The organism is Enterococcus sp. DIV1089c, assembly GCF_050530965.1.
Classification (GTDB): domain Bacteria; phylum Bacillota; class Bacilli; order Lactobacillales; family Enterococcaceae; genus Enterococcus_B; species Enterococcus_B hirae.
The window spans coordinates 2112501-2330000 of the sequence record NZ_CP172888.1 but is presented as its reverse complement, the minus strand read 5'-3'; the positions used below and the strand labels follow the sequence as shown (position 1 = coordinate 2330000).

At 37.0% G+C, this 217500-nt stretch carries 198 protein-coding genes, 1 rRNA gene, 2 other RNA genes, 5 pseudogenes, 2 riboswitches and 2 other annotated features (2 of these 210 running past the window's edge); of the genes and pseudogenes, 155 read left to right on the top strand and 51 right to left on the bottom strand.

The features are described 5' to 3' along the window. The 4 genes and pseudogenes from IGL30_RS11005 to IGL30_RS10990 all read left to right on the top strand — a co-directional run. On the top strand, positions 1-1058 hold the 3' portion of the coding sequence (locus tag IGL30_RS11005; protein ID WP_088745263.1) for a metallophosphoesterase family protein. It extends 163 nt beyond the left edge of the window; only the last 1058 of its 1221 coding nucleotides appear in the window; its start codon lies off the left edge, out of view; it ends in the stop codon at positions 1056-1058. Beyond that, a pseudogene (locus IGL30_RS11000) lies at positions 1055-3774 on the top strand (AAA family ATPase). The gene IGL30_RS11005 and the pseudogene IGL30_RS11000 overlap by 4 nt, the downstream one beginning before the upstream one ends. After that, positions 3758-4702, top strand: a complete 945-nt coding sequence (locus IGL30_RS10995; protein WP_010720909.1) for a 3'-5' exoribonuclease YhaM family protein — start codon at positions 3758-3760, stop codon at positions 4700-4702. Before IGL30_RS11000 ends, IGL30_RS10995 begins: the two are co-directional and overlap by 17 nt. Positions 4703-4853: 151 nt before the next feature. Further along, positions 4854-5069: a hypothetical protein gene (locus tag IGL30_RS10990; protein WP_010720908.1), complete on the top strand. Its 216-nt coding sequence runs from the start codon at positions 4854-4856 to the stop codon at positions 5067-5069. Between the two features lie 175 nt (positions 5070-5244). On the opposite strand, the gene IGL30_RS10985 is transcribed toward IGL30_RS10990, so the two are convergent. The 3 genes from IGL30_RS10985 to IGL30_RS10975 form a co-directional block, all read right to left on the bottom strand. Then, positions 5245-6255, bottom strand: a complete 1011-nt coding sequence (locus tag IGL30_RS10985; RefSeq protein ID WP_123875160.1) for a peptidylprolyl isomerase — start codon at positions 6253-6255, stop codon at positions 5245-5247. A gap of 176 nt (positions 6256-6431) precedes the next feature. Further along, entirely contained in the window at positions 6432-6770 is a 339-nt protein-coding gene (locus IGL30_RS10980; RefSeq protein WP_010720906.1) for a YtxH domain-containing protein, read from the bottom strand. Beyond that, on the bottom strand, positions 6763-7197 hold the full coding sequence (locus IGL30_RS10975; RefSeq protein ID WP_010720905.1) for an HIT family protein: 435 nt from the start codon (positions 7195-7197) through the stop codon (positions 6763-6765). Before IGL30_RS10975 ends, IGL30_RS10980 begins: the two co-directional genes overlap by 8 nt. Positions 7198-7332: 135 nt before the next feature. Here IGL30_RS10975 and IGL30_RS10970 point away from each other — a divergent pair, with 135 nt between their 5' ends. The 4 genes from IGL30_RS10970 (at position 7333) to trmB (ending at position 11028) form a co-directional block, all read left to right on the top strand. Then, entirely contained in the window at positions 7333-8070 is a 738-nt protein-coding gene (locus IGL30_RS10970; RefSeq protein ID WP_123875162.1) for an ABC transporter ATP-binding protein, read from the top strand. After that, entirely contained in the window at positions 8063-9274 is a 1212-nt protein-coding gene (locus IGL30_RS10965) for an ABC transporter permease (RefSeq protein ID WP_088775319.1), read from the top strand. The genes IGL30_RS10970 and IGL30_RS10965 overlap by 8 nt, the downstream gene beginning before the upstream one ends. Positions 9275-9453: 179 nt before the next feature. Further along, entirely contained in the window at positions 9454-10236 is a 783-nt protein-coding gene (locus IGL30_RS10960) for a phosphotransferase family protein (protein ID WP_010720902.1), read from the top strand. 138 nt (positions 10237-10374) lie between these two features. Beyond that, complete coding sequence (trmB, locus tag IGL30_RS10955) at positions 10375-11028, top strand: tRNA (guanosine(46)-N7)-methyltransferase TrmB (RefSeq protein WP_088775320.1); 654 nt, start codon at positions 10375-10377, stop codon at positions 11026-11028. A 115-nt stretch (positions 11029-11143) separates the two neighbouring features. On the opposite strand, the gene ade is transcribed toward trmB, so the two are convergent. Continuing rightward, on the bottom strand, positions 11144-12874 hold the full coding sequence (gene ade / locus IGL30_RS10950; RefSeq protein WP_088775335.1) for an adenine deaminase: 1731 nt from the start codon (positions 12872-12874) through the stop codon (positions 11144-11146). A 130-nt stretch (positions 12875-13004) separates the two neighbouring features. Between ade and comGA the strand changes: the two genes are divergently transcribed. From comGA to IGL30_RS10890, 12 genes are all read left to right on the top strand, one after another. Next, entirely contained in the window at positions 13005-13934 is a 930-nt protein-coding gene (gene comGA, locus IGL30_RS10945; protein ID WP_088775321.1) for a competence type IV pilus ATPase ComGA, read from the top strand. Beyond that, entirely contained in the window at positions 13891-14940 is a 1050-nt protein-coding gene (gene comGB, locus IGL30_RS10940; protein ID WP_123875163.1) for a competence type IV pilus assembly protein ComGB, read from the top strand. Before comGA ends, comGB begins: the two co-directional genes overlap by 44 nt. Beyond that, positions 14937-15233 carry a competence type IV pilus major pilin ComGC gene (comGC, locus tag IGL30_RS10935; RefSeq protein ID WP_010720897.1) on the top strand — a complete coding sequence of 99 codons (297 nt, stop codon included), beginning with the start codon at positions 14937-14939 and terminating at the stop codon, positions 15231-15233. The genes comGB and comGC overlap by 4 nt, the downstream gene beginning before the upstream one ends. Further along, the gene (gene comGD, locus IGL30_RS10930; RefSeq protein ID WP_371264044.1) at positions 15214-15672 is read left to right on the top strand and encodes a competence type IV pilus minor pilin ComGD; all 459 of its coding nucleotides are present in this window, start codon (positions 15214-15216) and stop codon (positions 15670-15672) included. Before comGC ends, comGD begins: the two co-directional genes overlap by 20 nt. After that, complete coding sequence (locus tag IGL30_RS10925; RefSeq protein WP_185068174.1) at positions 15644-15973, top strand: hypothetical protein; 330 nt, start codon at positions 15644-15646, stop codon at positions 15971-15973. The genes comGD and IGL30_RS10925 overlap by 29 nt, the downstream gene beginning before the upstream one ends. After that, positions 15948-16382 (top strand): competence type IV pilus minor pilin ComGF, encoded by a 435-nt coding sequence (gene comGF / locus IGL30_RS10920; RefSeq protein ID WP_123875165.1) that lies wholly within the window; start codon positions 15948-15950, stop codon positions 16380-16382. The genes IGL30_RS10925 and comGF overlap by 26 nt, the downstream gene beginning before the upstream one ends. Further along, positions 16351-16722, top strand: a complete 372-nt coding sequence (gene comGG, locus IGL30_RS10915; RefSeq protein WP_088745258.1) for a competence type IV pilus minor pilin ComGG — start codon at positions 16351-16353, stop codon at positions 16720-16722. The genes comGF and comGG overlap by 32 nt, the downstream gene beginning before the upstream one ends. Positions 16723-16887: 165 nt before the next feature. Beyond that, the gene (locus IGL30_RS10910) at positions 16888-17895 is read left to right on the top strand and encodes a class I SAM-dependent methyltransferase (RefSeq protein WP_010720892.1); all 1008 of its coding nucleotides are present in this window, start codon (positions 16888-16890) and stop codon (positions 17893-17895) included. Between the two features lie 24 nt (positions 17896-17919). After that, positions 17920-19104, top strand: coding sequence for an acetate/propionate family kinase (locus IGL30_RS10905; RefSeq protein ID WP_010737077.1), 1185 nt, complete (start codon positions 17920-17922; stop codon positions 19102-19104). A 223-nt stretch (positions 19105-19327) separates the two neighbouring features. Beyond that, a complete protein-coding gene (locus IGL30_RS10900; protein WP_123875166.1) occupies positions 19328-20542 on the top strand; it encodes an immunoglobulin-like domain-containing protein in 1215 nt (404 codons plus the stop codon). Between the two features lie 258 nt (positions 20543-20800). Beyond that, positions 20801-21076: a hypothetical protein gene (locus tag IGL30_RS10895; protein WP_317751750.1), complete on the top strand. Its 276-nt coding sequence runs from the start codon at positions 20801-20803 to the stop codon at positions 21074-21076. Next, complete coding sequence (locus tag IGL30_RS10890; RefSeq protein ID WP_240210974.1) at positions 21073-22224, top strand: immunoglobulin-like domain-containing protein; 1152 nt, start codon at positions 21073-21075, stop codon at positions 22222-22224. Before IGL30_RS10895 ends, IGL30_RS10890 begins: the two co-directional genes overlap by 4 nt. A 184-nt stretch (positions 22225-22408) precedes the next feature. On the opposite strand, the gene IGL30_RS10885 is transcribed toward IGL30_RS10890, so the two are convergent. The 4 genes from IGL30_RS10885 to IGL30_RS10870 form a co-directional block, all read right to left on the bottom strand. After that, positions 22409-22876 (bottom strand): universal stress protein, encoded by a 468-nt coding sequence (locus IGL30_RS10885; protein WP_010720888.1) that lies wholly within the window; start codon positions 22874-22876, stop codon positions 22409-22411. 70 nt (positions 22877-22946) lie between these two features. Next, the gene (locus IGL30_RS10880; RefSeq protein ID WP_010720887.1) at positions 22947-23234 is read right to left on the bottom strand and encodes a hypothetical protein; all 288 of its coding nucleotides are present in this window, start codon (positions 23232-23234) and stop codon (positions 22947-22949) included. Between the two features lie 114 nt (positions 23235-23348). Then, positions 23349-23543: non-coding RNA, 6S RNA (ssrS, locus tag IGL30_RS10875), on the bottom strand. A 61-nt stretch (positions 23544-23604) separates the two neighbouring features. Next, complete coding sequence (locus IGL30_RS10870) at positions 23605-24900, bottom strand: replication-associated recombination protein A (RefSeq protein ID WP_010720886.1); 1296 nt, start codon at positions 24898-24900, stop codon at positions 23605-23607. A gap of 264 nt (positions 24901-25164) precedes the next feature. Between IGL30_RS10870 and IGL30_RS10865 the strand changes: the two genes are divergently transcribed. The 13 genes from IGL30_RS10865 to IGL30_RS10805 all read left to right on the top strand — a co-directional run bounded on the left by IGL30_RS10865 (position 25165) and on the right by IGL30_RS10805 (position 41917). Then, positions 25165-25674 carry a DinB family protein gene (locus tag IGL30_RS10865; protein ID WP_010737081.1) on the top strand — a complete coding sequence of 170 codons (510 nt, stop codon included), beginning with the start codon at positions 25165-25167 and terminating at the stop codon, positions 25672-25674. A 224-nt stretch (positions 25675-25898) separates the two neighbouring features. Beyond that, a complete protein-coding gene (locus IGL30_RS10860; RefSeq protein ID WP_010737082.1) occupies positions 25899-26540 on the top strand; it encodes a DNA-3-methyladenine glycosylase in 642 nt (213 codons plus the stop codon). Then, positions 26537-27025: a DUF3013 family protein gene (locus tag IGL30_RS10855; RefSeq protein WP_053766270.1), complete on the top strand. Its 489-nt coding sequence runs from the start codon at positions 26537-26539 to the stop codon at positions 27023-27025. The genes IGL30_RS10860 and IGL30_RS10855 overlap by 4 nt, the downstream gene beginning before the upstream one ends. A gap of 12 nt (positions 27026-27037) precedes the next feature. Next, positions 27038-27985 carry a 50S ribosomal protein L11 methyltransferase gene (prmA, locus tag IGL30_RS10850; RefSeq protein WP_430618268.1) on the top strand — a complete coding sequence of 316 codons (948 nt, stop codon included), beginning with the start codon at positions 27038-27040 and terminating at the stop codon, positions 27983-27985. After that, positions 27986-28738, top strand: coding sequence for a 16S rRNA (uracil(1498)-N(3))-methyltransferase (locus IGL30_RS10845; RefSeq protein ID WP_088775327.1), 753 nt, complete (start codon positions 27986-27988; stop codon positions 28736-28738). 206 nt (positions 28739-28944) lie between these two features. After that, positions 28945-31158 (top strand): RelA/SpoT family protein, encoded by a 2214-nt coding sequence (locus tag IGL30_RS10840; protein ID WP_010720880.1) that lies wholly within the window; start codon positions 28945-28947, stop codon positions 31156-31158. 11 nt (positions 31159-31169) lie between these two features. After that, positions 31170-31616 carry a D-aminoacyl-tRNA deacylase gene (gene dtd, locus IGL30_RS10835; protein WP_123874987.1) on the top strand — a complete coding sequence of 149 codons (447 nt, stop codon included), beginning with the start codon at positions 31170-31172 and terminating at the stop codon, positions 31614-31616. A 304-nt stretch (positions 31617-31920) separates the two neighbouring features. Continuing rightward, positions 31921-33180: a cytochrome P450 gene (locus IGL30_RS10830; protein ID WP_123874988.1), complete on the top strand. Its 1260-nt coding sequence runs from the start codon at positions 31921-31923 to the stop codon at positions 33178-33180. Between the two features lie 548 nt (positions 33181-33728). Continuing rightward, positions 33729-34676, top strand: coding sequence for an aldo/keto reductase (locus tag IGL30_RS10825; RefSeq protein WP_088775329.1), 948 nt, complete (start codon positions 33729-33731; stop codon positions 34674-34676). Between the two features lie 189 nt (positions 34677-34865). Continuing rightward, positions 34866-35075 (top strand) — a binding site (T-box leader). Between the two features lie 55 nt (positions 35076-35130). Then, a complete protein-coding gene (gene hisS, locus IGL30_RS10820; protein ID WP_010720876.1) occupies positions 35131-36423 on the top strand; it encodes a histidine--tRNA ligase in 1293 nt (430 codons plus the stop codon). A 14-nt stretch (positions 36424-36437) separates the two neighbouring features. After that, the gene (gene aspS, locus IGL30_RS10815; RefSeq protein WP_034699943.1) at positions 36438-38204 is read left to right on the top strand and encodes an aspartate--tRNA ligase; all 1767 of its coding nucleotides are present in this window, start codon (positions 36438-36440) and stop codon (positions 38202-38204) included. Positions 38205-38652: 448 nt separating this feature from the next. Beyond that, positions 38653-39528 carry a YitT family protein gene (locus IGL30_RS10810; protein WP_010720874.1) on the top strand — a complete coding sequence of 292 codons (876 nt, stop codon included), beginning with the start codon at positions 38653-38655 and terminating at the stop codon, positions 39526-39528. Positions 39529-39970: 442 nt separating this feature from the next. Next, positions 39971-41917: an acyltransferase family protein gene (locus tag IGL30_RS10805; protein WP_123874989.1), complete on the top strand. Its 1947-nt coding sequence runs from the start codon at positions 39971-39973 to the stop codon at positions 41915-41917. Between the two features lie 112 nt (positions 41918-42029). Here the strand turns inward: IGL30_RS10805 and IGL30_RS10800 are convergent. The 6 genes and pseudogenes from IGL30_RS10800 to IGL30_RS10775 all read right to left on the bottom strand — a co-directional run. After that, positions 42030-42296: pseudogene (locus IGL30_RS10800) on the bottom strand (transposase); the annotation flags it as partial. Between the two features lie 18 nt (positions 42297-42314). Next, on the bottom strand, positions 42315-42593 hold the full coding sequence (locus IGL30_RS10795; RefSeq protein ID WP_081128426.1) for a hypothetical protein: 279 nt from the start codon (positions 42591-42593) through the stop codon (positions 42315-42317). A gap of 46 nt (positions 42594-42639) precedes the next feature. Next, positions 42640-43029, bottom strand: coding sequence for a hypothetical protein (locus IGL30_RS10790; protein WP_088775332.1), 390 nt, complete (start codon positions 43027-43029; stop codon positions 42640-42642). Positions 43030-43290: 261 nt separating this feature from the next. Then, positions 43291-43398 (bottom strand): annotated as a pseudogene (locus IGL30_RS10785) (transposase); the annotation flags it as partial. A 227-nt stretch (positions 43399-43625) separates the two neighbouring features. Then, positions 43626-43907 (bottom strand): GIY-YIG nuclease family protein, encoded by a 282-nt coding sequence (locus IGL30_RS10780; protein WP_123875011.1) that lies wholly within the window; start codon positions 43905-43907, stop codon positions 43626-43628. Continuing rightward, complete coding sequence (locus tag IGL30_RS10775; RefSeq protein WP_088745249.1) at positions 43897-44631, bottom strand: tRNA1(Val) (adenine(37)-N6)-methyltransferase; 735 nt, start codon at positions 44629-44631, stop codon at positions 43897-43899. The genes IGL30_RS10780 and IGL30_RS10775 overlap by 11 nt, the downstream gene beginning before the upstream one ends. Before the next feature lie 128 nt (positions 44632-44759). Between IGL30_RS10775 and IGL30_RS10770 the strand changes: the two genes are divergently transcribed. The 4 genes from IGL30_RS10770 to IGL30_RS10755 all read left to right on the top strand — a co-directional run bounded on the left by IGL30_RS10770 (position 44760) and on the right by IGL30_RS10755 (position 53058). Beyond that, entirely contained in the window at positions 44760-45386 is a 627-nt protein-coding gene (locus IGL30_RS10770) for a lysophospholipid acyltransferase family protein (protein ID WP_010720870.1), read from the top strand. Between the two features lie 200 nt (positions 45387-45586). Continuing rightward, positions 45587-46714, top strand: coding sequence for an exonuclease SbcCD subunit D (locus IGL30_RS10765; protein ID WP_010737095.1), 1128 nt, complete (start codon positions 45587-45589; stop codon positions 46712-46714). After that, positions 46714-49848, top strand: a complete 3135-nt coding sequence (locus IGL30_RS10760; RefSeq protein WP_123874991.1) for an AAA family ATPase — start codon at positions 46714-46716, stop codon at positions 49846-49848. The genes IGL30_RS10765 and IGL30_RS10760 overlap by 1 nt, the downstream gene beginning before the upstream one ends. Before the next feature lie 15 nt (positions 49849-49863). Next, on the top strand, positions 49864-53058 hold the full coding sequence (locus IGL30_RS10755; protein ID WP_123874992.1) for a DEAD/DEAH box helicase: 3195 nt from the start codon (positions 49864-49866) through the stop codon (positions 53056-53058). A gap of 119 nt (positions 53059-53177) precedes the next feature. Here IGL30_RS10755 and IGL30_RS10750 read toward each other — a convergent pair whose 3' ends face one another. After that, on the bottom strand, positions 53178-53885 hold the full coding sequence (locus IGL30_RS10750; protein ID WP_088775370.1) for an HAD family hydrolase: 708 nt from the start codon (positions 53883-53885) through the stop codon (positions 53178-53180). Positions 53886-54663: 778 nt separating this feature from the next. Here IGL30_RS10750 and spxA point away from each other — a divergent pair. From spxA to IGL30_RS10725, 5 genes are all read left to right on the top strand, one after another. Then, entirely contained in the window at positions 54664-55062 is a 399-nt protein-coding gene (gene spxA / locus IGL30_RS10745) for a transcriptional regulator SpxA (RefSeq protein WP_002296384.1), read from the top strand. 388 nt (positions 55063-55450) lie between these two features. Then, positions 55451-56098, top strand: a complete 648-nt coding sequence (locus IGL30_RS10740; protein ID WP_010720865.1) for an adaptor protein MecA — start codon at positions 55451-55453, stop codon at positions 56096-56098. A gap of 99 nt (positions 56099-56197) precedes the next feature. Beyond that, the gene (locus IGL30_RS10735) at positions 56198-57193 is read left to right on the top strand and encodes a competence protein CoiA (RefSeq protein ID WP_430618260.1); all 996 of its coding nucleotides are present in this window, start codon (positions 56198-56200) and stop codon (positions 57191-57193) included. A 123-nt stretch (positions 57194-57316) separates the two neighbouring features. Continuing rightward, positions 57317-59131 carry an oligoendopeptidase F gene (gene pepF, locus IGL30_RS10730; protein WP_123874994.1) on the top strand — a complete coding sequence of 605 codons (1815 nt, stop codon included), beginning with the start codon at positions 57317-57319 and terminating at the stop codon, positions 59129-59131. A 542-nt stretch (positions 59132-59673) separates the two neighbouring features. Next, the gene (locus tag IGL30_RS10725; RefSeq protein WP_010720861.1) at positions 59674-60141 is read left to right on the top strand and encodes a DUF4809 family protein; all 468 of its coding nucleotides are present in this window, start codon (positions 59674-59676) and stop codon (positions 60139-60141) included. A 216-nt stretch (positions 60142-60357) separates the two neighbouring features. Here IGL30_RS10725 and IGL30_RS10720 read toward each other — a convergent pair whose 3' ends face one another. Genes IGL30_RS10720 through IGL30_RS10710 form a run of 3 tightly spaced genes read right to left on the bottom strand, consistent with a single transcriptional unit; the run spans position 60358 to position 64055 of the window. After that, a complete protein-coding gene (locus IGL30_RS10720; RefSeq protein WP_010720860.1) occupies positions 60358-61545 on the bottom strand; it encodes a galactokinase in 1188 nt (395 codons plus the stop codon). A 2-nt stretch (positions 61546-61547) separates the two neighbouring features. Then, positions 61548-62582 (bottom strand): aldose epimerase family protein, encoded by a 1035-nt coding sequence (locus tag IGL30_RS10715; protein ID WP_088775367.1) that lies wholly within the window; start codon positions 62580-62582, stop codon positions 61548-61550. 15 nt (positions 62583-62597) lie between these two features. Beyond that, on the bottom strand, positions 62598-64055 hold the full coding sequence (locus tag IGL30_RS10710) for a glycoside-pentoside-hexuronide (GPH):cation symporter (RefSeq protein WP_430618255.1): 1458 nt from the start codon (positions 64053-64055) through the stop codon (positions 62598-62600). Positions 64056-64249: 194 nt separating this feature from the next. Between IGL30_RS10710 and IGL30_RS10705 the strand changes: the two genes are divergently transcribed. The 7 genes from IGL30_RS10705 to IGL30_RS10675 all read left to right on the top strand — a co-directional run bounded on the left by IGL30_RS10705 (position 64250) and on the right by IGL30_RS10675 (position 68743). Next, positions 64250-65155, top strand: a complete 906-nt coding sequence (locus IGL30_RS10705; protein WP_034699918.1) for an AraC family transcriptional regulator — start codon at positions 64250-64252, stop codon at positions 65153-65155. 77 nt (positions 65156-65232) lie between these two features. Beyond that, positions 65233-65904, top strand: a complete 672-nt coding sequence (locus IGL30_RS10700; RefSeq protein WP_088745244.1) for an NAD(P)H-dependent oxidoreductase — start codon at positions 65233-65235, stop codon at positions 65902-65904. A 1-nt stretch (position 65905) separates the two neighbouring features. After that, entirely contained in the window at positions 65906-66076 is a 171-nt protein-coding gene (locus tag IGL30_RS10695; RefSeq protein WP_010720855.1) for a hypothetical protein, read from the top strand. A gap of 113 nt (positions 66077-66189) precedes the next feature. Next, positions 66190-67080, top strand: coding sequence for a LysM peptidoglycan-binding domain-containing protein (locus IGL30_RS10690; RefSeq protein ID WP_088745243.1), 891 nt, complete (start codon positions 66190-66192; stop codon positions 67078-67080). 454 nt (positions 67081-67534) lie between these two features. After that, positions 67535-68068, top strand: coding sequence for a hypothetical protein (locus tag IGL30_RS10685; RefSeq protein ID WP_225792576.1), 534 nt, complete (start codon positions 67535-67537; stop codon positions 68066-68068). A 38-nt stretch (positions 68069-68106) separates the two neighbouring features. Further along, a complete protein-coding gene (locus IGL30_RS10680; protein ID WP_010737109.1) occupies positions 68107-68301 on the top strand; it encodes a hypothetical protein in 195 nt (64 codons plus the stop codon). Positions 68302-68326: 25 nt separating this feature from the next. Next, the gene (locus tag IGL30_RS10675; protein ID WP_010737110.1) at positions 68327-68743 is read left to right on the top strand and encodes a hypothetical protein; all 417 of its coding nucleotides are present in this window, start codon (positions 68327-68329) and stop codon (positions 68741-68743) included. 111 nt (positions 68744-68854) lie between these two features. Here the strand turns inward: IGL30_RS10675 and IGL30_RS10670 are convergent, their stop codons facing one another. Beyond that, positions 68855-70228: an amino acid permease gene (locus IGL30_RS10670; RefSeq protein ID WP_010720853.1), complete on the bottom strand. Its 1374-nt coding sequence runs from the start codon at positions 70226-70228 to the stop codon at positions 68855-68857. 245 nt (positions 70229-70473) lie between these two features. Between IGL30_RS10670 and IGL30_RS10665 the strand changes: the two genes are divergently transcribed. From IGL30_RS10665 to IGL30_RS10640, 6 genes are all read left to right on the top strand, one after another. Next, a complete protein-coding gene (locus IGL30_RS10665; RefSeq protein WP_010737112.1) occupies positions 70474-71220 on the top strand; it encodes a metal ABC transporter ATP-binding protein in 747 nt (248 codons plus the stop codon). After that, positions 71217-72068 (top strand): metal ABC transporter permease, encoded by an 852-nt coding sequence (locus IGL30_RS10660; protein WP_010720851.1) that lies wholly within the window; start codon positions 71217-71219, stop codon positions 72066-72068. The genes IGL30_RS10665 and IGL30_RS10660 overlap by 4 nt, the downstream gene beginning before the upstream one ends. A 47-nt stretch (positions 72069-72115) precedes the next feature. Then, complete coding sequence (locus IGL30_RS10655; protein WP_123874995.1) at positions 72116-73066, top strand: metal ABC transporter substrate-binding protein; 951 nt, start codon at positions 72116-72118, stop codon at positions 73064-73066. Positions 73067-73369: 303 nt separating this feature from the next. Further along, positions 73370-74116 (top strand): hypothetical protein, encoded by a 747-nt coding sequence (locus IGL30_RS10650; protein ID WP_010720849.1) that lies wholly within the window; start codon positions 73370-73372, stop codon positions 74114-74116. 24 nt (positions 74117-74140) lie between these two features. Next, positions 74141-75313 carry a tRNA epoxyqueuosine(34) reductase QueG gene (gene queG / locus IGL30_RS10645; protein WP_088745240.1) on the top strand — a complete coding sequence of 391 codons (1173 nt, stop codon included), beginning with the start codon at positions 74141-74143 and terminating at the stop codon, positions 75311-75313. Between the two features lie 704 nt (positions 75314-76017). After that, positions 76018-76617, top strand: coding sequence for a LysM peptidoglycan-binding domain-containing protein (locus IGL30_RS10640; RefSeq protein ID WP_010737115.1), 600 nt, complete (start codon positions 76018-76020; stop codon positions 76615-76617). A gap of 136 nt (positions 76618-76753) precedes the next feature. Here IGL30_RS10640 and IGL30_RS10635 read toward each other — a convergent pair whose 3' ends face one another. After that, a complete protein-coding gene (locus tag IGL30_RS10635) occupies positions 76754-77860 on the bottom strand; it encodes an NAD(P)/FAD-dependent oxidoreductase (protein WP_088775362.1) in 1107 nt (368 codons plus the stop codon). 78 nt (positions 77861-77938) lie between these two features. Then, complete coding sequence (locus IGL30_RS10630) at positions 77939-79312, bottom strand: MFS transporter (protein WP_088745239.1); 1374 nt, start codon at positions 79310-79312, stop codon at positions 77939-77941. A 213-nt stretch (positions 79313-79525) separates the two neighbouring features. Here IGL30_RS10630 and IGL30_RS10625 point away from each other — a divergent pair, with 213 nt between their 5' ends. The 5 genes from IGL30_RS10625 to IGL30_RS10605 all read left to right on the top strand — a co-directional run bounded on the left by IGL30_RS10625 (position 79526) and on the right by IGL30_RS10605 (position 83010). Further along, positions 79526-80164, top strand: a complete 639-nt coding sequence (locus tag IGL30_RS10625) for a GyrI-like domain-containing protein (protein WP_096708744.1) — start codon at positions 79526-79528, stop codon at positions 80162-80164. A gap of 72 nt (positions 80165-80236) precedes the next feature. Next, complete coding sequence (locus IGL30_RS10620) at positions 80237-80692, top strand: arginine repressor (protein WP_010737119.1); 456 nt, start codon at positions 80237-80239, stop codon at positions 80690-80692. Positions 80693-80710: 18 nt separating this feature from the next. Next, a complete protein-coding gene (locus IGL30_RS10615) occupies positions 80711-82246 on the top strand; it encodes a phosphomannomutase/phosphoglucomutase (RefSeq protein WP_088745237.1) in 1536 nt (511 codons plus the stop codon). 2 nt (positions 82247-82248) lie between these two features. Beyond that, complete coding sequence (locus IGL30_RS10610) at positions 82249-82455, top strand: hypothetical protein (RefSeq protein ID WP_034699898.1); 207 nt, start codon at positions 82249-82251, stop codon at positions 82453-82455. A 153-nt stretch (positions 82456-82608) separates the two neighbouring features. After that, complete coding sequence (locus IGL30_RS10605; RefSeq protein WP_010720840.1) at positions 82609-83010, top strand: organic hydroperoxide resistance protein; 402 nt, start codon at positions 82609-82611, stop codon at positions 83008-83010. Between the two features lie 162 nt (positions 83011-83172). Here IGL30_RS10605 and IGL30_RS10600 read toward each other — a convergent pair whose 3' ends face one another. Continuing rightward, positions 83173-84411: a hypothetical protein gene (locus IGL30_RS10600; protein ID WP_430618247.1), complete on the bottom strand. Its 1239-nt coding sequence runs from the start codon at positions 84409-84411 to the stop codon at positions 83173-83175. 972 nt (positions 84412-85383) lie between these two features. Next, positions 85384-86214, bottom strand: a complete 831-nt coding sequence (locus IGL30_RS10595) for a manganese catalase family protein (RefSeq protein WP_010720838.1) — start codon at positions 86212-86214, stop codon at positions 85384-85386. A gap of 226 nt (positions 86215-86440) precedes the next feature. Between IGL30_RS10595 and IGL30_RS10590 the strand changes: the two genes are divergently transcribed. The 8 genes from IGL30_RS10590 to IGL30_RS10555 all read left to right on the top strand — a co-directional run bounded on the left by IGL30_RS10590 (position 86441) and on the right by IGL30_RS10555 (position 94449). Beyond that, positions 86441-87766 carry an ABC transporter substrate-binding protein gene (locus IGL30_RS10590; protein ID WP_123874999.1) on the top strand — a complete coding sequence of 442 codons (1326 nt, stop codon included), beginning with the start codon at positions 86441-86443 and terminating at the stop codon, positions 87764-87766. A 40-nt stretch (positions 87767-87806) separates the two neighbouring features. Continuing rightward, complete coding sequence (locus tag IGL30_RS10585) at positions 87807-88718, top strand: carbohydrate ABC transporter permease (protein ID WP_088745233.1); 912 nt, start codon at positions 87807-87809, stop codon at positions 88716-88718. Continuing rightward, positions 88715-89569 (top strand): carbohydrate ABC transporter permease, encoded by an 855-nt coding sequence (locus IGL30_RS10580; protein WP_053766292.1) that lies wholly within the window; start codon positions 88715-88717, stop codon positions 89567-89569. The genes IGL30_RS10585 and IGL30_RS10580 overlap by 4 nt, the downstream gene beginning before the upstream one ends. Then, positions 89570-90184 carry a DUF624 domain-containing protein gene (locus IGL30_RS10575; RefSeq protein WP_123875000.1) on the top strand — a complete coding sequence of 205 codons (615 nt, stop codon included), beginning with the start codon at positions 89570-89572 and terminating at the stop codon, positions 90182-90184. A gap of 176 nt (positions 90185-90360) precedes the next feature. Beyond that, the gene (sapR, locus tag IGL30_RS10570; RefSeq protein ID WP_010720833.1) at positions 90361-91035 is read left to right on the top strand and encodes a two-component system response regulator SapR; all 675 of its coding nucleotides are present in this window, start codon (positions 90361-90363) and stop codon (positions 91033-91035) included. A 17-nt stretch (positions 91036-91052) separates the two neighbouring features. Continuing rightward, positions 91053-92078, top strand: a complete 1026-nt coding sequence (gene sapS / locus IGL30_RS10565; RefSeq protein ID WP_123875001.1) for a two-component system sensor histidine kinase SapS — start codon at positions 91053-91055, stop codon at positions 92076-92078. An 88-nt stretch (positions 92079-92166) separates the two neighbouring features. Further along, a complete protein-coding gene (locus IGL30_RS10560; RefSeq protein WP_010720831.1) occupies positions 92167-93033 on the top strand; it encodes a GRP family sugar transporter in 867 nt (288 codons plus the stop codon). Between the two features lie 36 nt (positions 93034-93069). Beyond that, positions 93070-94449, top strand: a complete 1380-nt coding sequence (locus IGL30_RS10555; protein ID WP_010720830.1) for an APC family permease — start codon at positions 93070-93072, stop codon at positions 94447-94449. A 220-nt stretch (positions 94450-94669) separates the two neighbouring features. Here the strand turns inward: IGL30_RS10555 and IGL30_RS10550 are convergent, their stop codons facing one another. Further along, a complete protein-coding gene (locus tag IGL30_RS10550) occupies positions 94670-95857 on the bottom strand; it encodes a toxic anion resistance protein (protein ID WP_010720829.1) in 1188 nt (395 codons plus the stop codon). Between the two features lie 169 nt (positions 95858-96026). Further along, positions 96027-96692 (bottom strand): 5-bromo-4-chloroindolyl phosphate hydrolysis family protein, encoded by a 666-nt coding sequence (locus IGL30_RS10545; RefSeq protein WP_010737126.1) that lies wholly within the window; start codon positions 96690-96692, stop codon positions 96027-96029. A 225-nt stretch (positions 96693-96917) separates the two neighbouring features. On the opposite strand from IGL30_RS10545, the gene IGL30_RS10540 reads away from it, so the two are divergent. From IGL30_RS10540 to IGL30_RS10525, 4 genes are read left to right on the top strand one after another with little or no spacing between them, the layout of a single operon-like run. Then, positions 96918-97481: an NUDIX hydrolase gene (locus tag IGL30_RS10540; RefSeq protein WP_088745230.1), complete on the top strand. Its 564-nt coding sequence runs from the start codon at positions 96918-96920 to the stop codon at positions 97479-97481. 12 nt (positions 97482-97493) lie between these two features. Then, the gene (gene macP, locus IGL30_RS10535; RefSeq protein ID WP_010720826.1) at positions 97494-97778 is read left to right on the top strand and encodes a cell wall synthase accessory phosphoprotein MacP; all 285 of its coding nucleotides are present in this window, start codon (positions 97494-97496) and stop codon (positions 97776-97778) included. Positions 97779-97794: 16 nt separating this feature from the next. Further along, the gene (locus IGL30_RS10530; protein ID WP_010737128.1) at positions 97795-98487 is read left to right on the top strand and encodes a 5'-methylthioadenosine/adenosylhomocysteine nucleosidase; all 693 of its coding nucleotides are present in this window, start codon (positions 97795-97797) and stop codon (positions 98485-98487) included. Positions 98488-98498: 11 nt separating this feature from the next. Beyond that, positions 98499-99047, top strand: coding sequence for a cysteine hydrolase family protein (locus IGL30_RS10525; RefSeq protein WP_063627522.1), 549 nt, complete (start codon positions 98499-98501; stop codon positions 99045-99047). A 260-nt stretch (positions 99048-99307) separates the two neighbouring features. On the opposite strand, the gene IGL30_RS10520 is transcribed toward IGL30_RS10525, so the two are convergent. The 4 genes from IGL30_RS10520 to IGL30_RS10505 form a co-directional block, all read right to left on the bottom strand. Beyond that, positions 99308-99892, bottom strand: coding sequence for a biotin transporter BioY (locus tag IGL30_RS10520; RefSeq protein WP_123875002.1), 585 nt, complete (start codon positions 99890-99892; stop codon positions 99308-99310). Next, the gene (bioD, locus tag IGL30_RS10515) at positions 99879-100556 is read right to left on the bottom strand and encodes a dethiobiotin synthase (RefSeq protein ID WP_088745229.1); all 678 of its coding nucleotides are present in this window, start codon (positions 100554-100556) and stop codon (positions 99879-99881) included. The genes IGL30_RS10520 and bioD overlap by 14 nt, the downstream gene beginning before the upstream one ends. Next, positions 100546-101511, bottom strand: a complete 966-nt coding sequence (gene bioB / locus IGL30_RS10510) for a biotin synthase BioB (RefSeq protein WP_034699881.1) — start codon at positions 101509-101511, stop codon at positions 100546-100548. Before bioB ends, bioD begins: the two co-directional genes overlap by 11 nt. 841 nt (positions 101512-102352) lie before the next feature. Next, positions 102353-104260: a M13 family metallopeptidase gene (locus IGL30_RS10505; protein ID WP_088745616.1), complete on the bottom strand. Its 1908-nt coding sequence runs from the start codon at positions 104258-104260 to the stop codon at positions 102353-102355. A 179-nt stretch (positions 104261-104439) separates the two neighbouring features. Between IGL30_RS10505 and IGL30_RS10500 the strand changes: the two genes are divergently transcribed. The 4 genes from IGL30_RS10500 to IGL30_RS10485 all read left to right on the top strand — a co-directional run bounded on the left by IGL30_RS10500 (position 104440) and on the right by IGL30_RS10485 (position 108068). Continuing rightward, a complete protein-coding gene (locus IGL30_RS10500; RefSeq protein ID WP_185068160.1) occupies positions 104440-105288 on the top strand; it encodes a dihydrolipoamide dehydrogenase in 849 nt (282 codons plus the stop codon). 81 nt (positions 105289-105369) lie between these two features. Then, on the top strand, positions 105370-106344 hold the full coding sequence (locus tag IGL30_RS10495) for a ribose-phosphate diphosphokinase (RefSeq protein WP_010720818.1): 975 nt from the start codon (positions 105370-105372) through the stop codon (positions 106342-106344). Between the two features lie 176 nt (positions 106345-106520). Continuing rightward, positions 106521-107651 carry a cysteine desulfurase family protein gene (locus tag IGL30_RS10490; RefSeq protein ID WP_088745618.1) on the top strand — a complete coding sequence of 377 codons (1131 nt, stop codon included), beginning with the start codon at positions 106521-106523 and terminating at the stop codon, positions 107649-107651. Between the two features lie 75 nt (positions 107652-107726). Further along, the gene (locus IGL30_RS10485; protein ID WP_010720816.1) at positions 107727-108068 is read left to right on the top strand and encodes a DUF1831 domain-containing protein; all 342 of its coding nucleotides are present in this window, start codon (positions 107727-107729) and stop codon (positions 108066-108068) included. Between the two features lie 124 nt (positions 108069-108192). Here the strand turns inward: IGL30_RS10485 and IGL30_RS10480 are convergent, their stop codons facing one another. Continuing rightward, positions 108193-108969, bottom strand: coding sequence for a hypothetical protein (locus IGL30_RS10480; RefSeq protein WP_088745619.1), 777 nt, complete (start codon positions 108967-108969; stop codon positions 108193-108195). Positions 108970-109175: 206 nt separating this feature from the next. On the opposite strand from IGL30_RS10480, the gene IGL30_RS10475 reads away from it, so the two are divergent. Beyond that, entirely contained in the window at positions 109176-109787 is a 612-nt protein-coding gene (locus IGL30_RS10475) for a metallophosphoesterase (RefSeq protein ID WP_088745620.1), read from the top strand. A gap of 119 nt (positions 109788-109906) precedes the next feature. Here the strand turns inward: IGL30_RS10475 and IGL30_RS10470 are convergent, their stop codons facing one another. Together IGL30_RS10470 and IGL30_RS10465 are read right to left on the bottom strand one after the other, a co-directional pair. After that, positions 109907-111745: a YiiX/YebB-like N1pC/P60 family cysteine hydrolase gene (locus IGL30_RS10470; RefSeq protein ID WP_249509801.1), complete on the bottom strand. Its 1839-nt coding sequence runs from the start codon at positions 111743-111745 to the stop codon at positions 109907-109909. After that, on the bottom strand, positions 111726-111857 hold the full coding sequence (locus IGL30_RS10465) for a hypothetical protein (protein WP_260222026.1): 132 nt from the start codon (positions 111855-111857) through the stop codon (positions 111726-111728). Before IGL30_RS10465 ends, IGL30_RS10470 begins: the two co-directional genes overlap by 20 nt. Before the next feature lie 732 nt (positions 111858-112589). Between IGL30_RS10465 and IGL30_RS10460 the strand changes: the two genes are divergently transcribed. The 6 genes from IGL30_RS10460 (at position 112590) to IGL30_RS10435 (ending at position 117584) form a co-directional block, all read left to right on the top strand. Continuing rightward, complete coding sequence (locus IGL30_RS10460; protein ID WP_430618238.1) at positions 112590-113159, top strand: hypothetical protein; 570 nt, start codon at positions 112590-112592, stop codon at positions 113157-113159. A gap of 98 nt (positions 113160-113257) precedes the next feature. Then, the gene (locus IGL30_RS10455; RefSeq protein WP_010720808.1) at positions 113258-113542 is read left to right on the top strand and encodes a hypothetical protein; all 285 of its coding nucleotides are present in this window, start codon (positions 113258-113260) and stop codon (positions 113540-113542) included. A 77-nt stretch (positions 113543-113619) separates the two neighbouring features. Further along, positions 113620-113859 (top strand): hypothetical protein, encoded by a 240-nt coding sequence (locus IGL30_RS10450; RefSeq protein WP_088745621.1) that lies wholly within the window; start codon positions 113620-113622, stop codon positions 113857-113859. A gap of 148 nt (positions 113860-114007) precedes the next feature. Further along, the gene (locus IGL30_RS10445; protein ID WP_185068164.1) at positions 114008-114580 is read left to right on the top strand and encodes a hypothetical protein; all 573 of its coding nucleotides are present in this window, start codon (positions 114008-114010) and stop codon (positions 114578-114580) included. A 316-nt stretch (positions 114581-114896) separates the two neighbouring features. After that, on the top strand, positions 114897-116018 hold the full coding sequence (gene mnmA, locus IGL30_RS10440) for a tRNA 2-thiouridine(34) synthase MnmA (protein WP_088745623.1): 1122 nt from the start codon (positions 114897-114899) through the stop codon (positions 116016-116018). Between the two features lie 438 nt (positions 116019-116456). Further along, a complete protein-coding gene (locus IGL30_RS10435) occupies positions 116457-117584 on the top strand; it encodes an aminotransferase (RefSeq protein ID WP_088745634.1) in 1128 nt (375 codons plus the stop codon). An 880-nt stretch (positions 117585-118464) separates the two neighbouring features. On the opposite strand, the pseudogene IGL30_RS10430 reads toward IGL30_RS10435, so the two are convergent. Next, positions 118465-119766 (bottom strand): annotated as a pseudogene (locus tag IGL30_RS10430) (multidrug efflux MFS transporter). Positions 119767-119915: 149 nt separating this feature from the next. Here IGL30_RS10430 and IGL30_RS10425 point away from each other — a divergent pair. The 3 genes from IGL30_RS10425 to IGL30_RS10415 all read left to right on the top strand — a co-directional run bounded on the left by IGL30_RS10425 (position 119916) and on the right by IGL30_RS10415 (position 122988). After that, positions 119916-120482: a TetR/AcrR family transcriptional regulator gene (locus IGL30_RS10425; protein WP_034700638.1), complete on the top strand. Its 567-nt coding sequence runs from the start codon at positions 119916-119918 to the stop codon at positions 120480-120482. A 123-nt stretch (positions 120483-120605) separates the two neighbouring features. Continuing rightward, positions 120606-120983, top strand: a complete 378-nt coding sequence (locus IGL30_RS10420; protein WP_010720800.1) for a DUF1033 family protein — start codon at positions 120606-120608, stop codon at positions 120981-120983. Next, positions 120916-122988: a DNA topoisomerase III gene (locus IGL30_RS10415; protein ID WP_071859342.1), complete on the top strand. Its 2073-nt coding sequence runs from the start codon at positions 120916-120918 to the stop codon at positions 122986-122988. Before IGL30_RS10420 ends, IGL30_RS10415 begins: the two co-directional genes overlap by 68 nt. A gap of 230 nt (positions 122989-123218) precedes the next feature. On the opposite strand, the gene IGL30_RS10410 is transcribed toward IGL30_RS10415, so the two are convergent. Further along, a complete protein-coding gene (locus tag IGL30_RS10410) occupies positions 123219-123704 on the bottom strand; it encodes a prolyl-tRNA synthetase associated domain-containing protein (RefSeq protein WP_088745625.1) in 486 nt (161 codons plus the stop codon). A 92-nt stretch (positions 123705-123796) separates the two neighbouring features. Beyond that, positions 123797-124027, top strand: a binding site (T-box leader). A 200-nt stretch (positions 124028-124227) separates the two neighbouring features. Between IGL30_RS10410 and IGL30_RS10405 the strand changes: the two genes are divergently transcribed. The 8 genes from IGL30_RS10405 (at position 124228) to IGL30_RS10370 (ending at position 135640) form a co-directional block, all read left to right on the top strand. Beyond that, complete coding sequence (locus tag IGL30_RS10405; protein ID WP_010720797.1) at positions 124228-124869, top strand: amino acid ABC transporter permease; 642 nt, start codon at positions 124228-124230, stop codon at positions 124867-124869. A gap of 11 nt (positions 124870-124880) precedes the next feature. Beyond that, on the top strand, positions 124881-125516 hold the full coding sequence (locus IGL30_RS10400; protein ID WP_010720796.1) for an amino acid ABC transporter ATP-binding protein: 636 nt from the start codon (positions 124881-124883) through the stop codon (positions 125514-125516). 16 nt (positions 125517-125532) lie between these two features. Continuing rightward, on the top strand, positions 125533-126351 hold the full coding sequence (locus IGL30_RS10395) for an amino acid ABC transporter substrate-binding protein (RefSeq protein ID WP_088745626.1): 819 nt from the start codon (positions 125533-125535) through the stop codon (positions 126349-126351). Between the two features lie 272 nt (positions 126352-126623). Continuing rightward, entirely contained in the window at positions 126624-128060 is a 1437-nt protein-coding gene (locus IGL30_RS10390; protein WP_010720794.1) for a glycoside hydrolase family 1 protein, read from the top strand. A 345-nt stretch (positions 128061-128405) separates the two neighbouring features. Continuing rightward, positions 128406-130847: a DNA translocase FtsK gene (locus tag IGL30_RS10385; RefSeq protein ID WP_088745627.1), complete on the top strand. Its 2442-nt coding sequence runs from the start codon at positions 128406-128408 to the stop codon at positions 130845-130847. A 245-nt stretch (positions 130848-131092) separates the two neighbouring features. Further along, positions 131093-132166 carry a 23S rRNA (adenine(2503)-C(2))-methyltransferase RlmN gene (gene rlmN / locus IGL30_RS10380; protein WP_088745628.1) on the top strand — a complete coding sequence of 358 codons (1074 nt, stop codon included), beginning with the start codon at positions 131093-131095 and terminating at the stop codon, positions 132164-132166. A 907-nt stretch (positions 132167-133073) separates the two neighbouring features. Beyond that, positions 133074-133622, top strand: coding sequence for an aminoglycoside N-acetyltransferase AAC(6')-Ii (gene aac(6') / locus IGL30_RS10375; protein ID WP_088745630.1), 549 nt, complete (start codon positions 133074-133076; stop codon positions 133620-133622). A 353-nt stretch (positions 133623-133975) separates the two neighbouring features. Next, positions 133976-135640: a peptide ABC transporter substrate-binding protein gene (locus IGL30_RS10370; protein ID WP_010737154.1), complete on the top strand. Its 1665-nt coding sequence runs from the start codon at positions 133976-133978 to the stop codon at positions 135638-135640. A gap of 79 nt (positions 135641-135719) precedes the next feature. Here the strand turns inward: IGL30_RS10370 and IGL30_RS10365 are convergent, their stop codons facing one another. Next, positions 135720-136064, bottom strand: coding sequence for a DUF3899 domain-containing protein (locus IGL30_RS10365; protein WP_010720788.1), 345 nt, complete (start codon positions 136062-136064; stop codon positions 135720-135722). A gap of 83 nt (positions 136065-136147) precedes the next feature. Between IGL30_RS10365 and opp3b the strand changes: the two genes are divergently transcribed. The 5 genes from opp3b to IGL30_RS10340 are packed head-to-tail and all read left to right on the top strand — an operon-like array spanning position 136148 to position 141167. Beyond that, a complete protein-coding gene (gene opp3b / locus IGL30_RS10360) occupies positions 136148-137089 on the top strand; it encodes an oligopeptide ABC transporter permease (RefSeq protein WP_010720787.1) in 942 nt (313 codons plus the stop codon). Next, positions 137090-138133 carry an ABC transporter permease gene (locus tag IGL30_RS10355; RefSeq protein WP_010737155.1) on the top strand — a complete coding sequence of 348 codons (1044 nt, stop codon included), beginning with the start codon at positions 137090-137092 and terminating at the stop codon, positions 138131-138133. A gap of 5 nt (positions 138134-138138) precedes the next feature. Continuing rightward, positions 138139-139215 (top strand): ABC transporter ATP-binding protein, encoded by a 1077-nt coding sequence (locus IGL30_RS10350; protein WP_010720785.1) that lies wholly within the window; start codon positions 138139-138141, stop codon positions 139213-139215. Next, entirely contained in the window at positions 139190-140146 is a 957-nt protein-coding gene (locus IGL30_RS10345) for an ABC transporter ATP-binding protein (protein ID WP_088745632.1), read from the top strand. The genes IGL30_RS10350 and IGL30_RS10345 overlap by 26 nt, the downstream gene beginning before the upstream one ends. Positions 140147-140159: 13 nt before the next feature. Beyond that, the gene (locus IGL30_RS10340; RefSeq protein WP_123875006.1) at positions 140160-141167 is read left to right on the top strand and encodes an RNA-guided endonuclease TnpB family protein; all 1008 of its coding nucleotides are present in this window, start codon (positions 140160-140162) and stop codon (positions 141165-141167) included. 310 nt (positions 141168-141477) lie between these two features. On the opposite strand, the gene IGL30_RS10335 is transcribed toward IGL30_RS10340, so the two are convergent. Next, on the bottom strand, positions 141478-142299 hold the full coding sequence (locus IGL30_RS10335; protein WP_010737158.1) for an NUDIX domain-containing protein: 822 nt from the start codon (positions 142297-142299) through the stop codon (positions 141478-141480). 102 nt (positions 142300-142401) lie between these two features. Beyond that, positions 142402-142680 carry a hypothetical protein gene (locus tag IGL30_RS10330; protein ID WP_010720781.1) on the bottom strand — a complete coding sequence of 93 codons (279 nt, stop codon included), beginning with the start codon at positions 142678-142680 and terminating at the stop codon, positions 142402-142404. 431 nt (positions 142681-143111) lie between these two features. Between IGL30_RS10330 and metG the strand changes: the two genes are divergently transcribed. The 5 genes from metG to IGL30_RS10305 all read left to right on the top strand — a co-directional run bounded on the left by metG (position 143112) and on the right by IGL30_RS10305 (position 149179). Then, positions 143112-145121, top strand: coding sequence for a methionine--tRNA ligase (gene metG / locus IGL30_RS10325; RefSeq protein ID WP_010720780.1), 2010 nt, complete (start codon positions 143112-143114; stop codon positions 145119-145121). A gap of 572 nt (positions 145122-145693) precedes the next feature. Beyond that, a complete protein-coding gene (locus IGL30_RS10320) occupies positions 145694-146287 on the top strand; it encodes a type IV toxin-antitoxin system AbiEi family antitoxin domain-containing protein (RefSeq protein ID WP_430618233.1) in 594 nt (197 codons plus the stop codon). 12 nt (positions 146288-146299) lie between these two features. Beyond that, complete coding sequence (locus tag IGL30_RS10315; protein WP_088745633.1) at positions 146300-147151, top strand: nucleotidyl transferase AbiEii/AbiGii toxin family protein; 852 nt, start codon at positions 146300-146302, stop codon at positions 147149-147151. Positions 147152-147413: 262 nt separating this feature from the next. Further along, the gene (locus IGL30_RS10310; RefSeq protein ID WP_123875007.1) at positions 147414-147836 is read left to right on the top strand and encodes a P-loop NTPase fold protein; all 423 of its coding nucleotides are present in this window, start codon (positions 147414-147416) and stop codon (positions 147834-147836) included. Then, the gene (locus tag IGL30_RS10305; RefSeq protein ID WP_123906398.1) at positions 147833-149179 is read left to right on the top strand and encodes a hypothetical protein; all 1347 of its coding nucleotides are present in this window, start codon (positions 147833-147835) and stop codon (positions 149177-149179) included. The genes IGL30_RS10310 and IGL30_RS10305 overlap by 4 nt, the downstream gene beginning before the upstream one ends. 57 nt (positions 149180-149236) lie before the next feature. Here the strand turns inward: IGL30_RS10305 and IGL30_RS10300 are convergent. Together IGL30_RS10300 and IGL30_RS10295 are read right to left on the bottom strand one after the other, a co-directional pair. Next, a pseudogene (locus tag IGL30_RS10300) lies at positions 149237-149605 on the bottom strand (recombinase family protein); the annotation flags it as partial. Positions 149606-149738: 133 nt separating this feature from the next. Next, positions 149739-150365 (bottom strand): helix-turn-helix domain-containing protein, encoded by a 627-nt coding sequence (locus IGL30_RS10295; protein WP_010720777.1) that lies wholly within the window; start codon positions 150363-150365, stop codon positions 149739-149741. Positions 150366-150709: 344 nt separating this feature from the next. Further along, positions 150710-150843, top strand: a riboswitch (FMN riboswitch). A gap of 109 nt (positions 150844-150952) precedes the next feature. Between IGL30_RS10295 and ribD the strand changes: the two genes are divergently transcribed. Genes ribD through ribH form a run of 4 tightly spaced genes read left to right on the top strand, consistent with a single transcriptional unit; the run spans position 150953 to position 154283 of the window. Further along, positions 150953-152026: a bifunctional diaminohydroxyphosphoribosylaminopyrimidine deaminase/5-amino-6-(5-phosphoribosylamino)uracil reductase RibD gene (gene ribD / locus IGL30_RS10290; RefSeq protein WP_088745483.1), complete on the top strand. Its 1074-nt coding sequence runs from the start codon at positions 150953-150955 to the stop codon at positions 152024-152026. Further along, complete coding sequence (gene ribE / locus IGL30_RS10285; protein WP_088745482.1) at positions 152011-152631, top strand: riboflavin synthase; 621 nt, start codon at positions 152011-152013, stop codon at positions 152629-152631. Before ribD ends, ribE begins: the two co-directional genes overlap by 16 nt. After that, on the top strand, positions 152628-153803 hold the full coding sequence (gene ribA, locus IGL30_RS10280; RefSeq protein WP_123875009.1) for a GTP cyclohydrolase II: 1176 nt from the start codon (positions 152628-152630) through the stop codon (positions 153801-153803). Before ribE ends, ribA begins: the two co-directional genes overlap by 4 nt. Positions 153804-153821: 18 nt before the next feature. Continuing rightward, positions 153822-154283 (top strand): 6,7-dimethyl-8-ribityllumazine synthase, encoded by a 462-nt coding sequence (gene ribH / locus IGL30_RS10275; protein ID WP_010720773.1) that lies wholly within the window; start codon positions 153822-153824, stop codon positions 154281-154283. A gap of 179 nt (positions 154284-154462) precedes the next feature. Here ribH and IGL30_RS10270 read toward each other — a convergent pair whose 3' ends face one another. Continuing rightward, positions 154463-155050, bottom strand: coding sequence for a hypothetical protein (locus tag IGL30_RS10270; RefSeq protein WP_088745481.1), 588 nt, complete (start codon positions 155048-155050; stop codon positions 154463-154465). Between the two features lie 172 nt (positions 155051-155222). Here IGL30_RS10270 and IGL30_RS10265 point away from each other — a divergent pair, with 172 nt between their 5' ends. The 6 genes from IGL30_RS10265 (at position 155223) to IGL30_RS10240 (ending at position 161310) form a co-directional block, all read left to right on the top strand. After that, positions 155223-156542, top strand: a complete 1320-nt coding sequence (locus IGL30_RS10265) for an APC family permease (RefSeq protein ID WP_010720771.1) — start codon at positions 155223-155225, stop codon at positions 156540-156542. 422 nt (positions 156543-156964) lie between these two features. Then, positions 156965-157741 carry a TatD family hydrolase gene (locus tag IGL30_RS10260; RefSeq protein WP_088745486.1) on the top strand — a complete coding sequence of 259 codons (777 nt, stop codon included), beginning with the start codon at positions 156965-156967 and terminating at the stop codon, positions 157739-157741. Next, positions 157734-158300: a ribonuclease M5 gene (gene rnmV, locus IGL30_RS10255; protein ID WP_010720769.1), complete on the top strand. Its 567-nt coding sequence runs from the start codon at positions 157734-157736 to the stop codon at positions 158298-158300. The genes IGL30_RS10260 and rnmV overlap by 8 nt, the downstream gene beginning before the upstream one ends. Next, on the top strand, positions 158293-159183 hold the full coding sequence (gene rsmA, locus IGL30_RS10250; protein ID WP_088745479.1) for a 16S rRNA (adenine(1518)-N(6)/adenine(1519)-N(6))-dimethyltransferase RsmA: 891 nt from the start codon (positions 158293-158295) through the stop codon (positions 159181-159183). The genes rnmV and rsmA overlap by 8 nt, the downstream gene beginning before the upstream one ends. Before the next feature lie 329 nt (positions 159184-159512). Next, a complete protein-coding gene (locus tag IGL30_RS10245; protein ID WP_088745478.1) occupies positions 159513-159977 on the top strand; it encodes a hypothetical protein in 465 nt (154 codons plus the stop codon). Between the two features lie 706 nt (positions 159978-160683). After that, the gene (locus IGL30_RS10240; RefSeq protein ID WP_088745476.1) at positions 160684-161310 is read left to right on the top strand and encodes a hypothetical protein; all 627 of its coding nucleotides are present in this window, start codon (positions 160684-160686) and stop codon (positions 161308-161310) included. Positions 161311-161481: 171 nt separating this feature from the next. On the opposite strand, the gene IGL30_RS10235 is transcribed toward IGL30_RS10240, so the two are convergent. Then, positions 161482-162591, bottom strand: coding sequence for an ABC transporter ATP-binding protein (locus IGL30_RS10235; RefSeq protein ID WP_010720765.1), 1110 nt, complete (start codon positions 162589-162591; stop codon positions 161482-161484). 173 nt (positions 162592-162764) lie between these two features. On the opposite strand from IGL30_RS10235, the gene mgsA reads away from it, so the two are divergent. Further along, on the top strand, positions 162765-163190 hold the full coding sequence (mgsA, locus tag IGL30_RS10230; RefSeq protein WP_088745475.1) for a methylglyoxal synthase: 426 nt from the start codon (positions 162765-162767) through the stop codon (positions 163188-163190). 155 nt (positions 163191-163345) lie between these two features. Then, positions 163346-163444: riboswitch (THF riboswitch) on the top strand. Between the two features lie 37 nt (positions 163445-163481). Next, positions 163482-164018, top strand: a complete 537-nt coding sequence (locus IGL30_RS10225) for a folate family ECF transporter S component (protein ID WP_010720763.1) — start codon at positions 163482-163484, stop codon at positions 164016-164018. 71 nt (positions 164019-164089) lie between these two features. Here the strand turns inward: IGL30_RS10225 and IGL30_RS10220 are convergent, their stop codons facing one another. Together IGL30_RS10220 and IGL30_RS10215 are read right to left on the bottom strand one after the other, a co-directional pair. Beyond that, positions 164090-165853 carry an ABC transporter ATP-binding protein gene (locus tag IGL30_RS10220; protein ID WP_088745474.1) on the bottom strand — a complete coding sequence of 588 codons (1764 nt, stop codon included), beginning with the start codon at positions 165851-165853 and terminating at the stop codon, positions 164090-164092. Position 165854: 1 nt separating this feature from the next. After that, complete coding sequence (locus tag IGL30_RS10215; RefSeq protein ID WP_010720761.1) at positions 165855-167570, bottom strand: ABC transporter ATP-binding protein; 1716 nt, start codon at positions 167568-167570, stop codon at positions 165855-165857. Between the two features lie 374 nt (positions 167571-167944). Between IGL30_RS10215 and IGL30_RS10210 the strand changes: the two genes are divergently transcribed. From IGL30_RS10210 to IGL30_RS10180, 7 genes are all read left to right on the top strand, one after another. After that, entirely contained in the window at positions 167945-170713 is a 2769-nt protein-coding gene (locus IGL30_RS10210) for a sigma 54-interacting transcriptional regulator (protein WP_088745473.1), read from the top strand. Between the two features lie 76 nt (positions 170714-170789). Beyond that, positions 170790-171209: a PTS sugar transporter subunit IIA gene (locus IGL30_RS10205; protein ID WP_010720759.1), complete on the top strand. Its 420-nt coding sequence runs from the start codon at positions 170790-170792 to the stop codon at positions 171207-171209. Between the two features lie 12 nt (positions 171210-171221). Next, positions 171222-171692, top strand: a complete 471-nt coding sequence (locus IGL30_RS10200; RefSeq protein ID WP_088745472.1) for a PTS sugar transporter subunit IIB — start codon at positions 171222-171224, stop codon at positions 171690-171692. A 17-nt stretch (positions 171693-171709) separates the two neighbouring features. After that, positions 171710-172489: a PTS mannose/fructose/sorbose/N-acetylgalactosamine transporter subunit IIC gene (locus tag IGL30_RS10195; RefSeq protein ID WP_010720757.1), complete on the top strand. Its 780-nt coding sequence runs from the start codon at positions 171710-171712 to the stop codon at positions 172487-172489. Next, the gene (locus tag IGL30_RS10190; protein WP_010720756.1) at positions 172476-173297 is read left to right on the top strand and encodes a PTS system mannose/fructose/sorbose family transporter subunit IID; all 822 of its coding nucleotides are present in this window, start codon (positions 172476-172478) and stop codon (positions 173295-173297) included. Before IGL30_RS10195 ends, IGL30_RS10190 begins: the two co-directional genes overlap by 14 nt. 16 nt (positions 173298-173313) lie before the next feature. Beyond that, positions 173314-174363: an SIS domain-containing protein gene (locus tag IGL30_RS10185; protein WP_088745471.1), complete on the top strand. Its 1050-nt coding sequence runs from the start codon at positions 173314-173316 to the stop codon at positions 174361-174363. Between the two features lie 12 nt (positions 174364-174375). Further along, positions 174376-175377 (top strand): SIS domain-containing protein, encoded by a 1002-nt coding sequence (locus tag IGL30_RS10180; RefSeq protein ID WP_010737180.1) that lies wholly within the window; start codon positions 174376-174378, stop codon positions 175375-175377. Between the two features lie 170 nt (positions 175378-175547). On the opposite strand, the gene IGL30_RS10175 is transcribed toward IGL30_RS10180, so the two are convergent. From IGL30_RS10175 to IGL30_RS10165, 3 genes are all read right to left on the bottom strand, one after another. Further along, positions 175548-176192 carry a lytic polysaccharide monooxygenase auxiliary activity family 9 protein gene (locus IGL30_RS10175; RefSeq protein ID WP_088745470.1) on the bottom strand — a complete coding sequence of 215 codons (645 nt, stop codon included), beginning with the start codon at positions 176190-176192 and terminating at the stop codon, positions 175548-175550. A gap of 343 nt (positions 176193-176535) precedes the next feature. Further along, positions 176536-177183, bottom strand: coding sequence for a lytic polysaccharide monooxygenase auxiliary activity family 9 protein (locus IGL30_RS10170; RefSeq protein WP_010737182.1), 648 nt, complete (start codon positions 177181-177183; stop codon positions 176536-176538). Between the two features lie 132 nt (positions 177184-177315). Further along, a complete protein-coding gene (locus tag IGL30_RS10165) occupies positions 177316-178188 on the bottom strand; it encodes a helix-turn-helix domain-containing protein (RefSeq protein WP_053766334.1) in 873 nt (290 codons plus the stop codon). Positions 178189-178405: 217 nt separating this feature from the next. Here IGL30_RS10165 and IGL30_RS10160 point away from each other — a divergent pair, with 217 nt between their 5' ends. From IGL30_RS10160 to IGL30_RS10085, 16 genes are all read left to right on the top strand, one after another. Continuing rightward, entirely contained in the window at positions 178406-180139 is a 1734-nt protein-coding gene (locus IGL30_RS10160; protein WP_088745469.1) for a fibronectin type III domain-containing protein, read from the top strand. Positions 180140-180700: 561 nt separating this feature from the next. Further along, entirely contained in the window at positions 180701-181720 is a 1020-nt protein-coding gene (locus tag IGL30_RS10155) for an NAD(P)H-dependent glycerol-3-phosphate dehydrogenase (protein ID WP_088745468.1), read from the top strand. 31 nt (positions 181721-181751) lie between these two features. After that, positions 181752-182621, top strand: a complete 870-nt coding sequence (gene galU / locus IGL30_RS10150; protein ID WP_034700586.1) for a UTP--glucose-1-phosphate uridylyltransferase GalU — start codon at positions 181752-181754, stop codon at positions 182619-182621. 169 nt (positions 182622-182790) lie between these two features. After that, a complete protein-coding gene (locus IGL30_RS10145) occupies positions 182791-183147 on the top strand; it encodes a hypothetical protein (RefSeq protein ID WP_010720747.1) in 357 nt (118 codons plus the stop codon). Between the two features lie 780 nt (positions 183148-183927). Further along, positions 183928-184527, top strand: coding sequence for an SIS domain-containing protein (locus tag IGL30_RS10140; protein WP_010737187.1), 600 nt, complete (start codon positions 183928-183930; stop codon positions 184525-184527). Between the two features lie 576 nt (positions 184528-185103). After that, positions 185104-186273, top strand: coding sequence for an IS256 family transposase (locus tag IGL30_RS10135; protein ID WP_430618221.1), 1170 nt, complete (start codon positions 185104-185106; stop codon positions 186271-186273). Positions 186274-186530: 257 nt separating this feature from the next. Next, complete coding sequence (gene yfcC / locus IGL30_RS10130) at positions 186531-188270, top strand: putative basic amino acid antiporter YfcC (RefSeq protein WP_010720745.1); 1740 nt, start codon at positions 186531-186533, stop codon at positions 188268-188270. Positions 188271-188505: 235 nt separating this feature from the next. Further along, entirely contained in the window at positions 188506-189690 is a 1185-nt protein-coding gene (gene iadA, locus IGL30_RS10125) for a beta-aspartyl-peptidase (RefSeq protein WP_088745467.1), read from the top strand. A gap of 88 nt (positions 189691-189778) precedes the next feature. Then, positions 189779-190003, top strand: a complete 225-nt coding sequence (locus IGL30_RS10120) for a CsbD family protein (RefSeq protein ID WP_010720743.1) — start codon at positions 189779-189781, stop codon at positions 190001-190003. Positions 190004-190761: 758 nt separating this feature from the next. Continuing rightward, positions 190762-192441: a ribonuclease J gene (locus tag IGL30_RS10115; protein ID WP_010720742.1), complete on the top strand. Its 1680-nt coding sequence runs from the start codon at positions 190762-190764 to the stop codon at positions 192439-192441. 154 nt (positions 192442-192595) lie between these two features. Further along, positions 192596-193069: a YbaK/EbsC family protein gene (locus tag IGL30_RS10110; RefSeq protein WP_010720741.1), complete on the top strand. Its 474-nt coding sequence runs from the start codon at positions 192596-192598 to the stop codon at positions 193067-193069. A 153-nt stretch (positions 193070-193222) separates the two neighbouring features. After that, a complete protein-coding gene (locus tag IGL30_RS10105) occupies positions 193223-193903 on the top strand; it encodes a metal-dependent hydrolase (RefSeq protein ID WP_088745466.1) in 681 nt (226 codons plus the stop codon). A gap of 9 nt (positions 193904-193912) precedes the next feature. Beyond that, positions 193913-195244, top strand: coding sequence for a DRTGG domain-containing protein (locus IGL30_RS10100; protein ID WP_010737191.1), 1332 nt, complete (start codon positions 193913-193915; stop codon positions 195242-195244). Between the two features lie 14 nt (positions 195245-195258). Further along, complete coding sequence (locus tag IGL30_RS10095) at positions 195259-196209, top strand: DHH family phosphoesterase (protein ID WP_088745465.1); 951 nt, start codon at positions 195259-195261, stop codon at positions 196207-196209. A gap of 140 nt (positions 196210-196349) precedes the next feature. Further along, complete coding sequence (locus IGL30_RS10090) at positions 196350-196682, top strand: zinc ribbon domain-containing protein YjdM (protein ID WP_010720737.1); 333 nt, start codon at positions 196350-196352, stop codon at positions 196680-196682. A 77-nt stretch (positions 196683-196759) separates the two neighbouring features. Further along, a complete protein-coding gene (locus IGL30_RS10085) occupies positions 196760-197467 on the top strand; it encodes a zinc metallopeptidase (RefSeq protein ID WP_010720736.1) in 708 nt (235 codons plus the stop codon). A gap of 201 nt (positions 197468-197668) precedes the next feature. On the opposite strand, the gene IGL30_RS10080 is transcribed toward IGL30_RS10085, so the two are convergent. Then, entirely contained in the window at positions 197669-199132 is a 1464-nt protein-coding gene (locus IGL30_RS10080; protein ID WP_010737192.1) for a helix-turn-helix domain-containing protein, read from the bottom strand. Positions 199133-199577: 445 nt separating this feature from the next. Between IGL30_RS10080 and IGL30_RS10075 the strand changes: the two genes are divergently transcribed. Beyond that, positions 199578-200120, top strand: a complete 543-nt coding sequence (locus IGL30_RS10075) for a hypothetical protein (RefSeq protein WP_010720734.1) — start codon at positions 199578-199580, stop codon at positions 200118-200120. Positions 200121-200279: 159 nt separating this feature from the next. Next, positions 200280-200615, top strand: coding sequence for a hypothetical protein (locus tag IGL30_RS10070; protein ID WP_010737193.1), 336 nt, complete (start codon positions 200280-200282; stop codon positions 200613-200615). Between the two features lie 106 nt (positions 200616-200721). On the opposite strand, the gene IGL30_RS10065 is transcribed toward IGL30_RS10070, so the two are convergent. Next, positions 200722-201582 (bottom strand): helix-turn-helix domain-containing protein, encoded by an 861-nt coding sequence (locus IGL30_RS10065; RefSeq protein ID WP_010720732.1) that lies wholly within the window; start codon positions 201580-201582, stop codon positions 200722-200724. 108 nt (positions 201583-201690) lie between these two features. Between IGL30_RS10065 and tadA the strand changes: the two genes are divergently transcribed. The 10 genes from tadA (at position 201691) to IGL30_RS10015 (ending at position 210350) form a co-directional block, all read left to right on the top strand. Then, positions 201691-202182: a tRNA adenosine(34) deaminase TadA gene (gene tadA, locus IGL30_RS10060; protein ID WP_010720731.1), complete on the top strand. Its 492-nt coding sequence runs from the start codon at positions 201691-201693 to the stop codon at positions 202180-202182. A gap of 40 nt (positions 202183-202222) precedes the next feature. Beyond that, an RNA gene (gene ffs, locus IGL30_RS10055) (signal recognition particle sRNA small type) lies at positions 202223-202307 on the top strand. A gap of 205 nt (positions 202308-202512) precedes the next feature. Then, on the top strand, positions 202513-202959 hold the full coding sequence (locus IGL30_RS10050) for a type II toxin-antitoxin system HicB family antitoxin (protein WP_010720730.1): 447 nt from the start codon (positions 202513-202515) through the stop codon (positions 202957-202959). Positions 202960-203823: 864 nt separating this feature from the next. Then, positions 203824-204195, top strand: a complete 372-nt coding sequence (locus IGL30_RS10045) for a phage holin family protein (protein ID WP_053766345.1) — start codon at positions 203824-203826, stop codon at positions 204193-204195. A 293-nt stretch (positions 204196-204488) separates the two neighbouring features. Continuing rightward, complete coding sequence (locus IGL30_RS10040; RefSeq protein WP_430618218.1) at positions 204489-205427, top strand: phage tail tip lysozyme; 939 nt, start codon at positions 204489-204491, stop codon at positions 205425-205427. Between the two features lie 53 nt (positions 205428-205480). Beyond that, on the top strand, positions 205481-206419 hold the full coding sequence (locus tag IGL30_RS10035; protein ID WP_430618579.1) for a hypothetical protein: 939 nt from the start codon (positions 205481-205483) through the stop codon (positions 206417-206419). A 439-nt stretch (positions 206420-206858) separates the two neighbouring features. Continuing rightward, positions 206859-208244: a bifunctional metallophosphatase/5'-nucleotidase gene (locus IGL30_RS10030; RefSeq protein WP_094940108.1), complete on the top strand. Its 1386-nt coding sequence runs from the start codon at positions 206859-206861 to the stop codon at positions 208242-208244. 36 nt (positions 208245-208280) lie between these two features. After that, positions 208281-208940, top strand: a complete 660-nt coding sequence (locus IGL30_RS10025) for a YutD family protein (protein ID WP_123875158.1) — start codon at positions 208281-208283, stop codon at positions 208938-208940. A gap of 2 nt (positions 208941-208942) precedes the next feature. Further along, positions 208943-209707 carry a TIGR01457 family HAD-type hydrolase gene (locus IGL30_RS10020; RefSeq protein ID WP_010720725.1) on the top strand — a complete coding sequence of 255 codons (765 nt, stop codon included), beginning with the start codon at positions 208943-208945 and terminating at the stop codon, positions 209705-209707. A 1-nt stretch (position 209708) separates the two neighbouring features. Continuing rightward, positions 209709-210350 carry a TIGR01906 family membrane protein gene (locus tag IGL30_RS10015; protein ID WP_375371685.1) on the top strand — a complete coding sequence of 214 codons (642 nt, stop codon included), beginning with the start codon at positions 209709-209711 and terminating at the stop codon, positions 210348-210350. A gap of 280 nt (positions 210351-210630) precedes the next feature. Here IGL30_RS10015 and IGL30_RS10010 read toward each other — a convergent pair whose 3' ends face one another. Continuing rightward, a complete protein-coding gene (locus tag IGL30_RS10010; RefSeq protein ID WP_010720723.1) occupies positions 210631-211140 on the bottom strand; it encodes a phosphatidylglycerophosphatase A family protein in 510 nt (169 codons plus the stop codon). A gap of 120 nt (positions 211141-211260) precedes the next feature. Further along, positions 211261-212259 carry an NAD(P)/FAD-dependent oxidoreductase gene (locus tag IGL30_RS10005; protein ID WP_034700569.1) on the bottom strand — a complete coding sequence of 333 codons (999 nt, stop codon included), beginning with the start codon at positions 212257-212259 and terminating at the stop codon, positions 211261-211263. A 327-nt stretch (positions 212260-212586) separates the two neighbouring features. On the opposite strand from IGL30_RS10005, the gene IGL30_RS10000 reads away from it, so the two are divergent. Beyond that, complete coding sequence (locus tag IGL30_RS10000) at positions 212587-213171, top strand: peptidylprolyl isomerase (protein WP_010720721.1); 585 nt, start codon at positions 212587-212589, stop codon at positions 213169-213171. Positions 213172-213312: 141 nt separating this feature from the next. On the opposite strand, the gene IGL30_RS09995 is transcribed toward IGL30_RS10000, so the two are convergent. Next, a complete protein-coding gene (locus IGL30_RS09995; protein ID WP_034700567.1) occupies positions 213313-214479 on the bottom strand; it encodes a MalY/PatB family protein in 1167 nt (388 codons plus the stop codon). A gap of 91 nt (positions 214480-214570) precedes the next feature. On the opposite strand from IGL30_RS09995, the gene IGL30_RS09990 reads away from it, so the two are divergent. From IGL30_RS09990 to IGL30_RS09980, 3 genes are all read left to right on the top strand, one after another. After that, complete coding sequence (locus IGL30_RS09990; protein ID WP_010720719.1) at positions 214571-214951, top strand: CvfD/Ygs/GSP13 family RNA-binding post-transcriptional regulator; 381 nt, start codon at positions 214571-214573, stop codon at positions 214949-214951. Positions 214952-215024: 73 nt separating this feature from the next. Continuing rightward, complete coding sequence (locus IGL30_RS09985) at positions 215025-215387, top strand: hypothetical protein (RefSeq protein WP_010720718.1); 363 nt, start codon at positions 215025-215027, stop codon at positions 215385-215387. Between the two features lie 690 nt (positions 215388-216077). Beyond that, positions 216078-217500, top strand: a 16S ribosomal RNA gene (locus IGL30_RS09980); it runs 137 nt beyond the window's last position.

The following is a 217500-nucleotide window of genomic DNA, read 5'->3' as shown; positions in this document are numbered from 1 at the left end:
TTGCGGGAGACACCTTCCATCAAAATCGTCCTTCATTAAAAATTCAAAAACATTTTTTTGATCAAATCGAACGATTGAATGAAAAAGAGATTGCTGTCTATTTGACATTTGGAAATCATGATTATTATCAATCAGAGCGCTACTGGTTTACTTTTCCCGAAAATGTCCATTTATTTACTTCGGAAGAGGTAGAAACAAAGACATTTTTATCTAAAAAAGGGGAAAAGGTCGCCATCAGCGGGTTTAGTTATTTACACCAGTGGATACAGGGAGATAAAGTTGCTGAATTTCCTTTACGACACTCAGTGGATTATCATATCGGTCTGTATCATGGCGAAATAGGGAGCAATCAGCGGGGAAACTATGCACCTTTTCAGCCGTCTAAAATGCAGGAAAAAGGCTATGATTATTGGGCATTAGGACATATCCATGTGCCAATGTCTTTAAACGAAAAAGAAACAATGAATTATCCAGGGGCACCTCAAGGCCATACCCAAAAAGAGCAGACAGCTAGAAATGTTTTATTGGTTGAATTGACCTCCAGTGAATGCCAGACGATTCCGCTAGAGGTCGCAGAAGTATACTGGGAGAGTAAGACCGTGTCTTTAAAAACTGCTCGGACTACGCAAGACGTGTTACAAGTGATCCAAGAGCAGTTAACTATGGGAAATCCAAAACTGACGTTGTTAGATTTAAAGGTAACAGAGTATCATCACTTGAACCAAGAAGTGATTGATCGAATCTATTCTGGCGAATTACTTGAGTATTTAATGGAAAAAATAGCCAACCTATCTACAAATTTACTTATTTGGCGTATATCTATTAAGGAAGATGAAAGAATGAATCGAGTATCGTTGAAGGTCTCACAGACATTAGTTGACCAACTCTTTGAAACTTATCGGGTAAGTGAAGATTTCCATCAGATTTTAGGTGAGATGTACAGTCATCCTGATGCGGTTCGCTTGATGAATGATTTACCTGAATATCAGGAAGGTACCTTGACTAAAGCCAAGGCAATACTGGAGCAAGATTTTGTGTTTGAGGAGGAAAGTATATGAGAATCCTTCGAATCGAAATAGCTGCATTTGGTAAGTGGAGACAAAAAACATTTGATTTTATTTCTGGAAATCAATTGATCTACGGTGAAAATGAAGCAGGCAAGTCAACGATTTACCAATTTATTCAGGCTGTATTATTTGGCTTCCCTTCAAAAGGAAAGAAGAAAAAAGACTATACGCCGAAAGATGGGGCTGCCTATGGTGGGAAAATTTGGTTAGAACATCCAGTTCATGGAGAAATACTAGTTGAACGTTACAAACAGCAAAATCGTGGGAAATCCAAAGTCCTTTTTAATGAGCAACAGGGAAGTGATGAATTATTAGAGAAATTACTTTCTCCACTAACAAAGGATTTATTTCAGCAGGTTTTTACTTTTCAACAAGAACAGTTAACTGAACTAGATCATCTACGAGAAAAAGAATTACATGATGCACTGATCTCATTAGGGATTACGGGTAGTTCGTATGTTTTTCAAAAAAGACAAGAATATTATCACCAAGCCCAACAGCTTTTTAAGAAAAAAGGGCAGAAACTGCTTATCAATCAGAAATTGAATGAGTGGAAGAACCTTCAAGAAAGAGTCCATCAAAAACAAGAGCAGGAATCTTTTTTCGGTGAACTCATTCGACAAGAACAAGCCTACAATCAAGATCAAAGAGAGCTACAAAAAAAACTCCAAGAGATAAACGAAAAAATTTCTCAGATCAAGCAGCAAGAGCTGAATTATTCTTTATACGAAGAGTGGCAAACACTTAAAGCCAATACCTTACCACAAGTTCCTGAAGAACAGTTGCTTTTAGACTTAGAGGAATTCACTAAACGCTATCAGCAGATGACGGAACGCCTAGATGAGCTCGAAGCTACTTTAGAAAAACATAGCGGAATGGATCAACAGTCGGCACGATATTATTTCTATTTGGAACAAGAGCAAGTACTAAAAGAATTGCAACAACAGCAAACACAAATCGAACATTGGCTGAATGAATGGCAAAGACTCCAAGTGGAAGAACGAGAAATTGATTCAGAATTAAAAATTTTAGAACAAAGCTGGCAATGGCAACGGACACAAGAGCCACAAGAATTTTTGCATACTGAAGAGTGGCAACAACTATTTTCTGAAAATCGTTTGTTGAAAGAACAAGTCAATCAATTATCAATCAGATCAGAAATCGTCTTAGAGCAGCAGCGGACGATTGAAGCGGAGATCAACCAATTAGAAGCCACACATCCAGAATTATTACAGTCGGCACCTTCAGAAGTTCGTTCAAAGAACAAAACACCGTTTGCTATTATCGGCGGATTCTTTTTTGTGGTGGGGATCTTCCTACCAATGCCTTGGAAACTAGGAGTCTTTTTATTAGCCTTAGGTACATTGGGGTATTCATTTTATGAAAGGAAATCACTGAATGGTCAGAAAAGTGATTTATCAGAAATCAAAGGTAAGTGGCAAGAAAAACTGGGACAATTAGACAATACGTTAGCCCAAATCGAAGAGATTAATCAAAGTAAAAACAAGCTAGTAATTGAACAACAAAAAATCCAACAAAAAGCTTTCGATTTTACAAAGGTCCATCACTTAGGAACGATGAATACCTTAGAAGCGATGAAGGAATATGGGCATGAAGTATCCGATTATCAAGACTTGTATAGCCGCTTGATCAAGAAACAAGAACGAGCAAATGAGATTCAACAAAAGTTGGTACAGCTTGATCGTCAGTTTGAATTGATTAAGGAATGGTTACCGTTACAAGATAAAGGAATCGCTGAAAAAATGGTGCTTTTAACGAACTTCATCCAAGAAATGGAACAATTGAAATTCGCTAGAAGTTATCAACAAAATACACTATTGAAACAAGAAATCAACCAATTGAAAAAGAAACAAAAAAGTTTGATCGAACACTATAGCGGACAGATGGAACAGGTCGGACTTGCTTATCCATCCGAAGTAGCTGCTTATTTGCAAAAAGCGCAACAAACAAAAACACAACTTCAACGACTAAAAGAGTTGGATGAGATTCTCGCGCCACTTTTTCCAAAAAAACGGACACGGGAGCAATTAAGTACTGAACTGTATCATAATCAAGAGAAACAACGGCAGTATCAGTTTGAAGAAAAACAATTGATCGAACAACGTCAGCGGTTAAAGATCCAAATCGAGGAATTACAAAAAGATGGTACGTTGGATGAGATGTACCAAGAAGAAAGTTTATTGAGAGCACAACTGCAACAACTGATGGAACATTGGGGCGGTCTAATGGTCGCTGGGACTTTTTTAGGGGATCTGTCTACAGAAATGAGTGAACGTCAATTACCACAATTGTTAAAAGCTGCTGGTCACTATTTAGGAGTCTTAACACAAAATCATTACCAAGAGATATTATTGAGAAATGATACTTTGACGCTAACAGACGGTGTAACTGATTTTCCCATTTATGAATTATCTACAGGAACGAAAGATCAACTGATTATGGCCATGCGCTTTGCCTATCTATCGTTAGAATCAAAACGTTCGATTTGTCCAATTATCATTGATGACGGTTGGTTGCATTATGACCATCAAAGAAAATATCAATTAGCCAAATTGTTAGCTGATTTCGGTCAAAATTATCAAGTTATTTGTTTTTCTTCTGACCAAGAAATGGTAAGCTATTATCAGGAGCTTCAACAATCTGTGAATATATTAAAGGATGTATAAAGAATGAAAAAAATTCGTGAATTAGTTGTCGATGAACAATTTGAATTGTTTGTTTTAATTAAAAATGCTGATGTCAGAGTTGCGAAAAACGGAAAAAAATTTATTGCATTTACTTTTCAAGATACGTCTGGAACGATTGATGGCAAATATTGGGATGCTTCTGAAGAAGAAATCAACAAGTTTACTGCTGGGACAGTTGTTTTCTTAAGTGGGAAGCGGGAAATCTATCAAGGAAACCCACAAGTAAAGATTTTGCATATGCGATTGACTAAACTTGAAGAGCCAAGTGATCCTAGTTTTTATATGGAAAGGGCTCCTTTGAAAAAAGAAGAAATGGAAGAAGAAATCAATCAATTATTATTTGATATAACAAATGCTCATTGGAATCGGATTGTCCGTCATTTACTAAATAAATATCAAAAGCAATTTTTTGAATTTCCCGCAGCAAAACGGAATCATCATGCTTTTGCAAGTGGATTAGCTTACCACACATTGACTATGTTGCATTTAGGTAAAACGATTGCTGATGAATATCCAGAATTGAATCGATCGTTGTTATACGCAGGAATCATTTTACACGATCTCGGAAAAGTGATTGAATTATCTGGACCGATGAGTACGGAATATACTTTAGCGGGTAATCTAGTGGGGCATTTGGTACTAGTAGATGAAGAGATCACGAGAGCATGTATCGCATTGAAAATAAATGAAGCAGATGAGGATGTTTTGGTATTAAGACATATGGTCTTAGCACATCACGGCTTATTAGAATACGGATCGCCGGTTCGACCACGTATCATGGAAGCAGAAATCTTACATCAGATCGATAATCTCGATGCTTCAATGCAAATGATGTTGACGTCGATTCGTCAAACAGAACCTGGAAAATACACTGAACGGATTTTTGGAATGGAAAATCGTAGTTTCTATGTTCCCAAAGAACTATAGATAACTAAAGGAACGTAGCCTAACACGAACTACTTGTGAGCCTACGTGTCTTTATTATTGGAAAATTTATTTTGTTATTGATAAAAATCTACAATAGTGTAAGATTGTAGTCAGATGAGAAACCGTTTTACTAATAGGGGGAAAATAGTTAATGAATCATTATATCCAATCTCTTGGCGTTCAAAGAGATCCGCTATTTTTCTGGGTATTGGGAATTTTCTTCTCAGTATGTTTGTTGTATATGGCTTATAAATTGAGAAACAAATCCAAGATTGCTTTGATTACTTTAACGACTACGGGCGTCTTTATTTGTATTTTTGCTATGTTTGCAACGATCGTTACACTGATGACCAGAATCAGTTACTAAAAAACAGCTCTTTGTCAAAGTGAATAGGTAGCGAAAAAACATCAAAGTCAATCATTTACTTTGGTGTTTTAATCTATGCTTATCTTTTATAAAAAATAAGGTGGAAATTACGATCCTTCTTAGAAATTATAGCGTCAACAAAAAAACAGACCAGGATAGGTCTGTTTTTTTCATCTTATTTGCTTGATGATTCAGTTGTTGATGATTCAGAAGTTTTTGTTGATTCAGTTGTTTTAGATTCAGAAGATTTTGTTGATTTTGTTTTAGACTCAGATGTATTGGTATTAGCTGTTTCCATAGTAAATGGCGTTAATACATTTTTAAAGGCATCATCTGTGACTTTTACATTTTCTTCTTTTAATACTTTAGCGATAATTTCTTTTTGTAGGTCTTGATCACTTTCTTTTGTATCTCGGGCGATTGATTCTAATTGTTTCTTGTATTTATTCATGTCATCGCCTTTATTTTGGTTTTTGACCATTTTTACAACATAATAATCTGTTGAGTATGAAGTTGTATTTGTCGCTGAGATAACGTCAGATACTTGACCGTCTTTTAATTTGAAGGCTGCTTCTTTCACTTCAGTTGGAACATCTGTCGTTTGAGAATCAAATTTGATTTTTCCGCCATCTTTTTTAGTTGCTTCATCGGTTGATTTTTCTTTTGCCAGTTTCGCAAAATCAGTTCCATCATCTGCTGATTTTTTCACTTCTTTTGCTTCATCTTCACTGCTTACTTTAATGATTTGTGCTTCAACTTCTGGATGGAAAGTTTTCCAAGCTTCTTTTAAATCTTTTTCTGTCACTTTGACGTTAGCACTTATACCAGCTTTTAATACTAAACTGCTTCTAAGTGCTTGTTTATATGAGTCTTCTGTATAACCAGCTGCTTCTAATTGTGATTTAAAGGTGTCACCGTAAGTTTCTGCATTCTTTTTGTATTCAGCATTGACATCTTTATCCGTTACTTTATCGCCATATTTATTTTCAAAGGCTTTGTAAATAATCATATTTTGAACTAATTGTTGGTTGTTTTGCGTATGTTTTGCTTCATTATAAAAATCTTCAACCGTGATAGTTCCGCCTTTCATTGTGGCGATGTCTTTATTTGTACTACCTGAACAAGCAGCTAATGCTAATACAGCTAGCGCACTAGTTGCAGCTAAAATTATTTTTTTCTTTTTCATTAAAATTGCTCTCCTGTGATTTATTATTATTCTTACAATAATAACTATACCATATCTATTTATTAATAAAAACGTTCTCGTGATAGTTTCAAATAAAATTCAAATTTTGATCACATTCCTAACTAAAAATTAAAAAAACAATAAAATTAAAATCAAAAGTGTTATAAAATTCCGCATTATTGCATGTCTTGTGGCAAATCATTTGTTAATTTTTCAACTTGTTCTTGGATTTGTGCAATTCTTGGTTCTGCTTGAAATTTAAAATTTTCAATATCTTTTTTCATTGATTCTTGAAAAGCGGGGATCAAAGTATTAGCTGTTTCTTTTGTGTCAACTAATGCTTGTTTGAAATTATTAAGACTGTTATTTAAATCATTTGTTAATTCCGTTGCTTCGTCTAGTTCAGCGATCAATTTTTTTCTGGTTTCGTTCCCGCTTCTAGGAGCAAATAACAACCCGGATATAGCTCCAACGGTCGTTCCAAAAACGATTCCTTTTAAAAAGTTTTTAATCAATGTTCTTCACCTGCTTTACAATGGTATGTTGAATTTGTTGCAATTCTTCCGCACTATATTCTGACTGATGGTTACCAAAGTGGATCGAAAAATCATCTTCTTTACTATAGCGAGGGACCAAATGGACATGTGAATGAAATACAGATTGATAAGCCAATTCACGGTTATTATTCAAGATATTCAGTCCTTGCATCTCAGGAAAAGCTTCTTCAATTGAACGAGCGATTTTAGGGATACGTGAAAAGACATCAGCTGCTAGTACTTCGTCATATTCAAAAATATCAGAAACGTGTTGTTTTGGAATAACTAGTGTGTGTCCTTTTGTCGCTTGGGATATATCTAAAAATGCATAGACTTTTTCGTCTTCGTAGATTTTATAACTAGGGATTTCTTGCTTAATAATTTTACAAAAGATACAGTTTTCCATAGGAAACATCCTTTCCATCAAAAATATTATTTATGTTAACTTTACCATATGTTCAAAGATTTGTATGAAAAAAAATAAATTGACTTCGTTTTCTTCATGGTATAATAAAAACAATCGAACGACGGAGGAAAAATTATGAGTCTAATTGTGGAACATGTAACAGGTGGCTATGGACATCTACCTGTTTTAAAAGATATTAGTTTTAGTGTACAGCCTGGCGAAATGGTAGGATTGATCGGTTTAAATGGCGCTGGAAAAAGTACAACGATCAAACATATCATTGGCCTCTTAGAACAAAAAAAAGGATCTATCACGATTAATGATCTGAGTTTGAAAAAAAATACTGAAGAATACCGAAAACAAATCGGTTTTATACCTGAAACGCCTTCTTTGTATGAAGAACTAACTTTAAGAGAACATATCGAAGTGACTGCGATGGCCTATGATATTCCAATCGATATAGCGATGCAACGAGCTGAGAAATTGTTACATACGTTTCGTTTAGAGAATCGTTTGGAATGGTTGCCAGCCAATTTTTCAAAAGGGATGAAACAAAAGGTGATGATCTTGTGTTCTTTCTTGATCGAGCCTTCTTTGTACATTATTGATGAGCCTTTTTTAGGATTAGATCCATTAGCAATCAATGCTCTTTTAGAACTAATGGTAGAAATGAAAAATGAAGGTTCAGGGATCTTGATGTCTACGCATATTTTAGCTACGGCAGAAAAATATTGTGATCGTTTTGTAGTTCTGCACAATGGAGAAATACGTGCAGATGGAACCTTAAAAGACTTACAGGAGGAATTCCGACTACCTGATTCTTCACTGGATGAAATTTATATCTCCTTGACAAAGGAGCAGGATCATGAATAATTTCTTTCAATTGCGATTAGCAAAACACCAGAAAAAAATGATGAAGTATTTGCGTTATGTACTAAATGATCATTTTGTATTGGTTTGTTTATTTCTATTTGGCGGAGTCGGCTTTTACTATTCAAACTGGTTAAAAACGTTAACGACTCCTTTTCAAATGGGTGGGATTATCCTTACGATCTTTTGGTTTATTTGTTTGTTTTTTGGTAAATTTGCCACTTTCACGCAAGCGGCCGATCTGGTTTTTCTACTACCGAAAGAAAAGGAGATGCATCAGTATCTCCAACGAGCTTTTCTTTATTCCAGTCTATTTCCTTTTCTGTTCTTAGGACTAGCTTGTGGCTTTTCAATGCCCCTCGTGGTTGTGACAACCGGGCAGCCTTTTTCTTTTTATTTCGTTTATTTACTGATTCTCTGGGGATTGAAGAGTAGTCAACTACAAATCAAACGAGTGGAGCTTTTCCGAATTGAAGAGAAAAAATTGATGGTATGGAAAGCTTCTTGGTATCTTTCGACATTGCTGATCTTGTTGCTTACGGTCTATGGATGGCTCTGGCTTGGATTGTTAGCTATGTTGATTCAATTAAATATTTACTTTTGGTTTTTATGGAAAAATATGACGTATCGGTTGGATTGGGAAAAAATGATACAAAAAGAAGAGCAACGTTTACATCAAATCTATCAATTCATCAATCTTTTTACTGATGTGCCGGAAATCACTTCTAAAGTCAAAAGAAGAAGGTATTTAGACCCGTTGCTTCAACATACGAAGAAAACGAAAGATAATACTTATTATTATCTTTATGTCAGAAGATTTATTAGAGGTTCTGATTTCAGTGGTCTTTTCTTACGCTTAGTGTTGATTGGAAGTATCTTGATTGCAGGTATTGAAGATGTTTATTTTATAACTGCTATTGGTGCGCTTTTTATCTATTTGATCGGATTCCAAGTGATTCCTTTATACAATCAATTTCGTTACATGACACTTATCCAACTTTATCCAATCACGGAAAAGCAAAAAGAAGTTGCGCTGCAAAAGTTATTGTTAAATCTTTTGCTGATTGCCGCTAGTCTTTTTGGATTGATTGGTGCGATCGTATTAAATGGGCTAGACAAACTTATACCGATTATCAGTTATTTGATCGTCATCGGTTTGTTTATTAAAATCTATACACCGACTCGGATCAAGAAAATGAACGAATAAAAGAGGTGAAAAAACGAGAGAATAAGGCAGATTTGCTTTTTCTCTCGTTTTTTTGATAAAAGATGGTTTTTTAGAGAGGAATACAGGAAAAAAGAACGTATATGTGCTTGACGTTCGGGGCTTAGGCGACTAGAATAATAAGTACTGCAAATCATAGAGTTTAGAGGACGGGAGAATGCATGATGGAGTTTCAGTTAGACCAAGAATGGCGTTTACGCCCAATCAAAGGTGATACGGGAAAAACATACATAGGCATGCGCGATGAAGATAAGGTCTTTATTAAACGCAATACGACTCCAATGCTTGCTGCACTATCCCGAGAAGGAATTACACCAAAACTGGTATGGACGAAACGGACAGGAAATGGCGATACCTTAACAGCACAGGAATGGCTAGAAGGACGTTTATTAACTCCGACCGAGATCGGCCAGCGAAATGATGTTATTGATGTCTTGTATCATTTGCATCATTCTGCTTCACTTAAAACGATGTTGACTCGGATCGGTGGTAGAGTGATGACACCAGAAAAAATGTTGCAACAATATGAACTGGAGTTACCTGAGACACTCAGAAAGAATCGATTTTTACAAATCGTTCACCAGTTTTTGCGTCAACAAATTCCACAGATGGATAAAGAGAACTTTGCAGTTGTACACGGAGATGTCAATCATCGGAACTGGTTAGTGTGCAAAAATTATTTGTATCTAGTTGATTGGGATTCAATTATGTTTGCTGATCCAGCGGTGGATATTGCCACGATTTTAGGGAATTATGTTCCATTATCTAATTGGAATCAATGGCTCGTTACTTATGGGATTCGCCCAACGGATGAGATATTAGAAAAATTACATTGGTATGCTGCGATGAATCTTTTACAAGAGATTACCCGATATTGTCAGCGTGAAGATCATCGACGAATGAATGAAGAGATCTTACAGTTGAAAAGAATTTTTAGTGGTTGAGCAAAGAGTCAAAAAGAATGAGTACGGTGTACGAATAAAGCATTTATTGTCGATTATTTATTCAGAGTTAAGATCAGAAGAGTAGAACATCACTTGTCTGATCTTTATTTTTTTAGGAAAGAAAGGAATGGAGTTTTCATGCGTGTACGTAATCGCCCAGGTGCTGCTGAAATGCTAGCAGCGCATCCAGATCTAGTAATAAGTGAACCAACCAAGTGGAGAGGTAAGTGGAAAGAACTATTTGGCAATGAGCAGCCGATCCATATTGAAATTGGTATGGGAAAAGGTCAGTTTATCACAGGAATGGCTAAGGCTCATCCTGAAATCAATTATATCGGGGTAGAAATGCAAGTCAGCGTTGTATCAATTGCTTTAGATAAATTAATTGAACAACCATTACCAAATTTAAAACTATTGCATGTTGATGGTTCAGCGTTGACGGAATATTTTGCAGATAGTGAGATTGATCAAATCTATTTGAACTTTTCTGATCCGTGGCCTAAAAAAAGACATGAAAAACGCCGGTTAACGTATCATACATTTTTAGCGGTGGATGAACAAATTCTACGCCCTAAAGGAGAAATCCATTTTAAAACAGATAACCAAGGACTATTTGAATATTCATTAGCTAGTTTTTCTCAATACGGCATGATCATCAAACAAGTATGGTTAGATTTACATCAAAGTAAATATGAAGGAAATATCATGACTGAATACGAAGAAAAATTTTCTTCAAGAGGTCAAAGAATCTATCGTGTTGAAGCTCAATTTCCAGATAAAACGAAGAAATAATGACTTCATTTAATCAAAAGCAACCGAAACATTTTTGTTTCGGTTGCTTTTTTGGTTGTAGATGCAGCTGTTCGAGCAAGGAAAAATTGTAGGACAAAATATTTTCGTATTTATTTTATATAGAAGGTTCAATCAAGTTAAATTTAGAAAATGAAAATAAGCCTTTATCTGTGATCTTTAATTCGGGGATGACAGATAATGTTAAAAATGAAAGTGTTAAAAATGGATCGAATGATTGACTGGCACCTAACGAATGTGCTTCTTTAGTTAAGGAAACTAACTGCTCATTCACAGCTAAAAAAGGTTCTTGAGACATTAAGCCACCGATTGGTAAGGGTAAACAAGCCAACTCTTGACCATCTGCAACAGCGATCATTCCGCCACCTTTTTTGATTAATTGGTTTGCTGCTATTAACATATCTTCGTCATTCGTTCCCACCACGACGATGTTATGGGAATCATGCGCAACAGTTGTTGCAAGAGCTCCTTTCTTTAGTTGAAATCCCTTAACGATCCCAACGCCAACATTTCCTGTTCGATGGTGACGTTCGATCACAGCAATTTTTAGTTGGTCGTTGGCAATTGAAGGAACAAAGACACCGTTTTTTGTGTCTACTTCTACGAGACAATCATTGGTCAATAAACTATTAGGAATGACTTCGATCATGTGGGCTTTTTCAGTACAAAGTGGTAAAGCAAAAGAATCGACCGTTAATGGTTTCACATCCATTTTTGGTAATTTTTGAGCATAAGTATTTTTTTGTCTCGGAAATTGTTCCAGATTCAATTGTGCATTCTCTACCACGATTTTTCCATTAGAAAAGACAGTATTGATTGGAAGAGTCGTTAAATCATTGGTTAAAAAGAAATCAGCTTGATAGCCAGGTGCGATGGCGCCTAGCTGACTTAAGCCAAAACATTCGGCAGCGTTTAGTGTGGCCATTTGAATAGCTTGTAATGGTTCCATTCCTAAATGGATTGCTTGGCGTATGATGTGATCGATAGAGCCTTCTGCAACCAGATCATCGATCAGTTTATCATCCGTGACAAATAAACAACGTCGTGAATTTTCTGGTGTTACAACGGGAAGGAGTGCTTCGAGGTCTTTTGCAACTGTCCCTTCTCGAATCATTAAATACATCCCTAAAGCTAGACGTTCTTTTGCTTCTTGTGCGTTAGTCGCTTCATGGTCGGTTTTTATACCAGCCGTCAAATAGACGTTTAGCTCATCTCCTTGAATACCAGCTGCATGACCATCGATTTTCATATTTTTCTCATGCATCAATTGTAATTTATCAATGATGGTTTTTTCGTTATTTGCAACAGCTTGGTAGTTCATCACTTCAGCAAGTCCCAACACTTCAGGACGATCAAGAAAAGGAATGAATGATTGGGCGTCTAGCACTGCGCCGCTTGTTTCAAAAGGTGTTACAGGAACGCAGGATGGCAGCATGATAAAAATATTCATTGGTACGGATTGGGCATCTTCAATCATAAAATCAAGCCCAATACTCCCTGCTACGTTTCCTATTTCATGAGGATCAGTAATTACCGAGGTGACGCCATGTAATAAAGAAATTTTTGCAAACTCGCTTGGAGATAAAAGTGAACTTTCGATATGCACATGCCCATCAATAAGTCCTGGTACGAGGTATTGATTTTTTGCATCATAGATTTCTTTGCCTTCGTATTGACCGATCCCCACGATTTTACCGTCACAAATCGCAACATCACCGGTTAGGATTTCTTTTGTAAAAACGTTGACGATTTGTGCATGTTTGATTACCAGATCAGCTGGTTCTTTTTTCCCAGCGACTAAAATATGCTTTGTTCGTAATGATTCCACCATGTTCCCTCCAAAATAAATTTTTAATAGTATAACATAAATTCGGATTTTGCCCATCTTTTAGCATTTAATGATACAAAAATAAAATAGTATTAGAAAAAAGACGTATGTTTTTTATGGAGGGGATAAGATGGATATAAAGGAGATTTCAGATGATCTCATTAATGAAAGTTATAAAAAACGTGTTCAAGATATCTATATAATGCCTAATCAAACTGATTTCAATATTTATTACCGCTATAGTAAAAAACGAACATTCCAAAAAAGTATTGCATCAGATATTGGACAACAATTAATCTCACGCTTTAAATATTTAGGAGAGATGGATATCGGTGAGAGAAGAAAAGCGCAATTAGGTGCAATGACTTACGTCTTAAAAGAAAAAGAGGTCAGACTGAGACTGTCTTCTGTAGGTGATTACTTACAAAGAGAAAGTTTGGTGATTCGATTACTTTATGATTTGTCTGAAAAACAGTTCCGCTGTTTTTGTCCTGATGATTTAAAGGTGATCAATGAGCGGAGTAAAAAGCGTGGGCTCTATTTGTTCAGCGGACCAGTTGGATCAGGAAAAACTTCTTTGATGTACTATTTGGCACAAGACAAAGAGGTACAAGTAATTACAATAGAGGACCCAGTAGAAATTGAAGAAACAGCCTTTTTACAATTACAAGTAAACGACAAAATCGAACAAACGTATGAGGAATTGCTGAAGCTTGCATTACGTCATCGTCCAGATTTATTGATCATTGGAGAAATCAGAGATAGCAAGACAGCGAATGTAGCAATTCGAGCAGCGTTGACAGGTCACCGTGTATTTGCGACGGTTCATGCCCGCCATTTAGATGGAACCGAAGCGAGAATTCTTGAATTAGTTGGCAGAAGCGATGAGTTTTTTGAATGTTTATCTGGCGTAATCTACCAAGAAATCCTTTTAGACCAAACACAAGCAGCAGCGGCTTTATGGGGTTACAACTTTACCTACAATGATTTTGAGAGGAAAGGGTGGGACCAAAGCTATGAAGAAGCAAAAAATAGTCGCTGGCGATCGTTTGCCTTCTAAGAAAATGTCACTGAACCATCAAGCAAAGTATATTCGACTGATGGGGGAGTTACTTGACCATGGATTTAGTATTCAAGAAGCAACGGAAATATTGTTGAAGATCACACCTGTCCCCCATATTTATTTACAGCAAGGACACCGTTTATTGCAAGAAGGACATTCTTTTTATGAGGTTCTACAAGCATTGGGTTTTACTCAAGACAAGCTTGTGCAAATCGAGTTAGCCAGTGCGCATGGGAACTTGATCCAAACATTGAATGGGATGGCAGAACAATTTCGTCTCGTAGCAGAATTTCGAAAAGAATTAAAAAAGATGATCAGTTACCCGTGTTTACTGTGTTTGTTTTTATTAGGGATCTTAGTTGCATTACGCCAATTTATTTTGCCACAGTTATTAACTTCGGAAATGGTCATGGATACGCATTGGAGAATCCGATTCTTGCAGTCCTTTCATTGGTATGTTCTTCTTGTTTTACTGTCTGTTGGTTTATTATGTCTGTTTATCAAGATCAGGCTCTTAAAAATGGATATGATTCAACGAGGGGAATGGTTCAGCAACAAACCATTGATTGGTTCGCTTTTTTCCCTCTACCAGTCTTCTTATATCGCTTTAGAATTTGGAAAATTATTCTACGAGGGATTAGAATTGCGCCAAATTATTTTTTGTTTGAAAGAAACAAAACAAGGGAGTTTGATCCAACTATTAGCATTTCGTCTGACAAAAGGGTTAGAATCAGGAATTTCTTTAGCACAGCAGTTTGAGACTTATTCATTTTTAACGGCTGAATTTAGTCAAATCGTTTTACAAGGGGAAGCAAAAGGAAACTTAGGTAAAGAACTTTTGTTTTACAGTAAATTAGCAAGACAGCATTTTTTCCAAAAGGTGAACCGTGGACTTTCATGGATACAGCCAGTCCTTTTTCTAGGAATTGCCAGCTTGATTCTATTGATTTATGCAGCAACTTTACTGCCGGTTTATGGCAACATTGAGGAGGTTTTATTATGAAATATCTAGTCAATTTTAGACGAAAACAATTAAGAAATGTTGAAAGTTTTACGTTGATCGAAATGCTGATCGTCTTATTAGTGATCAGTGCATTAGTTCTCTTGTTCATCCCTAATATTTCCCGCTATCGAGATCATGTCAATCGAGAAGGCAAACAAGCAGTGATGCAATTGGTCGATGCTCAAAAAGAATTGTACTCTTTGCAAAATAATGGGAAAGTCCCAACGATCGCAGAACTCTTAAAGGAGGGATATATAAAGCAAGAACATGCAGATGCCTATAACCGCAAATAAACCAATTTGCTTTACTGGTTATACTTTGATTGAAACCTTATTTGTTTTGACGATCACTTTAGGATTATTTCTATTCCCTTCACTTTCGGTCTCAGCTTGGCAAAAGCAGATGACAATAGAGCAATTTTTTGCACAATTTGAAAGTAGGATATATGCCACGCAGAAAATAGCCATTGTCAGCCAACAAGCTACAAGAATCTTTTACGATCAATCAAAGAATCAAATTGTTTTTGACGTACCCAATCCAAATCTCGGTTGGTCAACTTTAGAGGTGCCAGATGAAATTACTGTCCAACAGATGGAAAAGCTCATATTCGCTGCGGGAACCGGCAACGAAAGTTCATTGCAAGCCTATCGGTTCTATTGGACAAATAAAAGACAAACTATCGTTTATCAATTTCAGCTAGGGAGTGGTCGATATATTAAAAAAATCGAATAGACATGCTTTTGTTCTATTAGAAACAGTAATGGCTTTATCCATTACCTTATCGTGTATCTTTCTTGTCAGCCATGGGAATTTGTATTTATTAACTGCAGAAAAGCAAAATAATCAGGAAATCTTATTACTTCGCAGGCTATATGAAGATGTAAAAACCTACCGAATGTATGAACAAATACCGAATCGAACGTTAAATGGACCACATAGTCAGATAACCATAACCGCTAAAAAGAAAAAGATCGAAAAAGTGAAGCTCACACAAGGAGACAAAGTGATTGAGATTACCAAAATACCAGAATAAAGCTGCCTTTACACTGATTGAATGTTTGATTTCGCTTGCCATTTTAAGTGCTGTTTTACTTTCAATCAGTCTTTTAATCACGCAAACAACGAAAGTGGAACAATATTTACAACGAAAGGATCAAAAAGAGTGGCTGATTTTTTTAGCTCAGTTTGAAGAAGAAATAAAAAAAGGAAAAAATGTCGTCATTAAAGATAACCGTATTTATTATGAGATGGAAAAGAAAACCTATTTATTTGAGCAATATCATACGTTGATACGTAAACGAGAAGTATCAGGGGGACACCAACCTGTGTTAACACAAGTCAAACATTGGGAAGTGAGAGATTCTAATGCAGCTATCACATTTTTAATCGAATTTATAAACGGAGAGAAGTATGAGGGGATTTGGACCAAGCCACTATCATAAAAAGCATAACAAGGGGTTCAGTAGTAATATCTTATTCTCAACCTTACTATTGTTTTTAGTTTGTAGTTCCTTATTGTCGATCATTGTACAAACTTATCGCTCGACAGTAGATTTGAATCAACGCACCAAAAATTATTATGTAGCAAAAATAATCAAACAAATGGTTTTATCTGAAAGTAACGAGTTGAAAGAACAGGGAATGTATCAATATAATTTAGGAAAGGCTCATTACAAAAGAAAAGCGAATCAGCTAACGATCGAAATTCAGATCGAATCTCAGCATTTTCAGTTCATAGAAATGCTTAACAGTGATACAGAAAGTAACACAGAAAGTGAGTGAATTCATGAAAACGCACTCTTTTCTGTGTTATCGCTGTTTACATAACGTTTATGTTTTTTATTTCACAAACAAAAAAGTGTGAAAACGATTGAAATTTTGCTCATAGTTCGTTAAAATTAAACAGGTAAAATAATTGTTATAATATATCTAGAAATGAGGTGCACCATGTTACCAGAAAAAATGGAACAGGGGTTTGAACAAAACCTAAAAGCGATTCAGCTTTTACAAAATGCATTGGGAACTTCCTTTTTAGAAGCCTATGTCGAAAATGCTGAAAACTTAATCGACAACTATCAAGTACGAGTGGTAGATGGAGTACCGTCTGAAGAAATCAAGCAACAGATTTCTGCTTTGTATAAAGAACTCAGTCAACTTTCCTTTGAACCAGAAGAGTGGCGCCGTCTGTCACAACTACTGTTACTAAAGGGGAGTCAGACAGAACATCTTCAAGCGAACCATCAACTTACTCCAGATAGTATTGGTTTTTTATTTGTCTTTTTAATTGAACAGCTATTCACAAATAAAGAAGAACCAATCAAGATTTTGGACATTGCAGCAGGAATGGGCAACTTGTTATTAACAGTTCTTTTAAACCTATCAAGTGCGGGATACCAAGCGGAAGGGATGGGTGTAGATATTGACGATACGTTATTAGCGGTTGCTGCTTCAACAAGTGATCTGACTCAGGCGAATGTTCAATATTTTCACCAAGATGGCTTACAAGAATTACTGATTGATCCAGTGGATGTAGCTATCAGCGATTTACCGATTGGTTATTATCCGAATGATCAAAAAGCAAAAGAGTTTTTAACAAGCACCACACAAGGGCATAGTTATGCCCATCATCTGCTATTAGAACAGGCAATGAAGTATGTCAAACCAGATGGATTCGGTCTGTTTTTGATGCCAAGTAACTTCTTAGAAACAGAACAAAGTGAAGAAGTCAAAAGATGGTTTAAAGAAGAAGGATATCTTCAAGGAATGATCCAATTACCAGATGAATTATTCCGTAACAAGCAATCACAAAAAAGTATTTTGATCTTGCAGAAAAAAGGAACAAAGGCAAAACAAGCACAAGAAGTATTACTTGTAAAACTTGATTCACTAAAGAAACCAGAGAAGGTGACTGAATTTTTTAAAGAATTTGAAACATGGAAATCGTCTTCTCTTTAATCACGCACTAAGAAGGAGAATTATATGTCTAAAACAATTGCTATCAACGCTGGAAGTTCAAGTTTAAAATGGCAGCTATATCAAATGCCAGAAGAAACCGTAATTGCTAAAGGAATTGTCGAAAGAATCGGTTTAGAAGATTCAATTTTTACGATCAAATATGGTGAAGATCAAAAATTTGAGAAAATCATGGACATCGATGATCATGAAGTAGCAGTAAAAATGTTGTTAGATCAACTGATTGCATTACAAATCTTAAGTTCTTACGATGAAATCACTGGTGTAGGACATCGTGTGGTTCATGGTGGAGAAACTTATGCTGATTCTGTAATCGTGGATGAAGCTGTGATGGATCGCATTGAAGAATTGGCAGAGTTTGCACCATTGCATAACCCTGCTAACTTAATGGGTATCAAAGCATTTAAAAAAATCTTACCTGATATCCAAAGTGTGGCTGTGTTTGACACGTCATTCCACGCAACAATGCCAAAAAGCAGTTATTTGTATAGCTTACCTGTTTCTTACTATGAAGATTTCAAAGTAAGAAAATATGGCTTCCATGGTACAAGTCATCGCTATGTAGCAGAACGTGCGGCTAAGATGTTAGAGAAACCAATCGAAGAGTTGAAATTGATCACTTGTCACTTAGGGAATGGTGTTTCAATTACGGCAGTAGATGGTGGAAAATCAGTTGATACTTCGATGGGATTCACACCACTGGCAGGTGTAACAATGGGAACACGCTCAGGGGACATCGATCCAGCTGTTTTACCTTATCTAATGGAAAAATTAGAGATTGATATTGATGAAATGGTCAACATTTTAAACAAAAAATCAGGTTTGTTAGGTCTAACAGGTTTATCAAGTGACATGCGTGACCTTGAGAAAAACTATGAACAAGAGCATATCCATTTGGCATATGACATCTTTGTAGACCGTATCCGTAAATATATTGGTGGATATGTGACAACGATGAACGGCGTTGACGCAATTGTTTTCACTGCTGGAATTGGTGAAAATGATGGGCACGTCCGTAGTGAAATCATTAAAGGGATGACATGGTTTGGTTGTGAAATTGATCCTGAAATGAATAAAAAACGTGGGGAAGAATTAGATATCTCCACAAAAGATTCAAAAGTCAAAGTACTTGTCATTCCAACTGATGAAGAATTGATGATCGCTCGTGACGTGGAACGTTTACGTAAATAAATATTCTAATGAAATAGTTGTTAGCCTTTTTTAGGTATGAAATAGTGTAACGAACGTATCATAATTTTAAGAATAAATTTTTTCCGAAGTGAACATTGTTCACTTCGTTTTTTTGTTTTGTCTATAAAAAGTGATTGATTGAAAAAAAGAAATGTTCTTTTTTAAATCAATAAAAAATATAGAAATAAAATAAAGTATTATGAAAAAAAGGGAGGAGATTGAATTGAGAAAAACAAATCGATTAACGATAACGATTATGAGTGTACTAATATTAGCTAATTCATCTATAACTGCCAGTCCATTTGTATACGCAGAACAAAATGAAGTCTCAGGAAAGAAAACAATGAAAAGTGAAATCAGCCAGGCAAATATTTCAGGTGAACATTCAGATGTGAAACAAACGAACATTCCTAATGATCAAAACGTTAAGAAAGCGACTGAGGCAGTGAAACTTCTGTTTGATGAAATAGGAGCAAAAACAAGTAATACCCAAGCAAAAATTAATGAAGTAAAGCTACAAGTAATGGAATTAACAGAAAGTGTACAAAAAACAAAATTATTTGAAAAAATTGTTCAAGCGCAAGAAATGTATGATTCAAAACAGACTAAAATGACAAATTCTAAAGAAAAAAATGGACAAAAAGAATTTGACGAAAAAACTCCTTCCTGTACAATCGACCCCTATATTTATGGAAACGTATACATGACTGGCGCTTATGAAGGGGAAATCAATCAATTTAAATTGATTGTTGGCGATAAAGAATATACCCCAGGTTTTACTTTGTTACCAAATAATCAGTTCAAACTTTATATTGGAAAGAAAATTCCGCCTTCAATTTTTTCAGTCACAGTAAAAATCTTTGATAAAAAAGGAAAAGAGACAAGTTCTCAAAACGTTTCAGTTCAAGCACCGAAACTCACCATTAACAATTACACATTAGGAGAAAACTATGTCAAAGGTGAATTTATTGGTGATGTTGCTAAATTTAAATTGAGGGTGGGGACCACAGGAAGCACGAAAGAATACACTCCAGGTTTTAGACGATTAGCGAATAAACAATTTGAAGTCTATGCGAAAGATAAAATATTACGTGGAAGTAAAAGAGTCGTTTTGGTTGCTCTGAATTCAGAAGGAGATTTGTTAAAATCTGGTTTAGTTAGAGTCCAATCTCCCTACTTAGATATAAATGACTATAAATTAGGAAATGAATATATTACAGGTACCTATGTTGGGGCAGTAAAGAAATTTAAGTTAGTAGTGGATGGAAAAGAGTATTTTCCAGGATTTAAATTGTTAAAGGATAATCAATTTGAAGTCTACGCGAAAAACAAGGTATCGGCGCTAACTAAATCTATTACTTTGATTAGTTTAGATGAACAAGGAAAAGAAATCGTTAGTAAGCAAGTGGTTTTCATTGATTCAACGAATAAAGACTGACTATTTTTATAGCTGAAGCATTAACGACTCGTATAAAAAGTTACTTGAATAGAAATAGAAGAACAGCCAGTGTCACAAACAAAAATTTTTTTACCGAAGTGAGTAACTTTAACATTGTTTTTTATTTTATAAAATAGTCTATTTAAAAAAACGACATTTTTTTTTAAATAATTAAAAAAAATAGCGAGCCCGAATAGGTTATTATTTCCTTAAATCAAATAAACAAAAAAGGGTGGTTTTTAATTGAAAAAGGGGAACTTGAAAAAGAATTTAGTGTCGTTTTCAACTACGAGTGCATTAGTATTATCTAGTTTATCTGGAGTAGTGACACCAATGGTCCATGCAGATCAAAATGGGGCGGGAGAAGGCATCACTATTACTACTTCGGAAAAAAATGAGAAAAAAGAAGAAGCAAATCAATCAAATCAATCAAGTCAGGCGAGTGAAACAAGTCAAACACACGCTTCAGAAGAAAAAGAAAATAAAAAAGTAGAAGAAACAACAATCCTTCGACAACAAAAACAGTTACAGTGAAAAGTTTTGATTCAAATGGAAAAGAAACAGGTACAAGAGAAGTTGCTGTACAATCACCTAAATTAACGGTGGAAGAATATACAGTAGGTAAAGATTACATCAAAGGTCAAATTGCAGGTGAGGCTAAACAATTCAAATTAATTGTTGATGGCAAAGAATATACACCAGGATTTAAACTTTTAGAGAATAATAATTTTGAAGTGTATGCAAAAAATAAAGTAACAGTAGATTCCAAAAAAGTGATTTTAAAAGTTTTAAATGCTGAAGGTATAGAAATCGGCATGCAAGAAATCACCCTTAACGCTCCAAGCTTAGTTGTAGATTATTATAAAGTAAACACTGATTATATTACAGGAAGCGTGACCGGCAATGTCAAGAAATTCAAATTGATAGTAGATGGAAAAGAGTACTTCCCAGGATTTAAGTTGTTAAAGAATAATCGATTTGAAGTATATGCAAAAAATAAAGTATCAGCAACGTCTAAAACAATTACTTTAGTGAGCTTAGATGAACAAGGGAAAGAAATTTTGAGCAAACAAGTTTCTATCTTGAATTCAGCAATCGAAGATGCTTTAACGATAGTAAATAATTTGTTTGATGGAAATGGAGCAAAAGTAGGCAATACTAAAGCTCAAATTGATGCGGCGAAACAACAAGTCGAAAGCTTACCAGATAGTGATCAAAAAACAGCGTTATTGGAAAAAGTCAATCAAGCACAAAAAGCATACGATACATTGATGCAAAAATGGCAAGTTGCGAATGAGACGATGGATAAACACTTTATTGATGGAGATATCGGTAATCCTAAAGGTAGTTTTACAACAGAAGAAATGATCGATCTTGCAGAAAAACTAGGTGAACTTCCTTATATAAACATTCCATTTTTAGAAGGCTATACGACCAATGCATTGCATGAAAAATACGATCAGTTAATTGCTGTATCAAACGCAACGCCAGTGGTGGATCGTCTGTTTTTTAATGGTAAACCAAGTACAAACAATACTCAAAATGATATTAATACTGCATTGAATCTTGTCCACCGTCTTGTGGATGGACCTTATAAAGACAGACTGTTAGCGAAAGTACAAGAAGCACAAAAAGCTTATAATGATGCGCACATTATTGTACTTCCTAAAGGAAATAAATAGGCGAATTGATGACAAAGAAATATTTTTATCATGAAATCGATTAGGTTAGAAAAAATGATTGATTGGATAAATAATCTAAAAAAGAGCTTGGAACAAAAGAACGTGCCAAGCTCTTTAGCATATGTAAAAATAAATAAAAGCGGTTGTGACATACTTTTGTCACAACCGCTTGTTTAGTAATTAATCATTCTTTTTCAGGTAATTTATTCTCTAAATCAGTACGTACCACTAGAACATCACAAGTGGCGTTACGAATCACATATTCTGAAACAGAACCAATAAATAGACGTTCAACAGCATTCAATCCTGTTGCACCTAACATGATTAAATCTACATGGTTATCCTCAGGAATTTCTTTAGCGATGATTTGTTTCGGCGAGCCGTATTCAATCACGGTAGTAACATTGTTCAATCCCGCTTTTTTAGCATTTGCTTCGTAATCAGCTAGCGTTTGCTTCGCCATTTCAGTTGCTTGCTCTGCCAACATGCCATCAAATGATGAAACGGTTTGGAAAGAACGAGTATCAATCACGTGTGCTAATAAAAGTTCTCCATTATTTCTGATAGCAACGTTTACGGCTTTTTTAAAAGCTAATTCAGCTTCATCAGAGCCATCTACGGCAACCATAATTTTTTTGTACTGTTGTAACATAAGCATTCACTCCTTCAGATAAATCAATCATTTATAATTCTATTGTAAAACAAGTTGAACAAAAAGAGAATTATTTACTGTTTGGTTTGACCATTTTCCGAGCGAAAGTAAAACTGAAGACAGAAGCAACAATAATGACCAAGAGCAGGTAAGCCAAAGCAATAAATCGTTGATTGAAGAAGGCGACAAAAATACCTAACACCCCTAGGAAAGCGTAAATGGCACCATAGAATTGTAAATAGCCACGATTTTTCTCTGTTTCTTCTATTAATACGAAAAAGATGGGTTGTTTTTTTAATAAATAATAGCTAACAAATAATAATAATAATGCGGCAATGCCCATTAAAAGTTGAATCATAGAAATTCCTCCAAAAGTCTAAAGATTGGTCAAATAATGTTTTTCAAGGGATCTACTCGAAAAAAAAGGAGCTGTACCAAGTAATTGGCATAGCCCCTTAATCTTCAAAAAATGGTAATCTCCGTTAATGCCGTTGTTCGTCCTGTAGTATTGATCCCGCGAATTCAAGCAGGTGGGTCCCACGGTCGTAGCCTCGAACTACCAAATGATAAGGCATGTTACCAGCAGTGACACAAGACGGGTCCCAAGATATCAATAAAAATGTTCGGTCAACACACAAAGAGGACAATTCGAACATCACAGATTTCCCACCTCTATAGTAGCATATGGAAATAAAAAGAGCAATGAGAGCGCTCATGGAAAATCAAGTCTATGTCGTTGGCTTATTGCCTCCTGATTTTTTCCATTCTTTGATTCGCTGATATTGTTGCCCAAGGGCTTGTTCATATTTCCCTGTAGTCTTCGGATGATAATAAGACGCTTGTTTTAATTTGTCGGGTAAATATTGTTGGTTCACCCAGGCTTGATCAAAATTGTGAGGGTATTGATAACCAATCCCACGATTCAATGCCTTGGCTCCTTGGTAATGACTGTCTCGTAAATGATCGGGCACTTCGCCAGCGTTGCCTGAGCGGATATCAGCAATCGCTTCATCTAAAGCGGCATAAGCAGAATTTGATTTAGGAGAGAGACAAAGATCAACTACGGCATCTGCTAAAGGAATCCTTGCTTCGGGAAGTCCTAGACGTTCAGCAGCTAAGACAGCATTGACAGTTCTAGCTGCGGCAGCAGGGTTTCCTAGACCAATATCTTCATAACCAATCACCATCAAGCGCCGACAGATACTTGCCAGGTCACCAGCTTCAACCAAACGGGCTAAATAATGAAGTGCTGCATCAACATCGCTTCCTCGGATCGATTTTTGAAATGCTGAAATCACGTCATAGTGAGCATCTCCATCTTTATCATGAGTAAGTGCTTTTCGTTGGATACATTCTTCAACGATCGTTAGCGTTAAGTGAATGATCCCCTGTTCATTTGGCTCGGTCGAACGAGCCGCTAATTCCAAGCCGTTGAGTGTGCTTCGAAGATCGCCGTTCGTTGCCCGTGATAGATGAAGCAAAGCGTTTTCGTCTAATTCAATAGCTAGATTACCAAGTCCACGCTCTTTATCACTTAGAGCTGATCGAACCGCTTGCTGGATATCTAATTCGTTTAAGGGTTTTACTTCAAAAATCTGTGTTCGACTGCGAATAGCAGGATTAATCGTGATATAGGGGTTTTCAGTTGTTGCGCCAATCATGATGATCCGTCCATTTTCCAGATGAGGGAGCAAAAAATCTTGTTTCGTTTTGTCAAGACGATGGATTTCATCAAGTAAGAGAATGACAGTGCCACTCATCTTGGCTTCTTCGGCAACTACTTGTAAGTCTTTCTTGGAATCAGTTGCTGCATTGAGCATGCGAAAGGCAAATTTGGTTGAGCCAGCAATCGCACTAGCAATACTGGTTTTACCAGTTCCTGGTGGACCATATAAAATCATGGAAGACAGCATTTTGGCATCAACCATTCGCCGAATAATTTTTCCTTCACCAACTAAATGTTCTTGTCCTACGACTTCATCGATCGTTCGTGGACGCATCCGATAAGCTAAAGGTTGCTGCATAAAACGGCCTCCTTTTTTTATTTTTCGTTCGTTAATTATACCATACATTAGGACAATCCACTTTATGGTAACGCTAATTTAGAACGCCGTAAACCGTAAAGTGAAAGGAAACGAGTTTACTCATATTTAGGCTAAGTTTAACAGAGAGGCTCCTTATTGAAAGGACTGGTGGACTTTTAAAATAAAGCACCAGTTTCCTCGTTTATTCTGATTTGAGGTAAAATAAAGGGAGTGAAGACATAGATGGCTTGGAGGAGGAGAAAAATGAAAGCGACACGATTATTGAGTGAAACATTGTTACGAGCACAAGAACGGTTTGAAGAAACGTTAGACCAGCTAGATGTAGCAGAAGCAAATACGATGCCGGCACCTTTGATCAAATCAGTAACTTGGCTGATCTGGCATACTGCTCGAGAATTAGACCTTCAAATATCCGATTTGAAAAATAGTGAACCACTGTGGTTTAGTCAAGACTGGTCTGGAAAATTTGCATTAGATCTGCCTGATGATACGCAAGATTGGCAACACACACCTGCGGAAGCAAAAAAAGTCGTCGTAACAGACAAAAAACTACTTACAGATTATTTAGCTAATAGTGTTTCATTGACGATTGAGTACTTGGAACAAGTCGATGAAGGAACACTTGATGAAGTCATTGATTCCAACTGGACACCTCCTGTCACACGTGAAGATCGTCTCGTGTCGATCATTGATGATGCAGTGATGCATTCTGGTCAGGGGATCTATACTCGCCGACTGGTGATCGGTAAATAATGAATGCTAAACCTTGTTCTGGTTTGAACGGTCTATGTAAAATCCTATAAAAGGCTGTGACAGAAGTGTCTAGTTCTGAAAAATAAGCCGGAGAATCCGAAGATAGTTCTTCCTATTTTTGGGATTTTTCGGCTATTCTTATCTGCCTGTCGTTTGCTGTAGGTTTTTCTTGGTTTCCATAGCTTATGCTTTCAATATTGTGTATGATAAGGGTGGTGAATAAAATGACAAATAAAGAGCAATTAGATGAACTTTTATTGAATAAAACAACACCCGAAGTTGCCAGAGATCTTTTAGGGATGTATTTAGAATATGTTACGCCAACTGGTACCGTTGGTGGTTACATCGTTGATGCAGAGGCATATCTTGGTCCAGAAGATGAAGCGGCTCATAGTTTTGGGATGCGCAGAACCCCACGAGTAGCAGCGATGTATGAAAAGCCAGGAACGATTTATCTTTATACGATGCACACCCACCGTATTTTAAATATTATTACGCAACCTGAAGGGATTCCACAAGGGGTAATGATTCGTGCGATCGAGCCTGCAACTGGTGTGGCTCAAATGAGCATTAACAGAGGCGGGAAGACTGGTCCTGATATTAGTAACGGTCCCGGAAAATTGGTAGCAGCATTAGGATTACCACAAGAACTTTATGGACAATCGATTTTAGACAGTCCGTTGCATTTTGTTTTTGAAAAAACAAAGATACCTAAGAAAATCATGGCTTTGCCAAGGATCGGTATTCCTAACAAAGGAGAATGGACAGACAAACCATTACGTTTTGTAGTGGCTGGAAATCCATATCTATCATTACAAAGAAAGAACCTGGTGGAGGAAGACTGGGGTTGGAGGAAGAGAAAATGAAAAAAACAAACTTACTTGACTACTTAGACAAAACAATCGAAAAAACGATCACTGATTATGATGTGGCATTAGACTGGGATACGAAAAACCATACGATTGAAATCATTGTCCGACTATTTGCAGAAAATAAAGCGCATTTGGAAATCGATGATGCCCAAGGTGTAGTTTCCGAAGAAGAAATCATTGAATTTGAAGATGGTATTTTATTGTTCAATCCACAAAAATCCCATTTTGATGAAAAAGATTATCTAGCGGTTATTCCTTATGAAGGGAAGAAAGGGATAGCCAAATCGGTCATTGATGCATTGATTGAGTATTTGAACGAAGTATTAGCGCAAGGGCAAAGTGATCTCTTAGATTTTCTTGATGCAGATGATGAAACGGCAGTGTTTGAGTTGAATTGGGACAATCAACAGTTAGCAAAACTAGTCGAAGAAAAACAGCAAAATGAGACGGACGTCTATTTGCCTTATCCAAGTTATTAAGGAGTGAATGTCATGAAATGGAATGAAGTAAAAGTTGAAACCGCCAGTGAAGCAGTGGAAGCTGTGGCTAATATACTAATGGAAGCAGGAGCAAGCGGTGTTGCGATTGAAGATGCTTTAGACGTTGAAAATTTCAAGTCTGATCAATATGGGGAAATCTTGAATAAAGAAGATTTTACTTCATTAACAGAAGGCGCACTGGTGATGGCTTATTTCCCTGAAACGATTTTTTTACCAGAAATTTTGCCTTTTATCAAAGACCGTGTAGCTCAACTCCCAGAATTTGGCTTGGCGATCGGTAAAAATATCATCACCGTTAGTGAAGTGGAAGAAAGCAACTGGGCAACTGCTTGGAAAAAGTATTATCACCCAGTACGGATCACCAGAATGTTAACGATCGTGCCTAGTTGGGAAGCGTATCAAACAAGTGATCCATTAGAAAAGATCATTACATTAGATCCTGGAATGGCATTTGGAACAGGGACACATCCAACTACCTCTTTAACATTGCAAGCATTAGAAACGGTATTGCGTGGCGGAGAAACACTTTTAGATGTAGGAACTGGTTCAGGCGTCTTAAGTATCGCAGCGAAATATTTAGGTGCTAAAGAGGTTTATGCTTATGACCTTGATGAAGTGGCTGTTCGTGCAGCGAAAGAAAATATGGATATGAATGAAGTAGCCAAAGATGTTCACGTAGCTGCTAATGATTTATTGAACGGCATCACAATCGAAAGTGATGTTATCGTGGCGAACATCTTAGCAGATATTATTTTGTTGATGATCCCTGATGCTTGGCGCTTATTAAACCAAACGGGGCGCCTGATCGTATCTGGTATCATTGAAGAAAAAAAACAAATGGTCATTGACGCCATGAAAGAACAGGGTTTTGTCGTTGATCAAATTTTCCAACAAAAAGATTGGTATGCAATTATCTTGAAAAAGCCTGAGGTGGAATAAATGCAACGTTACTTTTTAGAAGAGGCGTATCAACCAAATACACGCTTCGAACTTTCGGGAGAGGCATTTCATCATATCGTACGGGTCATGCGCATGGCGCCAAAAGATCAAGTCTATTTAGCATTCAACGATCAAGTATCGATTCGTGCGGAGATCACAGAAATCAGTGAAGATACCGTTTATTTGAGCGAGCTTGAAAAAGAAAAAAGCCAAAAGGAATTACCCAATAACATCACGATTGCCAGTGGTTATCCAAAAGGGGATAAACTAGACTGGATCGTTCAAAAAGGAACAGAATTAGGTGCGCATGGATTTATTGGCTTTCCAGCTAAAACATCTATTGTAAAATGGGATGCGAAAAAAAGAAACAAACGTCAAGAACGTTTGAACAAAATTGCTCAAGAAGCAGCTGAACAATCTCATAGACAGATTGCGCCCCAAGTGGAATTATTGGAAAGTCAGCAAGCTCTTTTTGATCGACTATCTGCTTATGATGTGTTGTTGATTGCTTATGAAGAGTCAGCAAAACAAGGAGAACTAGCCAATTTAGCTAAGGTATTCCAAGAACTCACTGATGGTAGTCGGATTTTAGCCGTTTTTGGTCCTGAAGGAGGTCTTGCTCCTGAAGAAGTTGAAGCCTTTGTTGAAAAAGGTGGAATCTTATGTGGATTAGGACCGCGGATTTTACGTACGGAGACGGCACCTCTTTATCTTTTAAGTGCGGCAAGTTATCAGTGGGAGCTCACTCACTGATAATAACTGAATAAAATCAGGAAAAATTGAAAAAATTCCGAACAATCTGTATAATAAAAACAATTATTTTATTGTAAACAACGGATGACATCAAATGAATGGTGTGCATGAGTTTGTTTCTAGTTATGTTATACAAAAGAAGAATGGTTTTTAATATTATTCGGAGCAACAGCTGTTGTTCGTAACCTTTGAAAGGGGGATGTTCCATGCCAAAAGAAGAATTATTGACAGGTCCTGGAGTGATTAAATTGGTTAGCCAATACATGGGACCTGATCATGTAGCATTTGTTCAAAAAGCTTGCGATTATGCAACGGCTGCTCACGATGGCCAGTTTCGTAAATCAGGCGAACCATACATTATCCATCCTATCCAAGTTGCTGGGATCTTAGCTGATTTAAGAATGGACCCCCATACTGTTGCAACTGGTTTTTTGCATGATGTTGTAGAAGACACCGACGTTACTTTGGATGATTTGAAAGAAGAATTTGGTCCAGACGTTGCAATGTTAGTTGACGGTGTAACGAAACTAGGGAAAATCAAATACAAATCACATGAAGAACAATTAGCAGAAAATCATCGAAAGATGTTATTAGCTATGGCGCAAGATTTACGTGTAATTATGGTGAAATTAGCTGATCGACTACATAACATGCGTACGCTAAAACATCTTCGTGAAGATAAACAACGTCGAATCGCCCAAGAAACTTTAGAAATTTATGCACCATTAGCTCATCGCTTGGGGATCAGTCGAATCAAATGGGAATTAGAAGATACCGCACTTCGCTATCTCAATCCTAAACAATATTATCGAATCGTGCATTTGATGCAAACGAAACGAGAAGAACGAGAAAAATATGTCAACGCCACAGTCGAAGATATTCGTCTAGCAACAGAAGAACTAGATATTTATGCAGAAATCTATGGACGTCCTAAACACATTTATTCTATTTATCGGAAAATGAAAGACCAAAAGAAACAATTCAATGAAATCTATGATTTACTTGCAATACGGGTAATCGTTGACTCTATCAAGGATTGTTATGCTGTTTTAGGAGCAATCCATACCAAATGGAAACCAATGCCAGGGCGGTTTAAAGATTATATTGCTATGCCTAAAGCAAATATGTATCAATCCTTGCATACAACAGTCATTGGACCAGCTGGAAATCCGGTAGAGATCCAGATACGAACTCAAGAAATGCACGAAATCGCCGAGTTCGGGGTGGCTGCACATTGGGCATACAAAGAAGGTAAAAATGATAAGGTCGAACCAGATGGTATCACGAAACAATTAAGCTGGTTCCACGAAATCATTGAACTACAAGATGAAAGTTATGATGCTTCAGAATTTATGGAAGGTGTCAAAGGAGATATCTTTAGTGATAAGGTCTATGTTTTCACTCCTAAAGGGGACGTGACAGAACTGCCAAAAGGTTCTGGACCTTTAGATTTTGCTTATAGTATCCATACAGACATTGGAAATAAAACAACGGGTGCCAAAATCAACGGCAAAATGGTTCAATTAGATTATAAGTTGAAAAATGGGGACATCATTGAGATTTTGACTTCACCTAATTCGTTTGGTCCAAGTCGAGATTGGTTGAAATTAGTTGCTACGAGTAAAGCTCGCAATAAAATCAAACGTTTCTTCAAAGCGCAAGACAGAGAAGAAAATATCATCAAAGGACATGAAGCAATCACAAAATGTATTATCGATCTAGGCTTTGCACCAAAAGAAATTTTAGCAAAAAGTAAGCTGCAAGATGCTTTAGAAAAGCTGAATTATCAAACGGAAGATGATATGTATGCAGCTGTGGGTTATGGTGAAGTCAGTGCATTGACGATGGCGAACCGTTTGACTGAAAAAGAAAGAAAAGAACAAAAGATCGAGCAACAAAAACAAGAAGCTGAAGAAATCATGAACCAACCGAAAAAAGAACCGGAAAAAATGAAGGTTCGCCATGAAGGTGGTGTCGTGATTCAAGGTGTCGATAACTTGTTGATTCGGATCAGTCGTTGCTGTAACCCGATCCCTGGAGATGATATCGTGGGTTATATCACTAAAGGAAGAGGAATCTCAATTCACCGAAGAGACTGTCCGAATGTCCAAGTAGACAAGCCGAATGTGGCCGAACGCCTGATCGAAGTTGAATGGGAAGATACCTCGAATACCAGAAAAGAATATGATGCTGATCTAGAAATTTATGGTTATAATCGTTCCGGCATGTTAAATGATGTCTTACAAACGGTAAATACCATGACTAAAAACTTAAACAGCGTGGAAGCGAGAACCAACAAAGACAAAATGGCAACGATCCATTTAACAGTAGGGATCCAAAATCTTGCTCACCTAAAGAGCATCGTGGATAAAATCAAAGCTGTACCAGATGTGTATAGCGTGCGACGAACCAATGGTTAGGAGGAAAACACGTGAGAGCTGTTGTCCAGCGAGTAAGTAAAGCTTCAGTGACGATCGATCAACAAGAAGTTGGGAAGATCGATCAAGGGCTGGTTATTTTACTAGGTATTCATGAAAAAGATACGCAAGATGATGTTGATTATTTAGTAAAAAAAATTGCACAAATGCGTATTTTTGAAGATGAACAAGGAAAAATGAACCGTAGTGTAGAAGATGTCGAAGGACAAATTTTGAGTGTGTCCCAATTTACGCTGTTTGCAGATACTAAAAAAGGAAATCGTCCAAGTTTCATCTCAGCAGCTCGTCCCGAAACAGCTATTCCACTATACGAGGCTTTTAATGAAGGGATTAGAAATAGAGGGATTACCGTAGCAACCGGCCAATTTGGAGCTGACATGGCAGTAGCTTTGATCAATGACGGTCCGGTTACTATTATCATTGATTCTCAAAATAAATAAGAGATACTAGTGTATTCATAATTGATTGAAATAAGATGGGCATGTCTCGTCAATTCCAACCGATCCTCAGAGATTCGCACAAGCGATGAATCTTTGAGTGATCGGTTTTTTGTGTGCCTACTCGAAAAGTGTCATACAGATGGGGGAACCTATTTTTTAAGGAAAAAAGAGTGATTTTAGAGGAGAAATAGTTCTAAAATCGAGTCCATTTGGTCTTTTTTATTTTAGAACACTTTTTTTGTCAGCTATCTAAAAAAAAGATAAGCTAATAATAGATGAAGTGTTCTATTGGAGGAGATAAAAGATGAAAGAGGTACCAGTAGTCGATATAAAGATAACCGAGATTAAAAAAAGATATGAGCAAGGTTATCACTTGTTAAAGGAATTACGTAAAGAGGCAAATGCGCCAGTAGTGAAAGCAAAAATCTTCAATAAAGAAGCGATTGTGATCTACGGAAAAGAAGCCGCTCAAATTTTTTATGATCCAAGGAATTTCAAACGAAAAGGAGCAATGCCTAAATTAGTATTAAAAACGTTGTTTGGGAAAGATGGTGTTCAAACACTAGACGGTGCCCAACACCATCATCGCAAATCGATTTTTATGGATTTGATGACACCGGAAAGAATGGATACGTACCATCAAATTTTAGAAAAAAATTTGTCTCAAGCGTTAAACGAACAACATGGACAATTTGAATTATTTGATTTAAGTAAACAAGTACTATTTACTTCGATTTGTGAATGGTCAGGAATCAACTTAGCAGAATTGACCGATGAAGAAATCAATCAGTTCGCTGATTACCAAATTTCTATGATCAGTGGGACATTTACGTCGCCAATCGATCATATCAAAGGGGTTGAAAATCGTAAAAAATCTGAACAATGGGCTCAAAGGTTGATTGAGGATGCACGAGCAAACCCTGTTCCAGGTAAAGAAGATGTCGCTTTATATGCTTTTGCCCAAGCAACTGATCTTGATGGTAATTTGTTGCCAATCGAAGTGGCTGCGGTGGAATTGCTCAATATTATTCGACCAACTGTAGCATTGACAGTCTGGGCAGCTTTGATGGGACATGCTTTATTCAGTCGACCAGACTTAAAACAGCAGTTAAAAAATGACTTTACAGAACTTCAAGATCCGTTTATTCAGGAAATGCGTCGTTACTATCCATTTTTCCCAATGTTGCCAGCCATTGCTTTAAAAGATGTGTCAGTTGACGGCTATCTTATTCCTAAAGATAGTTGGGTTATTTTGGATCTATACGGGACGAATCATGATGAGCGTACAAACGATGCGCCAGATTCATTCATGATCAAACGTTATTTAGGGAAAGCAAAAGATCTTTCTTACGAAGAGGAATATGAGATGATTGCTCAAGGTGGAGGAGACTTTCGACAAATGCATCGCTGTGCAGGAGAATGGATCACTTTACACAGTTTACGGGTCTTTTCTGACCAATTAGTCAACCATTATGAATTTTCAGTACCTGAACAAGATTGGACGATCCCTAGTAATCAATTTCCAACTTATCCTAATAGTCGTGTACTCTTATATAAAGAATAGTGCGTAGAAAATAAAAAGTCTGAAATATAAATCTCATTCTGTAGCGCCCCCCAAAAAAAGTTAGACTAAAAAACTAACTTTTGGGGGGCGCTTTATTTTTTATTCTAAAACAAGTAAACGGTGTTCAAGAAGCAACTCCTCAGCAATAAGCGATGATTTTCTAAAATATGAGAAGCTATTTTAAAAAATCCTCTCTTATTCGCTCGGAGCTGATCGCTTCTTTCACAACCTCTTGTTTTAAACGGTGTTCAAGCAACAGCTCCTTGAAATAAGCCTGAATTTTTCAAAACATGAGAAGCTGTTTTAAAAAATCGTTTCTTATTGTCATCGGAGCTTCCCGTTGCTTTCACAACCTCTGATTCACGGTGTTCAAAGAGCTGACCTTCGGCGATAAGTCAAAAAATCTCAAAACATGGGGAGCTGTTTCGAGATTTTCCTCCTTAACGCTCAGGTCAAAACGCTCTTTTCACAACCTCTTGTTTCAAAAGTTCTTTTAGTTTAGCTTTTTTCTTTTTGTTTTAGACTAAAGAAAAAAGGAGGAATTGCGAATGGCAGAAATAAGAATTGGACATTCACAAGTTTATGCTGAACAACTTGGCTTAGGAGCGAATGCGATCGGTGGTCATAATCTTTTTGCTAACTTAAAAGATGAAACTGGGAAAGAAGTTGTACGAACCGCTTTGCAAAACGGCATCAATTTAATTGATACTGCTTATGCTTATGGAAATGGACGTTCAGAAGAACTGATCGGTGAAGTATTGCAAGAAAATGAATTTGATCGTTCACGGGTGATCATTGCCACTAAAGCTGCCCATGTTCCTGGACAAAAAGGGGTATTCAATAATTCACCAGAATTTTTGACCCGTTCTGTAGAAGAAGCACTCCGACGTTTACAAACTGATTATATTGATATTTTTTATATCCATTTTCCAGATAAAGAAACGCCAAAAAATGAAGCAGTCGCTGCGTTGCACAAACTAAAAGAAGCAGGGAAGATCCGTGCAATCGGAGTCTCTAATTTTTCAATGACTCAACTGAAAGAAGCAAATCAAGATGGCTATGTTGATGTTGTTGAAGATAAATTTAGTTTGATCCATCGTGAAGCTGAAAAAGAACGTTGGCCTTATCTTGAACAACATAACATTAGTTTTGTCCCTTATTTTCCACTTGCTTCCGGCTTGTTAACGGGAAAATATCATTTAAATAGTCTTCAAAGTATGGCTCCAGATGACCCTCGTAAGAAGAATCCGGATTTTCAAGGAGAGAGGTTTGAAAAAATCATTCAGGCTGTCGAACAACTTGCACCGATTGCGAAAAACAATCAAGCTAGTATTGCTCAACTCGTTTTAGCTTGGTATATGAAAAATCCACGGATTTCTATCGTGATACCTGGAGCGAAAAAACCGGAACAAGTTAGAGATAATGCTCGTGCATTAGATATTCATTTATCGTCCACTGATTACCATACCATTGATCAACTCTTTAAAGATTTTTAGAAAAATACAGAGAAGGTCGTGACAGAAGAAGTTAGCTCTGAAAAAATGAGCGTGTGCTGGAATGAAGGATGCTAGTAATTAAGGAGATGTTTCATTCAGTTAGTCGGTTAGCACCTTATTAATTCTCAGTTGATTTACAGATTTTTCTTGACTTTACGCCTTGTTTTTAGTAGGTTATAGGTAATATTGAAAATATCAATGAAAGAGCGAGTAAGTTTCTGAAGCTTTACAAGAGAGGATCATCAAGGCTGAAAATGATCTAAAGTTTTAGGTTCTAAAAGACACTCTGGAGATGGACGAGTGAAAAGCCGTCCCGTGTACGAGCGTTAATCGTTAGAGGAAAGAGCAATCTTTCAAAAATAGGTGGTACCGTGTATGAATTAGTCATTCACCCTTGTTCGTAATGAATAAGGGTGGATTTTTTTTTACATAGAAAAGTAAAGGGGAGAAAAAAATGAGTTTCCAAAGACCAAAAGGAACAAATGATATTTTACCTGGTGAGTCAGAAAAATGGCAGTTCGTGGAAGAAACAGCGCGTTTATTGTTTAGAGATTATCAATACAATGAAATCCGCACGCCTATTTTTGAACACTATGAAGTCATTTCTCGAAGTGTAGGGGATACAACGGATATCGTGTCAAAAGAAATGTATGATTTCTATGACAAAGGGGAACGACACATCACTTTACGTCCAGAAGGAACAGCACCAATCGTTCGTTCTTTTGTGGAACATAAATTATTTGGACCAGAATATGCAAAACCTTATAAAACATTTTATATGGGACCAATGTTTCGTTATGAACGCCCTCAAAAAGGTCGTTTACGTCAATTCCATCAAATAGGAGTAGAAGCTTTTGGTTCTGACAATCCAGCAACTGACGTGGAAAGTATGGTTATGGCCCTTGATTTCTTTAAACAATTAGGAATCACTCAAATTCGATTAGTGATCAACTCGCTAGGAGATAAAGAAACGCGTCAAGCATATCGTCAAGCATTGATCGACTATCTTTCACCATTTGAAAAAGAGTTGAGTGAAGATTCACAACGTCGTTTGCATGAGAATCCGTTGCGGGTGTTAGATAGTAAAGACAAACGAGATCAAAAGTTTGTTGCTGATGCACCATCGATTTTAGATTTCTTAAGCGAAACAGCACAAAAACATTTTGATATGGTCGTTGCTATGTTGGATGCACTTAATATACCTTACGAAATCGATAGCACGATGGTTCGAGGGTTGGATTACTATACACATACAATCTTTGAGATTATGAGTGATGCACCAAAGATGGGCGCACAAGCGACGATTTGTGCAGGTGGACGTTACGATAATCTGGTTGAAGAACTAGGCGGACCTCAAACACCCGGTTTTGGTTTTGCGATGGGGATCGAACGCTTGCTGTTAACAATGGAAGCAGAAGAAGTCGTGATTCCGGCATTTAATGAATTAGATGCTTATGTCGTGGCTTTAGGCGAAGAAACGAATATCGAAGCATTGAAACTGGTGCAAACGATCCGCAATTTTGGGTTTTCAGCTGATCGTGATTTTATGGATCGTAAAGCAAAAGCACAATTCAAAACGGCTGATAAAGCGAATGCTAAGTTAGTGTTAGTTATTGGCGGAGATGAGCTGGAAAACCAAACGGTCACAGTCAAATCAATGGCTAATAGAAAAGAAAAAAGCTTTAGTTTAACAGAAGTTTATGAACATTTTGATGAAGTCTATGATGAAATGACTTTATTCGAGTAGGAGGAAAAAGAAAAATGGCACAAAGAACAACTTATTGCGGTTTGATTTCAGCAAAAGAACTAGATCAAACTGTTACATTAAAAGGGTGGGTACAAAAGCGAAGAGACCTAGGGGGAGTAATCTTTATTGATTTACGTGACCGAGAAGGAATCGTCCAAATCGTTTTCAATCCTGAAGTCAATAAAGAAGCATGGGAAATCGCGGATAAATGTCGGAGTGAATACGTGATTGAAATCACTGGTGTGGTTCGTAAACGTGAGGAGCTAGCCATCAACCCTAAAATGGTCACTGGTGAATATGAAGTATTCGCAAACGAAATTGTTATCTTGAACAAAGCAAAAACACCACCGTTTTTGATTGAAGACGATCAAACAGTCGGAGACGAGATCCGTATGAAATATCGTTATTTAGATTTGCGTCGTCCAAAAATGACGAAAAATATCAAAATGAGAAATGAAACAACGAAAGCAATCCGTCATTATTTAGATGATAATGATTTCATGGATATCGAAACACCTTATTTAGGAAAATCAACGCCAGAAGGGGCTCGTGACTATCTTGTTCCTTCGCGTGTTTACCCAGGGCACTTTTATGCTTTACCTCAATCACCGCAGTTGTTTAAACAATTATTGATGAACGCAGGGTTTGATCGTTACTACCAAATCGTTCGTTGTTTCCGTGACGAAGATCTTCGTGGTGATCGTCAGCCAGAATTTACTCAAGTAGATATTGAAACGACATTCTTGACGGCAGAAGAAATCCAAGATTATACCGAAGGCTTGATTGCGAAAGTGATGAAAGATGTTCGTGGAATCGACGTTACTTTACCGTTTCCTCGCATGACGTATGACGAAGCAATGAATCGCTACGGTAGTGATAAACCAGATACACGTTTTGAGATGGAGTTGATCGACTTAAGTGAAATCGTCAAAGATGTTGATTTCAAAGTCTTCCAAATGGCTCTTGAAAAAGGTGGCGTCGTCAAAGTTTTAAATGCTAAAAATGCTTCAAGCAACTACTCTCGTAAAGATTTAGATAATCTTGGGCAATACGCTAGCCAATTTGGTGCGAAGGGATTAGCTTGGCTAAAAGTAGAAGAGGACGGCTTGAAAGGTCCAATCGCTAAATTTATGGGAGATGCAACAGAAGCAATCGTTCAAGCGACAAACGCTGAAGTTGGAGACATTTTATTATTTGGTGCGGATACAAAAGAAATCGTAGCTGCAACACTAGGGGCAATCCGTACACGCTTAGGAAAAGAATTAGGCTTAATTGATGAATCAAAATTCAATTTCTTGTGGATCACAGAATGGCCACAATTTGAATATTCTGCAGAAGAAGGACGCTACGTATCCGCTCATCATCCATTTACGATGCCAAAAGAAGAAGATCTTGAACGTTTGAGTACAGATCCAGCTAGTGTCTATGCAGAAGCATATGATATCGTATTGAATGGCTATGAGCTAGGCGGTGGCTCAATCCGGATCCATACTCGTGAAATCCAAGAAAAAGTCTTAGAAACTTTAGGCTTTACGAAGGAACAAATGGAGGAACAATTTGGTTTCCTATTAACTGCATTGGATTATGGGTTCCCACCACATGGCGGTATTGCTCTTGGCTTGGACCGTTTTGTGATGTTACTTGCTGGTGAAGAAAACATTCGTGAAGTTATTGCTTTCCCTAAAAATGGTAGAGCAGCAGATGTCATGAGTGATGCACCAAGTACGGTATCAGATGCCCAATTATTTGACTTGAATATTGATGTAACCAGCATGGACTAAGTTTATTCGTATTGAACAAAAGACTAGTAACTCAATTCCATTGATCGTTTTATAAATAATAAGTACGGGAGTCTGGACTAGGTGTAAAAAGACTCTCGTACTTGTTTATGTTGTCTTGATTTAATTCCAAAACGATTTATAATTAAGCCATAGCGTATAATGTCAGTTGAGTTTTAACCCATATTTTCAATGGATGCTACGTTTAGTGATGCGATAGGCGAAGAATGAATCCTTCTTTTTGGTTAGTGTAATGATGGATCATTATAGAGTAGTCACTGAACGTAATCGTTCGTTCTTTCATTATATACTACGTATCTTTACTCACTATCCAAATTAAAATTAAGAAAGGAAATTCCGGGGGAAGAGAGAAATTGACTTCCAGCCAATGATTGTCTCTTCATACGAATTCATATGAAAATTACGAGATCGTAACCGGAAATACAAAGCAATGAAAAAAACTTTCGAAAATTGGGCGCATCATGATTATACGACCAAGCTTTCGGTATCTATCGTTTATGCATTGATTGCATCAGTAGCACTAAACTTTTTTTATCAACCAGGACATATTTATTCAAGCGGAATCACTGGCTTGGCACAAATACTGACTACTTTATCTAAATCGTTGATTGGATTCGAAGTACCCGTCTCAACGACTTTATACTTATTGAATATTCCTTTATTTGTTCTTGCTTGGGTGAAGATCGGTAAGAAGTTTACGATTTTTACATTTATCACCGTGACATTGACGTCACTTTGTATCCATATCCTTCCTCTAACGGTTCTTTCAACTGATCCAATCATCTGCGCGATTTTTGGGGGAGCTGTGATGGGGTTAGGAATCGGGTTAGCCTTAAGAAATGGCTTATCCTCAGGTGGTTTGGATATCGTCAGTATCACTATTCGTAAAAAGACAGGAAAATCGATTGGTTCAATTTCGATTTACTTCAATGCATTGATTGTTTTCGTAGCTGGTATCCTTTTTGGCTGGCAATACATGTTTTATAGCGCACTTTCGATCTTTGTCAGTGGGAAAGTAACCGACGTGATGTATACGAAACAAAAGAAAATGCAAGTGATGATCGTAACGAAGCATCCCGAACGAGTAGTCAATGAAATCCAAAACTGTATGCGTCGTGGAATCACGATCATCAATGAGGCAGAAGGAGCTTACAAGCACGATAAACAAACGGTGTTGATGACGATCGTTACACGCTATGAGTTGCCTTTGTTAAGAGAAGCGATGAAAGCTTCTGATCCACAAGCGTTTGTCAGTATCGCCGAAAATGTCCAAATTCTTGGTCGGTTTTATGAAGAGGGCGTTTAGTGCAAGTGCAACTTATTGACAGAAAAAGTGACATATCCAAATAAATGAATCGATCAGTGTGGCTGGAAACAACTTTATTCTACAAATCGTTTGATAAAGTTGGGCATTGTGTAGCTTGATTTGTATCTGGAGGGTGAGAATCTTCAAACAGTTTATCCTGTTTTGAGATTTTCACCCTTCATTTTGCTAAATTTGTCGTAACGATCTTAGTAAAGTGATTCTTTCAGTTAGATGTAATCTTACTGAGACTTCAAGGTTATTTTTAGTTATACGTTGTTCATAGTTGAATTTTTATTAAAGTTGCGGAAAAAGTTATTCTTTTTTTCAAAGTTTTATGGGAAGATAGAAATGATAGCGAAAATCATATGAATTTTTCTTGCTATTTTTGTACAATGCACGTATATTACAAATGAAAAAAGTTTATGAAAAGTTGGAATATTGAATGGAAAAACAAAAAAGGTTAAAAAATAGTCGCTACATTACTGGTTTTGACGGTATTCGTTCTTTGGCAGTAGTAGGAGTGATTTTGTACCATTTGCTCCCTACAAGTTTGAAGGGTGGTTATTTGGGCGTCCCGATATTTTTTGTTGTATCAGGCTATTTGATCACTGATTTATTACGGCAAGAATGGGAACAAAATGGCAAAATCAATATTTGGCAGTTTTATGTCCGACGAATGAAAAGGTTATATCCAGGATTAGTGTTTTTACTGATCACTGCATCTGCTTATATTACGTTATTTCAACGAGGGTTATTGAATAACTTACGAGGAACAGTCGTTAGTAGTTTATTGTATGTCAACAACTGGTGGCAAATAAAAAATGGTTTGTCTTATTTTGATCGATTTGCCAATGAATCACCGTTTACCCATATTTGGTCATTGGCGGTGGAAGGTCAAAACTACTTAGTTTGGCCCATTCTTTTTGTTTTGTTAATGGTTTTTGTACGTAAAAAGAAGTGGATCGTTTATACAGTCTTAGGAGGATCACTTATTTCTGCGATCCTCATGATGATCCTGTTTACGCCAGGCGGCGATCCAACTCGAGTATATTATGGAACAGATACGCGATTGTTTTCAATTTGGTTAGGAAGTGCTTTGGCTTTTGTCTGGCCAAGTACCCGATTGAAAAAAAATATTCCAAAGCAAGCAAAACGGGTGTTGAATCTAGCCGGATTGATTTCACTGATCGCATTGATCCTCTTCTTTTTCTTGTTAGATGATCATTATAGTTTTGTCTATTATGGGGGCATGCTGTTAGTTAGTCTCTTCTGTGTCGTTTTAGTTGCGGTAACAGCGCATCCAGGCGCAAGTGTGAACAAATGGTTAACCAATCCCGTGTTTTCTTGGATCGGTAAACGAAGTTACGGCATCTATCTGTATCAATTTCCAGTCATGATTTTTTATGAAGCAAAAGTTGCGAATATTGCGGATCATGTTTTGCTTCATACATTGATCGAGATTTCATTGATCCTGATCATTAGCGAACTTTCTTATCGCTACATTGAACGTCCTTTGGCACGATTCGATTATGGACAAACGATTCAAGTAGTCAAAGGCTGGTTCACTAAGCCGATTATCAGCAAGCAAAAACCTTGGGTCATTCCGGGAACATTGATGGTGTTGATCGCTCTTGTTGGTTTTGTTACAGCACCTAAGAATTCAGTGACTGCGGATCAAAAAAAATTACAAGCACAAATTGCTGAAAGTAAAAGATTGGCGGAGGAAAGCCAGAAAAATGAAGATAATAATTCCAACACCGTTGATCAAGCAGTTCTTGATAAATATGGGCTAACAGCTAAACAAGGAAAGAAAGCGCAGAAATTAGAATTGACAGCATTTGGGGACTCAGTCATGTTAGATGCAGCGACTGATTTGAAGGAGTTATATCCTAAAGTTGTTGTTGATGGAGACGTTGGTCGACAATTATATGCGAGTGAGCCATATATTGAAGAACTGAAAAAACAAAACCTATTGAAAGACACGGTTTTGATTGGCTTAGGAACAAATGGAGCCTTTTCTGAATCGCAATTTGATAGCATCATGAGTGCCTTAGGAGATCGTAAAGTTTACTGGGTAAATGTCCGCGTTCCTACAAAACGTTGGCAAAACGATGTGAATGCCTTGTTAGCACAAATGGCTAAAAAATACGATAATCTTACATTGATCGACTGGTATGATTATAGTAATAGCCACAATGATTGGTTTTATGATGACCAAGTACATCCAAATCCAGAAGGAATGAAACACTATATCCATTTAGTAAGTGAAACTTTATTAGGGAAAGATAAAACGAAGAAAACTGTTTCGAGTGAATCAACCCAAAATGATACGAATACTAATAGTGGTAGTGTAGCTAGTTCTGCTAATGGAAACGATAGTACGGAATAGTTGAATAAGAGATAAGACATCTTGATTTTCCGGCTCTTTGTCAATAAGGACTGATGAGTGGTATAAAATTAAATCCGGGTCAGAATAAACCTCATTCTGACCCGGATTTTTGTTATTTCACGTTAATTAATTGATTGCTCAAAAAGATCCTAATATTCATGTTCTCAAATGATTTAAGTCCGTAAGCTACATGTTTGACTGTCTTTATGTGGGGATTCTTTGCTTCTATTTTTCCATTAGAGTAAGGGTAAATCAGTGCATTGGTAATTCCTTCTTCATAAGAAAGAAGGTTTTGAAGTTTCGCTCGAAAGCGATCATCCAGCGCTTCTGGAAGTTTTTTTAATAAGGAGAAGAATAAGATAGAATCTTTGAGATGAAACATCTTCTTCTTCCTAGGTCAATTAATAGTTGAAAAAATAATAAATAAAATCAAAAGTATAATTTCAATCAGTGGTTCAATCCAAATTTTTTCTGAATTTATAAATACATTCTTTTTATTTTTAACTAGTCCACCACCATATTCTTTTGGAAGTATTAGTTCCAAGAGAAAACCAAATAATAATGGTATTAAAAATACATACTTAGATCCTTTTATTAGTAAGTAAACAGAAGAAAAACTAAGTAAGAACTGTATTACTTTGACTATTCTAATAGAACGAATCGTTTTTAATTTCAATATACTGTCACCTTTCGTTTATACAAGAATCATAACTTTATCTTTCCTATAAAGTTAATACGCCAGTGTATTGATAATATGCACCAATATGCGTGCCGTTTTTATACTTACCCGTCCACTTCACATAGCCTTGGTATTTTTTTCCGTCTTTATATTTAACTTGCCAAATTTTTGTCAAGCTTGGAATCCAAAGACTTGATCCATGTGGTTTGTTTTGCATATAAACATACTCAGAAAAATTAAGCGTGCTGGCGCTACTATGTATCATTAATCCTGACATGTCATACTGTATATTATTAGTGGGTTCGGCTATAACTTCTTCAGTACCAGCCATAGTGTTTTCACTGGCAAAAGCAACTTCACCTATAATAATCATTGAACACGTCATTACCATGTATGTAGTTAAAATTAAGCCTTTTAGTATCACTTTTTTCATTATTCTTCACCTCCTTAAATTAATTTGACACCATACTTCCTATTTCAATTTATCACGTTACCTTTAAATGCTGCCGATATTTTCACAAAGTATCGTTTTAAACTCATAACTGCTAATAATTTTTGGTTGTAACTTTATGTAAAAATCATCAAATCCATAAAACGCCTCAATATTATTTTAATTCTTTGTCAATAGGAACCGATGAGTGGTATAAATTCAAATACGGGTCAGAATGAACCTCATTCTGACCCGTATTTTTTGTTATTTCACGTCAATTAATTGATTGCTCAAAAAGATTCTAATATTCATGTTCTCAAATGATTTAAATCCGTAAGCTACACGTTTGATTGTCTTTATATGGGGATTCTTCTGGAAGCTTTCGTAAGCAACCTCGATACATCATCAGTCCCATAAATTATAGAGCCGATTTTCCTCTATCAATGAGAGCTTAACTCATTTGAAAGGATCTCAAGATGTCTTTTCAATTGTTTGAAGTAGGTAACAATCAACAGCCAAAAAACTAATTTTTGTGTTTTTGTTTAGTTCTAGTACATTCCCTTAAAAGGTCGATTCAGCCCCAGTAATATTGACCCAAATTATTGTTCTGGCAACATGTGAGAGGGCTGTGTCTTTAAATACCGTTCTTTTTGAGAGCGCGTGAGTTTTTTAAAGGCTGCTTCGGCTTTTGTTGCGTCACTCCTAGTTGCAAACACCTCAGCATGGATCATTTTGACGGGTCGCCTTTTTTGTAATCGGGTATATTTAGCTCCTGTCCCATGATTGTGTTCTGCTAATCTTCTTGAAAGATCCGTCGTATAGCCACCGTAAAACGTGCCATCTTTACAAGCTAAGACATAAAAATAATGCTCACTGGCCATAAAGAATTTCTCGGATTTCATTTGTATAGCTACCATCAGGCATGTATGTGATCAACGGTGAAGCAACTTTAAAGCCATCTAATTTGCCTTCTTTGATTCCTTCGATCAACAAAATATTTGCCTCTTTCCCCATTTTTGGATAAACGAATTGAATTTTTTTAGGGGCGATACGGTGTTTTTCTAGTAACTGAATAATTTCTAAAAAGCGGTCTGGGCGATGGACCATTGCAAAGCGTCCATTGGTTTTTAATAATTTACTAGAAATTTGGATCACATCTTCAAGAGTAGTATGGATTTCATGTCGAGCAATCGCTAAATGCTCATTCGGATTTTTTTTATTGGTTGGTAATCCCTTAAAATAAGGGGGATTACAGACGACTAAATCACATGAATTATGACGAACAACGGATAAACTTTCTTTTAAATCAAGTGTATGGATGGTCATTTGGTGTGTTAGCTTGTTTAATTGGATACTACGTCTTGCCATATCCGCTAAACGTGGTTGAATTTCGATTCCATCAATCAACGCATTCGTTCGTTTGCTCAAAAAAAGACCGACTGCACCATTCCCTGCACAGAGGTCAACGACTTGTCCTTTTTTCGGTACACGTGCAAAATGAGCAAGCAAAACAGCATCTAGTGAAAAAGAAAAAACGTGAGGACTTTGAATGATTTTAATATCATTTGCATATAATTGATCGATCCGTTCATCTTCGTGAAGCATGGGTTCCCTCCAAAATGAAAAAACTAATTGATTGTATTATACTATTTTTATAAAAAAGAACCAAGGTACCTTGTAAAGTTTCCTAAATTTAGGCATACTATGACCATACACCTAGAAAGGAAGAGACTATGTTCTATCGATTTATGAGAGGGCTAGTCCGAGTGATCTTAGCAGTGATCAACGGCAATGCCCGATATGAAAATAAAGAAGTTTTACCACAAGATGAGAATTATATTTTGGTAGCGCCACATCGAACTTGGTGGGATCCTTTATATCTTGCTGTAGCAGCTTCGCCTAAAGAATTTAGCTTTATGGCAAAAGAAGAATTATTCAAAAATCCAGTATTACGCTTTATTTTGACACATGCCCATGCGTTTCCAGTAAAAAGAGAAAATCCAGGACCTAGTGTCATCAAAACGCCAGTTAAAATTTTAAAATCTACTCATTTAGGTTTGATTATGTTCCCAAGTGGAACAAGACATGCAACGGAATTAAAAGGCGGAATGGCATTGATTTCTAAAATGTCAAAAGCAAAAATCGTTCCTGCTGTCTACCAAGGACCATTGACTTTGGGTGACTTATTCAAGCGAAAACGTGTGGTTGTGCGTTTTGGTGAACCAATCGATTTGTCTGATATCAAAAAAACAGACAAAGAAGGAATGGCAGAAATCGAACGTAGAACACAAGCCGCTTTCGATCAACTAGACAAAGAAGTCAATCCTGACTTTAAATATGAAATCAAAAATAAAAAGTAAATGATTCTTTTTCAATAAAAATCAAAGCGCAAGGTAATAATAAAAGTTGTGATTCTTTCTAAGCATGGGACTATCTATGTTTATACGGAATCAGCAACTTTTTTTCATTGCCTATTTGTTTTAGTCCGTAATGATCCTAGGTATCATGTAATGAGGGGAAGTGTTATAATAATTAGAAGGACATTTTTTGAGGTGATGAGATGCGTTTTTTACATACAGCTGATTGGCATATTGGAAAAAAACTACAAGGATACGATCGAATCAAGGAACAAGAGCATGTTTTAACCCAGATCTTAGCAATTGCAAAAGAAGAAAATGTTGATGCAATCGTGATTGCGGGAGATCTTTATGATCGAAGTGTTCCGTCAGTGGATGCCATTGAAGTGTTCAATCAATTGATGGTCGAATGGAATCTAAGGGAAGGATTTCCGATTTTTGCGATATCCGGAAATCATGATAGCGGTATTCGACTTTCGACAGGAACACCTTGGTTCAGTCAGTCCGATTATTATTTACAAACTAGATTGGCAGAAGCCTTTCAACCAATCATATTCAAGGATACGCAATTTTTCCTTTTGCCTTATTTTGAACCAATCTCAGCGAGGATATATTTTGAAGATGAGCAAATACGCACCATTCAACAAGCAATGGAAAAAGTCATTGAGAAAATGAAAACGCAGTTTGACTCAACGAAAAAACAAGTGTTAGTGAGTCACTTTTTTGTGACCGGGAGTATGAAATCAGATTCAGAAACCAAAATTGAAGTAGGCGGATTAGATGCTGTTCCAGGAGATTTACTTGAACCATTTGATTATGTCGCATTAGGACACCTCCACAATCAAGCAGCATTGAATCAAAAAAATGCCCGTTACAGTGGGTCGCCTTTAAAATTTTCATTGTCAGAAATCAATCAAAAAAAAGGTGTTTGGATCGTAGATTTAGAAGAGGACGTCTCTTTGAATTTTCGAGAACTGACCCCGTTATATGATATTGAAGAAATAACAGCAAGTTTTAAAGAGCTGTTGAATCCAGATTTTTATCAGACGATCAATCGTGAAAATTATCTCCAAATTTATTTGGAAGATCGAACGATTATCCCTAACATGATGAATCAATTAAGAAAAATCTATCCACGGATACTTGGTGTGGAACGTTCAAACGGTCGAGTAGAACTGAAACAGGGAAAACAAAAAAAGATGATGACAAAGGATCCACATAAGATCGCACAAGGCTTTTTCAAAGAAATGACCAAGGAACAGTTGACGAACAAGCAGGAAATCTGGTTAAAAGAAACGCTACAAGAACTCACGGACAGGAATGATCAGTAATGAAACCCAAGAAATTACGACTAAAAAATTTTGGTCCTTTTATTGACGAGACAATTGATTTTGCGAAATTGACCGAAGCACCACTATTTTTGATTACTGGAAAAACAGGTGCAGGAAAAACGACTCTTTTTGATGGAATGACTTATGCATTGTTTGGTGAAACTTCTGGCAGAATCAGGACTGGTAAAGAAATGCGGTCTCTTTTTGCTACGCCTGAAGAAGAAACGTGTGTCTTTTTTTCATTTGAGCATCAGCGGCTGAGTTATGAGATTGAACGTAAGCCAGAACAACTCTTGGCCAAACGTAAAGGTGAAGGCAATCGAAAGCAAGCAGCAAAAGTTTCTTTGACGATCTTTGATGAAGCGGGCAAAGAAATGCGCCAATACACGAAACGTAGTGAAGTGGATCAATTAATCAAAGAATTAATGAATCTGGATGCGAAACAGTTTTCTCAGATCGTTTTACTACCTCAAGGAGAATTTCGTAATTTTTTAATTTCATCAAGTAGTGAGAAAGAAATTGTCTTACGTAATTTGTTTGGTACGCAATTTTTCCAACAACTTAATGAACAATTGAAAGAAAAAGCCAAAGAACATCAAAAAAAATTAGATCATCTTGAGCAAGAATTGAGTTTGCTGCAAAAACGGTTTATCCCTTTGGACACAGGAACGGTTCCTGAAACCTTAAGTTTTGATGCGTTATTTACTTATTGGCAGGCAGAGCAAACAACATTACAAGAAAGACTTCTCCAAGAAAAAAATAAACTGGTTCATTTACAAGAACAACAAAAGCAATTAGAAGATACCTATTATCATTCGCAAACATTGCAAACACGTCAGGAAGAAAAGCAAAAATTAGAGCAAAAATATGCAGAATTGATCCAGCAAGAAAGTGAAATCAATGAAATAAAACAATGGATCACTCATTATGAATTTGCTGAACGACTTGTCGATACGTTGACACGAAGCCAAGAATACCAGAAAGAACAAGCAGAACTGATTGATAAAGAACAGACTTGTTCTGAAACATTCGTGCAACAAGAACAAGCGTATGCACAGTGGCATAAAGATGAACCTGAAAGAAAAAATGCCCAACAAGAAATGGAACATGCAGCGAATCGATTACAAGTCATGAAGTCATTAATCCCAATTGCGGAAGAATGGCAAAAAAAGCAAAATGAAAGTGAAAAATTACAAAAGGCTAAGAAAAAAGCAGAAGAAAAAGAACAAAAAATTCTTCAAGAACAAGTCCAGTTAAAAGAAGAAGAACAAAGACTAGCAGAACTGCTGCTTGACCAAGATCGTTTGCACAGTGATCAATTGTGTTACGAACAACTTCGGCATGAGCAAGAAAAGTACCAAACTATCCTTACAGAAAATCACCAGAATACAGAACAGTTAAAGGTGAATCAAACCAAGTTGTCCGAACTGATCACAAAACTCCAAGCTCAACAAGTAATGTTAAGCAAACAAAATAATCAAGTTGATCTTTTAAAGAGTCAATGGGCAAGCCAACAAATTGCGAAGTTGCAATTGCTATTATTACCGGGGCAACCTTGTCCAGTTTGTGGGTCAACGGAGCATCCTAAACAACAAAATGAGCATGTATTGCCTAATCAAGAAGAATTTGTCCAACTGGAAGCAAATTTAGCCGAGGCAGAAACAAATCTTGAACAAATCAATCAAGAAATAGGGCGTAGTGAAGCAGAAAAAGCACAAATAGAACAAAAAATAGCTGACTTGGAAAACTTCGGAACAGAAAAACAAGTAGAGATCCAAAAAAGCAAAGAACGATTACAACATTTGATCCAGCAATCGTTTAAATTTGCCATAGCAGATGATCCTCTTGTATCCTTAGAAAAAATCCAGCATGATTTGGATTCGCGTGCAGAGGTCATCACACAGGCAAAAATCGCTACTCAAACACTAACTGAACGTTTAAGTCTTATCGAAGATCAGCGAAAGAAGATCACCGAACAAATCAGCCAAAACAAAGAAGAGCTCCAACAAGTACAAGGGGAGCTTGTTACCTTGACGAAACAGTTAGAAGGACAAAATACTCAGACTTTGATTGAGGATGTCAACCAATTAGAAGAAAATGTTGCGATGAAAGCCCAATGGTTAGCAGAAGAAAAAACAAAAGAACTTCGTTTTTCTCAAGAAATCAGTTTGTTAAAAGCGCAAATGGCTAATATTCATGAACAACAGGTAAAAATTGAAAATAAAATTCAGCGTATCCAAGAGCAAATTTCAGCAAAAATAAAAGAGCAAGCTTACTTTAAAGAAGCAGATGAGGTATTGGCATTTGCTAAACAAACAGTTGAATACCAAGAGAAGAGTCAACTGGTCAATGAATATGAGAAAGAACGATTAATCGTTGAAGACCGCTTAAGCCAGTTGAACCATGTTGCTTTAGCTGAAACACTTCCTGATTTAGAACAATTGGAGCAACAACTAGATGAGCTAAAAGCTGCGGTTCAAACACAACAGGAACATTGTTATCACTTGCAAGAGCAAGAACAGCAGAATCAGCAAATCATCGAAGAATTTTCTTCGATTTATCAAGCGAGTCAAGAACAATTAGATGAATTGATCCAACTACAACAATTATCGCAAACGATGAATGGGGAAAACCCTAGAAAAACCAGCTTGGAAAGATACGTACTACAAGTGTATTTACAAGAAGTACTACAAGTGGCAAATGTGCGATTGCAACGTCTGACGAAAAATCGTTACCAATTTGAGCTTGCAGATAAAGTGGGAAGTTACCGTGGGAAAACAGGGTTGGAGATCAATATCTATGATGATGAAGCAGGTCTGACACGTGGGGCTCATACGCTATCTGGTGGCGAAAGTTTTATTGCAGCTTTATCCTTAGCGTTGGCTTTAGCTGAAGTGATCCAGACACAAGCCGGTGGTGTGTTGATCGAAGCGTTATTCATTGATGAAGGATTTGGTTCGTTAGATGAAGAAGCACTTGAAATGGCGATTGAAGCATTAGAAACAATTGAAAGTGAAGGTCGTATGATCGGGATCATCAGCCATGTGAGAGAATTAAAAGAACGAGTAGTACAACAAATCAGAATCGAAACAGAAGGTAGCGGACAAAGTAAAGTACGCTATCATCTTGGATAAAAGGGGGATTAACTGATGAAATGGAGTATTCCAGAAAAAGTCATTGCAAGAGGACGTCAATATCTGCAAGAAGGACGGGTATTATCGGTTGTCCCTGACCAAGAAGAAAAAGTTTGGCATGCGGAAGTCTTAGGCAGTGAATTGTATATGGTCGATTTAGATGGGACAGCCAAAGAAGTCGATTTCTGCCAATGCCCTTATTGGGAAGAACATCATTATTGTAAGCATACAGTGGCAGTCGAACTGTACTTGCGCTCTAAGAATCTTTCACGAATAATCAAGGCAGATCAACCTACGTTAGAACCAGTCAAAAAAAGTAGCGAAGGTGAAATTTTAACGAAAGGTTTTTCAAGACTAACTGTCAAAAAAAATTCACCACGGACGCAACCATTGATTGTGGAATATCAAGTAGAAACGATTGAGACCAATCATTATCATCCGGAATTAGCTATTTTAGCCGTTTATTTGCGGATTGGCTACTTAGATCAGCCAAAGAAAACGTATATCGTTAAAAACATTTTTGATTTTTTACATTCCTATATGGAAAATGAACGCTACACTGTGAATAAACAATACCAGTTCCATCTAGATCAACGAGCTTTTCAAGGAGAAGATCAAGTAATCTTAAAAACGTTAGCTGAGTGTGCCCAAACGCAACTTCTTTTAGGTGCAAACGGCCTACAAGTCAAAGGGAAATTAGATAAACGTTATTTGTTATTACCGATCGAACAAGCAAAAACATTGTTAGAACAGATGAACCAAACGACAAAACTCCAAATGAAGATCGGAGAAGTGAATTATCAAGGGGTTCGATTTTCTGATAATGAGCCTTCCTTAGAATTTGAAGTAACAAAAAAAGAAGAGGCCTATCAATTAAGCGCACTGAATGACTTTGAGTTGTTCTTTACTCATTATCAATGGGGAATGATCCAAGGAACTTTTTATTCATTAACAAAACGTCAACAAGCAGTCTATTTAACTTGGAAACAGCTTATGAGAAGATTTGAGAAACCAGAAGTATTGTTTCTTAAGCAAGAACTATCCTCATTATTCAAAGAAATCATTCCATTGCTATCTGAAATTGGTCAAGTGAGCATAGCGGATGAAGTGAAAGCAGAAGTTGCTGACGTGCCAGTGGAATTTATTTTCTTCTTTAGAAAATCGAAAGGCAAGATCCAGGCTCGTGTTGATTTTGTCTATGATGAAGTCGTTTTTTCAACAGATAAAAAACATGAAGTTATTGCTGAAAATGCTTCTGAAGTGTTAAGAGACAAAGCCCAAGAACAACGTGTATTAGACTTGTTCAAAATGTATCGCTACCAACGAAATGATACAGGCTATGAACGTTTATTGCCAACAGGAGAAGAGTTGTATACTTTTTTCCGTACGGAGTTAGCCGTTTTTCGTCAGTTTGGTGAGGTCCGCCTTGGGAAAAAACTTCGGGAATTGTATTTAGATGCACATCGACATCAACCGAAGATCGAAGTGGAAGAAACCAGTTCATGGTTAGATATTCGTTTTGATGTGACTGGGATTGAGGAACAAGAAATCAATCAGGTCTTACAAAGTTTGTTGCGAAATGATGCTTTCTATACGTTAGAAAATGGGCAAGTATTGTCCTTTGATTCCGAAGAGTTTCAGCAAACAAGTCAAATCTTGCAACAATTCCGTGAATCGATCCGTTCAGAATCTGGAACGATCCATGTGCCTAAAAACCAAGGATTGATCATTCAAGATAAGTTAGCAGGAAGTTCAGCAACTTTTGGTGACTCCTATCAAAAAATGATCCAAGATCTAATACAACCTGAACAATATCAAGTATCCTTGCCAGCAGGTCTACAAGCTGAATTGCGTGATTACCAAAAACAAGGATTTCGATGGTTGAAAATGCTGGGAAATTACCAGTTTGGCGGAATTTTAGCAGATGAAATGGGTCTAGGAAAAACCCTTCAGACAATTGCCTATTTGCTTTCAGAAAAAGAAGAAAAAGGCGAACTCTCTGCTTTGATCGTCGCTCCTGCTAGTTTGATCTATAACTGGCAAGCAGAAGTGAAAAAATTTGCTCCTTCTTTGAGCATCCAAGTAATCAACGGGAATAAAAAGGAACGAGAAGAACTATTAGCTCGTAAGGCAGATATCAGAGTCACTTCTTATGCTAGTTTAAGACAAGATTTAGCAGATTATCAAAAACATGCGATTAATTATTTGATCCTTGATGAGGCTCAGATGGTTAAAAATAGTAGTACCAAAACAGCTCAAGCGCTACGAGAATTAAGTGTACCGCAACGTTTTGCCTTAAGTGGGACGCCAATTGAGAATAATCTGGAAGAACTATGGTCGCTCTTTGCGACGATTATGCCGGGATTTTTCCCGAATAAGACCCGCTTTAGAGAGCTGGCACCTGACGAAATTGCCCGAATGATTCGTCCGTTTGTGTTACGAAGGGATAAGCAAACCGTGTTAAGCGATCTACCAGAAAAAACCGAGATGAATCTTTATTCTGCATTGACAGAAGATCAAAAAACCGTGTACTTGGCTTATTTACGTCAGATGCGAGAAGAGATTTCTACTATGGACTCAGAAGCTTTTAAAAAGAATCGCATCGGTATTCTAGCTGGTTTGACACGATTACGCCAAATTTGCTGTGATCCAAGATTATTCTTGGAGGATTATGAAGGTGGCTCAGGAAAGCTAGAACAAGTCAAAGATCTACTGGTCGCAGCCAAAGAAAACAATCGGCGGGTTCTGTTGTTTTCTCAATTTACAGGTATGTTGACCATCTTACAAGAAGAACTAGCAGAATTAGGAATTTCTACTTTTTACTTAAGAGGAAGCACCAAACCGCAAGATCGTTTAACGATGGTAGATGCATTCAATGAAGGAGAACGAGATGTCTTTTTGATTTCATTGAAAGCTGGCGGAACCGGACTCAACTTAACGGGAGCAGACACGGTAATTCTGTATGATTTATGGTGGAACCCAGCCATTGAAGAACAAGCGGCAGGACGTGCGCACCGTATCGGACAAAAAAATGTGGTCGAAGTTTGGCGCATGATTGCAGAAGGAACGATTGAAGAGCGGATGGATTCGTTACAACAAGAAAAAAGAGAGTTATTCCAAAAAGTCATCCAAGGAAATGAAGACCAATTAACCAAATTAACGGAAGATGATATCCGGATGATTCTGAGTGTCGGAGACCTGGAAGACTAAAAATTTTGAAACAAAAAATAATTAAATCTTAAGACTCAATAATAAAAAACTCTCGAAACAAGATTATGTTTCGAGAGTTTTTTAGTTATTTGTTTTGCTAGGAGCTGTGCATGGATGCTTTAGCTGAAAATTACTTTCATCGTTTCTAATAATTGATCAAATGAGGTGATTTCGATATCACAGTTCAATGGACCATCAACTTTTCGTTCACGATGGTTAAACCAAAGCGCTTGCCAACCAGCTCTTTTAGCACCTAATACGTCATTGTCGTAGTTATCGCCTACATATAGAGTTTCTTCTGCAGTTAGATTGAAACGTTCTTCAGCAAGTTGAAAAATCTCTTTTTCTGGTTTCTGAAATCCTGTTGCTTGCGAAACGATCATATGCTGTGAAGGAATCCAGTTTGCTAATTGAAGTTGATTCAATTTTTTGGTTTGATGATCGGTGGGACCATTGGTAATGATTCCGAGAGGGATATTCATTTCAGTCAAGAAGTCCAATGTTTTCTTTACTTCCTCATGAAGACAGATATTATCTAATTCTTCTTCATAAACTTGTTGGAAATAAAGACCTTCTTCTTCAGTAATATGTGGATAATCTAAGTCTTTTAGTGATTGGCTGATTCGATGTGCACGCATATACTCCAAGGTCCATTTTCCTGCCATCACTTTAGGGAAATTTTCATCACTGTGATGACGGAACCGGATATATAATGGTCCCATATCTATATCTGAAACAAGCGGCACTACTTTTTTTACCGCATTTCTAAATGGCTGTTGTTGATCGTACATCGTATCATCAACGTCAAAAACAACTGACTTAATCAAATTCTACACGCCTTTCGGTTTTCATCATTTTTTTCATAAATCCTCGACTATTGTATCAGAAAAATACCGGTTAAAACGTTGTTAAATAAAGGTTTTTATTACTATATTTCGCTTTTCTTGACAGAATAAGCTTTTTAAGTTTCAGTTTTTTTCACTAAAATAGTAAAATTGAATATCATTTGATTATCTGATGAATAAATTAATCCTCAATGAAACGAAATTCTGACTAATTTTAATAGAATAATCCTATTTTACTTGATAAAGAATGTTTTTTTTAATACAGAAAAACGAAAATGATTAAAATATAAAATAACACTTGATGATGACGATAAGGCGTTTTGTAGTGATTTTCATTTTATAACCATTGTAATATAAAAGGGTGCTTAATTAGCGGACAAAATAAGGGTTAGTTTCAATTAAAAGGACTGTTGTAATAGCAAACAAAATAAAGCAGACAGAAATAAAAAACATAATTTTTTCAAAGAAACCATTTTTTTGTGGGGTGAGTAATAAAATAATAGTACAACTTTAAAGCCTGTTTCAATGGTAGGTTATATTTGAATTAAATTTGAAAACTCTCATTTTTTAATTGCTAACTAAACGTAAAGTGTTGGTTTTACGGAATATAAATCTTAGATAACTTTCATTTTTTTGATAAAATATTATGAAAAAAGCTAGCTATTTAAAAGTTGATTATGTATAATAGAAACAGATGGAAGATTATAATGATCTTCTGTTACAAAAAAGTGACATTAGTCATGAAAAGGAGTGGTGCACGTTGTTAACACTATATACTTCCCCAAGTTGTACTTCCTGTAGAAAGGCCCGTGCGTGGTTACAAGAACATCAAATTCCATTTGTTGAACGAAATATCTTTTCTGAACCATTAAATAGTTCAGAATTAAAGGCAATCTTACAAATGACTGAAGATGGCACAGAAGAAATTATTTCAACACGTTCAAAAGTTTTCCAAAAACTAAACATGGATCTTGATGATTTACCATTGCAAGAACTGTTAGAACTCGTTCAAAATAACCCTGGATTGTTGCGTCGTCCGATTATGATCGATGACAAACGCCTACAAGTTGGTTTCAATGAAGATGAAATCCGTCGTTTCTTACCACGTGATGTACGTCAATTGGAATTGCGTCAAGCACAATTAATGGCTGGATTATAGAAAATAAACGTTAACTTAGAAAAACTATTTTTGTAGTTTTTCTAAGTTTTTTTTTACCGGAATAGAAAGTACATATAACTAGATGTAACATGTAAATGAATTTTATTCTTTAGCTGATAGCAAGATTTGAGAAGACCAAAATACTTGGTATCAAAAATTCGATTTATTGTTAAGGATTACTTTTTGAATGCCGTTTATTCGTTCTCGCATTAGGAGTGGCTTTTTGTCCTAAGCTCTTTTTTACGTTTAGCTAAGTGAAAAAAATGATGTCAAGGTTAAATTAAAAACTTATTTTGATTTTAAATGGTAATTTTTTTTCTTTACATTTAAGCTTATTTCGCTACAATGAAGTTATATTGATAGTTGTGGCAAAGTGAGGTGTAGCCAGATGGAAATGGAACATATTAATGAAAATACGATCCGAGTAATGATCGGTCATGAAGATTTAGAAGAGCGAGGCGTCTCATTTTTAGACTTGCTTGGTAACCATAGAGAGATCGAAAATTTTTTCTACAGTATTTTAGAAGAAGTTGATATTGAAGATGAGTTCCGCAGTAGCGAAGCTGTTACATTTCAAGTGCTTCCTAAAGGAGACGGTTTAGAACTTTTTATTAGTAAAAACTTACCGAATGAAGAAATGCTCCAAGAAGACGAAGACTCTTTAGATTCTGATGATGTAACTGAATTTATCCAGCAACAAATCTTAAATAATGAAGAAGAAACGACTGAACGCATTTCCGATGAAACAGAACACCAAGCGATTTTTGCTTTTGAAGACTTTGAACAAATGATTCAACTAGCCAATGATGTCGAGTTGGAATCAGCCTGGACAGATTTGTATTTACTAGATGGTATCTACTATTTAGCCGTACATTTTTGGATGGAAGATTTAAACCAAACAGATGTCGCTAATGAAGTAGCTCGAATTTTAGAGTTTGCAGAAAGAAGCGATCGGACCATTGAAACATTGAACGAATATGCGCAATTACTTATGGAACGAAATGCTTTGGAACGTACAAAATTTTATTTTGCGTAAGCAGCAAATAATCAAAGAAACAATTTGAAGAATCTGGTCAATGAAAATGATCAGATTCTTTTTTGACGTATTTTCTTTTAGGAGGGGGGCAGCTAATTTATGATGGTTGCGATTGATAAACATGGAAAAAGATATCTGGCTACAAAATGTACGAAACGGCAAAGTCTTTTCTGCCCAGCTTGTAAGGAACCAGTGATATTAAAAACTGGGCAGCAAAAAACAGCACATTTTGCTCACAAAAATTTACAGGATTGTTTTGGTTTTAGTGAGAAAGAAACAACGGAGCATCTCCAACTCAAAAAATATTTTTTTGAGTGGTGTAGACAATTTGTTACTCATCCGTCTGTCTTAGAAGCCTATTTACCAGCCCTTCGACAAAGACCAGATATCCTTTGCGGGGATCTAGCCATAGAAATTCAGTGTTCAGTTCTCGCTTATGAACGGATGAAAGAACGAACAAAAGGATATCTAAGCAAAAACTATCGTGTTTGGTGGATCTTAGGCTCTGCTTTTTTCAAAAATGATCGTTTAAAAACGAGAGAAAAGTACTTTTGTATGTACAATGACACCATGGGTACTCATTTATGGAAAATCGATTGGCTGGAAAAAAGATTATATTTGTTTTATCATTTGGCAGAATTATTTTCTGGAACAGTAACCTATGAAACAATTAGCTGGCCTTTCTTTAGTGAATCTCCTGTAAGTCTATTAGAAAAACAGATGGAGAATCAAAATCGGCAAAAAGTTCTTACTAATGTTGGCTGTCAAAAATGGTTACAAAAAAAATTATACTATCGTCAGTCTAAATACGTTCATTTACAAAAACAATTCTATCTTAGAAAAAAACATTTACTTTATTTATCTCCGTGGATGTACGCAGAAAGTCGATTTTTTTTTATTTTCAAGAAAAAGTTTTCTTTTATCGTCTGTTATTTGAAGAAATCATCAGTGAACAAGCAGGCAGAAGCCAACAATGGAAGTATCTCAATTGGCTCCAAAAAATTGAACCAAATAAAACAACTTGGCTTTATCCAATGGTTGATAAGAAAAAGATTTTCCAATTGCTTTACCAGGAGTGTGAGGAGATATTCTTGATGTCAAACAGAAATAAATTATGATACACTAATTAAGAGTAGCTGATTTTAGTAGGCTTATTCATTTTTCTATTTTCAATATGAATTAGAAAAAAAGAGTGAAAACAATAAAGGAGTGTATTAAATGAGTGAAACGACCCAATTACCAAAACGAGAAGAATTGCCTGAAGAACTGACTTGGGATCTCACCAAAATCTTTTCTAGCGATCAAGAATTTGATGAAAAATACCAAGAATTAACAGAAGAATTAAAAAATTCCGATCAATATAAAGGAACATTAGCAAAGGGTGCGACAGAATTTCTGAATGTGCTTGAATTTGTTTTAGATGTTTACCGAAAAGTGGAACTCATTTATGTCTATGCTCATTTAAAAAATGACCAAGATACAGCAAATACGACTTATCAAGCTTTATATGCGAGAGCAGGAAGTTTATTTTCTAAAGTAAGTGAAGCAGTCTCTTGGTATGAACCAGAAGTCCTTCAACTTTCGGATGAGCAGATTTGGCAGTATTTTGAGCAAGAGCCGAAGTTAGAACTGTATCGTAATTACGTAAAACAAATGGTGGATAATCGTGCGCATATATTATCTGCAGAACAAGAATCATTACTAGCTGGAGCAGGAGAAATTTTTGGCGCTTCCAGTGATACATTTGCTGTTTTAAACAATGCCGATCTAGAGTTTCCTACGATCGTGGGAGAAGATGGGAAAAAAATCCAGCTTTCTCATGGTGTCTATGGTCAATTGATGGAAAGCACAGATCGTACAGTTAGAGAAGCTGCATTCAAAGGGCTTTATCGTGTCTATGATCAATTTAAAAATACGTTTGCTTCAACATTGAGTACCCATATCAAAGGGCACAATTACAAAGCAAAAATTCGCCATTATCATTCTGCTAGAGAAGCTTCTTTGAGCAACAATCATATCCCAGAAAGTGTTTATGATACATTGATTGAAGTAGTCAATAAAAATCTTCCGCTATTGCATCGTTATATGGAATTACGCAAACGTCTTTTAAATGTAGAAAAACTGCATATGTATGATCTATATACACCAGTATTAGGAGAAGCTCCTATCAAGTTCACTTACGAAGAAGCGAAACAGAAAGCTTTGGAAGCTTTGGCACCAATGGGGGAAGAATATCTGTCAGTGGTAGAAAAAGCTTTTGCTGACCGTTGGATCGATGTGGTCGAAAATAAAGGGAAACGAAGTGGCGCTTATTCTTCAGGAAGCTATGATACCAATCCTTATATTTTAATGAACTGGCATGATACGTTGGATCAATTATTTACGCTCGTACATGAAATGGGACATAGTGTGCATAGTTACTTTACTCGTTCAAATCAACCGTTTGTTTACGGTGATTATTCCATTTTCTTAGCAGAGATTGCTTCAACAACTAATGAAAATATTTTGACAGAATACTTGCTTGAAACTGAACAAGATCCACGTGTTCGTGCATATGTCTTGAATCATTATCTTGATGGATTCAAAGGAACGATTTTCAGACAAACACAATTTGCAGAATTTGAGCATTTCATGCATGAAGAAGATGCCAAAGGTGTACCTTTGACCAGTGAATATCTAAGCGACAGTTATGGGGAATTGAATGCCAAATATTATGGATCAGCGGTAGAAAAAGATCCGGAAATCAAATATGAATGGTCTCGTATCCCACATTTCTACTATAATTATTATGTTTATCAATATGCAACAGGATTTTCAGCTGCCTCTGCTTTGGCGCAGAAAATTTTGGGTCAAGAGCCAGATGCTCTAGAAAAATACCTTACTTATTTGAAATCAGGAAATAGTGATTACCCAGTTGAAGTCATGAAAAAAGCAGGCGTCGACATGACAAAAGCTGATTATATCGAATCAGCTATGACTAAGTTTGAACAACGATTAAATGAATTAGAGGAACTAGTTGAAAAATTGTCATAAGTGTTCGAGACAAGAATGCTTTGATTATCAACAGATAGCTTCTGTTTCTTTTATCTGATCTAAATAGCTGAAACCCACAAAAGTCCTATGTGGATTTCTGTGGGTTTTAGTTATTTACCTCATAATTAAAATAAATAAGAGCATTTTATTTTTTTATAGTTGCTTGTTTATATTGACGTAAATTTTATTTTTTCTTATGCTATAGAAAATAATTTGTCTGATAGATGTTGGGGATGCCTATCAATACTTCTAAAAATACATAGATGGTATTCAAGTGTCAACTCTATGAAATAAGCCAAAATTTTTCTTATTGTCAGAGAAGTTGCATAATATTTTTGTACCATACACATTCAAAAAAGAAATGGAAGGATGAATATGTCTTTTTGGGGATTTGAACAAGAGTCAGATGAAGTAGTGTTAACTTATGTCAATTGTCATGTACGTTGTCTGCGAGAAGCTGCTCGCTTGGAAATGAAGAAAAGAAGAGCAAAGAACGCGAAGAATAAAAAACAGAGCTATAATAGGAAGAAGGTGACCCATAAATGATGGAAGTACAAATCACTAGAAAAAGTGAGTTAACAGAAGGTGGTTGTAATGCCTGTGGTATCGTAGATGCTGCGATCTATTCGCTGCAATTAGGAACGAAAACAGCAATCATCGCTGATTTGACTGTGGGTTCGTTAGTTGACAGTCTAGCACTACTAGAAGGATATGAAGGTGAGGACATCTATGAAATGTTAGGAGAAGTTCGCCAGTTGAGTAGAGCGGGCAAGACGATCAATGTTTCTGAAGAATTAGGGAATGTGACTTTTTGTACAGCTGATCAGCAACTGACCGTCAAAAATAGGATGGAGCGTCCAGCCTTATTTGAGCAAGTGAATCAGATCCTTCAACAGTTTTTTGAATTAGGACCATACAAATTTAAAGAAATAGCCACTGTACCAAAACATGATCCTGAATGGCAAAAACGAATCGAAGATCAAACGGATCATGCGTATTTATTTCAATAATAGCAGATGTTTTATTGAAATGGATATGGGGAGGAAATTAGCTACAAAAAGACTGACCGCCAAAAGTTGTTTAAATGAACTTTTGACGGTCGGTCTTTGTTTTGACACTTCAGATAGCATTTCATGATTATTTGTTTTTTTGAAAAGTGACGATCTAACTTTTGCTTTATTCTTTTGAACCGTAACGTTGAATTACCTTACATTTCTTTCATTGGATTAAGCTGAAACACTTTCTTCCATAATCTTTGTAGTACCATTGCCGATGTGTGCCACATAAAATTCTGGGGCGTAGCCAACGACGTCTAAGTATTCATCATAGACCTTGTTTTTAAAGTTAGGGATATTTTCTTCTTTGACTAATGCGATCGCACAGCCACCGAAGCCAGCTCCTGTCATACGGGCGCCTAGAACACCTTCTTGTTTTTGAGCTGCATCGACTAATGTATCAAGCTCGATACCAGTTACTTCATAATCATGTCTCAACGAATCGTGTGAAGCATTTAATAATTGACCAAAAGCAGCCAAGTTTCCTTGTACCAGTTCAGCTTTAGCTTCTAGTGTTCGTTGGTTTTCAGTAACTGCATGACGTGCACGACGAATCAATGTGTCATCACCAATCAAATCAATGTTTGCTTCAAATGTTTCTTCGTCTAAATCACCTAATGCTTGGATAGCTAATTTTTGTTGGAGACGTTTTAGTGCTTCTTCACATTCACTACGTCGTTCATTATATTTAGAATCAGCTAATTCACGACGTTTATTTGTATTCATGATTACTACTGCATAGCCATCTAATTTTACTGGAACCATTTCATATTTTAACGTATTTGTATCAAGTAGAATAGCTTTGTCTAATTCGCCAAAGCCAATCGCAAATTGGTCCATGATCCCCGAGTTGACACCGATAAATTCATTTTCTACTTTTTTACCAATTTGAACTAATTCAAGTCGATCAATGGATAAATGGAATAAGTCTTCTAAGGCAACACCGACTAACAATTCTAAGGAAGCGCTACTTGAAAGTCCTGCACCATTAGGGATCGTCCCTTCAACTAAGAGTTCAAAACCATGTTCAATTGGGTAGCCTGCTTCGTTTAGTTTAACGATCATACCTTTGACATAGTTTGCCCATCCTGCTTGTTTGTCGTAATCAAGTTGGTCTAAAGTAAAGCTGATGACACCGTCGTCTTCAAAGTTTGTTGAGTAGACCAATACTTTATTATCCTCACGAGGTGCGGCAACTCCTTGTGTGCCATAAGTGATGGAGGCAGGGAAAACATGCCCGCCGTTATAATCTGTATGTTCACCAATCAAGTTGATTCTGCCTGGAGAAAAATATTGTGTGGTTTTTTTAGGTCCAAAGATTTCTGCAAATTTTGTATTTAAACTGCGTTTGATTTCCATAGTTAGATACCCTCTCTTGTGTCGATTTTAAATTCTGTAGTTGTTTCAAATGGTGTGTGTGCTGTTAAATGAATATTTCCAAAAGCTGGATACTGTTCAGCTCCGGGAGCGATTTGAGTCTCAAACGTGATACCACCGTGGTTGGCTAGTTTCTTTCCATGCATTTCTGGGGTATCTTGCCCAAAGTTAGCAGTGAAGATCACAACACTAGGTGAATCGGTCATGATGCTTACTTTGATTTGTTCATCGGGACTTAATAAATAAGCCGATACATGATTCATATCTGGGTTATTTAAAAAGAAAGGATGATCGATCCCGTCAACGAGTTGTTTTTGTTCAAATTGACTAGTAAAGACGGTGGCTAATTTTTGAGGTGTTTGAAAATCAAAAGGTGTTTGAGCAACACTCGCTTTTTCGCCAGTTGGTATACTATCAGGTCGTAATGGAGCGAAAGACTCACTGTCTAGCCAAAGTGTATGTTGATCAATTGATTCTTCTACATTGCCACTTAAATTGAAATACACGTGGTTGGTCGGATTGAAAAGCGTATCCTGATCACTGATTGCTTGCGTTCTAACACGCCAAATGTTGTCTTCTGTCAAAGTATAACAAACTTCTACGGATAGATTTCCAGGAAAACCATGTTCTCCGTCGGGACTGGTAGTAGTAAATGTGACTGAGCTTTCTTCGTCTGTTTCACTTAGTTGATACGTCCATTTTTTCTGTTCAAATCCTGGTGTACCTCCGTGAAGTGAATGCCCTGTCTGAGGATCGACACTCAATTGATAGGTTTGATCATTCAAAGAAAATTGTCCTTTTTCAATCCTACCTGCTGTTCGTCCGATCGTTGCACCGATATAGGCATCTTTTGTCAAATATTCTTGTGCGGAGTCAAACCCTAAAATTAATTCCCGATCATTAGCAGTTAGTTGAACGATCCGTGCACCTAAGTCAGTGACGGCTAATTTAAGTCCGTGAGTATTGGATAATGTGATCAAATGGTACCCCTGACCAAAGTCTTTTTCTGTAATCGTCATAATATAATTCCTTTCTTAATGTTGTGGAATGATAAAGTCATCTTCTAATTCAGATGCGAGTTCTTTATGTGAAGCCAATTTATTTTCTAGTTCTTTGACGATTTGCGCATGTTTTTTCTCTGTTAAAGTGATCTTCCAAGCAAAAATGATGGCAGAAAAGAACATCAATGCTGCAGGAACATAAAATGCATACGCTTTAAAAGTCATGATCCCATGATTGGTAATATCAGCAGCAGAAGCATTTCCAGTCATACCAGCTGCGATTGCGACAAACCCAACGATCCCATTAGATAAAGCACCTGCAATTTTATCGAGCAGTGGGCGAATCGATAAAGTCACAGCTTCGTTACGAATCCCATTTTTCCATTGTCCATATTCCACAGAATCAGTGATCGTCATCAAGGCAGATAAAAAGATCAACTGTTGTGGGAAGTAAAATAAAACAAGTCCAACGATCACGATCGGTAAGCTAGTGCCTGCGATAGAGAAGAAGAAGTAAGAACTGATCATCATCGCAATACCGCCGATATAGACATAGCGTCTAGAAATCAATCGTGTCAAAGCAGGGAATAAAGGCACAGCGACTAGTCCAAGTAAAGCTGCCACTAAACCGACTATCCAGAATTGAGTTGGTTGACCTAAGACATATTTGAAAAAGTAGAATAAAACGGCAGTTGTTGCTACATTGGCAATAGCATAAGCAATGTAAGAAAGTGCTAACCACATTAATTGGTCATTTTGGGCAATTGCTTTAAAGACATCTTTGATACTTGCTTTTTCATTTTGTTGACGAATCGCCGTGTCGACTTCTTTTGTTCCTAAAGCTGTAATAATTGCAGTTCCTCCAGAGATCACAGCGGTAATCACACCGAACCAGAACCAACCTGAAGCGCCTTCAACATGATGAGCAGTAACTAAATAAGTGAAAAATGTGACGATTGGTACGACGACCAAAGTGGTCCCGTTTGCTCCTAAGGAAGAACCGAATCGAGCAAAAGTCGCGAATTTTTCTCTTTCTTTGGTTTCAGTACTTAAAGCTGGAATCATTGACCAAAAAGCAATATCTTTAAATGAATAAAAACTATCTAATAATACAAAAACAATGGTAAAAAGGATGATAAACAAAGTTGTATTGTGAGTAGCAAGGCCAAAGAAATTAGTAAAAAGAAAAATCAAAAGGAATGAACTAACTAAACCACCAATGACCAGCCATGGTTTAAATTTCCCATATTTTGTTCGAGTATTATCAATAATCCCGCCAATCAATGGATCGAAAACGATTTCAATTAAACGAATACCAACGACTAAACTGGTCACCGTAGCGATCATTCGGGCAGTAGTTGCTTTATCTGTACCTGCAAACATCTCGCTTGTTACAAAAACCATAAAATAAGTGCTGAGAGTAACATAAAAAGTATCATGACCGAATGCGCCTAAAGCATAAGAAACCCGTTGTATCATTTTGTTCTTCATAGTATCTAATCCCTTCTTTGTTAAATATACAATAAAAAGTTAACCGGTTACAATAAATAAATAAAGTTCTTTTTCTACTATTGACTTTATCAAGAAAACGCTTCCTGATGAATATATTTTTGTGACTAATATTTAACTTTTTGTTGCACGTTGTAGAACAAGAAGAGTAAAGTAAAAACAAAGGAGTGAGAGCGATGGAGCAAGCAATATTTTTAAAAAAAGAACGTCAAGAATTAGCTAAAGGGTGTTATTTTGACTTTTGTGGATTTTCAAAAACTTTGCCATATCATTCTTTCGGTCCAGCAATCAGACAAGATTATGTGTTACATGTCGTGATGGAAGGTAAAGGAACTTACCATGTGAAAGAACAGCAATATCAATTGCAAAAAGGGGATCTGTTTTTAATCCGGCCAGGTGATTCTACTTTTTATTTAGCAGATGGTGAGGAGCCTTGGGTCTACTGTTGGTTGTCTTTTGGAGGGCCATTAGCGAAAGAAATCATTGAACGTTCCTTATTCAAAGAAGATCAGTATACAATGGTTTCTGCAGGTATTTCGGCATATATAGATATTATTTTGGACTGTCTTCATTATTCACAAGACGGTTTAGCAGATGAATTAGAATTGACGGCTTTGACTTATCGCTTTTTATCCGTATTACTAAAAGATGGCGGGAAAATCGGTTTGGGAAATCAAAAAGTCTCTTCGCCACTAGCAATCGAAACAGTGAAGTATATTGAAGAACACTATCCAGAAAATTTAACAGTAGAGGAAATTGCTCGACAACTGTCAGTCAACCGGAGTCATCTATCAAGAGTCTTTAAAAATCAATTAGGAACGAGTATTAAAGAATATTTGATTGGCGTACGAATCAACCGAGCAGCATTTTTATTATCGTTGACTGATGATTCAGTAGAGAGTATCGCTTATCAAGTTGGTTTTAATAGTTTAGTTGTATTTAGCCGAATGTTCAAAAAGACAACTGGAGAAACAGCAACAAATTATCGGAAACGGATGAAAAATGAAGCGTCCAAAAACCTTTCATTAGGTGCTTTGAAGAAAGAATTAGAAGAACAAGAGATTGTTTCCTGGTCTACCTAACCATAAGGCAGGAGACTAATGACATTTTGTGTTCTGTGCTAAACTAGGAAATAGCAAGAATGAAGAGGAGTCAAGAAATGAGAACTTTGATTATCGTTAGTCATCCTACGATTGAGACATCATTGAACCAACAGTTTTTCAAAGAAGCAACTGAAAATTTAACGGTTACTTGGCATCATTTGGAAAAACATTACCCAGATTGGACGATTGATCGTGATACAGAACTTGAATTATTAAAAACACATGATCGGATCATCTTCCAATTCCCTTTGTATTGGTATAGTGCGCCAGCTCATTTAAAACTATGGGAGGACACTGTATTGGAACACGCTGACGAATTTCTTAAAGGCAAAGAATTAGGGATTGTCGTAACAACTGGCGTTTCTGAAAAAGAATATCAAGCAGGCGGGAAAGAAGAATATACCATTTCTGAATTTTTAAGACCGTATCAGCGGATTGCCCACAAGTTTGAAATGACTTTTTTACCTCCATTTGTGATGGCGCAATTCATGTATCAAACAGAAGAAAAACGTTGGGAGCGTTTAGTGGCGTATCAACAATACCTGACATTAGTAGGCAAACCGACCTTGATCCAGCGAATAACCTGGTTTATTGAGCGACTAAGCAGCAATCATTCTTTACAACAACTAGATCAGACTAAGCAAGCATTCTTAATCGACTATTTAGAGAATGAAAAAGAAGAGATTGAAGACCTCACATTTATCTTACAAGAATTAAAGGAGCAATAAAATGGCGGAAGAATGGTTTGTACGACAATTGGAAGAATTAAGTACATCGGTAGATTATGAAACAAAAGCTGTGTTGCATGAAACAAAAAAACTTTTACTGGAAATTTCAGAACGAAAAGTCCAATTACAAGGAGAAATCGATGGAGAATCCTGGAATCATCAAAAATGGTGAGTTTTGTTTATAAATAACACAGTTTAAAATGTTCAGAATGATGATTATTTGCTACAATGGGATTAAAGTAGGATTGAGAACGCTATTTTATATACTAATGGGTGGTGAAAGAAATGAACGAAGAAAACGAGCAAAGAGTCAATGTCCGAATGGCTCGTAGACAACAACAGAAAAAAGAAACGCAACGCCGATTGATCAAAATTGGTTCGGCTGTTGCCGTTTGCTTGGTCCTTATAGGTGCTGTTACAGCTCTTTATTTCCATGGGAAGAATAGTTCGAGTGCAGAAAGTTCGGTCGCAAAAACAAGCGAAACAACCACAAAAAAAGCCTCTTCCACAACGAAACCAAAAAATAAAGAAACTGCAAGTTCGACCCAAGAATCGAAAACAGGCACACTGACGGATCAGTTACAAATGATTATGACAGATTATACAAAGAAATTGGAAGAACAAACACCTCGTTTGATCGAAGAATACCAAGCTGAGATTCAGAACAATCAAAACGGTGTGATGGGGTTGTCTGCGATTGCTAATCAAAAGGCTCGAGCGCTACAAGCTATTTCTGATGAAGGGATCAGCAAACTACAAGCAACGTATCAAGCAGCGCCAACCAAAGAAGGTGTAGATCTTGCAAATTGGATCAACCAACTTTCAGCAGATTATACGGAACAAGTAGCTAAAATTTCTGATATCTATCTCCGAACAAGTGCTTCGGTACAAGCAGAAACGTCAAGCAGTCAAACAACTAGTGAAACGGAAACTAGTGTTTCTCAGACGACTGACTCAACGACACAATCTTCCAGTCAAGCTACCCAAGGAACCGAAGGACAGACAGCAAGTGCTACTTCAAATGAACAAGTTGCTACTACTGTCGTTCAACAAGGAGAAGGGCCAAACCAGATTGCAGAACGTACAGGGATACCAGTTGATAAGCTTTTATCATTGAATGGGATGACGATGGACAGCTATTTCTTCAGTCCTGGAGAAGTATTGAAATTGAATTAAGCCACTGACAAGATGCCTTGATCAGCAAAAATAAGCTAGCGACCAATCAATTGATTGGACACTAGCTTATTTTTTTGAATTGAAATGGTTTATTTACGTATATCGTAGTTTGGAGTAAGCCATTGACACAGAAATCATTGGGAGCATTATTCGATGAGAAATTTTCTTAATTTTAGAAAGTCGTAAACATTGAAAAAAGTCCGTCTAGCGCCTCTTAGCTTTCAAAAAAACGACTAAGTGGTTAGCTATTACAATGAACTTCTATCAATGCGTATATCAATCATTTGTCTTGCTTATTTTAAGTATGTTGAAAATCACTTATCTAATTGCTTCGCTTAAATTTCCTCGAAGTTGAACGTATAGGAAATTTAATGAAAAAAACGGAAAAATCGCTTGATTAGAAAGCGTTTTCTTTATAAAATGATTTTGTAAAAATAACAAGGAGATGATAGTCGTGTTTAAAAAAAGTAATTTTATTTGTTGCATAGCTAGTTTGTTGTTGGGATTAACTCCACTAGTTACTTTTGGAACTAATGTTTATGCAAGTGGAATAGTAGATAATAGGTCGGATCCAATCGAGTTTTATAAAGAAAATTCGGATTATTTCGATGTTCAAGTAGAAGAGGACAGCACAATCGTAACGATAACAGACAATAATTTAAAAGCGTTTCTTGAAATGAAAGGATTGGATTCTTCTTTTCTTTCTAAAAAGCAGCTCACACCAAGAAGTAATGGTGTCACTAAGATTGTGTGGCATGGACAAGCTAGAAAGGGGAATGTTGATATATATATTAGTAAAACTTGGTTGAATAATATAAGTAAAGCCGGTATTGGAGCAATTATAGGAGCTCTAGGCAGTTTACTCCCAGGCGCTGGTTGGGGTTCCGCCATAGGTGGGATATCAGGTGTTATAACTGGTGGTAATTTTAAACATGGTAGAGTTTTTGTAGTAAGAGGATTTGTATATCAATACTATTATTTACAATGATATCTGAGTAGATATTATTTTTTAGGAAGTGTTTATGTATGAAGAAAAATCAGCATGAAGTTTTAAATATATTATCAGCTTTTATAGGCTATATAATTGTCGGCACAATAAAGGCATTGATTGATGGAACACTGAATTTTTTATCATTTTTTAATGATATATTTCTTTCAGGTCTACTTTTTATTGTATTTTATTCAATTAGTTATCTTCTAATCATGAGATTAAAAAAATGATTATTAAAAATGGGAGGCAATTAGGATGAAGAGTTTTGGATTAGGAATTCCACTTATTTTTATATTTTGTTTAGTTGGATTAGCTGTTCCAGTTGCAGCAGAACAAAATACAACGACGGATCATCTATTTATATACCTAGATGAAACGGAAAGTGAAATTGCAACAGATGTATATGTAGTTGAGAACAATGATAATATTGTAGAAATTACTAAATCTAATCATTTAGTGAGAGTTAGTCCAATCTTTTCAGCCCAAGTTTGGATGAAAGTAGGATCGACTTGGGGTGGGAAACCTGCACAAAGTAAATATTGGTATGTTGAATATGTAAGTGGTCGAAAGTATCAAGGGTATGTTTATTGGACAGGAGACAAAAGAGTAGCAAATTGGGGACCACCACCACAAATGGAATTTAAATTCCAAGGAACTTTAGATTTAGTATAGAAAAATTTCTATTTGTTTCAAACAATAAAAAACGCTATTTGTGCATTTAACTAAAAAAGAGTAAAAAAGCAGGGACCCATTTGATGGGAAGCCCTGCTTTTTTGATGAAGATTAGCGACTTTTCAGTCTTCGTTCACGTAGAAAATAATGAATCGTCATGTAGCACAAAAACACGAGACCAATAATCAATGGAATTCTTGTTTCTTGATTGATAAACATAAAAATCAAGACAATGGCTAAAAATAATAAAGTAAGATAATTGGTATAAGGTGATAATGGCATTTTAAATGGATGATCTCTCATTTCTTTTGGGTGTTGTTTTTTAAATTGGATCTCACTAAGTAAGATAACTACCCAAGGAACCATCCCCGGTAAAATACTGGAACTATAGACAAAAACGAAAATATTTTCTGCATGATTCACAAACAAAGGTAACAGGTAATTTAAAACTAGGCCAATCAATATCCCGCTAGAAATCGCTACGACTGGATAAAAAGGTACGCCATGACGGGTTAGTTTTAAAAATTTCCTCGACATTTTTCCATTGATTGCTAAGGTGTAGATCATTCGACTGGCACTGAAAATACCTGAATTACACCCAGATAAGGCAGCCGTCAAGACGACGAAATTGATCAATCCGGCAGCAAATGTGATCCCGATTTTAGAAAATGTTTGAACAAATGGGGAACCTATTGTGCCTAATTGATTCCATGGATAGATACTTACGATAATAAAAATAGCACCAATGTAAAAAATCAAGATTCGTCCAATAGTTGATTGAACAGCTTCAACGATCGTTTTTTTCGGATTTGCAGCTTCTCCAGCGGCCATTCCGATCAGCTCGATTCCTTGATAAGATGCAACAACAATGGATAGCGCAAAAAAGAAACCTTTTACTCCGCCGGTAAAGAAACCGCCATTTTTCCAAAGATTAGAGATCCCGACTGCTTGGCCTTGATTTCCTAAGCCAAATAAGATGACACCTAGCCCTACCAGAATCATCAAAACGATCGTGCCGACTTTAATCATTGAAAACCAAAATTCTAGTTCACCAAAAGCTTTAACAGAAGCTAAGTTGGCAAGCATCAAAAAGAGGATGACAACAATCCCAGGAATGATTGTTGGCAGATGAGGCCACCAATAATTCATATATTCACCGACTGCAATGACTTCACTGATCCCGACAACAATAAACTGAAAGATGTTACTCCAAGCAGTTAAATAACCAGCGACAGGATGAAGATAATTACTAGCATAATTCGCAAAAGAACCCGTTGAAGGATCGACATAAAGCATTTCGCCAAGTGCTCGCATGATCAAATAAAGAAAGAGACCTGCGACAGCATAGGCAACCATTACTGAGGGACCTGTCCAACGAATGGTTGAGGAAGCACCCATAAACAATCCTACGCCGATCGTTCCTCCTAGTGCAATCATCTGAATGTGACGGGCACTAAGGCTTCGAGTTAATTTTTCTTCTTCCATACTAAAACTCCTTTCATTTTTGAGTAAAACAAGCAAATACGAATAAATGATAGACATTAATAACAAATAAATGATCAATAAAGACAATTTGCTTTTAAAACTCTTGATGTGATTTTACAGAAAGTTCTCACAAATTGCGAGCCTTTCTTGTAAAAAAAATCATGCGGGATACTTGAAAATGCTTTCGTCTTTAGTTAAACTATAGTTAAATAAAAAGTTAGGTAAACCTAAAAGGAGTGGAGAATATGTCAGAAGCGATCATTAATATCCAGCAATTAACCGTTGCTTATCAAGGAAAGTTAGCGTTAAACGAAGTTGATGTAATGATCCAACCCAAAAAAATCACTGGGATCATCGGTCCAAATGGTGCGGGAAAATCAACTTTTATGAAAGCTATACTGGCTTTGATTCCCAAAGTATCTGGAGAAATTTCTTTTGGCGGTTCATTGCTAAAAGAAGCACGTAAAAAAATCGCTTATGTTGAACAACGAAATGAATTGGATCTCTCTTTTCCAATTGATGTGTTAGGTGTGGTCTTATTGGGGACTTATCCATCATTAAGGTTGGGACAACGACCGGGAAAAAAAGAAAAAGAACGAGCACAGCAAGCATTAGAAAAAGTCGGTATGGCTTCGTATGGGAAGCGACAAATAAGCGAATTGTCGGGTGGACAGTTACAACGTGTTTTTATTGCCCGCGCATTGGCGCAACAAGCAGAATGGATTTTTCTTGATGAGCCATTTGTAGGGATTGATGCCGTAAGTGAGAAAAAAATTTTTTCAATATTGAAAGAATTAAAAGCAGCAGGTAAAACGATCATCATTGTTCATCACGACTTGCACAAAGTAACAGAATATTTTGATGAAGTGATTTTATTGAATCAGCAATTGATCGCTGCCGGACCTGTTGCAACGACATTTACTTCAGAAAATCTGAAGATTGCTTATGGTGAAGTGATCGGGCAATTAGTGAAAGGAGCAAAAGAAAAATGATCCAATCGTTTATTGAAGGAATGATGAACTACCAGTTTTTACAATATGCATTGTTCACATCAATGCTCGTTGGTTTGGCTTCCGGGGTGATCGGATCTTTTATCATCTTACGAGGGATGTCGTTGATGGGAGATGCTATTTCACATGCGGTCTTACCAGGAGTAGCAATTTCTTACATGTTTGGCTTTAGTTATATTTTAGGTGCCACGGTCTTCGGCATGTTGACGGCAGGACTCATTGGTTTTGTTACCCAACGAAGTCGATTAAAAAATGATACAGCAATCGGTATCGTCTTTAGTTCATTCTTTGCATTAGGAGTCATTTTGATTTCTTTTGCCCAAAGTGCTACGGATCTTTACCATATATTATTTGGAAATGTGTTAGCGGTGAGAGAAAGCGACCTGCAGATGACGGCGATCGTTAGCGGTATTGTGTTATTGTTTGTGTTCATTTTCTATAAAGAACTCAAAATTACTTCTTTTGATCCGATGATGGCTAAAGCTTATGGGCTAAATATTACCTTGATCCACTATTTGCTCATGTTTTTCCTGACGTTAGTCGCAGTGGTTAGTTTACAGACAGTAGGGACGATCTTAGTGATTGCGATGTTGATCACACCAGCTGCTACAGCTTATCTATTAACGAATAGTTTAGTGAAAATGATTGCTATCTCATCAACAGTTGGTGTATTAAGTGCAATTTTAGGGGTATTTTTTAGTTATAGCTATAACTGGCCTTCCGGTGCAACCATCGTTTTAGCTTGCGCGCTATTCTTTCTGTTGGCATTTTGCTTTTCACCTTCTAAGGGAATCTTTTTTGCTCATAAACGGGTCATAAAAAGCGAGTAAAAAGAATGATCATGTAAAACAAATCATTTGAAAAAAGGAGTAATGAGATGAAAACCAATAACTATCGGATTTTTTGGGTAATGTTCGCAAGTTTCTTTTTGTTAGTGGGCTGTGGCAGTCAAGAAAAGCAGGAAGCTAATAAAGAAACGACTAAAGAAACATTGAATGTTGTAGCAACCAACTCTATCTTAGCGGATATGGCAAAAGAAGTAGGAAAGGAACATGTAGCTGTTCATAGTATCGTGCCTGTAGGAACAGATCCTCATGAATATGAAGTGTTACCAGAAGACATCAAAAAAGCGAGTGATGCCGATGTGATTTTATATAATGGGCTAAATCTAGAAACTGGTAATGGCTGGTTTACAAATTTAATGGAAACCACACATAAAAAAGAAGAGAAAGATTATTTTGCAGTGAGTAAAAAAGTAACACCCATTTATTTATCAGGTGGGACTTCCAAGAGTAAAGCTGACCCTCATGCCTGGTTAGATTTATCGAATGGGATGAAGTATGTAGAAGAAATTACCCGTATCTTTTCAGAAAAAGATGCTGAAAATAAAGCAGTCTATGAAGAAAACGCAAAAAAATATATTGAAAAGTTGAGCGAATTGGATGAAAAAGCTAAAACAAACTTTCAAACAATTCCTGAAAATAAAAGATTATTAGTAACGAGTGAAGGAGCTTTCAAATATTTTTCCAAAGCTTATGGAATCCCAGCAAGTTATATTTGGGAAATCAATACAGAAAGTCAGGGAACTCCTGAACAAATGAAACGAATCATCAATCAAGTAAGAGACTCTGCAGTACCCGCTTTGTTTGTCGAAACAAGTGTTGATCCTAGAAGCATGGAACGTGTAGCGAAAGAAACAGGAGTAGCTATCTATGATCGATTATATACAGACTCTATCGATAAGGAAGGCAAACCAGGAGATTCTTATTATAAGATGATGGACTGGAATATCCGAACGATCCATGATGGGTTGACTCAAGAAAAATAAATGGTACAAAATAACTTTCATTCAAAAAAACTAGAAAAGAATGCGTGCTAATAGCCAGCCGAAGAGATCAAAATCAGTTCGTTAGATTTTGATTTCTTCGGCTTATTTATGCTAAAAATCAAGATTAAAAAAACAAGAAGCAGGAGGATTCATTTACCCTGATTTATGTGGAAAGGAAATCAAGCGAAGGCTCACTTATTTTGCAAGTAAAAAAATAAAAAAAACGTCTGCTTTTTGTTAGTTTCGGATACCTTTTTTTGTTGTTTTCCGTTATAGTTAAAGATAAGAAAGGAAGGTAAAGCTATGAATTTTACGCGTAAAGATAAACAACTAATCAAAGAAGAAATCCTTAAAGTGATCGAACAACAGGATAGCTCTGATAAAGATCAAGACCTTCAATTTCTTGAAACAGAAATGGCTAAATTATTCATAGCAAGTCCAAGTGAATCGGATGTAGAAGAACGTTATCCGGGGAAATGGCTTTTTGATGAATTTCAGCCATTAGATGAACAGACTGGAATTGGTTATTTTGTCTCGATTTCTTCTGTTGGATTTATTCCAGGAGTATTAGTGAAACAAAATAATGAAATCAATATCAAGGCATGGCCAGCATTATTTTCCACAATGGGGACAGAAGGGGTCATTGAAAAAATTCAATCGGCTTATTATAAAAGTTCGTTTATTGCAAATAGTAAACTAATGAATACATTCTATAATCGTTTGGTTTTGATTGCCCGCCCAGGAGATATTCCACAAACATTTACCTACTCGCAGCAAAAGAATCTCTACGAAGAAACATTATATTCCAGAGATTTATCCACTTTTTCCGCAGTAGAACAGGTTCGATTGCATGAATTGTTGCATACTAAGCCAGTATCGCTCAACTTTTTTCAAGCGCTAGATAACCAAAGAAAATGGTTGTCTCTCAACTATTGGGAAATCTTTGCTACTAGAAAAAGATGGATGGAAGAACGAAAGATCGCAGATCAACAGATCCAATTTGTCCAGCTAAAAAGAGATCGGCTTTATTACGGAATTTATAGTCGCTAGCAATTATTTGAATAGGTGGAAAAGATGACAAAAACCTTAAAAGAAGAAATCATTGAAGAAAGCAAACGTTTAGGTATTGATAAAATCGGATTTACGACGGCAGAACCCTTTGATTATTTAAAAGAGACTTTAGAAGAACAAAAAGCCGCTGGACATACTTCGGGATTTGAACATCCAGTGATTGAAGAACGTTTATATTTAGAAAAAACTTTTGATCGCCCACAATCGATTATCGCTATTGCTTTAGCTTATCCAACCAAGATCCATGAAGAGGTCCCAAAAGATGAAAAAAGAGGACAATTTGCACGGGCATCTTGGGGAATCGATTACCATGATATTTTACGTGACCGTCTCAATCAATTGATTACTTTTATCCAAAGCAGAGCAAGTGTCTGGCAACAAGAAGAAGCTTGGCGGTTTGCCCCACAAGTGGATACTGGAGAATTAGTAGATGTGGCTGTTGCACAAAGAGCAGGACTAGGATTTATTGGTCGAAATGGGTTGTTGATCACAGAAGAATACGGTTCATTCGTGTATCTTGGAGAAATTGTCACCAATATCGTATTTGAACCTGATGAACCAGGTGTTTTTGGCTGTGGTGATTGTACTCGTTGTGTGACAGCTTGTCCGACAAAAGCTTTGTTAAGCGATGGCAGGATGAATGCACAAAGATGTTTATCTTATCAGACCCAAACCAAAGGGCTAATGCCAAATGAGTATCGGAAAAAAATGCGAAATGTCATTTACGGGTGCGATATCTGTCAGTTAGTCTGTCCTTATAATCAAGGGAAAGATTTCCATTTCCATGAAGAAATGGAACCAAAAGTAGAAGAAGTCTATCCGAAATTAAAACCAATGCTTTCTTTATCAAATAAAGAGTTTAAACAACAGTTTGGGCATTTAGCTGGTTCATGGCGAGGGAAAAAACCATTGCAAAGAAATGCTTTGATTGCTTTAGCAAACCTTGGGGATACTTCGGCTTTACCTGAGATCGAAAGCTGCTTAAGTGATGTTCGACCGGTTATTCGAGCAACCGCTGCTTGGTCGATTGGGCGTTTAGGTAGAAAAGAACCAGAAAAATGGTTGGAAACTTTAGAGCAAATGAAACAACGCGAAGAAGACCAAGAAGTGATCACAGAAATTATAGAAGCGCAAGAAATGTTAGCCAAGAAAACGAAGCGAAAAAAGAGGACATGAAAGAAGCGGTCAGCTCCGAGCGAATAAGAGAAAATTTTATGTACAAGATTCCTTTCACTTCTATAATAAGAAAAAAATAGAGTATTATGCTAAAACAAGCGTAGTACGACAAAGAGACTAGGACAGTTAATTTGTTCTAGTCTTTTTATTGATTAAAGTAAAATAATGGATCATAACTAAATAATAAAAAGAATCTGTATTAGAAAATTTCAATACTTAGAGTAGTATAATCCACTGAATGTTCGACTCGTTTGTAATTGAAGCAGTTCAAAAAATAGAATACTATCGGTTTTTTTAGCAAAAAATCTAGAAATACCAGAAATTTCAAAAATATTAAAAAACTTATCCTAAAATTTTTTAGTAAAGGTTGTAATAATTACTCAATTTTTTGTCGTTTTGACACATAATTACTAAAAAAAAGGATAAATTAAACAAAAAAATCAAAAAAGTTAAAAAAAAATACTAGAAATATTACAAAATATAAGATTTTCTAAACTTTATAAGAAAATGTTAAAAAACGGTTTCTTTCTTATGAGATAAGGGTTCTAGGACTTTAGTCGTACTTTTTTGTCCAGAGTTATGTTACAAATGTTAAAAATTGGGATATTTTGTCATTAAATGTCATATTTCTTTTACCTATGAAATATTTCTAGATGATAAAGTTAATGACGTTGATAAATACATGGAAAAAAAAGGAGATAAACATGAATTCAATTAAGAAGATCGTTTTAGGAACAACTTTTGCTGCTGGTGCAACTGCAATGTTTGTAGGAACAACTGCTCATGCTGACGAAGTCTATACAATTAAATCAGGTGATTCACTATCAAAAATCTCACAAAAATTTGTTGGAGATAACTCATTGATCGATGCAATCGCTGAAAAAAATGGTATCAAAGACATCAACCGCATCTACGTTGGCGAAGAATTAACGATCCCGACTTCAAGTGATGCTTCAGCAAAAACAGTCGAAGCACCAAAAACAACTGAAACAGTAACGGAAGAACATACATATGTTGCTCCAGTTAAAACAGTTGAAGTAACACCTGCTGCTCCAGCTGCTCAAACAGCAACAGCTCCAAGCAATTCAAGTTCTGCAAAAGAATGGATTGCGAATAAAGAATCAGGCGGTTCTTACACAGCAACTAACGGCCGTTACATCGGACGTTACCAATTAGATGCATCATACTTAAATGGTGACTACTCTGCTGCAAACCAAGAACGCGTAGCTGATCAATATGTATCATCACGTTATGGCTCATGGGATGCTGCTCAAGCATTCTGGTTAGCAAACGGCTGGTACTAAGTCGATTATTGAATACTAATAAAAAGACAAAACCAAGAAATCGTGTCATTCGATTTCTTGGTTTTTTTGCTGTTTAGGGATGAGACAGTAATGACGAAAAATAAAGATGAATGAAATAGTTATCTCTTTGTTCATCTTAGGTTTTCTTGATGTAGTTATGGAGATCTTTTTGATAGTCCGTTCCATGCCACGTACCAGTATTTATAAATTCAGCTAAGAGATAACCGATATAAGGACCAGTCGTCAAACCAGAAGAACCGAGTCCACTTGCGACGATCAGATTTGGTTCATCGAATAAAGGACCAAAAAACGGAGCAAAATCAGACGTATATGCCCTCGTTCCTACTTGTAACTGATAAGGCTGTGAAAGTAATTTTTCTGGTTGTACAAAAAAAGCTTTTGTCTGTTCAGTCAACTGTAAAAATGCTTCATTAGTAGGAGTCAGATCCCATCCTTGTTCATTTTCATGTGTAGCGCCCAATAAGATTTTTCCGTCATTGAAGGGAATGAGGTCTGCTTCTCCATCTAGCATGGCAACAGGCCATTTTTGGCTTTGGAGCTGATGAGTAGTAAAAGCGATCAACTGCCCTTTTTGAGGACGAAGATCGACCTGATAGCCTAATGGTTCCAATAAAGGCTTCAAGGAAGGTCCAGGAGTCAAAATGACCCGGTCAAACGGTTCTTCACCAAATTCTCCGAGGATCAGCCAATCATCATTCCTTTTTTGTAGGCGAATCTTATCGTTTATTACTGTTACACCAGCCCTTTTCAAGCGTGCCGTTAAATAATGAAGGTAAGCTTTTCCGTCTAAACGGCCACCACCAGTGATGAATAAAGAGGGGGTCGGTTTTAATAAAGGAAGTAAATCAGCTGTTTGATCCGCTTTTAATAAATGGATTTCTCCGATCTCAGGTGCCTCTTTTTTTCGTTCTTCTGCAAGATCAAGTAATTCTGCTAATTGTTCTTTTTGTCGAAGCAAGAGTGTACCGGAACGAGCATAAATGGTCGGATCAAGTGCGAAATCTTGCACTAATTTTGGGAAAAATGCCGCACCGTCTTTGGCTAAACGATACCATGTTTTATTTCTTCTTTTGGATAACCATGGAGAAATGATTCCCGCACTTGCTTTGGTTGCCTGACCGATTCCATGGTCAAATAAGGTTATGCTGTATTTTGTGGTATCTACATAATTGGCTAATGTCATACCGATGATTCCACCACCGATAATGGCGATTTTTTCCATGTTTGGTTCCTCCTTTACTTACAAATTGTATTTTTGCACAAAAAAACGGCAGTTGCAAACGACTGCCGTTTCAATCAATCATGAATGTTTTGTAGTTAAACTATAACGAATAAATAAGATAAATCTGATAACTAATAGAAGAAGTAATACACCTAAAGCAACTTGTGAACCGAATGTCGTGGCGACTTTATAGCTCAAATCAGCATGCGCTTGAATAAGGTTGATAATGATTGCCACTAATGAAGTAGCAACGGCACCAGAAAATTGTTGTAAGGTATTAAAAACAGCATTGCCATCACTTTGATAGTTATCCGTTAAAGCATTCATCCCAGTGGTCATCATATTGCTATAAGACAAACCAATCCCTATCATATAGATCACGTGGCAAGTAATCAACAATAGCAATGAAACATGTCCTAGAAGAAAGACTAGTGCGGACCAACCAACAAGAGCAAGGAGTAATCCGGCAAAAATCGGTTTTTTGGGACCGTGTTGATCAAGCAGTTTTCCAGAAAACGGCGATAATACAGCGCCAATCGTAGCTCCTGGCAACATGGCGATTCCAGCGATGAAAGGACTATTTCCTTGAACAATCTGAACAAAATTTGGTAAGACAAAAGAAACGCCTAGCAATAAGAACTGGTAGATTAAAAAGCTAAATAAGAACAAGCGAAATGTTTTATTGGAAAAAATGGTTAGTTGGATCAATGGATAATCGGCTTTTTTTGTTCGTTGATAAAAAAGGATCCCACCAATAATCGCTATTAGTAACGCAAACCAACTAAGCGGTTGTCCTAGCATACTCAAAAACGTTAAGCTGCCGCTAAATAATAAACACAAACTAAATACACTCAACACATCCAAACGCCCACTTTTTTGAACGGGCATTGAAGGAATAGCAACTAAGCCGATGCCAAGAGAAAGAATCAAAATAGGAATCAAGAAAAGAAAGATATGATTCCAAGTGAAATTTGAAGTTAAGATTCCCCCATATGTTGGCCCGATAGCCGGAGCAATTGCTGTGGTCAGTGTTCCCACCCCCATCATCGCTCCGCGGCGGTTCATAGGCGCAAAGGTCAAAATAATATGGAACATTAGTGGTAAAGCAATCCCGGTAGCTGCCCCTTGTAAAAGCCGACCAAGTAATAAAATGAAGAAAGTCGGAGAAAAGAAGTCAACAATGATTCCTGCTAAAAAAAGCAGGTTTGAAAGTAAAAAGAGACTTCTAAGGCTGAAATTTCGTGTTAAATAAGTTGATAATGGCACGATGATCGAGATCATCAGCAGGTAAATCGTTGTCACCCATTGAACTTGTGCAGTCGTTAATTGAAACTGGTTGATCAACGTTGGAAATGTGACGTTCATTGCTGTTTCGATCAACACTCCCGCAAAAGACATCATGCCGGTTGCGATGACTGCAGGTACTAAGAGTAATTGTTTTTGTTTTGTCATATCCTCACCTCAAAAAATTTCGTAAAAAAAGAGAGTGATTTCTATTATAAAAATAGAAACCGCCTCTCTCTCGACACGTAATATACGTGTTATCTGTACGATTTATTTCCATCGCTTATTCTAGCATAGAGGTAAAAAAAGTGTCAACCAGGTTAGCCAAGTCTTTTGAAAAGAGTTATGATAGTAGAGAATAAATCATCGCAGGAGGAAAAAATGGCTACGATTGATTGGAAAAAAACGGAACCAGGTTATAGTAGTAAAAAAAAGCCACAGATCTTAACGTTATCCCCACAGAATTTTTTTAGCATAAAAGGAGTAGGGGATCCAAATGAAGACGATTTTCAGCGACGAGTGGCAGCTTTATATGCTGTTAGTTATGCGATCCGAATGGCTCCAAAGAAAAATTGGCAGATTCCTAACTATCTTCCCTACACTGTTTATCCATTAGAAGGACATTGGGGATTACAAGAAGCTTATTTGCAAGAAAAAGTAATGAAGAAGAGTCATTTTGCTTATCAGATCATGATCAAACAACCTGAATTTGTGACGAAAGAAGTTGCACATGAGGCTCTACTACGTGTAGCGGACAAAATTCCCAATGATTTGTTCGACCAAGTAGTATTTAGTAGCATGGATGAAGGATTAGTCGCTCAGATGCTTCACGTGGGACCGTATGAGGATGAGCCACAAACCTTTGAAAAATTAGCAACGTTTATCGAAGAGCAGGGGTATCAACGGATAGCTAAAGAACATAAAGAAATTTATTTAGGGGATCCGCGCAGAGCCAACCCAGAAAAACTGAGAACGATTTTGCGTGTCAAGATTGCGCCAAAAAATCAACTAAAAAAATAAAAGTAAAAAATACCAAAAAAGGCAGAAAAACGATTATTTTTTTGCTATAATCAAAGACAAGAGGTGTCCGCTATGAAAAAAATCCAACGACAAGCATTGATTCGTCAGATCATCACAGAAAAACCAATCAGCACACAAGAAGAACTATTGCTTTGTCTTCAAGACGCAGGGGTGACAGCCACTCAAGCAACTATTTCGCGTGATATCCGTGAGCTGAAGTTAGTGAAGTCTACGGATGAAAATAAGCAAGTTCGTTACAATCTATTCAGTCAGCCTGCTGAAACGTTACATGAAGAACGACTACAAGCAGCTGTTAAAAGAGAAGTTTTGAAAATACAAGTTGTTCAATTTATGATCGTGGTGCTAACAGAAAAAGATGGGGCGGATGTCGTAACCAATTGGTTAGATGAAGTCGCTTATCCAGAAGTTGTTGCAACGATTGCTGGAGTGGATACATTCATTGTGATTTGCCGTTCGGAAGAAGAAGCACAAGATTTTGCAGAAAAATTAGAAAGAATGAGGGAATAAAAGAAGGGAGAATGATTTATGTCTTTGTTGAAAGCGCTACAAAACGGATCTGATATTCGAGGGATTGCCATGACGACGGAAACACATTCAGCTAATTTGACACCAGCTGAAATCCAAAAAATAAGTTGTGGCTTGGTTAATTGGTTAAAAAGGGATCATCCACGCAAATATCAAGAAGGTAAATTAACGGTAGGAGTGGGGCGGGATAGTCGAATCAGTGGTCCAACGTTAGAAAAAGCGCTGATTGACGGATTAATCGAACAAGGCATAAATGTTCTTGATTTTGAGTTAGCTACGACACCGGCGATGTTTATGGCTACTCAGTTTTCTCAATTCCAGTGTGATGCAAGTGTGATGCTAACAGCTAGTCATTTGCCGTTTTACTTTAACGGCATGAAGTTTTTTACAGCTAATGGCGGCGCAGAAAAAGAAGATATCGCATTTATTTTATCAGAAACAACACCAAATAAAACCGATCATAAGGGGACAGTCCAAAAAGCTGATCTGTTAACACCTTATGCAGACGACTTAGTTCAAAAAATCAAAAATGGTATTAGAAAGAAAGGAATGTCTGACACAAAACCGTTAGCTGGCTGGCGGATCATCGTAGATGCAGGAAATGGCTCCGGTGGTTTTTTTGCTGAAAAAGTACTACAACGATTAGGGGCAGATACGACAGGTTCGCAATTTTTAGACCCCGATGGTCATTTTCCGAACCATATCCCGAATCCAGATAATGCTGAAGCCATGGCAAGTATCAAGCAAGCTGTTTTGGAAAATCAAGCCGATTTAGGAGTGATCTTTGATACGGATGTTGACCGTTCGGCAGTAGTCAGTGCAAGTGGTCAAGTGATCAATCGTAACAATTTGATCGCCTTATTAAGTACGATCGTGTTAAAAGAATACCCTGGAGCGACGATCGTAACTAATTCACCAACGTCTAATCACCTAGAAACGTTTATTGAAGAAAAAGGTGGCAAACAAGATCGTTACATTTCAGGTTATCGTAATGTCATCAATCGTGCAATTGCATGCAATAAAGAAGGGATCGATGTTCCGTTAGCGATTGAAACAAGTGGGCATGCAGCATTCAAGGAAAATTATTTTTTAGATGATGGTGCCTATGTCATTGCAAAAATTTTGATGCTTTTGCCAGAACTGAAACAAACAGAACAAACGTTGGAAGAGATTATCCACGACTTAAAACAGCCACAAGAAGTACAAGAAATTAGGTTAAGGCTTAGTGGAGAGGATCCGAAAAAACAAGGGGCAACAATTATTCAAGGGCTAGCGAACGAATTGAACGAAGAGGGACTGGTATTTCATCCGGAAAATGAAGAAGGAATTCGTTACGATCTAAAAGAACCATATGGGAATGGCTGGTTTTTATTACGAGCAAGTTTGCATGAACCATTACTGGTGCTCCAGATCGAAAATGATGAAGTTGGAAAAAATCAACACGTTTTACAGCTACTTGCGGAACATTTAAAGAAATACTCAAATGTTGAACCACTGATAGTGGATACTAAGGAAGCGAAGGGAAATGAAAAGTAAAAATGGTTGCGAACATAGTAATTTTTTTGACTATATTAGTTTATGGTGTTAATTTTTTAGTTTTTCTTTATCTTAGAATCAATCATATCAAAAATTGTGTAGAGAAATTAGCTATTTATTTGGGAACAAACATGACTTTATTATTTACGAGTGGTATTTTTCTCTTTTTTGGAAAAATCATTGAAGATGGCATCCTTGTTTTTGAATAAGTAACTTTCATGAGAAAATAAACTAAAATGCTCATGTTAATCAAGCAGTCCTCAATCGTTGCAGTATGAATCTAGGAGCAGAATTTTTGAACAAATTGCTAGATATGCTTACACTGGTAATAGACGAAGTGTCATATCGAAAGGAGCAGTACAATGAAAAAATTATACGAAACAGCGATGATCAATCATGGTGGACGAGAAGGCGAAGTAGCAGCACCAAATGGTTCGATGCAAATGAAGATCACTCCTCCAGGCATCCATGCTGAAGGAACAAATCCGGAACAACTATTTGCTGCGGGCTATGCCTCATGTTTCAATGGTGCACTGCAACATATGATCAAAGAAGCTAATTTGTCCGTAGACTCCACAGTTAAAGCACGGGTTTCACTTTACACACTTGATGAGGGTGGTTATAAAATCGGTGTGGTCTTAGAAGTACATGTTGACGATGTGAGCGAGGAACAAGCCAAGCAATTAGCGGAAGATGCCCATGATTACTGCCCTTATTCAAAAGCGACAAGAGGAAATATTGATGTTGAGGTAGTGACAGTTTAAACGATTTTTCTATCTAAGGAAGAAGTAAGTACCTTTAGATAACTACTTTTTGTAAAAAACAGGACCGGTAGAATTTTCTATCGGTCCTAAAAATGATGGTGACGAGTCCTAAGCTATTCTTGATTTTAGACGATAAAAGTTAATACACGGAGAGTGAAAAAATCAACGTGACATCGTTTGTTGTTTATCTTTAGTAGCTCGTGTACGTTTGCCTCCACAGGCTGATAAATTAGAGATTAATGTTTTCAGCTCTTTCTTTTCTGAAGATAAAGAAGGTTTTAGAAGATCGTCAGTATTTATTGTCTTTAACTCTTTTGAATCAGAAGTGAATACGTTAAAAAGAATAATAATTTCTTTATCAATTATTATGTCAGAGTTTCTAATCACGTCAGGTGTGTTAGGTAGGTCAAGAGTTTTTTTAAAAAAATGTTGTGCTACAAAACGGTCTGCTTTCTGTTTATGTATTAAAGCAAGATGACTGTCTAAACCGCGGTCTTCTATCTGTTGATAACTAACATAAAGCTGTTTGTTAGTTATAGCATTCTGACACAAATTTTCACGACAAGCTTTATCTTTTCTTTCTTCAAATAAATTCCATAACGCTTGATTATAGTTATTTACTTCTTTAGTATTTTTTTCGTCGATAAATGTTTGGAAAAAATGGCGGTGAAAGTCTTTGGAAGTTCCTATTTTTGGTTTAAATTCATGTGTAAAAATATGATCTCTATGCTTACAGTTATATAATGCAACACGGAAAGTGGCGAGCAATTCATTTATGGGGCAATTAGAAATGCTCCGATAACCTGTCCATCTAACGGGTAAATGTTCTCCCCTAAATTCACTTAAAATATCAATACTCCTAGCAATACTAACTCTACTGTCTTTATGATAATCTTGTTTACTCATAAAAAGCATTTGACTTAAAATGGATAATTTTTTTTCGGGTATTTTCGTATAAAAATTAGCATATTTATTGATTTCATTGAAAGAGTTAAAGATTCCTAGCTTATCTGTTTTGGTTACGACATACTGGCCATCCTTTTTATGAATAAGTAAACCATGCATATGATCAAAACCGAGAAATTGTCCTGCTTTATAAGCAGGAATAATCACAAAACTATCATTTGCATCATTTTTCAAATTTTCTAACAGATTTTGGACGTCCGCTACATTTTTTGCACTGTAAAAATCAATGGTACGATCGAGCGATTGAAGCACTGATTCTTTTGACTTGTTATCTACTAATTGACACTGATGATCATTTTCAATCATTTTTTTGAATTGAGAGAATAAAAATTGATAATTTTCCGCTCCTTTTTCTCCAACTACTTCAAAACCTGTTGCATTGGCAAGTCTAAGACCCATTGCTAACATATGTTGCTTCTTTCCCTGTTCTATCATTTCATACTATCGTCCTTTCTTTTTGAGGATACATTAAAACAATAAGAAAAAAGTAAATACTTTTGTACAAAGTTAGTACTTTCTTATTCTATCACTGATGCTATAAGATTTTTGTCTTTTTTTTTCTCTTTTTGAAAAAAATGGTAAGCTTTTGGTCATTTAAAAAATGACAAGTATCTGATGAGGCAGTTCGATTTATAGATGGAAATAAAAAGTGAGAGAAGATGTAAAGCGTTCAAAAATGATCGACCAGCAAGCATTTCTACTGTCTTTAGTAAGGCAGCAAAGGCTTGCAGGTCGATCATTCTTATTTTTATTCTGTTGAGTGAAAAGAGCCTGGGACAAAATTTGTCTCAGGCTCTTTTAGTATCTCTAAAAACGAATAAACGGCGTTCAAGAAGCAACTCCTCAACAATAAGCGATGATTTTCTAAAATATGAGGAGCTATTTTAAAAAATCCTCTCTTATTCGCTCGGAGCTGAACGCTTCTTTCGCAGCCTCTTGCTAAACGGTGTTCAAACATCAGCTCCTTGAAATAAGCCTGAATTTTTCAAAACATGAGGAGCTGTTTCAAAAAATTCTTTCTTATTGTCATCAGAGCTACCCGATGTTTTCACGACCTCTGATTCACGGTGTTCAAAGAGCTGACCTTCGGCGATAAGTCAAAAAATCTCAAAACATGGGAAGCTGTTTCGAGATTTCCATCCTTAATACTCCTGCGATTACTCGTCGCAGTTTTTACTTGGTGAGCGCTCAGGTCAAAACACTCTTTTCACGACCTCTTGTTCACGGTGAGACAAAAGCAGCATCTTCGGAAAATTTGCCGAAATTTACCAAAAATTTGAGAAGCACCAAGTAGGTAACAATCAACATCAAAAACTAGTTTTTGTGTTTCTTGTCAATTTTCGGAAATTCCTTCTTATTTCTTGATGCTAAACACTTTTGTCTCAACCTCAACTACTTTTGCATGCTTTATTTTTTACTTGGCGGTGTTCCATACATTTTTGGTGTAACCCGTTGTAATTTTGGTTTATCACCTTCAATTTTTGGTTCTGCTAACCATTGGTATTCGCCTTCACCATCTAAGGCTTCACCACTTGCCCAAGAACCTTTGCTGCTTTCATCACCTTCTGAGAAATTATAAAAGTCATAGGCGATATCTTTTCGTTCGTTTTCACGATTGAACGTACTTGGTACAAGAATGGATCCTTCATTTTCTTCTAATTCTTTCACGGCACTTGCCCATAAGTTTTGATGATAACTATCTCTTGCAAGCAAGACTGCTAATAAGTCTTTGACGCCACGGTCATCGATCATTTCATAGATACGAGCGACTTGTAACCGTCCCTGAGATTCAGCATTTAGATTGGCACGGAAATCAGCTAACAAGTTTCCACTTGCAACGATATAACCGCCACTCCAAGGATTGCCAACACTATCAGCAGGGCGTGGTCCTAAGCCAGCGACAATTGCATGCTGAGGATTCATACCAGAGATGATTGCACCGATCGTAGGATCTTTTTTCATTGCTTCTTCTTGGTCTTCAACTGGCGCATCTTCTAATAATCGTGCGACCATCGTTGCTAACATTTCGACATGTCCAAGTTCTTCTGTTGCGATATCCATTAACATGTCTTTATATTTTTCTTCTCCTCGGCAGCTCCAACCTTGAAACAAGTATTGCATTGCCACACTCATTTCTCCGTATTGTCCACCGATAAGCTCTTGTAAATATTTTGCGATTAACGGATTCGGACGATCTGGTTTTGCTTCAAACTGTAGTTCCTTTTGGTGTCTGAACATCAAAAATTCCTCCTAATCTTTTATTAATACATTTACATTCTGCGCTTTAAAATGAGAAAACACAAAGGAAATGATTAGAAAAAGTACGGTGACAGATTTAATCTGATATATGAGTAGACACGCCTAATAAATTGTTATTTTCTGATTAAAATGATATCGTTATATTAAAATGTTATCGGTTGCAAATGGCGAAAGATAACCTTTTTATTAAAAATGAAGGGATAAAATGAAAAAGTTGTTAGTTACTGGGGTGCTGGCAAGTACAGCATTATTTTTGTTGGGAGGTTGTGGTTCAAGTAGTGCAAAGTCAAACGCAGCTAGTTCATCTGAAAAAACAAGTGACGGGAAGAAAACTATTGATTTCTGGTCATTTTGGGGATCAGGAGCACGTAAAGAAGTGATCGAAGAGATCATTGACGATTACAATCAATCACAAGATAAGATCCAAGTAAATTATAAATACCAACCGTGGGGGGATATTTGGACCAAATCATTGTCAGCGATTACAGCGGGGAATGCACCAGACGTGATTGTTCAAGATATCAATTCAGTTGCTCAAAGAGCTGAAGCGCAACAGGCCACAAACTTATCTAAATATGTAGATGAAGAGACCTCAAAAGATTTTTATCCACAATTGTGGGATACAGTGGAGTACAAAGGTGATCCCTATGCGATTCCGTTCAACACAGATACTCAAGTTATTTTTTATAATAAAAAATTATTTAAAGAAGCAGGAATCGCTGAAAAAGATTTACCAACTACATGGGATGAATTAGAAAAAACCGCCCATCAATTGGATAAAAAAGAAAAAAAAGAATTCACACGAATTGGATTTTATCCTTTATGGAATTTAGGGGCAGATGTCTGGGCATTAAATGCAGATAATGGGACAAGCTGGTTTGATCAAGACGACAAAATCAAAATCGATACGAAGAATAAAGTTGAAGCATTAGAGTGGATCCAAGATTGGCAAGACTATTATGGGAAAGATACGATCAATAAATTAGAGGCAGAATTTGGCTCAGGTGTTTCTGATCCATTCATCTCAGGTTTAGTCGCAATGCGTGCCCAAAATATCAATTATTATTCGAGCTTGATGGAAAATGCTCCAGAAGATTTTGATTTTGGTGTCATTCCGCTTCCAGAAAAAGAAAAAGGTTCTGGTCATTGGTCATGGGGCGGCGGCTTTGTACTCGAAGTACCTTATGGGGCAAAAGATCCAGAAGCTTCTTATGACTTTATCAAATATCTTTCTTCACCAGAAGTTCAAGAAAAATTTGGCGAAAAGAGTTTTGATATCATGGCAAGTAAAACAGCCAATGAGAACTTAGTGAAGAATGAACAGCTAAGTGACAAGGGACGAATGATCTATCAAATGGCTGATGAGAATTTCAAGAATACGGTCATTACACCTGTCCCATTAGCAGCACCAGATTATACGACACTAGTGAACGAACAAATCGATCAAATTCTCTTAGGAACAAAAACACCAAAAGAAGGTTTAGCTGATGCTCAAAAAGCGGTGGAGAATCTAGTAAAACAAAACAACTAATCAACTGTTGACTAATTGAAAGCAAAAAGGAGGCAAGAAAATGAAGCGTTTATCAATCCGAAAGAAAAAAGAGGCAAGATGGGCCTATTTATTTATCTCGCCTTTTATTATTGGCTTTGTCGTCTTTATGTTAGGGCCCATGCTTTTTTCTGTTATCGGAAGTTTCACTGATTATAATTTGACTTCTAAAATGAATTTCATTGGATTAGCTAATTTTAGACGGATGTTTCTACACGATGATCTTTTTTGGAAATCATTATACAATACAGTGTATTTCGTCCTATTCAATGTTCCTTTAACCACAATATTTAGCGTATTTCTAGCAACGATTTTAAATCAAAAGATCAGAGGTATCAGTATTTTCCGAACGATGTTTTATTTACCCGCAGTCCTATCTGGTGTTGCTGTTTATATTTTATGGATGCAGCTGCTTTCACCTTCTGCCGGGTTGATCAATACGTTTCTAGGTTGGTACAATATTTCTGGACCAGCCTGGTTGTTTGATCCTAACTGGACAAAGCCAGCTTTGATTTTAATGAAAATCTGGAGTTCTGGCGGAGCAATATTGCTTTATTTAGCGACTTTGCAAAACGTTCCACGCTCTTTATACGAATCAGCAGCGATTGATGGTGCTGGCGTATGGGGGAAATTTAAAAATATCACGTTGCCATTGATCACACCGATTATCTTTTACGATGTGATTACTTCAACGATTGGTTCTTTTCAAATTTTTCAAGAGGCTTATGTGATGACTAAAAATGGAACAGGTGGACCAGCTAACTCTTTACTATTTTATAATCTTCACATGTGGAATAAAGCTTTTGTCGCATTCGACATGGGGTACGCAATGGCGATGTCAATGATCCTATTTTTGATCGTGTTAGTATTGACTTTTATTAATTTGAAACTGGCACCTAGATGGGTCTATTACTCTGGAGGTGATGGCAAATGATGGAATATTTCAAAAGAACAAGTGTTAATCGTCAAACCAAAAAAATCGTTAGTTATCTCCTCATGACTGCTATCGGGATCGTATTGATTACACCATTATTGTGGATGGTATTTACTTCTTTAAAACCAATGGAAGAGATCGTACGTTATCCTCCAACCTTTTTTCCAGAAAAAATTGTTTGGCAAAACTATCTGGATACCATTACTGCTTTCCCCTTCTGGCGTTATGCAAGGAATACTTTATTGATCACAGTCTTAGTGGTATTTGGCAATGTTCTCTCGAATTCCTTCATTGCTTATGGGTTTGCGAAATTAGATTTTCCAGGAAAAAAGCTAATGTTTGCTTTAGTCCTTTCTACGATGATGATTCCAGGTTTTGTGACCATGATCCCCCAATATGTTCTATTCTCAAAAATAGGCTGGGTAGGAACTTATTTACCATTGATCGTTCCATCATTTTTCGGCAATGCATTTAATATATTTTTGATGCGTCAATTTTATTTATCCATCAATGATGAATTAATTGAAGCGGCAGAAATCGATGGAGCAAATCATTTCTATATTTGGAGCCGTCTGATGCTGCCGCTGACTAAACCAGCGTTAATCACGATTGCGATCAATTCATTCAATGCGGCTTGGAACGATTTTTTAGGGCCGTTATTATACATCCAAGATCAAGAGAAGTATACTTTACAGATTGGGTTGCAAGTTTTCCAAAATCAGGCGACGACTCAATGGAATTATTTGATGGCAGGAGCCACACTTGTTTTGATCCCAACGATTTTGATGTTCTTCTTTGCGCAACGTTACTTTATTGAAGGAATGGATTTGACAGGAGGGTCAAAAGGCTAAATGAATAAAATTCATAGTGAAAAAATCAATCAGCATTTTTTGACAGTCATTGAATGGATTCCGTCATTGCTTATTTTGCAATCCTTATGGCTATTAACTAGCTTACCGCTGTTGACGATTGGCAGTGCTAGTCGTACGGTTATGTCTACCATTTATCACTACCACAAAAACGAAGAGAAAAAGATCCATACGTTGTTTTGGCAAGAACTTCGTCATAATTTTTTGACCTATCGTAAGCAAGACCTCATAGTCAGTTTCTATTTATTGCTTTTACTAATTGATAGTCGTATTTTTCTTTACTGGGGCAGAGCATGGGGATTGATATTGATGTATGCTTCGTTAAGTATCCTTTTTTTAAGTATCGTGATGGGTAGCTACCGTATGTTGCTCCAACTAGAGAGAGCAAACGAAGTCCCTCTTTTTACTGCTTTTATTTTATTTTTTTATCAATGGAAAAACGCTCTCTTACATTTAGGGGGAACCTTGCTACTACTGCTTTTTTTATTCTTCCTGGGACCTATTTATGTGGTTTTAGTCGGAGGAAGTTCATTGCTTTATTTACAAACTTTTTTGTTTTTTGGACGGAAAGAAATAAAGAGCCCTTCAAAAGTTTAAGAATAGTCAAAATATTTGCGATGAAAGAATCAACTACCTGACTAAATATTGAGGAATAAACCCATCGTTTCAGATGTAAGGCGTATGGAGAGAGAAATAGTTGAAAATATGGTTACTTGTCACGTTCGGCCTTCTTTGTTATGGTTATAGCAAGAAAGAAGTAGGAGGACAACAAGATGGCAAAAATTATGGTTGTAGAAGATGAAGAAATCATCCGCCAACTCATCATGGAAGAACTGGAAAAGTGGCAGTTTGAAACGTTCGGTACCTCTGATTTTAATCAAGTATTTGCAGACTTTGAAAAAGAAGAACCTCAACTTGTTTTATTAGATATCAATCTTCCGGTCTTTGATGGCTACTACTGGTGTCAAAAAATTCGAGAAGTCTCCAAAGTGCCGATTATTTTCATCTCCAGTCGAAATACCAATATGGATATGATCATGGCGATGAATATGGGCGCAGATGATTTTGTCACCAAGCCTTTTCAAATTGATGTGCTGATTGCCAAAATCAATGCTTTATTGCGACGTTCATACAATTATGGGGAACTGTCGAGTGAAGTCATGAGTCATAATGGGATCACGTTGAATGTTGATAATGGGAGTATGGAAATCAACGGTGAAATCATCGATTTGAGTAAGAACGAATACCGATTATTATTTATCTTGATGAAGCAACATGGGAAAATCCTTAGCAGAGAAAAGTTATTGAGAGCATTATGGGATGATGAGCGGTTTGTTGATGACAATACATTGACAGTCAATATCAATCGTTTACGTCGGAAAATCGAACAAGCAGGGATCAAAGGATATATCGAAACAAAAGTCGGGCAGGGCTATATTGTTCCCTGAAAGGATGAAAATAAATAATGAATTTCTTTAAATACTTAAAGGATCAATGGTCGTTGCTCTTAGGCTGGCTCTTTTTTGTCTTGCTAACGATTTTTGTCATGTGGTTAGCACCTAATATTTTAGTCGACTGGACGATGGTTGGCTATCTGGCGCTTATTCAAGCCGTATTTTTGTTTTTTTATTTACTTGTCCGTTATTTAAGTAAACGTCATTGGTGGGAAAAACTTGCCGATCTCAAACAAATATCTCCGCTACAAAGTTATTTGAGTGGCGGTCATACAGAAGAAGAAAAATTAGTCGAAGATTATATCAATCAATTGATCCGTGAGCACCAAGAAGTCATGCAAGAGGCGATTAGTAACCAACAGGATCAAAAAGATTACATTGATTCGTGGGTCCATGAAATCAAGGTGCCTTTAGCAGCCTCTGAACTCTTGGTGCGTTCGATTGAATTTGATATTGATGATCAAAAATATACCCTACTAGAAAACGAACTAGCCAAAATCGATGAATATGTAGAACAAGTTCTTTATTATGCACGGTTGGATAGTTTTTCGAGAGATTATTTAATCCAAGAGTATGAATTAAAAAGCATCATTCAGCCAGTGATCCGCAGTCAGGCGAATTACTTTATTCAAAAAAATCTTCGGTATGAGATTATTGGAGAAGATCAAAGAGTTTTAACAGATGCCAAGTGGGTAGCTTTTATATTCAAACAAATTTTGAGCAATGCGATTAAATATACACCTGACCATCGAGAAATCATTATTTCGATCGAAAAGAACCAACAAGGGATCTCTTTAGCCATCAATGACTCGGGCATCGGTATTCCTAAAGAAGACTTGTCGCGGATTTTTGACAAAGGATTCACAGGTTCTAATGGACGATTGAGTAAAACACATTCTACTGGTTTAGGGCTTTATTTGGCTAAATCCTTAGCTGAAAAACTTGGGATCCAACTACTTGCTGAATCAATTGTAGGAGAGGGAACAACGATGACCCTGTTTTTCCCAATCTTAAATTTCTATAATGAGAAACGTTAGAAAATAGTTAGAATCGAAAAAAACTTCTTGTGTTGTGAACGTTTTCGCTGATAAGTTTCATATCATGTGAAATAAAAGGAGATTAGTTATGGAAATTTTAATAGCATTAATCCCTATGGTAGCATGGGGAAGTATTGGTTTAGTAAGCGGGAAAATTGGTGGAGATGCCAATCAACAGACATTAGGGATGACGATTGGTGCATTTATCTTTTCATTAGTTGTCTTTTTCATCGTTAGCCCAACAATCACACCATGGATTTTCTTGATTGGATTCCTCTCTGGGTTAGCTTGGAGTGTTGGTCAAAACGGACAGTTCCATGGAATGAAATTTATGGGCGTTTCTGTTGGTTTGCCTTTATCGACTGGTTTTCAATTAATTTTGAATACGATTGCGGGAGCCGTTTTCTTTCATGAATGGACACAAACGAAAGATTATGTATACGGTATCCTAGCTTTAGCACTTCTTGTTAGCGGTGCCTATTTAACAGCTCGCCAAGATGATGAAGGAAAAGTTGATACTGACAATAAAATGCTTGATTTTGGTAAAGGGTTTAGAGCATTGATCTATTCAACGATTGGTTATGGTGTTTATACGATCATTGTGAACTGGGCTAACTTGGATGCGATGTCAATCATCTTACCTCAAAGTATCGGAATGATCTTAGGTGCAAGTTTCTTTGCCTTTCGTAAAGTGAAAGTGGATCAATTTGTTTGGAAGAACATGATTTGTGGTTTGCTATGGGGAATTGGGAACGTGTGCATGCTCTTAACTGTTAAATCACTTGGTTTAGCTGTTGGATTTTCATTATCACAGATGGGGATTATCATCTCAACTTTAGGTGGTATTTTCATTTTGGGAGAAAAGAAAACGAAAAAAGAACTTGTTTACGTTATTGTCGGTTGCCTTTTAGTCATTTTAGGTGGTATCATTTTAGGGTATATGAAAACGGCTTAATGGCCGTTTTCCAACCTAAAATAGGGAGGTACTGCCATGGATTTGTTTCGTAAGAAAGAAATCAATCTCAACCACACAAGTGGGATGAAGAAAGATCTGAAAACGTCCGATTTAATTATGCTTGGAATTGGCGCAATTATCGGCACAGGTATATTTGTAGTGACAGGGGTTGCGGCCAATCAAAATGCGGGTCCAGCACTGTCACTTTCATTCGTTTTAGCTGCAATCGTTGTCATTTTATCGGGGTTAAGCTTTGCTGAGTTTGCCTCACGTGTGCCAGTCATTGGTGGCCCGTATGCGTATCTTTATGTTGTTTTTGGTGAATTTGCCGCCTGGTTAACAGGTTGGTTGTTGATTGGCGAATTTCTATTAGCAGTTTCGTCGGTTGCTTCCGGCTGGTCTGGTTATGTTCAAGGGTTCTTGGAAGGATTTGGAGTCCATTTACCACAAGCCTTGACCAGTGGTTATAATCCTGACAATGGCACCTATGTCGATTTGATCGCAGTGTTCGTTGTCATATTTGTGACATACATCGTTTCTTTAGAAGCCAAAAAAGCATTAAGATTGAATAATATCATGGTTTTTGTGAAATTCGGTATTATTGCATTATTTATCGTTGTAGGGATTTTCTTTGTAAAACCTGAAAACTGGCAACCATTTACACCATTTGGTTTTTCAGGCGTTTTAGATGGAGCAGCTCTAGTCTTCTTCGCTTTCTTGGGATTTGATTCAGTTGCAATGGCAGCCGAAGAAGTGAAAGAGCCACAAAAAGACGTTCCTCGAGGGATCATTGGTTCGATCTTGATTGCCACAGCTTTATACATCGTAGTTACCTTGATTTTAACGGGGATTGTTCCGTTTACTGAATTAGGGGTCAGTGACCCAGTTGCCTTTGCGATGCGTTACGTTGGTCATGGAACAATCGGAGCTGTGATTGCAGTCGGTGCCATTTTGACGCTCTTGACCGTAACGATTTCTATGATGTATTCGCTAGCTCGGTTATTGTTTGCTGTAAGTAAAGACGGTCTTTTACCTAAATTTATGACAGAGATCGATGAAAAGCATCGGACGCCTAGAAAGGCGACTTTTGTAGCTGGGGTAGCGGCTTTATTTTTCGCTGGTTTCTTCCCATTGAATATTCTCGCTGAACTAACGAACATCATGGCATTGACCTATTTGATGTTAGTCAGCTTAGGATTACTTAAACTAAGAAAAATGTTTGGTAAACCAAAAGCCGGTGAATTTAAAGTGCCATTTGTACCGATATTACCGATCATATCTATCGGTACATGCTTGGTATTGATGCTTCGTTTACAACCAGTCACATGGATCGTCTTCGGTATCGTGATGGCGATTGGATTAGTGATTTACTTTGGTTATGGGTACCAACATAGTAAAATGAATCAACAAAATTGATGATTCGTTCTTTTCAAACGACCTAGGTTTAGAACCTATAGCGTAATTTGATAAGACGAGTGTAAGACATCTTGAGTCCTTCGATGAATTGGTTAGCCAAATTCATTTTGAAGGATTTCGGGGTGTCTTTTCTATCTTTTTAAAGCATAAAAAAGATGTTGGCGAATTTCACCAACATCAAAAATCTAGAGCTTTTTTGATTGATCCATATAGATCATTCTTATTGTGTTAAATCAAGTAATTTTTGTTTCAAGTCGTCTTCCATATGACCAAGTTCGACTTCTGCATGACGACGTTTTTCTTTTCCTTCTTTTTGGATGCGTAATGTTTCTTGGATCGTTTCGATCAAATCATTTTGAGTTGTTTGTAAGGTTTCAATATCAACGATCCCACGTTCATTTTCTTTTGCTGTTTCAATAGCAGAGATTTTCAACATTTCTGAATTTTTCTTCAAAAGGTCATTAGTTGTCTCAGAAACTTGACGTTGGGCAGTTACCGCATCTTTTTGGCGAAGTAACGTCAAGGCGATCACTACTTGGTTTTTCCATAGAGGGATCGCTGTTGCGATTGATGCTTGGATTTTTTCTGCTAACGCTTGGTTAGTATTTTGGATTAAACGGATCTGTGGTGCTTGCTGGATAGTGATCTGTCTTGCCAAACGTAAATCATGGGTTCGTTTGTCTAAACGATCTAGAAATTGAGTATAATCATTTGCAATTTGAACATCCATTTGATCGCCTGTTTCTTCGGCTTTTTTCATTGCTTTAGGAATGATCGTTGTTTGAAGTTCTTCCATCTTCAATTCGCCAGCTGCGATATAAATATTCAGTGCATCAAAATAATCTTTGTTTTTTTGATAGAGTTGTTCGAGCATCAAATTATCTTTTAAAAGCCCGTCTTTTTCTTTTTCTAGTTTAACAGAGATTTTATCGATTTGGGCACCGATCTTTTGATATTTTGCAGTCACTTCATAGATCGATTGTTTTACTTTGCCAAACATCCGTTGGAAAATATTGCCTTCGCCAGCTCGCAATTCATCAGGATTTGCTTCTTGCAGACGATACATCAATTCAGTCAATGAATCTCCGACAGGACCAATATCTTGTGCCTGTACATGATTTAACATGGATTGTGAAAATTCACTTAACTTCGTTTGAGCAGCAGAACCGTAGCTGATCACCGACTGTGCATCTGAAACATCGATTTTAGCTGCTAGCTCTTTGGCTTGCTCTTGTCGTTCAGCAGGTAGTTTATCAATCAAGCGTGCAGCGGTTTGTTGTTCTTGCAAAGCATTGATTTCTGACTGTTGTGTTTGGGTTAATTTATCTGTTGGGGTAGAGAACGGATTATTTAACAAATCATCTAACGTGTCATTTACAGGTGTTACCTCTTTAGGTTTATTATCCATTTAAAACTCCTCCTCGTGGTTCAATGTGATGCGATAGGTTCAATGTTATCATTTTTGTAAAAAAACAGTTGTTCAACTTATTCATCTATTATAAAGGATAAACAAAAGAAAGGATAAGCAAAAGGAGTGTCTAAGAAACAAAACACTCCTTTATGATTCTATTAACCGATCATTGAGATTGATTGTTATCATCAGATAGATTCTCTCGTTTTAAGCTTTGTTTCGCAACTGATATTTCTACATCTAGATCATCTAAATCTTCAGAGACAAATTGTTGATAGTCTTGAGCAATCAGATGTGCTAGTTGATCAATGATTTGTGAACTTTCTTCGAGCTTTTCATAAGTCTGTTTGTTTTTGATTTCATGGTCGTTGATCTCAATATATTTATTGGTCAAATCAACTAAGTTTGGTAAGTGAGTATAAAGAAATTGACTTGCTTCGTGTAATCGATTTGGCTCTTTCACCAATGCTTTGAAGAGTGCTTTGGCCGCCTTCACTGTATCGTGACGAAGATCGACAGCTTTTAGTTTGGCTGTTTGTTGCATGTTTTGTTGCAATTGTTCAATTTCGACTTTCGTTTGATTCATTGTCTGTCTAAAGAAAGTAATCTCACTAGGTGTCATCCCGCTTTTTGTATAATGTGATTCAAGTTCATCAGATAAATCGGGCATTTCATTTTTTGCTGATTTTTTCTTGCCAGAGCCAAAGATTCCCCAAATCACTAAAGCTGCGCCGATAATCAAAATGACTGTTACTAAAGAAAAGTGACCTTGACGAATCAAAAGAAACACCAACAATAGACCTAAGATCCATCGCCAATTTAATTTTCGCATAATAAGCCCTCCATATATATTCCATCCATTTTAAGTAATGAAGCGTTGTTCTCATTTCCACCCTTATTTTAGCACACTCAACCTAAGAAAGAGTATGGGACTAAAGGAGGATTTTGTAGATTTAGAGAATTTCTAAGGTTTAGTTATGGTAAACTAAAAGAAAACTCTAGAAAAATTGAAAAGTAAACGAAAAGCGGGTATTATTACAAAGAAAGTGGGAGAAAGATGCTTGAATATGAGCAATTTGAAGAAAAAACGATCGAACGAAAAGAAATCTATCACGGAGCGATCATCGATGTTGCAGTAGATGACGTCCGCCTGCCAGATGGGAAACTTGCCAAACGTGAATTAGTGTTTCATCCGGGTGGTGTAGGGATCATCGCATTTGATGATCAGAATCGTTTATTATTAGTGAAACAGTTTCGGAAACCATTAGAAAAAGTGATTTTGGAGATCCCTGCTGGGAAAATCGATCCAGAAGAAAGCCAAACACCGGAACATACCGCTGCAAGAGAACTGGAAGAAGAGACTGGGTATCGGGCAGGAAAGCTCAAACATGTTTCATCTATGTATCTTTCACCAGGATTTGCAAATGAGATCATGCATATTTATCATGCGATTGATTTACAGAAAGTAGAGAATCCGTTGGCTCAAGATGAAGATGAGGTGCTTGAATTATATGCACTGACTTTCGCAGAAGCTAAACAAGCAATAGATGATCAACTGATCTGTGATGCGAAAACCATGTATGCGATCCAATATTGGGAGCTATTGATTAAAGGAAAGTAGAGGGATCGGCTGATGGCCAAAGGACCGCTGATTACGAGAAGTGAATTACGTAAACGACAGCAGGCGCAAGCCCAAGAGTCATTAAAACGGCAAAGAAAAGAAGAGGCTGCTTATCAGCAAGAAGAAAAGAAAATTGCTAGTTTTTATCGAAAGGAACAAAAACGGAACAAACCTATCACAAAAACAAGAATCGGTGAACGTGAAAAAACGACGAAGTGGAATTCATTTTTGATGAAATCCTTGATTATTGTTATTCTATTATTGTGTGTCGTATTTTTTGCGGTCGCATTTATTTAGAAAGAAGGAAAAAGCTATGAAAATCGGTATTATCGGTGCAATGGAAGAAGAAATCAAAATTTTAAGAGAAAAGCTAAGTGAACCCTTGTCATGGGAACGAGCAGGAGCATTGTTCATTTCAGGCTCTTTAGGAAGACATGAAGTAATTGTGGTTCGTTCAGGGATCGGTAAAGTTTTGGCATCAGTCACGACTAGTTTGTTGATCCAACAATATGGTGTAAATATGGTCATCAATACAGGTTCAGCGGGTGGTATCGGACAAGGGCTACAAGTAGGCGATATCGTAATCTCAGATAAAGTAGCTTATTTCGATGCAGATGCAACCGGATTTGGCTATAAGCCAGGACAAATACCAGGGATGCCGCTTTATTATGAAGCAAGTACGTATCTTCGCACAGAGATGGCAAGAGCAGCCAAAGCGATAGATCTGAATGTGAAAGAAGGCTTGATCGTTACTGGAGATACGTTTGTTGATTCTTCCGAAAAGGTAGAAGAGATTTTAACAAACTTTCCAGATGCGTTGGCTTGTGAAATGGAAGGAGCGGCTGTTGGACAAACGGCTCGTCAGTTCAATATTCCTTTCTTGATCGTTCGTGCGATGAGTGATACTGCTGATCATGCAGCGACACAAACCTTTGATGAGTTTATTGAAGATGCAGGGAAACGTTCTGCTGAGATGGTAATCGAATTTGTCAAACATCTTGTATAAGGAGCCCATTAATGAAAGCATTGATCTCGATTGATTACACGTATGATTTTGTGGCAGATGACGGGAAATTAACGACAGGTAAAGCTGGGCAAGTGATTGAACAAGCAGTGACGACTCACACGAAAAAGTTTATCGAAGAGGGAGACTTTGTGGTGTTTGCGATTGATGCGCATGACCCATCGGATAACTTCCATCCTGAAAATAAACTATTTCCTCCGCATAACGTGATTGGCACCAATGGTCGTGCCCTTTATGGTTCGCTACAAGCTGTTTACGAAAGAGCTCAAGAACAAGCCAATGTCTATTGGATCGATAAGCGGCATTACTCTGCTTTTAGTGGAACAGATCTAGATATTCGGCTCCGTGAGCGGGGGGTCACTGAACTCTATTTGACTGGCGTATGTACGGACATTTGTGTGTTGCACACAGCTGTTGATGCATATAATTTAGGCTATCAACTGTTTATTTTTGAAGATGCTGTAGCTAGCTTTGATCCAGTCGGTCATGACTGGGCACTACGTCATTTTGAAACAGTCCTCGGGGCAACGTTGATCAAGTAAATATATAATAAGCTTGTTAATGATTTGTGGGCCTAACTGGTTCATGAAGTAACCAGATCGTTCTGTTGTACATTCTGTCGTACGATAGAGTAAGTCAATACGGAAAAATAAACCGAAGGGGGACTGGGACAAAGTTGTCTCAACCTCTTCTTCGGTTTATTTTCTTTCATAATTTTGTAAGATTTTTTAAGTCAATCAATCAGTATCCATTTTAAGCCGATGGTTCGATTCTTTTCCAATCGCTGAAATAGCGGCTTTTATTAGGAGATAAAGAGTTGGTTTGCTAGTTTGTGCTTATGAATGAGTGGCAATAACTTATAGGTAAGCAAACTAGCTACGAACACAAGTAAGATATCGCAACTTAAATCAATCAATGTGGAAACTGCTAGCACACTGTAAAGAACATTCGTTTCTTTAAGGTAAAAGAATAAAATCAAGCATTTATACAACAGACCGATTAAATAGAGATAAAATAATCCTGAATAGTTAATGATCAGGATTTTTTTTAATGGGAGCCATTTTTTACCCCAGAACAATTTTGACAGGGCGGCTTGAATCAGTGGGAAAGTTGCAAAAGATAGTAGAAAGCCAAAACTAGGTTTAAAAATATAAAAAATACCTCCGCCACTAGCGAAAATCGGTAATCCAATGAGCCCTAGGATCAAATAACTGAATGTGACAATGAGCCCGTATTTTGTTCCTAATAAAGGATAAATCAGATAAATCGTTATAATTTGTAAAGATAAATAATCGAATAGTGGTAACGGAATCACTAGTTTTGCTGTGATGATCAATAATGCCATCATCATCGCCATCATGGTGATATCTCGCCTATTTGTATACATTTAAATGCCACTCCTTACTAAGTTCTCTTTTTTTTGTTCTCGATTTTAACCAATGAGTTAAATCCTCTAAATAGGGTAATTTGCCAATTTGTGTGATTCCTGTCTTATCTGTGATCCATTGGCTTAAATCTTCTAGGTCATTCTTTTTATTTGCTTTACTTGAATTAAAAATCAGACCTGCTATTGGAATGCTTTCGCTTTGTAATAAACTAGTCGTTAGCAACGTATGATTGATTGCACCTAAATAATTATCCGAAACGAGAATAACCGGTAATTGCAAAAGTTTGATCATGTCTAACATGGTTTGCGAGTCATTAATGGGAGAAAGCAGACCCCCTGCTAATTCAAAAATCGTGGGTCGATTTTTTTTCAAGACAACATTTGCTTTTTCCTTCAAGACAAGTAGATCGATCCATTGATGCTCTTTTCTGCTAGCGATATGTGGAGAAGCTTCTAATGACATTGAATAGAAATGAACAATATTTTGTTTCTCAATATGGCATGCTTGATAAAAATCTGTATCAGGAAACGGTCCTGTTTGGATCGGTTTCACGAATAACGGTTCCTGATTTGTCAGATCACGTAAATATTCATAGAGTAAGACACTGATCACTGATTTTCCACAATCGGTATGAATCCCGCAAATAATATAATTATTCTTCATCACAGACACCAGCCACAACTAAACCTAAACGATCAAGCATTTTTTGATCTTCAGAAATAGGTGCTCCTTTCTCTGTCAAATAGTTGCCTAAAAAAATAGAATCCACGATCAATAAAGCAAATGGTTGGAGTTCTCCTAAATGAAACTCTCTTCCTGCACTTACCCTAAGTTCTGTAGTAGGGAATAGTAACCTCAGCATGGTTAAGATTTTTAAACATTTCATAGGGGTTAATTCATTGTGTTCCTCAAACATTGTTCCAGCAATTGGAAGTAAAAAATTGACTGGAACGGAATAAGGCTCTTGATCTTTTAAGTCAAAAGCCAGATCGACTAATTGTTCATCTGTTTCTCCCATGCCACAAATAAAACCAGAGCAAATATTCATTTTGTGCTGACGAAGTTTGTTTAATGTTTCTAACCGATCATCATAGGAATGGGTTGTTGTGATGTTTGGGTAATTATCTCGACTAGTATTAAGATTATGATTCAACCGATCTACTCCACACGATTTTAAATAATCAATTTGTTCCTCAGTAACTAAGCCAATGGATAAACAAATCTCAATCGACATTATGCTTTTGATCGTTTGAATTGCCTCACCTAAAAGGTGGATTTCTTTTTTTGATGGGCGTGTTCCGCTTAACGCAATGCAAAACACACTGGAATGATTCTTTTTAGCAATCAACGCTTTACGAATGATTTCTTTTTTGGGTAATAATCCATATGTTTCAATCGTTGCAGAACTTTTTTTTGATTGCGCACAATAACCACAATCTTCTCTACACAAGCCGCTCTTAGCATTCAGCAATGTATTCAGACGGATGATATTTTGTGACTTGTTTGTTTTGAGCTGAAGGGCTTGTGCATAATACCCCCATAAATTAGTTTTGTCTTTTAGTATCTCCAGACATGTTGTTTTTGTTAGCGGAACACAAGGTTCGAATAGATTTTCCATAAAAACACCTCTTTACTTTCGTTAACTAATTTTATTACAAAGGTTAACGAAAATAAAGAGGTAAATGAAATGATGCAGTTTTATGACTATTTATGGTCGGAAAGGGTAGATAACAGTAGAGAACAGTGAAGGAAGATGGAAGGATTTATTTTTCTTTATTAAGTGGAGTTGGTTTGTGGGTAGTCAAAATGAGCTTGGTAGAAAAGTAAATGATAATATTAAGAGAGGTTGAGACAAAAGTGTTCAGCATCAAGAAATAAGAAGGAATTTCCGAAAATTGACAAGAAACACAAAAACTAGTTTTTGATGTTGATTGTTACCTACTTGGTGCTTCTCAAATTTTTGGTAAATTTCGGCAAATTTTCCGAAGATGCTACTTTTGTCTCACCGTGAACAAGAGGTCGTGAAAAGAGTGTTTTGACCTGAGCGCTCACCAAGTAAAAACTGCGACGAGTAATCGCAGGAGCATTAAGGATGGAAATCTCGAAACAGCTTCCCATGTTTTGAGATTTTTTGACTTATCGCCGAAGGTCAGCTCTTTGAACACCGTGAATCAGAGGTCGTGAAAACATCGGGTAGCTCTGATGACAATAAGAAAGAATTTTTTGAAACAGCTCCTCATGTTTTGAAAAATTCAGGCTTATTGTTGAGGAGTTGCTTCTTGAACGCCGTTTATCCGTTTTTAGAGATACTAGAAAAGACTGAGACAACTTTTGTCTCAGTCCCTCGTAAAGAGAAAAATAGTGTTCAAACAACCGCTCTTTGAAATAAGTCAATTTTTTTATATGAGAGGTTGTTTCAAAAAATTTTCTTATTGCCATTGGAGCGTTTTTTAACTGTATTACCAGATATGAACTCGTTTTTCAGGTGGAAGATACATCGCGTCTTTTTCAGTGATCGCAAATGTTTCATAAAATTCCATCAAGTTTTGGGGTTGGATATTGGCACGTAATTTAGCAGGGGCATGAACGTCGATTTGTAACAACAATTGTTGGTATTCTTTTTTTGCTTTTGTCCGCCAAATCGTCGCCCAGCTGACGAAAAAGTCTGCTAGTGAGTGATCTGCTTCGGTTTTTGCTGCTTCTAAAGCACAACTTAGACCGCCCGCATCTGCGATATTTTCTGAAACAGTAAGCTTACCATTAACAGTACCATCAGCAAATGATAAGCCATCAAATTCTTCGATCATTGCTTGGGCTTTTTCTTGGAAGTGCGCTAGATCTTCTTCCGTCCACCAGTTATTTAAATTACCATATTCATCGAATAAGGCACCATTATTATCGAAGGCATGAGAGATTTCATGGGCGATGACAGCGCCGATCCCACCGTAGTTTGCTGAACTTGATTGTTCTAAACTATAAAATGGTGCTTGTAAAATAGCAGCTGGAAAAACAATGACATTTCTGAAAGGGTGGTAATAGGCGTTGACTGTATCAGCACTCATTTCCCATTCCGTCCGATCAACAGGTTGATTCCAGCGACCAAAACGTTCTTTCAATTCGATTTTGCTGAAGGCTAAAGCGTTGGAAAGCAAGGTTCCGCCTTCTTCTTGTGTCACTGTGTGGTACTTCGTATATAACGCAGGGATTTGGTCTGGATAGCCGACCTGAACTCCTAGTTTATCTAATTTGATGATCGCTTTTTTTCGTGTAGTATCGCTTAACCAGTTGTTTTTTTCTAAACGATCTTTATAGACAGAGATCATTTTTTCGATCATATGCTCAACATCTTTTTTGGCCGCTTCACCAAAGTATTTTTTGCCATAATAATCGCCAACGACTTGGTCAAATTGACCTGAAGCTAAGTAATAGGCAGCTTTTTTCTGCGGCATGGCTTCATCTGTGCCTGAGAGTGTCCGTGAGAAGATTCCGCTGATTTGTCTAAAGTCTTCTGATAGATAGCTACTCAACGAACGAATCGTTCGGACGATCATCCAGCTTTTGATCAATTGAAAATGTTCTGTGGTTAGTAGTTCGCCTAACTGTTCAAAATAAACAGGATCCGTCACGATTACTTTATCCGGTGTGGTACCAATCAATCCCACTGTCAACTTTTCCAGATCCAGTTTATCGGTATAGTGGATGAAGGTGTCAAATGACCGGGGATTGTACATTTTGCTATAATCCGCTTTTTCTTCCGCACTTTTAACATGAGGTGCAACCAATCGATCAAATTGGATGGCTTGTTCAACGATTGCCTCTGCTTGGCTTTTTTCTTTTCCGGTTAATTCAACGAGTTGGACCATCATATCAAAGAAAACGCCTAATAGTTGCGCACCATTTGGATGTTCTGCAGTATAGTAAGTTTTGTCAGGTAAAAATAATGAAGGGGGATAAGCAAATAATGCGTTTGTTTGTGCATTTTTCATATCCGCATCGACATCTAAGCTAAACGGTAAAGGTAAACTATCCAATGTCCAAGTAGGAAATTGGTGGTTCAAGTCTTCAAAAGATCCGATTTTTTCAATTCGTTCAATTAAAGGAAGCAATGGTTTAGCAGCTAACTGGTTTCTTCGATCATAATCATTAGCTAATTGATAAAAATGAAGAAAGTGACGCATCATATCTGATTGGACTTTATCAGGTTCAGCCAGCATATGATCAATATCTGTCATCAAAAGATCATCGATACCGTCAACTAAGTCCTGGAAACCGCCAGTGGCTGGTTTATCAGCGGGGATCTTGGCTGTTTTTAGCCATTCTTCATTCACAGCTTCAAAAAAGTCTTGCTTTATAAGTTCTTTGTTCATTCGGTTATCGCTCCTTTTTATCTAATGTTCCTATTATCATATAAAAACAGCGAATAAACAAATAGAAAGAGGAAAGAAGCACTTGTTGGGGTCTTGCCGTAGGCACAGCAGAACTAGTCTATCTGATTTGTTTTTCTCCTTATTTCACTTATAATAAAAAAGACGGAGGTGATTCGTTCTTGAAAACTGTATTTGAACAATCAATCGAATGGAATCTAGATGGTATCAAGAAACGGTTAAGCGCTGTGGAACAGTTGGCGATGAAGGATGAAGAAAAGGGTTACGCTTTAATTTTTGAAGATGGTAGTTATGTCATTCTAGATCAAAACAAACAACCAATAGAATACGGTCCTGCGAGCCACTCCTACCCAGATGCAAGAAAAGCTTATCAACTCGTACCGATGACTGAAGCAGAAGTCACCAATATTTCTCGTTGGCTTGCGAATAATCGTGAAAAAGCTTTGATTGCGCCAAAGGAAAACGGACAAGAACTTTTGGATTGTTGGGTGGGATTGCCTGAACAACGGTTTTTAAACTATAAAAATTGGCGGACACCGTCTGGCTATCTTTGTGGGACCTATGCTGCAACTGTCCTTATTGCTTATTACCAAGATTTTCAAAACGAATTGTTTTTCTCTCCAACGTTACGTGAAAAAGGAACGAAAGACCATGCGCAACTAAGTGAAGCATTACGCCAAGCGATCCAGCCGCTAGGACTTCCGACGGTTCCCGGTCAAGTCAGTCATGGTATCACGAAGTTTTTAAAACATACAGGAAATCGAGTGTCTGCTAGAAGTACGATGCTTGGTTCTTGGCAGCGAGCGACTAAACGGATTCGCCAAGGAAAACCTGTGATCTTAGGGGTGTTGAAAGTATTAGGGAGCACCTATGGCAATCATTGGGTCACTGCATATGCATATTATCAATCCTCTTCTGGAGAACGCTTTTACAAAGTTCATGACAACTGGGGCAACACGGATCAATTGATTCCTGCTAGTTGGTGTAATGGAACTGTTTCGCTGCCTTAAAAATTATTTACAGAAATTACCAGAAAAACTGGAAAAAATATGTTAAACTATCGAAGAAGAGAGAACAATAGGGAGGACAACATGAGTAAAAAGTATCAGGATGACACATTGAAAATCTTTAGCTTGAATGGAAATCGACCACTGGCAGAAAAAATTGCCAAGGTGTTTGGAACGGAGCTAGGAAAAAGTGTCGTAAAACAATTTAGTGATGGAGAGATCTCGATCAATATCGAAGAAAGTATTCGTGGGGATCATGTTTATATCGTGCAATCAACCAATCAGCCAGTTAATGATTATTATATGGAATTATTGATCATGATCGATGCGATGAAACGTGCCAGTGCAAAAACAATCAATGTTGTGTTACCTTATTACGGTTATGCCAGACAAGACCGTACAGCAAAACCACATGAACCGATCACAGCTAAATTGATTGCTAATTTGATCCAAGAAGCTGGCGCAACTCGTGTGCTGACATTGGATTTGCATACAGTTCAAGTCCAAGGATTCTTTGATATCCCTGTAGATAACTTATTCACAATGCCATTGTTTGCTCACTATTACCGAGAACTTGGTTTAACAGGTGACGATATTGTTGTCGTTTCACCAAAAAATAGTGGTGTCCAACGTGCAAGAAGTCTTTCTGAATATTTGAATAGTACATTGGCGATCGTGGATCACGCCGATGATGCAGATGAAAATAGTGGATATGTGATTGGCGATGTCCAGGGAAAAACATGTATCATGGTCGATGACATCTTGAATACTGGTGCAACGCTTGCTCGAGCTGCTAATGTTTTGAAAGAAAACGGAGCAAAAGAGGTTTATGCTTGTGCTTCACACGGCTTGTTGTCTGTTCCTGCAAAACAAATTTTAGATGATGCACCGATTAAAGATATCTGCATCACTGATTCTGTATTTACTCAAGAAGAACGTCATCCTAACAATTTAACGATTGTTACTTGTTCAGAGTTGATGGGAGAAGCGGTTAAACGAATTCATGAAAATACACCAATGAGTCCATTGTTCCGTCTAGAAGAAAAAGTATTTGATTAATCATTTTTTGTTAAGTGATGAAATAAAATTCGTTCGACAATCGTGGTAGCACGAATTGTGGAACGAATTTTTTTCTAAAAGTTGGGAAACTATCCTGGTTTAGCGATTGTTTCTTTGGTAACTTGCTTATTTTATGCTAGAATGTGCCTAGTTCTATTTGGAAGGGATGAAAGAAGTTGGAAAAAATCTATTTGGATCATGCAGCGACGACGCCCATGCATCCCTACGTCATTCAAGAAATGACCACAATGATGCAAGAAACCTTTGGGAATCCTTCGAGTATCCATGGCTTCGGCCGAATTGCCCATGAAAAGTTAGAAACAGCAAGACAACTTATTGCTGATAGTTTACAAGTCAATGATCATGAAATCATTTTTAATAGTGGAGGGACAGAAGGCGATAATACAGCGATCCTTGAAACGGCTTTTTCACGAAAAAAAGACGGGAATCATTTGATCACTACCGCTATCGAACATCCTGCTGTCTTGAATACAATGAAATATCTGGAAACACAAGGCTTTGAAGTCACGTATTTACCAGTAGATGAAAAAGGCAATATTTCACTAACTGACTTTGATGAAGCATTAAGTGATGAAACGATTTTAGTCTCGATCATGTTTGGGAATAATGAAATCGGGAATTTGATGCCAATCAAAGAAATCGGCGAACGGTTGCGGGAACACCCTGCTTATTTTCATACCGATGCGGTTCAAGCTTATGGGAATCAGACGATTCATCCAAGGGAGTTAGGTGTTGATTTACTTAGCATCTCTGCCCATAAAATCAATGGACCAAAAGGCGTAGGATTTTTATATAAAAAAGATGGCATAAATATTCCTTCACTACTTTTAGGTGGAGAACAGGAAGAAAAGCGGCGAGCAGGTACTGAAAATCTCTCAGGTATTTGGGGAATGGCGCAAGCGGTCAAACTTTTAACTGCCGAAGAACGTGAAGCTCGAAGTGAAAAATATGCTGGATTCCAAGAATTGATTTTGAATACCTTGGAAAAAGAAGGAATTTCTTATCAAGTCAACGGCGATTTAAACAACAAATTACCACATGTGTTAAACCTTCGATTACCTGGTGTTGCGAATGACTTACTTTTGATGAAGTTGGATCTAAATGGGATTGCGATATCTACTGGGTCAGCATGTACAGCTGGTAATATCGAACCTTCGCATGTGCTGGAGGCAATGTATGGGAAAGATACACCAATCCTTAAAGAATCCATACGAATCAGTTTTGGTTACGGCAATACCAAAGAAGAAGTCCAACGTTTTCTTGATGTATTGATCCAATCAATCTAAGTTGGAAAAAACCTAGTAAATGATGCAAGAAACTTTTATAATAAAAGTAGAAATCAATTTACCGAGGTGAAAATTATGGCATTTGAAAAAACAGCCACAGTTTTAGGAGCAAAAACAAGTTATCGTTTACATCCAGATGCAAAACGTTACACTTTGAGAGACAATGGATTTACCGAAACAAATGGCGGCAATTATCAGTTGATCCGTCCGCTAGATGCAACCCCACAAAGCAAAGAAGGGTTTAAACTAAAAATCACTGTTTCAAAGGATATCCAAACACTAAAAATGTCTATTACGACAGCTAACGGATTGAAAGCAGTCAATATTTTTAAAGACGACCGGCAAAAAATGAGTCAAGATAAATTTTATTTTTTGATGGATGGTATGATCAGCCGAGGATTATTTGAAAAAGTCTAAGGAAGTCGAACGTATCTATCATTGTTGCCAGTAAAAAAAGCAAAGAGAACAGCTAGTAAAGCTGAATTCTTTGCTTTTTTACTATCTATTGAAACGGGACAATCGCTAGAGAATAACCATTCCTCTATTCTACTTTTGTCCACTCATCTAAGGATTTACCATTTTCGTCAATGATTTCTAACCAGCTGTTTGTTCCACCGAAGTAGAGTAACAGACTTGCTTCATTGACGCTTTTGACGATAATATCTTTGCTCGTTTTATTTCCCACAATGCTATCTTTATAATCATCACGTAATTTATCCCCATATTTTGCCGCATAACTGACGGAACCGTCTTTATTTAAAGGAGCTTCCGCTAATAGTATAGCCCCCTTTTTGATCAACAGTTCATTTCGACTGATCCAATAAAGTGTTGCCTGACTGTTTCTAAAATTAACGGTAAAAGGGATCTCACTAACTTCCTTTGTCCAACGATGTCTTGCTTTTGCCGGCTTTTTCTTTTGAGGACTGCTTTTTTCTAAAGAGTAACCAAATACTGCCAAGATTTTTGTGATTTCTTCGACTGGTTCCGCTAACTTTTTGACTTGTACTTGAGGGATCGTTTCTTTTGCGGAATCATCGATTTCTACTGTCAATCCCGTTGATTCTGCCTGTTCTTGAAGTAGGTAGCTTAGATGACTGGCTTCAAGATCCCAAGGAAGTTGAACCAATACGATGTGATCCCAACTTTTAGGTACCACGGTTTGACCGATTGCGATACATTGTTTGTTTTTGAAAAATAGATAAAGTGAATGATCAGGTAGAGCTGGTTTTTCTTTTGTGATAGTCATCTTCCCATGTTCATTTGGTAACGTAATCTCGATTGCTGAAGGAGTCAGAGTCGTTTGAAAGCTGATAGGCATAATCAATACCTCCTGTTTTTCCTTAAGTTTACCATGATTTACTTGTGATTACTTTTTTCTAGCATTGTACACAATGGGCAATGAGAACAATGAACAACCGCTTTTTAGTTAAACAGACAATCACTTTTGCTAGAAAAAGAGCTAATATTTGTTTAATTCTTTGATGTTGTTTACCCTAAAAGAAAAGGAAGTAAGAAGGGGTCCATATGAATTTTTTTATTAGTGATATGCACTTTTTTCATAAAAACTTGTTAGGCAAAAATGATTTTGCCCCTCGTTTATTTGCTAGTGTGGAAGAAATGAATCAGCAGCTAATAGATAGTTGGAATAAAGTTGTCAAAGAAACCGATCACGTGTATCACTTAGGCGATCTGGCGATGCACCCACAATATGAAAAAGGTAGCCAAGACATACTGGAGCTGGTGCAACAACTCAATGGGACAATCCATTTGATCAAGGGGAACCATGACAGTCGTGCTTTTTTCAGATATTTAGAAAAACATGATCCAGGAAACAAGGTTGGTTCAAAAAAGTTTTATTTTTATGATGTCGGAACTATCATCAAATTCAATCATCAGCAATACTATTTGACTCATTATCCGATGTTGCTGGGATCAAACGATAGTATCCGTAATCTTCATGGACATATCCATCATTATAGTGTACCGATCGGTAATGATGTGAATGTCGGTGTAGATGCGCCAGAAAGAGAACTGTTGAAAGTGCAACAACCCTTTGGCACACCGTTGTCAGAAGATGACATTGAAGAAATTTACGAAGCTAAACAACAAGAATTAGCACGTCTGAAACAAAAATAAGGACGTAAAACATTTCTGCTAGTCTAGAAAAAATAATCCTCTTAAGTTCGCTGTTAAAGCGAACTTAAGAGGATTATTAATCATATGATGGATAGTGATTTTTTTGTTCAGTCTAGTCCTTATAAAATGCAATAGACATATTGACCATTGTCATTATACCCTTTAGAGACTGTTGCGGTACCTTGATTTAGTTTGCTCACGTCTTGCGCGATATCTTTTGAATAAACGATCAAAGTTTTTTCTGTCGTATGTTGATTCAACCAATCGATCCCGTAATCAACTGTTTGGTTCTTGATGATATTGTTGTAATATTTGCCGTATTTTTCTTTAGCTTCTGCGGTCATATGGTAATCATAATTCAGACCATAGCCATTTCGGTAAGCGACGGCGGTTGAAAAAGAACCATGGAATCGCAAATACGTCGCATAACGATAGGTGCCATTTTCTAGTTTGACTAAGGCGTAAAAATGATTGTAGAAATAATACCAGCCACCCGCCATTTTATTATGAGCAACATCGGCATTTAAGGGATTAGGGTTGCTCAATTCATAAAGTTCATAGATCGACAAGTTATCCGTATAATCAAATCGTTGTTGAGTAAAAGCTGGTGGCGTATGAATGATTTGATTGACTTGATACCCTTTGATTGGATGGGCTTTTTTAGCGATCTTCGTATAACTCGGATTGTAACTTAAGTGATTAAAATCGGTCGTGATATCTGAAGAATAGATGATCTCAAAGGAACAGTGTGTGTAGGTATTGATCCAGTTCATCACATAGTTTGGGATGTCTTCGGTCGCGATCATTTTTGGAATCACCGAGATTTTGGGATCTGCATATTTTTGTTCGGCTTCTTTAGTTAACTGGAAGTTGGCAAAAGCATTTAATTGCGCCACCACTTTCCCAAAAACATTACGACCTAAAGTTAATTCCGTGCTTCGGTAAGGTTTCTGGGTGTTTTGGTCGATGGCGATGAAGTAATAGTCATTTTTTAGGTTGTATATATTTGAATTTGATCTGAAAGTAAAGTCGGCTACTTTTTCATCGGGTCCTCCGATTGGTGAGCTAATAACATTTTGCAAGTAATATTGATAATCTACAAAGGAAGGGCTGGTTTTTTCAACTTTATCCGAGCGTAAGATGTCATTTGGTGTTATTCCGATGCCGTTAATTGGATCTTCGGTCTCCAAATCAATTCCTTGAAAATTAGGATTACTTTGTGATGTTAGCTCATCAATTCTACCATCTGGGGTCGCATTCATATAAGCAGCCCATACAAGCATAGAACAATACCAATTTTTCCTGGATGATTTACGATCTTTTTGGTTAAGAATCTCTTCAGTATTTACGGTACCATATGGTTTCCCCAGTTGTCCCTTCATAAAAGTAATTGCTGCATTTTTTTGCAAAGCAGTAGCTTCTGGAACTCGTAAAATTGTTGCTTCAGTATAATCAAATCGTTGATCATCTAATACTCCATAGACCACTCCACCTTCCTTATCTGGAAGATCATCACTTTTACTAGTCGCTTCGATAGTCCGAATATATCGGAAAGTTTCTGCTTTCCCATTAATCATATGGGTTTCTTCATAAATTCCTTCGACAATCATCACATGATGAAGAAAGTAGGAAGTTGATAGGATTTCAGCCCGATTTTTCTCAAAAATAATGTCCCCTAGTTGCACGGTATTCAATAAATCATAGGTTCCGTAAGTTGGCTTTTCTTCAAAAGTAATATTGTCTAATGAATTGCCGATATTAAAGGACCACAACGGAGCAATTTTCGCTAAACGTTCTGCTTCTGCTGGTAAATATTGGTCGTTGACGGATTGCAGATACTCTTTTAATTGGTCTTCGTCTGACAAGGTATCTTTCAAGGTGGTTTGCTGATAATAATTAGCGGTGAATTCTTCAAAGGTTTGATCGAAGGAAGCGTATTCATTTTTTGAAAAAATCATAGTATTTAGTCAGTTGTTCATCAGTTGTGGTATCTTCATGGGCATCGGTGAAAGGAACAGCAAACAAAAGTGTCCATAAAAAGGTGACAATAAAAAAGAATTTAAATTTCACGGGTATTCCTCCTAAGTCTTATGATAAAATAATAACATATAAAAAATAATCAAGCATCTATAAACACTTGTTGATTATGTTTTTTATTGACGTGAAATACGAGACATAACAGCTAGAATGGAATAAATTAAAATAAGATTGTAAGCGTTGTTATTTTGTTTTTATGATAAATACAGAGTATTTTTGTTGTTTTTTTAGCTTTTATTTAGGGTTTTATAGAAGGGGTAATAAAAAAGAATGTAACCTAGTTAATACGTATAATGATTATTTGTTATTAAATTTTAGGTTTTATTTAATTTAAGATAACATTTTTTAAAAAATAAGTTTAACCTTTTTGCTGAATCTAGATTTTGTAATCGATTATTTCTAGAAAAAATGGTAAAAGGGTAGTTTTTTTTAAAATAAATACTTGATTGTTTTCTTCACAGATTATGACAATCTGTTCATTAATATAAAAGGAGAAGATGAGAATGAAGGCTTATCTAGTTGGTTTGGTGCTATCCATGGCGGTGTCTCTTAGGTGTGTGACAGCGCTTTACATGTATTATCTTGTTCTTAAAACTTTGGTTCCGTTCTTTCTTATCATGGTGTCAGGATTGATCGGTCTATTTTTTGCTACATTTTTAAAAAATTAGTTAGGAAAATAAAAAAGGAGTGGTGCAAATGTTATCGCTAAATAATAAGACGTGTACGAAAGTTTCAAGAAATTTCTTAATCGGTAGTTTTTTCTTAATGATGTTGATGATTGTTGGTTTGTTTGGTAAAGTTTATGGATTTATTCCGTTAAGTGATCTTCCAGAAGGAAGTCTGATGATTTTCTATTATCTTAGCTGTTTGCTCAGTGGGCTCAGTTTGATTTTTTCTACAGGTGCGCATTCAAAACTTTTAAAAAGATGGGCAGCTTTCATTCATTTTGCTTGTATTTTTGGAGTCGTATTTATTTTTATCGGCTTTGTTAGTATTGCAAGATTTGATTGGCTTATTGCGCTAATTGCTTATTTGCTACTATCTATCTGGTTACTGAAAACAAAAGATCAGAAACGAGTAGCGATCATTTGTTTAGGATTACCAATGATCTTGTCAGCTGGCTTTTTTATCAGGGTCCACTACAGTTACCTTACCTCTGGGGATTATTTGCGTACGCTTGGATTTTTGATTTTACTAAGTTTGTCTGGGGTGGTTGGTCTTATTCTTGCGGCGAACCTCAAGAACGAGAATAGAAAAGTCAAGTGGGTTCTCTTAGGGATCAATTATTTTTTTGCAACCTATTTCCATATCGTCGTTTGGATTTTTGGTCTATAACTATCAGGTATTTGACAAAGGCAAGTGTTTAGGAGAGATGAGTATTCTTATTAAAAATACTAAAAAATGTGTTTGAAGAATGAAAAGGAGAGAAGAAAATGATCCCATTAAAAAGTAAAACCTGTACCATCATTTCATTTGTTTTATTAGCGTTATCTTTTAGTGTTGCTTATGTTGGCTATATCCAAACAGATGAGCTTAATTTTCTATTGTTAGTGAGGATTACGTGTTGGTTATTAGGTGGCGCTAGCCTTTTCTTTGCTACCAAGATCAAATCTAATTATCTAAAAATAGTAGTGATCCTTTTAAATTTTATCAGTCTCTATAATTGGCTGTATAGCTGGCTTGATAATTGGTTTGATATTTGGCGAAGATTTAATTGAATCGGTTTGGCATTTTTAAAAATTATTGAAGGAGAAAAGATGAAAAAATATTTGACCATAAAGGGCTATGTCTTGCTATGATTCTATCGATTAGTTGTTTCCTAACGCTGTACTATATTTATGATTTTTACTTAGATATCGAAGGGTTATTTTTAGAATTATTGATGATTATTCTTGGTATTACAGGAATTTACTTATCAATGAAGATCCGACAGACACGTTGGCGATGGTTCTTATTAGGAATCAATTATTTTTTTGCTACCCATTTGCAAATACTTGTCGTTTTCAATACCTTTGTGAAATTTTTTTGGCAATGAGCGTAAAAATAAGAGCAAACGAACTTAAATGAGTAAGAACCAAGCAATGAACGGTGAGAGAAATGTTTCTATTGAAATTAGATCCAGTCTATAAAAAAGGAGCTGTGTGGATGATTTCAAAAAATAGTAAACCTGTACGATTGTTTCGTTGGGGTTGTTAAGTAGTTGTATCGCTTTAGGTGTTGTGCCATTCGTTATAAAGGAACAAGCAGCGTGGTTGCTCTTATCCTATTATTCTTGTTGCGTGTTGAGTGGAGTCAGCTTGATTTTTTCGAGAGGTAGCCGGTCTAAGTTCTTAAGAGGATTCGTCGTGATTGTCCATTTTCTTTGTGTCCATGGACTTGCCATTTTTATCGTTTTAGGACTTTTTATTTTTGAACCCTCCGGTTGGTTAATAATTATGGTAGGATTGTGCTATTTATTTGTATCAACGATGCTATTTTTTAGTTCACAAAAAAAATGGGGAAAAATGGTTATAGTTAGTTTACCATTACTATTTTCACTTGCCTGTTTTATTTGGGGGAATTACTTATTAGCTGGACATTTTTCTTGGGAGATAATTTGGGTGTTGATTTTACTGACTTACTTTGGCTTGATTGGACTTATTCTTTCCGCACAACTCGAGGATGGAAAAATTAAGTGGGTATTACTAGGGATCAATTACTTCTTTGCTACTTATTTTCACGTGGTTCTTTTGATTAACGAAATTTCTTGGCTATAAAGAATAAGTTAAGAGTGGGGTGTCATAGCAAAAATTTTAGTGTTAATTATTTCTTTGCCACTTGTTTTTATTTCCTTACGCTTATTTTCTTCATGTGGATAGTCTTTAACTATGATCAATCGACTGAACAAAAGCAAATGATAGAAAGACGATTCCAATTTTCTTTTTTTAAAAGTGATTAAAAGGCTATACTGATACTTTGATAAATAAGGGATGAAATTTTCAAAAATATATCGTATAATGTAAAGCACTGAAAAGTTGCGACCTTCAACTCGTAGATGATTTCAGAAAATCTAATTGAAATGATGGTGATACCATGAAAGACAACAGCAAGACACGTGTTGTCGTTGGGATGAGTGGCGGTGTCGACTCATCTGTAACAGCACTTTTACTAAAGGAACAAGGCTACGACGTCATTGGGATCTTTATGAAAAACTGGGATGACACGGATGAAAATGGTGTATGTACAGCTACGGAAGATTATAAGGATGTAGCGAAAGTTGCTTCACAAATCGGGATTCCTTATTATTCTGTCAATTTTGAAAAAGAATATTGGGATCGTGTATTTGAATATTTCTTAGCTGAATACCGAGCAGGACGGACACCTAATCCAGATGTGATGTGTAATAAAGAAATCAAATTTAAAGCATTTTTAGATTATGCGATGGATCTAGGTGCTGAATACGTAGCGACTGGGCATTATGCGCAAGTAGTGCGTGACGAAAATGGCGTAGCACATATGCTTCGCGGTGTAGATAACAACAAAGATCAAACTTATTTCTTAAGCCAATTGTCACAAGAACAATTAGCGAAAACAATGTTCCCACTAGGTGGTATGGAAAAAACACAAGTACGTGAAATTGCGGAACGTGCAGGTTTAGCAACTGCTAAAAAGAAAGATTCCACTGGGATTTGTTTTATAGGCGAAAAGAATTTTAAACAATTTTTAAGTAATTATTTACCAGCTAAAAAAGGAAATATGGTGACACTTGATGGAGAAGTCAAAGGTCAACATGCTGGATTGATGTATTACACGATCGGTCAAAGACAAGGCCTAGGGATTGGTGGTGGCGGTGCATCACAAGAACCTTGGTTTGTAGTTGGAAAAGATCTTGCAACGAATACGTTATATGTAGGACAAGGATTTCATCATCCTGCCTTATATGCAACAAGCCTTGATGCGAGCGAAATCCATTTTACAACGAATGAACCAATGCCAAAGGAATTTAAATGTACAGCTAAATTCCGCTACCGCCAACAAGATGTGCCGGTAACGGTTCGGTTATTAGAAAGCGATCGTGCCGAAGTGATTTTTGATGAACCTGTACGGGCGATCACACCAGGTCAAGCTGTCGTCTTTTATGATGGAATGGAGTGCCTTGGTGGTGGCTTGATTGATCATGCCTACAATAAAGAAAAAGTCTTGCAATATGTGTAAATCTTGCTTGCGAACAGCTCTTTGAACAACTTTCTTTTGTTAGAAGAACAAGAAAAGAGTTAAGACAAGTTTAGTTCTGAGAAATAAGCCGAAGAATCCGAAAATAGTTTCGCCTATTTTTGGTATTCCTCGGCTTTTTTTGCTAGAGTGTCTTCTGGAATATCCGTTAGGTGTTTTTGAAGCAAAGATTTTTCAGATTTTTGTCTAAGAATTTTTTCTGAAGAAAACAGTGTCAGGCGGCTTTTTCAACAGGCGGTTCTATCTATTTGAAAGCGTTATTTTTAAAAAGAGAGTATAATAAAAAAGGAAACCGACCGTTTATCTCATTTACATGGCATCTAGGATTAGGAGAGACGAATGGTTCTTGGTTTGTTTGAGTATCAACGAATGGAAAGTAGTGAATCAAAAATATTGAAGAAAGCAAAAGGAGCGAAAAAGATGGAAATCACACATTTTGGACTGGAAGAATGGTTGAATAAGTGGGAAAAAGAAGCAGTATATGACCTTGCACAAAGTTCCATCGAAGCACTGACGTTAGAAGAACTGATTGGGTTAGACGGAACGACAGTTACTGATTTTTTTCAATCTTTGAGTAAAACGTCGTTGGATTATGGGTGGAGCGAGGGGACGGCAACTTTCAAACAAGAAGTCGCTTCTTTGTATCAATCGCTTTCTTCAGAAAACATTATTCAAACCAATGGGGCGACTGGGGCGAACCTTTTGGCGCTGTATGGATTGATTGAACCAGGAGATCATGTGGTCTCCATGTTGCCAACCTATCAGCAATTGTACGACTTACCCAAATCTTTAGGTGCAATTGTTGATTTCGTACCACTCACAGAAGAAGAGGAATGGCGTTTTGATAGTGTGAAATTAGTTGATGTGATCCAACCAAATACTAAAATGATTTGTTTAAACAGTGCCAATAATCCAACGGGTACATTGTTGGATCGCCAAACATTGGAAGAAATTATCGAAATTGCCGAAAAAGTTGATGCGTATATTTTGATGGATGAGGTGTATGCCCCATTAGCAGGGGGAGATTTTGTCTCAATCGTGGATCTGTATGACAAGGGGATCACGACTAATTCATTGTCAAAGACTTATTCTGTTCCTGGTATACGCATCGGCTGGGTAGCAGCGAATCAAGAAATCATTGAGCGTTTAAGAAAATACCATACCTATTTAGTACTTAGCGGTGGTGTTTTGTCAGATGCATTAGCGGTTCACGCACTGAGGAATAAAGAAAAGATCCTTGCACGAAATAAAAAAATCGTTTCGGAGAATTTAGCCATCGTTGAAAAATGGCTGGCTGATGAACCAAATGTCCAATTAGTGTTACCGAATCACGTGTCAACGTCATTCATTCGCTTGAACATAACAGAAGACGATGAGCAATTTTGTATTGATCTTCTGAGAGAAACTGGTGTCCTACTGGTCCCTGGTAGTGCCTATGGGGTGCCTCAGCATGCGCGCTTAGGGTATTGTTGCAAGAAAGAAACATTAGAAAAAGGGTTAGCGTTACTTTCAGAATATCTAAAAGAACGTGGAAATAACAAAGCTTGAGAAATTGAAGAGATCTCCAAACGTTAGATTTTTTTGTCTATCTTTTGGAGGTCTCTTTAATTTAAGGTGTGTTTTTATCAATTTTGTTAGGAATAAAATAATTATTTTGGATGTTGCCAAACACGCTCTTTTTTATTTTTTGTTCTTCAAATTTTTTATAATATAAGTGATAGAGAGGACTACTAAAATAATAACTAAAAATGTAAAAATAAGTCTAAAAAATAACACGAATTTTATAATTAAATTCCCTATTTTAATTATTCTCCTTTTTATAAAAAGTTTGATAAATTCCGTGGATAACGCTTTTTTTTTTTGGATGTAGAAACGTTAGTCTGTATTTATATTAAAATATTACCCTATATTTTAGGAGGAGTGTAAATGTTTTTTACCTATTAGGAACATTAAACGACTATTTAAGTAATTTTTAAAACATGAGACTTTTCAACGAATAAACTAAAAGTATCTTATTAATTGATTTCAGTACCATCGGAATAAATTGAAATCAATTAAATTTCAATTTACCATTCATACGAACAGTATACCATTCCGCAAATTTTTTGAAATGGATTTAGACGACCTAATAATAAGGAAATTTGTATCAGAGGTACACAGAATAGGGATACGCTTGTCTTTTAATCAGTCTGAAAGTCACGTGAAAATAATTGAATGATTTTTTCAGTTCTTCTTAAAATCATAGCGTGCAGAAAATCAGATATTTATGATCAAGTTGACGTAGATTTGATTTTGACAGGTCTATAAAAAACACCTGATTTTGAAGAAACCCCCAAAAGCTAGACTAAAAAATCTAACTTTTGGGGGTCTCTTCAATCTGGAATATGACGATAGTTCTTGTTTATTCAGATTGACTATTAGTAAGCAATCAATGTCCATGAGGTTGTGTGTGTTTGTCTGAAGAAAGGACAGGTGCATCGGATGTTTCTGATGAGTCAACAAGCTCATTGTCATGGATTTCTTGTGTGTTACGACGTACTAGTAAGAAGTTCACTAAAACAAGTAAAGAAGTGGAAAGAAAGACTCCTCGGTAACCAAACACGCTTGAAACGCTCGAACCAATCATTGGACCAACGACATTCCCAGTTGCTTGGAAGGATTGATTGTAGCTAAAAATCCGACCGGCGGCGTGATGTGGGGAATATTTGGTGATCAAAGCTTGGACAGCTGGAAGCAAACAAGCATCTGAAATACCGATCAAAAAACGCAACGCAGCCAGTTCCCAGACATTCGTCACAAAGGCCATTGGGATATAAACTAAAATTGCAAATCCTAAGCCAATGGCTAAAATACGTTCACTCCCGATTTTATCGCCTAAGCGACCAAAACGAGGAGCGGCGATCAATGTGGCAATTCCTGGGATCGAAGCAATGATCCCACTAATCAGCGTGACACTGCCATGTCCATTTAGTAATTGACGAATATATAAACTAATGATTGGGCTAATAGAATTATTCGAAGCTTGAATAATCATTGTTGTGACGAACATACCAATCACGACATGGGGATACTTCAATTCTTTGAATATTTGTTTGGCAGAAGCCATATTTTCTTTTTTAATAGGTACAAATGTTTCATGAACAAAGAAGAGACTCAATAAAAAGACGAGAAATAAAATGATTCCTGTGATGAAGAAAGTTGGACGATAACCAAATGCTGAGGCTGAAATCCCCCCAAGTAAAGGACCAAGCAATGTTCCTGTGACGGAACCAGTAGCCAATGTTCCTAAGACTTGACCACTTTTTTCTTTCGGCGTACCAGTAGCGACAAGGGCAGTGGCATTACTGATGTAACCAGAAAAGATCCCTTATAACAACCGCAGTGCAACGAGTTGATACACACTGGTCACACAACCCATCAAGGCAATAACGACAGCCATCCCTAAGGAAGCACGCAAGAGCATCAATTTTCTGCCTTTCTGATCGGCTAATTTGCCCCACCAAGGAGAAATCAATGTGGTGACGAAGAACGTAGAAGAAAAGGTCAACCCACTCCAAAAATTCAATTGCGACGTACTATAGTTTCCTAACGTATCTATGTATAGTGACATAAACGGCATGACTAAGCTAAACCCAATTCCTGCCATAAAAGTCCCAAACCATAAGACAAATAAGTTTTGTTCCCAAGTTTCTCTTTTCCTAAGTAATTTTTCTTTGATGCGTGTGGTCACTGTTATGTCCTTCTTTCTGAAAATTTTCATTTACATTCGCTTATTATAAACTACAATGTGTAGTTTATCAATGGAAGCCTCTTTTTTAAGTTCGTTTTTCATGGTAAACTAAAGTTGTTAAGTAGTTAACATACGAGAGGAACAACGAAATGAAAAAAAGAAATCTATCTCAAGAAAAAATCATCGCTTGCTTTCGTGGACTAGCGGAAGAGATGGATGTTCAACAAGTCACTTTTCAACACCTGGCTAAGGCGCTAGACGTCAAGTCTCCTTCCCTCTATAATCATTTTAAAAATATGCGTGATGTAAAGACCGCATTAACTGCAAAATTATTACAAGAGTTAAACGATGCGTTGCGTCGTTCTTTGGTTGGAAAAAGCGGAGCAGAGGCGCTGCGTGTCTATGCACAAGTCTATCAGTCTTTTGCTTTTGCGAACCAGGCCGTTTACGAGTTGCTGATCAGTGTCCCTCACACCAATGAGGAGATTTTGTTAGAAGGAATCTATGAAACGAACCAGATCATTCTACAATTATTTGATGCCTTTGACTTGACCCGAAAAGAAAAAACGCATCGCAGCAGAGAATTGCGAAGTATCATCCATGGCTATTTGTCTTTACGATTTTTAGGCTATTTCACAAAGGAAGCAACTGTGTCTCCTGAAGAGAGTTATTCTTGGATGATCAATGACTTTATTGCCACTTTACCAAGTAAATAAGTAGTACGTTTCTTTAAAATAGACAAATTCATAAAATGTCCCTTTTATAAGAGAAATTTCTTGCAACTTTCTTGAAAAGTGTCTAAGATGAGTCTAGTAAAATCGTAGAGAAGGAGCACGAGTATGTATCAAGTAGTGACAATGTTCGGAGATAATGAGCCTTGGTGGTTCTTTGAGAATTGGGAAGAGGATATCGAAGTAGAAGAAACATTTGATTCTTTTGAAGAAGCACAGGTTAATTATGAACAAAAATGGCTTGCAATCAAAAATAAATACGAATATATCCATGCAAAAAGCAACTTTCTAAGTGCCTTCTGGAATGACGGAGACGAGCGCTGGTGTGAAGAATGTGATGATGATCTTCAACAATATAAAGGGTTAGCCTTATTGAAAAATCATCAGCCAATCACTTTAGAAAGCAGAAAGGAATTTTATGAAACAACTAATTCTAGCGGAAAAACCAAGCGTTGCGAAAGACCTAAGCAAGGTGCTTGGTGCTAATCAAAAACACAAAAATTATTACGAAGGACCCAAGGTGATCGTTACTTGGGCCCTTGGTCATTTGTTAGGGCTGAAAATGCCTGAAGACCTCAATAAAGAATGGCAAAGTTGGCAAATGGAAACGTTGCCGATGATTCCTAAAAATTTAGGAATCAAACCACTGCCTAAAACAGGTCATCAATTAAAAACAATCAAGCAATTGGCGCAACGTAAAGATGTGTCAGAGGCTGTGATCGCTACGGATGCCGGAAGAGAAGGGGAATTGGTTGCTAGGTGGATCTTGGAATATGTCCGCTTCAATAAACCAGTGAAACGTCTTTGGATTTCTTCCCAAACAGATAAAGCAATCAAGACAGGATTCAAGCAATTGAAGCCCGCAAAAGACTATGATGCACTTTACTATTCGGCGCTAGCTAGGGCAAAAGCTGACTGGTTAGTAGGATTGAACGTAACACGGGCGCTGACTGTGAAGTATCAAGATAATCTGTCCGCTGGTCGAGTTCAAACTCCAACACTCGCATTGGTTAGAACACAAGAACGGAAAATTGAAACATTTAGACCACAAACCTATTTTTCAATTTTATTAGATGTGCAAAAACAACAAGCAAAGATGGTTCAAAAAAATCAATTCGCATTGAAATCTCATGAAGAAGCTCAATCGTTAGTGAAAGAGTTAGCTAAAAATAAAGGGACTGTGACAGCCATCCAAGAAAAAGTAAAAGTGGAGCCGGCACCATTGCCTTATGATCTAACGGAGATCCAGCGAGAAGCAAACCAACGTTATGGCTACTCTGCTAAAAAAACTTTGGGACTGGTCCAAAGTTTATATGAAACGCATAAAATCGTGACGTACCCTCGTACAGATAGCAAATATCTGACGAGTGATATGAAAAGTACGATGAAAGAGCGTTTACAGGCGGTCAGCGATTTTTCTCCAGAAGTGAAACAGTATTTAAAAAATGGGGCAGTTGTTCGACAAACAAAAGTCTTCCAAGACAGTAAAGTCACTGATCACCATGCGTTATTACCAACTGAAAATCGTCCACGCTATGAGAAACTTAGCAACGAAGAACAAAAAATCTATCAAATGATTGTTACTCGATTCTTAGGATTATTCGCTGAGCCACACAAAATCAGTCAAACAAAAGTGACTGTGACATTTGGCAAGGAACAATTTGTGTTCCATCAAAATCAAGTCCTTCAAGCTGGTTGGAAAGATGTCAGTCAAAAGGAGAGCAATGAAGTGGACTGGGTGGAGGGAATGCGTATCCAACCAGAATTTACGATCAAGAAAGAACTATCGGCACCGCCTAAGCCTTTGACAGAGGCGAGTTTACTAGGACTTATGGAAAAACATAGTTTAGGAACACCGGCAACTCGCGCCGAAATCATTGAAAAGTTGATCAAATCGGAATTGATGGAACGAACACCGCAAGGCTTGCAAGTCTCACCAAAAGGGAAGCAATTATTGGAATTAGTCAATCCTTCCTTAGTGACCCCTGATTTAACAGAAAGCTGGGAGAAAGACTTAGAAGCAATTGCAGCGGGGCAAAAACAAGCCAGCCAATTTTTAATGGGCATTGAAAAAGAAACAAAACGATTGGTACAAGAAATCAAAACAAGTAAACAATCTTACCAAGATTTCTCGATCACACAGAAAAAATGTCCAGACTGCGGTTCCAATCTTAGAGAAAAAAATACTCGAGATGGCAAAATCTATGTCTGCACGAATCAAGATTGTCATTACCGTAGAAGAAAAGATCCAAAAGTCTCGAACCACCGTTGTCCGCAATGTCATCGGAAAATGGAGATCATCGAAGGCAAAAATGGCGCTTATTTCCGTTGTAAATATGATGGGACGACCGAAAAAATGTTAGATAAAAAAGAACAAAAGAAAAAAATGACGAAGCATGAAGAACGTCGTTTATTGAAAAAGTACACGCAAGCAGAAGAACCGGAAGAAAGCCCACTTGCTGCAGCTTTAAAAGCTGCAATGAAGAAGTAATGTGTCATTCGGTGAAAATCAGTAATGGTTTTTGAGACCACTATTGTATGTTAAAAATGGTGATTGGTTTCAAGTGATTGTTGTTTATGTAACATGGTTTAGAGTGTGAAAGAAGCTTAGTCTGAGACATAAGTCATGAGGTTCCTCTTAGAAATTGTTGTTTTTACGTACAATTTTTAGGAGGAACCTCATTTTTTGTATGTTGGGATTTTTATCACAAATAGCTGTGCTTATAAATCTTCGTAGATAGGTGGATGTTCAAGGTATTCTAAAATCTTGATGAAATCTAAAAACGATAAGATCAATGTTGTCGTGTTGACATTTGGATGAAATCCTACGGTAGAGGTTTGATCAATGGCTGAGTCAATCACTACTTGAATTGCTTTTTCTTGATCATGCATCAATGCAAAAGGTGTAACAGTACCGGGAGCTACCCCTAATAAATCAAGGAGCTGTTCTTCTGAAAGAAAAGACAAACGCTTCTCATTCAGCTGTTCTGCAAGTTGTTTCAAATTTGCCTGCTTTTCATCAGGTAAGATAACAAGATAAATCTGTTTCCCTTTTTTTGCTTTTAACACGAGATTCTTCACTTGAGGTCCTGGTAGTGTAAAAGGCAGATTTTTGACAGAAGTAATCGGTGGATGATCCACCTTTTGATAGGGAATGTCTAGTAAATCAAGTAATTGATAGGCTTCTTTTTCAGTAGCAAAAACCATCGATTGATCGCTTCCTTTCTTTTTCTTTCATTCATTATAAAAAAATAATTGACAAAAGAAAAATAATCGTGTAAATTACACGTAAGTTAAAATCAACGACATCGAAAAGAAGAGTAGCGATTAAATGTTTGAAGAGAGTCTCTGGCAGGTGGAAAGAGATAGCAGTTAATGGTGAAACACATCTTGGAGTCGATTTTCTGAAATACAGTAGGAAAATCCGGGAAGCCCGTTACAGCTGCGGTCATTGTTTGATGACCAGATAAGGTTAGTTTCCGTGAGGGACTAACAAAAAAAGGTGGAACCACGTAATTTACGTCCTTTGGTCATTTGACCGAAGGACGTTTTTTTATTTTCGTGTGAAGTAAATGTCCAACAACAATTACTTTTGTTTTACCTCATTTTCTGGAATGACTGCGTGAGGTTTCTTTTGTGAAAAAGAAACAAACAGAGGTGGGAACACGTGTGATGCGTCCTCTTGACGAGAGTCAAGGGGATTTTTTTATTTAAAAGGAGGAAGAAAGAAATGAATTATTTGCTGGAAGTCATGCCACAACTATTAGTAGGGGCTCTTACAACGTTGAAATTATTTATTTTTACCTTGATTGGTTCATTGCCATTAGGGATCATTTTAGCATTAGGGTTGTCTTTACATTTTAAACCAATTCGTTATATCTTGCAGACCTATGTCTGGGTCATGCGTGGTACACCGTTATTACTACAATTGATTTTTGTATTCTATGGATTGCCAACGATCGGGATCGTCTTTGATCGTTTTGAAGCAGCATTATTGGCTTTTGTTTTAAATTATGCCGCTTATTTTGCTGAGATTTTTCGTGGGGGGATTCAATCGATTCCCCAAGGACAATATGAAGCTGCGCAAGTGTTACAGTTGAGTCCTTTTCAAACCGTCACAAAAATCATTATCCCACAAGTGACAAAAATCGTTTTACCATCGGTTGGGAACGAAGTGATTAACTTAGTGAAAGACTCTTCATTGATCTATATCTTAGGACTAGGAGACGTTATGCGAGCAGGGAAGATTGCGATGGAACGTGATGCAACATTGCTACCATTACTAGGTGTGGCTTTCATCTATCTAGCACTAACCGGTATCTTAACGATCATCATGAAACAAGTAGAAGGAAAATTAAACTATTATCGCTAGGAGGAATGGACATGATTGAATTAAAGAAAGTAAGTAAAGCATTTGGAGAAAAGAAAGTAATCAACGCGTTAGATCTAGTCATTCCAGATGGTCAAACCATGGCGATCGTCGGTCCTTCTGGTGGAGGGAAAACGACACTTTTGAGAATCTTAGCAGGATTGGAAAAAGCAGACAGTGGGGAATTTTATCTGGATGGTGTAGCCTTTGACCCATTTGAATTGAAAACGAAAGAGCAAGTCGTAGGTGTTGTTTTCCAAGATTTTCAACTGTTCCCACACTTAAGTATTTTCGACAATATCACTTTAGCGCCTAAAATGGTGTTGAAGCAATCGAAAGAAACGTATACGAAAAAAGCACAGGAATTAGCCGATTCACTTGGGATCAGTGATTTACTCAACAATTATCCTTATCAGTTATCTGGCGGTCAAAAACAACGGGTAGCGATCGCACGTGCCTTGGCAATGAATCCTCGAGTTCTTGCTTATGATGAACCGACAAGTGCCTTAGACCCTGAGCTGCGACAACAAGTAGAAAACTTGATCGTCTCATTGAAGGCAGAAGGTGTGACACAAATCATCGTAACCCATGATTTGGTGTTTGCGGAAAATGTGGGAGATCAACTCGTGAAGGTCATCCCAAACAAGTAAGAAGGAGGGACACTTGATGAAAAAAATCAGTTTGCTACTTGCGATAGTTGCAGGGATCGTCTTTCTTTCTGGTTGTAGGAATGAAAAGACAGATAAAGACAATTGGTCAACGATTCAATCAGAAAAAAAGATCATCATCGGGTTAGATGACACCTTTGTACCGATGGGGTTTCGTGATAAAGAAGGAAAACTAACAGGTTTTGATATTGACCTTGCTAGAGCAGTTTTTAGAGAATATGACATCAAAGTCGTTTTCCAACCCATTGACTGGTCCATTAAAGAGTTTGAATTGAATAATGGGACGATTGATCTCATTTGGAATGGGTATACTAAAACAGCTGAAAGAGCAAAAAAAGTCCAATTTTCAAAACCTTATATGCAAAACGAACAAGTCCTGATCACTACGAAAAAATCAGGGATCACCAGCTTTGCTCAAATGAAGGACAAAATCCTAGGAGCTCAAAATGGTTCTTCTGGATATGATGCCTTTATCAAACAACCAAAAATATTAAAAGATATTGTAAAAAATCAGGATGCTGTTTTATATGATAGCTTTAATGAAGCATTGATCGATTTGAAGAGTGGACGGATCGATGGGTTATTGATGGATAAAGTATATGCTGGTTATTACTTGAAGCAAAAAAATGAGTTGGATCAGTTCAATATGATCAAAGGGGATTATCAAAGCGAAGATTTTGTCGTGGGTGCCCGAAAGAAAGACAAGGAATTAGTGAAGAAAATCAATGAAGGGATTGCGGAATTAGAAAAAACAGGAGAATTCCAACAAATCTCAGACAAATGGTTTGGTGAAGACGTGACACCCGTTCAGAAGTAAACAGGCAATCTAACATCATTGAGTGTCTTAAAAAGAAGCGTGGTAATTTGAGTGTCTCTTAGTTCACACGATAAAACCTATGAAATTAACCTGCGCCAAATGAATAAGCAAGAATTTTTGAAACACATATTTTAAAAAATTCTTGCTTATTTTTTGTCTGAAAAATTCCAATGATCATAAAATTGTTCAATGATTGATTTCTCCTTTTGTATTGAAAGGGGTTTCGTGTTATTCTTTTTTAGTAAGGATTGAAGCAAGAAAGGAAGAGATTGATGGAACACCAAAAATTAACTGAATTTCCCCAAGACTTTCTTTGGGGATCAGCCTCAGCGGCTTATCAAGTTGAAGGAGCCTGGCAAGAAGACGGCAAAGGAGAATCGGTCTGGGATCGTTTTGTCCGTATTCCAGGGAAAACTTTTAAAGGAACAAACGGCGATCTAGCGGTTGATCACTATCATCGCTTTAAAGAAGATATTGCTTTAATGAAAGAACAAGGATTGAAAGCGTATCGTTTTTCAGTTGCTTGGACTCGCATTTTTCCTAATGGTCGTGGGGAAATCAATCAAGCAGGGTTAGCTTTTTATGAAGAGCTGATCGACGAGTTGATTGAAAACGGGATTGAACCAATGTTGACATTGTATCATTGGGATCTTCCACAAGCCTTGCAAGATGAGTATGCAGGTTGGGAATCACGCCAAATCATTGAAGATTTCACTAATTACGCTGAAACATTATTTAATGCTTTTCGAGGAAAAGTCCATTATTGGATCAGCTTGAATGAACAAAATATTTTTACTTCACTAGGCTATTTATTAGCTGCTCATCCACCAGGTGTTACTGATCCGAAACGGATGTATCAAGTGAACCATATTGCTAACTTAGCAAATGCAGCAGTGATCAATAAGTTTCATGAATTAGGAATGCCAGGTAAAATCGGTCCAAGTTTTGCTTACACACCTAATTATCCAATCAACAGCGATCCTAAAAATATTTTAGCTGCAGAAAATGCGGAAGATTTGATGGCTCATTACTGGATGGATGTCTACATGTGGGGCAAGTACCCGATCGCCGCTATGAAATTTTTAGAAGAACGTGGCTGGGCACCTGAAATGGTTGAAGGAGACGCAGAACTGCTTGAATCTGCTAAACCAGACTTCTTGGGGATCAACTATTATCAAACAGCGACTAATGCCTTTAATCCGTTGGATGGTGTAGGAGCTGGCAAAATGAATACGACTGGGAAAAAAGGATCTTCTGAAGAAACAGGCGTCCCAGGAATGTACAAAAAAGTCGACAATCCTTTCGTTGAACGTACGAATTGGGATTGGGAGATCGACCCAGAAGGATTGAGGATCGCTTTAAGACGGATTACGAGTCGCTACCGGATGCCTGTATTGATTACTGAAAATGGTTTAGGGGAATACGATGAATTGACAGAGGATAAAAAGATCCACGATGAGTATCGTATCGCTTACCTTTCAAGTCATGTCAAAGCGATTAAAGAAGCGATCTCAGATGGTGCTGAAGTCCTTGGCTATTGTACGTGGTCTTACACTGATCTGTTAAGTTGGTTGAATGGCTACCAAAAACGTTATGGATTTGTTTATGTCGATCAAGATGAAACTCAAGCAGGATCATTGGATCGCTACAAGAAAGATAGTTATTATTGGTACCAACAAGTGATCAAAGAAAATGGCTCAACGATCTGACCTTTTTGATAGTAAACGTTCAGGGAAATAAAGCGTGATCGCTTTTTTCTAAAAATAGAAGCAGTGAGGATAAAACTTTCCAGCCTCATTGAGTTCACTGAATGAACTAAATGAATTGAATGAACCGAAATTCCCAAAAACTTACTTGGTTTTTGTGGAATTTCGGTTTTTTATCATAGTTTCTCGCTAGGGTTTCATGATCTAGCCATTGGTTATTTGAAAAAGTTTCTTAAAGTATTTGGCATAAATACAGTGTTCGAAAAGAAAAACTTTAAACTTAGAAACAAAACTTTTGTTCCCTCGCTTTTTTTTGTATAATGGAACTTGATGAAATGAGGGATAAAAATGGCAAAGAAAAAACGTCCTGCAAAGAAAAAGAAAAAGACGAAAAAGCAACAACAGCAGCAGGAACAACTTCTTGCGATCAGTATCGGATTTGCATTGATCTTATTTGCCGTATTTGGCTTTTTAAAACTAGGTTTTTTAGGTATTTTAGTGGCAAATGGTTTTCGGATCATTGCAGGGAACACTTATCAGCTTCTCTGTATATTATTAGCTATTTTAGGTTTTTGGGTCGTTGTAAAAAATACTGATTTTAAAATCGGTAAAAGCCGTCGGTGGTTTGGAGGCATTCTTTTTTACTTAGGAATTCTTCTCTTTTTACATGCCCATCTATTCGGAAAACTCCATAGTGGCGAACCAAACATTCTAGGAACCACTTGGGATCTGTTAGCAAGTGACATCCAGCATGCTCGAGTCAGCAGTAATGTTGGTGGTGGGATGGTTGGAGCAACACTCTATAATTTTACGTATTTCTTGATTGCTCAACCTGGTAGTTACTTTGTTGCCATTTTATTATTAATAAGTGGTGCAATTTTATTTAGCAATATCGAAGGCTATCAATTAGTCAATAGCTTGCAAGTGATGGGAGAACGAATGCAAGAACTGCTGGAAGGAGATCCTGCAAAGCAAGCGAAGAAACAAGCGGCGAAAGAAGAACGGCAAAAGCAACGAGCGAAAGCACGAGAAGAGAAAAAATTAGCAGCAAAAGAAGCGGCAGAAGCTGAGATCGCTGAGCTGGAAAAACGTCGTTCCGCTGAACAACAAGCAAAGTCTGCGCCTTCTTATGAAAAAATAGCAGATGATGAACCAGAACAACTCAGTTTTGTACCGATCGATAGTTTTCAAGGAACTGTGCCATCCGCGACAATGGATATGCCAAAAGCAGAGCCAACGGTCACAACGCCTACTGCATCTGAACCGTTAGAAGCAGAGAGCTTAGAAGATGATGGGACAGCATTAGAATTTGAAATCGAAGCAGAGCAGGAAAATCAAGATTATGAATTACCGTCAATCGATTTACTCGATTCAGTAAAAACGACGGATCAAAGTGACGAGTATAAAAAAATCGAGAAAAATATCGGAGTCTTAGAACAAACTTTTCAAAGTTTTGGCGTAGATGCGAAAGTCGTCAAAGCAAGTTTAGGACCCTCTGTGACAAAATTTGAAGTCCAACCAGCAGTGGGTGTCAAAGTAAGTAAAATCGTCAGTTTAACGGATGACATTGCATTAGCATTAGCGGCTAAAGATGTTCGGATGGAAGCACCGATCCCAGGTAAATCATTGATCGGAATCGAAGTACCGAATAGCAAGATCAGCATGGTGTCATTTAGAGAAATCATCGAAGCGCAACCCAATCATCCAGATAAGCTGTTAGAAGTGCCATTAGGAAGAGATGTTTCTGGGCGAGTCCAAACCGCAGACCTTTCTAAAATGCCTCACTTATTAGTAGCCGGATCGACAGGTAGTGGGAAATCGGTAGCAATCAATGGGATAATTACCAGCATTTTGATGCGAGCAAAACCCCATGAAGTCAAATTGATGATGATCGACCCCAAAATGGTGGAATTGAACATGTACAATGGGATTCCTCATCTTTTGACGCCAGTTGTGACAAATCCGAGAAAAGCTGCTCAAGCGTTGCAGAAAGTCGTTCAAGAAATGGAAGAACGTTATGAAAAATTCGCTGCTACTGGGGTTAGAAATATCACTGGTTATAATGAATTTGTCCAACAAAAAAACTTGGAAAATGGAACGAAACATCCTACCTTACCATTTATCGTGGTGATCGTGGATGAATTAGCTGACTTGATGATGGTTGCCAGCAATGAAGTCGAAGATGCTATTATTCGTTTGGCACAAATGGCACGGGCAGCGGGAATCCATATGATTTTAGCGACCCAACGTCCAAGTGTGGATGTTATCACAGGAATCATCAAAGCGAATGTTCCTTCTCGTATGGCATTTGCAGTCTCTAGTGGGACGGATTCACGTACGATCATTGACTCCAACGGTGCAGAAAAGCTTCTCGGACGTGGGGATATGCTCTTCTTGCCAATGGGTGAAAACAAACCGATACGGGTTCAAGGTGCGTTTATTTCTGACCACGAAGTAGAACGAGTGGTCAACTTTGTAACAGATCAACAAGAAGCACATTATGAAGAAAAAATGATGCCTTCTGATGAAGTAGAATCAGGCGGTACCGCAGAACAACCACAAGATGAATTATTTGAAGAAGCTAAAGCACTTGTCATTGAAATGCAGACAGCAAGTATTTCATTATTGCAAAGAAGATTTAGAATTGGTTATAATCGGGCAGCACGCTTAGTCGATGAATTAGAAGCACATGGCGTAGTAGGACCCTCAGAAGGAAGCAAGCCAAGAAAAGTCTTCATTGAGCAAGTCGAAGAACCAATGGATATGATGCCAACGGATCACGAAACATAAGTGCGTATGTGCTTGTCAGTTCTAACAATGAAACCGAAGAAACGCCAAAAGTAATTTTGGGTGTTCTTCGGTTTTTTTATGAGATTGATCACTTATTCATAAAAATCAAAAAAACGATAGCTAAAAAAGGAGGAGCATCCATAAACAGCCTAAGATTTGGTATCTTTGTCTTGTGAACTATTGCATTAGTTGTTAGAATCAGTTATAGTATGTAGCGATACTTTGAAAAAAAGAGGGAAACGATTTTGGAAAAACAATCCATTTATGGTTTAACAATCGAAGAATTAACCAATTGGTTTTTAGAAAACGGCGAAAAAAAATTCCGTGCCGCCCAAGTGTGGGAATGGCTTTATCAAAAGCGTGTCAAAGACTTCTCCGAAATGACCAACTTGTCAAAAAACTTGATAACAAAGTTAACGGATCAGTTTGTGATCAATCCGTTAAAACAAATAGTGGTTCAAGAAGCAACGGATGGCACAGTCAAATATCTATTTGAATTACCAGATAAAAATATGATCGAAACAGTCTTGATGAGACAAGAATATGGATTATCTGTATGTGTGACGACACAAGTCGGCTGTAATATTGGTTGTACTTTTTGTGCAAGTGGTCTGTTAAAAAAGAATCGAGATTTGACAGCTGGAGAAATCGTGGCACAGATCATGATGGTTCAACACTATTTTGATGAACGACAAGAAGGAGAAAGAGTGTCCCATGTGGTTGTGATGGGCATTGGCGAACCGTTCGACAATTATGATAATGTCATGAACTTCTTACACATCATCAATGATGCCAAAGGGTTGGCAATTGGCGCACGACACATTACTGTTTCAACAAGTGGTTTGGCAAATAAGATCAAAGAATTTGCTGATAATGGGTTGCAAGTCAATTTAGCGATCTCATTACATGCACCAAATAACGAGATTCGGACCTCCATCATGCGGATCAATCGGAGTTTCCCAATCGAGAAATTGATGGCTGCAGTAGATGAATATCTTGAAAAAACCAATCGACGAATCACGTTTGAATACATCATGTTGAATCAAGTCAATGATCGTCCGGAGCATGCACAACAATTAGCGGATCTACTAAAAGACAAAAAGAAATTAACGTATGTGAATTTGATCCCTTATAATCCAGTCAGTGAACATGACCAATACTCTCGAAGTCCTAAAGCAGATGTGCTGAAATTTTATGATGTATTGAAAAAGAAAGGCATCAATTGCGTGATCCGTAAAGAACACGGTACAGATATCGACGCTGCGTGTGGTCAATTACGGAGTAAACAAATGAAAAAAGAAAAAGCAACGACTAAATAGCATTAGCTAATATCCAACATCCATGGAGAAGAAACAACAAAGACGACAAAGCCTTATGCTTTGTCGTCTTTTGCTGAGTTTTCTTAGAACCTCAATTAACTGTTTGTTCTTGCGGTTCATCCCAATGCCATACAATATCCATGAGAGAACAAAACAGGATAATGCATACAGAATATCTTTTGTCACGTTCAAGACAGCGAGACTTGAGATGATTGATAATGATAAAAATAGTAACAGTTTCCGATCCTTCATAAGACTTCTCCATTATTTAGTAATTCTGCATACATTCTGATGCGTTTAATCATTGAATCCTTTTTTATGCAAGTGAGGGGATTGAATAAAAACGAATATTCCTAATCTGTCCCATTCGTTAGTGACTCATTGCATGATTGTTTGTAAAGGGTTGTTATTGATCCTAATCATAATACTATTTATTTAGCCATGGATGAAAAAGCTATTTGTTAACGATTGGAGTCTATTAGTAAATTAATGATTTTTATAAGAAATGATAGTTCATCAATTTATTCTTGAAATGGCAGTTAGCACAGCTGTTTCAAAAAATTCTTTCTTATTGTCATCGGAGCTACCCGATGTTTTCACGACCTTATCCACGGCGTTCAAGAAGCAACTCCTCAGCAATAAGCGATGATTTTCTAAAATATGAGAAGCTATTTTAAAAAATCCTCTCTTATTTGCTCGGAGCTGATCGCTTCTTTCACGACCTTACCCACGGCGTTCAAAGAGCTGCCCTTCGGTATTAAGTCAAAAAATCTCAAAACATGAAAAGCTGTTTCGAGATTTTCATCTTTAATACTCAGGGCAGACCGCTCTTTTCACGACCTTAAGCATAAACTTTTCTTTTTTCTTTCTAGTACTGCTAAAATAGGCAGAAAAGGGAGGGATAGCGATGATTATCAGTGAGTTTGATCGTGAGAATATTGTCTTGCGAGATCAGCTTGCAGATCTTTTAAGATTGACTTGGCCTGATGAGTATGGGACAGAGCCGATGAAAGAAGTCGAACAGTTGATGGCTCCAGAACGGATCGCTGTATCGGCGATTGAAGGGGAGGAATTGGTGGGCTTTGTTGGAGCGATCCCTCAATATGGCAAAACAGGGTGGGAGTTACATCCTTTGGTAGTAGCAAGCGCACATCGCAAACAACAAATCGGGACACGATTGGTTTCCTACCTGGAAAAAGAAGTCGCTTCATATGGTGGCCTGGTCATCTATCTAGGGACAGATGATGTTGAAGGACAAACAAATTTAGTTGAAACGGATTTATTTGAAGATACCTTTGCAAAGTTACAAGAAATCAAAAATATCAATCATCATCCCTATACATTTTATGAGAAACTTGGCTATCAGATCATCGGTGTGATCCCAGATGCGAATGGGTGGAACCAGCCTGATATTTGGTTAGCAAAACGAATGGCCAAAAGAGAGCCAACGGAATAAATTAAGACACTAATATTAGAGAAATGAACGATCCATTTTGTTCTCTAGTATTAGTGTTTTTTTGTTAGAATAAAAAATTATAATCTTTTTATGAGCTAAATCCGAACATTATAGCTGTTTTTACGATTTATTTTTTTTTGATGAAAATTATTTTATTTTTTTATCAAGTAGAAATAAAACCTTATAAAATAAGTGTATTTTCAGAAAAGAACAATAAATATTTCACTGTAATGACATTATTTTAAAAAAAACCGAGAAAAAAGTATTGCTTTTTTAATAATTATTCATTAAACTCTTAAACAACTCAGAAAAAACTAATTATTCTGAAAATTTCGACAAAAGGGGTACGGGAAATGAAAAAGAAATGGGCATTTAGTGTTGTAGCCTTGAGTGGGCTGGTACTTGCAGGCTGTTATGGCGGAAGTGCAAATACAAAAAGTAGTAATTCAGCGAGTGGCAACTCTACAGATGGAGGCGGAGTATTCAATTTAGTCGTACCTCAAGAAATGCCAACAGCAGATTTATCGTTAGCAACGGATACAATTAGTTTCACTGCTTTAAATAATGTGTATGAGGGAATCTATCGTTTAGATAAGGATAGTAAACCACAACCAGCAGGAGCGAGTGAACTGGCAGAAGTTAGTGAAGATGGGTTGACTTACAAGATCAAATTGCGTGAAGACGCTAAATGGTCCAATGGTGATCCAGTAGTTGCGGCTGATTATGTTTATGGTTGGCAACGTACAGTGGATGCTGCCACAGCTTCTGAATATGCGTATCTTTTTGCTCCAGTAGCGAATGCAGAAGAAATCACAGCAGGCAAAAAAGATAAATCAGAATTAGGAATCAAAGCAGTAGGCGATCATGAATTAGAAATCACATTGACGAAACAAACGCCATACTTCCAATATTTACTTGCTTTCCCATCATTCTTCCCGCAAAAACAATCAGTGGTGGAAGAAAACGGTGATGCTTATGCTTCAGCAAGTGATAAAGCAGTATACAATGGACCATTTACCTTAACAGATTTTGACGGACCAGGGACAGATACTGAATGGTCATACAAGAAAAATGATAACTATTGGGATAAAGATGCAGTGAAGTTATCTGAAATCAAAGTTAGCGTGGTCAAAGAATCTTCTACAGCGTTGAATCTCTTTAAAGACGGTCAAGCAGATGACGTCATCCTTTCAGGGGAACTCGCTCAACAAAATGCGAATGATCCAGCTTATACGTCAGTCAAAGAAGCACGTACGAGCTATATTGAGTTGAACCAACGTGAAGCTGATTCACCATTTAAAAATGTCAACTTAAGAAAAGCTATTTCATACTCAATCAATCGTGATGCGTTAGTGAAACAAGTTCTAGGAGATGGCTCGGTTGTGTCAACTGGCTTGATCCCAGCGGACATGTCTAAAAATCCAGAAACAAATGAAGATTTTGCGAAAGAAGCAGGCAAACTTGTTTCTTACGATAAAGACAAAGCAAAAGAATATTGGGAAAAAGCGAAAAAAGAACTTGGCATTGATTCCCTTGAATTCAATTTGATGGCTTCAGATGATGATGCATCGAAAAAAGTGATCGAGTATATCCAAAACTCAATCCAAGAAAATTTAGATGGCGTAAAAGTTAAACCAACACCAGTCCCATTCTCCGTTCGTTTAGACCGTTCGTCTTCAGGTGATTTTGATACTGTATTAGGCGGTTGGGCAGCGGACTATGCTGATCCAAGCAGCTTTACGGACCTATTTGTTGCAGGTAACTCTTATAACCGTGGGCAATGGAGTAATGCGGACTACGACAAAGTAGTAGATGACTCAGGGAATAAAGATGCGGGCGATGAGCAAGCACGTTGGGCGGATCTACAAGAAGCAACTAAAATCATGGCAGATGATATGGGTGTGATCCCAGTTTACCAAAAAGCTGAAGGACACTTAGTCAATGAAAAAATCAAAGGAATTGTCCATCACGCTGCAGGAGCTTCATGGGATTACAAATGGACTTATGTAGAAGAATAGGCAAACATTAAGACAAAAAAAGCGGACTAGAGATTAAGGCAGTTGTCTTAATCTCTCTCCACTTTTTAAAGGTTACGTATCATAGAAACGAAAAAATCACCAGCACGATAGAAAGAGCAAGCAAGATTCCGGCAATGATCAGCCAAAAGGTATACATACCATAGCTGGCAGACGAGAGTGAAGAAAATTCTGGTTTTTTCTTGCGGTTTCTTGTTCGGGCTAAATAGATCGATCGTTGAAAATGATCAAAGAAACCCGAGGAAAAAACCCATAAAAATCCGCCGATAATCAAAAACGGCATCGCACATAAAAATAAATCATTTGATAATTGAGTGAGTGTTAGTTGATGATTCAAACTATTTTTTACAATAATCAGGAGAATCAAGACACCAGCAATCAGGTAGGGAAGAGACTTCTTTTTCATCAGTTTGCTCCTTTATCTTTGGTTCATTCATTAATAATGTAGCGAAACATTTGTCAGAAGTCAAAAGCTAGGGGGAAACATTAGTGAATAGTTATCTAAAATATGTATTAAAACGTGTCTTCTTTATGGCCATTACGCTTTGGTTGATTGCCACAATCACGTTCTTCTTAATGCAATTATTACCAGGAACACCTTATACCAACCAAGAGCGCTTGAGTCCTGAAACGATCGCTATGTTGAATCAACAAGTTGGACTGGATAAACCTGTGATCGTCCAATATGGTATTTACTTGTCAAATTTACTTCAAGGAGATTTCGGTATCTCTTTCCAATTTAAAAATCAGCCTGTCGCTCATTTATTAGCTGGTAGAGTAGGTCCTTCATTACAACTAGGACTACAAGCGATTATTTTTGGAACAGTGATCGGTACGATCTTAGGAACGATTTCAGCAATGAAGCAAAACACTTGGGCAGACACTTCTTCCACGTTGGTTGCTATTTTGGGTCGCTCGATCCCTAACTTTGTTTTTGCAGTCTTATTACAATATATTTTTGCGATCCGCTTGCATGTACTGCCGATTGCTAAGTGGGACGGCTTCATTTATACGATCCTTCCAACCATTGCATTAGCTATGTCACCTTTAGCCGATTCAGCTCGTTTTATCCGAACAGAAATGGTCGAAGTATTACACAGCGATTATGTGGAATTAGCGAGAGCCAAAGGATTAAGCCGTTGGGAGATCGCCTTTAAACATGGTCTTCGTAATAGTTTGATCCCGTTAATGACATTGTTAGGACCGTTAGCAGTTGCTTTGATGACTGGTTCGTTAGTAGTCGAAAACATTTTTGCCATCCCCGGTATTGGTGAGCAATTCGTTAAATCGATCACGACGAATGATTATCCAACGATCATGGCAGTAACGATCCTTTACTCATTTATGTTGATCTTTGTGATTTTAGTCGTTGACCTGCTGTATGGTTTAGTTGATCCAAGAATCCGTGTTTCAGAAGGGAGTCGAAGCTAGATGGAACTGATACCAAAACGTTATGAAACAATAGCAGATATTCCTGCAGATAAATTTCTTCCGCTACAAAAAAACACTGAAGAAGAACGAGAACAAATTGCAGCTCCATCGCTAAATTTCATTCAAGATTCTTGGCGACGTTTAAAGAAAAACAAAGCCGCAGTCGTTTCGATGATTTTACTATCAGTGATCATTTTGATCTCGATCGTTACGATCTTTGTTTCGCCACACAACCCAACGGCACAAAATATTGATTACATCAATCTACCCCCACGTATTCCAGGGTTAAATATCGATGGATTGAATGGAAAAGCGATGGTTGGTGGTGAGTTAGTCGATAAATATGCCCAAGCAAATGTTCCAGCAAATGTGAATTTCTTTTTAGGAACTGATGGTCTAGGACGTGATGTATTAAGTCGGCTATTCATGGGAACACGAATTTCCTTACTGATCGCTTTTATTGCTGCATTATTAGATGTGACGATCGGTGTTGCTTATGGGCTGATTTCTGGTCTGCTAGGCGGACGAATCGACAACGGAATGCAACGTTTCTTAGAGATCTTATCTGGGATTCCTAATCTGGTAGTCATGATTTTAATGTTGGTTGTTTTTGAACCAGGTATTTTTTCCATCGTGGCAGCAATGGCGATCACGAACTGGATTCCGATGGCTCGTATCGTTCGAGCGCAAACCCTGAAACTGAAAGATCAAGAATATGTGTTAGCTGGTATGACATTAGGTGAATCGAAATTGAAAATTGCCTTCAAACACATTTTACCGAACATTTCCAGTGTAATCATTATTCAAATGATGTTTAGTATTCCATCGGCAATTTTCTTTGAAGCCTTTTTAAGTTTCATTGGTTTGGGGCTGACGCCACCATCTGCTTCATTGGGAACAATGCTGAGTGATGGCTATAAAACTTTCTTGTACCTGCCATATCTATTATGGATCCCTGCGGCAACGTTGTCTGTTATCATGATCGGCTTCAATTTACTAGCGGACGGATTACGTGATGCCTTTGACCCTAAAATGAAAGAGTGAGGAATATGACAAAAGTTCTTGAAGTTAAAAATTTGCAAATCTCATTTGATACGTACGCTGGGAAAGTCCGAGCGATCCGCGGTGTCAATTTTCATTTAAACAAAGGCGAGACTCTAGCAATTGTTGGAGAATCTGGTAGTGGGAAATCAGTCACTACCAGAAGTATCATGAGATTGTTATCAAGTAATGCTACGATCGATTCGGGCGAGATTTTATTCAAAGGAAAAAATATTGTCGATCAATCAGAAAAAGCCATGCAAAAAATTCGTGGGAAAGAAATCGCAATGATTTTCCAAGATCCAATGACTTCTCTCGATCCTACGATGACGATTGGGAAACAAGTGGCTGAATCCTTGCGAAAACACAATAAAGTTTCGAAAAAAGAAGGACAAAAAGCAGCATTGGAATTACTAAACTTAGTCGGGATTCCTGAGGCTGAAAAACGGATCAACAGTTATCCTCACCAATTTTCAGGAGGACAACGGCAACGGATCGTCATTGCGATTGCGTTGATCTGTTACCCGGAGATCTTGATCGCTGATGAACCAACAACTGCATTAGATGTTACGATTCAAGCCCAGATTTTAGAACTGCTAAAAGAAATCCAAACGAAAATCGATACCTCGATTATCTTTATCACACATGACTTAGGTGTAGTAGCAAATGTAGCGGATCGGGTAGCGGTGATGTATGGCGGAAAGATCATTGAAGTCGGTACCTCGGAAGAAATTTTTTATCATCCGCAACATCCTTACACTTGGGGCTTGTTAGGTTCGATGCCGACCTTAGATAGTGCGAATGAACGACTTTATGCGATCCCGGGTTCACCACCTGATTTATTGAACCCACCTAAAGGCGATGCCTTTTATCCACGGAATGAATATGCCTTGCAGATTGATGCAGAAGAAGAACCACCATTTTTTGAATTATCAAAAACACATCAAGCAGCAACTTGGCTTTTAGCACCTCAAGCACCAAAAGTAGAGCCACCTGAAGAAATCAAACGTCGTTGGGCGATTTTTGAAGAAAAGCAAAAAGCGAATGGAGGGATGACGAATGCCAAAAAAACTGCTAGAGGTTAATGGTCTAAAACAATATTTCAATATTGGAAAGAAAAATGAAGTTCACGCAGTCAATGATATTAGCTTTCATATTTATGAAGGGGAAACCTTTGGCTTAGTTGGTGAATCAGGTAGTGGTAAATCAACCACTGGGCGGACAGTCATTCGCTTAAATGAACCGACCGATGGCGAAATTTTCTTTGACGGAAAAGATGTCACAAAGCTAAAAGGAAAACAAGAAATGGCTAAGTTTCGCCGGGAGGTTCAGATGATCTTTCAAGACCCTTATGCATCATTGAATCCCCGAATGAAAGTTCGTGACATCATTGCAGAAGGGATCGATGTCAATGGATTGGTCAAGTCTCCTGACGAACGTTCAGAAAAAGTGGATGAGCTTCTTCGAACGGTAGGATTGAATCCAAGCCATGGTACACGTTACCCTCATGAATTTTCAGGTGGACAACGACAACGGATCGGTATTGCACGTGCCTTAGCAGTTAACCCTCGTTTTATTATTTGTGATGAGCCGATTTCGGCTTTAGACGTATCGATTCAAGCGCAAGTGGTCAATTTATTACAGGATCTGCAAAAACAACAACAACTAACGTACTTATTCATTGCTCATGATTTATCCATGGTCAAACATATCAGTGATCGGATCGGTGTCATGCACAACGGTCGTTTATTGGAAATGGGAACTAGTGATGAGATTTACCATCATGGCGTTCATCCTTATACGGAAAGTTTATTATCTGCAATTCCACTACCAGATCCCGATCATGAAAGACAGCGGAAAAGAATCAAGTATCAACCAGAACCAGAAGATGGGCAAAAACGGACATTAAGAGAAATTGCCCCAGAGCATTTTGTCTATGCGACAGAGCAAGAAGTGGCTTATTACGCAAAAAAATTGAAACGGCAAAAAGAAGCGAGCTTACTTGTGACGTCTTAGGAGGTAAGTGCTGATGCTAAAAGCCTTTAAATTCCGAATTTATCCCACGCCTTCACAAAAGCAATGGTTTGTTCAAAATTTTGGCTGTGTTCGTTTTACGTATAACCACTTACTAAAAGCCCGTCAGGAAAGCTACGCTAAAACAGGTGTCATCGATTATACACTGACTCCTGCTTCTTTAAAAAAGCAATATGATTTTTTAAAAAAAGCAGACAGCTTAGCGCTTGCGAATGCACAACTAAATCTAGATCGTGCGTTTCGTAATTATTTTAAAAAACGTGCCAGTTTTCCAAAATTGAAAAATAAAAAAAGTATGTGGCAGTCTTATACAACAAATAATCAAAAAGGCACAATTTATTTGAAAGATAAGTATCTAAAACTGCCAAAACAGAAAGAACTCATTCAGGTAAACCTCCATCGACCAATCGAAGGAGAGATTCGTTCAGCGACGATCTCCTCACGTTATAATGAAGCTTTTTATGTTTCTTTACTCTGTGAGGTTTCAGCGAAAGAAATAACAGAGTCTCGTCGTTGGATCGGTGTGGCTTATGATCCGCAAAAACTAATCGAGACATCCTCTCCAGTTGATGTACCATTACCATTGTTGAAAAAAACCGAAAAAGAAATGAAGTTAGCTAAAAGGAAATTAGGGATTAAGGGACGGGCAGCTCAGAAACGAAAAGCTCGTTTGGAACGATCGAAGAACTATCAAAAACAAAAGCGTAAAGTAATGGATCTTTATTTAAAACAAAAATTTCAAAAAGAAAATTATTTGGAACAGTTATCTGGCAAATTGATTCGTTATTATGACTATTTGTTTGTAGAAGCTGTCCCTAATGAAACTTTCTTGTCAGACTTCTCACTTCAAGATTGGTATAAATTAGTGACTAAGTTGAGGTATAAAGCAAACTGGTATAATAAAACGTTGATTTTGATCAATATGAATGAGCAAACCGATCCTTTAGTGATTAAAAAAAGTCTAGAACTAGAAAAAATCGGGAAACAAGTGATTTTTGAATAAATGAACTGGTAGGAGCGCTAGGGATCGCCTTGTTGATAAAAAACACTTGCTGTTTTTGTTTCTAGGAATTTTCTTCTCAAGAAAAGCTCACTAATTATGATAAACCAAACAAGGAGGTAATGACCTTTCTGGCTAACCTCTAAAATAAGCCGAAGAATACCAAAAGCATTGCTTTTGTGTAATTCTTCGGCTTATTTATGAGAAGTATTTATCCATCAGATGGTCATTAATGGGTGATTGCTCAGGTATTAATGATTGCAGAAAAATCCAATAAAAATCTTTGGTATTTCAGCTTTCTGAAATCTTCATCTTATTCATAGTTTCCAGGCTTCAACTGATAAATCTTGGATGGACGCCCGATTCCTACTGGTCGTTCACCAATTTCATCAAAGTATTGCAGCATCGCTTTTTTGAAATTTGAATGATCAATCATTTTAAAATCGATCCCTAAAAATTTGGCAAATACTTTTCGGGCTTCTGTGATCGTAAAATCTTTACCTAATACTTGTAAGACTTGTGGTTCATGTTCCATTTTATTTGTCACTCGATTAAATGCTTTCGTAATGATCTCACTATGGTCAAATGCTAAAGTATCTTTGCCAGAAGATTCACTTGTCAGTAAATCTAAAGAAATAGCAACTTCATCACTCGTTAGATGGATTTTGTTTCCTTGGCGTGTCAAGGTAAACCATCGGACTTCTTCTGCATCGTCACCAGCAATCAACGGTTCTTCACCAATAAAAGCCAAGTAACTGACAGTCACGACCCAGCCTCGAGGGTCTCGGTTCGGTGTGCTGAAGGTGTGTAGCTGCTCAATATTTTCCTGAGAAATCACGACACCCGTTTCCTCTTTGGTTTCACGTAAGACACTTTCACCAGTGGATTCATTCTTTTGGACAAAACCACCTGGTAAAGCCCATGAATTTCGGTAGGGATGCCCTTTTCTTTGGATCAGTAAAATTTTTAACTGGTCTTCTTCCTTGTTGTAACACATCAACACGATATCAACAGTCAAAGAAGGTTTGTCATATTCTGGGCGTTCTTGCTTTTGATACCAGTCAAGAAAATCAGCTTCACTTGCTTCATGTTCATAATATAACTTTTCCTCTTCTTTAGAAGCAAATTGTTTCATCTTTTAACCTCCTGATGACGTTCTTGTTTAAATATACTTTTATCTTATTTTAGCAGACTCCAAAAAAAAACCAAAGTTTTCCTTGGAGAAAGACTTCTATACTTAGATAGGGAATAAAAACGGTAGGAGTAAATTGAACAAGAAGAAAAGTAAATAGATCAGTAACAGTTTTCTATTTTCTTCACGAAGCGTTACATACCCACAAAAAATGATATAAAAATTGAGAACAAAACGAAAAACTTGGGTAAATAAAAGAAACTGATTCAAGCTTCCTTGGAGGTTAAAATAACCATATAATCGTATATAAAAATAGCTGAACAGCCAGTGTAACACTGAAAGCAGTGCAATACTGATTGTAAAATAAAGATGTTTTTTTTGCATAAAATTTCAGCCTTTCTTGGACAATGGAATGTCTATTAGTCGTAAACATAAACAACCGAGTTCAGATCCACTTGCTTTTGGGTTGTTATAAAAAGGTTTATTTAGAAGGGAGAACGATGTATTCTTCCTATAAGCAGCTACTAAGTCGAAACCATGTTTCATCAAAATAAAACAACAGAACTGCTACAAGATTCCGTGACATTGTGAGAGCTAACCTACATGTAAACATGCTGCTTACTAAAAATGAAACTTACTGATTCCTAGGTTTCTTCTCACACACTATTAATTATTATAGCATGTTTTACTAGGAAAATAATAAAGAGGAAAGGCATTTGTTAGAGGGTAGCGAAAAAATCGTCGCAGTCTTTTTGATTTATGGTATACTAGCAAGGAAATGAATTCGCATCATGCGATAAAGGAGGAAGAGCCCCATGGCAGAAAAGGAAACTTTTTATATTACGACGCCAATCTATTATCCAAGTGGCAAACTGCATATTGGTAATTCGTATACAACGATTGCCTGTGATGCAGTTGCACGTTATAAGCGATTGATGGGCTTTGATGTGTTTTATCTAACTGGGGTGGATGAACACGGTCAAAAAATAGAAAAAAAAGCAGCAGAATTAGGTGTTGAACCACAAGCCTATGTCGATAAGATGGCTGCGGATGTGAAAAAACTTTGGAAAACGCTGGATATCAGTTATGACAAATTCATTCGAACAACGGATGATTATCATAAAGCGGCTGTTCAAAAAATCTTTGATCGTCTAGTTGAACAAGGCGATATTTATCTTGGCGAATATGAAGGCTGGTATTCTGTTTCGGATGAAGAATTTTTCACTGAAACACAATTAGCAGAAGTTTATAAAGACGAAGAAGGAAATGTAATCGGTGGGAAAGCTCCAAGTGGGCATGAAGTCGAATTAGTCAAAGAAGAATCTTATTTCTTCCGTATGAGCAAATATGCCGATCGTCTTTTAGAATATTACCAAGAACATCCTGAATTTATCCAACCAGAATCTCGTAAGAAAGAAATGATCAATAACTTTATCAAACCAGGGTTAGAAGATCTTGCTGTTTCCAGAACGACTTTTAGTTGGGGAATCCCTGTGAAAGACGACCCTAAACATGTCGTTTATGTTTGGATCGATGCGTTATCCAACTATATTACTGCATTAGGTTACGGCTCTGATGATGATAGCTTATTCCAAAAATATTGGCCGGCAGATGTCCATATGGTTGGAAAAGAAATTGTCCGTTTCCATACGATCTATTGGCCGATCATGTTGATGGCATTAGATTTACCGTTACCGAAAAAAGTCTTTGGTCACGGTTGGTTGTTGATGAAAGACGGAAAAATGTCTAAGTCAAAAGGAAACGTGGTTTATCCAGAGATGCTAGTGGAACGTTATGGTCTCGATGCGTTACGTTACTATTTACTTCGTGCTGTTCCATTTGGTTCAGATGGCGTATTTACACCAGAAGATTTTGTTTCTCGGGTCAACTATGACTTGGCGAACGATCTTGGAAACCTATTGAATCGTACCGTTGCAATGATCAATAAATATTGTGATGGAATCGTTCCTGACTATGCTTCTTTAGTGACGCCTTTTGATAGTGAATTATCAACAACAGCTGCAAATGTCGTCGGACGATATCATGATGCGATGGAAAAAATGGAGTTCAATACGGCATTAGCTGAAATTTGGGTCTTGATTTCTCGTGCAAATAAATATATCGATGAAACAGAGCCATGGGTTTTAGTCAAAGACGAGGACAAGAAAAAAGAATTAGCGAGTGTAATGATCCATCTAGCAGAATCATTACGGATCACTGCGATCTTATTGCAACCGATCATGACAGAAACGCCAATTAAAATCTTTAATCAATTAGGACTAGACCCAGAAACGATGAATCTTCAAGGCTTGCACTTTGGCGAATTTCCTTCTGGAACAAAAGTAGTTGCTAAAGGTACGCCAATTTTCCCACGGTTGGACATGGAAGAAGAAATCAGCTATATCCAAGCGAAAATGTCTGAAGGAACACAAACGAATGAAGAATCAGTGAAATGGGACCCCGAAGAAACTGAGCTTGTTTCAACTAAAGACAAACAAATCAAATTTGATGTATTTGAAAAAGTGGAATTAAAAGTAGCTGAAGTCATCAACTGTCAAAAAGTTGAAGGAGCAGATAAGCTATTGCAATTCCGTTTAGATGCGGGAGATAACCAAGACCGTCAAATTTTATCAGGTATCGCTGAATTTTATCCTGATCCAAGTGAATTGATCGGCAAAAAACTAGTGATCGTAGCGAATTTGAAACCACGTAAGATGCGTGGACAAATCAGTCAAGGGATGATTCTTTCTGCAGAAGCACCAGATGGCACGTTACAAGTAGTCGAAGCGCCAAAATCAATGCCAAATGGTTCAGAAATTGGGTAAGATGAACATCCATATGATTTAGGTCAATAATCAGTAAGCGTGAATGGTGAGCCAATCATCATAAAAAGTAATGTAGTCAAATGATGCTGGTAAAGAATAATCTTAGAATAATTTGGACAGAAAGAAGAAATACTTCTTTCTGTCTTTTTTATTTGGTTGGTTTTATCGTGACGAATCATAAATCGTCGCAATAATTGTCCTTCTAACAAATGATCCTAGAGGGGACGACAAATGACAATGCGGATATTCTTCGGGCGTGTATTGAAGAGTATCTTTGGCAATCAATTAAATTTGCCATTATATTTTTTTGGTTAAATCATTTTCCTCGAAATAGATAGTTAGGTTTAGAATATTTAAAGTCCTTCGATAAGCTGAGTATAAGCCATTTTGAGTCCTCCTATGAATTGGTTCGTCAAATTAATTCTAAAGGATCTCAGGGTGTCTTTTTTACCCTTTTACATCATAAAAAAGATATTGGCGAATTTCATCGACATCAAAGTTCATCTTGTTACAATTAAACTACCATGATATAATTTAAGTAGTGTATTTGTAACGAAAGAAGAGGTAAGTAAATGCAAGATAAATTGAAAGAATTGTTGGCTATTCGCGATGGAAATTTATCTATGAAGGAAGCCAGAAAATTTGGAATCGCAGCAACTACTGTACAAAGATTGGTGAATAAAGGAAAATTGATCAAAGTTGATCGTGGTTATTATGTAGAGGATGGTCATGGAATAGATGATTTATTTTGGCTTCAGCAACGATTTTCCAGGGGAATCTTTTCTCATGAAACGACTTTAGATATTTACCAGCTTTCTACGAATATGCCGAAATTCATTCATTTAACTTTTCCCCATGGATACAATGTTGATCGTTCAATTACAAAAGAGCAGCAGTTACAATTTCATTTCGTGAAGAAAGAAGTTTATGAGCTAGGAAAAGTAGAGGGAACTTCCTTCCAAGGGAATCCTATTACTATGTATGATAAAGAGCGTACACTTTGTGATATTTGGAATCCGAGATATGAAATTGAATACGAAATGAAATTAGCAGCATTAAAAGAGTACATGGAAGATCCATTTAGAGATCCGAGCAAATTAAGAGATTATATGACAAAACTACATGTAGAAAAAGAAATGAAATACCACATGCAAAGCTTATATTAATGGAGGGAAAAGATGACACCGACACAATTTGCATCAAAAACCAGAAATTTAGCAAAGAGTACAGGGCTAAATGCACAGTTAGTACAACGGCATTTTATGATGGATCGTTTAATTGAACAAATTTCTGAATCAAAGTACAAAAATGACTTCATTTTGAAAGGTGGCTTTTTATTAGGATCAAAATATGGAATCGATAGAAGGACAACAATTGATATCGACACGACATTTAGAAATAGCAAATTAACTGAAGAAAAATTGAATAATATTTTTAATGATTTGATTAGGAAGCCCACGAAAGAAGGTATTGTTTTCTCTATTCAAGGAATGAAGGAAACAAGAGAAGCCGATTTTTATCCTGGATTTCAAATTAAATTGGTGGCTAATTTAGAGAAAGTGCGTGTGCCGTTTAAAATGGACGTGACAACAGGAGATTCTATTTATCCTGAAGTAGATACACACTGTCACCAATTAATGTTTAAAGATAAAAAAGTGGAGATTCCAGCTTATCCAACAGAACAAATTATTGCAGAAAAGCTAAGTGCTACGTTCAGCTTTGGTACAGATAATTCGAGAGTAAAAGATTACTATGACTTATTTACCATACCAAAATTAGAAAATATTGATACGAAAGAGTTATATAAAAGTGTTCGAAATACATTCACAAAACGTGGAGATACCGAATCTTTGTCTTTTTATTATGAAAGAGAAATGGAAAAGATCAGAGGAAACGACTACTTGGAAGAACAGTGGGAAAAATATCGTTCAGTTAACACGTTTGCGAAATCCATTTCATTTACAGATACAGTCAACGAAATTGAGCACCTAATGAAAAGCATGATTAAAATTGAGAAACGAAGAGATTAAGCTGATAAATAATGTAACTTTAGAACGTATAGTACCATAACTAAGTTGAGCAATAGGAAATAAATCGCTAGTTAGTATTAGTACCAAATTGTGCTAAATTCTTATTTGGCAGCTATGTGAATCGCAAACTATTTTTACTATATATAATTCTAATGAACTGAAATATATTAAAAAAGATACACTTGGGAAATTTATTTCTTAGGAGGGGATTGTCATAAAGCAAATAGAGTTAGAAAGAATTGATACTACAGAAGCAGTAAAAATGTTTTCAAAATTAATTAAAGAAAAAAAGACATTTTTTTTAAATGGAACTTGGGGATCTGGAAAAACTGAATTTTTAAATAGGGTAAGCAATCAAGCAGAAGAAAAAAATTTTATATTTTTAAAATTGTGGGAGTTGAAAGATGAGAGAACAGTAATTCATATAGGAGTTAATCAATTATTTCCTAAATGGTATATATTCTTTAAAATATTCTTTATTATTTGTGTAGCAATTTCAATTTTGTCAACTCCAGTTATCAATTTAGGATTAGAAGGAATATTTCCAAGTATTCTTATAAAATGTGCTGGATTTATTGCTTTATTGATAGCAATCGGCCAGTTTTTTAAAATTAAATCAGATCAGTTTTTCTACACAATTCTAAATTGTAATAGAATTAATAAACAGCTCAAAATAAAGTATTGATTGTAGATGATTTTGATCGTGTGTCTGTAGATAAGCAAAATGAAGCATATAAATTATTTAATATATTGCATAATCGATTACCAATAATTTTTGTGGGGGACATTAACAAAATACCTATTAGTGGAGATAATTATTTACAAAAAATAATTGATAAAAGAATAGATTTACCTTATGTATTACATTCTCGAGATATATGGAATAATTATTTTAATAAATTAGAAAAAACATTTGATGTCGATTTACCAGCAGAGTTGTTAAATCTATTTATTATAGAAAATAGGAATCTACGTGATAGAGTACAATTCAATGATTATGTAAATCAAGAATTCTTTTTACACGGAAAAAAAAATCATGTACAGTGTGGTCAACAGCTAGTCATCATATATATATATTTATTTCATTATCCAAAGTACTCTATACTATTAAAAAATGGATATCTTTCATCTAAAAAAGATGATCTCGAACAAATTATTAATGAACTATTAAGCGATAATAATGACTATCCAGTATCATTTTCAAAAAGCAGAGAGATATACTTTATCTCTGAATCTGTAAGCAATATGACAGAGAGGGAAATAACAAATATATTAAATGATTTTGAAAATATTAATAAAAATATTTTGAGAAAAGGTGACTATAATGGGGATTTGTATAACTATATTTTAAAAAAATATGATCAACTAGAAGTCAAAATTCAGAATAGTCTATTGGATGCTGCAATACAGAATAGTTTGAAGAATGTTTATAGTGATTTATCGAAACTGATAATTTCATTCGAAAAAGAGAAAATAAGAAAAGAATCATTGAAACAGGACTCTAATATCGAAAAAAGAATATATGAAAACTGGTCAGAAAAATTAGCAAAATATGAGGTGGATTTGTCTCAAAAACTAAAATTTATAGAAATAAATTCTATACTATCATTCGCTTTACTAAGTGAAATGAACCTTGGTATTGATGTGTTTTCAGAAGAATATCCGGAACAAAAGGAAAAATTATATTATTTATTAACATATTTAGCGAAATTAAATTTATGGCAAATGTTTGATAAATGGACACCAGAATTATGGGATAAAATTGAGGAATTGTATTCCATTAATCCAAATCACTTTTTATTGTATTTTAGATTTAATGGGTTGATAGGTATTTCAGGAAGGAGAATGGATTTTTTCGAAGAAAACGACTTACTAAGAAATTATGTGATTTACAAAAAAGTAAAATCGTTTAATAATCCAAATATAGAGATTAAGGGTATTGAAGATACAATAAAAAAAATAACGCCTAAATTAAATGATTTGTATAGTTTAGGTTATCATTTTGAATATCTAGAGGAGAAAGATTAACTATCTGTGATAAAAATCGCCTATGATTATGAAAAAAGTATAATTATAACTTGCTAATTAGTGAAATCTTTTTTTCCTATAAGTAGTTTGTCTGGTTACATTGCATTCTTTAGCAATCGAAACACTTTTATAGAAATCCTCAACGATGCTTTTATAAACAAGGAGATAATGGGAGTCTTTTGTGTCTGCACTACAAAGTTTTGATCGTCCTTTGTAAAGTCTATTCGCCTTGGCAATTTTAATTCTCTGCGTCTAGCGTCGTTTAGATTCGATGCATTATTTTTCCGCAATCATGGCCAATATTTGAATGGTTAAATCTCTAGTGGATTTATCTAGAAGTGGATTATCAATGGATTCAGCCATGATTAGTAAACTGGATATAAGTTGTACATTTTTCTTCTTTAGGTAAATAATGGAATCAATGAGCGTTATTTTTCTTGTCGATAGTCATTCAAAAATGTCGTTTTGGACACACCGACATTTTTGAATGACTATTGACAGTATTTATCAAAATTAGGACTTATTAACTTGATTTTAAACTGACGAAATTAATAATAAATTAATTAGGAGAATAAGCGATATAAATATTTTTTAAGCGAGGGTATTCGATTAAATCGATAGTAAACACTCCATCGTATGGGATAAGTTTATTTGATTTCAAAGATTTATTTTTTGTTTTATAGAGGCTAACTGTCATTTCGTCAGCACCACTTTCTACATAATACCCAGCTTCATTTCCTGTGATATGTAAAATAATTTTTAATTGATGGTCTTCAAGAAAAACTTCCTTTATTTCATGTTTCTTTAAGGTGGAAATTTCAGAATTTTTTGGAAGAACATCCTTAACAAAAATTATCGTAGGTTTTTTTGGATATAAAAGAAAAATGATAGTCCCAATAGCCACTAATAGTAATCCAGCCAAAATAACAGAGATCTTTTTTATCTTTTTTTTCTTTGTTAAATCATTATCCACGGCTTCCATTATTTTTTGATCTTCATTCAAAAGATAATCAAGAGATACACCTAAAACATTAGATATATCAATAATTGTTTGAATATCGGGATAATTTCTACCAATTTCCCAATTTGAAATCGCTGAACGACTTACATTTAACTGTTCAGCCAAATCCGCTTGGGTCAAATTCATTTTCTTCCTTTCTTGTTTTAACAGTTTTCCAAATTCCATAAAAACCTCCTATATTTCTTTTTCCTTTTTAATTATATTTAAACATAAAAAGAGGTACAATTAGTCAGAAATTGTGGAATATGACCATTATCATGATGTCACAGATTGTGACTTCATACAATCGAGATAACCAAGTTTTTGTAAACGATTTCAAAAGACGGAAAATAACAAAGCTGATATTTATGTAAAATGAATCAATTTTTAGGAGACTATTTTATAAATATGTAATACTTGTTCTAATCATATGATTAGCATTAAATAAACGAGGACGTCCATACGCCATTTTCTCTCTATTTTTTAGGTTGACACAATTAAGTTTTAAGAATATACTCTAAACGAATTGAATATTTCTTCGGGGCAGGGTGTAATTCCCGACCGACGGTGACGAGTTTACTCGAAGTCCGTGACCCACATTTTTGTGGTTGAGCCAGTGAGAATCTGGCACCGACAGTTAAAGTCTGGATGGGAGAAGAAAAATCGACTGAAGATCGGTTTTATTTGTATTAAAATCGATTATATTTAGGTTTATTTAGTTATGCCCTGTGAATAATTTCGCAGGGCTTTTTTTGTTGAAAGGGGGAATTTATATGCACCAGTCTTTCATGATGGCTGCGATTGAAGAGGCAAGAAAAGGAAAGGGAAATACCTTTACCAATCCATTAGTTGGAGCAGCGATTGTAAAAGAAGGAAAGCTACTCTCACTAGGTGCCCATTTACAATATGGCGAGTCCCACGCTGAAGTAAATGCTATTCAAAATTGTGATTCCCCCGAAGAACTGTTTAATTCAACTCTATATGTTACCTTAGAACCTTGTAACCACCAAGGGAAACAGCCGCCTTGTACGCAAGCCGTTATTCAGTCTGGTATCTCAACGGTAGTCATAGGTCAGCTTGACCCAAATCCTTTAGTAGCAGGAAAAGGGAAAGAATTTCTACAAAAGCATGGAATCAAAGTAATTGTAGGTGTGGAAGAAGAGAAATGTAGAGCACTGAACCCTTTTTATAACCATTTTTTTGAAAGAGATCGTCCCTATATCACATTAAAACAAGCTATTACACTAGATGGAAAGATTTCTTTAAAAGAAGGTTCTCGGTACTCAATAACAGGTACAGAGGCAATCTCAAGAGTACGGAAAGAGCGAGGAGAATATCAAGGAATCGTAGTGGGAAGCGAAACCGTTCTAGTTGATAACCCTCTTTTGTTGCCTGATGTCGTAACTAACTTTCCGCCAGTGCGCATTGTTTTGGATCGTAGAGGGCGGATTCTTAAAAATCCTAGACTTAATCTTTTTCAAATGACAACAAATCCAGTCTGGATATTTACGGAAAACCCTAAGCTAAAGGAACTGTTTCCCCATGTAACTATTTTTTATACGCCTAAGTTTTCTTTTACCTTCTTTATTGAGACCATGAAAAAAAGAGGTGTTCAGTCGCTGTATATAGAAGGGGGAGCGAAAATTCATGATGCTTTTTTAGCAGAAAATCTCTGGGATGAAGTCATCAGTTATATTGCGCCCAAACTTTTTGGTGGAAAAGGTCCGATGTCCTTTCATAGTGATCGTTTAGTTTCTAAAGAGCAACAATTAGAATTTTTAGAAGTTGAACAGCTTGGAAAAGACATTCGAGTTAGGGGGAAACGAAAGCAATGTTCACAGGATTAATCGCCGAGCAAGGAAAAGTCAAAGAAATTAGACGAAACCAACAAATGATCCAACTCACTTTCCAAGCTTCAAACAGTATACTAAGTGACTACAAAATTGGAGATAGCATGGCAGTCAATGGCGTGTGTTTAACTGCTATTGAGGTTTCAAGCACATTTTTTAAAGCTGAAATAATGCCTGAAACTTTTAAACGGACTACTTTCTCCACCGTAAAAGTTGGAGAGAGGGTAAATCTAGAACGAGCAGTTTTGATGACACAACGCTTTGAAGGGCATTTTATTTCGGGACATATTGATACTGTTACAAAATTGATTAAGAAAATAGAGAATCAAAACGCATTAATTTTGACGTTTGCTTATCCAACCAAATATGCAGGTGAAATCATTCCGCAAGGATCAATTGCAATTAATGGAGTAAGTTTAACGGTTACGGAAACAACAACAGCAAGCTTTTCTGTTAGCCTGATTCCACATTCTAAATCCTTAACAAATCTGGGGAATTTAGGTGTAGGACATCTTGTGAATATAGAAACGGATATCGTTGGGAAATATGTAAAGGCACAGAGAAATAAATTTGAGATGTACAAGGAGAAGGACTTATTATGAGGAATATTACTGAAGCAATAAAGACCTTGAAAAAGGGCGGATTAATCATTGTAGCTGATGATGAAGATAGAGAATCAGAAGGAGATCTGGTTGGTTTAGCCGAATATGTGACACCTGAGGCAGTAAATTTCATGACCAAATTTGGTCGAGGATTAATCTGTGTGCCGATTTCTAATGACATTGCGCAACGCTTATCTTTAGGAGAAATGACAACTCATAATACTGATGCGTTTGGTACAGCTTTTACGATTAGTGTGGATCATAAACATACGAAGACTGGTATTTCAGTATTTGATCGAGCTACTTCCATTAAAGCATTGGCTGATCCTCATTCGAAAACAAGTGATTTTCTTAGACCAGGACATATTTTTCCTTTGATTAGTGTAGATGGTGGAACGCTTATACGTCGAGGACACACCGAAGCTGCAATTGATTTAGCCAAATTAGCTAATAGTGTAGAGGCTGCTTATATTTGTGAGATTCTGAAAGAAGATGGAACGATGGCAAGAATGAAAGATCTGACCCGTTTATCTGAAGAATGGCAATTACCCTTAATTACGATTGATGAGTTGGTAAATTATTTAGAAGAAAATAGTCATATAACCGTAAATTTACCAACAGATTATGGTGATTTCAAATTGACTATTTATGAAGACGAAGAAAAACGGGAGCATCTATTGTTAACAAAGGGAGATATTCAAAATAGTCAGTTTCCTACATTAGTCCGAGTTCATTCGGAATGTCTAACTGGTGATGTCTTCGGGTCTCAGCGTTGCGATTGTGGGGAACAGTTACATGAAGCGATGAGAATGATCGAGGAAGAGGGGACTGGAGCTATTCTTTATCTTCGTCAAGAAGGTCGCGGAATCGGATTGAGGAATAAGTTAAAAGCGTATCAATTGCAGGAAAAAGGATTGGATACTTATGAAGCAAATACTGAATTGGGATTTGCTCCGGATGAACGGGATTATCACTTTGCAGCAGAAATTTTAAAATCAATTGGTGTAACGTCCATTCGTTTACTTACAAACAATCCCGATAAAGTAATAGAGTTACAACAAGATGGAATTACGATTGTCGATAGGGTACCAATTGAAACCGTTCCGAAAAAGGAAAACCAAGCCTATTTAAAAACAAAAAAAGATAAGTTTCACCATTACTTATCAGTATAAAAATAAAGGAGCAAGAAAATGACAATTTTTGAAGGAAATTATTCTCCAAAGGATCTTCGAATCGGAATTGTAGTCGCGCGTTTTAATGAATTTATCAATCAAAAATTATTACAAGGAGCTTTGGATAATTTAAAAAGGCACGGTGTGAAAGAAGAACAAATTGATATTTATTGGGTACCAGGAGCTTTTGAAATTCCTTTTATTACCAAAAAGCTCAGCAAAAAGGACAGTTACGATGGGTTGATTACGTTGGGGACAGTTATCAGAGGTGCAACTACTCATTATGAATTGGTTTCCAATGAGGTAGCCAAAGGAGTCGCACATATTAACCTGGAGTCCAATATTCCAGTGATGTTCGGGGTATTAACCACGGAATCCATTGAACAAGCAATTGAACGAGCAGGGACGAAAGCAGGGAATAAAGGCAGTGAAGCTGCGCAAGGGTTAATTGAGATGATTTCTCTTTCACAACAAATTTAAGAATTCCTATTTTTTAGAGTATGATGAGTTTACTGTGTAAATAGCATTCTTCAGTTTACTAAATGTAACAAACGTAAATATTAATCTTAGTATGTTTTGCTTGAAATAGATACATTAAAGCGACCACCTAAAGTTAGACCAAAAAATCTAACTTTAGGTGGTCGCTATACAAATTGACACTATTTTTTTGAGGGGATTTTTTTGAATCGCTCTTTTAAACGAGTTGGTAACAAGAAACTTAAAAGAGTAAAAGGTATCGATACAATGTACCAAAAAATCGTTCGGCCAATCCCATAGCGTTGGTAAAGTTTTTGCAACATCAAATGGAGTAGCACTAACCCAGCGAATAAACTGCTATAAAGGAACCAAGGATTATCGAGATGTGAGAGCGTTCTTAACGACATGATCGTTGCAGGGTAAAAATAAAAGAAACCAGCAACTAAAGTGACTCGCCAATTTTTGGTGAAAGTACTGAGATTCAATAGAAAGAAAAGCGCAGATAAAATGATACCTAGAGGAGGAAAAAGGCTGATTAAAAAAGCATAAATGGCTCCCCATAGAATCATTCCGGGACCTTTGATCAGTGCAACTAGCAGAATCAAGCTAAACAACAAAAGCAACTGTTGAGTGAAAGTAGCAAGAATAAATGTCCCGAACAAAATCAGCGTGAACCAATGCCAAAGTGATTGTTGTTGTGATTTTCTGGAAATGGCAAAATGATCCTTTAGGAAAGATGCCAGTTTTGGGTAAGAACGATTAAATTCCATAATTGGTCCTCCTTTATCTAACCTACATTAATTATAAGTGAGGAGAATGGAGGATTCATAGGTCTAAGGTGGTATCTTTCAATAAATTTACTGAAAAAAATGATGGTAAAACAAAATATTCTCCGTTATACTGAAAATTATATTAAAAACTGCGGGGAAAAGGGGAATGTGAATGAAAGGCAAGTTAAAACGAGAGATCAACTTATTTGGCGCATTAGCAACTGTTATGGGAACTGTAATTGGGGCAGGAGTTTTCTTTAAAACAGCGGCTGTTACGGCAAGTACACAATCGACTAGTTTGACCTTATTGGCATGGCTATTAGGAGGATTTTTAACGATCTGTGCTGGTCTAACGGTAGCTGAGTTGGCAACTGCGATCCCAGAAACGGGTGGTGCAGTCAAATATATTGAAGCCGCTTATGGAAAATTACCGAGCTTTTTACTGGGTTGGTCCCAAAGCTTGATTTATTTTCCAGCGAATATTGCGGCGCTTTCGATTATTTTTGCGACACAAATGACGAACTTATTACAAATATCTACGGATTATCTTCTATTAATTGCGATTATTACTGCTATTTCTGTTACTGGTTTGAATTTACTAGGAACAAAAGTGGGTACGACTGTCCAGTCTGCGACACTGATTATCAAATTGATTCCATTAGCTGTCATCGTTATTTGGGGACTGTTGACACCAGGTAGTGGAACGATCCAACTATTCCCATTCGAAGCAGGGAAAGATGTGTCTTTTGCAGAAGGCTTGAGTAGTGCTTTGTTAGCGACTTTATTCGCTTATGATGGCTGGCTTGGTGTCGGTGCAATGGCGGGGGAAATGAAACGTCCCGAAAAAGATTTACCTAAAGCAATTATTTTAGGGTTAAGTTTTGTAACAGTGGTTTACTTATTGATCAACTTTGTTTTCTTAAAAACTCTGCCAATTGATCAGATTGCAGGTAACCTTAATGCAGCATCTGATGCATCAGCGGTTATTTTTGGAAATATCGGTGGAAAGATCGTGACGATCGGTATCTTGATTTCTGTTTATGGGGCACTGAATGGGTACACGTTGACCGGCATTCGTATTCCTTATGCGATGGCTTTGGAAGGTGAGTTACCTTTTAGTAAACAGTTAACGAAATTATCAAAAAAATTCACTGTGCCATATGTTCCAGCACTTTTTCAATTAGTGATTGCGTGCATTATGATGAGTTTAGGTTCATTCGACTTTTTAACTGATATGCTAATTTTTGTTATGTGGCTGTTTAGCTTATTGATATTTATCGGTGTATTTGTTTTAAGAAAAAAACAACCAGACTTACCAAGACCATACAAAGTACCTTTGTATCCCGTGATTCCATTGATTGCAATCTTTGGCGCTGTCTTTATTTTAGGGATGACTTTATTTACTCAAACAGCTTTGGCAATGATCGGGATCGTTGTCACATTACTAGGTATCCCAGTGTATTATTACAAGAAAAAACAAGACGAGCGTTAATTTAATAGTCATGTAAAAGGGACTGGGACAAAAGTTGTCTCAGTCTCTTCTAGTCTCTCTAAAAACGGATAAACGGTGTTCAAAGAGCTGACCTTCGGCGATAAGTCAAAAAATCTCAAAACATGGGGAGCTGTTTCGAGATTTCCATCCTTAACGCTCAGGTCAAAACACTCTTTTCACGACCTCTTGTTCACGGTGAGACAAAAGTAGCATCTTCGGAAATAAGCCGAAATTTACCAAAAATTTGAGAAGCAATTTTCGGAAATTCCTTCTTATTTCTTGATGATGAACACTTTTGCCTCAACCTCTTTTATTTACAACTAGAAGTTTGCATTTCAATAAATTTGACCTGATTTTTGTCTTTCCTACTTCTGCCATAGCCACTTATATGCTAAAGTAATGAAGAAAAGGAGCGATAAAAAATGATATTTGATTCTCATACCCATTTGAATGCGGAACAATTTAATGATGATATTCCTGAAACTATTGAACGGGCCAAAGAGTTGGGCGTGACAAAAATGGCGGTAGTAGGTTTCGATACCCCAACGATCGAAAAATCATTACAGCTTAGTCACGATTATTCAAACATATATAGTATTATTGGTTGGCATCCTACTGAAGCAGGAAGTTATACTAAAGACATTGAGAAAAAATTACAAGAGCAATTAACGATGCCGAAAGTGGTAGCGTTAGGTGAAATCGGCTTAGATTATTACTGGATGGAAGATCCGAAAGCAGTGCAAGCTGAAGTTTTTCGTAGACAAATTGCGATTGCGAAAGAAATGAATCTGCCGATCAGTATCCATACCAGAGAAGCGTTAGCAGATACTTATCAAATTTTAAAAGAAGAAGATATTCGTGATATTGGTGGAATCATGCACAGTTTTAGTGGCGATTTTGAATGGGCCAAACGATTTCTTGATTTAGGAATGCACATTTCATTTAGTGGGGTCGTGACTTTCAAAAAAGCGCAAGATGTTCAAGAAGCAGCCACTCATGTTCCACTCGATCGATTGCTAGTAGAAACGGATGCGCCTTACTTAGCTCCAGTACCTTATCGTGGGAAACGAAACGAGCCAGGTTATACCCGTTATACAGTTGAAAAAATTGCCGAATTACGTAATCTTCCGGTAGAAGAAGTGGCGCTCCAAACTTGGAAAAATGCTCATCGTCTATTTAGGATCGCTGAAAATGACTAAATTAAAAATCCAAGAAATTGTAGTCGTTGAGGGAAAAGACGATACTAGAAGACTCCAAGAAGTAGTCGACGTCGACACGATCGAAACGATTGGTTCAGCGATCAATGATGAAATACTCATGCAGATTGAACATGCGCAGGAAACACGTGGTGTAATCATCTTTACTGATCCTGATTTTTCGGGTGAGAAAATCCGCAAGACGATCATGGAAGTCGTTCCTCAGGCAAAACATGCTTTCTTACCTCGTCAGCAAGCACGTCCCAAAAAACAAGGAAGTCTTGGCGTTGAACATGCTAGTGACGAGGCCATCTTAGAAGCATTAAAAAAAGTAATCACCCCATCTTTTGAGGAAGACGAAACGGAAATTACTAGACAAGTGTTGATTTCTCATGGTTTAATAGCGGGAGCACAAGCAAAAGAAAAACGTGAAAAATTAGGGGACGAATTAAGAATTGGTTATACCAATGGGAAACAACTGGAGAAGCGTTTGAAAATGTTTCGAATCACACCAGAGGAATTTGCCCAAGCAATGAAAAAAGTGGAGGAACAACATGAGTGAACAGCGTGATATTGCGACACCTTCTAGAACAAAAGAAATCTTATTGAAACATGGATTTTCATTTAAAAAAAGTTTAGGTCAAAATTTTTTGACTGAGCCAAATATCTTAAGAAAAATCGTGGAAACTGGCGAAATCGATCAACAAACAAATGTCATCGAAGTTGGTCCAGGTATTGGAGCGTTGACGGAACAACTAGCACGTAATGCCAATCAAGTCGTTGCCTTTGAAATCGATGATCGCTTGATTCCTGTGTTAAAAGATACGTTAGCTCCTTATCCTAATGTGACTGTTGTTCATCAAGATATTTTAAAAACTAATTTAGATCAGGCAGCAACAACCTATTTTGAACAAGCTTTACCGATCAAAGTTGTTGCAAATTTACCTTATTATATTACGACACCGATCATGATGCATTTCTTAGAATCAGATCTGCAAGTAGAAGAAATGGTTGTGATGATGCAAAAAGAAGTTGCTGATCGTATTTCTGCTAAGCCTGGTACAAAAGCATATGGCTCATTATCAATCGCTGTACAGTATTATATGGAAGCATCTGTTGCTTTCATCGTACCTAAGACTGTTTTTGTTCCACAACCGAATGTCGATTCAGCTATCTTGAAACTAACCAGAAGAAAGCAACCAGCTGTAGCGGTTACGGATGAAAAGGCATTTTTCCGATTGACAAAAGCAGCGTTTCAGCAACGAAGAAAAACATTATGGAATAACTTACAATCTTCATATGGCAAAGATGAAGCAACGAAAGCTTGGTTAACGACTAGTTTAGAAAAAGCTAACATCGATCCTAAACGTCGTGGAGAAACCCTCTCATTAGCCGAATTTGCTGCATTAAGTAATGCAATGGAAGAGATGAGCGAGAAAAACTAAGTTCTAATCTAATTCAATAAAGAAAGCAAAACGCCTAAAAGTCTAGCATACTAGCTTTTAGGTGTTTTGTTTATCTAAGTCCAATAAAAATGAGTTGGCTGGTCACCACTAATTGAAAAATAAGTAAATGACTACTGTAACCCAATTCCTGTAATCTCAGTTTAAGATCATAATCGTTCATGTATTTAAGAATGGCTAACGGTTTAGACCGAAAAATAGTTTCTTATGAAAATAAATTTTTTTAGAATAAAACGATACTATAATCATAAATGAACACGATGAATTTTTAGAACTTATTTTGATTACTAAGGAGAAAGAAGGGTGAGTTAATGAACAAAATGAACCAATCGATTGTTTTGGGGTTAACATTGATTACCGTTGGCGGATCAATTGCCCCTGTTACCAATGTATTTGCTTCAGAAAAAGCTACGAACTTTACCGCCACAAACGAATTTGATAAATACTACAACGATTTATCAAATGAAAAGAAAGCAGAATTTGAACGATTAGTATCCGGTGCTCACTTATCCCAAGTGGAGCAATTACAAATATTAAAAGAAAAATACGAGTCCGATAGACAACTAACTCCTCGCTGGAAAATTGCCGTCATTAAAAAGATAGCCAAATGGTTAGTAGCTAAAACAGGTGAAAAAACGGTAAGTGATGTTACTAATTACTTATTCGAATGGCAAGATAATTTAGAACAAGGTGCAGAAAATTGGTTAGTGAATCATGGGTGGAATAGAACCGCAGCTCATTGGACTGTTAAGACTGCTAGCTTCATTTTCTTATAGGATGAGTGTAAGAAAATGAAAGGAACAAAGAGACTGGTTTTTTGGGGACTGACACTATTTTTTTGTGTATCTAATTTCATTAGATTATTTATTCATGATGATTTTGGAAAAACAGTAAGAGTTTATTTCAGGGATGTTCCTGCCTATCTAAAAGTAATTTTTTTTATCGTGTTCATACTGTTGTTTTGGTGGAGCTATCCTTATAAAAAAGAAAAAAATTTTTTTGATTGAAGTAAAACAACCAAAAATAAACCTGTCATAAACTTCAGTGAGGGTGGACGAGTTTATTTTTGTATTAAAATCAGCAACCATTAAAATGGACTATACTTCAAGAGGGTGAGCCCAGTGTATCTCGTTGTTTTAGTGTGTATACCTTAGGGTAGGGAATTAGAATGATACTGGGGCTAAATAGGGTTCCAGGAAATATTGTTGTTGACATGTACATAGGGCGTACTTCTTTTTTGTATTTATCTTTCATCTATATAGACAAAAATTGAAGGAGATGATGTAGCTAGCAGAGACTGTAGTTTAAAACATATTTCTTGTATAAGCTTCATTCAAAATTTACTTTATCTGGTGTCGGATAATTGAATACATGAAAAAGGCTCATTCAACATTTTTCTGATTGATGTGTCTTGACACATTTTGTTGTTAAAGTTAAAATAAGACATCATAAAGGTGTCAAGACACATTAGGAGAGAAAAAAATGAAAAAAAAATCAGTACGATCCCTGACTATTTCTGCCTTGTTGATAGCTATGGGGGTTATTATTCCAATGGTTATGCCAAAAATCATGATTCCACCTGCTTCTTTTACTTTGGCTTCTCATGTACCCATATTTATTGCGATGTTTTTTTCACCAGGAATTGCGATTACCGTTGCTTTGGGTACAACATTTGGCTTCTTTTTGACCACACCAGTAATTATTGCGCTGCGTGCATTATCTCATTTGATTTTTGCAGTGATTGGTTCTTGGTATTTGCAAAAGAAACCAGAAATCGTTTTAAAAAATGGCCAATTTACTTTAGCCAACTGGAGCTTCCAAAGTTTCAATTTTGTGATAGGTATCATTCATTCGATTGCGGAAATGTTAGTGGTTAGTGTCTTTTTCTTTGTAGGGAACATGCCAGAAACTTATTATTCTGAAGGCTATTTTTATACAGTCTTTATCCTAATGGGGATTGGTGGGTTGATCCATAGTTTAGTCGATTACAATATTGCTTATTTTGTAGCCGGAACATTGAGCAAATACTTTGATATTCCAGTTTTCACTAAAGCTAAGCAAGTAAGTCAGAAGACACCTTCAACGAAATCAATCAAGAAAATGGCTTGAAAAAAGTACCATTATCAATCAGTTTTTCCTCTTTAACTAGAGATAACTCCTTTAAAATGAATAAGCCGAAAGTGCTGTGTATGAACACAGCACTTTCGGCTTATTTGTTATAGTTCTAGCTTTTGGCATAGTTTCTGCTAAAATTTACATCAAAAGCTGATTTTTTAATTTTTATGGCAATCCGATCACTTCTTCAGTTGATTTGTCAAAGAAATGTCCTTTGCTGATATTGAATGCTAAGTCGACCATTTCCCCTGGTTTATGGAAGTCACGTGCATCGACTTTTGAAATAAATTCAGTTGTACCTGTTCGGGTATAAAGCATGGTTTCTGCACCTAACAATTCTGATACAACAACTTCTGAATGAACAACTGCTTCGGGTTGTGCTTCTAACACCACTTGTTCACTGTGGATATCTTCAGGGCGAATACCAAAAACAACTTCTTTCCCTTCATAGCCTTTTTCAACTAAGACTTTGTTTTTTCCTTCAGGGATTTTTAATTTTAAACCATGACCGTCACTGATTACTCCATTGTTTAAAGTAACGTTGAAGAAGTTCATTGCGGGTGAACCGATAAAGCCTGCGACGAACATATTGACTGGTGTGTCATACACTTCTTTTGGCGTACCGATCTGTTGGATAAAGCCATCTTTCATGATAACGATACGATCTGCCATCGTCATTGCTTCTGTTTGGTCGTGGGTTACATAGATGGTTGTTGTTTCTAAACGTTGATGGAGTTTGGCGATCTCAGCACGCATCGCTACCCGTAATTTTGCATCTAAGTTTGATAATGGTTCATCCATCAAGAAAACTTTTGCGTCACGAACGATGGCACGTCCTAAAGCAACCCGTTGACGTTGGCCACCTGAGAGAGCAGCAGGTTTACGTTTCAAATATTCAGTAAGCCCTAAAATCTCAGCAGCATTTTCTACCCGTTTTTTGATGTCTGCTTTGTCATACTTTCTCAACTTCAACCCAAAAGCCATATTGTCAAATACAGTCATGTGTGGGTATAACGCATAGTTCTGGAATACCATAGCGATATCACGATCTTTTGGTGCTACATCGTTCATCACTTTACCGCCGATGCTTAATTCTCCTTCCGAGATATCTTCTAGCCCAGCAATCATTCTTAATGTAGTTGATTTTCCACAACCAGAAGGTCCAACAAAGACAATAAATTCACGATCATCGATTGCTAAGTTAAAATCCGTTACGGAATAATTTTCTGCGTTGTCATATTGTTTGTATACATGTTTCAGTGCCATTTCTACCATGATTCATTCCACGCTTTCTGTTTAGTTTTAATGTTGAATTAAGTATAAATGAAAGCGTTATCTATGCTCAATGGCAACTTGAACAAGAATTGATTGTCTTTTTGGGCAATATGCTACACCTTGAGGTAGAATAGAGTAGGAACAAGATGTTGAGAGAGGAAAGGATGATCAATATGAAAATTGCTTTAATTGCTCATGACCGCAAAAAGCCCTTGATGATCAAGTTGACAACCGCCTATAAGGCAATCCTGGAAAAACATGAATTATTCGCAACCGGGACAACAGGTGGTAAAATCACCGAAGCAACTGGCTTAAAAGTCCATCGCTTTAAATCCGGTCCTTTAGGTGGTGACCAACAAATTGGTGCAATGATCTCAGAAGATCAATTAGACCTCGTGATTTTTCTGCGAGATCCGTTGGCTGCACAGCCTCATGAACCGGATGTGACTGCACTAATCCGCTTATCGGATGTTTACGAAATTCCTTTAGCAACTAATATTGGAACAGCAGAAGTACTGTTGCGAGGACTAGAAGTTGGCTTTCTGGATTTCCGTACTGTAGTTCATGAGTTAGAAAATCGACCGTTGTCTCTGGAATAAAATTCGTTATTTGCTATTGATCGTCCATTTATGTTCGTTGAATGTGTGATTTTTCACGAACATGAATTACTTTTTATTCGGGAATGTATGTTTTTTTATTTACAGTCGTGTGTGATCTATGCTATAGTTTTGCTGGGAATGACTTCCCAAAAATAAACAGAGTAGAAAATAAAGCGTTAAGTGCTGAGAGGATGGGATGTTGCCTCTTTGACGAAGGACAAGTTGTTCGCGGTTTTATTTTCGCATTCGCTGCATGTAGGATGTAGCAGCTCTTAAAGGAGATGCTAAGAAATGAAGAAAAATCGGTTAGACGCACGCATGATCGCTATCATGGGATTGTTGATTGCTTTGATGGTCACTTTATCCCGTTTGGTATCGATCGAAACCCCTTTTGTGAAGATCAGTGTCACATTTATTCCACAAATGATCATGGGGATTTTATTTGGCCCGTTTTGGTCTGGAATTGGGGGTGTATTAGCTGACTTAGTAGGAATGGCGTTATTTTCAAAAACAGCTTTCTTTATTGGCTTTACTTTGAATGCCTTTATCGAAGGAGCAATTTATGGTTTCTTTTTTTACCGAAAAGAGATTACTTGGAAAAATTCGCTATTAGCTACACTTTCGGTCACGCTGATCATTAATTTGCTATTGACTCCTTTGTGGCTAGCGATGATGTATCATGTTCCATTATTTAGTTGGATCGTCTGGGCACCAAGGTTATTAAAAACAGTCGTTTGGATTCCTATTCAAACCATTGCGATGTATTACGTCGGACGTAGTATTCCATACAAAAAGATTTTAAGAAGTATGACTCTTCACGCAAAATAGTCAACTCAGAAACCAAAGAAGCAACCTTCCCATCCCAGAAGGTTGCTTCTTTGGTTTGTCTAATTACAGGATTACTGTTTAGTAAACTGCGCTTGATATAGTTGATGGTAGTACCCGTCTTTTTGTAGTAATTCATCGTGGGTACCCATCTCAACGATGGCGCCTTGCTCCATGACTAAGATTTGATCGGCATTTTTGATTGTCGATAAACGGTGGGCAATCACAAAGCTCGTTTTGCCTTCCATCATTGTTAAAAAGGCATCTTGAATTTTCTTTTCCGTCAAAGTATCGACTGAACTAGTTGCTTCATCTAGGATCAACATAGGAGGGTTGCTGATCATTGTACGGGCGATCGTTAACAATTGTCTTTGTCCGTCAGAGATTTTCAGACCTTGTCCGCCGATTTTTGTTGCTAACTTTTCAGGCAAGCGTTCCACAAATTCATACATATACGAAGCTTTGAGTGCTTGATTGATTTCTTCATCACTAGCATCTGGATTGCCATACTGTAGATTTTCTTTTAACGTACTGTCAAAGAGCCAAGTATCTTGTAAAACCATTCCAAAGCTTTTTCGCAAGCTATCTCTTTGGATATCTCGAATATCATACCCGTCGATCGTAATGGTTCCACCTGTCGCATCATAAAAACGCATCAACAGGTTAACTAACGTGGATTTACCAGCACCAGTCTTACCTACAATCGCAATCGTTTGCCCTGGTTTAGCAACGAAACTGAAATTTTCGATCAATCGTTGACTTGGTTCATAAGAAAAGGATACATGATTGAACGCTACTTCACCTTTGATTGTTGCTGGATTCAACGCATAAGCATTAGGTTCATCTGGCGTTTCTTCGGGTTGATCGATGAGTTCAAAGGCACGTTCTAATCCAGAAAAAGCGGTTTGGATCTGTGTCGTGATTCCAGAAAGTTCAATAAACGGTTTAGAAAACTGACTAGAATAGATCGTGAAACTAGAGATCACACCGACTGTAATGGCTGAGCCACTTCTTAATGCTAGTAAACCACCAACTAATCCAATCGAAAGATAAGCCAAGTGATCCACAAAACGAGAAGACGGATTCGTCAAAGAAGAAGAAAATTGGGCACGTTGTCCTTTTTGATAAAGATCAGTGTTCAATGCTTGGAATTGTCGTTGATTCATTTCTTCTTGTTGAAAGGCTTTGACGATTTTTTGATTCCCGATCCGTTCGGTAACAAAGCCAGAGATATTCCCGATAATCTTTTGTTGATTGTCAAAGTCGTTTTGTGATGCACGGGCAACGATCCAACTCACAAGAAAAATGATCGGTGTGGAGCAAATCACGACGAGTGTCAATAACGGGCTAAGGCGTAACATAAATATAAAAGACAAGACGATGATAGCCACGCCAGCAAACATTTGGTTAAAAGCCGCAGAGATCGCAATGGAAATATTATCCATATCGTTGGTAAAACGACTAACGATATTCCCGTGTGAATTTTGATCATAGTAACGAAGCGGTAATTTATTCAAACGTGCAAAGGCATCTTTTCTTAATTTTGCTACGGAAAGATAAGCCAAGCGATTACTTAAGACTTGGATCAGCCATTGACTGATCACGTTGATCAATACGATCCCGCCAAATAATAATAAGAGGTGGAACAATTGAGCAAATCGAACTTGACCTGCGCCGATCATTTGGTCAATACTTTGACCAATCTGTAAAGTCATTACCACAGTAGCGATCCCGTTGATGATCCCTAAAAGGATCGCAAACCAGATATCTTTTGAATAGGCTGTAAGGTAAGGAACGAATCGTTTAAGGGTTTTCCAGGATAATTTTTTTGTTTTCATCTTATTCTTCCTCCTGTGATGCGACGATTTCGCGATACTCAACGGAATCCTTCAATAAATCTTCATGTTTCCCTTGCGCAACGATCTTTCCTTGATCCATCACGAGGATCTTATGTGCTTCTTGAATCGAGCGGATTCGTTGAGAAATAATAATGACTGTCGTATCTAGTGAGGTTTGTAATGCTTTTCTTAAGTTAAGATCGGTTTGATAATCTAACGCGCTTAAAGAATCATCTAAAATCAATAATTCAGGTTTGGCAATTAACGCACGTGCAATCGTTAGCCGTTGTTTTTGACCGCCAGAAAAGTTTTTTCCGTTTTCCATTACTTTTGTTTCTAATCCTTTAGGAAGTTGTCGAACAAAATCTTCTGCTTGAGCAATTCTAAGAGCTTCCCAACATTCTTCATCTGTGGCATCTTCTTTTCCCCATTGAAGGTTTTCACGGATAGTTCCAGTGAATAAAACAGCGGTTTGAGGAACTTGTGAGATTTGGCTTCTTAAAGGATCAAGTTTCCATGAGCGAACATCCACGTCATCAAAAGCAACGGAACCTGCGTTGACGTCATAGAAACGTGGAATCAATTGAGTTAAAGTTGTTTTTCCGCTACCGGTTGGTCCAATGATCCCCAAAACCGTGTTTCGTTTCAAAGCAAAAGTAATGTCTTGTAAAGATAATCCTGATTTTTCAGTATAACGAAAGTCGACATGTTCAAATTGAACGATGTTTTCGGATTGGAAATTCGGTGTCAAGGCATCTTCTGCATCTGTCAGTGTGGTGTCAGTTTCTAGGACTTCTTTGACCCGATTACCTGAAGCTTCGGCCCGGGTAAAGATAACGACCAAGTTAGAAACGACGATCAATGCCAGTAACATTTGATTCATGTAATTGATCAACGCAAGGACTTGACCTTGTTGCAAATGTCCGATATTGACTTTGATCCCACCAACAGTCAACAAACAAATAATACCGATATTCATGATCAATGTGGTAGCCGGTGATAAGAGAGCTGAGATGTTTGAAACACGTAAATAGTTTTTAGCTAATTCATCGGTGTCCTCATCAAAAGTATCAATTTCTGTTTTTGTGCGGGAGAATGCTCGAATTACACGAACACCGCTTAGATTTTGACTAACCGTTTCATTTAAACGATCCAGTTTTTCTTGGACTTTTTGGTACAGTGGAATTGTTTTTTTGATGATAAAGTATAAAATGATTGAAAAAATCGGTAGGATAGCTAAGAAAAACAAGCCGATTTCCCAGTCAATCACAAAGGCCATGACGACTGAACCGATACTTAGAAATGGCGCACGGATCAATAAACGGATTACCATGGCTAATGCTAATTGGAGTTGGTTGATGTCGTTCGTCATTCGAGTGATCAATGTATCTGTACCAAAATGATTTAATTCACTATGTGAAAAGGAATTGATTTTCTTGATTAGTTGATTTCTAAGCTCAGTACCAAATCCTTGTGAAGCTATTGAAGCATAATATTGACAAATGATCGCACAAATCAATCCAACAACTGACATCACGACCATCCAGATCCCCATTTGGATGATCACACCACGATCATTCATCTTTAGACCGTTATCAATCAATGAGGCCATCAATAATGGCAAAATCAATTCAAAGACAGCTTCTAAGAATTTAAAAACGGGACCCAGAATGATTTGTTTACGGTAATCTTTTGCATAACGCAATAACTGAATCATATGATTCCTCCTAAAATATATTTACCATTAGCTAAGAAAAAGCCAAATAAATTTTCTCGAATTTCTTTCTTAGCTACTTAAACGGTAGGCACGGATTTAAGAGAAAGGGGAGTCAGTTGCAAGAAATTTCTGTCTATTTTACATTGATGACCCTTTGTCTTAAACGAGTATTTTCCTATATATAAGTAGGTACTCTCACATTGTATCTTATGAAATTTAGAATGAAAAGTGAATAAGCCTTTTCATAAATGAAACTTTGAAGTGAATTAGCAAAAAAAGTCATTGACGAATCTCGTTTGTTTCTCCTTCTTTTTAGATAAAAATAGCTATTGACAAAATGAATGCGTTTCCTATGATGGAGAAGAGGTGAGAGAATGTTAAAAGAAGAAATCCAAGATTATTTAGAAAATCAAACGGCATTTATCGATTTAGCACAATTAAGTGATGTTTTTACAGCGAAATATTTAGCAGCATACTTTAAAGTGAAACGTAATACGGTCAGTCATTATCTTAATCAATTAAATGAAGCTGGTATTTTGGTTAAGATCAATTCTCGTCCGGTCTATTACTTTCATAAAATGGCTTTTGAACAGCAATTTTTTGCTTTAAGTAAAACGTATTATGCCTCAACTGAAGAAATAAGGGCTGAACAGCCTATTTTTTCAAGAAGTAAAGATCTGTTTTCTTTAGTGATCGGTCACGAAGCAAGCCTGAAAGAAAGCATTGAACAAATCAAAACAGCTCTTTTTTATCCAGATGGTGGGCTACCTGTGTTATTAACTGGAGAAAGTGGTACAGGGAAAAGCTTCTTAGTCAATATCGTTTATCAATACTGTTTAGAACATGATCTCTTACCAGAAAATGCGCCTTTCGTGACGTTGAATTGTGCCCAATATGCCGACAATCCAGAATTGTTGACGAGTAATTTATTTGGACATGTCAGTGGAGCATACACCGGTGCGACACAAGATAAAGTTGGCGCTTTTGAGGCAGCCGATGGGGGATTATTATTTTTAGATGAAGTTCATCGACTTAGCCCTGAAGGACAAGAAAAATTGTTTACGTATCTGGATCAAGGGATTATTTATCGAATGGGAGAAACGAATCAGGGGAAAAAAGTCGATGTTCGGCTCTTCTTTGCTACGACTGAAGAAGTCACCAAACATTTTCTGCCCACTTTTATGCGTCGGATTCCTTTTAAGATTGATCTGCCTTCTTTACGTGCTCGTGGAAAAGAAGAACGATTGGAGCTGATTTATTCTTTTTTCTTAAATGAACAAAGAAAAATCGAGCGACCAATGAAAGTGAGTGGTCAAGTGCTGTCATTATTGACGAACCAAAGTTTTTCGGGAAACATCGGCGAATTGAAAAATAGCGTAAAAGTAGCTGTAGCCAAAGCATTCGCTGAACAAAAAGAGGAAGAGAGCCTATCGATCAAACTCCAACATTTACAAAGATATCTTTTGAAGGTTCCCCATCAAGATAGCCCAGCCCAATCAGCTGTGTGGATCACTGAGAAAAAAGAATTAGCTCATTTGGTTGAAAAAAGACAACCAGAACAGGAGCGAATGATCCGCTGCTTTGAACAACTATTATTGACCTTTAAGAAAAATGGCGCAACAGTAAGTAACTGTGAGGAAAAATTAAAAGAAGAAGTCGTTTATTTATTTGATTTTTTGCTCTTTGAAACGAGTCGCCAAGAAAAACATGAACTACTAGTCTACTGGTTGCACTCCATTCGAGAAACGCTAAAACAAATGGAAAGTGCCTATCAGATCAAGTTTGATGGTAACAGCGTCTATGCGCTAAGTTATTATCTCTATCAAAGAAGCACAGTAAAGTGGTTACCAGAAGATGGGGAAATCGAACAATTGATCAAGGAACTAGACCGCCAGTTAGAACTAATGTATCCAGCAAACTATCACTACGCCCATCGGATCTTGGAATTGACACAAGCCAAGTTAGATTTAGAAGTTACTTTATTAGATCATATTTTATTAACGATCTATTTGAGACGGACGAAATGGACAAAAGAACAAAGTGTGCCTAAAGCAATCATTGCTGCTCATGGTTATGCTACCGCTAGTAGTATGGCGAACGTCGCTAATCGACTGTTGGGAAATGATCTGTTTGAATCCTTTGATATGCCCTTAGATGTGACTCCCCAACAAATTGCGGATGAAATGATCGATTACAGTAATCGTCATGATATCTCTAATGGACTGATCATTTTAGTTGATATGGGCTCGCTAAAAGAAATCCATCAACTATTCAAAGATCAGGTCTTTGCCCCAATCGTTATTTTGAATAATGTGACAACACCATTAGTTATCAGTATTGGAGAAAAAATGCAAAAAATGACTGATCTGGAAGAAATCGTCAAGGAAGCGGTGGCCTCCTTGGAAGCAGAGTGGACGATCATTTACCCTCAAAAAAATAAACAAAAAGCATTACTGATCACTTGCATGACGGGGATCGGAACGGCTGTCCATATGAGTGAACTACTTGAAAAAAGTTTACCAGCAAACAGCGCACTTAAAATCATCCCTTATGAATACCAAGTATTAACACAAAGAAAATTAACGGAATCGGTTTTTTCGATGTACGATGTGATTGGCATCATTGGGACAACGAATCCTCAAATCGACACGATGCCATATCTTTCGTTAGAGTCATTGATTTCAGGAGAGAAAATGGATGAACTTGTTCAATGGCTGGCTCCTATTTTTTCATTGAAAGAACAAGCTAACTTTGATCAGCAATTTGTCCGAAATTTTTCATTAGAAAAAGTACTGGAGTCGGTGACGATCCTTGATACAGAAAAAGTGATGACAGAAATCGAGCTGTTTATGCGTGAATTGGAGATGCGTTTTGATAAGAACATCACGACGCCACAAAAGATCGCCCTTTTTGTCCATGTCAGTTGTTTGATCGAGCGATTGATCCGGCAGATCCCGATTGAAAGTTACCATGGTCAAGAACAGTTGTTACAGTGTCAAAAAGAAACCTTGGATCGAATCAAAGAAGCATTTAGTGTCATCGAAGAACATTATAGTGTCACGATCCCACCATCAGAAGTCGCTTATATTTATGATATTCTCGAAAATGTAGAGGATAAAATAGGCTCAGAAGAAGAATTTTAATCGTAAGCAAGATACCGCCACTATGTTGGCACGTATCTTGCTTTATTTGTAGTGAGAGTAAGAAAGAGGTGGAAACATGGAAAGAACAATTATTCTAGCCTCCCATGGACGTTTTGCTTCAGGGATTTTAGATTCTTTGGAACTTATTTTTGGTAAAACGCATTCGATCCTAGCGTTAGATTGCTATGGAACTGAAACGTTTGATTTAGCAAAATCAGTGCAGCAATTGATTAACGATCATCAAGGGCAGGAGTTGATCATCATCACTGACTTATTTGGTGGCAGTGTAAACAATGAATTTTTGCAGTACATTAACCGACCGAATATCTACTTGATTGCTGGTTTGAATCTGCCATTGTTGATCGAGATTGCCACAAAAATTGAGACAGCTGATTCAATCGTTGAATTGATCCATCAGGTATTGAATGATTCAAAAGAAATGATCCAATTTTGTAATGAAAGTATCGAAAAAAAAATGGAAGAAGAAGAATTTTAGGAGGGATTGGAAATGATTATTTTAACAAGAGTCGATCATCGTTTATTGCATGGTCAAGTCGCTTTTTCTTGGACACAATCAATTGGGGCAGATTGTATTTTGATCGCAAATGATGATGTGCCAAACAATGAAATACGCAAAACAACCATTAAGCTGGCAAAGCCACAAGGAGTGAAACTAGTGATCAAATCGATTGAAGATTCGATCGCTGCATTACAAAGTGGCGTAACGGATAAATATAAACTATTTATCGTAGTAGAGTCTGTGAAAGATGCGTATCAATTAGCAAAAGCTTGTCCACAGATCAAGCAAATCAATTTAGGTGGGATTAAATCAAAGGAAGGAACGCGGAGTCTAGGTAAAGCGGTCAACGTATTACCTGAAGAAGAAAAATTGTTGGAACAAATGATCGCTAATGGGATAGAAGTAGAAATTCGTCAAGTACCAGCAGATAAAAAAATAGCAGCAAAGGAAGTCTTATGAGAAAGGAAGAATAAAAGATGATCCTACAAGCAATTCTTTTAGGTCTGGTTGCCTTTATTGCGCAATCAGAGTATGCGTTAGGAACTTCCCTGCTTTCTCGTCCGATCGTAACGGGATTATTTACAGGGATTGTTTTGGGAGATGTAAAAACAGGTATTATTATGGGAGCAACTTTGGAATTAGCTTTTATTGGTTCATTTTCAGTTGGAGCATCGATTCCACCAGACGTTGTGACCGGTGGAATCTTAGGAACTGCATTTGCCATTACTGCAGGAGCAGGAACAGAAACAGCATTACTATTAGGGTTACCAATTGCGACACTTACCCTTATTTTAAAAAATGTTTATTTAGGACTCTTGATTCCGATCATGAACCACAGAGCAGATCGTTATGCGGAGGATGGGAATTATAAAGGGGTCGAACACATGCACTTACTAGCTGGTTTCGGCTTGTCATTGATGCTTGGTCTGGTAGTCATGATTTCTTATTTAGTCGGAAGTCAAACGATTGGGAATCTCTTAGCGAAAATACCAGATTTTGTGCAAAACGGATTGACCGTTGCAACTGGGTTGATTCCAGCACTTGGATTTGCCATGCTGGCACGTTTATTGATCAATAAAAAAGTAGCACCTTATTTCTTTTTAGGCTTTGCTGTAGCAGCTTACTTAGAGATTCCAGTAACAGGTATTGCCATCTTTGGGGCGATCTTAGCCGTCATTGTCGTCAATATCATGAACGTACGTCAAGTATCCGTTCAAACTTCAGCAGGGGAGGTAGAAGAGGATGAAGACTTCTAATCAAGAAGAACACAAAGTGACCAAAAAAGAATTGAATCAGGTCTTTTGGCGCTCATTTCAAATGGAATTTTCATGGAACTATGAAAGACAGATGAATATGGCCTATGTCTTTGCCATCATTCCCATCTTGAAAAAGCTCTATCATACTAAAGAAGAAATGTCAGCAGCGCTTAAACGACACTTGGAATTTTTTAACACGACACCACATATCGTGACCCTGATCTTAGGGATCAATGCAGCAATGGAAGAAGAAAATAAAAATGACCCAGAGTTTGATGTAACAGCTATCGATAGTATCAAGACCTCACTAATGGGTCCTTTAGCAGGGTTAGGCGATTCATTCTTTTGGGGAACGTTGCGTTTGATTGCGACGGGTGTTGGGACTTCGCTAGCACTACAAGGAAATATTTTAGGACCAATTTTATTCCTTTTGATTTTCAATATCCCTCATGTTTTGTTTCGTTACTTGGCAACAAGTTGGGGCTATCGACTAGGTACTGGATTTTTAAAGAAAATCCAAGCAAACGGAATGATGGAAAGTTTGACGTTAGGTGCTTCAATCATTGGATTGATGGTAGTTGGCGGAATGACTGCGACGATGATCGATATCAATATTCCTTTGAAAATCGGAACAGGTGAAAATGCCGTCACGATCCAAAGTATTTTTGATGATATCGTTCCTCATATTTTAAGTTTAGGTGCCTTTGGAGCAGTCTTTTATTTATTGAAAAAAGAAGTCAAACCATTGATGATTTTGATTGGATTAGCTATTTTTGGGATTGCTGGTTCATGGATTGGTATCTTTTAGAAAAGGAGAGAACAAGATGGTCACAATGCTTGATTATATTCATGAAGAAAAAACAGTTTTATCAGCGATTCTTGAAAAGAATGATTCGTCACTTCATGTGTCTTATCAAAACATGCAACACGTTCTGATTCTGGCGACAGGTTCTTCGTATAATGCTTGTCTTGCTGCAAAGCCGGCACTAGAAAGCTATGGAGACATCACTGTGGATATCCAAGAACCTTATCATTTTAATCATTATGGGAAATTGTCAGAAGAAGTTGATACAGTCATCGCTGTTTCTCAAAGTGGGAAAAGTGCTTCGACAGTCGATGCCATCCAAAAGATCCGATCATCAAAACGACGGACGATCGCTTTAACTGGAGATGATCAAAGTCCGATCACCAAAGAAGTGGATCAAGTGATTGACTTGAATATGGGCGTGGAAAAAGTGGGGTTTGTTACCAAGGGCTATTCAGCAACCGTTCTTCAGTTGATTCTCTTAGGTCTAGCGATTGGAACCAGTAAAGACAGAATAACAGCAGCGCAAAAAGAAGAAAAACTAGTTCAACTAAGAGAAATCGTGATGAAAATTCCTCAGATCATTGCGCAAACAGAACAATTTTTTGAAAAAAATGAAGCACTCTTTCGTGTAGCAAAACGATTTATTGCGATCGGATATGGACCGAATTGGGGAACAGCGAAAGAGTTTGAAACCAAGTTTACAGAAACTGTTAGGGAACCTTCCCAAGGCTTTGAATTAGAGGCATACATGCACGGTCCGTATTTAGAAGCCAATCCTGGTCACATCCTATTCTTCCTGGAAACCGATAGTGATAGTCAAAAACGTTCCCAGCGATTAGCACAATACATGAAACAATATGTTGGACAGGTCATTGTTGTAACGACTGAAGGAGAAACGACTGAGAATCAGCTTAGTCTGGGAATCACTAGCGAAGAAGATCTTTCTGTTTTAGCTTTAGTTGTACCGATCCAAGTTTTGGCTTATAAAATTGCGACTGCTAAAGGGATCGATTTAGGTCAAAGAATTTTTGATGATTTTGATGAAGTATTAAAAAGTAAAATTTAAGAGGTGGAGACTATGTTAAAATTCAATGAACAAAAACAAATCGAGGATATCAATGGGGCGCTAGCTTTACGTCCGCAAGTGGAACAAATCATTGACGGATTGGGAGAGGGATTCGATGCAATTTATTATTTAGGAATCGGCGGAACCTACGCATCAGCGATGCAAGCTGTGACTTATATGAATGGTAAAAGTAACCTACCTGTTTATGTCCAACATGCAGCAGAATATTACACAACTGGCAACAAACGCCTAACAGAAAAATCAATTGTTGTCTTGTCTTCAGTTACTGGTACCACGCAAGAAGTCGTGCAAGCGGTCAAAGAAATCAAAACAGTGGGTGCGACACTGATCGGGTTTATTGATACAAAAGAGAGTATTCTCGCTGAACTTTGTGACCATACGATCACTTATCCTGCACCTGGAACCGAACAAATCAAATTCTTTATGGTCGCAGATCGTTTGATGTATAATCATGGCGAATTTGAAGACTACGAAACCTATTATCAACAATTAGAAGAGCACTTAGCAGTTGGCTTAGTCGAAGCCGAAAAACAAGCAGATGCTTTTGGATTAGCGTTTGCTGAAAAACATCGTCACGATTCGATGCACTATTTTATCGGTGCTGGGAACCAATGGGGCGCTGTCTATTCTTATGCGATGTGTTATTGGGAAGAGCAAAGTTGGTTGCCTTCTAAATCGATCCACGCTGCTGAATTTTTACATGGTACGCTAGAAGTGATTGAAGAAACGACACCAGTGACGTTGTTCTTAGGAGAAGATGAACAACGTGTACTTGCAGAAAGAGTCGCAAACCTATTACCAAAAATCTGTGCAAATTATACATTGATTGATACAAAAGACTATCCAATTGAAGGAATTGACGAAAGTTATCGTGGGCGTGTCCTTTCTTATTTGCTGATGCATGCGGTGACGCAACGAATCGATGCGCATATCGAGCAATTAAATTGTCACCCCTTAGAAATCAGAAGATATTACCGTCAATTTGAGTATTAAGCGACACAATCAGTTCTAAGAGGAACGATTTCGTAAAATAATAAAATAAAACATACCAATATGAATCGTCTGTCAGTGAAATAAACGGTTCATGCTGGTATGTTTTTTGGTTATGACATGGATCAAGTGAGCGATTTGATCCGTGTGTTGATATGTTGATAGAAGAATTTTTATGAATTGTTTGATAAGTCAGTTAAGAGATTACGAGGTTGGATATTCGCATCAATCACATTGTAAAAGGCATTTGAAGTATCATTCACATCCCAAACGGCTAAGATGATATGATAACCGAGATGATCACTTGGAATAGTGATCGTGTGTGTTAGATTTGTGTCGGCATCTTTCCCGTGACCGTCTACCTCACCTATAAATTGAAATTCATCGCGGGATAATGGTTTGTTTGGATTCCAATTATTTTTCGTGATATAGTAATGCCATTTAGCTGTTTTATGTGCGGCAGTATAAGACCAAGTGAATTTCGTTGGACCAGTTGAAAGGTTTTGTTTTGTCCAAATAGTAGCAGTTTGTTTGTCTAATTCAAATCCTTTGGCACCATTTGCGGAAGCAATTTTTCCATCTGCAGGTCCACCATTTGGGAATCCTTTAGGTGCTTCTAGTGATTGTGGCTCAGTAATTATTTCACCGTATTTTTCAAGAGCTGCATGCCAATTCTTCCTACTGTCTAATTCTCCTTGATAGGCACGACTGATAGGTTTCTCCACATAACCGTGAGCATCCACATTAACTGTCGATAAGGCAGTTAAACCAGTTGTTGCTAAAACGAGACCTAATCCTACGACTAAACTTTTTTTCATCTTGATTCCCTCCATCAATTGCTTATTATGTGAAATAAATTTTTTCACAAAAATAGTATAAAACGATAGGAGAAGAGGGTTAAATATTGTTTGTTATTGCAACAAAAAAAGTATGGTTCCTAAAAAAGTACACTCAGTTCGCTATCATGAAAAAGCGTTCGATAAAAGATAACTTCTTTCTGATACGCTCTTATTATTGATGAGTGGCAAAAGTGAAACGAAAAAGATCCCACGATGTTGAGCCTAGCAATACTAGAACTACCCATCGTGGGAAAGATTGAGCAAATGTTTTCAATAAACAGTAAAGAAAATGAAGAATGATTGATTGTTCAGTTAAAGAGAATCACATGGATTCATTTAAATCATTTAAGATACTACGAGGTTGGATATTCGCATCAATGACATTGTAGAAGGCATTTGATGTATCACTTACATCCCAAACTGCTAAAATCACATGATAACCTATCCGGTCATTTGGGATCGTAATGGTGTGAGTTGGACTCGTGCTAGCTTGCGCACCTTTTCCTTGGACTTCGCCGATCAATTGAAGTTCATTGCGAGAAAGTGGTTTATTCTGGTTCCAACCTGGTTTAGTGATATAGTAATGCCATTTACTAGTTGGGTGTGATTGCGTATACTTCCAAGTGAATTTTGTCGCTCCCCCTGTTAAATTTTGTTTCGTCCATAGACTAGAAGTTTGCTTATCTAATTCAAATCCTCTTGCACCATTTGCAGAAGCGATTTTTCCATCTGCTGGTCCACCTTTAGGGAATCCCTGAGGAGCTTCTAGTGATTGTGGTTCATTAATGATCGGACCATATTTTTGAACTGCGAAATCATAGCCAATGTTTTCTTTATCCAATTGACCTTGATAGGCACGGCTAATTGGCGAGATAACATAACCATGTGCTGAAACATTGACGGAAGATAATGTTGTCAATCCTGTCGTTGCTAAAACCAAACCTAACCCTAATAAAGAACTTTTTTTCATATTATAACTTTCCTCCAAATAATTTTTATGAAAAGGTTTTCTTTTCATGGATTTAGTATAACGGGGAGAACAATAAGCTTAGATTGTTTGTCTAGCATTACAACAAAAATAACATCTTCCGGTTCGTAATTGTTAATTAGCTTTGTTTTGTAAACTGCTTTCAATCAATGAATTTTTGAGATTACTAAAATATTCTTTAGCATTAGTCAAATCTAACCACTCAAAAAAACGAAGACCCTTTTCGATTTCCGGGATGGCTGAATGATCGCCATCTGCTAATCGATCCAAAGCCGCAAATAATTTATACTGGGCAAGATCAATTGACTGTTTGTGATTTTGCGTTAATCTTTTCAGTTCGCATAGAAAAAGTTTTCTAAGAATCGCAGAATGACGGTTAAATGAGAGGCGTAAACCATTTAGAATAAAATTAGAGAAAAGTTCTGAATAGTAGGTAGCGTCTATGTACGTTTTCATTTTTGATACACTGGTTTGAAAGAGATGGATGATGTATTGATCATCAAAAATAAACAAACAGTTTGAAAAAATCGTTAGTTCAAAATGTCCCCAGGTTTCAATTTTTTCAAGATAATTTTTGATCACAAAAATTTCTTCTTCTATTTTCAAAGTGGTATCAGTATGGTTGTAGAGGTAGTTCATAATCAATTTTCGTTGGGCATAAATCAAACGATAGTAGATGCTGCCTGTTTTTTCGTATTCATTTAGTAGTTCTAATTCTTGTTCGTGAGTAATTTTTTTGGATGAGATGAGATAGTTGGTCAATTTTTGTTTATTCGTAAGTGAATTGCTATTAAGAAGAAATTGATACTCTTCTAAAGTAATGTTCATTCGTTCAAGGTAGTTAACTAATAGTTCAAAACTGATCTTTGTTCCTCTTGATTCAAACGCTGCAAGGGTTCCTCGTTGTGAGATACCTCGTGTCAACTGTTCTTGTGTTAAGCCACGTTCTTTTCTTAACTTACGAATCAGAGACGAATGGTTAGTCATGTTTTTATCCTCCTAGTGTTTTTTTATATATATTGTAGATGTTTTTTTAAATATATCACAAATGTAATAAAATTTAAATAAAGCGTCATTTTTGCACGCTTTTAAAGAAGAAGTGCGTAATCGATTATTTGGGTGTTGCAATACTATGCAAATAATTGTAATCGTTTTAATTGATGGTGTAATATGTTATGTAATAAAGAATAATGGAGGCGGTTTGATGAAGAAAAAACTAGTATTATTTTCTGTAGGCGTGTTTAGTGCAATAGTAAGTGGAGGTACGACGGTTTTTGCAGCTGATGCAGCAGACACGATGCCTGACCTCGCGAATAAACAAATTGCAGTCGGATACTATCATAACTGGCAAGCGGAACAAGGCGCAGGCTATCAAGGAGGTCGTCCAGCCGACATTGATTTGGCCAAAATAAATCCTTTTTACAATGTAGTGACGGTTTCGTTTATGAAAGGAGAAGGGATTCCTACTTTTAAACCTTATAATATGACGGATCAGGCCTTTCGTGAAAAAGTAGCAACATTGAATGCGCAAGGGCGAGCAGTCATTATTTCTCTAGGAGGAGCAGATTCACATATTGAATTACATCGCGGCCAGGAACAAGCTTTTGCGAATGAAATCATTCGGTTAGTAGAAGTATATGGCTTTGATGGATTAGATATTGATTTGGAACAAACTGCGGTGGCTGCTGGGGATAATCAAACAGTCATTCCGGCGGCATTAAAAATCGTTCGTGAGCATTACAAGAAAGAAAACAAACATTTTATTATCTCAATGGCGCCTGAATTTCCATACTTAAGAACAAATGGGGCATATGTACCATACATTACAGCTTTACAAAATGAATATGACTTTATTGCCCCTCAATTGTATAATCAAGCAGGCGATGGGATTAGTGTTGGGACGGAATGGATTGCCCAAAACAATGACAATAAAAAGTATGAATTTTTGTACGGGATTTTAAAATCATTTAATGAAGGAAGCGGTGGCTTTATCCAAATTCCTGCAAGTAAACTAGCATTAGGGATCCCAGCTAACGAAGATGCCGCAGCGAATGGCTATGTTAAAGATCCTTCAAAGGTCTACCAAGTGTTTGAACAAATGACAAAAGATCAAACGCCATTAAAAGGAATCATGACATGGAGTGTCAATTGGGACGAGGGCAGAAATAAAGCTGGGATTGCCTATAATCAGTCGTTTGCGAATGCTTATCAAGGATTGTTCAAAGAGCAAGTACCAGATACTGAGAAACCTTCTAAACCAGAAAATTTAAAAGGAACTGCAACGCAATCAAGCATTTCATTAAGCTGGTCAGCTTCTACTGATAATGTGCGTGTTTCTCATTATAATATTTATCAAAACAAACAACTCATTGGCACTAGTAACACAACCAATTATACGGTGAGCAATTTATCCCCTGACACAACCTATTCATTTACGGTTGAAGCAGTCGATACATCAGGAAATCGCTCAACATCGTCTGATGTATTAACGATCAGAACACAAGCTGGTTCACAATTACCAGCCCCTTCGATGCCAACTGGTTTAGTAGTAAAAGGTGTATCGCAAAACTCTGTGACACTCGGTTGGTCTGCAAATGATCCGAAAGAAGAGGTCATCGGCTATGAAATCTATCGAAATGGCGTTCTATTAACAACCACGATGACACCAGATTTTATAGACAAGGGATTAATGTCTGATACGACATACACTTATCAAATCGCAGCAGTCAATTCTTCTGGTATTTCTAAGAAAAGTCAACAAGTGACAGCGAAAACGACAGCAGATAATCAAGCAGAAGAATGGAAAATTGGGAAATTATATAATATTGGTGATATTGTGACCTATAAAGGAAATCTTTACCGTTGTCGTAACATCCACATGGGACAAATCGGTTGGGAACCTGATGTGGCTTTAGCATTATGGCTGAAGATCAGTTAATAAAGTTAACAAAATAAAAAAAGAGTCAGAGTGCAGTATGTCAGGGCTATTACAATGAGGATGTAATGAGGACATACACATATAAAGCGCACTCTGATTTTTTTACATAAAATTGTCAGAATCAAAATATAAGATAAGCCACGCAACCATTTTACATGCTCTGATCTAAATAGTTATTTTCAGTTGTTCAGGATGAGAGAATAAACAAAAGAAGAAAACACACAGTTCAATCTGAATTCTGGTGTTTTCTTCTTTTATCATTTAGTAACGATCGTACAAAAGTGATGGGACAAACGATGCAACCCATATCGCTGGAATAAAAATAACTGAAACATTAATTAAAATGGCGGTGTAACAGACCACATATTCTAGCCCCCCTTTCTAGTTGATTCAATGATTATTTATATGATAATTATAACGCTTTGAATGACATAAAATTAAAATGTATCTTAATACAACAATGTCAAGTGTTAAACAAACTGTTAAAACGGGAAAAATAGTTTTCAACATTTAGAGTATCTATACTATAATAGTTACTATCAACTATTTGGAGGAATATCAATGAAACAAAAAATTGCAGTTTTAGGCCCAGGCTCTTGGGGGACTGCTTTAGCGCAAACCTTAGCAGAAAACGGACATGATGTTCGTGTTTGGGGAAATGTTCCTGAACAAATCGATGAAATTAATCAGTATCATACAAATAAACAATTTTTACCTAACCTAAAAATTTCCGAAACGATTATCGGTTATAAAGAATTAGCAGAAGCAGTGAAGGATGTCGATGCGGTTTTATTCGTTGTACCAACGAAAGCCATTCGTTCAGTTGCTCAAGAATTGATTGAGAAAATGAATACTAAACCAATCATCATTCATGCAAGTAAAGGGTTAGAGCAAGGAACACATAAACGCATTTCTGAAGTTATTGCTGAAGAGATTCCAGAGGAAAAAAGAAAGGCAATCGTCGTGCTTTCTGGACCAAGCCACGCGGAAGAAGTTGCTGTTCATGATATTACGACCATTACTGCTGCAAGCATTGATCAGCAAGCGGCAATCTATGTGCAAGATCTGTTCATGAATGATTATTTTAGAATTTATACGAATAATGATGTCATCGGAGTTGAAACGGGTGCGGCTTTAAAAAATATCATTGCTATCGGTGCTGGTGCCATCCATGGATTAGGTTTTGGTGATGATGCAAAAGCGGCGATCATGACTCGAGGATTAGCGGAGATTAGCCGTCTAGGAGTGGCAATGGGTGCCAATCCATTGACATTTATTGGCTTGAGTGGTGTAGGTGACTTGATCGTGACTTGTACAAGTGTTCATTCTCGTAACTGGCGAGCAGGAAATTTGCTTGGTCAAGGACATAAATTAGAAGAAGTACTTGAGAATATGGGAATGGTGGTTGAAGGAGTCTCTACCACTAAAGCTGCGGTTGAATTAGCGGAACAACTAGGGGTAGAGATGCCGATCACACAGACAATCTACAATGTATTATATAATGGAGAAGACATCAAACAAGCAGCCAAAGAAATCATGTTGCGAGATGGTAAAATAGAGAATGAATTTTCATTAAGCTAAGGGCTTATATTGAAATGAAAGGACGGGGTGTATGAAAGTTAAGAAAGCAATCATACCTGCAGGTGGTTTAGGCACGCGTTTTTTACCTGCGACAAAAGCAATGGCTAAAGAAATGCTTCCTATTGTTGACAAACCAACGATCCAATTCATTGTTGAAGAAGCGTTAAAATCTGGGATTGAAGATATTTTAATTGTTACTGGGAAAGAAAAACGTCCTATCGAAGATCATTTTGATGCTAACCTTGAATTGGAATTAAATCTGCGTGAGAAGGGAAAACTCGATTTATTAAGTACCATCAAGGAAACGGAAGCTGTTAATCTTCATTTTATCCGACAATCTTACCCTAAAGGATTAGGGCATGCAGTTCTTCAGGCCAAAGCATTTGTAGGAGATGAACCATTTGTTGTCATGTTAGGGGACGACTTGATGGTGGATCAAGTCCCTTTGACAAAACAGCTAATGATGGACTTCGAGGAAACTCATTCATCAACGATTGCAGTGATGGAAGTTTTGCCAGAAGATACAGGAAAATATGGAATCATTGATCCTGGAGAGGAAGAAAAAACTGGGTTATATCGAGTAAGAAAAATGGTAGAAAAACCTACTCCTCAAGAGGCGCCTAGTAACCTTGCCATTATTGGACGCTATTTATTAACACCAGACATTTTTCCAATACTCGAAACGCAAACACCAGGTGCGGGCAATGAAATCCAATTAACGGATGCGATTGATACATTAAATCGCCATCAAAAAGTCTATGCAAGAAATTTTAAAGGGAGACGATATGATGTTGGTGATAAATATGGTTACATGCGAACCAATATTGATTATGGGTTACAACATCCAGAAATCGGCGCTGCCCTTAAAGAGTATCTGATACAACTTAGTAAAGAGTTATAATTTCTAAACTAAGGTACTTTTACTTGGTCTTATCTAGTTCGTTGCTTAAATTTTAGTAAAATACTTTTTGTTAGCTATTAAAATAAACGTCATTTTTCTTATTATGTAGTAATATAAAAGAGTTATGGCAAAATTGACTTTTAAATACAGAAAAGGTGTGTAGCTTTGTATGGGAAAATTGATTACAATCGGTCAAACACTTCTTGATGGATTGAAATGGCTGATGGAAGGAAATAACTGGTTGTTTTTGACTCCATTGGTGCTAATTTGTGGATATGTTTTCATTCAAATGGCTAGAAAAAAAGAGAAATTATTGATTTTTATCTGGTATTTAGCAACAATTTCTATTTTAAGTGTTATGCTTGAACTTGCTTTAGGTGCGTGGGAAGCTATGATTTTTGCTTTGATATTTATCATAGGTTATTTCATCATCTTTATCCCTTATTTCTTTAGAGGCGTTCATATCGGCAAAAAAGGCAGACACACGGCTTCTCATCGCAGAACAAAACGATCAGATAAACGCTAAAAGCAGTGAGTTAAGAAAGTTGATCCATGTAGCTTGCAACTACGGTTATTGCTCGCTTGAGTTTTTCGTTAGAACAAAGCAACGGCTGGTTAAATCCATTTTATTTGGATGAGCGGTTGCTTTTTTGTCTGGTTTTAGGGTCTGAGTATGCCATTTAAGGAATGGGAGTTAGCGAAAAGCAGTAGGGGAGAGTCATCTTGGTAGGCTAAACAAAAAAATGATCATGACATGTTTAATTGTGGACGGCAAATTTATTTATTTAAGTAGATATTGGCTGTTATCATTGTTAAAAAATAAATCTAAAAACAAGAATCCTATCGTGATAGGATTCTTGTTCAGTTAAAAAAGTTGATTTATATGTCAAGAAAACAGACCATGTTTTTTTTATTTTTTCGGACTTGCACTTGTCTGATAGATTACTTAAAATGATTGAAGATAGAAACAGCAGAATAAAAAAAGGCTCCCTAATAGTTAGCGGCAACTAACTATCAGGGAATGACCAGTCACACGTATAAACCCTGACCGATCATTTGCCATAGTCAATGCAAGGCATCGACCGTATTTATTGTACCTAATTTCTGGGGAGATTTCTACCCTTGTGTCGGTTTTTCGATGGTCGGTAGCTCGTTTATTTACTATGTCAAGGTATTGGGCAGTATGCTCAATGCCTTTTTTTATCTTTCATTTTCAAGCAAAAGGTTGATACGTCTTAACTGATTTCTTTTTTTATGTTTTAGCGCACTTGCTGTTTTTGTTGTGAAATTAAAGGTGGAGAAATAAATGAGTTTACGCTATTTTGATTATTATCAGCAACTAGAAAAGAAATTAAGAATCGAAGAACCCTTGATGGTTCAAGCTGCTTCTTTAATTGCTCGTCAAGTTTCATTAGGTGGACGTTTACAAATCTTTGCTAGTCGTACACTAAGCGGGATAGCATTTGAGTTTTGGGAGCATTTACCTGAAATGATACCGGGCAAGTTAATTGAAAATCCGGCAAATGGGATATATGAAACTTTGGAAGGAACAGGAAAAGCGATCATTGATCAGCTCTCTGTCAAACAAGCAGATATTTTTCTACTTCTTTCCAATGAAGGTAGGGATCCAAGTATTGTGGAGTTAGCTCAATGGATCAAGTCAAATGGTCATTTACTGATTATTGTTACTGGATTTGATCTCTCGCGAAGTATCAAATCACAACACAGTAATGGGTTGCGACTGTTTGAATTTGCTGACCTAGTATTGGATAACCATGCACAAATGAATGATACCGCTTTATCATTGTCAGAAGTTGAGCTTGCTCTTTGTGATAGTTCCTCTATCGCTACCATATTACTATTGCAGCAAACCCTATATTTTACAGTCTGCCAGCTGATTCGTTAGGGAACGTAAAAATAGAATGAATGGAAACATTGCCTTGAAGTAGATGAAAAAGGGACACCTTTGAATAAAACTAGGAACATTCGGCGATTTCTAAGTGTTAGTGTAAAAAGTAGAGCAAGGTAACCTCTTTTTTCAATAGTTAAAACAAGCAAAATATCACAAAGAAGAGACAAAAAAGAATTCACTTGAATTCTTTTTTGTCTCTTAATACACGTTGATGAAAGAGTCTTCCCCAAAACTCTTTACATTGCAATTATAGTACATTAGTTATGATTATTGCAATGAAGATTGTTTATAGATTAAAAAAAGTCTGAAGCAGCTATTTTTTCTCATAGACTATCTGTTTTTTTATTCGTTTTTTTTCGGATAAATAATGAATAAAAAATTCTATTTATATCGAATGTTGAAAAAATATACATATTTTAAAAATGATAAAATATAATTGGTTTTTCTTCATAAATAATAAAACAAGTAAAGATATCGAGAGTGTAAAATATTTTGTGTAAATAGAAAAAAGGAAGTCCCTTCTGTAGAATAGAGTTACCACAACACATTCACAGAAAAGAGGACTTCCATATGAACGATTTTACTACAGAAATTCTAAAGACTCTAGCGAACAAAGGCGATTTGAATGAATTATTCCGTGTCCATTTGGAAAAAGCTGTCAATACGCTTCTCAAAACGGAGTTAACGGCTTTCCTCGATTACGAAAAGTACGATCGCATTGGTTTTAACACGGGTAATTCTCGTAACGGCTCCTATGACCGTACGGTCAAGACCGAGTACGGGGAACTTCATCTCCAGATTCCGCGCGACCGCAACGGCGAGTTCAAGCAACAGACTGTTCCTGCTTATAGACGGACGAATGATACCTTAGAGGAGACCGTCATTCACCTCTTCCGAAAAGGTATTACCATGTGGGAAATCGCAGACTTGATTGAGAAAATGTATGGGCATCACTACACGCCCCAAACCATGTCCAACATGACTAAAGTGCTGACTGAAGAAGTAAATGCATTTAAAGTTAGAACTCTAAATGATAAGTATGTCGCTATTTTCATGGATGCTACTTATATTCCTTTAAAAAGACAAACTGTTTCAAAAGAAGCAGTTTATATTGTAATTGGCATTCGATTAGATGGAACCAAAGAGGTTCTTGGGTTTAGTCTTGCTCCAACTGAATCTGCTTATGTTTGGAAAGAGATTCTTCAAGACCTAAAAGACCGTGGTTTAAAAGAGGTTTTATTAGTCGTAACTGATGGTTTAAGTGGCATTAACGATAGTATTCATAGTGTTTATCCAAATGCTCAATTTCAACAATGTTGTGTCCATATATCTAGAAATATCGCTCATAAGGTTCGTGTTAGTGATCGACAAGAAATCTGTAGCGATTTCAAATTAGTTTATCAAGCAAGTTCAAAAGAAGAAGCAAATAATCAAATAAGGTTTATGATAGATAAATGGAAAAAGCAGTATCCACGAGTGGTTAAATTGCTCATGAATCCTGCTATATTAACCTTTTATAATTTCCCTCCGTCAATCAGAAGAACTATTTATTCAACTAATTTGATTGAAGGTTTTAACAAACAATTAAAGAAATATACCAAAAGAAAAGAGCAATTTCCTAATGAAGAATCTCTGGAGAGATTTCTAGTATCTCAATTCAACAACTATAATCAAAAGTTTCTATGCCGAGTTCATAAAGGTTTTAAAGAAATACATGATACATTAGAATCAATGTTTTAACTTAATCAACAGAATGGGCTTTTCCATTTACACATAATTCTTGACGCAACCAAGATATCATATGAAACTAATTGATTATATCCTTGCATCACAAAATACAAGAGAATTATTTAACTTTTTTTGGTTGCTTTTAACAAAAATAAAAAAGATTGCTTTAATAGATAATTAATGTGTTTAGCGTTTTTTTGCTGTATAATCTAATCTGATATTGATTGTTTTATTCATAAAAATTTAAAGATAGAAAGGAAGACTTCATAGTGAAGAAGCAAGTGTCTTCGGGGAAATCCAAACGGGATCTCACAAAAATGACGACACCCCATACTTATGTCATCATTTTTGGAGTGGTCATCCTTGCTTGGTTGCTGACATTTATTGTACCAGCAGGAAAATTTAGTACACAAGATATCGAATACCAAGATGCAAATGGAGAAACAAGTACGCGAACTGTATTACGCCAAGATTCATTTCGTTATGCTTATGCCTTGGATCGCTCCTATGTATTTGATCAATTAGAGAAGTTACAAAATGATCCGACGGAAAGAGAGAAATTAAAAGTCCCTGAAAAAGGGTTAGAAGAAGTGATTTCTGAAGGTGAAAAGAAATTAACGCAAGAAAAGTTAGATGAAATCTCTTTAACAGATGATGTACTTTATGACCAATTTGGCGAACGCATTTATGATACTTCAAAAAAACTCCATAAAACGGCTCGAGTATGGGGGACCGATGATTTTGGTGGTTTCGGATTTTTGAATTTTGTCTTTGAAGGGTTAGTTTCAGGAGACAAGTATGGATCGGCTGTCGGAATCGCTGCGCTTATTTTAGTTGTTGGTGGTGCTTTTGGAATTATCATGCGCACCGGGGCAATTGATGCAGGGATCTATGCTTTCATCAGTAAGACAAGGGGACTGGAGCGTTTAGCCTTACCGCTATTATTTTTTGCTTTTTCATTCGGTGGCGCGACATTCGGCATGGCAGAGGAAGTCATTCCTTTTTCTATGGTGATGGTCCCATTTGTGATAGCTCTTGGTTATGACTCGATCGTTGCAGTAACAGTCACGTATGTCGCCTCTCAAGTCGGAAATGCGACTTCCTGGATGAGTCCGTTTAGTGTAGCAGTTGCTCAAGGGATCGCTGGCATTCCAGTGTTATCGGGTGCGACGTTCCGATTGATCATGTGGGTCGTTATCACAGCGTTATCTGCTGGCTATTTGATGATTTATGGGGAGAAAATCCGTAAAAACCCTGAAAGCTCATTGACGTATAAATCAGATGATTATTTCAGAAGTCATTTGAAAAAAACAACCGACGAGAAAAAAGCGTTTATGTTGGGACACAAATTGATTTTACTTGAAATGCTCATCGTATTGGTTTGGATCGTTTGGGGTGTTACGCAAGAAGGGTATTATATCCCAGAAATTGCTTCACAATTTTTTGTTATGGGATTAGTCGCAGGGATCATTGCAGTAATCTTCAAATTGGATGGCATGCGGATCAATGATATTGCCTCTTCTTTCCAATCGGGTGCTGCTGATCTAGCTGGAACAGCAATCGTTGTAGGGATGGCAAAAGGGATCTTATTAGTATTAGGTGGCTCAGATGCTTCTGTTCCTTCTGCTTTAAACACCATTCTACATGGTATCGGTACAGCTTTAGCAGGAGTACCAGCGGCTATCGGAGCGTGGGCAATGTATATTTTCCAAAGCCTGTTTAATTTAGTCGTGACATCCAATTCTGGTCAAGCGGCGTTAACGATGCCAATCATGGCACCACTTGCTGACTTAGTAGGGGTCTCTCGTCAAGTAGCTGTATTAGCTTATCAATTAGGCGCTGGATTTATGGATGCCTTTACCCCTGTATCAGCTAGTTTGATTGGTGTCTTAGGTGTTGCACGTATCGAGTGGGCAAAATGGGCAAGATTCCAAATCAAAATGCAAGGATTCTTTTTTGTCCTAGGTACTATCTTTATCATGATTGCGATAGCAATCGGCTTACAATAGCGAAGCAATAAAGTTAAGGCTAGTGAAGAATACACGAATCGTGTTTTTTCTGATGACAGAGGAACTCGATGCTTTTTCAAACTTACTAGCCAAAAAGTTGACTTATAGAAAGCAAGCCGAAGAGACTGAAAATAGTTTGTCTTATTTTCATTATTCTTCGGCTTTTTTATAATAAAAATAGTTACTTTTGAAACAAAGAAAACCAAAATATCGGTATGAGAAAGGATGAAGTCAAATGAAAATCATTCGTCAAATTGAGGTTTATGCACCAGATTATTTAGGGGTCATGGATGTATTGATTGCCGGGGATAAAATTATTGCGCTTGAAGAAGCGTTGAGCGGTGGCTATGCTGAGTTAGAAGTGGAAGAAATTTCCGGTAGTGGGAAAGTGTTGACACCGGGCTTTATTGATTGCCATTTTCACCTTTTAGGTGGAGGTGGAGAGGGCGGTTTTCAAAATCGTACGCCAGAAGTAACTTTAAGTCAATTGACGACAGCGGGTGTAACAACAGTTGTTGGGTGTTTGGGAACAGATGGTGAAGGTCGTGACATGACTGCACTTATCAGTAAGGCAAAAGGCTTAGAAGCAGAAGGGATCTCAACTTACGTCTATGAAGGTTCTTATCGATTACCAATCAAAACCGTTACGGATTCAATCATCAAAGATTTTTTGACAATTGATAAAATCATCGGAATTGGCGAAATTGCTGTTTCTGACCATCGATCATCTCAGCCTACATTTGAAGAATTTTCTCGAGCAACTGCTGATGCCCGAGTAGGAGGTATGTTGTCTGGTAAAGCTGGTATCGTCAATGTCCATTTAGGTGGAGGAAAACGTAAACTAGAGTTATTAACAAGGGTAGTTGAGGAAACCGAGATTCCGATTACGCAATTTTTACCTACCCATGCTAACCGCACGCCAGAACTTTTAACAGCTTGTATCGAGTTTGCGAAAAAAGGTGGGACAATTGACTTCACAGCGAGCGAAGATCCTGATTTTTGGGAACGAACAGATGGGGAAGTCCGCTTTAGTAAAGCTTTAAAACAGTTGATCGAAGCTGGCGTTTCCCTTGATCATTTTACAATGTCATCTGATGGACAAGGAAGTTTACCTTACTTTGATGAAAAAAATCACTTTCTTGGTATGGGTGTCGGAAGCGCAAAATCACTACTGGTAGGTATCAAAGAAGCGGTAGAAAAAGAAGAGATTCCACTTGAAGTAGCCTTGCGAGCAATCACAGTCAATCCCGCTCGTGTGTTAAAGCTGGAGCGAAAAGGAACAATCAAAGTAGGGAACGATGCTGATCTATGTATACTTGACAAAGAAACCTTAGCCATCGAAACAGTGATCGCCAAAGGACAAGTAATGGTTGAAAACAAAGAAGTTAAAGTGTGGGGAACCTTTGAAAAAACGATCTAAGAGCATACTGTTTGTCTGTTTTTCAAGTTGATGATACCCTGATAATAGTTAGATAGTTAGAAATGAGAAATTTAAGGGAGGAATTAAGATGGCAGATTTAAAAGGACGTTCTGAAGATGCAAAAGACAAAGTAGTTGGTAAAGGAAAAGAAGCTTACGGTAAAGCAACAGATGATAAAAGCAAAGAAGCTGAAGGAAAAGCACAATCACTTGGTGCTGATATCAAAGAAAAAGCTCGTAATTTAGGCGATGATATCAAAGAAGGCTTTGAAGATGTCAAAGAAAAATTCTCCAAAAAAGATGATAAAAAATAGTTTCTCCAAAAGAGAAGTTTGGTTAAAACTTTGAGAATGATCCTCTGGTTTTGTCCAAAGCTAGTTCTTAAGGAAGATTGATTGTAAAAGACGATAGATTTGGTTTATTGTGTTTTGCACCTCTTATAGTTAGTAAACGAACTTTTGAGGTGCGCCACGATACCAATTCTACCGTCTTTTTTTAGTATGCGTTCCAGCAAATCTATCGATGTACTCTCTCGAATTATGATAAGTATAATTATAAGTCAATGAACTTAATAGAGCTTTGAAGTGATTTATAGTAAGAAAGCTTTTATTGAGATCGAAAATCCTACTATAGTTATTCCTAAAAATATGGTAAAATAGACGGAGTATGTTTGTAACAGAAGAACGGATAAAAGTAGACAGTTTGTTAAATTGAGACTGTTTTAATCAACGACTTGAGGCAAGATTGGTTGTGCTTTATAAAACCAGGCTTTTTTTCTTGAGAATAGCAGATGCTAGCGATTTATCTAATTTGTTGTATAATGATGGGGAGTAGTCGAATCCATTGCTTTCGACTTTTGTGTTAAAAATAATCGATTCATCGCTTTAATGAAACTTATTCAAAAATGGCAGAAGATAAACAAGAGGACTGTCAATCAGCTGCTTTTTCTTGCTAAGCAATAGAAGAAGTCAGCTAAAATTTTGTGAGTTGCTCATTGAGATGAATCATCTATTTAGTTAAAGAAGAGAATCGATGTCTTTAAACTTGGGCATCATAAGAAGAGGTGAAATTTGTGAGTACCATTAAAATTATCCCTTTAGGCGGCGTACGTGAAAATGGAAAAAATATGTACATCGCTGAAGTGGGAGAAGATATTTTTGTTTTAGACTGTGGTTTAAAATATCCTGAAAACGAATTGTTAGGTATTGATGTAGTCATTCCTGACTTTACGTATCTGGAAGAAAACATTGATCGGGTAGCGGGAGTCTTTTTGACACATGGACATGCAGATGCGATCGGAGCGTTACCTTATTTACTTTCTAAGCTCTCTGTACCAGTATTTGGAACCGAGTTAACGATCGAGCTTGCTAAATTGAGTGTGGGACGAAATGATGCAGCAAAAGGTTTCAAAGATTTCCATGTAGTCGATGAACACACGGAGATTGATTTTGGCGAGACGATCGTCAGCTTTTTCCGAACCACCCACACGATTCCAGACTCAGTCGGGATCAACTTGAAAACCAAAGAGGGCAGTATCGTTTACACAGGCGATTTTAAATTCGATCAGACAGCTATTCCAATGTATCAAACTGATTATGCTCGTTTGGCAGAAATCGGTAAAGAAGGCGTATTGGCATTACTTAGTGAATCAGCGAACGCTGAAAACTCAGTTCCTGTAGCATCAGAGCTACAGATTGCGGATGAAGTCTTCGATACGATCAAGTATTGGGAAGGTAGAATCATCGTTGCTTGTGTGGCAAGTAATCTACAGCGGGTTCAACAAGTCTTGGATGCAGCCGAAAAGGCACAAAGAAAAGTAGTATTGACAGGGCAAGATTTTGAACGGATTATCCGAACAGCAATGCGTCTGGAAAAACTACAACTTCCGAGTGAAGATTTGCTTGTGACCTTGAAGGACATGAAGAAATACAAACCAGAAGAAATCATCATTTTAGAAACTGGACGGATGGGTGAACCAATTAAGTCATTGCAAAAAATGGCCAATAAAACCCACCGTAATATCAAAATCGAAGAAGGCGACTTAGTCTATATCACAACTACTCCAAGTATTGCGATGGAAACGATGGTAGCTAAAACAGAAGATATCATTTATCGTGCAGGTGGTACGGTCAAATTGATCTCTGAGAACATGCGAGTGTCTGGACATGCGAACCCTAACGATCTTCAGTTGATGCTTAATTTGATGAGACCAACTTATTTTATTCCTGTTCAAGGTGAATATCGTGAATTAGCTGCTCATGCTGATTTAGCTCATGCCGTCGGGATCCCTTACAAAAACATTTACATCACAGGACGTGGTGATGTGTTGGAATATAAAAATAAACGGATGAGTGTCGCTGGAACGATCAGTGCTGAAAATGTGATGATCGATGGTTTAGGAATTGGTGATATTGGTAATATTGTGTTACGTGACCGTAAAATCTTGTCAGAAGATGGTATTTTTGTAGCTGTAGTTACTATTAGTCGCCGTGAAAAGAAAATTGTCTCAAAACCACAAATCACATCTCGCGGTTTCGTTTATGTCAAAGCTAGTCGTGATTTGATGAAAGAAAGTGGGACGATGATCGAAGAAATCGTGGAAAAACACTTGGAAAGTAACGACTTTGAGTGGAGTAAATTAAAACAAGACATTCGAGATCAATTAGGACGCTACCTATTTGAACAAACAAAACGTCGTCCAGTGATTTTACCAGTGATCATGGAAGCAACACAACGTAGAGGCAAAAAATAATTGAAACAATAATGGTGTGGAAAAGGTCGTAATCTTTTAAAGAGGCGACTTTTCCATACCATTTTTTGTATCAGTTGAACCAAAGTTCTTGCTCGTTCTTTTTTTTCTATTTTTTTGTAAAATAAAAGAGAAGGAAATGGAAGGAAGATAGTAGATGAAAACAAAAGTAGAAGAATATTTAGAAAAAGAAAGAATTTCTTACGAAGCTCTGACATTTAATCAGACAGAATTGAATGATTTTCAAAAAATACTCAAGCAAAAACAGATTGATCAAAACAGTGTTTGTAAAACATTAGTTTTGAAAGGGGATAAAACAGGTGTAATCATTGCTGTTGTTCCATTGTCGGAACATTTAGATTACAAAAAAACCAGGAAAATTTCTGGTGATCACAAAGTCGGTTTTCCCGGAATGGATTTTGTGATGGCATCTACTGGTTATCCACATGGTGCAAATACACCGATCGGCATTTATCGTAAACACCCAGATTATCTTTTTTTAGTTGATGCATCTTTCAAAGAAAAGCAAATGTTGGTCATGTCAAGTGGCGAAATTGGCAGAAGCATTAAGATCGCTAGAACAGACTTCGAAAAAATAGTTCCTTTTACGTATGCAGAGTTAGTGGAGTAGCGTACTTAGAGTGGTTTGAGCTGATTTGCCACTTGGTACAAACTGTATTATCTGTTACAATGATTACGTATGTACTGTACTATTATTTAGGATTATTCTCTAAATGAAATCGGTTTATTTAATGTATGAAAGAAAGTAAAAGGAGTGAGAAAAGTGAAAATTACTTATCACGGACATTCATGTGTGTCGATCGAAATGAAAAATGGTGAACGCTTGATTATCGACCCGTTTATTACAGGTAATCCGTTAACAGATTTAACAGCTGATAAGGTAGAAGTAGACTGGGTTTTAGTTACTCATGGGCACAACGATCATGTAGGAGACATGGTGCCGATTGCTAAACAAAATGATGCAACGATTATCAGCATTGTTGAGATTACAAATTATGCGGAACAGTTAGGTGCCAAAGGACATGGGATGAATATTGGTGGAAAATATGAATTTCCATTTGGGATCGTAAAATTTGTTCCTGCTCAACACAGCTCAAGTTATGAGGTAGCTGGCACACCGCTTTATATGGGCGAACCTAGTGGGATTGTGATCCAAGCAGAAGGAAAAACGATCTATCACGCAGGAGATACCGCTGATTTTAGTGATTTGGCTTTACTTGCCGAACAATTTACCATTGATGTTGCCTTTTTACCAATTGGTGATAATTTTACAATGGGACCAGAAGATGCAGCGAGAGCAGCGAAACGGATTGGCGCTAATCTAGTCGTTCCTATCCATTACAATACATTTCCTGTTATCCAACAAGATCCTCAACTATTTATTGAGAAGTTGGCAGGGAACGAAGGAAAAATAATGAGCGTTTCTGAAACGCTAGAAGTGTAGGTTAAAGATATGGCGACGAAACATGACTTGATTTTAGAATATATCGAAAGCTTACCGGTTGGAAATCGTATTTCAGTCAGAAGCATAGCAAAAGAATTAAACGTAAGTGAAGGAACGGCCTATCGTGCCATCAAGGATGCTGAAAATATCGGATTAGTTTCAACGATCCAACGTGTCGGAACAATCCGGATTGAGCGAAAATTGAAAAAACATATTGAACGACTAACGTTTGGGGAAGTCGTCAGGATCATTGAAGGAGATGTATTGGGAGGCGCAACAGGATTAGACAAAGTATTGAATAAATTTGTGATCGGTGCGATGACGAAACATGCGATGGAACGCTATATCACACCAGGATCATTGATGATCGTCGGTAACCGCTCGGAAGTTCAAAAATTAGCTTTAGAAGATGGAGCCGCCGTGCTGATTACTGGTGGATTTGACACTACCCCCGAGATTGCTCGCTTAGCAGATGAATTAGCGATGCCGATTCTTCGTACGACTTATGATACCTTTACCGTAGCAACGATGATCAACCGTGCTTTGAGTGATCAATTGATTAAAAAAGACATTATGCTTGTCAGTGATATCTATATGTCAGCAGAAAAGACACACTACCTGCTACAAACAGATACGATCGCCGATTATCAAAAACTATCAGAGGAAACGCACCATTCACGATTTCCAGTAGTGAACCGTCACATGCGCTTGATGGGAATTATTACTGCTAAAGATGTACTTGGTAAAGCAGATACACAAGTAATTGAGCGGGTCATGACAAAAGACCCGATCAGTGTGAAAAAAACCATGAGTGTTGCTTCTGTCAGCCATCAAATGATTTGGGATGGTTTAGAAGTCATGCCAGTCGTTTCGGATGATTTGACACTTGAAGGGCTGATTACTCGGCAAGATGTGATGAAAGCCATGCAGTTAGTTCAGCGACAACCGCAAATTGCAGATACGATCTCTGACCAAATCTCAGGAGGAATCCAAACGATCGATCGAGACCGAGACGGGAATCTTTTGGCAAATCCAAAGTTTAAATTTATGGTTACCCCTCAAATGGTCAATGGGGTCGGTACGATTTCATTTGGTGTATTAAGTGAGATCCTTTCTGATGTTGCACAAAAAACCATGGTATTAAATCAACGCAGAAATATCATGATCGAACAGATGAGTCTCCATTATCTACGTTTAATCCAACTTGAAAGCGAATTGGATATTCGTCCAAGAGTGCTTGAAATTGGTCGGAGATCAGCCAAACTAGACATTGAAGTATATATCGAAAATACGATCGTTTCCAAGGCAATCGTTGTTTGCCAAGTAATGGAACGTTCATAGAAAGCAGGGAAATAATGACTGTCCAATCTGAAATTTTAGCAGAAATAAAAAAATATGATCGAATCATCATCCATCGACATCAACGTCCTGACCCAGATGCTTTAGGTTCTCAAGTAGGTTTAGCAGAGATTTTAAGAGCAACGTTTCCTCAAAAAGAAATTTACCAAGTCGGGGAAACTGTGGAGGGCTTGCGCTTTTTAGCAGAAATGCAAATAGTTGATGATCAAGTGTATGAAGGAGCTTTGGTCATCGTCACTGATACAGCAAATGCACCTAGAATCAGTGATGATCGTTTTAAGTTAGGTGAGAAATTAATAAAAATTGATCATCATCCAAATGATGAACCGTATGGTGATCTGGTCTGGGTCGATACGAAAGCCAGCAGTTGTAGTGAGATGATTACGGAGTTTGCCCTCATGTTTCCAAATGAGTTAACGTTGAATACCAGTGCAGCGCGTTTGCTTTATGCTGGGATTGTAGGAGATACAGGACGCTTCCTATATCCAGCTACAACCGCCAGGACGTTGGAAATTGCAGCAGATTTAAGACGTTATCCTTTTGATGCCAGTGCATTGAATCGTGAAATTGAACAAATGCCGATGAAAGTTGCTAAACTTTCAGGTTATTTATACCAAAATATCCAGGTTGATGAAAATGGCGCAGGAAAAGTGATTTTATCACAAGAACTCCTTTCGCAATACGGAATTGATGATTCTGAAACAGCAGCTGTTGTTTCCTTGCCTGGTGTCATTGATGAGGTATTAGCTTGGGGAATCTTTGTGCAACAACCTGAAGGATATTACCGTGTACGGTTACGTTCGAAAGGCCCGATCATTAATGAATTAGCGAAAAAGCATCATGGTGGTGGCCACCCGCTCGCAAGTGGCGCAAGTGCGAAAGATTTAGCGGAAGTGGCAGAAATTTATGACGAAATCAAAGAGATTTGTCATGCGTATCAAAGATAGTAACTATTTTAGAAGAGAGAGTTGTTCGTTGTAAAAATGATTTTTACTAAACTTTGTTTTAAAAATCACAAGTCTCTCTTTTCAAAAGACACGTTATCCGTTACAATAATGCTCAACGCTATTTTTAAAGGAGAAAGAAGATGACATTACCAAACTGCCCACAATGTGGCTCTGAATACACTTACGAAGATCGAGGATTATTTATTTGTCCTGAATGTGCAAATGAATGGACAAATGAAGAACAGGACCAAGTAGATGGCTTGATCGTTCTTGATGCTAATGGTAATCCTTTGGCAGAAGGCGATAGTGTGACAGTGATCAAAGATTTAAAAGTGAAAGGTGCATCTGGTGCCATCAAACAAGGAACAAAAGTGAAAAATATTCGTCTAGTGGAAGGCGACCATAACATTGATTGTAAAGTCGATGGATTTGGACCGATGAAATTAAAATCAGAATTTGTTAAAAAACTCTAATACACTCAAGGTATTTTCACCTTCTTTTTAGATCACTCATGGTAAAATAAGTTAAAATAAAAAGGAGTGGATTTATCATGTATGGATATGGCATGTATGGCTTTTTTGATCCTACATTTTTGTTAGTGATCATCGGATTAGTTATTTCCGGTATTGCCTCAGCTTATGTGAACAGTACTTTTCGTAAATATGACAAAATCAGAAGTAAGAATAACGTGACGGGTACTCAAGCAGCGCAATACATTTTACAAAGTCAACAAATTAATGATGTCGGTGTCCAACAAATTGCAGGAGATTTGACCGATAATTATAATTCAGGAAATAAAATGTTGAGCTTATCACAAGCAACGGCACAGTCTACTTCGGTAGCTGCAATTGGTGTTGCTGCTCATGAATGTGGGCATGCGGTACAAGATGCTGTTGGTTATGCGCCACTAAAGATTCGTGCCGCACTGGTTCCAGTGGCTAATTTTGGTTCGATGATTTCATTTCCATTGATTTTGATTGGTGTTTTACTGAGCTGGAATGATACATTGATCAACATCGGTATTTTTGCTTTTTCACTTGCGCTTTTGTTTCAGCTAGTTACATTACCAGTCGAATTTAATGCATCCAGACGAGCCATTCAAATTCTAAGCGAAGGTGGTCTTCTGACAGCAGAAGAAGTACCAATGGCTAGACACGTACTCTTTGCCGCAGCATTGACATACGTAGCTGCAGCACTTGCCACTTTCTTACAATTGCTTCGTTTGATCTTATTATTCGGTGGTAATCGTAGAGACTAGTACATGGGACATTATTAAGGTCCTTACTAGCAATGAAAAATCGTAAGTAATTATCGTTAAACCGCTTTGACCTGGTTCAAACGTGAAGAGTTGAATAAGATAGGTTTATCTATCAAGATAATAGTTAAGTATAGGACAACAGGTTGTCCTATACTTTTTTGGCTTGTTTCAGCTATTTTCCAGCTTAAGGAAACAAAAGGATTATTTTTGGTGGAGTCTTTGTATCAGATGGAATAAATGGAGCCAAAGTTCATCTTCACGTTCAGGGTCAAGATAAAAGATATCTGCCGTTTGTTGTTGGGTATCGAACCAATCAGTGACGATTAAATCAGCTTCTTCAGGGTTTTCGGTGATTTGTAAAAACTGATGATTAAAAATATTTTTTAATAATTTTTCGATGTGGTAGTTTCCCGAAAAGACCTTGCTTATCTGTAGATGTATCGCTAATTTTTTATTTTCTTCCGATTTTAAAAGTGTATAGATCAGGCGACTAAGATGTTCGTGCAGTAAATTTTGGCTTGGTTGAGAAGTAAACGTGTCAGCGATGATCATTTGTATTTTTTTTAATCGTTGATCCGAGGCATCGATTTTCATATTTTCAGAAGGATAATAAAGTGCATGGAAGTAATCGATTTTTTCTTGGAATAAAAAAATAAACGTCGTCAGCATCATAATCAAATAATGGTAATAATATTTCTTTTCACCAGCAGATATCGAAGGGAATGACTCAGCTATTTTTTTGATCAGAAAAGAAACTTGTCGACAAAGCGAATGATTACTTTTAGAAAACTCATAGCCAAAGAGTGTTTTTTGTTGTTCGGGAATGAGGTTAGGAAAAAAATAGCAAAGTAAAAAATTAAAGTATAGTACTTCATTTTGGACAAGACTTTCAGGCAAGGATTGGGACAATTGTTTTTTCAATTCGCCGCTAAAATCTTTTGTAGAAGTTAAAATTTTCATTGTTTCATAGCTTTCTAAGAGGCTAGCATCTGGTAATTGATGATGAGCAGATCGCATTAAAAAGATTGCCACTAATAAGTAAACTTTTTCTTGTATCTTTGATGTTTTCTTGGTCATCAAAAGCTCATTGGATAAATGAGTATGCTTTACTTGGGAAAGTTTCATATTTGTCAAAGGCCAATCAATCCCCTGAAAAGCATCAGAAAAAAAGAAATACATATAAATTCTAATCGATAATTCATCGCCTTTCAAAATGTAACAATTTTGGCGAGAGATGATTTGCAGATGGAACTTTTTAAGTGATTTGTTTAATTGATTAGTTAGTTTTTCTAAATAAGAAGGAGATATGTACAACTTTTCCAATAATATTTTTTTTGAAACACGACTGTGTGGCGAATCAAAAAGTAACAATAAAAAATTAAACCGATTTGATTCGCGTAGGAAAAACAATTTTATATAATGAAAGATCGCCATTTTTTCATCTTTATGTTGTGAATCTAATTTCAATTCGCCTTTGGCAGTTGAGTAAATGAATCTAGGGATACTTAGTTGTTGAAAAATAGTCCCGTTTAATTTGCGGATGATTTCTTTGATCGTTCTCTTAGGGATTGATAGAACCTGAGATAATTCACGTAAGGAACATTTATTGGTTTGAACAATGGTATAGAATACTAACAATTCTTTCTTTTTTGCGTCCGTTAACATAAGTTGCTCCTTTTCCTTTTATTTTTTGTCCATGGGAGGACATAAACTGTGAGTGGAAAGAGTTTTTAATGTATGTTATTCTCACATAGTAGTAGTTGTTGTATGTGCTTGTTGTTATTTAAATGGTATATAACAATCGTTTATTCTATTGTTGTTTTTTTCGCTCATTTTGTCAAGTTATAACAGATTAAATAATCAATTTATATAACAAAAACATTGTTGTTTAGCTGATTTTGTTATGTTGGGTTTTGAGTATTGAAGAAAGTTATTAATAAAATAAGCTTCTTGTTGAAATTGTACCTAAATATATTTTTTTGATGTTATGTTGTTATTTTTAATGGGGGATTAGTACTGTCCTCTAAATAATAATGTCTTTAATTTAGAGATGACTAAAAATAATGTCTTTTTAAAAGAAAATGATCAAAAGTGAGAAAGGAAGAATTGTATGAGTAGAGTAACAAATTTTAGCAAAGAGTATTTACTCTTTAAAAGTATGGTATATGCTGAAGAAAATGGCTTATCAAAGATAACAGCTAGGAGTTTAGCTTCTTTTTGTGGCTGTTCCACTTATCCGATTTATGCCCACTTTAAATCAATACGTATATTAAAAGAAAAAATACTTGAAGAAATAACGATCTGTTTTGATCGCTATTTATCAGAATATGTCATTGATGATTTCTTCAGTATCGTCCATCTCCTAAAAGAGTTCTTTTCAATCCATGAAAGCATTCGTGGAGTAGTGATTAAGTCTGAGTTAGATATGGCTTCCTTATTTAAACGTGCGTTTTCAGAATATGTTAAAGAACATACTGGGATCAAAGAGCCTTACTTATTAGAATTACTTTGGCTCAATGCATTAGGCAGTTTGAACTCAGATCGATCTTCTCATGAATTTTTTGAAACAATGACATTGATTTGGAATAAATTGGCTGAGTTGGAAGAGAACTTGCCTGAAGTATTAACAAATATTGAATATTCCCCTAAGTAAATGGATGAAACGATGCTGAAGCGTCCTTTCATATAGATGATCAGAAAAATTGGTGGTAGCGTTTTATTTTTCGGCGATTTTGAAAGTGAAAAAGGGTAAATAGTTCGTTTATCTTTTTATCTATGCTATGATTAATATAGATAAAAGGAGCTGATAATGATGAAAACATCAACAAAAGTAACAATTGGATTAGGTGTCGCAGCAGCAGCAAGCGTAGCGACAGCAGTAGTTGTTTCGGGAAAAGTCATTGAAAAAATCCATCATTTGACGAACCGGGCAAAAGTAAAAAAGTTCGTTAATGAGACATTTGATGGAAACGAAAAACTACTAGATATCGTTGAACATTTATCGGATAGTGATTTAGATTCTTTGATGGGAATCCTAGCGAAGATCAAGTCAGGCAAAAAGAAAATTTCTGTCTATGGGGATTCTCTAAAAGGATCAACGGAAGATGTGAAAGACCGTTTACTCCATTACGTTGATAAAATCATGTGATGCAACAAAAAAAGTAAAGTTAAAAGTACAAAAAGAGCGAAAGTATTAGAAAATGGGACAAACATTATTGGTTTGTCTCATGAACGAATACTTTCGCTTTTTGTGTTCAATGTGTTTGTTCTTGCAGTAAGAGCAAATGACAAAACAGTAAATCATTTGCTTCTTTTAAGTTGAACCCAGTTTGTTCTTGGAATTTTTCGATTTTGTATTTCAATGTATTTCGATGAAGAAAGAGTGATTTAGCTGTCGAACTAATATTACCTAAATTTTTCCATAACACTGAAATGATCTCTTCCATTTCTGTCCGTTTGACCATCTCCTGATAACTTGCAATTAACTGATTGTTGTTCATTGTTCCTTTTGTATAATGATGTAAAGCCACCTCCGATAATGAGATTGCGCCACCATGTAAAGCAAAGTGCTTTTTTTCTTCAAAAAATATTTTCCGCTCTTCAAAAAACAGTTCTGAAAAATTGGGAGAAGGCAAATGAAATGAGCCAATAAATACTTGGGTAGTAATTTCAAAGTCTGCATCTAATGAAAGAAAAATACCTCTTAGCTCAGAAATTTCTAGATAACTAGGACATTTTTTTTCAATCAGTACAGCATCGGTTTCTGTATAAAAGAAAAAATCTTCTAAGTGGAAAAACATTTCACCGATTGTTTCTTGCCATTGGCGCTTAAGAAATTCTCCTCTTGGATCAATGTGAAATTGAATCATGCGAAAGCTTTCTTCTGCTACTAGCGGTTTATTTTCAAATAAATAATGATACCATGGATGATTATCTTCGACAGTAGCTACAGGGAATAACGCTTTCAAAATATTTGTTTCTTGTGTCGAAATCGTCGATTGATCGATCCATAAAAAATAATCATCAATTGCTAAAGAGAGAATTCCTTTATCGGAAGCAGGGGAATTTTTTTTCTGTGCATTAGGATAAAGTGTTATCAGTTTTGTCAAGTCCATCAAAGTCACCTCATGTTTTATTTTACCATAAGACAAAAAGCTAGTTACAACCTTTTTGTCTTATGCTAAAGTTAAGCAAGAAAATGAAAAGTAGGGGATCGATTGGAAATGAAGGAAATCGATAATGAAAAACATGAAAAATGGATGCGGTTAGCCATTGAAGAAGCTCAGAAAGCCCAACAATTAGCGGAAGTACCAATTGGAGCGATTGTTGTTTTAAATGATGAAATCATTGGAAGAGGCTACAATTTAAGAGAAACCACGCAAGACGCAACCACGCATGCGGAAATGATTGCGATCCGTGAAGCTTGTCAAAATGTTGGAAGTTGGCGTTTAGAAGAAGCCCAATTATATGTGACGCTCGAGCCTTGTCCTATGTGTAGCGGTGCGATGATTTTATCTCGAGTCAAAGAAGTATACTTCGGTGCGTATGATCCAAAGGGCGGAACAGCGGGAACATTAATGAATTTGTTGACAGATGAACGCTTTAACCACCAAGCCCATGTAGTAGGAGGCGTTTTGGAAACGGAATGTGGCCAACTTTTAACGGATTTTTTTAGAGAGTTGCGCTTAAGAAAAAAGAAATTAAAAAAAGGCTAGCCAAATAAAAAAAAATCAGGTATACTATTATTTGCCGAAAGGCTAGGACAATGGCGGGCTTGTGAAGCGTGTCAGATCTGGAAGGAAGCAGCACTAAGCAGGATCCGCCATGTGTCTGATTAAAACGAATCTTAAAAGCGTGATAGGTAGTACTTTACTACTTGTTACGTTTTTTTTGTCTAATGAACCAGAGCCTCTTTAGTTTTTTAGGTACTTTATTTGTATTTTATAGAGAAGTAAATAGCTATAGAGAGTATAATTGTTATTGGTAGAAAGATACAGTTTCATACCAATGACCTAAAAATAAATAATCGAAAGAGGTACATATTGATGGTATTAACGTATCCAGCTGTTTTTTATTTAATGACCGATGATAAAGAACCATACTATTTTATACATTTTCCTGATATTGATGGAAACGGAACACAAGCAAATGATATAAACGACGGTATGCAGATGGCTAGTGACTATCTTGGGCTACAATTGTCTTATTATATTGAGGAAGAAAATAAATTGCCGTCTAGCTCAAGTGTAAACAATATTAATGTAGAAAACTATTTCCCTTTTGAGCAGACGAATACATACAATAAAGAGGATTCATTTGTCACGCTTGTTTCAGTTAATATAAAAGAGTATCTGGACATGGAAAAGAGAGAACGTAAAAATGTGTCTATTCCTAAGTGGGCAGATAAATTAGGCAAAGAATTGAAGATCAATTTTTCTGAAACATTGACACATGCGATTTTAAAGAAAGCAGAAGAAGTAAAAAATAATTAAAATAAATGACAAGAAAAAAGCCTGGAATAAAATTTAACTTTAGTCCAAAATATGGATTTTACAAATATTCACAACGAATATTTTGTAAAATTCTTTTTTTGAATAAGCAGAGAACTTGATAAAATGACAGCTCTAAATTTAATAGTGAACGAATAAGTTGGCTTAAGAACAGTGAAAAGTTGAAAGAGGTTGAGACAAAAGTGTTCAGCATCAAGAAATAAGAAGGAATTTCCGAAAATTGACAAGAAACACAAAAACTAGTTTTTGATGTTGATTGTTACCTACTTGGTGATTCTCAAATTCTTGGTAAATTTCGGCAAATTTTCCGAAGATGCTACTTTTTTCTCACCGTGAACAAGAGGTCGTGAAAAGAGTGTTTTGACCTGAGCGTTAAGGATGGAAATCTCGAAACAGCTTCCCATGTTTTGAGATTTTTTGACTTATCGCCGAAGGTCAGCTCTTTGAACACCGTTTAGCAAGAGGCTGTGAAAGAAGCGTTCAGCTCCGAGCGAATAAGCGATGATTTTTTAAAATAGCTCCTCATATTTTAGAAAATCATCGCTTATTGTTGAGGAGTTGCTTCTTGAACGCCGTTTATTCGTTTTTAGAGATACTAGAAGAGACTGAGACAACTTTTGTCCCAGTCCCTTTTTTTTGTCACAAATTTTATTATTTTCCAACATATCTAAATGGAAACAAAAATCTTTAGCAAAGTAGTGAAAGGAAGGTCTGACAATGTAAAAAGAAGAATAGTGTATCAAACAAATGATGAAAGCTAAAAGCAAGGGACTCAAAACTGCAAACTAATGTCTGTTATGGAGGGCATTTCTTTCGCAGTCATTACGTTTAAAAGGAGGTGTTAGTATGACGGCATTAACGAAAGTCTTTGCTAGTGATCAAGCATTAATTCACAGTTTTTTTCTAGTGGTTCTATTAGATCTCATAACAGGTTGGCTTAAAGCAAAAGTCAATCATGTTTGGTATTCAACGCTAAGTTGGCGAGGACTTTGGAAAAAACTCAGTCATTTTGTGTTATTGATCCTGACGGGAGTCGTTGATTTTGTGTTGATCCAAAACGGCGTTCATTTTGAATTTACGTTAGTAAAGGTTTTTACGACTTGCCTGATTTTCACTGAGATTGGGAGCATTTTGACCAATATTGCTGAGTCAGAAGTAACGACTTATTTTGAGGGGATTTTAAAATCAATTCAAGACAAAATGAAACCAAAACAATAACGAAACAGAGAACGATTAGGAACGATCAAAGTGAATTTACCGAGATACTACGTGATAATGACTTTTTTATTTACTAACAAAGCAACCTAGGCACAGCTTTTTAGAAAAAAGTGAAAGATTTTATTTTTTCTGTCACAAATCACTAAAATAGCTCACATATCTATGTGATTCGAATCAAATGATCAAAATAATTTTTTAGGAGGATGGAAGATAACAGTAAGTAATAAGCTGTGTACATTTAAAGGCGCAACTAATATGAAAAAATGATTGAAAGTAAGGAGCGAACAACTATTATGGGACAATTTGAAACAGCAAAAACAATTTGGGATTACTTGGTCAGTCAAGGCTGGTCAAAAACCGCAGTTGCTGGATTATTAGGGAACATGCAATCAGAAAGTGGCATTATTGCCGACCGATGGGAGAGCGACATTGTCGGAAATATGTCTGGTGGATACGGACTAGTGCAATGGACACCAGCATCTAAATATATCAATTGGGCAAATGCGAATGGATTAAATTACAAAGACGTCATTTCTCAATGCAAACGTATTGAGTGGGAGGTAGCAAACAATCAACAATTTTATAATATATCTATGACGTTTCAACAATTTAAGACAAGTAACAAGTCTCCAGAAGAACTGGCGAATATTTTCATTCAATATTATGAAAGACCGGCAAATGCAAACCAACCAGCAAGAGCGCAACAAGCTAGATACTGGTACCAACAATTAAACCGAACAAAAGTCGTGGATTGGTTCAATAAACATCGTGGACAGATAACCTATTCCATGACTGGCTCAAGAAACGGTACAGATGGAACGGCAGATTGTTCTGGAAGTATTACTCAAGCAGTCAAAGACAGCTCTGGAATTCCTTATAGCTATTTATATAATACGGTTACCCTTGGTGGTTATCTCCAAAGATGTGGTTATGTATTAGTTTTAGTCGGAAATTCAAACGCTTCCAATCTCTCTCAGCTGAAAGATGAGGATATTGTTTTACTTTCTGGTGGGTCCTCGATGGCTGATTCAGGTGGTGCGATTGGACATACAGGTGTGATTACTGGTGGTGGTAAAAACATCACTTCAACTTGTTACTATACGCAAGGAGAAAAAATACTGCGATTCAAGAATTACGTTTTGATAAAAATTATATCGTTGCAAATGGGTTTCATTATTATGAAGTTTGGCGTTTTTCTGGCGGTTTTAATCAATCAAGTTCAACAGGAATAACTAATGACCCAACGCCACCTTCATTTTCGACAAATGTTCATTATAGTTTACGAGTGTTGGGGGGAGCTTGGTTAGGAGAAATCACTAACTTTAACAATTCAGATTCTAATGGTTTTTCAGGATTACCGAATCATCAACACGATATGCTATATATCAAGGTTGATAAAGGAACATTACGTTATCGAGTACACACGATGACAAGCGGTTGGTTAGATTGGGTTAGTAAAGGTGATCCAAATGATATGGTCAATGGATGTGCAGGGAATCCTGGAGAAGCGATTGATGGTGTACAAATCTATTACACAACACCTGCTGGAGAAACTTATTCACAAGCATATTACCGTTCACAAACGACCGCTCGTGCTGACTGGTTACAAACTTGTTGCGATGATGGAACATCGATCGTCGGTTACGATGGTTGGGCAGGGATGTTTGGCGAACCGCTAGACCGTCTGCAAATCGGGATTGCGAAATCCAATCCTTTATTTACTTATTCACCAGGGGTAAATAATGGGGGAAGTTTTTCTACCAATGTTCACTATGGGTTACGTGTTTTGGGCGGAAGTTGGTTAGGAGAAATTACCAATTTCAATGATGTCGATTCCAATGGTTTTTCAGGATTGCCAAATAATCAACATGACATGCTTTATATCAAAGTAGATGCGGGAACGATTCGTTATCGAGTCCATACGGTAAAAAGTGGTTGGTTAGATTGGGTCAGCAAAGGTGATCCAAATGATATGGTCAATGGATGTGCAGGAAATCCTGGTGAAGCCATCGATGGTGTGCAACTTTACTATACAACACCTACAGGTAAGACATTATCGCAAGCCTACTACCGTTCTCAAACGACCGCCCGAGCTGGTTGGCTAGGAGTATGTTGTGATGATGGCACCTCTATCGCTGGCTATGATGGCTGGGCAGGAATGTTTGGCGAACCATTGGATCGTCTACAAATCAGCATAGCTGCATCTAATCAATTTTTTGATTAAAAAAACTTCAATTAGTTGGCTGAAAAGAGAAAAATGAGAAACTGATTGCTACTTGATTATTGCTGAAGAAGTAGGAATAGAAGAGTTAGTTTTAAGAAATAAGCCGAAGAATTCCGACATTCGTCCTGCGTATACTGGAAATTCTACGGCTTATTTCTGTCGATTTGTTTGAACGTTGGTTGACGAATAAATGGGCAATGCCGATAGAATTATATCTATTGATCATGTTTTGCTGTAACGTATTTTTTCATCACTTTTCTACCCCGAATCGCTAGCTAGAGATAGACTGATTATTACTTTGATCCGATATTATCCACAAGGCTAACGTTTAAAATGGAATCTATTCACAGCGGAGGAATTTGATTTTCTTTAAAATCTTTCAAAGTGAACAAAGAAAAAGCCTATGGTATGATAAAGAAAAGTGAGGCGAAAGAATAAGATGGAAAAAATAGTTCTATTACATACGAATGATTTACACTCGCATCTAGAAAACTGGCCTAAAATCAGAAGGTTTATTGAGCAAAAAAAGCGTGAAAACGAAAAAAAAGAAAATACCACGACCATCACTGTTGATTTAGGTGACTTTGTTGATCGCTGGCACCCGCTATCAGAAGCAACCGATGGACAAGCAAATGTTGAACTAATGAATAACGTAGGCTATGATGCTGTGACGATAGGTAATAATGAAGGCGTGGGAAATGCCAAGGATCAATTGAATCATCTTTATGATCAGGCAAACTTTGATATTTTATTGGATAATTTGTTTGATAAACATCTGTTGCAACCGCCGAAATGGGCAAAAAAGTACAAGATCATTGAGACTCCTCAACAGACTAAAATCGGCTTACTGGCTTTGACGGCTCCTTTTCCCTTAACATATAGTCCAAATGGTTGGGATATCAGAAACCCTTATGATATTTTGCCTGAATTGGTGGAAGAACTAAGACCAAAAGTAGACATCTTGGTATTGATGAGCCATCTAGGTATCCAAGACGATCGTCAGATTGCCCAAGAACTTCCGTCAATCGATGTAATCTTAGGCTCACATACGCATCATTTGCTGATTGATGGTCAAATCGTTAATGGTGTTCAGCTTGCAGCAGCGGGAAAATATGGACAATACGTTGGAGAGGTTCACCTCACCGTTGATGAGCATAAAAACATCATCCAAAAATCAGCTCGGGCTATCCCAACAGAAACGATGACGACGTTTATTGAAGATGAGCAGGAAAGCCAAGATTATTTAACTAAAGGGCACGAACTATTAGCGGCAAAAAAAGTAGCCAAGTTACCTTATGATTTATCAGTAGATATTTTTGCGGAACATTCTTTTATTTATGAGGCGTTAGAAGCAGTCAAGTATCGTGGGCAAACACAAGGCGCAATGCTAAATAGTGGGTTGTTTTTAACTGGATTACCAACAGGGCTGATCAATCAGGATCAACTGCATACGGCATTACCTCATCCAATGCATTTACTGAATGTCACACTTAAAGGAAGTGATTTGATTCGATTGGTATTAGAAATCGAAAAAAATCGTGCTTTTTTACGCAATTATCCAATCAGAGGTATGGGATTTCGGGGAAAAATTTTTGGACAAGTGGTTTATAGTGGGATCTCTTATGATGCAGTTAATCATCAAGTTCACTGGCTGAATCAGCCGATAGATAACGAGCGTCGATATACATTTACAACAGTGGATCATTTTATGTTTGTACCTTTCTTTCCAACGATTGAGATTGCTGGTGAAAATGAATTTTTATTTCCGGAATTTATTCGTAGCGTAGTAGGGGAATACTTAAATGCTCACTATCCAATAAAATAAAAACAAGGTATAATAGGAATGATAGGTGGTGAAAGCATGTCGGCAAAACAAAAAGAGCAACACGCCGTTGAAGCTAAAACAAAAGAAAAACAGACAGCGAAAAATGTCGAGGATCATACGGTGACAGAAGAAATCACCGCCGTGTTAGAAGAAATTATCGAAGAACCCAAACCGGAGAAAGTAAAAGGAGAAATCATTACTTTCATCGATGAGAAGAATTTTTTGATTGGCGAACAGCACTATCGCCTAGTAAAGGATCATCGAGAGGGGTTCAATCCAGAAAAACTTGGCGAAAGATATAGTGAAGTCTTGTCGCGTTATGACTATATCGTTGGTGATTGGGGCTATGAACAACTAAGATTAAAAGGATTTTTCCGTGTAGATAACAGACGTGCTCATCCCGACCAACGAATTGATGCTTTGGAAGATTATTTGTATGAGTATTGTAATTTTGGTTGCGCTTATTTTGTGATTGAACAAATCGGAGGTAAGAAGGAAAAAAATACTCCTCGCCGAAGAAAAAAGAAAAATCAAAACCAACATCGTGCGTACATTGATGAGAAAAAAGGACTCGTTTCTTCAAATCACAAAAAACCGGTCATCAAAAAAAGAAAAACAGAACAAAAAAAGACTGAAAAAACATCAACTAAACCAAAAGCCAACACTAATTTTACGATAAGACAAAGGGAAGAGTAAAGATGGATTATAAAGGATATTTGATTGATTTAGATGGAACGATTTATCGGGGGACTGAACCTATACCTGCTGGGAAACGTTTTGTGGAGGCTCTTCAGGCAAAAAAACAGCCTTTTCTGTTTGTTACGAATAACACCACAAAAAGTCCACAGGCAGTAGCCAATCGCTTGGCAGATGAATTTGATATACACGTCAGCCCAGAAACTGTTTACACAGCTTCTTTAGCAACGATCGATTTTATGCACGCTGCCGGGAAAGGAAACACGTTTTATGCCATAGGTGAAGCTGGTTTGATCGATTTGATTTTAGAAGCAGGATTTGTCTGGGACGAAGAAAATCCCGATTATGTAGTAGTCGGTCTAGATAATTATCTGACGTATGAAAAAGTAGTCAAAGCGACTCTTGCGATCCAAAAAGGGGCAACATTTATTGGAACAAATCCAGATAAAAATATTCCAACTGAGCGTGGGTTGCTGCCAGGTGCAGGATCGGTTATTTCGTTTGTGGAGACAGCTACACAGACGCCGCCGATTTATATTGGCAAACCAGAAGCGATCATTATGGATAAGGCGGTAGAAAAATTAGGTTTAACGAAAGCAGATGTCATCATGGTTGGAGACAACTATGAAACAGACATCCAAGCAGGGATTCGAAATGGGATTGATACGTTGTTGGTGCTCTCAGGATTTACGAAAGCTGAGGATGTACCTTTATTACCGGTACCTGCTACACACGTTCTCCGTTCGTTAGATGAGTGGAGTTTCTAGAATGAGAAAAACAAAATGGGTGTGGGGAGAATATGCGGGTTTGGTTTGTCTATTCTTCATGCTGATCAGTCTGGCGATCGCGATAACAATCAATTTTCGCTTTCTCTATGAACTAGACATCAAATATCTGAACATATTGGATCATACTACGCTTGATCAAGAAACTTTATTGAAAAATTTTGATCGATTAATGGCTTATTTAAATAATCCTTTTCAGAAGGAATTAAGTCTGCAAAATTTTCCTATTTCTGCAAGTGGAGCACATCATTTTTATGAAGTCAAAAAACTTTTTTTACTTAACTATTTTGTGCTGCTGTTGACGTTGATACCTAGTATCTACTATCTCTTTTATCTGAAACGTCATAAGCGTTTTTGGCGTTTAGTTCAACCGTTTAAGATTGGAATGCTCGTACCGATTGTTTTTGGCTTTTTTATGTTGGTAGGATTTGATCGCTTTTTTATCTTGTTCCATGAAACATTTTTTAACAACGACGATTGGCTGTTTGATCCGACAACCGATCCAATCATTAACGTCTTACCAGAACAATTTTTTATGCATAGTTTTATTTTATTTTTTATTTTAATTGAACTCTTTTTTGCTTTTTTTGTTATCATTGGAAAAAGAGAGCTAAAAAGAAGTTAAAATCAAACATAGAATAGAACAAATCATAATGCCTATTTTGTTTCAACAGAATAAAAAAAGCCCGAGACAAGGAGATTGTCTCGGGTTTTTGCTTTAAACGGTGTTCAAAGAGCTGTCCTTCGGTATTAAGTCAAAAAATCTCAAAACATGAAAAGCTGTTTCGAGATTTTCGTCCTTAATACTCAGGACAAAACGCTCTTGTCACAACCTCTGATTCACGGTGTTCAAGAAGCAACTCCTCAGCAATAAGCGAGGAGCTGATCGCTTCTTTCACAACCTCTTATTGAGTCAAACGACTGCGTTTTTCTGGCTCTTGGTGAGCAAGACGACTGGCAGCAGAGGCAGCGATTGCACCCACGATGTCATCCAAGAAAGTATGCACATTTTTTCCGTCATGGCTATTTAATTTTTGTAAAATACCAGGCTTTACTTTATCGATATAGCCATAATTAGTGAAACCGATTGTCCCATAGACATTTACAATTGATAAGGCTAGTATTTCATCGATCCCATACAGTCCTTCATCATCTTCAATGATATGTTGGAGCGGTGACATCAACTTATTTTCTTCTGCTAAAATATCTAATTGAACCCCAGTTATGATTGCGTTATGGACTTCACGTTTGGTTAAGACAGCGTGAACACTTTGGATACAATCTGCTAAAGTAAGATCAGTAATGTAATCTTTTTGTAAAAACATCACTAGCTCAGCAATGTCTTCAAGGGTTACTCCACGCTCATTGAGCAATTCACGTGCTTTTTCTTCTAGCGTTTCAGTTTTGATAACCATTTTCTTCCTCCTTTTGCTTCTGTGAATCAACTATATTGTTAGCCTACCAAATAAAAAAGCAAGAAACAAATGTTGTCTCCTCTGCTTTGGACAAAATGGTCAAAAATCATACAAGATATCCTATTTAGGAGGAACTTTTTTATCGTATAAACTGGTACTGTGTCCAGGTTGTGTGCGTTCTTTAGGGTTAATAAAGTGTAACGCATTATTGACAGCTGTAGGTGCTTCGCCAAATCCAGTAGCGATCAATTTTACTTTTCCTTTGTAAGAACAGATATCGCCAGCAGCATAAACGCCTGGTATCGAGGTTGACATATCTGAGTTTACTGAAATTGCATTTCTGGTACTTTCAAGTCCCCATGTTGAAAGATGTTCTAGATTTGAGGTGAACCCATAATTAACAATCAATGAATCAATCAGTAACTCAATTGTTTCCTCGCTTTTTACCCGTTTTAAGCGAACAGCAGTCAATTCCCCATTTTCTCCAGATAATTCATCAATGAGATAGGGAGTTAAAAGATTGACTGATGAAGCTTTCAATAAGTTTACACTATGCTCATGAGCTCTAAATTCTGGCCGGCGATGGATAAGATAAACTTCACTCGCAATCGGTTCTAGCATCAACGCCCAATCAATTGCTGAATCACCACCACCTGCAATTGCTACTTTTTTACCAGCATATTTCATTAAATCGTTCACAAAATAATCGAGACCGTGATGCTCATAAGTTGTTGCTTCTGGTACATTTAATTTTCTAGGTTGAAAAGAACCGCTTCCTAAAGTCAAAATGACTGCTTTTGAATAGTGGATTCCTTTAGTAGTTGTGATCTCAATTATTTCATCTTCTTTAGTAATAGAAAGAACTTCCTCATTCAAATGAAAAGAGTGATTGAATGTGGTTAACTGTTTTTCCAGATTTGCTACTAAGTCACTGGCTTTCACGGCGGGATAGCCGGGAATATCATAAATATATTTTTCTGGGTAAAGCGTTGCTAATTGCCCACCTAGTTGAGGTAAACTGTCAATGATCTTAGTTTTTGCTTGACGCATACCTGCGTAAAACGCTGCAAACATCCCTACTGGTCCTGCACCGATAATTGTAATATCATAGATTTCCATAGAAAACTTCCTCCTCATACCCACACTATAGCAGAATTTAATTGAGAATACTTCTCAAACAAATGATTTATTTCTAATTCTTAAGGAGGTTGGGGCAGAAGCGAAAACGATCTCTCGTGAAATCTACTGGTTCACATATTTAAAAATACTCGTGGATTATTTTTTAAGTCAGAGAAACGCAGAAAAGTATCTATCATTTGATAAAAAGTATATAATCATTTTTACATAAGGATGAGTCTTTTTGTTTTCTTAAGTTTCATGTAACAGCGAATAGAGAGAATATGTTATTATTACCAATGAAGGAATAATTTTTAGGAGGAAAAAGATATGGTATTCCCACAATTAAGCTTAGAAAATGAAAAAGGACCAAAGGCAGTAATAAAAACAAACCGTGGTGACATTACGGTCCAATTATTCCCAGAATTAGCGCCTAAAACAGTTAAAAATTTTATTGAACTTGCTAAAAAAGGATATTACGACGGAGTAATTTTCCACCGTGTCATCCCTGATTTTATGATTCAAGGTGGCGATCCAACTGGTACAGGTATGGGTGGCGAAAGCATCTATGGTGAAAGTTTTGAAGATGAATTTAGTCGTGAGTTGTTCAACTTACGTGGGGCGTTATCGATGGCTAACTCTGGACCAAATACAAACGGTAGCCAGTTCTTTATCGTGAATAATGAAAATGTACCAGCGAATATGCTAGATCAATTAGAAGGTGCAGGCTTCCCGGCTGAAATCATCGAAGCATACAAAGGTGGTGGGACACCTTGGCTAGATTTCCGTCATACTGTATTTGGTCATGTGATTGATGGCATGACTACCGTAGATGAAATTGCTAACGTACAACGTGGTCCACAAGATCGTCCAGTACATGATGTAGTGATCGAGAAAGTTGAAGTATCAGAATAATCACTCGCAATAGTAAGGCATCTTAATTACTAACTAAGCACAAAATAAACCAACTGGTTTCAATCATTGACCCAGTTGGTTTATTTTATTTCTAATTAGAATAGAACCTCGTTTAAAAGTCGTCAAAAATGCTTTTGTTTTTTATGTGAAGGCTTTTTTTATCCGCATCAATCCATCTAGTAGTGTTTCTTCCGGACAAGCTAAATTCAATCGCATATGAGCATGACCGGCAGGACCAAATGAGATGCCAGGATTTAAAACAACTTTTCCTTTGGTAATCAATGTTTGTTCTAGCAACTCGTCATTCGCTTCATAAGCAGAAAAATCTAACCACATCAAATACGTTCCTTCAATCGTCATCACACCTAGTTGAGGTAAATGTTTTTCAAAAAAAGAAGTGGCAGTGGCCGCGTTTTTTTCTATATAAGGAAGCAGTTGACTAAGCCATTCTCTACCCGTTTCGTAAGCAGCTTGTGTACCGATTAGACCAAAAGTATTTATATCTTGTTGCTGATTCATTAGTAACCGCTGTTCAAATTGTTCTTTTAATTTAGGATTTTTTATAAACACCATTGAGTTTTTAATCGCTGCTAAATTAAAGGTCTTGGTTGCCGAAGTAAACGTGATTAAAGACTGACTTAGTGTTTCATCAATCGTTAACATCGAGTTAAAATGGTTCGTTGAAAAAACTAAGTCTTGATGAATTTCATCACTAAAAAGCAGCACTTTGTGTTTCAAACATAGTTCGCTTAGTTGTGATAATTCTTCTTTAGTCCAAACACGCCCCCCTGGATTGTGGGGATTACAAAGGATTACCACTTTTACTTGTTGTTCAACGATCTTTTTTTCCATATCTTGAAAGTCCATCATGAATTTATTGTTTTGTTCAATTAATTGACTCCGTATAAGCTGACGGTGATTACTCTCGACGATTGCAGAAAAAGGTGGGTAAACGGGGTCATGGATCAGCACACTGTCACCTGGTTCAGTAAAAGTTTGAATTGCAACAGCTAAACTAGATAAAACACCGCTAGTAAAGACAATGTGTTCTTTTGTTAAAGATACCTGATGCTGTTGTTTTTCCCAATTGATGACTGCGTGATATAATTTTTCTGAAACGGTAGAGTAACCAAAAAGACCTTGAGAAACATAATTTTCAAAAGCTTTTTTTACTCCAGCAGGTGATAAAAAATCCATGTCTGCAACCCATAAAGGCAATAAGTCGTCTCTTTGATAGGTTTCTTTAATTGAATCCCATTTTACGCTATCGGTATGTCTTCTTGAAACTTTCTTGTCAAATTCACTCATCTAAAGGACCCCTTTTTCTATTGAGTATTTTCAAAACTTCTTTTTTTAAATCATTTACAGTATAATGATAAATGCAAAGAGAGGGAAGTACATGACATATAAAATTGGACAAATAATTAAAGGAAAAATAACTGGAATACAGCCTTATGGTGCATTTGTGTCTTTAGACGAGGAAACACAAGGCTTGATTCACGTATCAGAAGTACAATCAGGTTACACGAAAAGTATTCACACATTGTTAAAAGTTGGTCAACCAGTAACTGTTCAAATCATTGATATTGATGAATATTCAAAAAAAATTAGTTTGTCGTTACGTACGTTGGAGAAGAAGAGCCCTGTTATTCCTTATCGAAGGAAAAGATACTTTACGAATAAAAATAAAAAGATCGGGTTTGCCACGATTGCGGAACAACTACCAAAATGGGTGGACGAAGCACTAGAAGAACTAGAACAGAAAGAAAATAAGAAATAAAAAGTGTATTTTTTCTGAAAATGTGCTAGAATTTTTATGTAAACCACAGAACAAGTTGATCGAGGTGGAAATTTTGGCAAGCAAAAAAGTAGCTGGTACAATCATGTTGCATTTGGAGGATGGATCAAAAAAATTTTTAGTCCATTCAATTGATGACAAGCTGGAGTTTGCATTAGCAGAGCTTTCAGAAGAAAAGACGGGGTTAGCAAACATACTTAGCTTTTTAAAAGAAATCGTTCATATTGATGTTAGCAAAATTAATTTGATGGAGTTGACCAATACACATATTAATCACGAAAATGTTCCATTGTTTGTTTTTGAAACTGAGCAAAAAAGTCAAAGTGAAGACTTAGGTAAAGGCTATCTTTGGGAAGACCCAGATCAAATGCGCTCTGTCCTTGGCACTTACGAAGTGGAAGGAGTTCCTTTCTTTTAATGTAGAATTAGACACCAAAAGAAACTTGAAAAAAATTCAAGTTTCTTTTTTTATGGTAACCGGTCCTCTTTAAAGGATGAAACGTTCAGTTTATCATGGATTATATTCGATAATGCAAACTTTTTTATGATTCTTTTGAAGTAAAAGCGAATGATGATCTTTTGCTTAAATATTCTTTTGAAAAATTAAGTGAAAATGCTTGTTGACGTACCTTGGTTTACGTGATAAATTTATTAACGTTGATTTAAGAAACAGCGTAATGAAACTTTCTAAAAAAATAGCAGAAAAGTTCTTGACGTTTCTAAAAACACATGATAAGATAACTAAGTCGTTAAAAAACGACAGCTTACGAAGTTTGATTATATCGAAAAAAACTTCAAAAAAGTTGTTGACAAATAACAAACGATGAGTTATGATAAATAAGTTGCTGAAACACTTCTGAAAAACGAAGTCAAAAAAACTTTTAAAAAAAGAGTTGACAAACAAACGTCGCTCTGATATGATATAAAAGTTGCTACGGCAATCTCAACTGATTAGCTTTTAATCAAGTAGACCTTTGAAAACTGAACAAAGCAAAGACAAACCAAATGTGTAGGGCGTCTTGATTGATTCAAGACAACAAACATTTTTAACAAGCAAGCAATATGCTAGCAAACAATTGAGCTTAACAATCGCAAGATTGTTCGAACTTTTTATGAGAGTTTGATCCTGGCTCAGGACGAACGCTGGCGGCGTGCCTAATACATGCAAGTCGAACGCTTCTTTTTCCACCGGAGCTTGCTCCACCGGGAAAAGAGGAGTGGCGAACGGGTGAGTAACACGTGGGTAACCTGCCCATCAGAAGGGGATAACACTTGGAAACAGGTGCTAATACCGTATAACAATCGAAACCGCATGGTTTTGATTTGAAAGGCGCTTTCGGGTGTCGCTGATGGATGGACCCGCGGTGCATTAGCTAGTTGGTGAGGTAACGGCTCACCAAGGCGACGATGCATAGCCGACCTGAGAGGGTGATCGGCCACATTGGGACTGAGACACGGCCCAAACTCCTACGGGAGGCAGCAGTAGGGAATCTTCGGCAATGGACGAAAGTCTGACCGAGCAACGCCGCGTGAGTGAAGAAGGTTTTCGGATCGTAAAACTCTGTTGTTAGAGAAGAACAAGGATGAGAGTAACTGTTCATCCCTTGACGGTATCTAACCAGAAAGCCACGGCTAACTACGTGCCAGCAGCCGCGGTAATACGTAGGTGGCAAGCGTTGTCCGGATTTATTGGGCGTAAAGCGAGCGCAGGCGGTTTCTTAAGTCTGATGTGAAAGCCCCCGGCTCAACCGGGGAGGGTCATTGGAAACTGGGAGACTTGAGTGCAGAAGAGGAGAGTGGAATTCCATGTGTAGCGGTGAAATGCGTAGATATATGGAGGAACACCAGTGGCGAAGGCGGCTCTCTGGTCTGTAACTGACGCTGAGGCTCGAAAGCGTGGGGAGCAAACAGGATTAGATACCCTGGTAGTCCACGCCGTAAACGATGAGTGCTAAGTGTTGGAGGGTTTCCGCCCTTCAGTGCTGCAGCTAACGCATTAAGCACTCCGCCTGGGGAGTACGACCGCAAGGTTGAAACTCAAAGGAATTGACGGGGGCCCGCACAAGCGGTGGAGCATGTGGTTTAATTCGAAGCAACGCGAAGAACCTTACCAGGTCTTGACATCCTTTGACCACTCTAGAGATAGAGCTTCCCCTTCGGGGGCAAAGTGACAGGTGGTGCATGGTTGTCGTCAGCTCGTGTCGTGAGATGTTGGGTTAAGTCCCGCAACGAGCGCAACCCTTATTGTTAGTTGCCATCATTTAGTTGGGCACTCTAGCAAGACTGCCGGTGACAAACCGGAGGAAGGTGGGGATGACGTCAAATCATCATGCCCCTTATGACCTGGGCTACACACGTGCTACAATGGGAAGTACAACGAGTCGCAAAGTCGCGAGGCTAAGCTAATCTCTTAAAGCTTCTCTCAGTTCGGATTGTAGGCTGCAACTCGCCTACATGAAGCCGGAATCGCTAGTAATCGCGGATCAGCACGCCGCGGTGAATACGTTCCCGGGCCTTGTACACACCGCCCG

What these genes read in the sequence shown, in the direction of transcription:
- IGL30_RS10995 (WP_010720909.1), top strand. Translation starts at nt 3,758, where the DNA reads ATGAAAAAAATTCGTGAATTAGTTGTCGATGAACAATTTGAATTGTTT.
- IGL30_RS10990 (WP_010720908.1), top strand. Translation starts at nt 4,854, where the DNA reads ATGAATCATTATATCCAATCTCTTGGCGTTCAAAGAGATCCGCTATTT.
- IGL30_RS10985 (WP_123875160.1), bottom strand. Translation starts at nt 6,255, where the DNA reads ATGAAAAAGAAAAAAATAATTTTAGCTGCAACTAGTGCGCTAGCTGTA.
- IGL30_RS10975 (WP_010720905.1), bottom strand. Translation starts at nt 7,197, where the DNA reads ATGGAAAACTGTATCTTTTGTAAAATTATTAAGCAAGAAATCCCTAGT.
- IGL30_RS10970 (WP_123875162.1), top strand. Translation starts at nt 7,333, where the DNA reads ATGAGTCTAATTGTGGAACATGTAACAGGTGGCTATGGACATCTACCT.
- IGL30_RS10965 (WP_088775319.1), top strand. Translation starts at nt 8,063, where the DNA reads ATGAATAATTTCTTTCAATTGCGATTAGCAAAACACCAGAAAAAAATG.
- IGL30_RS10960 (WP_010720902.1), top strand. Translation starts at nt 9,454, where the DNA reads ATGATGGAGTTTCAGTTAGACCAAGAATGGCGTTTACGCCCAATCAAA.
- trmB (WP_088775320.1), top strand. Translation starts at nt 10,375, where the DNA reads ATGCGTGTACGTAATCGCCCAGGTGCTGCTGAAATGCTAGCAGCGCAT.
- comGA (WP_088775321.1), top strand. Translation starts at nt 13,005, where the DNA reads ATGGATATAAAGGAGATTTCAGATGATCTCATTAATGAAAGTTATAAA.
- comGB (WP_123875163.1), top strand. Translation starts at nt 13,891, where the DNA reads ATGAAGAAGCAAAAAATAGTCGCTGGCGATCGTTTGCCTTCTAAGAAA.
- comGC (WP_010720897.1), top strand. Translation starts at nt 14,937, where the DNA reads ATGAAATATCTAGTCAATTTTAGACGAAAACAATTAAGAAATGTTGAA.
- comGD (WP_371264044.1), top strand. Translation starts at nt 15,214, where the DNA reads ATGCCTATAACCGCAAATAAACCAATTTGCTTTACTGGTTATACTTTG.
- comGG (WP_088745258.1), top strand. Translation starts at nt 16,351, where the DNA reads ATGAGGGGATTTGGACCAAGCCACTATCATAAAAAGCATAACAAGGGG.
- IGL30_RS10910 (WP_010720892.1), top strand. Translation starts at nt 16,888, where the DNA reads ATGTTACCAGAAAAAATGGAACAGGGGTTTGAACAAAACCTAAAAGCG.
- IGL30_RS10905 (WP_010737077.1), top strand. Translation starts at nt 17,920, where the DNA reads ATGTCTAAAACAATTGCTATCAACGCTGGAAGTTCAAGTTTAAAATGG.
- IGL30_RS10885 (WP_010720888.1), bottom strand. Translation starts at nt 22,876, where the DNA reads ATGTTACAACAGTACAAAAAAATTATGGTTGCCGTAGATGGCTCTGAT.
- IGL30_RS10880 (WP_010720887.1), bottom strand. Translation starts at nt 23,234, where the DNA reads ATGATTCAACTTTTAATGGGCATTGCCGCATTATTATTATTATTTGTT.
- IGL30_RS10870 (WP_010720886.1), bottom strand. Translation starts at nt 24,900, where the DNA reads ATGCAGCAACCTTTAGCTTATCGGATGCGTCCACGAACGATCGATGAA.
- IGL30_RS10865 (WP_010737081.1), top strand. Translation starts at nt 25,165, where the DNA reads ATGAAAGCGACACGATTATTGAGTGAAACATTGTTACGAGCACAAGAA.
- IGL30_RS10860 (WP_010737082.1), top strand. Translation starts at nt 25,899, where the DNA reads ATGACAAATAAAGAGCAATTAGATGAACTTTTATTGAATAAAACAACA.
- IGL30_RS10855 (WP_053766270.1), top strand. Translation starts at nt 26,537, where the DNA reads ATGAAAAAAACAAACTTACTTGACTACTTAGACAAAACAATCGAAAAA.
- prmA (WP_430618268.1), top strand. Translation starts at nt 27,038, where the DNA reads ATGAAATGGAATGAAGTAAAAGTTGAAACCGCCAGTGAAGCAGTGGAA.
- IGL30_RS10845 (WP_088775327.1), top strand. Translation starts at nt 27,986, where the DNA reads ATGCAACGTTACTTTTTAGAAGAGGCGTATCAACCAAATACACGCTTC.
- IGL30_RS10840 (WP_010720880.1), top strand. Translation starts at nt 28,945, where the DNA reads ATGCCAAAAGAAGAATTATTGACAGGTCCTGGAGTGATTAAATTGGTT.
- IGL30_RS10830 (WP_123874988.1), top strand. Translation starts at nt 31,921, where the DNA reads ATGAAAGAGGTACCAGTAGTCGATATAAAGATAACCGAGATTAAAAAA.
- IGL30_RS10825 (WP_088775329.1), top strand. Translation starts at nt 33,729, where the DNA reads ATGGCAGAAATAAGAATTGGACATTCACAAGTTTATGCTGAACAACTT.
- hisS (WP_010720876.1), top strand. Translation starts at nt 35,131, where the DNA reads ATGAGTTTCCAAAGACCAAAAGGAACAAATGATATTTTACCTGGTGAG.
- aspS (WP_034699943.1), top strand. Translation starts at nt 36,438, where the DNA reads ATGGCACAAAGAACAACTTATTGCGGTTTGATTTCAGCAAAAGAACTA.
- IGL30_RS10810 (WP_010720874.1), top strand. Translation starts at nt 38,653, where the DNA reads ATGAAAAAAACTTTCGAAAATTGGGCGCATCATGATTATACGACCAAG.
- IGL30_RS10805 (WP_123874989.1), top strand. Translation starts at nt 39,971, where the DNA reads ATGGAAAAACAAAAAAGGTTAAAAAATAGTCGCTACATTACTGGTTTT.
- IGL30_RS10790 (WP_088775332.1), bottom strand. Translation starts at nt 43,029, where the DNA reads ATGAAAAAAGTGATACTAAAAGGCTTAATTTTAACTACATACATGGTA.
- IGL30_RS10780 (WP_123875011.1), bottom strand. Translation starts at nt 43,907, where the DNA reads ATGGCCAGTGAGCATTATTTTTATGTCTTAGCTTGTAAAGATGGCACG.
- IGL30_RS10775 (WP_088745249.1), bottom strand. Translation starts at nt 44,631, where the DNA reads ATGCTTCACGAAGATGAACGGATCGATCAATTATATGCAAATGATATT.
- IGL30_RS10770 (WP_010720870.1), top strand. Translation starts at nt 44,760, where the DNA reads ATGTTCTATCGATTTATGAGAGGGCTAGTCCGAGTGATCTTAGCAGTG.
- IGL30_RS10765 (WP_010737095.1), top strand. Translation starts at nt 45,587, where the DNA reads ATGCGTTTTTTACATACAGCTGATTGGCATATTGGAAAAAAACTACAA.
- IGL30_RS10760 (WP_123874991.1), top strand. Translation starts at nt 46,714, where the DNA reads ATGAAACCCAAGAAATTACGACTAAAAAATTTTGGTCCTTTTATTGAC.
- IGL30_RS10755 (WP_123874992.1), top strand. Translation starts at nt 49,864, where the DNA reads ATGAAATGGAGTATTCCAGAAAAAGTCATTGCAAGAGGACGTCAATAT.
- IGL30_RS10740 (WP_010720865.1), top strand. Translation starts at nt 55,451, where the DNA reads ATGGAAATGGAACATATTAATGAAAATACGATCCGAGTAATGATCGGT.
- IGL30_RS10735 (WP_430618260.1), top strand. Translation starts at nt 56,198, where the DNA reads ATGATGGTTGCGATTGATAAACATGGAAAAAGATATCTGGCTACAAAA.
- pepF (WP_123874994.1), top strand. Translation starts at nt 57,317, where the DNA reads ATGAGTGAAACGACCCAATTACCAAAACGAGAAGAATTGCCTGAAGAA.
- IGL30_RS10725 (WP_010720861.1), top strand. Translation starts at nt 59,674, where the DNA reads ATGATGGAAGTACAAATCACTAGAAAAAGTGAGTTAACAGAAGGTGGT.
- IGL30_RS10720 (WP_010720860.1), bottom strand. Translation starts at nt 61,545, where the DNA reads ATGGAAATCAAACGCAGTTTAAATACAAAATTTGCAGAAATCTTTGGA.
- IGL30_RS10715 (WP_088775367.1), bottom strand. Translation starts at nt 62,582, where the DNA reads ATGACGATTACAGAAAAAGACTTTGGTCAGGGGTACCATTTGATCACA.
- IGL30_RS10710 (WP_430618255.1), bottom strand. Translation starts at nt 64,055, where the DNA reads ATGAAGAACAAAATGATACAACGGGTTTCTTATGCTTTAGGCGCATTC.
- IGL30_RS10705 (WP_034699918.1), top strand. Translation starts at nt 64,250, where the DNA reads ATGGAGCAAGCAATATTTTTAAAAAAAGAACGTCAAGAATTAGCTAAA.
- IGL30_RS10700 (WP_088745244.1), top strand. Translation starts at nt 65,233, where the DNA reads ATGAGAACTTTGATTATCGTTAGTCATCCTACGATTGAGACATCATTG.
- IGL30_RS10695 (WP_010720855.1), top strand. Translation starts at nt 65,906, where the DNA reads ATGGCGGAAGAATGGTTTGTACGACAATTGGAAGAATTAAGTACATCG.
- IGL30_RS10690 (WP_088745243.1), top strand. Translation starts at nt 66,190, where the DNA reads ATGAACGAAGAAAACGAGCAAAGAGTCAATGTCCGAATGGCTCGTAGA.
- IGL30_RS10680 (WP_010737109.1), top strand. Translation starts at nt 68,107, where the DNA reads ATGAAGAAAAATCAGCATGAAGTTTTAAATATATTATCAGCTTTTATA.
- IGL30_RS10675 (WP_010737110.1), top strand. Translation starts at nt 68,327, where the DNA reads ATGAAGAGTTTTGGATTAGGAATTCCACTTATTTTTATATTTTGTTTA.
- IGL30_RS10670 (WP_010720853.1), bottom strand. Translation starts at nt 70,228, where the DNA reads ATGGAAGAAGAAAAATTAACTCGAAGCCTTAGTGCCCGTCACATTCAG.
- IGL30_RS10665 (WP_010737112.1), top strand. Translation starts at nt 70,474, where the DNA reads ATGTCAGAAGCGATCATTAATATCCAGCAATTAACCGTTGCTTATCAA.
- IGL30_RS10660 (WP_010720851.1), top strand. Translation starts at nt 71,217, where the DNA reads ATGATCCAATCGTTTATTGAAGGAATGATGAACTACCAGTTTTTACAA.
- IGL30_RS10655 (WP_123874995.1), top strand. Translation starts at nt 72,116, where the DNA reads ATGAAAACCAATAACTATCGGATTTTTTGGGTAATGTTCGCAAGTTTC.
- IGL30_RS10650 (WP_010720849.1), top strand. Translation starts at nt 73,370, where the DNA reads ATGAATTTTACGCGTAAAGATAAACAACTAATCAAAGAAGAAATCCTT.
- queG (WP_088745240.1), top strand. Translation starts at nt 74,141, where the DNA reads ATGACAAAAACCTTAAAAGAAGAAATCATTGAAGAAAGCAAACGTTTA.
- IGL30_RS10640 (WP_010737115.1), top strand. Translation starts at nt 76,018, where the DNA reads ATGAATTCAATTAAGAAGATCGTTTTAGGAACAACTTTTGCTGCTGGT.
- IGL30_RS10635 (WP_088775362.1), bottom strand. Translation starts at nt 77,860, where the DNA reads ATGGAAAAAATCGCCATTATCGGTGGTGGAATCATCGGTATGACATTA.
- IGL30_RS10630 (WP_088745239.1), bottom strand. Translation starts at nt 79,312, where the DNA reads ATGACAAAACAAAAACAATTACTCTTAGTACCTGCAGTCATCGCAACC.
- IGL30_RS10625 (WP_096708744.1), top strand. Translation starts at nt 79,526, where the DNA reads ATGGCTACGATTGATTGGAAAAAAACGGAACCAGGTTATAGTAGTAAA.
- IGL30_RS10620 (WP_010737119.1), top strand. Translation starts at nt 80,237, where the DNA reads ATGAAAAAAATCCAACGACAAGCATTGATTCGTCAGATCATCACAGAA.
- IGL30_RS10615 (WP_088745237.1), top strand. Translation starts at nt 80,711, where the DNA reads ATGTCTTTGTTGAAAGCGCTACAAAACGGATCTGATATTCGAGGGATT.
- IGL30_RS10610 (WP_034699898.1), top strand. Translation starts at nt 82,249, where the DNA reads ATGGTTGCGAACATAGTAATTTTTTTGACTATATTAGTTTATGGTGTT.
- IGL30_RS10605 (WP_010720840.1), top strand. Translation starts at nt 82,609, where the DNA reads ATGAAAAAATTATACGAAACAGCGATGATCAATCATGGTGGACGAGAA.
- IGL30_RS10600 (WP_430618247.1), bottom strand. Translation starts at nt 84,411, where the DNA reads ATGATAGAACAGGGAAAGAAGCAACATATGTTAGCAATGGGTCTTAGA.
- IGL30_RS10595 (WP_010720838.1), bottom strand. Translation starts at nt 86,214, where the DNA reads ATGTTCAGACACCAAAAGGAACTACAGTTTGAAGCAAAACCAGATCGT.
- IGL30_RS10590 (WP_123874999.1), top strand. Translation starts at nt 86,441, where the DNA reads ATGAAAAAGTTGTTAGTTACTGGGGTGCTGGCAAGTACAGCATTATTT.
- IGL30_RS10585 (WP_088745233.1), top strand. Translation starts at nt 87,807, where the DNA reads ATGAAGCGTTTATCAATCCGAAAGAAAAAAGAGGCAAGATGGGCCTAT.
- IGL30_RS10580 (WP_053766292.1), top strand. Translation starts at nt 88,715, where the DNA reads ATGATGGAATATTTCAAAAGAACAAGTGTTAATCGTCAAACCAAAAAA.
- IGL30_RS10575 (WP_123875000.1), top strand. Translation starts at nt 89,570, where the DNA reads ATGAATAAAATTCATAGTGAAAAAATCAATCAGCATTTTTTGACAGTC.
- sapR (WP_010720833.1), top strand. Translation starts at nt 90,361, where the DNA reads ATGGCAAAAATTATGGTTGTAGAAGATGAAGAAATCATCCGCCAACTC.
- sapS (WP_123875001.1), top strand. Translation starts at nt 91,053, where the DNA reads ATGAATTTCTTTAAATACTTAAAGGATCAATGGTCGTTGCTCTTAGGC.
- IGL30_RS10560 (WP_010720831.1), top strand. Translation starts at nt 92,167, where the DNA reads ATGGAAATTTTAATAGCATTAATCCCTATGGTAGCATGGGGAAGTATT.
- IGL30_RS10555 (WP_010720830.1), top strand. Translation starts at nt 93,070, where the DNA reads ATGGATTTGTTTCGTAAGAAAGAAATCAATCTCAACCACACAAGTGGG.
- IGL30_RS10550 (WP_010720829.1), bottom strand. Translation starts at nt 95,857, where the DNA reads ATGGATAATAAACCTAAAGAGGTAACACCTGTAAATGACACGTTAGAT.
- IGL30_RS10545 (WP_010737126.1), bottom strand. Translation starts at nt 96,692, where the DNA reads ATGCGAAAATTAAATTGGCGATGGATCTTAGGTCTATTGTTGGTGTTT.
- IGL30_RS10540 (WP_088745230.1), top strand. Translation starts at nt 96,918, where the DNA reads ATGCTTGAATATGAGCAATTTGAAGAAAAAACGATCGAACGAAAAGAA.
- macP (WP_010720826.1), top strand. Translation starts at nt 97,494, where the DNA reads ATGGCCAAAGGACCGCTGATTACGAGAAGTGAATTACGTAAACGACAG.
- IGL30_RS10530 (WP_010737128.1), top strand. Translation starts at nt 97,795, where the DNA reads ATGAAAATCGGTATTATCGGTGCAATGGAAGAAGAAATCAAAATTTTA.
- IGL30_RS10525 (WP_063627522.1), top strand. Translation starts at nt 98,499, where the DNA reads ATGAAAGCATTGATCTCGATTGATTACACGTATGATTTTGTGGCAGAT.
- IGL30_RS10520 (WP_123875002.1), bottom strand. Translation starts at nt 99,892, where the DNA reads ATGTATACAAATAGGCGAGATATCACCATGATGGCGATGATGATGGCA.
- bioD (WP_088745229.1), bottom strand. Translation starts at nt 100,556, where the DNA reads ATGAAGAATAATTATATTATTTGCGGGATTCATACCGATTGTGGAAAA.
- bioB (WP_034699881.1), bottom strand. Translation starts at nt 101,511, where the DNA reads ATGGAAAATCTATTCGAACCTTGTGTTCCGCTAACAAAAACAACATGT.
- IGL30_RS10505 (WP_088745616.1), bottom strand. Translation starts at nt 104,260, where the DNA reads ATGAACAAAGAACTTATAAAGCAAGACTTTTTTGAAGCTGTGAATGAA.
- IGL30_RS10495 (WP_010720818.1), top strand. Translation starts at nt 105,370, where the DNA reads ATGAGTAAAAAGTATCAGGATGACACATTGAAAATCTTTAGCTTGAAT.
- IGL30_RS10485 (WP_010720816.1), top strand. Translation starts at nt 107,727, where the DNA reads ATGGCATTTGAAAAAACAGCCACAGTTTTAGGAGCAAAAACAAGTTAT.
- IGL30_RS10480 (WP_088745619.1), bottom strand. Translation starts at nt 108,969, where the DNA reads ATGCCTATCAGCTTTCAAACGACTCTGACTCCTTCAGCAATCGAGATT.
- IGL30_RS10475 (WP_088745620.1), top strand. Translation starts at nt 109,176, where the DNA reads ATGAATTTTTTTATTAGTGATATGCACTTTTTTCATAAAAACTTGTTA.
- IGL30_RS10470 (WP_249509801.1), bottom strand. Translation starts at nt 111,745, where the DNA reads ATGATTTTTTCAAAAAATGAATACGCTTCCTTCGATCAAACCTTTGAA.
- IGL30_RS10460 (WP_430618238.1), top strand. Translation starts at nt 112,590, where the DNA reads ATGATGTTGATGATTGTTGGTTTGTTTGGTAAAGTTTATGGATTTATT.
- IGL30_RS10455 (WP_010720808.1), top strand. Translation starts at nt 113,258, where the DNA reads ATGATCCCATTAAAAAGTAAAACCTGTACCATCATTTCATTTGTTTTA.
- IGL30_RS10450 (WP_088745621.1), top strand. Translation starts at nt 113,620, where the DNA reads ATGATTCTATCGATTAGTTGTTTCCTAACGCTGTACTATATTTATGAT.
- mnmA (WP_088745623.1), top strand. Translation starts at nt 114,897, where the DNA reads ATGAAAGACAACAGCAAGACACGTGTTGTCGTTGGGATGAGTGGCGGT.
- IGL30_RS10435 (WP_088745634.1), top strand. Translation starts at nt 116,457, where the DNA reads ATGGAAATCACACATTTTGGACTGGAAGAATGGTTGAATAAGTGGGAA.
- IGL30_RS10425 (WP_034700638.1), top strand. Translation starts at nt 119,916, where the DNA reads ATGAAAAAAAGAAATCTATCTCAAGAAAAAATCATCGCTTGCTTTCGT.
- IGL30_RS10420 (WP_010720800.1), top strand. Translation starts at nt 120,606, where the DNA reads ATGTATCAAGTAGTGACAATGTTCGGAGATAATGAGCCTTGGTGGTTC.
- IGL30_RS10415 (WP_071859342.1), top strand. Translation starts at nt 120,916, where the DNA reads ATGAAACAACTAATTCTAGCGGAAAAACCAAGCGTTGCGAAAGACCTA.
- IGL30_RS10410 (WP_088745625.1), bottom strand. Translation starts at nt 123,704, where the DNA reads ATGGTTTTTGCTACTGAAAAAGAAGCCTATCAATTACTTGATTTACTA.
- IGL30_RS10405 (WP_010720797.1), top strand. Translation starts at nt 124,228, where the DNA reads ATGAATTATTTGCTGGAAGTCATGCCACAACTATTAGTAGGGGCTCTT.
- IGL30_RS10400 (WP_010720796.1), top strand. Translation starts at nt 124,881, where the DNA reads ATGATTGAATTAAAGAAAGTAAGTAAAGCATTTGGAGAAAAGAAAGTA.
- IGL30_RS10395 (WP_088745626.1), top strand. Translation starts at nt 125,533, where the DNA reads ATGAAAAAAATCAGTTTGCTACTTGCGATAGTTGCAGGGATCGTCTTT.
- IGL30_RS10390 (WP_010720794.1), top strand. Translation starts at nt 126,624, where the DNA reads ATGGAACACCAAAAATTAACTGAATTTCCCCAAGACTTTCTTTGGGGA.
- IGL30_RS10385 (WP_088745627.1), top strand. Translation starts at nt 128,406, where the DNA reads ATGGCAAAGAAAAAACGTCCTGCAAAGAAAAAGAAAAAGACGAAAAAG.
- IGL30_RS10370 (WP_010737154.1), top strand. Translation starts at nt 133,976, where the DNA reads ATGAAAAAGAAATGGGCATTTAGTGTTGTAGCCTTGAGTGGGCTGGTA.
- IGL30_RS10365 (WP_010720788.1), bottom strand. Translation starts at nt 136,064, where the DNA reads ATGAAAAAGAAGTCTCTTCCCTACCTGATTGCTGGTGTCTTGATTCTC.
- IGL30_RS10355 (WP_010737155.1), top strand. Translation starts at nt 137,090, where the DNA reads ATGGAACTGATACCAAAACGTTATGAAACAATAGCAGATATTCCTGCA.
- IGL30_RS10350 (WP_010720785.1), top strand. Translation starts at nt 138,139, where the DNA reads ATGACAAAAGTTCTTGAAGTTAAAAATTTGCAAATCTCATTTGATACG.
- IGL30_RS10345 (WP_088745632.1), top strand. Translation starts at nt 139,190, where the DNA reads ATGCCAAAAAAACTGCTAGAGGTTAATGGTCTAAAACAATATTTCAAT.
- IGL30_RS10340 (WP_123875006.1), top strand. Translation starts at nt 140,160, where the DNA reads ATGCTAAAAGCCTTTAAATTCCGAATTTATCCCACGCCTTCACAAAAG.
- IGL30_RS10335 (WP_010737158.1), bottom strand. Translation starts at nt 142,299, where the DNA reads ATGAAACAATTTGCTTCTAAAGAAGAGGAAAAGTTATATTATGAACAT.
- IGL30_RS10330 (WP_010720781.1), bottom strand. Translation starts at nt 142,680, where the DNA reads ATGCAAAAAAAACATCTTTATTTTACAATCAGTATTGCACTGCTTTCA.
- metG (WP_010720780.1), top strand. Translation starts at nt 143,112, where the DNA reads ATGGCAGAAAAGGAAACTTTTTATATTACGACGCCAATCTATTATCCA.
- IGL30_RS10320 (WP_430618233.1), top strand. Translation starts at nt 145,694, where the DNA reads ATGCAAGATAAATTGAAAGAATTGTTGGCTATTCGCGATGGAAATTTA.
- IGL30_RS10315 (WP_088745633.1), top strand. Translation starts at nt 146,300, where the DNA reads ATGACACCGACACAATTTGCATCAAAAACCAGAAATTTAGCAAAGAGT.
- IGL30_RS10310 (WP_123875007.1), top strand. Translation starts at nt 147,414, where the DNA reads ATGTTTTCAAAATTAATTAAAGAAAAAAAGACATTTTTTTTAAATGGA.
- IGL30_RS10295 (WP_010720777.1), bottom strand. Translation starts at nt 150,365, where the DNA reads ATGGAATTTGGAAAACTGTTAAAACAAGAAAGGAAGAAAATGAATTTG.
- ribD (WP_088745483.1), top strand. Translation starts at nt 150,953, where the DNA reads ATGCACCAGTCTTTCATGATGGCTGCGATTGAAGAGGCAAGAAAAGGA.
- ribE (WP_088745482.1), top strand. Translation starts at nt 152,011, where the DNA reads ATGTTCACAGGATTAATCGCCGAGCAAGGAAAAGTCAAAGAAATTAGA.
- ribA (WP_123875009.1), top strand. Translation starts at nt 152,628, where the DNA reads ATGAGGAATATTACTGAAGCAATAAAGACCTTGAAAAAGGGCGGATTA.
- ribH (WP_010720773.1), top strand. Translation starts at nt 153,822, where the DNA reads ATGACAATTTTTGAAGGAAATTATTCTCCAAAGGATCTTCGAATCGGA.
- IGL30_RS10270 (WP_088745481.1), bottom strand. Translation starts at nt 155,050, where the DNA reads ATGGAATTTAATCGTTCTTACCCAAAACTGGCATCTTTCCTAAAGGAT.
- IGL30_RS10265 (WP_010720771.1), top strand. Translation starts at nt 155,223, where the DNA reads ATGAAAGGCAAGTTAAAACGAGAGATCAACTTATTTGGCGCATTAGCA.
- IGL30_RS10260 (WP_088745486.1), top strand. Translation starts at nt 156,965, where the DNA reads ATGATATTTGATTCTCATACCCATTTGAATGCGGAACAATTTAATGAT.
- rnmV (WP_010720769.1), top strand. Translation starts at nt 157,734, where the DNA reads ATGACTAAATTAAAAATCCAAGAAATTGTAGTCGTTGAGGGAAAAGAC.
- rsmA (WP_088745479.1), top strand. Translation starts at nt 158,293, where the DNA reads ATGAGTGAACAGCGTGATATTGCGACACCTTCTAGAACAAAAGAAATC.
- IGL30_RS10245 (WP_088745478.1), top strand. Translation starts at nt 159,513, where the DNA reads ATGAACAAAATGAACCAATCGATTGTTTTGGGGTTAACATTGATTACC.
- IGL30_RS10240 (WP_088745476.1), top strand. Translation starts at nt 160,684, where the DNA reads ATGAAAAAAAAATCAGTACGATCCCTGACTATTTCTGCCTTGTTGATA.
- IGL30_RS10235 (WP_010720765.1), bottom strand. Translation starts at nt 162,591, where the DNA reads ATGGTAGAAATGGCACTGAAACATGTATACAAACAATATGACAACGCA.
- mgsA (WP_088745475.1), top strand. Translation starts at nt 162,765, where the DNA reads ATGAAAATTGCTTTAATTGCTCATGACCGCAAAAAGCCCTTGATGATC.
- IGL30_RS10225 (WP_010720763.1), top strand. Translation starts at nt 163,482, where the DNA reads ATGAAGAAAAATCGGTTAGACGCACGCATGATCGCTATCATGGGATTG.
- IGL30_RS10220 (WP_088745474.1), bottom strand. Translation starts at nt 165,853, where the DNA reads ATGAAAACAAAAAAATTATCCTGGAAAACCCTTAAACGATTCGTTCCT.
- IGL30_RS10215 (WP_010720761.1), bottom strand. Translation starts at nt 167,570, where the DNA reads ATGATTCAGTTATTGCGTTATGCAAAAGATTACCGTAAACAAATCATT.
- IGL30_RS10210 (WP_088745473.1), top strand. Translation starts at nt 167,945, where the DNA reads ATGTTAAAAGAAGAAATCCAAGATTATTTAGAAAATCAAACGGCATTT.
- IGL30_RS10205 (WP_010720759.1), top strand. Translation starts at nt 170,790, where the DNA reads ATGGAAAGAACAATTATTCTAGCCTCCCATGGACGTTTTGCTTCAGGG.
- IGL30_RS10200 (WP_088745472.1), top strand. Translation starts at nt 171,222, where the DNA reads ATGATTATTTTAACAAGAGTCGATCATCGTTTATTGCATGGTCAAGTC.
- IGL30_RS10195 (WP_010720757.1), top strand. Translation starts at nt 171,710, where the DNA reads ATGATCCTACAAGCAATTCTTTTAGGTCTGGTTGCCTTTATTGCGCAA.
- IGL30_RS10190 (WP_010720756.1), top strand. Translation starts at nt 172,476, where the DNA reads ATGAAGACTTCTAATCAAGAAGAACACAAAGTGACCAAAAAAGAATTG.
- IGL30_RS10185 (WP_088745471.1), top strand. Translation starts at nt 173,314, where the DNA reads ATGGTCACAATGCTTGATTATATTCATGAAGAAAAAACAGTTTTATCA.
- IGL30_RS10180 (WP_010737180.1), top strand. Translation starts at nt 174,376, where the DNA reads ATGTTAAAATTCAATGAACAAAAACAAATCGAGGATATCAATGGGGCG.
- IGL30_RS10175 (WP_088745470.1), bottom strand. Translation starts at nt 176,192, where the DNA reads ATGAAAAAAAGTTTAGTCGTAGGATTAGGTCTCGTTTTAGCAACAACT.
- IGL30_RS10170 (WP_010737182.1), bottom strand. Translation starts at nt 177,183, where the DNA reads ATGAAAAAAAGTTCTTTATTAGGGTTAGGTTTGGTTTTAGCAACGACA.
- IGL30_RS10165 (WP_053766334.1), bottom strand. Translation starts at nt 178,188, where the DNA reads ATGACTAACCATTCGTCTCTGATTCGTAAGTTAAGAAAAGAACGTGGC.
- IGL30_RS10160 (WP_088745469.1), top strand. Translation starts at nt 178,406, where the DNA reads ATGAAGAAAAAACTAGTATTATTTTCTGTAGGCGTGTTTAGTGCAATA.
- IGL30_RS10155 (WP_088745468.1), top strand. Translation starts at nt 180,701, where the DNA reads ATGAAACAAAAAATTGCAGTTTTAGGCCCAGGCTCTTGGGGGACTGCT.
- galU (WP_034700586.1), top strand. Translation starts at nt 181,752, where the DNA reads ATGAAAGTTAAGAAAGCAATCATACCTGCAGGTGGTTTAGGCACGCGT.
- IGL30_RS10145 (WP_010720747.1), top strand. Translation starts at nt 182,791, where the DNA reads ATGGGAAAATTGATTACAATCGGTCAAACACTTCTTGATGGATTGAAA.
- IGL30_RS10140 (WP_010737187.1), top strand. Translation starts at nt 183,928, where the DNA reads ATGAGTTTACGCTATTTTGATTATTATCAGCAACTAGAAAAGAAATTA.
- IGL30_RS10135 (WP_430618221.1), top strand. Translation starts at nt 185,104, where the DNA reads ATGAACGATTTTACTACAGAAATTCTAAAGACTCTAGCGAACAAAGGC.
- iadA (WP_088745467.1), top strand. Translation starts at nt 188,506, where the DNA reads ATGAAAATCATTCGTCAAATTGAGGTTTATGCACCAGATTATTTAGGG.
- IGL30_RS10120 (WP_010720743.1), top strand. Translation starts at nt 189,779, where the DNA reads ATGGCAGATTTAAAAGGACGTTCTGAAGATGCAAAAGACAAAGTAGTT.
- IGL30_RS10110 (WP_010720741.1), top strand. Translation starts at nt 192,596, where the DNA reads ATGAAAACAAAAGTAGAAGAATATTTAGAAAAAGAAAGAATTTCTTAC.
- IGL30_RS10100 (WP_010737191.1), top strand. Translation starts at nt 193,913, where the DNA reads ATGGCGACGAAACATGACTTGATTTTAGAATATATCGAAAGCTTACCG.
- IGL30_RS10095 (WP_088745465.1), top strand. Translation starts at nt 195,259, where the DNA reads ATGACTGTCCAATCTGAAATTTTAGCAGAAATAAAAAAATATGATCGA.
- IGL30_RS10090 (WP_010720737.1), top strand. Translation starts at nt 196,350, where the DNA reads ATGACATTACCAAACTGCCCACAATGTGGCTCTGAATACACTTACGAA.
- IGL30_RS10085 (WP_010720736.1), top strand. Translation starts at nt 196,760, where the DNA reads ATGTATGGATATGGCATGTATGGCTTTTTTGATCCTACATTTTTGTTA.
- IGL30_RS10080 (WP_010737192.1), bottom strand. Translation starts at nt 199,132, where the DNA reads ATGTTAACGGACGCAAAAAAGAAAGAATTGTTAGTATTCTATACCATT.
- IGL30_RS10075 (WP_010720734.1), top strand. Translation starts at nt 199,578, where the DNA reads ATGAGTAGAGTAACAAATTTTAGCAAAGAGTATTTACTCTTTAAAAGT.
- IGL30_RS10070 (WP_010737193.1), top strand. Translation starts at nt 200,280, where the DNA reads ATGAAAACATCAACAAAAGTAACAATTGGATTAGGTGTCGCAGCAGCA.
- IGL30_RS10065 (WP_010720732.1), bottom strand. Translation starts at nt 201,582, where the DNA reads ATGGACTTGACAAAACTGATAACACTTTATCCTAATGCACAGAAAAAA.
- tadA (WP_010720731.1), top strand. Translation starts at nt 201,691, where the DNA reads ATGAAGGAAATCGATAATGAAAAACATGAAAAATGGATGCGGTTAGCC.
- IGL30_RS10050 (WP_010720730.1), top strand. Translation starts at nt 202,513, where the DNA reads ATGGTATTAACGTATCCAGCTGTTTTTTATTTAATGACCGATGATAAA.
- IGL30_RS10045 (WP_053766345.1), top strand. Translation starts at nt 203,824, where the DNA reads ATGACGGCATTAACGAAAGTCTTTGCTAGTGATCAAGCATTAATTCAC.
- IGL30_RS10040 (WP_430618218.1), top strand. Translation starts at nt 204,489, where the DNA reads ATGGGACAATTTGAAACAGCAAAAACAATTTGGGATTACTTGGTCAGT.
- IGL30_RS10030 (WP_094940108.1), top strand. Translation starts at nt 206,859, where the DNA reads ATGGAAAAAATAGTTCTATTACATACGAATGATTTACACTCGCATCTA.
- IGL30_RS10025 (WP_123875158.1), top strand. Translation starts at nt 208,281, where the DNA reads ATGTCGGCAAAACAAAAAGAGCAACACGCCGTTGAAGCTAAAACAAAA.
- IGL30_RS10020 (WP_010720725.1), top strand. Translation starts at nt 208,943, where the DNA reads ATGGATTATAAAGGATATTTGATTGATTTAGATGGAACGATTTATCGG.
- IGL30_RS10015 (WP_375371685.1), top strand. Translation starts at nt 209,709, where the DNA reads ATGAGAAAAACAAAATGGGTGTGGGGAGAATATGCGGGTTTGGTTTGT.
- IGL30_RS10010 (WP_010720723.1), bottom strand. Translation starts at nt 211,140, where the DNA reads ATGGTTATCAAAACTGAAACGCTAGAAGAAAAAGCACGTGAATTGCTC.
- IGL30_RS10005 (WP_034700569.1), bottom strand. Translation starts at nt 212,259, where the DNA reads ATGGAAATCTATGATATTACAATTATCGGTGCAGGACCAGTAGGGATG.
- IGL30_RS10000 (WP_010720721.1), top strand. Translation starts at nt 212,587, where the DNA reads ATGGTATTCCCACAATTAAGCTTAGAAAATGAAAAAGGACCAAAGGCA.
- IGL30_RS09995 (WP_034700567.1), bottom strand. Translation starts at nt 214,479, where the DNA reads ATGAGTGAATTTGACAAGAAAGTTTCAAGAAGACATACCGATAGCGTA.
- IGL30_RS09990 (WP_010720719.1), top strand. Translation starts at nt 214,571, where the DNA reads ATGACATATAAAATTGGACAAATAATTAAAGGAAAAATAACTGGAATA.